A 227,350-nucleotide genomic window follows, 5' to 3' on the forward strand; every position below is an offset into this window, starting at 1 on the left:
CTTTTCAGGGGCTTTGGTGCTTGGCGGAATTCTCATTTTCTTTATTGTCCGCGCGATTAGCAAACCATTGAATCAGCTCGTTCTAACTGCAAAGAACATCAGCAGCGGCGATTTGACACAGCAAATCGAAGTGCGTTCAAATGACGAATTCGGGCAGCTCGGCAAAAGCTTCAATGACATGGCGGAATCGCTCCGCACACTGATCGGCACCATTCAGGAATCGGTTGAGAATGTCGCCTCCTCCTCTGAGCAGCTGACAGCAAGCGCAGAACAGACGAGCCAAGCGACAGAACATATTACATCTGCGATCGAACAGTTCTCTAACGGAGCTGAAAGCCAGAATGAAAAAGTCGAAACGAGCTCGCAGCAGCTTAGCCAAATGAATGATCATTTGAGCGAAATGACCGAGGTGTCGGAATCGATCACTGAATCATCGATCAAATCAACAGAAATCGCCGAAACCGGCGGAAAGCTCGTTCAGAAAACGGTCGGTCAGATGAACTCCATCGACCAATCCGTCAAACAAGCTGAGAGCGTCGTCAAAGGTCTCGAAGGCAAATCAAAAGATATCACGTCAATCCTTAGGGTGATTAACGGAATTGCCGATCAAACGAATCTCTTGGCATTAAACGCTGCGATTGAAGCAGCTCGCGCCGGCGAGTCAGGCAGAGGATTTTCCGTCGTCGCCGAAGAAGTTCGAAAACTCGCTGCCCAATCAGCGGACTCGGCAAAAGAAATTGAAGCATTGATTCAGGAAATCGTCAAAGAAATCGAACATTCTCTCAACATGTTTCAATCGGTCAACCATGAAGTGCTGTCCGGACTCAAAATTACCGAGAAAACAGAATCGAGCTTTCACGAAATCAGCGGCATGACGAATGAGATCGCAGGCAAGCTGCAAACGCTCAATGCGGCGGTCGAACAATTGTCGAAAGGCTCGCAGGAAGTCTCCGGTGCCGTTCAGGAAATCGCCGATGTTTCAAGGGAAAGTACAGCTGGAATCCAGGATATTGCAGCATCAGCGGAAGAACAGCTCGCTTCAATGGAAGAAATTAGCACATCCTCTGCCACGCTTGAGCAGATGGCGGAAGATCTGCGAGAATTGACGAAAAAATTCAAGGTGAAATAAAAAAAGAGGCTTCCTTCTTTTAGAGGGAGCCTCTCTTTTATGTATCAGCTGATCTTCGTTCCATTGGGCGCTTCCTGATCAGGGGCCAGCAAAATAACGTCGCCTTTTTCCGGCATGCCTCCAAGAACAAGAACTTCCGATTTAAACCCGGCAATCCGCCGCGGCGGAAAATTGACGACTGCCGTCACCTGCCGGCCTACAAGCTTTTCAGGCGTATAACGCTTTGTGATTTGAGCGCTCGAACACTTGACGCCAATCTCTTCTCCAAAATCGATCTCAAGCTTAATGGCCGGCACTTTCGCTTCCGGAAACTCTTCTGCTTTTAAAACTGTTCCAACCCGAATGTCAAGCTTTAAAAAATCTTCGATTGTTGCCATGAATTCAGCTCCTTTGGCCGCTTTCTAAAGGGTGATATTGACACGACTAGAATATCATGTATTTTGATTCGTTTAAACCCTGGACTTCCGTTGCCTTTTATAGAACCGAGTAGTAAACAGGCCTCTTTTGCCGCCGTTTTAGGACAGCCAACTTTACGGGAACCGCCTCTCGTTCATAGATTAAGAGGAAGAATAAACTATAAGAGATGAGGTGGAGCTAGGATGTTCGGTTCCTATATGGTTCAAATGGTAAGGTCCAACGCCCATAAGCTGGACCGGCCGCTGAGAGAAAGCGTGCTGAAACTCTATAAACCTTTTAAATGGACGCCTTGCTTTTTACACGGGTTTTTCGAAAAAATATTAATGACAAACAAAAAAATACCAGTCATTATTGAATTTGAAAAAGACTGTCAGCATAAAGGCTATCAATTAGTCAATGAAATGATTGGCAGCAAAAGAAGAAACAAAATCAAGCATCGCTTCTCCAACGTTAACTGCTGCAGCGCTGAAGTCACCCCTTCTTCTTTGCAATCGCTTCTATCTCAGTGCGGCGACATTCGCAAAATTTATTTAAATCGCAAAGTAAAAGCGCTCCTCGACGTAGCGGTTGAATCAAGCCATGCCCAAGAAGTGATCAGAAACAATCAGACGCTGACAGGCAAAGGAGTGACTGTCGCTGTCATTGATACGGGCATATACCCTCACGAAGATCTTGAAGGCAGGATCAGGGCTTTTCAAGACTTTATCAACCAGAGAACAGACCCATATGATGACAATGGCCATGGCACACACTGCGCCGGCGATGCTTGCGGAAACGGAGCGGCCTCATCGGGTCAGTACCGCGGACCTGCTCCTGAAGCAGACCTTGTCGGTTTAAAAGTATTGGACAAAATGGGATCCGGCACACTGGAAACCGTCATTCAAGGGGTAGATTGGTGCATTCAATTCAATGAGGAAAACCCTGACGATCCGATCGACATTATTTCAATGTCATTGGGCGGAGAGGGGCTACGCTACGAGAATGAAGAAGAAGATCCAGTCGTTAAAGCTGTTCATGCAGCATGGGACGCAGGCATTGTTGTATGTGCGGCAGCCGGAAATTCCGGTCCTGATACGCAAACGATTGCCAGCCCGGGCGTCAGCAGCAAGATTATTACAGTCGGAGCCTTGGATGACCGGGATACAGTCAGCCGGGAGGATGACGATGTCGCCTCTTATTCAAGCAGAGGGCCGACGATCTACGGTCAAGTCAAACCGGACTTGCTGGCACCGGGCACAAATATTACGTCGCTTCGTTCACCCGGATCTTTTCTCGATAAAATGCAAAAAGCAAACAGAGTCGGCACGAATTATATGATCTTGTCCGGAACCTCAATGGCAACGCCAATCTGCGCAGGAATTGCAGCACTTATCCTTCAGCAAGCCCCAGGCACAGAACCTGATGAAGTCAAACGGCTGCTAATCGACGGAACCGATTTATGGAAAGATCGCGATCCAAATGTTTACGGTGCAGGGTACATCAACGCAGAACAATCGGTCCCGCAAGATTAAAGACCGTTCGCCCGTTTAGCAAAAAGCGGGCGAATCTTACATAAAACATTTAAACTGCAGATCTTCTTTTTTCAAGCATGAACGGGATCGTCAAATACATGGCATAAGCGAAAGACTATCCAAACCGCAAATCCAATCACCTGACCATCTGAAAGCGCCGGGAAGATCAGTGAACGATTCCATAAAGAAAAAGCGGCGAGAAACAAACCGACTGCCGAGCCCACAATGCCAAGCTTAACCGCCGCAAACCTCGATTTGTCAACGCGTCGGTAAACAAGCATCACGGCATATAAACGGCAAAAGTTCCGGCTTCAAGAAGCAAAAAGCGGAGCATAAAAGCATCTGGGCCGGGTTCGGCAAGAACGCACTGCCGAACAGCATAAAAAACACGGTCGCACCAAGCCAGACGACGATCGAAAAAATAAGAGCCAAACCAGTTTTTCAGTCAACATATCCATCCCCTTTTACTCCCCTCCATGCTGTTTTACAGCGGTTTCCGTCAGCATCTGCAGCACCGCCTCTAATTCCCCGTAGACTTTTTCAGAGGCAGATCCCGGAGACATAAGCGATTGAAGTGCAAGACCGTCAATTAGTGCATTTAAAAGAATGCCCCATGTTCTGAAAGAAACCCCTTCAACAGGAGAACGCTTCCATATCTCGGAAAGCTGTTCTGCCAACACCGCATTTTCCTTTTCAAGAAGTTCTCCAAGTTGTTCGTTTATCTTTTCATTTCGAAAACTTAAAACGGCCAATTCTAAAAAAAGCTGGTGATCATAGGCTTCTTTCTGCGTTCTTGATTTCGCGGATGACAATCCGTCTTTTATCCTTTCGGCAGCGGGCTTTTCATTTGCTTTCAATCGCTCCCGCGACGCGCGGCAAAGGTCACGGACCACTTCAAAAACAAGCTGTTCTTTTGTCCGAAAATGATAGTAAACTGTTCCTTGTGTGACCTTTGCTTCTTCAGCAACCGCCTTTAACGTCAGTTTATCAAGACCATGTCCGGCAATGCGGCGCTTAGCCGCCTCAATCAACGTTTCTTTTGATGTCACATTCGGCCTTGCCATTCACTTCACCTCTTAGTTATTTGAATAACTAACTAAATAGTTCAACTATAATCTGGAAAAGTTTTCTTGTCAATCGGTTTTCTCATTCTAGCCATAGCGATTCCAAGTTAACATAATGTCATTATTGTTAACTTGAATTATTGCTTCTTGTCCGTTTCTGTCATAAGCGTCAGCCCTTGAAGGAATTTCAAAATAGCTCCCTGTTCTGCTGTTGAAAACGAATCGAGAAACCTGCCAAACTGTTCCGCTTTTTGCTGATGAAGCTTTTCATGAAGCTCAAACACTTGTTTTCCACTGGGCGTCAGTCTGAAGTATATCTCTTTTTTGTTGTCCGTCAATTGAAACCGTTTGATAAGGCCTTCTTTTAACAGCTTTGAACTGATTTTTGTAATATTTGCTTTTGATAAATTCATTTTTTTGGCGATGCCGGTGTTATTGATCGGTTCATCATGACCGATACAGCTGATGACATGGATGGTTGTCATATTCCCAGGGAGCCGTTTAACATCAGATTCTGCCGCCTGCTTTAAAAATGCCTTGAGATCTGTATCCGCTTTTTGTTCGTTCAGGTGCAGGAGTTTAACATACATATCATAGATCAGCTGTTTTGTCAGTTCAGACATAGTCAATGGACAGTCCCTTCTTTTTATTTTCCGGTTAACAAAACATTTTAATTGTCTATTTCAGGATTTGTCAATGTTATGATAAGGTAAAATCAGATAACAAATGTGTTTTGTTAATCATGAAACAACATTAAAAAGGAGAATCGCTGGTGAATATTGAAGGAATAGAGATGGAAGTTCGCTGCACAGGCGATGTATGTTCAGATGCCCTTGAATTTTTGAAACGCCATAACCATGAAAGAATAGCCGAACATTCGATAAGGGTGAAAAAAGCGGCGGAAGGATTGGCAAATCGTTTTCATGTTTCTGCACAAAAAGCTGGAATAGCCGGTGTTATGCATGATATCAGCGGTGTCATCCCCAATGAAAAAAGGATTGCGGCTGCTGAAGCGCTCGGTATCGATATTCTTCCCGAAGAACGGATATTCCCGATGATCATCCATCAAAAACTGTCGAAAGTGATGGCGCGGGACCTGTTTCAGGTGGCGGATCAAGATATTTTAAATGCAATAGAATGCCATACAACGCTTAAAAAAAATCCCTCCCAGCTCGACCTTGTCCTGTTTTCAGCGGACAAAATAGAATGGGATCAGACGGGAACTCCGCCTTACATCAAGGAGCTTCATGAAGCGCTTGGTGTTTCTCTGGAGCATGGGGCGTTTATTTATATTCAGTATTTGTGGAAACAAAAAGATAAACTGAAAGTTGTCCATCCGTGGCTAAAAGATGCCTATTATCACCTGAATGCAAAAATCGAAGCTTGACCCAAGGCAAGAGATTACGGCTAGATGACAGCCTTAAGCCGCAATCTTGCCTTGGTAACTCCGTTAGTTCACGCCTTTTGAAGCATCCCAAGTTTTCAGCTGTTTTCTCATATGGACGATTTGCCCCAGGTGATAAACATTATGAAGAATGAGACTGGACAAAATCTCCGCCCAGGTGGAATGCGGATCGTGCTGCGCCGGCTGTTTCAGCATCTCCTCTTCGCATGCCGAAAGCGCATCGATCCATTCGTCATAGATCGTATTCAGTTCCTGCCGGCTTTCTTCCCAGCCAAGTCCGCTTTTGTTTAAAAACGTATCATCGATCGTATAGTCAAAAACCGGGACGGGAATTCCTTTAAACCGCTTTAAATAGCGCTCATTGTAAAAAATCAAGTGGTTGGCAATTTCTAAAATCGAATTTTCCGAACCTTCCCCTTTTTGCCTTGCCTGGCTTTCCGTGAGATCAGCGGCAGCCGTTTGAAAACAAACAAACCAAGTCGTTTCGTTATAACATGCTTTAAACTGTTCAAGCAAAACGTTTTTTAGCATAAATACCCTCCAGTTCGATTCGATTTTTGCCTAGCTTTCATTTGATATTTTCGCCCTTTTCATGGCAGAATCCTTTTTTTCAATATGATATTGAATGTCGAGAAACCGTATGCCGAACAGCCACATGCGGTGATAGGCGCAAAGCCTCTTTCGTTCCTGCTCTTTGATGATAAAGCGTTCGGCAAGCGGCAGTTTAAACGTTCCTATTCCGGTGGAAAGGAATATGCCTTCATCACCCCGGTCAGCTCGTTTGTCACTGCTCGTCAAAATCAGGCAGCCGTCCTCTGCTTTCGGCTTTAAAATGCCTGTCATATTGGAAAACGGCAATGGCAGCGCAATATTCATATATGTGATGTGATCATGGGTATGAGCAGAATAAAGCGCCACGAACACAGTCTCGCCTTCCTCGTTCATTCTAACCCAGGCGCGCACATTCTTCCTTCCGTCTTTGGCTGAATCAACACCGATAATCTCGCCGTCCATCGTTTGCCGTCCGGTCTTTGTTCCCAAATGAATTTGACCTGTCTTTTTTGAAATCAGCTGGTATATGTGCGCGAGCGGCTTAAACCATGGACGCCAGGCGATCTCCGCTGTTAACGAATAATCGGCAGTATGTTCATAGAAATCGAGAATATGAGGAGAAACCGCCTCAGGCTGAAATCCGTTTCTCTGAAATGCGCTCATATCATCGGCAAGACCTTGGTAAGACGAATCGCTTTGTAATCGGTGCCGGTGTAAAAAGTCAGCTCCGATCCTCCATCTCCCGTAAATGTTGCTCATCGTTTCGTCTTGCCTTATTTCGCAGTCTGGCTCAGGGGATTCAAGACGCCAGCCGGCCAGCGCTGGAATGATGACGCCAAAAGCGTTGACAAGCCCGTGAATCCAAATCATTTCCTGGATTGTAAAAGTCGGCCGGCCGCGAAAAACGCCGTATGAGTAAATGAGTGAGAAAGCAATGGTGATCATCAATGTAAACGACGAAAAGGTCACGAAGCGGCGAGCCGCGCTGTTTTTGAAAGCCGTAATCGAGACGAGAAAGCCGCTGCCGTATAGGGCCGCCAAATACAGCGCAACGGCAATGACATCAATGGTTTTCGATAACGATATGCCGACCGCAATGAAAAGCGGAGACAGCATGATGAGCCATGTCACCGCCGCATAAAGGAGGCCTTTCTTTTTCAGCTTCCTTCCGAGCATTCCATTAAAAATCGGAATGAGAAATGCAGAATAATGAAAATGTACCGCTGTCAGCAGCACGATCAGCGGGCTGAAATCCATGACCTCGAGATTCAGCGTATAAGCAAAAAGCCAAACCCCTCCGAAAGGAAGATAAAGCAGGCCGCTGTCAACCGATGCTTCTTCAAGGCCCCTTCCTCCTCTCTCCCAGAGGCGAAAAGCCCCGTATAACGCGATCATCCCCGTATAGCATAGCCAAACCGATGCAAAAAGCGGGGAATGGAACAACAGGGATAACGAAGCCGAACAAGCCGCATAAGGAAAACAGACGCTGATCAGCCGAAACATCCCATTTTTATGCTGAATGAGATCGAGCGCAGCCGGAACAAAAAACAGCATCGATAATAAAAGAAGCGCCTCTGCCGCCGGGATGTCCGGCGCTTTACCGATGAAAAAAACCGCATAGCAAAGAACGCTTACAAAAAAGCGGCGGGCTTTCATGTCGTCTCCTCCTCCCTGTTAAACGTTCCTCTGTAGGCAAACAGCGTTCCGACCAGCGGGTTTTTCACATGAACGTCAATCGTAAAACAGCCTTTTTCTTCGTCATACGATTCATTCACGCTGGAAATCCCGTATAAGCACTTTGGAAGGGGCAGCTTTTTACTGAATAAAGGCAGCCATTGTCTGACAGAAGTAATCGACAATGATCCGTCGGCTTCCGCCTTAAACCTCAGGCTTGAGATTAAGATAGGTGGACGCCCGAAATAGTCGATGATTTCAGCACGGCTTTCATCATAGACCATGACAGCATCGAAATGCCTTTGTTTATCATGAAAAAAGAACGTCCTGTTCCAAACGGCTGCCGGTGTTTCATTTTTCGTCAGCCGAATGTGATTTTCAATCGTGAACGGAACGTTCCTCCCTCTTTCGGGAAAAAAACAGCGAAAGACCGTTCCCGCTTGAAACAACAGCCTGATCCAGTACGAACCGCCGGAAATTTCCGTCATCACTCCTTTTCCTCTGAACGCGTTTTCTTGAGTGAAGTGATACCGTTCCTTGAGTTTTGGGTGGAGAAGGTGAAAATCCTCGATCACCCGTTCATACATCGAAAACAAATCAACGCCTCTTTCTGATCGTATTTCCCGCATCCGGAATGCCGCAAGCGCTCACATAGCCGATAACGGACAAGATGATAAGTGCGGCATTAAGCACGACCGGGTTAAAAGGTTGTGCAAAAGATGCGATATCAGCCATTCCCGCGGATGCCGAAAGCAGCACAAGCAGAGCAATATGCAGAAGGAACCACTTCCTTTTCCGAACGGGATAAAGCCATAACACGCCGACCATCACCTCGGCCAAACCGATAAGCTTAAGGAGCGTTTCGGGATGAAAACGGCCGCCCGTGAAAGCCGAAAGCATGCTGATTTCCTCAGGATGAGCCATGATGAGCTTTGGAACAAGCCCTTGGTAAATCCAGACGAAAGAAAACAGCAGACAAACGAGCCAATAGATCAATGTTTTTTGAAAAAGCAGCCTTGGATGGAGCCCTTTTTCAAGCCAAATCTTCAGTGCATCAAAACTCCAGGCCGTCGCCCAGCCGAGGAGCGGCCTGAATGCCATATCAGCAAGCCGGCCCAGCCTGCCGTAACGGTTGTCATAATCGTATTGTGTCATAAACGTGATCCCGGTTTCGCTCTCGCTGTATTTCCAATATCCTCTTCCTTCGCGAATGACAGAAAGCGGGTGGTTTGTAGCGAACTTGAGTGACGAGACTCTGTCTCCCGTGTCTTGATGTACGTTCCCTGCAGACTCTCCTGTGCCGGAAATTTTTAAGCCGCAGCCGATTCTCGTTTCGTATAAAAACCTTTGCGGTTCACCCGCTCTGCGCTTCAAATAGGTAATGTCCGTAAACCGCAAGTCCCATTGCCGATGGAGGGTTGGGTCTTGGGTATAGCGCCATAGCCGCTCCATTTCTGTCTGGATTGATATTTCTACATAAATCGGAGTTTTTTTCATTGCGCACGCCCTTTTGTGAATATATTCACAATGATAGCATAACATGGAATACACCATGTGTGAACCAATTTTTGCATATCAAGTCTCTCTTTACAGACATAAAAAAATCCTCGGCTGTTAGGCCAAGGCAATTAGTGGCTGGTTAAGCCTTCTCATACCTATGACTCAAAAAATGGAAGAGCCATACGACAATCATACTAAATTTTCGAAAAAATGTAAACAATCAAGAAAAAATTCCCTTGTTTATTCGGTCTGATAGACAGCAATGCCTTTTAAGAAGACGCGGATTGTCAGATCAAGACTTTCTTCTACATCATAAGGAAGACCGAACGCATCGTGTTGCCTGAGTGCAGCAAATCCATGCAGGATGCTTCTCAAGCCCCTGACCGCATGAATCGCGGAGTCGTCGTCTAAATGATAGTCTTTCAGAACGGAAAGCACCAAGTCGAGGACTCTGTCTTTTGCTTCGTCAAGCCGTTCATCTTTATCAGGCATTGCAATAAACGTTGCTTCATAAAGCCCCGGTCTGTTTTTGGCAAAAGCGACATAGGCATGAGCCATTCTGCTGACAGCCTGATCCTCTTCGGCTCCCTGGATAGCCAAAGCCATATTTTCATAAAGAATCGTCAAGCCGTAAAGTGCGAGTTCTTTCCGTAAGTCGTTCAATCCTTTTATGTGGTTGTACAGAGACGGAGATTTGACATTCAGCCTTTTGGAAAGAGAAGCAAGCGTCACTTCATGAATGCCTTCCTCATCAGCAAGAGATGCCGCAGCTTCCAATACTGCATCTTTATTCAAACCGATTCGCGGAGACACGATTCCTTCATCCTTTCCTGTTTAATTTGATGTATGCTTCGTTTACCGCTTTTTTCATCGCTTGAGCCGGATCATGGACAAGATCGCCGTGGCCGGCGGCAAGCGCCTTTGATTTTAAATCTAACAGCTTTTGCGCGCTTTCTAAAGCGATTTCTTTGTCCCACGTGGCCAAAGCCGGAAAAGGAAATGACAGCTTTAAATGCCCCGATACCGTCATGCCGCTTCGCGTATGGTACGCGTCACCGACTATGAGAAGGCCGCTTCTTTCATCAAAAAACGAAATGCTGCCAGGCGTATGCCCGGGTGATGAAACGGTCAGCAATGAACCGATCCTGTCTCCTTCCTTTAAAAGGATATCAGGATGTGTCTTGATGTTTTTCGGAACGCCTCCTTTGATTGTTCCGCGCTCCCCTTCCAGCATCTCTGTATCACCTTTTAACAGACGTGCATCCCGTTCAGATATTGACACCTTCACACCGGGAAGGCTGTGGTACAACGCGTCAAGCGAACCGACATGGTCGCTGTGGGCATGGGTCAGCAAAATCCGTTTAATCGGCTTGCGGAGATGATCCGCAGCCTTTAAAATCCCTTTTTTGCTAATCGGAATCCCTGTATCAATCAATGTTAGGCCGTCTTCTTCAACAGCTAAATAACAGTTGACAGGAAATATGTGCGGAAAAAAAGTCAGCTGGTAGACCGATTCAAATCGGGTCATCCTCATTGCATTCACCTCTTCCATCAAAATAAAAAAACTAACACCGTTAGTTTTTATTTTAAAACTAATGGTATTAGTTTTGCAAGCTTTATTTTTTTCGATCGACAGCAACATAGACGGTAACTTGAGCATTTTCCGGATTCTCTGCCTGTTCATCATAAACTTCAAAATCTCCGGTATAAGTACGGAGATTTTTTTCATCCCATGTCCAAACCTCCTGCCAAGTCTCAAACACGACCTCTTCGATCCTCCCCCGCCTTGAAACAAAAACGGCATATTCGGATGCAGGGAGCGAAATGAGATTGGCCGCTTTTTCATGCTGATCAACGAACGTTCCGATTGAAAATGTATATGCCCCGTGTTCGTCCGTCTCATAATCCGAATAAAGCGCGATCGTGTCTCTCCTTATGTCTTGGCGTTCTGTATGCGGAAATTTTTCACGGTATAAACTCCACATGGAAGGAATTTTACCTTTTTCGGTTGCTTCATTTTGGTTGCTAGTCACGGTCGATATCCCGCTGAATAACTTTGCCTTCTGTTTTTCGAAATGAGAAAAGCTCAGCTTCTTTGCCCGCCTTTCGTTTGCGTATCCGCCCGCCCACCGTTTTAAATGAGGGAGCGTCCGCTCCAAAAGCGCTCTTGCTTCGGCCTCGGTTTTCCCCTCTTCTTTTATATAAGGTACACAGATGTCGATCATATCTTTCAATGTCGCATCCGGATGTGTATACGCTCCGTTTTCATAGCAGTACATGCAGTAGTCGCGACTATTCCCCCCGTCTTTTTCTGTACCGAAAAGTTCGCTTGTCATCGGCATGCCGCAGCTTTGGCAAAAATAATGTTCCATGTTTCATTCCTCCTTTTCCTTCATCATACAAAAAGAAACCTGACAGCATCGTGTCAAGTTTCGTATAATTGTACAATTTGTTTTGCCAAGTCTTTTATTTTTTGACGGATGCGGGGAGGTTCGAGAACTTCGATATGTGTTCCAAATTGGAGCAGAAATCCGTACAGCCATTGATCTTCCGGATAAGAAACGGTTGCCACGCATTGTCCGTTTTCATAAGTGAGAGATTCTGAGCCAAACCATTCTCTCGCCAAAGACTCTCCCGACGGCTTAATGAGAAGGGTCACATCGATCATGTTTTCCGGTTTGTACCACGATGTCTCCCAAGGAAGTGAAGACAGATCGACTTCCTTTCTTTCAAACTTTTCTTCAAGCATCCGCACGCCTTTCATCCGCAACAGTTTAAAGAAGCGAAACGCCTGTCTCTTCAGGCAGAACGCATACAAATACCAGTGCCTTCCCTTTAGGACGAGGGTATGCGGCTCCGCTTTCCTTGTGCCGGTTTGCCCCTCTCTGTTCACATATGTAAAGGAAACCGTCCGCGTGCTGTCTGCCGCTTCATCTAACAAGCGGATCTTTTCTTTGATGACAGGACTTTCTCCCCAGGAAGAGATGTCAACAAACCATTTCTCCGTTTTCTTGCGGAATTCGGGCATTTCTTCTTCGGAAACGAGAAACCGGATTTTTTCAAGGGCAGAACCGTGATGGAGCACTTCATACGTCGAAGAAACGCTTTCCAAAGCCGTCGTAATGGCAGCCAGTTCGTCTGCTGACAGCAGCTTATTTTCGAGGCGAAACCGCTCCATGATGCTGATCCCGCCTCCCGCTCCCTGTGAGGTGACAATTGGAATGCCCGCCTGGTTGATCGCCTCGATATCCCGATAAATCGTTCTGACAGAGACTTCGAACATGCCGGCAAGCTCCTTTGCCTGCACCTGGCGTTTATTAATCAATAAAATCACGATGGCCAATAGCCGGTCAATTTTCACCGCAGATCCCTCACATTCATCTTGCGCAGCCTCTTTTTTCTGCTATTTTTATTCTATAGCACACACCATTTTGGAATATCATGACAAAAAAGAGGATCTCATCACCCATTTATCTAGAAAATCACTTTTCAGGTTACGATTTATACAGTTTGGACATATACTCCTTAAAAAAGGAGGTTTTGAAAACATCATATTTTATTTTTTACAGTTTTTCATCATTGTGTCCATCATCTATATCAAGTTCAAACGCTCGGTCGGCTTTCAGCCTTTAAAGCCGGCACGCATGTTGTTCCGGATCTTCCTCTTTTCGGGAATTTTCGTTTTTCTGCTGACGATGAGCGCACTTCACCCTTTATCATACTTTTATGATCTGATTGGGATCGCGCTCGGGTTCATCTTGACCGCCTATGCGCTGAAGCATGTGTCGATCGAAAATCGGGGCGGAGTCCTTTATTTCAGAACACATTTATGGATTGAATTGATCGTACTTTTGTTATTTTTATACCGGTTTCTCTACCGGATCGCCGAGATCGGCCAGCTCCAGACTGCGGTTTCAGACGGGGGTTCAGCAGCATACGGCGCCCTTTTTACGCAGGACCCGGCGACGATGATCGGTTTTTTTGTACTGGCCGTTTATTATGTCGGTTTCTCTTTTTTTGTTTTAAAAAAGGGCAGGAGTGAAGAAAAACGTTCAGCGTAAAAGGCAAACTCGGGAAGTGGAGTTTGCCTTTTCATAAGCTTTAATCATGCTGTGTATGATCGATCATCTGCTGAAGTACATCGAGGACATGCTGGTCTTCCGGAGAATAAAAAATGGAAGTCCCGGCCCTTCTTGATTTGACGAGACGAAGGTTTTTTAAAAACCTGAGCTGGTGAGAAACGGTTGACTGCAGAAGACTCAGCTTCTCTGCTATTTCATTGACCGAATGCTCGCCTTGTGAGAGCAGATGAAGAATTTTGATTCTCGTTGGGTCAGAGAGCGCTTTAAACGTCTGTGAAACGAGAAATAAAGTTTCTTCATCTAACTCGGCCCGCACCTGTTTTTCTGTTGTTTCTTGATTGTGCTCACTCATGCTTTTCACCTTTTCCGCGCGACTTTTACCTTCATATCATATACCAAAACATACCGGTTGAAAAGTTTAACGGATCAAGTTGAAAACAGCGTTCCCTGAAGCGCTTCTATATATCTTGCAGCAGACAGCTGCACGCGTTCTCCGGCGTTTTTTTCAACTGAGCGGCGAAAAGCGTTATAAAGCCGGTTGAATGGAACATCTTCTATTTGATCAGCCATTTGCTGCACTTTGCTGGCGGGAAGAGGAATCAAATTTGGATAGCTGTACATAAAACTCACCCACATGCGATCTTGAACGACTTGGATAATGTCCCCTGAAAGGAGGGTTCCCTTGCCACCGTTTCCGCTTGCCCAATGGCAGACCGCTCCCCCTCTAAAATGGCCACCAAGCCTGTGCAAGGTCAATCCGCTTGATAGCTTGAGGGAATCGCCGGACCAAAAAACAATCCGGCTGTTCGGCCGCTGCACCCATTGTTTGTCATCTTCATGGATATAGATCGGAGCATCAAACATTTCTGCCCATTCCGCCTGTGCAGAATAATAATGCGGATGTGATAAAGCAATCGCCTGGATTCCGCCCATCCGCTCGAGGTTCTCAATCGTATGCTGATCCAGGTATGTAATACAATCCCACAGCAAGTTAAAGCCGGGCTCCTGTATCAGGTATGCCGATTGACCGATAGCGAATGCGGGCGTTGTCGTCAAACTGTATAGGCGCTCTTCTTCAAAGGTGATCTCGTTTTGAAACCTCCCGCTTTGCTTCATTTCTTCTAGCGTTGTCCAAGCTTGCCCTGAGAGACTGACATACTGTCTTTCTTCATTGCAAATGATGCATTCCGCTGGCTCTTTCGGAGCAGCGTCATATTGAACGCCGCACGTCGTGCAAACATAGTTATTCAAAGTTGTTCCTCCCCTTTCAAACTATATTTTACCATCTTCTAACGCGCAGTCTATTATCCTGAACGCACCTTTGCGCTATCCAATCTGTATCCGGCAACTTTTGTGCAGAAACGCGAATAAAAAAGCGTCCGCTGATCCGGACGCTAGCTGCCTTTTTGCTGATACATATGTTCAAGCTGTGAAAATGAAATGTCGCCGGCCGCACAATCTACAGCGGCATCGACTACCTGATCAAAGCGATCGGCCGAAGCGCTTTTCTCTTTTAACCGTTGCTCATAGCGTTCGAGCTCTTCCTGCTGTCTTCTTAAATCCTCTTCTTTTCCATCATAATCAGATGCATTCATCGTCTCCATATTTCTTTTGACGGCTTCTACATAGCCTCTCAATATATCCATGTCTTCATACTCCTTGCCTTTTTTCAAAGGGTTTGCAACATTTGTTATTTTTATACGTAAAAAAGAGGTTTTATACGGTTGCTCAAGCGCAAAAAAACAGATAAAATATGTCTTAATTTCTGTATTTTTTACATAAGGGGATTTAGAAGTCATTGAAAAACGAAACTGCGCTTAAACGAAGTCTTACACTCGGCCCGCTCGTTGTGATCGGCCTTGCTTATATGGACCCGCTCGTCGTATTTGATTCATACGGAGTGGTCGCACAACTGACAAAGGGGCACGTTCCGGCGGCATACGTATTTACTGTTGCCGCACTCCTTTTGACCGCTTTGAGCTACGGCAGCATGGTCAAGGCCTATCCAAAAGCGGGATCGGTTTATACATATGCATATGAAAGTATTCATCCGCATGCAGGATTTTTAGCCGGCTGGACGATCATGCTGGACTATTTATTTTTGCCGATGGTTAACTTTGCGATCGGGAGCGCTTATTTGACGGCGGCTTTTCCTGAAGTGCCGCATGGTTTTTGGGTCGTTCTGCTCGCTTTATCGATTACCGTTGTCAATATTTTAGGCATCAGACTAACCGCAAATATTACAGGGCTGTTCGTCGCTTTTCAAGTGATCGTCGCCCTGACTTTTGCCGGATTTATGATCGCCGGGCTCGCAGACGGCCTCGGGACGGGCGAGCTGGTTTCAGCCGATCCGTTTTTCCGTTCTGACATCGAACCTTCCCTGATTGTATCAGGTGCGACGATTTTGTGTTTTTCGTTTCTTGGCTTTGATGCGATTTCTACAATGTCTGAAGAAACGGTCAACCCGAAGAAAAATATTCCGTTAGCCATCTTTTTAACAGTAGCGGTCGGCGGAACGCTGTTTACGGCGATTTCTTATTTGATGCAGCAAATTTATCCGTCCTATGATAACTTCCGGCATGCTGATTCGGCATCGCTGGAAATAGCCCTATATACAGGAGGCGCTTTTTTAAAGTCCTTCTTTCTGGCGGGAACGATGGTCGCGGTCATTTCATCCTCGCTCTCTTCGCATGCGAGCGCTTCGCGGCTTTTGTATGCAATGGGGCGGGACAGCTCTCTTCCGAAACGCTTTTTTGGCTATGTGCATCCGACATTAAAGACGCCGGTGTTTAATATTATGTTCATCGGACTGATTTCTTTGACGGCCATGATCGGGGAATTAGAGGTTATCTATTCATTCATCAGCTTCGGCGCGCTGATCGGATTTATTTTTGTCCACCTGTCTGTCATCGGCCATTACTACATTCGGAAACAGGAAAGAGGCTTTTTAAAAACGCTTCGCTATTTGGTTCTGCCCTTTTTGGGGGCCTCTTTCTGCGGCTGGCTGCTGCTTAGCATCAGCAAAAATGCGCTCATGATTGGAGCCGGCTGGCTGATCGCCGGTTTTATATACTTTTTGTTCAGGATCCGTTCTCTTCCGGACGTCACATTCGGCTTTGACCGCGATCCAAGATAGAAGGATATCGCTTGGTCTTCTTGAAGATATATGTCATAATAAATGAGGCTGTATACTGTTTTGCATCAGGGCGCTACAGAGGTGAAACCATTGAAGAAAAAGAAATCAGGATGTTTAGCCGGAGCTGGCTGTTTGTCTTTTTTTGTGTTTGTTCCCTTGATCATTTTCTTTGCCATCTCCGGTCTGGAACAATTAAAATGGCTTCCTCTTGACACTGAATCTAATATTCTTGAGAGATTAAAAGATTACAAGCCTCTTGTTGAAGAAGAACTTGATGAACAGGGACTTTCACAATACACCGCTCTTTTATTGGGCATGATGTATCAAGAGTCAAAAGGCAGAGGCGGTGATCCGATGCAGTCGTCGGAATCTCTCGGTATGAAGCGAAATGAGATTGACGATCCAAAAGCAAGCATTAAGCAGGGTGTGCGCCATTTTACAGCAATGTATCAAAAGGGACAGAAAAAAGGCGTCGATATTGAAACGATCATCCAAAGCTATAACATGGGATCGGGTTACATCGACTATGTCTCAAAACACGGCGGAAAGCACTCAGAGAAGCTGGCAAAGGCATTTTCCGAAGAACAAGTCAAAAAGAACCCCGACCTGTATAATTGCGGCGGAGATACAAACAATTTTCGCTACCCTTATTGCTACGGGGATTACTCTTACTCGGAAAAAGTAAAGGAACGCACAAAAAAAGTCGAAGAACATATCGAAGGGTTAACACTTGAACATTGACAAAAACGGCAGTCCGGGTGATTTTTCGCCCGGCTTGTCCTGTTTTAGAGGAGCGAACGAAAGCATCGCCTGCAGCCGCATGCCATGCTTGTTGTCAGTTCGCGTATTCTCCGTGAACGCTTCGGTCAATCCTTCTACTCCAAAAAACCGCCTTCTTTCAGCATTTCTTTTACTTTTTCTTTTGAGATTAAAAAGTCTTTTGAGCTCAAGTGATCTGTTACTAAAGGCTGACAATCCGCATACTTTTTATGAAGTTCAGGCATTTTGATTGCAGGAAGCACCACCGCGAGGTCATCTGTAAATGAAACAGCATGCTGCCGTTCATGAGGTGAAATCAGCAGTTCATGAAGCTTTTCCCCCGGCCTTGCCCCCGTTTCTGCGATGGCCGTTTTTTCGTTTCCGTAAGCTTCGATCAGCACTTCAGCCATGTCTAAAATTCTGCAGGCCGGCGAATTCATAATGAAAATTTCCCCGCCTTGGCCGCTTTCAGCCGCTTTTAATAAAAGCTGGATCGTTTTTTCCTTCGTGAGGAAGAAACGGGTCATTCTTTTGTCTGTGATGGTGACCTGGTTCTTTTCCCTGATCTGGTCTTTAAAAAGCTGAAGAACGCTTCCGCTGCTTCCGAGCACATTTCCTCCCCTTACACAAATAAAACCCGTGTCTGAATAGAGATGGTTCGCGTATACGATCAACTTCTCGCCGATCGCTTTCGTCATTCCGTAGAAGTTGGCAGGGTCAGCTGCTTTATCAGTCGAGACGTTGATGACTTTTTTAACGCCGTTTTCGATCGCTGCTTCAATGACGTTTTCCGTCCCTGTGACATTCGTTTTTAATGCTTCAAGCGGCTGTTCTTCACAAACCGGCACATGCTTCAGCGCTGCTAAATGGAAGACATAGTCGACACCTTTTAATCCTGTATTCAGCGCTTTCCGATCTCTGATGTCACCGATGAAAAACGTCAGCCTCGGATCTTCAATCTGCCTTCTCATTTGAACTTGTCTTTCTTCATTTCTGGAAAATACAATGAGCTTTTTAGGGCTTAAAGATAGCAGTTGAAGGATGAGTTCCTGGCCCCATGAGCCTGTTCCTCCAGTAATGAATATCGTTTTATTTTCAAACATTTCTTTTCCTCCTCTGGTAAACTCCAAAAAAATCCGGTTTAAACGAGAGTGATTCCCTGAAACAATGATGCCCACAGATCATTGTTTGACTCCCATATCTCTTTGTCCGGCAGTTCAACAGTACAAGTCTTTTCTAATGGCCAATTTTTCTCTACAATCCCATCCACCTTCGAGTGCTTCACCAGAAGTACGCTAAAGTCATGCTGAACCAAATCTGACAAAACAAGTTCAAGTTCCTGTGCTTCTTTAAAGCCGCCTTCTCCTTCTGTCCTGACAAATAGGATGCGCTTGCCTGTTGAAATCTTTTCCAGAAAACGATCGATTCTTCTATTGTATTTTTCTATTACCTCAGGATAGGTAGCCAAATGGTCAAGCGTATTTTGATTTGCATCAAAATCATGAACAGAGCCAATGTTATAAAAATCATCTAAAACATAGATAGTAGATCCTTCTTCTTTTTTTTCACCGGTATTATACCCGATTACCCTGAGATTTTTTGCTTCCATAAAGCCGGTAAACCGATTTCGAAGAAGGCGGTTGAGATCTGAGAGAGAATTCGTGGTAACCCAGTCCAGAGGGCCTGCAAGCGGCCTTAAATCATTATTTCTCAGCTGAATAGCCGCTAAACAAAGATGTCCCAGACTAAAGACGGCATCATATTGACCTTTAATGTCTTTTAAATTCATCTATCTAACACCTCATCGTTCCCCTCCTATTTTATGTTCTTCATTAATAGGAAAAAGATATACTGCTGATAGTATTGTATGCCTCGTAACAGAAAAAGGTAAAAGACAGCTACCTACTGCATTTAATTTCAATTTGAAATAACAGAATACAAAAAAATAAAAAGCCTTCGGATTGCGAAGGCTTTTTATTTTTAATTGTTTTCACTTTCCTTACGATTTTCTTGAACTGCTTTAAGCACCTTTACAGTTTCGGGGCTTGGGATGGTGTGGTCTTCGGGCAATGATTCTGTAAGTGTTTCTACAACTGACCGTTCCAAACTTTCAGTAGAGCTGGTAACCGCATCATTATCAGGCAGCGATTCTTTAAACGTTTCTAAAGACTCTGCCGTTTCGGGATCAGACACTCTGACTTCTTTACGCACTGACTCGATGATTTCCTCTAAAACATTGCGATCAATTCCTTGAGCTGTAGCCCCTAGAATATCTTTTAAAACTTTATTATTATTCTCCAAAATACTGCTATTCATATCTTCAAAAATAGATTTCAGTTCTGCTACTAAAGGTTTAAGGCTCTCATCGACAGATTCACTCACATCTGTATCTGATTCTGCGGATTCTGTTGAGCTATCTTGCATCTGGCTATTCCGCTCTTCAGTGAATTGTACCAGCAGATCCACATATTTTGCCCACCATTCAGCATCTATTTCTTTGTTTAAACCCTCAAACAAGTGATTAATAATTAAAGATTTCATTCAATTTCACTCCTTATTTCTCATTTTGATAAATATCAAGGACCCTAGTGACGGCTTCATCCATATCCCAATGCTTCCTAGCAAACTCCTTGGCGTTATTCCCCAATTGATTTCTAAAATCATCATCTTCCAGCAATCGTTCTAAACTATTTGCCAGTGCATTCACATCTCCCTTTGACACGATAAGGCCGGTCACTTCATGCTCTACCATTTCCGGCAAACCTCCAGCATCACTGACAATTGCAGGAACCCCGGCAATTTGAGCTTCAATTAAAGATAAAGGCTGGTTATCCAAAAGACTTGGAAGAACATATATATCAGCGAGGGACAGCAAGTAAGGCACATCTTTCCGATTTCTCAGAAATTCAACGTTATCATCAAGCCCCTGCTGCTCGCTTTGAATTCTGAGTCCGGCGAGCTTTTCCCCTTCTCCTGCCAGCCAGCATACCCAATCGTCTCGGCGGTTTTTTAATAGAGCTAGTGAGTCAATTAAGTGATGTATACCTTTATTTTCAATCATTCTTCCGGTAAAAAGGATCACTTTCTTATCGGTTACAGGCATATCAGCTGCCTTTGTGTCCATCCGTCCCAGAAATCCGTCAATATCATAGCCGTACTGGGAAACACGGATTTTTTCTTCCGACACTTCAAATTCTTCCGTCAAAATATCTTTAAGCCAGTTGTTTGCAACAATCGCCGTATCGCCAGACATCGCTCCTATTTTTTCTAGGTGGTCAAAATATGCCTTTGCAACATGGGAAGTCGATGATCTGTGGATGGTGTTGAGCTGATCTCTGATTTCATATGCGACACTGCCGTGAAGCGACGTGACAAGCAATTGATCTTTAGGTATAACACGCTTGATACATGTACTTGAAATGATATCCTGCGCATGGATTAGATCATATTTGTCAAGTCCCAAATAGGCAGCGCCCAGCTCATAGACATAGCGCTGAAGCTCAGTATAGCTGACCAATTGATTTGCATATATTTCCGGATACTTCTCTTCGCTCATCATCGCTTTAACTAATGGAAGCAGCTCATCCTTTTTGACGCTCCGTTTTTCATTTACGATATGAACGATACTGCTCTCTTCTCCATATCCGAGCAAATCCACTTCATGTCCTAAGGACTCCAGCTTTTCTTTTAATTGCTCCATATATGTCCATACACCACCTACATGGGGTATATTCCAATAAGTGGAAAGTAAAATTTTCATATCCATCTCCCTTTTTCATTTCTATAAAAAGCTCTAATTATTTATATTCCCATTTCCATATCTTGTGTAGACGATCATCTATTTCAGGGTATATTTTTGTACCAGAGGAAAATCGCTTTTAAAAGAGAAGAATGTTGCGGAAACAAAAAAAGCCGGATTCTCCGGCTTTTAATAGTATGGGGAAATCATCATATAGACGAGAACACCTGTCAGGCTGACATACAGCCAAAGCGGCATCGTCCAGCGGGCGATTTTGCGGTGGCGTTCCACCTGCATGCTCAGGCCTCTGAACAGCGTAAACAGGGCCAAGGGAACAATTAATGCCGACAAGATGATGTGTGTGATCAAAATAAAAAAGTAGATCGGTCTTATGATCCCTTCCCCGCCAAAATGAGTGTCAGGCATCAAGGAATGATAAGTTAAGTATGAAACGAGAAAGATGAACGTTGTCGTAAAAGCGGCAAAAATAAACCGTTTGTGCGCTTTAATGTTTTTCTGTTTAATCATGATCAGTGCAGCCACTAGAAAAATGAATGTGAAGCTGTTGCAGACAGCGTTCAAAAGCGGCAGAAAAGTCAAATCCAAATGAGCGAATTTGTCGCTTTTCGGCATGAAAAACAAGAGGGCAATGACGCCGTTTATCATAATCGTCAGAGCAACAACAATGCCTGTGTAGTTTTTATTTTTTTGTTTATGGGTCATATCGGGCAATCTCTCCTATTTGTGCAAGCTATCAAAATCGTATTCAAATTCGGGAGGAATGTCAACGTTTTCGGCTTTTCGTCAGAATTTAGTCACAGAATATACAAAAATTCCCCTCCTCTTAAGCGAGGAAGGGAACACAGGCGGATGCCTTAGAAATTCATAGCATCTTGAGCCATTAGTTTTTCGAATTCTTCTTCAGTTACGATATCTTCTTTATTCGGTTTATGCTCAAACTTTACGTCACCATCGATATTTTTGTAAGTCGTAGATGCCGTGATGCCTAAAGATTGAGGGGCTTTTTTGCTGTCGACAGACAAAGAGATATCCGCATTTTCAGTCAGAAGATTTTCTTTGTCATCAATTGTCGATGTCACATCAAATTTTTTGAATGTAACGTCTTTCAGTCCGTCTTTAATCTTGTTCAGCTCGCTCTTCGGAACAGCTTCTCCACTCGCTTTTCCGGCGATTTCGATGAACTTGACGACCGCAGCTTTAATTTCTTTGTCACTAAAGCTGAAAGCGACTTTTTGAGAAGCACCCTGCTCTTTTTCTTTATCTGTCAGATCAGCTTTTTCAAACTTATCTGCAGGCAGATTGTCCGCAGCTTCTTTGATGGATTCCATCAATTGTTTTTGAAGTTCATCCGTGTCTTGAGATGAAGTTTTGTCATCTTCAAGCGGGAATTCTAGGTATTTGCCTTTGACGCTGTCAAAATTCATGCCGGCTGTTCCAAGGAACAAACCGAAGCTGTCGAGAACGCTGTCAATTTTGATGTAGCCGACTTGTTTCTTTTCGTCCATATAAACCGGGATATCGAAATCAAGCGACATGTTTTGGACTTTCAGCTTCGCTTTAATGACAGCTTCAGACTGTTTCGTTTCAGCATTTGTTTTTCCGCTGATCGTTAATGTTGCATCGTTCAGCATGTCAGCGACTTGCTTATCTTCCGCTCCAAGGTTGGATGCGTCAACTTTCAAGCCGATATCACTTGAAAATTCGTATGATTTCGCAGAAATCAGCTTTTTATAAGCTGCTGCGTAAGATCCTTTTGGATCAGCCTGCTGACATGCAGCCAATACAAGTACAAAAGCTGACATCAGCATCAATAGAGAAAAAATTCTTTTCTTCAAAATCGTACGCTCCTTTTGTCATGATTTTTCTGGGATTTAAGAGGATCAATTGTCTCGTATCCTAGGTAAATGTACCAGAAGTCATAAGAATTCTATCACAAAAAAATCGGAGAATGTGAAAAATTTGTTTAAAATTACATTAAAATTTAATTCTAGCAACCCATTTGCAAATTGCCGTTCTTTTTACTATAATCGAAAACTGTATGTTTTAATAGAAAGGAGCAAGGTCTATGATAACGGATGAAGAACTGCAAAAAGACAGCTCCGGCTTGCAGAAGGAATTGAACGACCTGCAATTTCAACTGTTTCGGATGCGTGAAAATATGAAGGATATCTCCAAAGATGCGCGAGTGCTCGGTATTGATCAATCGAAAGACGATGAATGGATGATTGTCCATTCGATTGATGATGGCCGGACATGCAAGATCATGTTAAGCGATTGCCAGTCGCCGTACCGCGGAAGATGTGATTTTTCTCTTGTTGCTTCCTACACAGAAGAAAAACGCGCGATCCATATCGGGGATATTAAAGGCCCGGCAGGCTACGGCTATGGTTCAATCTGTATGAAGTATTTAAAAGAAAAAGCCCGCGAGCATAACATTCCGGTCATCACAGGGGACATTGCTGAAAGGGATTGGGACCATGTGGACCGGCTGATCCATTTTTATGAAAAGCATCATTTTGAAGTAACGATCGACCCCGATTCAAAATCCGGCGAAATTCAGTGGCAGGATTTTTAAGGTGAAAAAAAGGCAAATAACGCAAAAGGACAAAACATGAAGGCAGAGGATGAACGCACATCCCCTGCCTTTTTTATTTGGCAAGACCCCAAGGCGAAAATAACAGATAAATGCAGGCTATCAGGCAAATCACAAGAACAGAAGCTAGTTTGGCGTGCTTCCATGGCCGCAAATCAACCTTTGCGTTTTTCTCAAGCTTGAATTCCGACGGCCTTGGCTTCAATTTTCCGATGAAAAGCATCAAGAGGACGGAAAACGGAAACAGAACGGCCAGTATATAGAGAAAATGAATATGGCCGAAATAGATTTTTGAGAGGGTATACAACACAATGTGTGCAAATATCGTCCATTTCACGGCAAGCGCCGGTACTTTTTTCGTAAAGAATCCAACGACGACGGCAGCCAATACAGGGACATTGAAAAATCCGAACATTTCCTGCAGATAATTGTAAAGGCCAGACGGCGCAAACAGAATAAAAGGCGCGATGATAATCGATACCGCGGCCAGGATCACCACAAAGATCCTTCCCGTTTTCACAAGCTCTTCCTCTTTTGCCTCAGGCTTGAAGAGCGGTTTGTACAAATCCAATGTAAACAAGGTGATCGTGCTGTTCAGCGAACCGTTAAACGAGCTGAGAATCGCTCCGAATAAAATCGCGGCAAAGACGCCGATAAGTGCAGTCGGCAGCAAATCAACGATCAGCTTAGGATAAACGGTGTCAGCGTTTTGAATATGGCCTCCGTAAAGATGATAAGCAATAACGCCGGGAAGAACGAGATAAAACACACCGATCGTTTTAAATACACCGGCCAGCAATGCCCCTTTTTGCCCTTCAGCCAAGTTTTTGGCACCGAGCGCCCGCTGAACGATCGACTGATTAACAGCCCAATAAAATAAGTTGTTCACAAGTAGTCCCGTAAAAATCGTCGGCCACGGGACTTCTGCAGCGTTGTCCGCTGTAATGGCATTCAGCTTTTCCTTATGTACACTCGTCAGCTCCGTATAGCCGTTCAAGAGGCTGCCGTCGCCGATTGCCATGATTCCGAGCACAAAGATGAACAGACCGCCAAGAATTAAACCGACGCCATAAATGGCATCAGCCGAGGCCGCAGCTTTGAGTCCCCCGAAAAATATGTAGCAGCAGCTTGCGGCCCCGATCACAAGTGAGATTAAAAAAACAGTCGCAAACGTATTGATTCCAAGCGCCGATGAAATGTTGAACACTTGATCGAGAACGAGCGCCCCGGAGTACAAAACGGTTGGCAGAAACGAGGTCGCATATCCCAGAAGCAGGAGGATCGAGACGATTTGCCGCGTTCTTCGATCATAGCGCTTTTCAAGAAAGTCGGGTATCGTCGTGACTCCGGAACTGAGATACCTCGGTAAAAAGACAAATGCCAGCATAATGAGCGCAAGCGGTGCTGTAACCTCCCAAGCCATGGCACTCATCGTTCCCGAATAGCTTTGCCCGTTTAACCCAACCATTCGTTCCGTCGACAAATTGGTTAAAAGCAGCGAACTTCCGATATAGAGAGCAGTGAGACTGCGCCCGCCGAGAAAATAACCGTCTGACGTTTTCAAATTAATATCTTTTGTCCTCAGATATGAAAAAATAAAAATCCCTGCATTAATCAATAAAAATGTCATGATAATCCAAAGCAATCCTTCTACATCTCCTTTTTAGATCAGCTGATATGTATTTATCTATTGAACTACCCATTTGCCAATCTAAAAAAACATCAAAATAGAAAAAAAGATGCAGAAAACAGAAAAAAGACACTGATCATCTTCCATGGTCAGTGTCCATCAATGGTAAACCTATTATTTTAAAACTTTTACTTTAACTGTTTTAACGCCCCAGTTTTTTGCCGCGGATTTGCTTGGAACAAATACGTCGATTTTGTTCCCTTTGATCGCACCGCCGGTGTCGGCAGCAGTCGCTTCTCCGTAGCCTTCAACATACACCTTGGATCCAAGCGGGATCACGTTTGGATCAACCGCAATGACCTTGGCGTTTTTATTGGCCTTCAGATCGATACCCGTAGCTGTCACGCCTGTCATTCCGCCGTCATTGGCAGTGTATGCCGTCGCGGTAACCGTCAGTTCTTTGGCAGCGCTTTGAGATTCGTTTGAACGGGAAGTCGTTTCTTTTTCCTGCTTAGGCGCAGCTTGCTCAACTTTCGCTTCTTTTTGTACGGCAGGCTTTGTTTCTGCAGGCTGCGCCGCAGCAGCTTGAACCGTCGCCTGTCCGTCAACAGTTATGGATGTATTCGGGTAAATGATATCTGATTTTATGTTGTTCCAATTTTTAAGGTCGTTCACGGAAACGCCGAATTGTTGGGCGATTTTCCAGAGAGTGTCTCCCTTTTTAATGGTATATTGTTTCTTTTCTTCTGTCTGTTTTTCAGAAACGTTCAGCTTTTGTCCTGGAATAATCAAGTCTGAGGAAAGCTGATTCCATTCTTTTAAGTCCTGCAGATTTACCCCTTGTTTTTGCGAGATTCCCCAAAGGGTGTCACCTTTTTGGACTGTTACTTCTTTTGCAGAGGCACTCGCTCCGAATGCAGTTGAAGATAATGCTGCAACTGCAACAAAGGACATAAACGTCTTCTTCATAAGTAAATCCTCCCTTGTTAGCTTTTTATTGTCCGGCTAACAGGAGCAATCGTAACATATGAAAATGTCAAATCAATAACAAAACAATTTGTTTTTGATTACAGTTATTTTACGAGGAGGATTTTCAGCCGCCCGAAAATCGGCTGAAATTCAGATGTATCAAGGGTTTCAATCTTTTTCTTACTGCAATAGGAGATTTACTAAAAAATTTTTTACATATGATGATTTTGGGTTTTTATGCTTCTTTCTCAGTTTTATAGGCATGAAGCTCCTGTAAAAATACAGCTCCGTATTTTACTCTTTTTTGTTCTCCTACTCCTTTGACTGACAATAGTTCTTCGTCTGTCAGAGGGACTTTCCCGCTCATTTCCCGCAGCGTTTCGTCAGAGAATACGACAAAAGGAGGCACGCCTTGTTCCTGGGCAAGCTTTCTGCGCAGTGCCCTTAACCGTTCAAACAATTCGTCATCTTTAACGATTTGACTTGTTTGCATTTTTTCTTTGCGCATCACCGCTTCCCGGCCGAGCAAAACGTTTCGCCCCTTATTGGCGACAAAGAGAACAGGATATGTCCCGTCGGACATCTTAATGTACTCATCTGCGATTAAAAACTCTATAAAATCGCTGATGTCGGCAATAGACCGCTTCTTTAAAATTCCGTAAGTCGATAATTGCTGGAAGCCGTTTTCGGTTACTTTCTTATTTTTCGAACCTGCCAAAACTTGCGCCACCATGGTTTTTCCGAATCTTTCTCCCATGCGGATGATGCAGGACAGCACCATCTGCGCTTCCTTCGTCACATCGGTGATGCTGCGGGTGTCGAGACAGCTGCCGCACCTGCCGCAGTCTTCGGTGGGAACTTCGCCAAAATAAGAAAGAATAAACCGTTCAAGACAGCCCTCAGTATGGCAAAAGTCAACCATTTGCCTCAGCTTTTTCACGTCTTGCGCCCGAATGTCTTCATCCTCTGTCGACTGTTCGATTAAAAACCGCTGAAGCCGGATGTCCTGAGGAGAAAACAGCAGGATGCACTCGCTGTCAAGGCCGTCGCGTCCGGCTCGTCCCGCCTCCTGGTAGTAGCTCTCCATGTTTTTTGGAATTTGAGCATGAATCACATAGCGGATATTGGATTTATCGATGCCCATTCCAAACGCCGAGGTCGCTGTCATCACACTGATCTCATCATTTAAAAAGAGATCCTGCTGCCGGTCTCTTTCTTCATCATTCATCCCGCCGTGATAGCACCCGGCCGCAATTCCTTTTTGAGACAGGCGGCTTGATATTCTTTCGGCTTCCTTTCTTGTCGCTGTATAGATAATTCCCGCCTCTGAGCGGTTTTTCTCCACATATGATTCGATAAAACGGTCCCTGTTTTCGCCTTTTTAAATTTTAAACGTCAAATTATCCCGTGAAAAACCGGTGAAAACCGTGTTCTCTTTTTCGATCCCGAGCAGTGTGCAAATATCCTCATGAACCTCGGGCGTTGCGGTAGCCGTCAAAGCCAATACGACCGGACGGGTGCCGAGGTTATTTAAAAAACCTTCAATATGTCTGTAGCTCGGCCTGAAATCGTGGCCCCACTGTGAAATGCAATGAGCTTCATCAATGGCTGCCAGCGGGATATGAATGTGGGAAATCACGCGTATAAATTCTGGAGACGTCAGCCGCTCAGGCGTGACATAAAACAGCTTGTAGCCGCCTTCCTTTAAAACGGAAAGCCGCTCAGCAATTTCGCCGTGACCTAAAGAACTGTTCACGTACGCAGCTTGAATTCCAAGCTGATTTAAAGCATCCACCTGGTCCTTCATCAAGGAAATTAAAGGAGAGATCACAATGGTTGTCCCCTCCATAAGGAGCGCGGGAATTTGGTAGCAGATTGATTTGCCTCCGCCCGTCGGCATAATGCAAGCTGTATCTCGTTTTTCAGAAACGACCGATTGAATGGCTTTCTTCTGCCCCGGACGCAGTGAAGGATAGCCATAATAGTGCTGCAATAATGCTTCAGCTTTCTCTAGCATATAAATGAAACCCTCTCTTATCATAAACTTCTTCCTGTCCCCCATGATATCATATTTCAACCGGCAATCAGCCTCTCCCCGTAAAATCGTCTAATCGATAAAGAAAATTCATTTTTAGCTCAAATACAAAAAACTCCGGCGCTGATGTAAAGCGTCAGAGTATCAAATGAATAGGTTCGCCTTTCATTTAATCCCGGTCTGTTGTTCAGCTAATAATCGCAAACGCTTCGCTTCCTCCAGGCAAAGCGTTTTATATGCCAAGGCTCCGGTAATGCTCGCTCCGTCCGATGCATCGCGGCGCAGAGCGGAAAGCTCTGATAGCACAGATGCCGCGTCATCTTGTATCATTCCGCGATCATGCAGCATTTGAATCAATTCATCGCCTTCAAGGCGGATCGCATCTTGTTCAAATGTTGAGGCTGTTTCCCGCAGAACATTGTGCACATCAGACCAAGCGCTTTCGATCATGTTTTCCCCTGCCGGCGCTGATCGTACAGATGCCAGTCCCGATAACCTTTTTTCCCGTACGGAGACGAGCTCCTGAAGCCTTTTGTCAAACTCCAATTCAAAATCCTTGTATTTCAGTTTGATCAATTCCTTCATCCGTTCGGACAAAGGCTCCTTTAGCAGCAAAACGCAAAGCATCAAGGTAGCTGGCCATGCCAATGATTGAACCATCGCAGAAACAAATTCAAGCCAATCCATAAAATCAGCCTCCGTTTCAAAAGGAAAGTTGTTTTGTGAAAAACCAGGTGGTAATGTTGAATGGAAAGGAAAATTTTGTGCATTAAGGGGTGTTGTTTACCATGTGGATCATCATCATCCTGATGATCATATTGATCGGAATTGCAGGAAACATCGTTGCCATGTTGCGAACGCTTGTCAAGCAGAATGATAGAATCATCAGCCTCTTTGAGAATGAAATCAACAAAAAACATTAGACAAATACCCAGGAAGTGGAGAAATCACAGAAGATACAAACGAACTGAAAAACAGCCTATCTTCCTTATTCGGAGACAAACAAGGAACCGATCATTGGCCGTATTGAGAGGCGGCTTCTTTTTTATGCGGTTTAAGATGCCGCTGGATCGGTTTACAACTATATTAAATTGAATATTCAGATTAGTAAATATGAGTAAAGTCCTCATCGCTCTAACCGATACACATGTTAAGGAGGTGGTTATGTTGGATATTGCTGTTTTATCAATGGCCATGAGTCAGGCCGCTCTTCATCAAAACGTGCAAATGTCGCTGACAAAGACGGCTTTGGACACCGCCGAACAAAGCGCACAGCAGCTCGTAGACATGGTGCAGGCCCCACATCCTGTTTCAGGACATCATATTGACCTGAAAGGTTAAGGCCGAAACATACATTCAGCAGGCTGCGAAGTCTGCCGGATGTATGTTTTTCCGAAGAAATTTTCGAAAAAACCGCTGCAACCTCTTTATTTTTTCAGGTTTTTGTACTATAATATTGTTCTGTGTCCCAGTAGCTCAGGTGGATAGAGCAACAGCCTCCTAAGCTGTGTGTCGGGAGTTCGAATCTCTCCTGGGACGTTTTAAATGTATAGAGGCAAACCCTTATATGCCAAGGGTTTGCCTCTTTTTTATTTTTAATTTCTGATTGCTTTATTATGTGTCTTTGACTATTTTGGTGGCGGATTGGTGGCGAATTTTTTAATGACCAAACTCTGCTTAGAGTAAAGGCCCGTTTAAAAACAGCATTTCGTGAACATTCATTTCCTTTTGCTATCTAAAAATTCTAAGTTTGTATAAACATCATCTATACTTATTTTTCATGTTTTTTAAGATGTTTTGAAAAATATGTGGTCATTTTGGTGGTCACCTAGAGTACATGGTCAAAAACCGCTACCCTTCCAAGGTAGCGGTCTACCTCTCTCATCAACAAGGAGTAACAGTTAAATTGAAAAAACAATATAAGTACAAAGCATAAGAAACCTTAATTTTAAAACATTTTTTTATAAAGGTTATATATAGGAAACTTCTTTAAATTTTTTTGCAAATCGCTACTCATAGAATCAAACAACCTCTTCGCTTTCAACCTATCTTCTAATAGAATTTCACAAGCAAAACTAAGATCGTCTTCTCCGTAACTCTTTTCCAAAATATCTAATATTTCATGTTTTTCATCATCATTTAGTTTACCTTTTTGGCGAATTTTAATTTGATATAAATTTATTAGAGCTATTTCGTTTTTAGGAAAGACTTCTAAATACCTTTGGATTAAATCCGAAGCCAATTCTAAATACCTAGTATCTTGATTCTCATCATAATAGGTGATAAAGTCTAAAATCATATTTATAGTTTGAGGGCTTTCGATGTCATGATATTCGCTGTTAAATGATTTTTTTAGAATGTCAAAGTTAAAATTTATCTTTGATGCAAGGTCTTCAATACTTTGAGCACCATAAATACTTAGTCTCCAATAATTCTCTTTCCATGTTTCATTATCGAATTCAACAGTTTTCTCACCTTTAGGAGCAAAACCAGCTATGTAATTTAACGCTTCATTACTAAAGAAATTTATAAACTTATTTTGATATTCCTGATAAATTACTGCAACAGTTATCGAATCAGATAATTTGACATTAATTAATTTTCTTTTATCTTCAATATTTAACAAATGATATTTTTTATTTTTAAATATATCTATTATACTTCTAAATAATAGTGATAAATCTTCTGTTTCATCAAAAACGTAATCTAAACTAATACCTAAATCCTTAGCAACTTCCATTACCTCTTTATATTGCTCAATTTCCTCATCAATATTTGCAAATCTCTCCGGTTCATTAAATTTGACGGCATAGCCACTTGCTAATGGTAATCGATTAAATCTGCATAAGTATCGAATTAATTTAAGACACTTCAAAAAAGAGTTAAGCGATCTTGCCTCACCTAAATTTAATTTACCTTTTTGTGTATTTTTATTAAATTCAAACCTCAATGACTTTTCAATCTCTAAAATAATTTCACTCTTCGTCACCATGACAAAATATTGTATTTCAAGCTTTTCATTTTCTAACTCTACAATATCCCTTTTTTCAGTATGAACATGCTGCATAATTGCGGTACCCACTGGGATATCAATATTCTCTGTTGTAACTCCATAAACGTATCCGTGTTCTTCAAAAAGGTTGAAATTTTCATCTGTTTGTAAATAGGTATAATTGATTTTGTATTCTTTATAATTTTTATTCGATGAGACATCAATATAATATTTTGGCTGTTTATCAACAATATTCAGAAACATTTTACACAGAGGCTCTAATTGTCTGTATTTCAACTTTTTAAAAGATACTGTAACAGAGTCGTTTCCTGAAGAATCTAATTGCTCTAAAAGTTGCTTTAAATCCAAAGGAGCTAGGAGTTTAAAGTAAGCTTGCCTAACATAATTTTCAGGATTGACGGTAACTACAAAGTAAATAACACCTGCTCCATTTTTATAATAAACTTCTAAATCCTTTTTATCTATCGGATGACGAAATTTGTTTTGTTTGGATGTTTTCTTATATCTAGTCGTTCCTTTAATTTGTATAGGTACAATACCAACAAAGTTTTCTTTTTTTATCTGATTTGATTGATACAAAGTTATATTTCCATCAAAAGAGAGACCTTTATCATTCCATTGTACATTACTGATCATGTGAAAAGGTTCTTGTAGAATACAGTTATTTATTTCTAAACAAGCTAGATGTTCTATAATGATGTTATCCATTATTTCTCCCTACTTACTTTTTCTTCATATCTACTCTTACATTATATATACTCAGGGATATAAGTTGTCAATTAACATGGGATTTCAATTTTTTCTGTCAAACAGAGGTTGACGCTTTATGAAAACTTTATGCCGCCGATTAATATTATCATTTTCTTCGTGATTTTTTATTCTAGAGTTAAGCTGGGTTTTATTCCTTATCGAAACAGGAACACTCGTTCCTATATAATCTCCAAGAGGAGATGAACAACATGAGAGACGACAACTTTAAAGATAGAGGCACAATCTAATAGGCAGCTATGATGCTGCCGGAGCATGTCAGTTCGCTATAGAATTAGAAACCAACCACCACAGAGTGAAAAAGCCGGTGCTTGACATGAACTAAATAGAAGACATAGAACGGGAACTGGTGATATGTGGAGGTGACGAGTTTAATACACCGGTGCGATTCGCCGTAATCAAGCTGCTGCCCTTTTTAAATGGAGCAGAAAACGGGGAGATCGTTCAAATAGAGGGCATATCCATTACATAAATCATCTCCGTAAGATTTTACATGTCGTTGATTAAGAGGAGCTTTGAGGTGGTTGTCCCGTGGAAATAAAGTAAGACCTATTATTCAAAGAGCAACATAGTTACCACATGACGTCCTTCATCTTAATCGTTTTTTCCTTCTTAAATTAACCCTCCAATATTCTAATTCATTACACCTAGTATAATTTCATTACGCACAAGATTTCAGATGGTTCTTATTTACTGTTATACACATAATGTCCCAAATTACCTTGTTTTTCAAGTACAATGAGTTTGAATTATAATAAGAAGGGTGGCATTATCGTGAAAGAAAAGAAGCACAATGGTTTTAAGACATTTGTTATGGTACTGACATTAATATTGGTTTCACCTGTATTTTCAATCTCAGTATCAGCGTCAGAGCTAACTGACAACGAAAAACTACATACTGAAACTACTGGAGCATCTAAAGGAAATTCTGTACCCGATCAAAAACTGAACAGCGAAGAATTTAAGACTGTAAAGGTGAGTATGAATGATGTAAAGAAATTAGAAGCTTATCTTAAATTAAACGCAGATGGAACTCTTACCTTAGATCCATCTTATACTAAACTAGATATCTCACGTTCTGTCACCAACGAAGTTCAAGAATGGATTAAATACTTGAACGGTTTAGTAAAACAAAAAGAAGCTGTCATTAACTCTGATTTTAGTGTAAAAATTTTAGACAAAGACGGTAGTGTATTGACACTTGAGAATGAAAACAATAATAAAATGAAAGTAGCGAAAAAAGGCTGCGGTCGATCTGGTCATGATGTCTACTGGTGGGGATATAATCTTTATTTTGACTGTAATGAAACAAGAACACTATATCAATCATTTAAAGCAGGCGGTGGAGCAACCTCTGGTATTGCTTTAATATCAAGGGTTATTCCCGTACCTCCTACACAATTAGCAAGCGTAATTTCCGGAGTAATCGGAGGCGGACTAGTTGGTTTTGGTCAAATGATTCAAGACGAACATGAAGGGCATGGTGTTAGAATACGTTTTACTGGACTCGGATATGCAGCTGTTCCAACTGGGGTTTTTCCACAATAAAAATGAAAGAGGGGAAACTATGACTTTCTTAGTTTTAATGGTAGGGTTATTTCTTTTCATTTACATGAAAGAACCATTCAGCAAAAAAGTGTATACTTATGTTTACGTGGCTTTTTATTTAATGGTTTTAGCCCTATATATTATTAACACTACATTTGTAAATTTAATATCTAGCAGACTATTATTAATTGTAACAGTAATTGTCATTTCACCATTGTTCATCAGTTTCCTTAAATCCTCAAATGAATCTCGTTAGTTTAAAGATAGAGGAGCAGGCATAATGCCTGCCCCTTTTCGTTACTTCAATAACGCTTCAAGTTTCGCTTGAGTTTTGGGTCCGTAAATACCGTCGACAAACAGTCTTATTTAACTCGAATTTTTTGACCAGCATAAATCTTGTTTGCATTCTTGATGCCATTCCAATTCTGCAGCGTCTTTATTGATGTGTTGAATCTTTTGGAGATTCCGGATAAAGTATCGCCGGATTTGATTGTGTAATACTGTTTTTTATTCGATGCTGTTGAAGCACTGCTGCTAATCTTTAATTTTTGGCCAACATAAATTTTATTAGGATCTTTAATATTATTCAAACTCTGAAGAGCTTTGACAGTCGTGTTGTATTTCTTCGCGATAACTGAAAGTGCATCCCCTTTTTTAACAGTGTAAACTGTCTCCGTTTTAACTGGCTTTTTGTTTGAAACAGGTTTTACAGTAGTGGCAGCTTTTTCAGTTGTCACGGCCACCTGTGCCCGTAACCCGTCACGATAACAAATATTCATATCAACATTACCAGAAATACTTGACACCTTTCCGTTAGAAGAATACTGCCAGATATCCGCATGACGCCAAGGTGTGTTGTTATAATGAGCAACCCATAATGCAAATGGCTTCAGCTTGGATTCGTCAAGGCAATTCTCAAGGAAAGACTTACCGCTGTATATCATGGCGAAGTAACCAGCTTTTTCAACTTGCCGTAAAAAGGCCACTGCTGCATCTGTCAAAACTGATTTACTGACATTCCGCTGATTGGCTTTCACGCGGCCCCGGCCTTTCAGATTTTTATAAGTTGTATTTTCTTTTTCTAGTTCACCAATGCGCTCCGTCGTGATGGAATGACGTTCCCCTCTTTGTCTTAAAAACGCTTTGAGATCGGCACTTTTGCTTCTTCTGTTTGTCCTGGCATAAAGAAAGATCATATACTTTTTCATTTTGTCTTTAGGCAATAAAAAAACACTCTCGGCGTTTGAGAGTGTTTGGTAAAAAACATTGTACAAAGATTCGGCTTACTCAAAGGAAGGTGACATACCAAACAACCTTTTGGCATGTTAATGGCCGTGTTGTTGTTGCTTTAAAATAAAGTTGATCAAAAACATCATTGGAACCCACATATTATAGAAAGAACCCGTTTTGAAAAAAAGATTGATCAAAACGGATTCTTATCCAACGATTTAAGTTTCGGTTTTATAAAAAAGTTTGAACATTTTCTGGTTGCTTTTGCGAAAGATAATTTTACGATTTACTTAGTTAAATTAAAGCTTTGCTCAATTAAGTTATAAACTTCTTCTTCTGAATCTATACGTTCTAAAACAAGTGATATCCAATTTTCCTTATCCATATGATATCCAGGTAAAATACTCTTTCCATTTCTTAAACTGCCGCTTATTTCGGGAGGGCATTTTAAATTCAGAATATCTATTTCGTTATTTCCATCTAAGCCTAACTTTTCTGGGAGAACATTCATTACAAGACCATACCATTTTTCGTTAGGCTCATGTCTTAACGCGGCATAGTTTGGAAATTTTTGAAATGGGTAATCTGGCGATGTATCGAATTTTTCTTTGACGTGCTTAAAGATATCTTCTCTTGTTAACATACTGAATCATTCCTCCAACAACTTAAATAGATTTTCGGCATTTGCCGATCCAGATGGAACAATGGTGAATTTTATTCACTGTAAAATTCGTATGTCCTCCTGTAAATGTTTCTCTATTTTATGTATTTTATCATCCATCTTAGCCTTCGGTACATTACCTTTTTTCAATTCCTAACCAAGTTTCTTTTCACACTCTTCTTGGAATTTTTTCTCTTTCGGTTTTTCCTTCTATGAAGCATCACTCGATTGGCTGCACGCAGAATGCGCAAACCCGATCGTTAAGACAAACAATAGTAATAAGACTTTTTTCAAGGCTGCTCCCCCATCTAAAGTAATCGATTTTTAAATTTCCCCTTTTCTTAACAGGTAAGAAAGAAACGATTATTCTATCTCATTCATCACAAACTTGCTTCTTTCTAGTATTTGAACATTTTCAACTAGTCCATTAAACCTTTTCACCAAAAAATCCGAGCTGGCAACAGCCGGCTCGGGCGGGTGGTCAATCCCTCTTATTCATCCCCCTTTTCTCTCGGGGTTCCTGATGATGTTTTTGATGCTCTGGAGGCTGAGTCGTGCGTTCCAACTCCTTTGTATCTTGTCCCATTCCTTTTAAAAAGGAGAATAGCAGTGTAACTGCTTTGTTGATTTCCGGGTCTTTGAGCGAGCGGATGATATCAAAGTAACCTGTTTTCTCTTCGCTGTCCTTCTGTTCCACCGCGTTTGCCACCCCCGCATTTACTTTCAAAATGAGAGGTTCCAGCTGTTTTACATCCAGCATGCCAAGCGTTCCGAACAGAAGAAGCAGATTTTTCAGTGTATTGGCCGTTTCCTCTGTATCTGCCTTTTTCATTAAGATGTCAAGAACTTTATCTCCTTGGCCAAAAAGGCCGCGGAGCATTGGCAAAACACCGCGCTCGTTCATATGGCCAATCATATTCAGCGTTTCAAGAATAGCTTCCTTATTTTCGACTAATGCATCTTCTATTTCTTTCATATCACGCTTTCTCTGTTCCTCTTCGGTTATCTCGATTTTCTGAATTCGTTTAATCGCTTTAGCCATTATGCCCAATCCCCCTTTTCACAGCGTCGCCAGGGAAAATATAATCCTTCCGCGCCCATTTCTTTTGTACCTGCACACCGATTTGCGGCTGCGGATTGCCGTTGCGGTGATTGATCTTAGGCAGCGGATTGCTTCCGTCGTGCTTCAAAATTTCCATCTTGGCTGATGTTTCTTTGTATGCAGGCGTATCGGTATCCTTATCAGCATGGCTGCCTGTTAACAGGTTGATCGCTGCTTCCCCTGAATCGTTCATTGGCAGATATACTTCCTTCCCTTTGACACGATCAGTGATCAAGCACTTCACTTTGACATTTCCGAAAGGCGATGTGAGTCTGACAAGGGTTCCGTCCTGAATCCCTCTTTCTGCCGCGAGTTCAGGAGAAATTTCTAAGAACACTTCCGGTGTTTTCTTTGAAATGCCTTTTGATTTGTAGGTCAGGTTCCCTTCGTGGAAATGCTCCAAGAGCCGCCCATTGTTGACGTGGATATCATATTCCTCTCCGAACTCTTCAGGTTCTCTCCAATGAACAGGATAGAGAATGGCTTTGCCGTCTGGGAAAGGGAAGCGCTCAGTAAAAAGTAAAGGCGAATCCTTTCCATCAGCGCTTACAGGCCATTGCAGGGAATTGTAGCCTTCAAGGCGCTCATAGGTGACACCGGCATAAATCGGCGACAGCATGGCTGCTTCCTCCATAATGTCTCCAGGGTGCTCATAGTGCCAGTCAGCGCCAAGCTTATTGGCAACCTCCATAATAATCTGCCAATCCGGTTTTGATTCACCCAGCGGTTCAAACACCTGGTACAGCCGCTGAATCCGGCGTTCTGTGTTTGTAAAGGTTCCCTCTTTTTCAAGGCTCGGGCTCGCAGGAAGAACAACATCAGCAAACTCGGCTGTACGTGAAAAGAAAATATCCTGCACCACAAAGAAATCAAGCTTTTCATATGCGGCGTGTACATGATTGATATTGGAATCGACCAGACCCATTTCTTCACCTTTTACATACATCGCTTTCAGCTGGCCGGAATGGATTTTTTCGATCATTTCGTGGTTGGTCATGCCCGGCTCCTTCGGCAGCGGCACACCCCACGCCCGCTCGTATTTTTGGCGGACTTGTTCGTCCGTCACTTTTTCATACCCCGGCATTCTGTCAGGCATGCTTCCGAAGTCACTTGCTCCCTGCACGTTGTTATGGCCGCGCAATGGGTAAGAGCCTGCTCCCGGTTTACCGTAGTTTCCTGTCACAAGCAGTAGATTAGAAATTGCTGTGCTCGTGTCGCTTCCGCCAATATGCTGTGTCACGCCCATGGCCCACAATGCGCACACACTGTCAGCCTGACCAATCATCTCTGCCATTTGGATGAGGGTTTCTTGATCAATTCCGGTTTTCTCCTCGGCATATTCAAGGGTATACGGCGTGAGGCTTTTCACATATTCATCCCGTCCGTTCACTCTTTCCTGCAAAAAGCGTTCATCGGCATTGCCGTTTTCAATTAAATATTTGGCGATGGCATTCAGCCAGACGATATCTGATCCGGCACGCGGCTGGACAAATAAATCAGAACGCTCTGCCATTTCGTGTTTTCTAATATCCGCTACAATCACTTTCTGCCCTCTCAGCTTATGAGCCCGTTTAATGCGAGTGGACAAGACCGGATGCGACTCAGACGTGTTCGAACCGATAATCAACACAAGGTCCGCTTGCGCGATATCTGTAATCGACCCTGAGTCACCGCCATAGCCGACTGTCCGAAATAGGCCGGCAGTCGCGGGAGATTGGCAATAGCGCGAGCAGTTGTCCACATTATTTGTGCCAATGATCCCTCTCGCCAGCTTTTGCATGAGATAGGATTCTTCGTTTGTACATTTAGAAGATGTAATAAAAGCGAGTGAATCCGGGCCAAACTCCTCTTTTAAATCCGTGAACTTGCTGGCGATCAGCGTTAACGCTTCCTCCCATTCCGCTTCACGGAAATGGTCGCCTTCGCGGATCAGCGGCTTTGTCAAGCGTTCCTCGCTGTTGACGAAATCCCAGCCGAATTTCCCTTTTACACAAGTAGAAATGCCATTGGCCGGTGCTTCCTCCTGCGGCTCAACTTTCAGAATGTCTCTGCCCTTTGTCCAGACATCAAAGCTGCAGCCGACACCGCAATAGGTGCAGACGGTTTTCGTTTTTTTGATTCGCTCATCTCGCATGGCGGATTCCATATCAGAAATGGCGAGAATCGAGCCGTAGCCTGTCTCGACGCCTTTCGTGATTTCGATCATCGGACGCAGTGTTTCGTTATTGATGCCTGTTAAATATCCGGCTTCCCCCTCCATTCCTTTTTCCATCATCGCGTTACATGGACAGACGGTAGAACAGTGGCCGCATGATACACAAGATGATTCATTGATCGGCACATCATTATCCCAAATGACGCGCGGGCGTTTCCGCTCCCAGTCAATGGTCAGTGTTTCAGTCACCTGAACGTCCTGACACGCTTCAACACAACGGCCGCACAAAATACATTGATCCGGATCGTACCGGTAAAACGGATTTGATTCATCCTTATGGTAAGGCTTCTGATCAAACGGGATGCTTTGGTGATTGACTTTCATTTCTTTCACCGTATTATGTATTTCGCATCCCCCGTTGTTGTAATCGCAAACTGTACAATAAAGCTCATGATTATATAAAATCTTGTCCATCCCGATGACCTGCGCTTTTTTTACATCAGACGAAAGCGTATCAATGACATCGCCATCCTTTAATTCAGCGGAGCACGACCTCTTCAGCTCGCCATTGATGCTGACGATGCACGTATCGCATGTTTCAATCGGCCCTAAGCTAGGATGATAGCAAACTTGCGGCACTTCAATCGAACTGTTATTCAAAAGCTGAAGCGCCGTCTGTTCCTCGGACGCTTCCATTTCAACGCCGTTTATTGTGATTTTTTTCTGTTCAGCCATCTCCATTCCCCTTTCTTGCTTGTGTATATACCGAATTACCCATTTCTCTTCCCTTGCAAGGGATCAATAAAACATACAAAGCACACTCACATGTTTTATTGCATCATCACCGGGGAACGTGAGGGTAGATGAAAAAGGAGGGATCAGCATGAAAAAACAATGTCTGTTCTAACCGCGGCAGCAGCACTGACAGGCTCTCTTTCCTGCTGTGGGGCGGCGTCCTTTTCAACACCGGCAAACGCCGTAACTCAAACAACCTCGCTCTCTGAAAACACAAACCAATCAGCCGCCGCGTGTTCCGGTAAAATCATAGACACCCATTTGATACTTCCTCTGATTTTTTTCTACATATGTGCTGCCGGCATCCAGCACTTTTTCATTACCACTGCCAGCTCGCAGGATCTTCCTGTTTTTTTATGATTTTTTCTTGCCACAGTTTCATATCGATTATCCGGAAGGCTGCGGCTCTTTTATCATAATGCCCTAGGTGAGCTCTTTTGACTAAGCAGCCTGCTTGAATGTTCTAAAACTCAGCCTGTGCAAACGGGATCTCACCGCTTGCGTTCCCCGTGACTATCGCGCGCAATCCTGCATAGACTCCAGCCGCTTCTCCTGTGAAGCTGACGGCCTTCATCATCATTCGATACATCCGAGTTCACACTTGATAAGGGAAAGGTGCGTCTCCCATTCTGGCCAATAAAAAAGCGGCCACCAATCAGCTGCACAACATCCGTGTGCAAAAGATCAGTGTCCGCAGGCTCTCCTTCTTGGACTCGATATTCACGTTCGTTTTTCTTGTCTCTATCGTATGACAAAGTAGAATAGAAAAAGTCCCCCATTTTATCCCCCTTTTTGTCGGATTTTTCTCGAATTTGAACATAAAAAAAGCACTTAATCAGAGATTAAATGCTTTTTTAAAACGCAGAACGATGCCATCGGTCAGTCGGTTCTATAATTATTAGCCATACCAATGGTTACATCTCCATCATGAAAAAACTCAATTACAAATCCATATGGACTGTACATGAAAGTGTCTGAACCCACTGCAGTTACATCATCAATAACCTTTAATGCATTATCTAACTCTGTTTTAATCGCTGGATAATTACCGAAACTCCATAGTAGAATGATTTCTTTATCCTCTATATTATTCTCAGTCAACCAGTCATCTATATCCTCGGCATACTCAATAGACTTGTGATTCTTCACTAACTCCCATTGAATTCTTCCCCAAGATGTAAATGGATATTTTGAAGCAAGTTCTTGATGAAATTTCTCTGTTGTTTCGTTTGATAAAACTTTTTTATGATCCCCTAATGCTTCTAAACATTCTTCATACAAAGTCATATATTAAACACTTCCTTATTTATTTAAATGTCTTAAAAGGGTTTTGTATGTTTTTTCATTACCCTCAAAAGGAATATAAACTTTTTTTGCTTTGTCTCCCTTTCCATTTCGATAATCTTCAACATTTATATGAGGTCCCTTTTCAGGATCGTAATCTAGCCTCCAAAGTACTTTATGATCAGCAGAAATTCGTCCTGTTACTTTACCAAATCCTGCACTCTTTCCTAAAGTGCCAATGTAAGGCTTTGAACCTGGTCCCAAATCTCCTATTAATTTAAGAGCTTGATTCCTTGCTTGCTCATATGTTTCTACTTTTGGATATGCAATTTCCCTAGATTTTTTTGTGATTTTGGTTTTAGGAGATTTATTATTTTCCTTTCCCCTGACTGATTTGAAAAGCACACTCTTCTTCTTATCCTCAACCAGCTCACGTATCAGAGGTGTATTCTTCACGTTAATAGAATTCGGTGCATCCTGCAGAATCCCTTGTAATGCAGGAGTGTAACGATTATTAGGTGGCTTAATTGGCTGTTTTACAGTCTTACCGGCTTTCTTTGCTTCGCTAGCCGCAGCTTTCCCCGCTTTTGCAAGATCTTTCGAGCCTGTTGAAACAGAAGATTTCCCGCCTTTTAATCCCCAAAGGCTGCCGATCGCATAAGTAAAATAATGCGCTCTTGAATACGCATCCCCATTTACTACTTTTTCATCCCATTTCTCCGCTAGCGTGTCAACCATACTTTGAAAGGCACCTTTATAGTCGTATCCAAGAACTGTGTCTAAAACGACTTTCGGGTCTTTATGTAAATGATCGATAGTCCACCCGATGTTCCACCCAAGCTGTTTTCCGCCCTCGTAAAAATCTTTCGCAAGATCTTTAATAGCGCCACCCGTACCCTTATAAATATCAGTTACCGTTTGATGAACTTCCTTGTAGTCTTCCCCTGGCTTCAGATCTGGTCCAAATGGAGTTTCACTTTTCAAATAGATATCCTGAAAATACTTAGCAGGGTCATCTAAATCTGTCTCTTCTTTAATGACATTCTTTAGCTTTTCTATTGCATCAGCCTGTTTTTCTGCTTTGCGAACTTCTGTTTCCATTCTATTTTTATCTAATTTTTCGAGCATGACGCCCATCGCTGTCTCCTGGCCCCCGCTTAAAGCGTCCATCTCATCCGGCTTTAAAATCGAACCTTTTTGATAGCCGGTGATTTCAATTTTAGGGCCTGTGTACATTTTTTCAAGCCGGCTTATGTATCTCTGCATCGTTTCCAGGTCGTTTTCAGCGGTTTTAAGAGAATTTGTCTGTTCGCGGTCAAAAGTGTGCAGCTTTTCAATTGTCTGATTGATTTCCTTTAAGGCTTTCTGATTCTGTTCATGAAAACCGCTGTCATTCAAATCAGGCAAATCGACAATGTGGCTGACTTTTGCGATCGTGGCATTTGTTTTAGATACCAAACGCTTCGTTGTGCGGTCGGCCGCATTCACCCCTTGTTCCAGCTCGTGTTCGAGAAAGGTTTGCGAAATAAATCCGTTGTGGTTTGGTTCAAGAGAATTCAGCGAGCTTTTCAATTTCTTCAGCGTGGAACGATATTCCTCTATGAAAGTATCATAGAACCGCAAAAAAGGAGTGTGGCACTCCTCGTAAAAGGCGCGGATCGCGTCTCCGCCTTTTCCTTTTAAGGCATCATCAAGTGATGTAATACCCTCTACGGCTTTTTTGACTTTTGCGAATTCGTCTGACTGATGTTTTAATTGTTCCAGCGTTTGATCAATGGCTTTGTGCAACGCCTGAACATCAAGAGTTTTCATAGCATTCTCCTCTAATACTAAAGTGACATAACACAAAATATTCTACCACTTTATAGAAAAGAATTGGTGAATAAATCCTGTCAATCCATGAAAATGAATCTTTGAGATTAGGTCATTAAACCTATTTGTTAAGGGTTTGAAATACATAAAAAAAAGCCGCTATTAAAACGGCTAAAAGGATATTCCAAAAACTCTTTTAGGTTAAACAACAAAATAATGATTGGGTGCGCTTGTGATGTTTCTTGAAGCTGTGTTCATATCATCGTTGTTCGAAAAATGACTGAGAAAGCCAAGTCCAATTATCATAATCCCTAAACCGATCTTCATTTTAGACTTCATACAAACATTCCCCCTTCAATATTTGCTTTTGAGCATAGACCATCTTTTTAAGACAGATGAGACTATCCTCTGTTTTTCCATTATAATCTAGATAGGTGCCGGCTAACAATGCCAGCTCTTCCAAATACGGAAATCCTTTGCTTGTTTCCAGTCGGTTGAAAATTTTAAAAAGTGATGTAGTTTCACCCCGTCTTATATAAAGTGACTCGAGAGCTTCAAAAAGGCTTATAAACAGATGATCTTTAAGTTCCACAGCACTTCTAAGCCCTTTTCGGTAATAATCCTTGGCTTTATCATACTTATTTTGTTTGAAATTGATTAGCGCCAAGTCGTGGTATGCTTGCGGTAAGTTTTTTGATTTTAATTTTTTATATTGAACTAGAGCTTGTTCAATATATCTTGCAGCCTTATTTAAGTTGTCCATTTTGTGATAGCAGTTGCCAAGGTTGTAAAAAGCAGAAGCGTATATCTGTGGATTTTTCTTTTTTAATAGTTCTGCGCCTCTAAGTGCTTGATTTAGGTGTGGAAGAGCCTTCTCATGATTCTCTAAATCATCATAATTCCCAGCAATGACAAAATGACACTGAATAAGGCGAACAGAATAGAGTTCATATTTTTTGAATGTTATATGCACGCTCTGCAAAGTACATCGAAACGTGGGTCATTTTCATGTGGTAATAGACTTCAGCCATTTTAAAGTAAAATTTGCTTTTTCAATCGAATCTGATATAGCAGGAAATTGACGTTCCGCTCTTTTATAATAAGTAATTGCCTTCGTATATTCTCCATTCCTAAATTCGTACATCCCTCGAAAAAAATGATAATAATACGTGAGCATGTGATCTAATTTTCGTTTATTCCCTTCAATCCTCTTTAAATATTCTGATATTTCCATCTGTTTTTCACTTGAAGGTGCTATATATTCAATCATTATACTGTAGCGGAAAGCCATCAATTGATAATAGATTAGTAAATCCTGATCTTCTTCCATAACCTCTATATCCCTTTCAATTTCAGCTTTAAGCATTTCGGCGTCTGTCACATTGAATTTTTGAATATGCTGGTGCCACTCAGTAATTTTCATCCCCACTTCTGCAGATGAGATTCTATCCAACCTTTTCACCCTTCCCTTAACTATACTAATGATGTAAATTTTAACAATATTTCATCATTCGAAAAAGACGTTCGGCCCACCGCAATTAAATTTTCGGTTACCCACGCAATAGCAATTTGATAAGGGGTTAAGAATCATTGATTTTGTGGGGGTAACTTTAGGAGATTAAAGTTAAATGCTATTGCGGTTTTTTAAATGCGTTACGCTATATTATCCCGAGAGCTGTCACAAGATTATAAATGGCCTGTCGTTTGACCTGATAGTATTTGTCCTTTTTCAGTCCCATCTCCATATAAATTTCAATGTCCTTAATCTTTTTTGAAGATAAATATTTCTCTTGTATAATCTTTAATTCATCAGTATCAAGGCTTTGTTTAAGCGCCCTGTTCATCTGACAAACTTTCAATTCACTTAAGGAGTGTTGGTCTCTGAGCTGCGGGAAAAGATTATTTATCCCGACTGCTTCCCTTTCTTTCCGGTTCTCAAGTGGGACCTTCAAAGCCTTATTTCTTTTGAGCCCCCTTATAATCGTACTTCTGACTTCTTTTTCGTCTATAGGCGGCAGAAAAGCCAATTGTGTAACTGCCCCCCACCAAAAATAAAACAGACACTAAATCGACGTTATAACGTCGATTTAGTGTCCGCAGGCTCTCCGTCTTGGACTTTAAATTATGAAGTTAAGAATACTGTCTTCCAAAGGCTTTTCATTAAATTCTAACAAAAATCCTTTTTCAATAATAAACGAAGATCTAGGCATAAGAAATGCTGAAGCAAATCGATCAGCTTCTTCCTCTATTCTTTTATATATTTGTTTAATACAAAGAGTTCGACATCATCTCCATAAATGAATGTGGCGGAAAGAAAAATCCCCCCTTAAAGGCAGATCTCTACCTTCCTCCACTTTTGGAGGATTAACACCTACTGTAAGCTGCATCAATCAGGTTTCAGTTTTCTTCTTTCTGTCAATTGCAATTTTATACAATAATGTACAAGTGCTTGTTCATCATGTTCATTCATCTTGGTAAATTCAACTGTCATGATCTGTTTGTTTGTTCTGCGATCTATGAAAGTGCGTTTGACTTGAGCATGAACGTCAATCACAGTTTCATCATGCCCCTCACTTGTTAGATGGATACTTAGATTCAAGTCCTCTTCTGGTTCGTGTTTTTGCGTCTCTTCAATGATTAACGCAGCGCCTCCAGCACTGATATTTGCTGTATATGTTTTAAACATTGAGCCAGATCCATATGAGCGAACAGTGACAGGAAGCGTTGTATTTACTCTAAAAAATTGCCGTCTTTGAATTTTTGTCATTTGATCTTTTTCAGGTAAATACATATTTAATACAGGTATATCCTGATAGATCTCTCGGCCTTGTATTACACTATTAAATTTATATAGGTCTTGTTGCTCATTTATAAAATGAACTGTTGCTACTGTATTTGTTGGAATCATAACAGTTCTCCCCGTTTCTTCATCCACAGGATAATGCACTCTTAAAACATTTTCTTCAATGGATAATACTTTACTTTTCGCAAGGACATATTCTTGATTTTCGTTTTCAAATTCTATTGTTATAATATTTCCTAAAGATAACAATGGACATCACTCTTTCAATTCTACTTAATCATTATATCGGTACTATGACACATAATTTTAAAAAAGAAAAGAAGAAGGCATTGAAAGACTTATAATATCAACGGGATCTTATCGCCTTGTGATGAGGATCACGTGCAATACTGCATAGACTCCATCCGCTCTTCCAGTAACCCTGACGATCTTCATCATCATTCGATACATCATTTGATCAGGGATAGGTGTGTCTCCCATTCCGGCGTTAAAAAAGCGGCCGCCAATCAGTTGCACAACATAACTATGTGCAAAAGATCAGCGGCCGCAGGCTCTTCGTCTTGGACTCGATATTCACGTCCGTTTTTCTTGTCTGTATCCCCCTTTTTGTCGGCTTTTTTCTCGGATATAAACATAAAAAAACCTTGAAAGGGTAATAGCCAATCAAGGTTCTAAAGATACATTTTATTCTTCATCATCTTCATAAAGGTTGTCCAAAAATTCATTGATGTTATCAGCTAAGAAATACATATTGCTCATGTCATCCGGATTCTCTGACTCTTCTTCATGATCCCAAAAGTAGATTTTTTTCATAAAACGGTTCGTTGGTTCCTAAGCAAATCACATTTCCTGCAGGATCTTCTGCAATAGGAATAAATCCTTCAGGCAAACGGTCTTCCATTATGTCCAAGAAATGAAATCCTCTAAATTATCATACATATCCCTAATCCCATAAAAAACATTTAAGGCACTGGAACCTTGTGCATCCGTAATTTTAAATATATTGGGTCTTGCTTTACCGCCATTCCATTTTAATAAAAATTCTTTATAAAGATCCGACAGCTTAACATTATTTTTTGATTCAAATTGTTCTATTTTTTCCAATGAAAGTTGATCGTGTGAATTAATGATTTGCGCCATATTACATTTCCTCCTCTTTATTTACCGTTAACAGTATTAACCCCACCAACATCGGTAAATTCTCTATGCACTTTTTTATCAACCAACATTATCGTTTTTCCATCTTCATGATGATGCCAAGTATATCCTTCTGGTGGCTCGTTTAAAGCAGCTACTGGTGGATCAGAGTCCTTATTTAAGCCAGCCTTTAAATTTGCATGTTTGAAGTCTGTAATGAAAGGATCGGCGCCGCCCTGCACGCTCGGCTTTGCTTCATGATTTTTTTCTTGCGCCTGTTCTCTTTCCGTTGATATAGGCTTGATGTTTGATTCACCGAAAAAAAGCGAATGAATACCATCTCAACAGACAAACATAAGAAGAGTTGATATTTCAACACAATTCGTAAAGGAGTGAAACCATTGTATTGAATGATCATGAGACTGAAATGGCCTTCAGATCCCCTTTCTCAACAACATTAAATTTCAATAATATGGAGTGATTAATGTGACGCAAAAAAATGGAGCAGACAGACCGGATGATTACAAAAGATTTTCTTCAGCAGACAAGGAGTACGATTTTCAGCAATCTTCAGACAGCAGCGCAAAGGCTGAGAATGTAAACACCGAAACTCATAACAAAGAAAACACAAATGACACCACAGATGTAGCTGGAAGATATTTTGATCCCTCGGATTATGAAGGAGCCACGCAGTTGGAAAAAGGATTGGCTGAAACCCATGAACAGGTCAGTGATGACTATTTTGAAGGAACGATCGATCAAAATTTGGATTAGTCATTTTAACGGAACTAACAAGTTAGTTCCGTTTTTAGATTAACAACATATTTAAAAAGGCTCTCCTCAAATTAGTGATCTAGATGATAAAAACGCATGCTGTTTGATTTGTGGTAATTATCTTTTTTCTGCTCATCGATATAATCTCTATGTCCCTTACCTTTTTGAGAAAAGGTGATTCCGTGGTTCCCTGTCCATCAGGTTCCCCCGTCTCTTCTACAGGCAGCTGAAAAGACAATTGTTTTACTAACAAATTAACCCCTCTTTAAAATAAAAATAGACATAAAGCAAACGCATTTTTGCGCTGGTTTGATGTCCGTATACTTTCCTTCCTAGTATAACTTTTTGTTTTCATCTATTTCTAAGATTTCGGGAATTGCCAACATTAACACTTCCGATCATTGAAGCTGGTGGTGCAAAAAAAGCAGCTGCTCAAAGTGTACAGAAACACCCGCTGTTGATTAACCATTTATATAAATCTACTATTTATGCTAAGATAAAGTCATCTTTTGACAGAAAGGCGTGCTACGATGAAAAAATATTTACTTATAACAACCAGAACCGAGAACTTTAAAGATGAATATGTGCCAGCCCATTATCAATTTTTGGACAGGCTGAAAGCCGAGAACCGCTTGGAAATGTTCGGCCCTTTCAGCGACGCTTCCGGGGGCGCTTATCTTATCAGCGCGGAGTCTCTGAAGGAAGCAACAGAAATCGGAAATTCCGATCCGATTGTTGACAGCGGCTCTTCCACACTTGTCATTAAAGAATGGCAGATTAAATAAACATGATTCTGCACATCCAACATAAGCCTTCTCCGTACACGGGAGGGCTTTTTCAAGAAAAAAATCTTCACCGGAAAATAGAGACCGGCGAGTCATTTTTGAATCCACATAAGAAATAGTAGACGAAAAAACCGATTCTCCGCTAATGAAGGAGGCTCATTCATTATTCCGTCGGTAGCCGGGCATACGTCCAATTTATGAGGGCCAAAAGTGAAACCGGCAGCCCCCTACGCCACCGATTCAATTTATCAAACTCTGTTTGAAAATGTAAATATAACATTTTCAAAATGTCAATTGTGAACATTCATTTGCTGTTTATGACCAAGCGTCCTTACCCATCCCTTCTATCCCCTCACTGTCATTTGTTCACCTTTATCAAGTCCTGTTAAAGCTAATGTCTACTTTGAGATCCAAATTCTTTAATCGTGATGTTTACATCATATTGAATCGGAGTCACCGTAAATACTTCATCCCAATTTTTCTTCAGCTTCCTCCAAAGAGAGGGATATTGGATCCTCACTTCATCACCGAAGCCGGCAAGGTCGGCTTTATATTCCCTCTGCATTTTTTCTGTGATCTGCTCAACCAGCTGTTTCACTGTTTGTGACGCACTTGCTTCCTTTCTTTTTAAATAATTTTTGTCGATTGCTGCCCCGGTTGTGTTCCAGTTTTCAGCCAGGTGTGCCTCTGACTCAATATTTACTTTAAATGAAAGACGGTTCCCCTTGACAACTGGCTTGATCTCACTCTTCAGATGATCGACTGCCATGGCCGTCAATTTTTTTGTTTTTGGATCATAGTTTTTGACAGTACCACCTACCCCCTGTCCTTTGATCCACATGATCCCGTCTAAATCTTTTTCATCTAAAAAACCAAGGAGCTTATTTGTTTTTCCGTTAATGGCTACAGCTCCTGCATATTTGATTTCCCCGTTGGCACCGATGATGTTTTGAAGCAAATAGCTGGTTCCGGCATTCATCATGCCTGGCAATTTGGCAAGAGTGATCGGAGGCAGAATTTTTTTCGCCCTAAAGTCATTGTAAATAATTCTGCTAAGGTGAAACGCGGGTATTTTACCGGTGCCGTCTTTCAGTTCCAGTGTATCGCTTGCTCTTCCTCTTGTTATAAGGACAAGCGTACTCAGTCTGATTTCATTGTCCCTAAGAGCCTGATCGAGCAATTCCTTCAGTGAATATGTACGAAGCAAATCCGCAGCAATGACGATCACCTTTAAGTGGGAGCTGAATACCGGCCTGTCCTGCCTGAGTGATACTTCAGAGCCCATTTGCTGAAATGAATCACCCGTTTCATAGACGTTAATGTACGGTTTTTGGCTGCTGCTTCCCCCGGAAATCTGGGCCCCTGCGGCGGACGGATTGACATATTGGTATGTCAAGGTTATTCGATTTTTTTTTGGATAATCCCCGCCTATTTTATTAAACTTTTTTTCAAGGGCTGTCTCTCGGCCTTTATCAAATCCCATAGCAAAAGTCAAACCAATTTCTTCAATTTCATGGCTGCTCCAGCATCCAGTTAAAAAAAGAATCATAATGGGGAATAAAAAGCAGATCTTATAAGTGCTCTGTTTCATGTTTCCGCTCCTCACATAAAAAAATCATGGGAATGAAATTGGTAAATGCTTAACAAGGTCTGATCCTATTTTTTCCTTGGATCAATTTATATATATACGGTAATTAAAACCATATTTAAGAGGCTGCTAAACCGAACAAACCGTGCAGAGTCATTTAGTTTTCGGTTTGTGTTTATCCTCCGAAAAAATTTCCATCTTTTTCAACTCGTCTATGCTACAATAAAGTGGAAAAAAGGAGGGGGATATTGAATGAAACGCTTTTTGCTGATCATGGTGTTGGTTTGTGGACTTTTCAGTTTTGGGAGCAGCGCTGAAGCTTATTCGTTCCCGCACAAGCTGAATCTAACGTTTACGGGAACTCATGTGGAGGACATTCCCGATAGCGACTTAAACGTTTCTAACTGGCATATAGGCTACAAGTTTACGATTTTCAATGCAGAAAACTGCAAAACAACGATTAAGATTCAGATGATGCACCTTTCCGGAAGATTTATGAGTTTAAGCATTAAAGATTTTGAAGGGGACTGGCCTGATCGAACCGCTCAGGATGTCATCACGTTGATGCCCCGAACCTACAGGCTTTATTTTGAGAATACCGAAGGCGAATGTAAGGATATTCGCATTAAAGGAACATACGGAGCCATTCCGCAAACTTATGATTATTTCTCGGCCTTCAGCCAAAGATAGCCGTTATAGAAGACTGCGGGAAGGAAATACATGATCAACCCTTTTTGCAATATAGATACTAACAACAAACGGATGAGGGGGAAAGCATTTGAAAAATGTTTGGACATACGAAGACGAAGATCCATACACATTAAAAAGCATATCAGAGAGAGACATTCAAAAAGCTGAAAAAAAGTTAGGTGTGAAACTTCCGGAGGAATACAAAGCGCTTATTCTTGAACAAAACGGCGGCTATATCAATTTTAACGCCTTCCCTTCTGAACGGCCCACCTCCTGGGCTAAAGATCATGTCCAGGTTGACTACTTATTAGGCTTAGGGAAAAAGGAAGGAATTCTCGAGAGTAAAGCCTTTATTAAAGAATGGGGACTGCCCGACAACCTAATCCTTATTCATGGTGACGGCCATACGTGGATAGCGCTTGACTACAGGGAGATGAAAGAAAATCCGCCCGTTCACTATTTCGACTCAGAATTTGAAGAGAATTTTAGATTAGCGGATTCATTTGGAGAATTTCTCTCTAAACTTTATACAGATTCCATGGATGATGACGACTGCCAACTTATCGAAGGCGTGCATCCTGACATTCCCTATGTCTATCCGGAAGAAGCCATTACAAAAGAAGAAGCTGAACAAATTCTGACTGAAAATTCGGCAGCCGATCTGCATCAGATTCTTTACTACCCTATTAAAGGTTTGGATGATTTAAATTGGCTTCTGACAAAAATAAAAGAAAGCTCTTTGACAGCAAATATTGACAATGGCGTCGAACTTGCCATTGTTTTGGAATCCATTATTTTCTACCATAAAGATTTAACGCTTGATAACGAACAAACAAGAAGGCTGGTCTTAGACATTGCAGCAATTCTAAAGAATTTGAATGACTCTGTTATAGACATGCTTTTATTACAGATAAAAGATTCCCTTTAAAAAACAACTTTTATGTTGTTTTTTTATTTATGTTCCCGCCCCATTCTATAAACTCTCCTGTTCCGAGACCTCAATGTAGGCAACTGTTGTTACTCAACCCTTTTATAAAACATAGAATACTAAATAGATTGTTGGAAAATAATCCACAAAAGGAGTTTAGATTATGAATTTGAATGATATAAAAGGAGACTATAATGCTATTTTCGGATTAGGCCATCTTTGTTTAACTGCTCTTCAGCTTAAAAAAAACAATTTAAGGCCGTACGCAGGCCCTTTAGACTGGGTCGGTACCTCTTCCCTGACCGAACTGAACCGTCTTTTAAAGAATCGTTTCTCAAATTTTATGGCACCCCTCAATCTAAGGGTAACAGGCTACTCAACAGGTGTTTATACTACTGACCGTTATATCTCATTAACAGATGATTTTTATCATGTCGATTCAGCTCATGATTTTAAAGCAGATAAAAATACACTCGAACATCTTGCGACATACGATGAAGTGATGGAAAAATTCAACAGAAGAATCAACAGATTTTATGAAAAGATGTCGACCGCTAATCGGATCCTTTTTGTCAGAACTAACGGAACCTACAAGGAAGCTCAAGAACTGGAGTCCGTATTATCGGATTTAGTACAAAACGACTTCAGGGTTCTCCTTATCAATCACTCAAAAGTTAATGGAATCGTCGAGCAGAATTGGCCATTAAAAAGAATATGTGCGGTTACACTTCCAGATCGGGAAATCTGGCAGTCTAATGATCATTTGTGGAGAGAAATGCTTAATGGCGTGAATTATGTCCCTTTTTAATCAAAATTTATGAGCGTCAGGAAAAGGTTATCACATCATCATAACCTTTTCCATACATACTCTTCTCTGAAAACTAAACCAAAAAGCTGGTCTTCAAACAGTAAGGAGCGGCTTTCTGAAGTCTGGCAGGGCAAGTTTATCACTGGAAATTTCAAAGGAAAGATTAAAAAGCGCCCTCAGGGGATCGGGATAAAATATGATCTCTTGCTTCCAGCGCTTTTTGTCTCACCTTTTCAAGATCTGCATCAACCAATCGGCCGTTTCGTTTCAGCGCTTTTCCTGCGACATATACGGAATCTACGTTTCCGGTGTGCGTACTTTGGACGATTGCCCCTACCGCATCAGTGAAAGGGAGCAAATTGACGCTGTCCGTTTTCACCATGATAAAGTCAGCTTCTTTGCCGGGCGTAAGCGAGCCGATTTTATGATCGAGCCTTAAGGCCCTCGCTCCGTCAATGGTGGCCGCTTTCAGGATTTGTTCGGCCGAAATGCTCAATTCAGGACCCGGCATGATCCCTTCTCTCAGCAGTTCTTCATTGTGCTTTGCGCGTTCTGCTTGAAGGGCAAATTTCATCTGTGCGAAAAGGTCTCCTCCCGTCGATGTCACAACATCAACCCCGAGTGCGGGACGAACCCCGTTTTTTAGGGCGAGCCCTGTAACAGGATAGCCGTGCCCCATCATCATCTCAATTTCTGGCGTCACAGAAATCGAGCTTCCGTGAGCCGCAAGCATTTTCATTTCTTCTTCACTCATCGCATTGGCATGCACCATGTTTAAATCGGGACCGAGCAGCCCGGCTTGATTCAGCTTTTCAATCGAACGATCTTTCGCTCCCCAGTTGCCAAACGCAATATGCATGCTGCATAAGGCATCCAGTTCCCGGGCCGTTTCGATTTCAAAGACAGATGTCTTCCATGAAGAAAACTCCGGACCGCGAATTGCAAGTCCCATTGTCAAAAGCTGATCCTTCGATTGAAAATATGCTTTTTTTACCCGTTTCGCTTCGTCCATATTCGAAAGATCGCTGTCTCTGTCCCAATATTCGGCGTCACCAGATGTTCCGAAAGCGAATACGGCGCGAATGCCGGCGTCTTTCAGTCCCGCAATCAGCTGGTCCGTATGATCAGGCGATTCAATCATCGTCCAGTCCAGCAAAGTCGTGACGCCTGCATCGAGCGCCTCAAGCGCTCCTAAATAGTTCGCGACCCAATCATCCTCAGGTCTTCTCATCGACCCATAATTCCCATAATAAATCCGGTTTAAATAGGTTTGCAGGGACCAATCGGCTCCGATTCCGCGAATCACGGATTCCCATACGTGGCGGTGCGTATCAACAAATCCAGGCATGATCAGCATATTGGAGGCATCAACAATCTCTGCATCTCCCGACTCAATCGACTCGGCAACGTCCAGAATGACGGAGCCTTCAACCAGCATGTCCCCCTTTTCGATCGTATGAAGCTGCGGATCAAGCGTCACAATCGTTGCGTTTTGAAAAAGTGTTTTTTGCATAATGGTTCTCCCTTCATCCCAGCCAACTAGAGAAAGCATCATCCTATATGTACCAGTTTAATATAAAAAAGGTATAAATGATATTAATAAGCATTCTGCGACTTGGAACTCCGCCTGCATTCTTTTCGTTTTGCTAAATACAATTCTCATGCGTTCGCTATAGCCTATTTTAAATATGTTGACACGGTTGCTACCTCTCAAAACGGGAACAGACCATAAAAAAGCCCCTTCCGGGTATTTCTACGGTCCGTGAATGAGTGAAACGTTTATTTAACTGTGATCAAAATAAGGTACAATCAAGCCTTTATTAATAGCAATGGCCATAGTCCGACTTTTTTTCATAGCCTTTGCAAGGTTTTCCGCAATGATAGTGTTCATGTGAAACATCCTTATGATGTGAGTAAGTGTGCGGATAGTAATGAACATGTTCATATTTGTGGTGGTCTATTTTTTTTGTATGCTGTGGATGAATATGAGGAACGACAGATTTTGAGTAATGATGATCCTCACAATACTTCGTAGGATAAACATGCGGCTCATGACGTTTGCAATACATTTGTACATTCTCCTTTCCCTTCATTTTATAGATTCACTAGTACATTATGCTGAAAAGCTAAAGCCCGACTGCATAAGTACCTATACTTTGTCCCTATTTTCGCCCGTTCATTTTCTGAAGACCGTTTTTGGAAAATCCGCTTTATTATGCTGAAGCATCCGCCGATTGAATACCCTTGCTTCCGAAATAAAAAAAGACACTAAACGAACATACTTCAATGTTCGCTTAAAGTCCTTCACCTCCAATGAACCTTGTCTGGCTCTGTATGAATATGCAGCTCTGTTTTCGTATCAAAATGAACAACAAAGCCTCTGATCAATCCAGAGAACTTGTTTTTTTCTGTAATTTTCATAACGGTCGCTTCGTCTCTAAATCCTGGCGGATGGCATGGCTCACCTACAATATAATGCTTTGAATGAACGGTGATTGCTTGAATTGACTTCATTTAATCCCATTCCCCCTCAGAAACGTCATGCTCCCCTCTGCTTCTGCGCTAAACAGAGATTCACCCCGGTAAAATACTTGCGCTTCTTACTTCCGCTGAAGTGCAAACTTAATCGGGTATTTTTTACACTTCAGGCTGGAGAAGCAGTCCCGGTGATTATCATGATAACACGGTTATCCAAAATATTCCTTTCCGCTTTTTGAACATTATGTGGCGGCAGCTCCTCCATATAAAATCAACCGATAAATTGCGTTAAAATCCGATTGAACATTTCGCGTTCCTCCCAGAACGGGCCGTGTCCGCTGTATTGAAACGGAACAAGATATGAATTTCTTATTTTACGGCCGAGTTCCTTTGCTTGTGCAAACGGAATCACCTTGTCTTGAATACCGTGAATGATTAAGGTCGGAGCAGCGACTTTTCCAAGATCATCATACAGTTTCTCATCTCTCAGCATTTCGATGACCGCTTTTGTCGACCAGCCTGCGGCCTGCAATCCTAATTGAAAAAACCAGTCCGAGAACGGTTGTGTAATATACTGAAAGAAAAATGTGTCGGTCACTTCACGCATCATCTTAGGACGATCGTCAGACGCTTGCTGAAGCAATTTGGCTGCCGTCTCTTCAGTAAATCCCACAGGTGCCGCCGCATCGATCAAAACCAGCTTTGAAACCCTAGAGCCCCTGTATCGGGACATATAGCGGAGTGCTATGGCGCCGCCGGTTGAATGACCGGCAAGCGTGAAGTTGTTTAATTGAAGCGCCTCAACAACAGCGCGGATATCATCAGCCAAACGGTTGTAATGATAGCCCGTCGCCGGCTTATCCGAACGCCCGAATCCCCGCCAGTCAATGCCGATACAGCGGTATCCCTTTCGCGAAAGATCGTCAAATTGATATTCGAACTGCAGATGGCTTAATGGCCAGCCGTGCAAAAATACAATTGCTTTGCTGCTTTGAGGATTGATATCTTCAACGTACAGGTTAACGCCTGATTCTGCCTGAACAAAGTATCCCACGCCGTCGCCCCCGATCATGTCTTTACCATAAGATACTCCCAAGATATAAATAGGTGAATGTCTCCGATGGCTGAACGTGAAGAATGTGAAAAGGTGTGACTGGTTAGACTATTTCAAGATACGGAGGTGGTTCAATGATGGCACTGCTGAGAAGTCTGACGATATCACTTGTCCTTATGCTGCCTGCGGCAGCGACCCAAGCACAGCCTGCCGCACAAGTACCTTATCCATGCAGCGTTGTTCTTCATCCAGCACAGGATATTCCCAATGCCCGCGGCACGGCTTTAATCGCGAAAGTGAAGAAACCGTATACCGAAGATCCCGCGAGTCCTGTCAGGGAACGGCAGAGCGTCGGCATCTACGCTGATTGGCTTCCGGCCCCTGCTTCATTTGGAGACTATGATCAATTTGAAGGAATTGCCCGGATACCGGGCCAGATCAGCTGGCGCTTTACCATGCATCAAGTCCAGGAAGACACGCCGAGCTGGTTTGGCGGAAGTCCTTGGGCGGGCAAGTTTGACGAAATATCGTCCGAGCTGACTGTGAATACCCTAGTCGAAGTGCGCCCTTTCAATTCGAAGACGAAAAAAGCCGGCCAAGCTGTTTTGCAGGGGACTTTGCAAAGATGCAGGGGCTAACTCAAAAAAAGGCCGTAAAAGCTCCATCAGGACGCTTCTTCCGGCCTTTTTTCATGAGAAGAATTTTTTTCTTCCGGAAAGGTTAGTATTTTTCGTGGCGATCACAAGGTTTACCGCAGTATGAGTGGTCATGATAAACCGGCTTATAGCTTGAATAAGAGTGCGGATAATAGTGAACATGCTCGTATTTTTGATGATCCACTTTTTTAATATGCTGCGGATGGATGTGAGGAACGATCGTTTTAGAGTATCGGTGATCCTCACAGTATCTAGTAGGATGCACAACTGGCGGCAGAACGCGCGGTTTGCAGTAAGACATAAGCACTTCTCCCTTCCTTGAGTTTCATTCTTCACTATCAAATTATGTTGATTAGCACAAACTTGTACTAATACATTAAACTAAAAATCCGTCCATTTTCCCCGCCTTTTCGCTAAAAAATGTTTCTCAGATGCTATAATAAAAAATACTGATGAAAATGGAGTTGGACAGATGGACGTGATAGCGATCGTTTCTTTTTTGGGTGCGGCCGTATTGCTTACAGTTATGCCGGGCCCTGATAACCTGTTCGTTTTGGCACAGAGCATCTCAAAGGGAAAATCAGCAGGTATAGCAACCGCATGCGGACTATGCACAGGGTTAATCGTCCACATCATCGCGGCTGCAGCAGGCATTTCTGCTGCGATCTATCAATCAGCTGTCGCCTTCTCGATCGTGAAATATGCAGGTGCAGCCTATCTGCTGTTTTTAGCTTACCAGTCCTTTCGGCAAAAAAGCGCCGGCTTCAACCTTGAAGCCAAAGATTCATTGAACCGCAGGGCTTTATATCAAAAAGGCGTTGTGATGAATCTGTTAAACCCGAAGGTCTCATTGTTCTTCCTTGCCTTTCTTCCGCAATTTATTCACCCCGGCACCTTCAATGTGACGACGCAAATGCTCGTTTACGGCATGTTATTTTTAATTCAAGCGTTCATTATCTTTGTGATGGTCAGCCTGTTTGCGGAAAAAGTCGGAGACCGGCTGCGCAGAAGTCCGCAAGCCGTAAAAAAAGTTCATTTGCTGGAAGGGGCTTTATTCACTTTAATCGGGTTAAAAATCGCGGTCAGCCAAAGGTAGGCCGCTGAAAAGCTGAAAAAAGGTGTGCAGCCTGCACACCTTTTTCCGATTTTACCGCTTATAACATTTGACGCATTTACCATTTCCGCCGTCGGCGCCGCTTTCATGGACACGGCGATAATTTCATCCCTAAAACATCGAGGTTCATGTGAAAATGAACAGCCTTGCGTTTTTCGTTTTCAAGCTTGATCTTTGCGTGGGAGCTGGTGTTGCGGAAGCGTAGTGATTTGTTTCTTTAGCTGGAGTAGATCACAAGACTGCCAAATTCTACAGCGCTTTCTTGCTATGTTTGATTCCTTCTTCGTTTCATTGCATAGTGGAGTGCCAGACAATGAGACAAAAATCTAACTACCGTTTTTCTCTATACTCCCCCCCTTCTTTGAAGCCAGTATACAAATTTCCCGCTGATTCGTAATGATGCAAATCGGTTATTTTCCGCTCAATCCAAATCATCAGACCGAGTAAAGCGGCCTCATCAATCTTAGGGACGGCAGATCAGTCAATCGATCGGCATGGGACTTTTTTGATAGAATTTGCCGTTTACCTGAGGTAAAACGGGATCGTTTGATTGGCATATCTGCTATAAAGTTTCGCTTTAATCAATGAGATTCATTTTCACTTTTTATCAGCAAAAAAGACTCGAACAGCGAATCTTTTCAATTTATTTACAAATAGCATTTTAAATGTTATAATAAATTGTTTACAGAAATAGAATCTATTTTTATTTATATAAATCAATAAATTTAAAAGGAGGTAAAAAAATGGCCAAGACTTCAATGATTGTCAAACAAAAACGGGAACAAAAGTTCAAAGTCAGAGAGTACACCCGCTGTGAACGCTGCGGCAGACCGCATTCCGTGATTCGGAAGTTTAAATTGTGCCGCATCTGCTTCCGCGAGCTTGCTTACAAAGGGCATATCCCCGGCGTTTAAAAAGCAAGCTGGTAAGAACGATTCCGTCAGCCTTTCCAAAAGGCTGGCTTTTTTTATTTAGACTCTGTTAAATTTTAATGTTGATACTTTTGTTCAACTAACATCCCCTAGCTCAATAAGAACGATTTAATCAGTTGCTCATGATACACACTAACTGAGTATAAATTCTCTCTTAATAAGTTTTCAATGATTTGCTTGATTACATTGGGTTCTCGTAAGTCTTCGTTTTCAAATGTTGCAAGATCACTTACTTTTATCCACTTGCTGTCTAAAATTTCATCTTCTTCGAGCTTTAAAGAACCTCCAGTAACTTCACCAATAAAATGAAATAAAATAACTTGATTCTTCGTACTGCTAATAAAATTATATACACCAGTAGCGGCAATCAGGTTTACGTCCAATCCAGTTTCCTCTTTAACTTCCCTTCGAGCTGAATAGAGAATGTCCTCTCCATATTCGATCCGTCCACTCGGAAAGTTCCATTTATTAATAGCAGCAGGTTTATTCTCTTTTATCATCAAGACTTTATCATCACTAAAGATTGATACACTGGCTACTAAAACAATTCCATTTTGCGACATCCATTTCTCCTCAATTTCTTTAGAAATTATATTATCTCTAACATATCTGATTCGCTTCTTCTATCATTAACATGCCTTGTTTTTGCTCGCCTTGAAAACCCTACCGAACATTTGTTCCTATTTTGATTATATCAAGGATTCGTATAGGGATCAAATATCAACATTTCCTATACAAAGTCTTTATTTAAAATAACTCATGAGCCGTTGCCGTCCAATATTTGAACAAACCCGTTTGTTCCGTCGACTCGGATATATGCGCCGTCTTCTATGATTTCTGTCGCTTTGTCGATCCCGACGACAGCAGGAATGCCGTATTCCCTTGCCACTACTGAACCATGGGTCATCATGCCGCCCACTTCCGTAATCAGTCCGACCGCTGAAGTAAAAAGCGGAGTCCAGCCCGGATCAGTATACGGCGCCACTAAGATGTCCCCTTGATTGAGCTTCGCGTCTTCAGGGCTCTTCACAACTCTGGCGGTCCCTTCAATGATTCCCGCGGAAACCGGTGTCCCTGTGAGAGCTCCTTCAGGACTTTTTTCATTTCGCAGCTTCCCTGTAATGATCTCCCCTTCACTCGTCATCACACGGGGGGATGTGAGCTTTTGATTGGAGGCATGCTGCCGTTTTCTGTCTGTTAACAATTCCGGAATATCCCCGATGCCGCGATTCTCCAATAGGGCGATAAGCTCCTCAAGCGTAAAGTAAAAGACATCCTCTTCACAATTCAGAATTCCTTTTTCAACGAGAGTGCGGGCTTCTTTAAGAATCGCTTTTTTGTATAAAAACATCAGTTTTACAAGTGTAAATTTATGATGCTCCCGCATTCCCATCAAGCTTCGGTACATATGAACGAGCCGGGAGACTCTCTTTTTTTCTGGAAAACAAAATTGAGAGATGATCTCCTTTTTTGCCTCTTCCGCTTCGATTTCGCCTTGTCTAAATTTCCTCCTGTGTTCCCCGGCAGCAGCCGTCCGAATATGGCTGAGTATGGACGGAACGAGCTGAACCGGAGCCTCGGCCCATCTCGGCCTTGTCAAATCGATTTCTCCCACGCACCGCATCCCGTACTTTTTGAGAAAATCGTCTAAACTGCGTTTCAATTCGGCGCCGCCGGGGATTTTGAGCAGCTCTTCCATAAAATTTTCGCTGTTCGCACGCTTGAAATAGTCAATGACATCAGGATACTTTCTCGCCTGATCTGAAAGATCTCCTAACTCAAGACCCATTTCTGTTGTGACATTATGAGGCAGGGATTTATACAATTTCCCCAGCAAAATCGCGCTTTTCTCGTCCCCCAGCTTCTTTTTCAGCTTTTTTTCGAGCAATCCGGCTGCAATCATTCCGCTCAAGACATATACAGCAACTTTTGAAAGCACGTCTTGCAACATGTTTCCCATTCCTTTTTGGATGACGCGGATCGTTTCAGCACCGGAAGTCCGGCTAAGTTTCTCTTCGGTGTCCGTCACGATCGCTTCAATGATCAATTTCGCTTTTTTCTCGGCTTTATCGTGGGTTCCGATCAGCAGAATTCCGGCAACTTTAGATGCTGCCGGAATCAGAATCGGCGCTAAACTCCCGGCAATATGAAACATACCTTTTCTCGAGATGGAATATAGCTGATGTTCTTTGCGCTTGACTACCTCCGATACAGCTGTTGCCATCAACTGATCCATGCCACTCAATACTTTGAGCAGCCGGTTTCGGACGAATCTGAGGGAGAGAGCACCCGTAATATCGGCAAACACTCTTCCTCCCGCTTCGCGAAGAATCGGCTGTGCCGAAGGATCTTTTTTTAAAAATCGGAGGACTTGGCTGATAACCGATACGCCCAGGGGTTTCAGCGGATCGGTCATCATTTGGATGTAGCCAAAATTAATCAAAACGTGCGGCTTATCGTCAAAAACGCGTATGACCGGGTATAGGGATGTGATCGGCCGGCTTTGAAGAATGTAAAAGCTGCCGCCGGCAAAAGCCCACTCGATATCCTGTTCCTTGCCGTAGTGAGCCTCGATTTTGCGCCCCAGTTCTGCCAATTCGACGATTTTTGAATCCGGCAAAGCCTGTGTTTGTTGTTTTTCCGGAGAGAGGATTTTCTGGACGGTTCCTCCTTCTGGTACGGAGTAAATGGCCGATTCTTTCTTCGAGAGTTGTTTTTTGACGATTTCACCTGACCGAACCTGATACAGATCAGCGCTGACAACTCCGGACACCAACGCTTCACCCAAGCCGAAGCTGGCATCGATGGATACCGTTTTGCGGTGCCCCGTGATCGGATCTGCCGTGAACATAATTCCGGAAACTTCGGGAAAAACCATCTCTTGAACGACAACGGCAAGAAAGACAGAGCGGTGGTCGAAACCGTTGTTCGCGCGGTAGGAAATCGCTCTGTCCGTAAACAGCGAAGCCCAGCATTGTTTCACCGCATCAAGAAGTTGCTCTTTCCCGCAGACGTTCAAAAAGGTGTCCTGCTGCCCCGCAAATGAAGCGGTCGGCAGGTCTTCAGCCGTTGCACTGGAGCGGACGGCATAGGCTTTATCTTTGCCGGTCGTATCTATGCCCTCCAATATCGCCGATTTGATCTCGTCAGGCACGGGGATCTGAGCAAGATGCTCACGAATCTGTTTCCCCGCAGTTCGAATCTGTTCAAGATCATCATGTTTGAGCTGTTCAAGCTGATCGAGCAGGCTGTCGATGATGCCGCTTGTTTGTATGAACGCACGGTAGGCGGCAGTTGATATGCAAAATCCCCGGGGAACGGGAAAGCCCGCTTTTGTCATTTCCCCGAGGTTCGCCCCTTTTCCGCCGACATCGGGCAAATCAAATTGATCAATTTCATTGAAATACAGCACATATTTCTCCATTCTATCCTCTCCTTACACCGCTTTTTGCAGCAATTCCACGCCGCATGTTCAAGGTTGTATTAGCTGTTTTGATCCCTTGGACGATTTATTTTGCCCTGGTCTGGGCTTTCATCCTTTTTTATACGCATAAATGAACACTGTGTTGATTAATATTCATCATGTTTATTATAATTGCACAAAAGGAGAACGCAATGAACAATCAATCAGCAAATGTTAAGTTTTCAACACAATTATGGAAATTGTTGATTTTCATGAACCGTCAGGAGGATTTGAATGACTGAACAAAAACAGGATCGCAGGGTAAAACGCACGAAAAAAATGATCAGAGACGCACTCTCTGAACTGATGAAAAATAAAACGTTTGAAGAGATATCCGTCACAGACATTACGAAGAAAGCCGATATTAACCGCGGCACGTTTTACTTGCACTACGAAGATAAATACGATTTGCTGGAACAAAGCGAGGAGGAAATCATCCAAGAGATCAATAACATTGCTAAACGCTCGATTCATTCAATGGACATATTAAAACAGGATGTGATTGACCATCCGCTGACATTCGTCGTCGACATTTTTCAATACATAAGAGAAAACGAGGTTTTTATGAAGGCCATTTTAGGCCCTAAAGGCCCGGGTTCTTTCCGTTTAAAATTTAAATCGGTTTTGAGCATCAATTTAAAACGGCTGAAAGCAGCGATCAGAACCGATCCGATTGTACCGGAGGACTACTTGATTTCCTACATAACCGGCGCACATATCAGCGTTATGCAGCAATGGCTGGAAAACGGCATGAAAGAGTCGCCGCATGATATGGCGCTCATCTTATCAAAAATAACGGGAATGGGCCCTGCATATGCGGCAGGACTGAGAAAAAAATAACCGGTTTTCAAAAGAGGGATGCCCCCTCTTTTTTGCGATTTTCGCGATATGTATAAGAAATCAAAAACAATCCAAAATATAGTGAAAAAGGTGGTGAGACCATGCAGAAGAAAGACATTCAAAACAGCAGCCTCGAACAGCTGAAAAACGATCACGAAACAGAAAGCGCATTCCAGCAGGATGACAAAAACAATAAACAGCAAAAAAACAGGAATACTTTAAAATAAGCTGAAAGGTGAGGAAACGAAATGAAGCATGTAAGAGCATTGTGTTTAAAATTCATTGTGAGCCTTGTCCTTTTATATGTAGTGCTAACTCTGTTTTTTGGCGTTCCATTCGGCGAAATGTTTGTTTTGACATTGTTTTTGGGTGTGATATCCTATCTGATCGGAGATCTTCTGCTGCTGCCGAGAACAAACAATACAACTGCGACAATGGGAGATTTTGGACTTTCACTCGTATTGATCTGGGCGATTCTCGCGATGCAAAATAATCCGCCGTATGGTACGCTTGCTGCAGCTTCAATCGTGGCAGCGATCGGCGTCACCGTGTTCGAGTATTTTTTCCACCGCTATATGGAAGCCAACGTTTTGGGCGAAACGAAAAACGGAAACCGGGAAAACAGGGAAAAGCGAGGCTCATTGCAGTATCAAAGCGAAGCATCTGAGGAGCTTTATCCGGTTACCCCATCCAAAAAACAGGACAAAGAATGAGCACGAAAACCTGCCGATCGGCAGGTTTTTACTCTTTATGCCCCGGGGTATTTTTCTTAATTAAAGGAATATGCGTCTTTTTCACGAATTGATATTAAAAAAGTGAGGAGGACAAAAAGTATGACACATAACGCACTAAAGCATTTAGACTATCACAATTGGGCGAATCAAAGGGTTCTCAGCCACCTGAAAAGCCTGCCTGAAGAGCTGTTTACAAGGGAAATCAAAAGCGTTTTTCAATCTGTATCTGAGGTTGTTACCCATATGTGCTTTGCTGACGCCTTATGGCTGAAGGTCATATCCGGAGCCCCTTACGAGGAAGCAAAGGAAACGGGCATGCGGCTGAAAGAAGAATTAAAGGGAAAAAAGATCGATGACTTCGTTGCCATCTTTCATGACACGGCGCTTCAATATGAAACGTTTTTTGAAAATCTTGAAGACCCCGATGATGAAATCACGATTGCACATCCAGCATTCGGCGAAATCAAAACGCCTATTAGCGAACTCCTTCATCACGTGGTCAACCACGGCACTTATCACAGAGGCAACATTTCAGCGATGCTGAGACAAATGGGTGAAGCAGGTGTGCCGACGGACTATGTTTATTATTTATTAAGCATGAAGCAAACGACATAAGTAAAAAAACCCTTGTTCCGCTTTTGGAACAAGGGTTTCGCAATTAAAATGATGCTGCAAGCTTTTTAGCTTCTGCCAAGCCGTTTTCAATAATCTTTTGAGCGTCGTCAGGAACAGCGTTGTGTCCTTCGATGACAACGGTATGCAGGTCTTGAATGCCGAAGAAGCCCATGACGGTTTTCATGTAGTTCAATGACATTTCCATTGCAGCCATCGGTCCTTCAGAATAGAAGCCGCCTCTTGCATTTAACAGAGCAACCTTCTTGTCTCCCATCAGGCCTTTAGGTCCTTCAGGAGTGTATGTAAATGTCACTCCTGCGCGGGACAAGTAGTCCACATAAGTGTGAAGTACAGCTGGAACGGCGAAGTTCCACAAAGGGAAAGCAAAAACAACTTTATCGGCTTTGACGAATTCGTCCAAGTAACGATCCGCTACAGCTGCAGCAGCTTTTTCATCCTCGTTCAATTCCATGCCTTTTCCTGCTTTAAATGTCCCGTTAATGGCATTTCTGCCCAGGTACGGCGGGTTTTCTTTGTAAAGATCAAGCTCTACAATTTCATCGTTTGGATGATTTTCTTTATAGCTGTTAAGAAACGCTTCATAAAGTTTAACAGATACAGCTTCTTCAACTGTACGGTCATTAGCTTTAACAAACAATACTTTAGACATTCTATTTTCCTCCCGTTGCTAACGTTTTAATATTTACTTACAAATAGTATGTTACTTTCATTTAAATAGAAAGTCAACTCATTTATTTTGATGCCAAAATATGTTTCTATCAAAAAAGCCCTGTTCATATTTGATAAAAAACAAACGATTGCTCATATCAGCAAGAACTTTCGTTAAATATTATATTATGTAGCATATTTATGCGTGGTCGGAATATGCTGCGAAGCAAATAAAAAAGTTTTCGTTTAGGTTACAATGGCACATCTCATTAGGAACATTTATAGCGATAACAATATACAAACCAAGTGATACTTGCACTTAGTAAAGACAACGCAATCAGTGCGGTTAGATAACTATACGTTTGCCAAACTAGAAATGACCTCCAACTAGCCCCAAATATTGTGGGGAGGATTAGGCATAGGATACCTATAAAAATTGTAGTCACAAGCCAAAAAGCTATGAGTGTCAATCTCTTTTTCGTTAACGGTAATTTCCTATTCTGTTTCTTTCTACGCAGCCCTAAAAAGAAAAATAGAATTGCTAGTAATGTTAGAGCAATTGTAGCGGAAGATAGGGCGATATCGGAAATCTGCATCAAACTCATTTGATAGCTTTGGGAGATATTTCCGTCTAAAATATCCTTAATATTATATAACATGTCAATATTTGTACTGGCACTATTGGATAATAGAGAGATACCTAGCTGTTCTTCTGGGAATAAGAATATATTTGTTGCAAACGTTGGATTACCACCTGCGTGTTGGATGAATGTCTGATCTGCATTCACGCCCCACCCCGCCCCATAGTACAGTTTATCCACAGCCGCAACAGACCTATTGCCCTCATGTGATTTTGCAATCAGCCCTTGAAAGATTTCCGGAATATCTTCAACAATTCCCAATTGAATTCCCATCCAACGGGCTATGTCTTGAGAGGACGAAAACAGATACCCAGCAGGTGTGTTTCCTCTAAATTTCGGTGCATCATATGGCAGCGTCATGAAAAAAGCGGAACGATAGCCCTGTGCCAACTGACCTGTCGCTTGTACCTTACCTCTATTCGCATAAGTTTCATACAACCCCAGTGGTCGAAATACTTGTTCTTCCATAAAATCCTCATAGCTTTGTCCCGATACGGTTTCTATCACCAAGCCCAGCACATCATAATTTACCGTCCCATATTCATATCTTTCGCCAGGTGGAAATACCACTTCGGCATCTATTAACATTTCAACGGTCTTTTGCAACATATCTGGTGTATTTCCCTCTGGGATATGCTGAGTATGATACCTATTGATTAACCCTGTAGTATGATGAAGGAAATGATTCAAAGTAACACTCTGCATGTCAACGGGCTGTCCCTGATATCGCAATGAGAACCAAGGTAAATACTCTACAACCGAATCATCCATAGACAAAAATCCCTGCTCTTCCAAAAGTAAAATTCCTAAAGCAGTAAAAGCTTTGCTGACGGAGGCTAACTCCCATATGGTGTTTTCATTGGTCAAAACCCCTTCCTCAGAGTTTGCATAGCCGGATGAAAAGAAATAGATATCATCCCTTGATTGTATTGAAACTGACATGCCCGGTGTGCCAGATATACGCCTAGCATCTTCTAATAATGATTGGATTGCAACAGACTCTTCCTCTGTCAATGCATAGGCTGAGGTGTTAAATCCAACAAACAACATAAATACTGTGATTATTGTTATAATTATCATCTTACTTCTCATGAGACAACCCCCAGTAATAAAATATTGACTCGCTATCTGTGATCATGATGCCACTATATTTTTTCATTTCAAAGCAGACACATTATACCGATTATACAGGGGAAAAGGTTATTTCTGAATATGTAATGAGATTAATAAAATGGAAAAAGATAGATTTAGTTATGGCGCAGTACGTAAAAACTATTACCTTATCTTTGATAAACATAATAGAGAAATTTACATATTAAACATGATTATATGTAAATCTCCTTATTTTTCTGCTAATGTAAAAGATTTTGATAGGTGTATATTCAATGCTTTCACATGATTTTTAATGTCTACAATCCATCAAGCAATTGTTTCTTCGTTTTATATCCAGATATTATACTTTATCGACGTTCTGTCTCTCACTCAACATCGATTATGCCCCTATGAAAATATGTCCGCAAGAATATTATTGCAGCAAGAATTTCATTGCAGAATTTGATACTTTTTTCTCCCTCTCTAATAGTTGATATGATAAGGATATTACACAATATCACAACTCATCATGCGATAATAACATTGAACAAATAAAGATTTATTTTGCACCCCCCCCCTACAACTCCAATACAAATCGTAATATGATATTAACCGTAACAAAGATATAGACAGAAACTTAGCAAGCGAGAAAATAAAAATGAGAAAGAGCGATGTATGAAGAGCTATTTTTTTGAAAAACAACATTGCATATCGTGATATTTATTTTGTGAGAATAGCCATACTAAAACCTTTCTACATGCGAAAAATCACTTCATAAGATGTCTTTGAAAGGAATTATTTGAAAACACTCCCATACAACTAAATACAGAAGTTTGAAACTACTACATTCATGAATGGAAACCTAAGATGACTTGTTTCAAGCGAGACATACAAGCAGTCTCTAAACATTGTAGTTGATAAAACAGCGAGCAGTATTGACCGTAAAAGCTGTTATGTAGACTAATGATTGTAAAAACAATCTACTATATATCGCCATGATGGAAGCCTATTCCAGAGCGATTGATAAGCGCCGAGATACCGAATACGAACGGTTAGCGAGATAAATAGAAATAGTGCTTCATTTTTCACAATGGATGCGGTGTGCTTGTCGTTGCGTAGCAACGACACCATTCTACCTCCCCATATCTAACAGGGAGGTAGGAAATAGAGAATAATAGTATGGAATCCGTTGATACGGTAAGGGAAATGATGTCCTGTGCTGGAATTTTGTGGCGGACATTTGAGATACATCAAGGAATTGGATAAAAAAGGTGATAAAAAAGACTTTTATATCAGATTGATGGAAGAAACAAAGAGATTTGACTTAGGCATAGATTCTTTTAAACAACTAACACTGGATATATCTTGTGAAGAAAAATGATATACAAAAAGCTGCGTTTCAAAGATACCTAGAAGCGTCAGGAATTATTAGAAAGTTATTCGGAAATATTCAGTTAAAAGATATGAATGACATTGTTGTGCAAAGAAAAATTGATGAATACGCAAAGAAGCGTTCTCACAGTACCACTCGCAGCTTGTTAATAAAAGTCAAAATGGCACTTCGTGACGCTTACGCTCGTGGTTATCTCACGAATGATTTCGCAGAACTTGTCAAACCTCGTGGGAAAGAGTTATCGAAACGAAACAAAGCGTTATCCATTACGGACTTCCAAAAGCTAAGAACATATCTACTAGCACACACAGAGGAAGAATTTCATGTGCTCGTCTTAGTAGCTTTAGAAACAAGTATGCGAAGAGGAGAATTGGGTTAACGTAGACACCTTCTTGATGAAGTGAGTCTGCAAAACATAATGTTGTGTCGCGATCTGGAAGAATAATTGGAATAATAGGTGATTCACTATGTAATACATTAAGACCTATTTGTTGAATGCCGTCTCTTAAGTACTTTTCGTTTTCGTGTAAATTTTCCTGGATGTCCGGATTTTTCTCTAGAATATCAATAGCTGCAATTAAACCTCCGATAACTGATAAATGTTTTATTGTGTCGAGTACTTGACTCCCTGTCGACAGTTGTAGGACATCTCTTTTAACAAACAGAACCATAGAAAAAAGCACCCTGTTTTTGCGGGTGCTTATTTTGAATCCTGCTCCTCATCAAGACGTTCGTAAGCATATGAACGCTTTTGATCCATCGTTTCTCTGTTTGTCAAATCCTTCATTTGCCGTGTAAATTGCTGGTCATATCCTTCCCCCTCTTGATTTCTTTTTTCTGTTTCAGCTTGAGTCTCCGCGGTTTTTCTTGCATATGGAACGGCTTCGAGGCGCTCATATGGTATTTCTTGACCTGTTGCTTCACATATTCCGTATGTGCCGTCTTCCAATCGCTTGAGGGCGTCTTCCACTTCTTTTAATAAATTTCTGTCCGTCTGCCGGAAGGTCTGCTCTCTCATTCGTTCAAAATAAACGCCGGCATGGTCAGCCTGATGATTGTCAACTCCGTTTGAAAGCTCTCCCGTTTCTTCCGCCATCGACTGATCTGTTCCTTCTGCAGGGGAAAGGCTTTGTTTTAAGTCAATTAATTTATGGTAGAGATGGTCTTTTTGTTTTTGTGTTAATGGCATGGCTGATCCTCCTCCTTTCTTCTTCCTTTCCCGATTTCGTGGGAGAAAAACCCGCCTTTCCAAAATAAAAAGGCCGTTCAGACGCGGGCAAGCAGTGAACAGCCTTTACGGTTTATGCACATAAGTATTTTGATAACAGCGCTTGAATTTCAAGCATGTCGGTATCCTTCGTAAATTCCAGGTCAAAGATTTTGCTGCTGGTCATCAGAGAAAGAGAACTGTCTGGATTGAACATGCTGACTTCTCTGATCGCAAAGCCTTCAATCGATCTGTACGGCAGGAAGACGCGGACTTTCTTTTTGGAAAACAGTTTATTATCAAAAAATATAATCCGCTTGTTCGTAAAACATATTTGATCCATTCTTAGTCTGCAAACCGATTCTATTTTTTCTCCCTCTATAAGCAGTGGTTCAAATTTTTTGCCGTCTGCTGTCTTGCTTGCTGAAAAAACGCCCAATCAAAACCCCTCTTTCTGTGTGTCCAATTTATGTTTATGCACAAGGCAAAGTATGCTGTATGTTACTAATAAGGATACGATAACCCTGATTTATAAACAATTACGAGCAGATTACATTTCTTTAACTCTCTATGTTTGTTTTTACTATCAATTAATACGCCCGGCGGACGCGTGAGGTTTCATCTTTTTTATCAGTTTTTTCAGCTTATTTTTTTTGCTATCAAATAAAAGGTGCATAACGGATATAACAAAAAACCGCAGCAAGGTGTTCTGCTTCTGCGGTTCTTTTCTGACGTTATGATGCCTTTTAGGTACGCTGGCACTTGGTCACACTTTCGATTCAGTCAGCCGATTTTTTATGAAGGTTTTCGGTTTTTGTTCTACTTCCCCATTTGCGGCCGTTTATTGGTTATTGATGATCCAGGCGAATGAATTCAGGCTTTTACTTCTTCAAAGTATTCTTTGTAATAGCCGCCGACTTTGTTTGTATTATCGATGATAAACAGAAACTCTTCCGTTTCGTTTTTGACCTCGTATACGTTACCGACGGTCAGCGCTCTGTTGACGATGTACTTTTTGGCATCGGTATGTATGCACTTTACTTTTTTAATGGTTTTATTGTTCTGCCATTTTTCATGAATCATGTGGATGTCTCCTTTTTCATACGTGTATAGTTTCCATTGTAGCGTTTTTTCGCCGAAATGCAATGCGCTCTGTCGGCGAATATGATTTTACCAAGCATGAATATTGATTTGGTTTCATTCCCTGTTATAGAATGGTGGTGTATAGTTCCAAAATCAGAAATATATCCCTCTTTCATCCGCGTAATGACCGAATCAAAAGACAAACCAGCACCAAGACAACTCACCCGAAGACAGACCAAAATTTTAAAGGAGGTTTGTTTGACAAACATGAGTTCATTAACGATGCAGGTCAGTAAGAAGCTGGAGTCATTTTTGCAGGGAACAAAGAAGCTCTATATTAACGGGGAATTTGTAGCCAGCGCCTCAAACAAAACGTTTGAGACCCCAAACCCGGCGACTGGTGAAACGCTCGCCACCTTATATGAAGCAGGTCCCGAGGATGTCGACAAAGCGGTGAAAGCTGCACGGGAAGCCTTTGACCGCGGTGAGTGGCGGACGATGAACCCGGCTGAAAGAAGCCGGCTGATGTACAAACTCGCCGATCTGATGGAGGAACACAAAACGGAACTGGCTCAGCTTGAAACGCTGGATAACGGGAAGCCGATCAGCGAAACGACCGCAGGCGATATTCCGCTGGCAATTGAACATATGCGCTATTATGCGGGCTGGGCGACGAAAATAACCGGACAGACGATTCCTGTTAACGGACCTTATTTCAACTATACACGACATGAGCCTGTCGGAGTTGTCGGGCAAATTATCCCTTGGAACTTCCCGCTTCTGATGGCCATGTGGAAAATGGGAGCCGCCCTTGCAGCCGGATGTACGGTTGTCTTAAAACCGGCTGAACAAACGCCGCTTTCCGCTCTGTATTTAGCTGAGCTGATCGATGAGGCAGGCTTCCCGAAAGGCGTCATCAACATCATCCCTGGCTTCGGGGAGACGGCCGGAGAAGCGCTGACCGATCATGCCCTTGTCGACAAACTGGCATTCACAGGGTCAACGGAAATCGGCAAAAAGATAATGGAGAAAGCGGCCAAATCGGTTAAACGGGTTACCCTTGAACTCGGCGGAAAGTCGCCGAATATCATCCTCCCTGACGCCGACCTGAAGAAAGCGATTCCAGGCGCACTAACCGGCGTCATGTTCAATCAGGGCCAAGTTTGCTGTGCGGGATCGCGCGTTTTCATCCATAAAGACCAATATGACAAAGTCGTCGATGAAATGGCCGCTTATTCCAAATCACTCCGCCAAGGTGCTGGCCTTCATGATGACACGCAAATGGGACCGCTTGTCAGCAAAGAACAGCACGAACGCGTCCTCTCGTATATTGAAAAAGGACGCCAGGAAGGTGCGAAAATCGCGGCCGGGGGAACATGCCCTTATGAACAGGGATACTTTGTTTCTCCGACTGTATTCACAAATGTCGAAGATGAGATGACAATAGCAAAAGAAGAAATCTTCGGTCCTGTTTTGGCAGCGATCCCTTATGAAACGGTAGATGAAGTTATCGAACGGGCCAATCGCAGCGAATACGGCCTTGCTGCGGGCGTATGGACGGAAAATTTGAAAAACGCCCACTATATCGCCGACCGTCTGCAAGCGGGTACCGTTTGGGTCAACTGCTATAACGCTTTTGACGCCGCATCCCCATTCGGCGGCTACAAACAGTCAGGACTCGGACGTGAAATGGGCTCATACGCTCTGGATAACTATACAGAAGTAAAGAGCGTCTGGATTCATACAGGCGAATAACACAAAACATGAGTTTCTGCAGCCGCCCTGTCGATCAGGGCGGTTTTTTATAAAAATAAACATTTATACATGCATATGGTAAAATAGATGACAGTTTAAGTCGACTGGAATGATAGAATCGTGTATTCTTCCTCTACGGGCAAAACCCTCTGGAAACAAAAAAACTTTAGATACATATGGGCGTCACAAACTGCACAGGCTGTCGGGTCAATCTTGATGACGATCATTGTCATGGTTGATGTGTTTAAGGAAACGAACTCTGTATTCGGATCCGGTCTGGTTTTGGCTTTATCCTCGTTCGGGAGTGTATTAGGCGGAGCAATGGCTGCTTTTGCTATTCAGCGTCTCGACCTGCTCCAAACAGCGGCTTGGTCAACATGGTTCAGAGCGGTCTGTGCATTATGCATCGGCTTATGCCAATCGCTGGGCTTGCCCTCTTCTATCATTTATCTGCTGCTATTTTTGCAAAGCTTTGTCGGCTCGTGGTATTCCCCCGCACAATTAGGTTTACTGTATCAAGCGATTAAAAAGCGCGATTACGTGGCTGCGTCGGGAAGCATCGTAACGGTCAACCAGTTTGTTCAGGCGGCAGGCTGGGGGCTCGGCGGCTATTTAACCGTTTTGGCCCAGACTCATACGTTGACAGTGTTTACAGCAGGACTCTTTTTCATATCAGGGCTTTTAATCAGATTGCCGGATTTCAAAAAAGCGGTTATCCCTCGTCAAAAAACCCGCACACAATCAGTCTGGCGCACTGTATACAGGAAGAAAACCGTTTTGCTGCTTACGATGATGGACATGTCAGAAGGTTTAGCAAATGCGGTCTGGACTTCCGCCGTTTTGCTGGCTTTTACGAAAGAGGTCCTGAATAAAGGGGAGGCTTGGTGGGGATTCATCAATGCCGGTTATTTTTTGGGAGCGATTTTGGGCGGTATTCTCGCTGTGCTCTTTTCCAATCAGCTCAAACAAAGGCTTGGCCTCATGATTGTCTTGGGTTCTGTTTCAATGGGAATCACAACGCTTTTATTCGCCTATTCGTCTAACCCCCTCCTTTCGGTCACCCTCTGTATCATGATGGGTCCGCTTTATCAAGTAAGAGATGTCAGCCAGACGGTTATCCTTCAAGATACGTTGACAGATGAAGAGCGTGCACCGGTTACCGCCGCCAAAAATACCATTTTGGCGGCATGGTCGATCTTAACAATCGCCATTATGGGGGCTTTGGCGGACTTGATCGGGGTACGAAGCGTATTTATCGCTGCCGCTGTATTATATGCCGGAACAGCCGCTGCCATATTTTTCGTGCGGGATTTAAGAACGTACAGCCAATCTGCAAGGCAGAAGACGAAAGGGGAAATAGAAGGATAAAGCTGCTGTGGATTTTTCTCATCAACGGTATATTTGGAGTGATCGTTTTAGAAATAAAAGAAGCTTATTCGATGACAGCGGCGCTGATCGCCGGCGGCCTGTTTTCGGCGGCATTTGCAGCCGTTCAGCAAAGATTGAAAAATAAAAATGAACAAAGCGGCGCTCAGTAAAATAAAATGCTGCGCGCCCTCCGATTCAGCGGGACATCAGCTCTTCGTATTCCCGCTTCAATATTCCCATAATGATTTCATCTGAGTACTGTTCATTCATATAAAGAGCCTCCCTGACCGTTCCTTCCTTTTTAAATCCCGCTTTTTCATACGCTTTCAGCGCGCGGATATTGTGTGAAAAGACTTCGAGCTGGAGGCGGTTAAGATCGAGCCTTTCGAAAGCAAACTGCATGGCCAGCCGCACCGCTTCAGAGCCATAGCCTTTGTTAATATAAGCGGGGCTGTGCAAAGCGATTCTAAACCCCGCTTTTCGATTCGTCCGGTCGATGTCCATTATGGACAGATCGCCTGTCATACGATCGTCCTCCTTTAAGCAGACGGCAAAATCATAGCGCGTCTCATCGCTTGTGATTCTCTCGTAGTGCTCATAAAGGTCTTCCATCGTAAATTCGCGCGTCGTGCCCGTCATATACCTGATGTCTTCATTTTGAACGGCTTTGTAAAAGCTCTCCATATCGCCTTTTTCAACAGGCCTGAGGTAAACCTTGCGGCTCTTGAACATCGACTGCCCCTCCCCTGCTACTTTTGATACGCGGCAAACCAATGGTATGGCTGTATTTCCTTTAAAGATTGATAAACCAGACGCCCATCCGGTACAGTTACGGCTGCTTTAAGATCCGGGCCCCAATAAAAAAGTCTTTCCTGGCATACCCCGCACGGCGTTAATACCTTGCATTCGGAATGTTCATCATCTCTCGCAACACAAACAGAGTGCGTAATTTTCGCCTGATACTTATGGGCTTCGAGAATAGCGCCCGTTTCAATGCATAATTCTGTTGAAGCGTTGATTACTTCCGGAGCTACGCTCGTTAAGATTCTTCCGTCTTCGGTATACGTGGCGGCTGCCCCGCCCCATCCGGTCGGATACCTCTTTTTGATCAAATCGACTGCTGTATCATACAGCATCTGTTCAACATTCATTCTGCAACATCCCCCAACCATTGTTTCTAAGGTCTCTCTTTTTACAATACCTGATATTGGAACGGAGGTAAATGAAGATGTTTAAGACGAATTCTCAATGATGATGCTCACCGTCTCCGCTCTCTTCTTTCTTGTGCCCGTCAACGGATTGAAGTTCTTCATGTGATACATCTCCGACAATAACCCGTTTTACCGGCATCACACGCATGCCGTCTGCTTCGGCATGAACTTGAATGTCATAAACACCGTGTTCAGGAAACATCGTATCGGCACTGTATATTCCCTTCCCTTCATGCTTCGCCGTGATTTCTTTTATCCGTTCTCCTCCGGCTGCTTTTGATATGTAAAATACAGTTCCGTCTGCGTTTTCCAAACCTGCGTTTCCTCGAGTCAATTTGATTTTCAAAGTTGTTGTTCGATGGGGATCGATCTTCTTAGAAAGCAGAAATTCGGTGCTGATCACTTTCGGCGGTCCTTCCTCATGGTGAAATTTGCTTTGTACGGCTGAACAGGCTGACAGAAGCAGAAATAGCATTAACAGGCCCATAACCGCAGCAAAACGGTTATACATGATTATCCCCTCCTTGCTATGCACTAAAAAACGATCTCAAAACAGATATTCGCCTGATCATGAATCGGTCTAATAACAAGACGGCGATCAATGAAAGGCCGACCAGCGGAAAGAACAGACCGAAAAAGATCATGATCAGCACCAAAGGCTTTATTGTTTTCTTATTCTTAGGGGCAGGGGGCACACCAAGCCCGCTTTTAGGCTTTCGCTTTCGCCATAATACGAAGCCGCTCACTGAGACGCTGACGATGCCAATGCAAATGGCCAAGCCGATCAGCTGATTGACAAAGCCGAATTGGCTCCCTTTGTGCAGTGTGATTCCCAGCGCGATGCTTTTTCCCAAAGCCCCGTAATCTTGATAGCGGTAATCGGCTAATACACCGCCTGTATACTGATCAATATGAACAGTGGCTTCATCCTGAGCTCGCGGCGGAAACACTGATAGCGTAAAAACCCCTTTAGGTTCCTGCGGAAAAAAGACATTGTAGCCGGAATGAACATTTCTCTCTTCTGCTATGCCGACCACATCATTAATCGAGATGCTCATATCTTTTTGTCGTCGAGATTGAGGAACAGTCATATGTTCAGCCGCCCAGGGAACATCGGCCACTTCTTTTGCCGTGACATCTGAAGCGGGTTTCTCCCCTACCCAAATTGAAGGGGGATATCCAATGCCTGAATTGGTCGCCAGAGTCTGAACGGTATTTCCCCATAAGCCTGACCATGGCAGACCGGTGATGATCAGAAAAAACATGCCGGCGGACAGCCAGAATGCAGGAACCGCATGCAGATCCCTCCATAATACTTTCTTTCCCTTTGAAAGGCGCGGCAGCAAAACCCCCGTCAGCTTTCCGCTTTTCCTCGGCCACCATAAATAAATCCCTGTCACAATAAGAATGATGGACCAGCAAGCTGCCAATTCTACTATCCTGTCTCCGATCGTGCCTGCCATCAGTTCTCCATGAAGGGCTTCCAGCCGATTCATCAATTTGTTCTGATCCTCAAGCGTTCCCATCACGTTTCCGGAATAGGGATTCACATATACCGTATATGTCGCATCTCCTGCTGCGATTCCGACCTCGGAAGAACGGGAGTCATCTTCACCCGGTCTAAACCTGACAACTTTTCCATCAGGATAGCGCTTAGCGGCTTCAGCGATTTGCTGCTCTGGGGAGAGCTTTTCTTTTTGCGGCGTTACATGATAGTAATCTTGATAAATCAATTCCTCGATCTGAGGTTTGAAAAGATAGATGCCTCCTGTAACAGCCAAAATGATCAAAAACGGGGCGACAATTAAGCCGGCATAAAAGTGCCACCTCCAAAATGTTTGATAGATTGGCGGTTTAAAGCGCTTACTTTCTTTTTGTGACAATGACCGGGTTTCATTCATTCAAGTTGTTCCTCCTTATTCAAATTTCTCTATTAGAATATCGAATTTCCAAAACAGGAAACAAGGTCATCGTGTTATAAAATGTGAATAATTGATGAATTATAACAAAAAGAATCATAAGCCTCTATCCTCTTTGACCCCCGCCCTCTCGATAAGCGTCCGGTTGCAGAACATAACATTCTAAATATTGGTCTTTACTATGGCAAGTATCAGACCCGTGGGCTGGCAGCCCTCTCTGGCATTTTCGTCTGAAATTTGACTCATTCGAAACCGCTTCTCTTTAGTTTTCACCTGATTGGCATGACACATTTCCCACATGAATACAGTAATATGAAGGAGATGAGAAGATTGCGTTCTTTACTAGAAGATGTGAAAGCTTTCAGGCAAAAGACGCTCGCAGAGCTTCAAAACAGACAGAGGTCTGATGGTTCGTGGCGGTTTTGTTTTGAAGGGCCCGTGATGACAGACAGCTTTTTCATTCTGATGCTGACTTCACTTGGCGATCTGGACTCTTCTCTCATCGCAAGTCTTGCTGAACGAATCCGTTCAAGGCAGAGCGAAGACGGCGCGTTTCGCAATCACCCGGATGAAAAAGCAGGCAATTTGACCGCGACAGTCCAGGGCTATACCGGGATGCTGGCTTCGGGGCGCTATGACCGGGGAGATGCGCATATGCAGAAAGCCGAGGCTTTTATCAAGGCCGCAGGCGGTTTGAAGCACGTGCACTTTATGACGAAGTGGATGCTCGCTGCCAACGGGCTGTATCCATGGCCGAGAGCCTATATTCCGCTCTCATTTTTACTGATTCCGTCCTATTTCCCGCTGCATTTTTATCATTTCAGCACATACGCAAGAATTCATTTTGTCCCGATGGCGATTACGTTTAATCGACGATTCTCTTTAAAAAATAACCAAATCGGCTCGCTTCGCCATCTGGATGAAGCCATGTCAAAAAACCCTCTCGAATGGCTGAACATCCGCTCTTTTGACGAGAGAACCTTCTATTCTTTCAATCTGCAATGGAAACAGCTTTTTCAATGGCCGGCTTATGTCCATCAGCTCGGATTTGAGGCGGGCAAAAAATATATGATGGACAGAATCGAAGAAGACGGAACGCTATACAGCTATGCGAGCGCGACAATGTTCATGATTTACAGCCTGCTGGCGATGGGAATATCAAAAAACGCCCCCGTTGTCAAAAAAGCAGTCAGCGGAATCAAAAGTCTCATTTCATCATGCGGAGGAGACGGCGCACATCTGGAAAACTCAACTTCCACCGTCTGGGACACTGCGCTCATCAGCTATGCCATGCAGGAATCCGGAATGCCTGAACAACATTCTTCCATCTCATCGGCAGCCGACTATCTTCTTAAAAGACAGCATGTGAAAAAAGCGGACTGGGCGGTCTCCAATCCTCAAGCAGCCCCCGGAGGGTGGGGTTTTTCACACATCAATACAAACAATCCCGATTTGGATGATACCGCTGCGGCATTAAAAGCAATTCCGTTTCAAAGGCGCCCGGCTGCCTGGAACCGGGGGCTCACCTGGCTTTTATCCATGCAAAATAGGGACGGAGGGTTTGCAGCATTTGAAAAAAATGTTGACCATCCCCTCATCCGAAATCTGCCGCTCGAATCAGCCGCTGACGCAGCAGTTGATCCGTCAACTGCAGACTTGACTGGGCGCGTTCTTCATCTGCTCGGGCTTAAAGGGCGATTGACAGATGACCATCCCGCGGTCAGACGCGCCCTCAGGTGGCTTGATCACCATCAGAAAGCGGACGGCTCATGGTATGGCAGATGGGGCGTCTGCTTTATTTACGGTACATGGGCCGCACTTACCGGTATGAAAGCCGTTGGAGTTTCCGGCAACCACGCGTCTGTCAGAAAAGCGATCTCCTGGCTTAAATCGACCCAGCGTGAAGACGGAAGCTGGGGAGAATCTTGCAAAAGCTGTGAAGCGAAGCGTTTTGTCCCTCTTCACTTTGGAACAGTTGTTCAATCTTCATGGGCGCTGGAGGCGCTTTTGCAATATGAGCGTCCGGATGACCCTCAGATCATAAAAGGAATCCGTTTTCTCATCAATGATCACGAAAGCTCGCGTGAGCGACTCGAATATCCGACGGGAATCGGGCTGCCGAAACAATTCTACATCCGCTATCACAGTTATCCTTTTGTGTTTTCATTGCTCGCTTCAAGCGCATTTATTAAAAAAGCGGAAAAGAGGGAGACATATTGAACAGAAATGCTTACAAAGAAAAAATAGCGTCGTGGGCCAAAGGCCTGAAAGACCAGATGAAAGATGATACTTCTTTAGAAAACCGTTTAGAAAAACTTTTTCAATCATTGGATGATCCTCGTGCGACCGAACAGGAATGGTATGAACAGGCAGAAGCCGTGTATCAAGCCATCTCCCGCAGTGATGCGTCTCAAGCAGGCCGGCAGCCATTCAGAACAGTGCCGATCGGAGGCCACCGCCTGCCAAGCCTGCCCTACTCGTATTCAGCCCTTGAGCCTTATATTTCAAAAGAAATTATGTTTCTCCACCATACAAAACATCACCAAAGCTATGTCGACGGCCTGAACAAAGCTGAAAAAGAACTGCAGAAAGCAAGGCAAACCAAACAGTTCGACCTCGTAAACCATTGGGAAAGAGAACTCGCCTTTCACGGAGCCGGGCACTATTTGCACACTATATTTTGGTACGCGATGCACCCAAAAGGAAAAAGGCGGCCGACAGGCGAATTGCTGGAGATGATCAACCGTTCTTTCGGCAGCTATTCGGCCTTTAAAGAACAATTTTCCGAAGCGGCGAAAAACGTGGAAGGTGTCGGCTGGGCGATCCTTGTCTGGGCGCCGCGCTCGCACCGCTTGGAAATCCTGATCGCAGAAAAACATCAGCTGATGAGCCAATGGGATGTGATCCCTCTTCTCCCGCTCGACGTATGGGAGCACGCATATTACCTTCAATATAAAAATGAAAGGGCAAAATACGTTGATAATTGGTGGAATGTCGTTGACTGGCGAGAACCTGAAAGGCGATTTGCGACAGCAAAGCGCGTTCTATGGGAGCCGTTCTGATTCAAATTCAATGGCGGGACTTCAACTATTGAAGTCCTGTTTTGTTTCGGTAGTTGCGCCGGACATCGGCCTCCCCGTCAAAGCCTAGCCTCAAAAAGCGGACGAGCCTTTCCTCTCGCACCTTTCTCTTCTCTACACCAGGCAGCCGTCGACACTGGCCGAATCGAGCTAAAGTGCCGATACTTTATCACTCTCAATACCGTATCTATTTCTCTTAAACCCTCTATCGTCTGTAATAAGATAACAAATAAAAGTTTAAATATCCCAGTTTCTCTTGAGGATTGTTAAGACCGCTACACGGAGATTGGCGAGGCGGAGTCGGAAGAGAAACCCCACAACCATACATCCTTCTGAATCTGCTATTTTGATCATCCCTTTATGAAATACTGAATCTCAACAGTCTATCAATATATCCCAAATTCATGCCTTAAGTATGAAATGTGAACATTTTTTGATTTATTTGGAAAATAGTCGTTTTTCCTCATTCTTCTAATTCCAAAAATCGTTAAGCTATTCTACAAGAAGGGAGGGAATAAATGAACAAACTGTCGATGTTTGTCTGATTCAGCCGGTCAGTTTTTCGAAAAATGGAAAATTTATTTTAGGAGGGTTAATCATGAAAAAAATGTTTGCTTTCTTTACAGCCTTAATGCTCGGTTTGACTTGTCTGCCGTACTTATCAGAAGCGAAAGAATCAAAACATACGGACAGTTCTGTTACAACCTTACCTTCTATGTCTATACCCACACCTCTCAATCAGTCACTGAACCAGGAAAAACAACAGTTTAAAACTTCTGCCATTGATTTAAGCATCGGCCTCGATCTCTTAGGAATCGGAAACTCGATTAGGGATGCTATCGTTCAAAGCAATAACCGCAGCGGTTTCGTCAAAAACTGCATGGAAACCGCTTTTTATTCTGCAGGGCAAAGATATAATGTCATGGTGTTCAACTTAAGCCAAGGCTATCATAATGGCTTAAGAGGAGTTAAATTTTATGGATCTGCCAACTATCATGGCGTGATTTACGGCATTTGGGTATTTGAAAGCGGACAATTTACAAACCAAGGAGACGGCGGCTGGATTAACTGGGCCTTTAAAGGCTGGTTTGATCGAAACGGCCAAACTGTAACATTCCGTAAGCCTTAATCAAAGTCAAGGTATCCCCCTCTTCTGCTTGCCGGTAAAATCGTAAAAAACGAATTCACCGGCAAGTTTTTTTAATACCGCACCAGAAAAACAGACGCCTTTTCCCTTCCTCCCCCTTTCATCAAACACTTCCCTTGCCGATCATATCGCCGAAAAAAGACGGTACAGCTGATCTAAGCGATGCTTATCTTTAGCGGCACGCAACTGTCTGCATGAAAAAAAGGCCGGATTTATCCGGCCTTATCAACAATTCAATCTTAGAATACGCCGATGACGTCCAAAAAGACGACAATAATGACGACTGGAGCTGCGTAGCGAATCAACAGAAGCCAGGCTGCGAACCATTTTCTGCTGATTTTAGAGCCCTCTTTCAATTCAGCAAACAGCTCGTCTTTCGGAATTTTAAGCGGCACAAAAACGGCGATGAGCAAAGCGCCGAGCGGCATTAAAATATTGCTGACAAGATAATCCGCCGCATCAAAAATCGATAGATTAAAAATCGATACATCCTGAAGCACGCCGTATGATAATGCTGAAGGGATACCGAATAGGAAAATCGCAATTCCTCCCGCCCAAGCGAAAGCCTGTCTTTTTTTAGGGTCCCCTTTTGACAAGGAAGAAACAAGGATTTCAAGCATTGAAAATGCAGACGTCAGTGTAGCAAATAAAAATAAGAGCAGAAACGCCAATAAAAAGACGATTCCTAAAGGCATCTTGTGAAAGACTGACGGCAGCACATTAAATAACAGCATCGGGCCGGCATCAGGAGATAATCCGAATGAAAAAACGGCCGGAAAAATTGCAAACCCGGCAAGAATCGCCACAGATACATTGAGCAATGTCACTGAAACGGCTGATTGTACAAGGTTTTCTTTTTTCGATAAATAAGAGCTGTACGTTACCATAACGGAAACACCGACACTCAGCGAGAAAAAGGATTGTCCAAGCGCAAACAGCACCGTTTTGGCTGTGATATGGGAAAGATCGGGTTTTAAGAAAAACGCCAAACCTTCCATTGAACCGGGAAGTGTGAGCGAACGGATGATCAAAAGCAGAAAAATAATGAACAGAGCAGGCATCATAAACTTGCTCGCTTTTTCAATTCCGCCTCTGACTCCTTTTGCAACGACAAGAATCGTTATCATGATAAATGCAAACTGGCTCGCAAGAACGAGATACGGATTTGCAATCGTCTCCCCGAAAAGACCGGCATAATCCGTACTTCTTGACAGTTCACCGGTCAGCCCTTTGCCAATATAAATGATGATCCAGCCGCCGACAACACTATAGAAAGACAGCAGAATAAAACACGTGATAATGCCGAGGCGTCCAATCCAGTGCCAATGTGAGCCGGGAGCCAGCTCCTTGTAGGATTCGACGGCATCTTTTTGAGTCTTTCTGCCGATAATGAACTCCGCCATTAATAAAGGAAGCCCAATCAATAAAGTAAAAAGAATAAACATAAGTAAAAATGCTCCGCCGCCGCTTGTTCCGGCAACATAAGGAAACTTCCATATCGCGCCGAGCCCGATTGCCGAGCCGGCCGAAGCTAAGATAAATCCAAGCTTTGATGACCATATATTTTGTTTATTTTCCACTTAAGCACCTCTTCTTCTCGGTCTAATTGCACATGGCTACAAACTATCATTTTAAAAAGCATAAACGAATTCGTCAAGGTTTTCAAACATTTCTTTCAGTTTACATAATAATATTATTTTAAACGATTCTTTATTTACTAGTATTGAATTATTCAGAATATTAATTATAATAAGAGGATGTTACATTTTCTACAGATGTGAGGAGCTGGACTTATGAGTTATTTGATCAAAATCAGTCAATTTGCCGGAAAAACGTTCGCCATTTGGGTGATTCTATTTGCGGTTCTCGGCTTTGCCTTTCCGTCGCAGTTTACTTGGATCATCCCTTATATTACGATCCTGCTTGGCGTGATTATGTTTGGCATGGGATTGACATTGTCAGCGGACGATTTTAAAGAGCTGCTAAGACGTCCCCTGCATGTGCTGATCGGTGTGCTGATTCAATATACGGTCATGCCGTTGCTCGCTTTTGGACTGGCCTATGGCCTCGGTCTTCCCCCCGAAATAGCGGTTGGGGTCATTTTAGTGGGATGCTGCCCCGGGGGAACGGCATCAAACGTCATGACATTTTTTGCGAAGGGAAACATCGCCCTGTCTGTGGCGATCACAACGGTTTCCACATTGCTTGCACCTTTTTTAACGCCGTTTCTCATTTTATTTTTCGCAAAAGAATGGCTTCCGGTATCTCCGGACTCGCTGTTCGTTTCGATTTTGCAGGCCGTGCTGCTTCCGATCATTGCCGGGCTGATCGTCCAATTTTTCTTTAAAAAACAAGTGAAAAAAGCTGTACAGGTACTTCCGCTCGTCTCCGTTCTCGGTATCGTCGCCATCGTCTCGGCGGTCGTCGGAGGCAATCGGGAAAACATTATTCAATCGGGGCTGTTGATTTTTGCGGTTGTGGTTCTTCATAATGGCCTTGGACTTCTCCTCGGCTTTATTTTGGCAAAGTGCTTTAAAATGGATTATGCATCTCAAAAAGCCGTGGCCATTGAGGTCGGCATGCAGAATTCGGGTCTCGGCGCGGCATTGGCGACGGCGCACTTCTCCCCTCTTTCCGCTGTTCCGAGCGCTGTTTTCAGCGTCTGGCATAACCTTTCAGGCTCATGGCTTGCGACATATTGGGGCAAAAAAACAAATAAGCAGAAGAATGACAATCATTCTCCTGCCCCGCAGATGATAAACAAAAAGCTTTGACCGTACATGCGGCCAAAGCTTTTTTCTTGGTTTAACCTTCCAACAGAAGCTGTTCAGGATCTTCAAGCAGATTTTTAATCGTAACCAGGAAGCCGACCGCCTCTTTACCATCGACGATCCGGTGGTCATACGATAATGCAATGTACATCATCGGGCGGTTTTCGAAGCGCTCTTCATCAATTGCTACAGGACGCAGCTGGATTTTATGCATGCCCAAAATACCAACTTGCGGGCTGTTCAAAATCGGAGTCGACAACAGTGATCCGAACGTTCCTCCGTTTGTGATCGTAAAGGAGCCGCCTTGAAGCTCGTTAAGCGATAATTTATTGTTTCTCGCTTTCTTCGCAAGCTCTCCGATATCCCTTTCAATATCTGCAAAGGTTTTGCTGTCTGCATCGCGCACGACCGGTACAACGAGGCCATCCGGCGCAGCAACAGCGATTCCGATGTCATAGAATTTTTTGATCACAAGCTCGTCGCCTTGAATTTCCGCATTGAGAAGCGGATATTTTTTCAGCGCGGCGACAACAGCTTTTGTAAAGAATGACATGAATCCGAGCTTTACGTCATGCTGCTCAAGAAATTGATCTTTTCGGCGCTTCCTTAAGTTCATGACCGCCGTCATGTCCACTTCGTTGAATGTCGTCAGCATAGCGGCGGTGTGCTGAACTTCAACGAGGCGTTTGGCGATCGTCTGTCTCCGGCGGGACATTCTTTGACGCTCTACCGGTTTACCTGCATCTTCGGTTTGTTTAGCGGCCGGCGCCTGTGTTGCGCGTTTTGGTTCAGGCTGAGCTTTTGGCGGCTGCTCGTTCTTCTGGTAAGATTCAACATCTTGTTTTCTGACCCTTCCGAGCGGATCACCAGTAGGAATTTCCGATAAATCGATGCCTTTTTCACGGGCGAGCTTTCGGGCAGCCGGAGAAGCGATTGTTCTTGTTTTGGCTGTATCCGCCTCATCGTTCGCGCTTTCGCGAGGCTCGGCTGTCTTTTCAGATGAGGCTGCCTTCTCTTCCGAAGCGCCGGCGCTTTCTTGAGCGTCAGCTTGAGGAGCCGTTGATTTGCCCCCTTCTCCTTCGCCTTCTGAAATCGTTCCGATTACTTCGCCGACCTGAACTGTGTCACCGGAATCTTTCAGCACTTCCTGAAGAACGCCGGACTGCTCTGCCGTCAATTCCACGTTGACTTTATCAGTCTCCAGCTCAAGCAGGAATTCCCCTTGTTCTACATAATCTCCCGGTTGTTTCAGCCATTGGGCTATCGTTCCTTCTGAAATTGATTCCGCTAATTCAGGTACTTTAATTTCCGCCATTTTTTAGTTCCCCCTTAATTTTTGCGAGTCAAGCTATCAGATACAATGCGTTCCTGTTCCTTTTTATGAACCGTCGGATCCCCTTCTGCCGGACTTGAACGTCTTCTTCTGCCAATATAGCGGACCTTCACGTCCTTTGGAGCAATCTCTCTTAAATAAGGATCGATATAGTTCCATGCGCCCATATTTTGCGGTTCTTCCTGTACCCAGACAATCTCCTCCAAATTCGGGAGTTTGCTGAAGATCGCTTTAATATGCTTTGCAGGGAAAGGATACAGCTCTTCAACCCGTGCAATGTGCAGCCAATCTTTTTCACATTCCATTTTATTGAAATGGTCGCTGATGTCAATCGAAACTTTGCCGCTTGAAAGGACGAGGCGCGTCACTTTGTCATATTGATGGGAAAGTCCTGACATTTCATAGACCGGCTTAAAGCTGCTGTCGCTGAGCTCCTGCACTTCTGACACGGTATTCGGATTTCTCAGCAGGCTTTTCGGCGTCATGATGATCAGCGGTCGGATCTCCTCGCGAAGGAGCATCTTCGCCTGCCTTCTTAAAATATGGAAGTACTGGGCAGCGCTCGTCAGGTTGGCGACAGTCCAGTTGTTTTCCGCAGCCAGCTGAAGGAAGCGCTCCGTTCTTCCGCTTGAATGCTCAGGCCCCTGTCCTTCATAGCCGTGCGGCAAGAGAACAACCAGCCCTGATTTTTGTCCCCACTTCGCTCTTCCTGCAGAAATGAACTGATCAAAGTATACTTGCGCCGCGTTTGCAAAGTCTCCAAACTGCGCTTCCCAGATCACCATCGTTTCCGGCGAAGACACGTTATATCCGTATTCGAAGCCGAGGACGGACCCTTCAGAAAGCGGGCTGTTGTGAACCGCAAATGACGCTTTCGTATCTGCAAGGTGATGCAGTGCGATGAATTCGTTCCCTGTCTTGCTGTCATGAAGGACAAGGTTGCGGTGTGCGAATGTGCCGCGTTCTGAATCCTGCCCGGTCAGTCTTAGAGGCGTGCCGTCTTTCAAAATGGATGCAAACGCCATCGCCTCTGCAAGCGACCAGTCGACTTTTCGGTCATCGTCGAACGCTTTGGCACGCCTTTCGAGGATTCGTTTTAGCTTATCGAAAACGTTGAAGTTTTCAGGCCATGAAACAAGCTCCTGATTGATTTTGCGCAAAGTCTCAACATCAACCGACGTGTCAACATCAGGAAAACCGTTGGAAACAGGCTCCGGAAGAACGATTTCATGCGTCATGTCTTCCTTTTTGGCCGGCACTTTGCGATAGGCTTCTTCTAAACGCTTCTGGACAGCGTCCTTGATTTTGCCGACGGTTTCTTTATCGACGATCCCGTTATGAATCAGCTTTTCAGCAAAGATGTTTTTGACTGTCGGGTGCTTCCTGACCGCATCATACAGCATCGGCTGCGTTGCAGACGGTTCATCCATTTCGTTGTGGCCAAAACGGCGGTAGCCGATCAGATCGATCAAAAAGTCTTTGTTGAAAGTCATGCGGTATTCAACAGCGAGCTGAACCGCTGAAAGGCATGCTTCAGGATCATCCGCATTGACGTGGACGATCGGAATTTCAAAACCTTTTGCAAGGTCGCTTGCATATTTCGTCGATCTTGACTCATTGCTTTCCGTCGTAAAGCCGATCATGTTATTGGCGATAATGTGAATCGCTCCGCCCACCTGATAGCCTTTAAGCTGGCTTAAATTCAAGGTTTCCGCGACAATGCCTTCCCCTGGGAATGCCGCATCGCCGTGAATCAGAATCGCCAGCGATTTTTTGACGTCTTGAACCGGATAGCCGCTCTCCGTTCTCGTTTCCTGGGCGGCTCTTGTCGATCCCTCAACAATCGGATCAATGAACTCCAGGTGGCTCGGATTGTTCGCGAGCGCAATGCGCGCCGTTTTCGTATGCTCATCCTGAATCTGACGGTTGGCGCCGAGGTGGTATTTTACATCACCCGTCCAGCCGTAATTGATCCCTGTCGAACCTTCCGACGGAACGAGATCCTTGTTCGGCGCATGCTGGAATTCAGAAAAAATGATTTCATAAGGTTTTCCGAGCACATGCGCAAGAACATTCAGACGGCCCCTGTGCGCCATTCCGATATTAACGTTTGTCGTACCTGCCGAAACGGACTTGGCGATAATATCATCCAGCATGGGCACAAGCGCATCAAGTCCTTCTATTGAAAAGCGTTTTTGCCCGACAAAGGTTTTGTGGAGAAACTGTTCAAGGCTTTCAACTTCTGTCAGCCTTCTTAAAACTTCCACCAGCTTTTCTTTCGATTTCGGGGCGAATAATTCCCCGGATTCGATCTTTTTCATCAGCCAGTTGCGCTCTTCAAAAATGTGCACATGGTCAAATTCAAAAGAAATCGATTTTTTGTATGTGTTTCTTAAGTACTGGATGGCTTCTAAACCGTTCGTTACTTCTTTAGGGGCATCTTTGCATATGACAGACGCCGGAATTTTTTTCACGTCCTGCTCAGTTAACCCGTACTCAGCAAGAGGAAAAAGCTCCTGTTTTTCTTGTGTTTTTCTCAGTGGATTGACGGAAGCGTTTAAATGGCCATAGGTTCTAATATCTTCTGCAAGTTTTACCGCTGATGCGATTTTTTGAATAGATCCAGCCGTGAAATCTGCCTCTTCGTTTTGTAGAGAGGCGGCCCTTATATCGCCCGGGGGAGCTCCAAGTTCGTCAAACATCTCTTTTAAATCAGCATCCAAGCTTTCTGGATCCTTGACGTACTGATCGTAAAGCTCCAGCACATAGCCGAGGTTCGGACCGTGAAATTCTTCCCAAGTCATTCTTTGTTTCATACTATTTTGAAACATTTGAACATTACCCCCAACCTAATAATCAAGTGAATGATTCACTATCTTAATATATCTTCTGAACCTTGTGCCCAGAAATATGTAATAAAAACGCTTCCACGTACATTTTACCACTGTTTCTCATTTGTTTCTACACAGATTGTTCAAATAAAATTAAAAAATCATCTTGAAAAATAAAAAAATTTATAATTTTGAACTTTCAGACCGGATTCTCTTAAACCGGCTTTTTATTTATTCACATATTTCCCCTGACCGTCTATTTTTTAACATCCGGATGTGCTCCGCAAAAAATTAAGTTGATAAAAATAATAAAAATTTCAATATTTCGCTGTGTTTCTACGATAAGAAACAGATGGCCGCGAGTATTGCTGCCATCTGTCATATCTATCTTATACTTTTGTTCAACAGCTTTTTTAAAAGCGGGTACAGAACATCGGGAAGCTGATCGACATCCGGGACGAAAAGGCTGTACTTTCCGTACATGTCCTGTATCGTCTTCATTTGTGATTCTTCGATTTCGCTGTTTGATAAAAATACATTGATGACTTCGATATTTCGTTTCCGCGCTTCCATAACCGCTTCATGTGTATCGACAATCCCGTTTTGTTCATAATCGAATGCGGCCGGCTCCCCATCTGAAAAGACGATCAGGAACTTCTGAGCTTCGCTTCTTTGAACAAGCATTTTCGTCATCTGCCTGATCGCATATCCGTCCCGGTTGTCTTCCTCCGGTTCAAGCTGCATGACATGCGGTCCGGCGCCTGCTTTTAAGGAATCCGCAAAAGAGACGACCGTATGAAAATAGTTGGGCTGGCTCATCTCTGTCGCATCGTTTGTATCTTCCCAAAAACCGACGATTTGATGTGGGACAGCAACAGATTTAAGCGCTTCATGAAACAGCACAATGCCCCGTTTCGTCTCTGCCATTTTGTCATGCATGCTTGCTGAACAGTCGACGAGCAATGTAAAAACGGCGTCGATTTCTGTTGACGGCTCTTGCTTTTTATAGAACAGGCGCGGATTTCGCTCCGTAAAGTAACGGAGCAGTTTATTGTTCAATCTGCCCGCATGCAAATCGGTTCTCGGGAGCGTTTTTTTATGCTCAAGCGTTTTTTGAATCATCTGTTTGAGCCGTTTTTGATATGATTCGATCGTTTTGGCTTGGGCCTGGTAGTCTAATATGTCTTCATTCGAAGGTTTTTCCGGAAGCTTCATCACCGAAAATGCATAGCGGTTTTCTTTACCGGCTTGGGCAGCGCCGGCGTTCGGTTCATCTTGAACAGATTCAAGCGATTCAAGTTTTGAATAGTCTTTCCTTTTCGTCTGCTTCGCCTTTCCTTGAACAGACCCGAGCGCCTGGTCGCCGTCTTCTCCTTCTCTTAAAGCGCCGCCGGAAATATCGGTTTTTGCGCCGTGCTCCAAATCAAACTGGAGAAAGCTTTTGGCCGGGGCTTCCGTTTCTCTGTGCCAAGTCGGCATTTCTTCTTCATGAACTTCCTCATCACCCGCACTTTTCTCTTCAAGCGTCAGATCCTCGCTCAGCTTCGGTTTTGCTTTCAAATCTTGAAAAAGCGCTTCTTCGTCAACTTGTTCATATTCCAGTTCCGGAAAAAAGAAGTACGTATTCAGCATATCTTTTTCGAGCACCTCTTCAAAACCTTCCATTAACCCGTTTACAATCGAAACGATGTCAGCAGTTGAACGCGCTTCGAAGACGCGGGCGAGCTCGGCTTCTATAAACCCCTTCATCGGATCGATTGATTCATGGATAGCCGGTATCTCTTCAAGCGGTGACTCTGCGGTCAACTTAAGATATACAGCGCAAAACAAAGCATCTGTAAAAATGCTCCGCTCCAGATTCAGCGTCAGCTGGGTCGCAAAGTGTTTGCGGTACATCGATTTTCGGCTTGAAAATACCGGTTTTGTGCCGGGGCGCTCCCTCTTGATGGACTCTTCAATTCTGATATCCTCAAAAAGCATAAACAACTGTTTTGCCAAACTCTTAAACTGATATCCTTGAGCCGCTTCCAGCATGCGGGAAAAGTCTTTCATCGAGCTGTAGCGGGAGCCGATTGACCGCAAGTATACATCGCTCTTCAAACCGTCAACCATATCACGGTGGTTCCGGTCTTTCCAAAAGTGGCTCATGTAGATCGTTTTCTCAAAAGGATTGTAATAAGACTGAACCCCGTACTCCACTTCAACCTGATCGCTTTTCGCGAGCGTTTTCGCCAGATCTGTCAGCTCCATAAAAAGCAAAGAGTCAATCTTGCTGTCATTGAATTTAATAAACTTCATAAAAAACCCTCATTCGAACAAAGTTTGGGCAATATTTCGGACCGCCGCTTTTTCGCGTTCATCATCAAGCTTTTCAACGATGCCCCGTTCGATCGCTCGCAGCGGCGGAATATACGTCGACAGGTCGCATGTATCGAGAAGCGCTCTGATGGAAGCGGCCTCTTCAGATACCTGACCGTTATGGGCTTGCGTCATTAAGTCCGATGACAGGGTGACAAACCGGTCCAGCAGCTTCTGATCTTTCAGCTCGGATTGTGTTTCAAGCACCCGTTTCAATAGGTCACCTTTAATGTATGGCACGTCGATAATGACAAACCGGTTTTTCAGCGCTTCGTTCAATGGGACCGTTCCGACATAACCTTCGTTAATCGCTGCAATTACCCCGAATCCCTCTTTCGCTTTAATGACTTCTCCCGTAAACGGATTGGTCATCATTTTCCGGTAATCCAGCACCCCGTTTAAGATCGGCAGCGTCTCCGGTTTCGCCATGTTGATTTCATCAATATATAGGAAATGGCCGTTGTTCATTGCTTTTGTCACGGGACCTTCGATAAATTCAATAGAGGCGTTCCCGTCGGTGTTTTCAATCGTTTTGTAACCGACAAGCGCCTCTGCATCAAGGTCCACAGAACAGTTGACACTGTGCATAGGTTTTTGAAAATAAGCGGAGAGCGTTTCGGCAAGTTTTGTTTTTCCTGAGCCTGTCGGGCCTTTTAACAAAACGTTTTTTCCGAGTGACAGCGCGATCATCGCGTCATAGAGAATGGCGCTGTCTTCCGCTTCATAGCCGGGCGTTCCAATCAATGATTGGTATTCCGCGTCAGCAGGTTTGGCGGCAGACTGAATCAGCCGCTCTTTTATCTTTTCAGGCAGCTCTAGTTCGTGCGGATCATATTTCATGTGTTGTAAAATTCCTTTCTAAAAGCGTCTTCTGTATTTAAGTATACTAGAAAAGATGCGCTGCCCTCAATATAAACGGCTTCCATGCGCCGATTCACTTTTTTCCGCTGTTCGTCAGCGCTCCGCAAACCATCCGGGCTCCGGAGTTTCCGGATGGATTTGTCAAATCATCATCCTGATGCTCGTGAATGATAAAAGCACTTCCGTCATGATCCAGCAGACTGAACTTGCTTTTCTGATCGAGGGTGACTGCCGGCGCATTTACGATGACGTCGACTTTGCCGTCGGCTCCGACTTCAATATTCGGCAAATCACCGGCATGCGGCCCTTTCGGATTGTGAAAGCCGTGCTCCTTCTGATCAGGATTGAAATGAGCACCCGCACTTTCAAAATCGGGTTTTTTACACACGCCCGTTTCATGAATATGAAAAGCAAGCATTCCTGGCGGCAGATCATGGGCGCTGACTCTGATATCAAGACCTTCTGCAGCCGATTCAGACACTTCTATAAAACCGGTCTCCGCACCGTCGCGTTTGATCAGCGGTACTTTTATTGGCTGTGTCATCGCTTCAAAGGTTTCTTTATGTTCCTGTTCGGTATTTTTTTGCTCGATTTCTTTCTGCTGTGTGCATGCAGCTGCCAAACAAACAGCCATACATGTGAGCAATATGTAATGTAATGTTCTCAAACGGCTTCCCCCTTCGCTTTTCTTTTCAGTTTAGACAACGAAGAGGGGCATTAAACCTGGCCTACCATCCTGAAATCACGCAAAAAAAGCCATTTAAAATGGCTTTTTTAAAATGAATACCGTTTTGCGCCGAGATAGCGCTGTTTCCAGTAGGAATTGTTCATGTCGCTGACGGTGACGCCGGAATCGTTGGCATTAATAAACTTGTTGTTTCCTAAATAAATACCAACGTGTGAAGGGCCTGCTTTATATGTTGAGAAGAAAACAAAATCACCTCTTGAAGGCTGGCTGACTGGCGACATGATGTTCCAGTACCCTGCTGCGCTCAATCTTGAGACTGATGTGACTTTGTTTAATACGTAATAGATGTATCCGCTGCAGTCAAAACCGGAAGGATTGTTGCCTCCCCATCTGTAAGGCACGCCGATATGCTTTTCTGCTTCTGCAATCATCCGCTCGACCTTTGCGCTTGTCGAAGTACCGGTTGAAACTGAAGAATTCGGTGAGCTGGAAGATGGGCTGCCAGATGATCCGGAAGTCGATGCACCGGAGATTTTAAGCTTCTGGCCGACTTGCAAAACATCTGTTTTTAATTGATTAGCCTCTCTGATGCTCTGTACCGTCACATTCATCGAATTCGCGATTTTCCACAGAGAATCGCCCGGTTTAACCGTGTAAGTGGTCGTTTTTGAACTGCTGCTTGTGTTCGTTTTACTTGATGAAGAACTTGAAGACGAACCAGAAGATGGTTTGCTTCCGCTGGAAACCGTTCCTTTCACTTTAAGGACCTGGTTCGGGTAGATCGTGTCAGACTTCAAGTTGTTCAGCGTTTTGAGTTCGGCGACTGTCATATTCAAATTATTGGCAATTTTCCATAAAGAATCGCCCAATTTGACTTTGTATGTGCTGCTTGAACTGCTTGCACTTTGCGAGCTTGAGCTTGAGCTGGATGATTTCGAACTGGAACTTGAGCCAGAGCTGGAACCGGTGCTTTTCGCGCTTCCTTTAATGACCAGCTTTTGTCCCGGATAAATCATATCGCTGCTCAGCCCGTTTAAGTTTTTGATCTCTTTTACGGTTGTTTTGTAGTCTTTGGCAATCAGCCACAAGGAATCTCCCAATTTTACCGTGTAAGTTGACTTGGCAGTGCTTGAGCTGGAACTTGCGGATTTTGCCTGTGAGCTGCTGCTTTTTGACTTGCCGTCCGGAACTTTTAAAGTTTGTCCGACATAAATAACCGTAGATGAAAGATTGTTGGCTGATTGAAGTGCCGAAACACTGGTATTGTACTCAGCTGAAAGCTTCCACAGTGAGTCTCCGCTTTTCACCTTGATGGTTTGGGCTTCTACCGGTGACGCCGCCAATGAAGTTCCAACTACTGCAGAGGCCGCCAAACCTACTGCTATCTTCTTCTTCATAACCTCTTAACCTCCCGTTTCATTTTCGTTCTCTCTATGTATGCCATTACATTTGCCATTGCTTAAGACTTTATCCAGCCGACCAGGCAGGTGATCTGATCAACATATGTATGGCCTTTGGCTGAAAGCCCCCTTTTATATTCTTAAGCAAAAAATGCAATTCACGATTTGTATCGGCCTATTCTATATTTTTTTAATAGTTTTTTTGTTTTTTTACAAATTTCACATTAAAAATACAGACTGATAGACATATTGACAAAAATCAACACTTTTTTCTGCGTGCTCGAGATGCCGGATGTTTTTTTCGCAAAGGTGTGCGTTTCAATTTTTCGGAAATACGATGAACAGTTGTTCTAAAATCAGAGGTTCATGGTGAAAAACAGCGAGAAGGAGTTGACTGGATATGCTGCATGTGCCGAAACAGCCTGAATAGACGCCGTAACATGCTGGTTTCCGTGCCGTTTTACAGCCGATTTCCCTTTCTCTCGGATCAAACGGTCAACAGATGGGCAAGCCAGCGTTCAAGTTGAGGGTGTAAAAACTGCGTATTGATATTCTTTAGTTTTCCGGAAATCGCTGATCAATCCTCATTTATTGCCTAATCGAAAAGCAAAGATCAGGATCACTCATACATTTCTACATTTCAGCACAAATTCCTCCACGAAACCATAAATTGACTATATCATACATTTTTTTTGCCAACATCCGGAATTGGGAGTATCTTTTTTTTAGATCGAACGACGTTTTACTATTTCACCTATAGATTCTTATTTCCTATCTTAATATAACGATAAATAGAAACATAAAACTTAATACTCATTCATTTTTGTATATTAATAGTCTTAATAGACTATTAGAAAACACATAAAAAAGCTTCTGATTTATTACCGTCGCTTTCGTGCATGTTTCCTCCTTTTATAGTGCATTTTAAGATATGGAGGTGAATCTTCTTGGCCATTCAAAAAATATGTCAATATTTATGTACGTGTTTAGGGATCCTTTCTCTTTCCTTTATTTATGTGCAAATGTTTAAAAAAACAAAACAGACGAAAAAAGATTGAACAGACATTTATTGCATTTTATACATAACGTGTTATAATTTCTCTCGTTATCCAAAAGAAACGGGGAACTGATATGAGGGAAACAAAGGATTTGCGGGAGAAAACAAGACAGTTTTTAACGATTTTAATTCCGATTTTGATTACGCAAGCGGGACTGTCGCTCATTACGGTTCTCGATACGGTGATGTCAGGCAAAGTCAGTGCCGCCGACCTCGCCGGCGTCGCAATCGGCTCGAGTTTGTGGACCCCCGTTTATACAGGGCTTGCCGGCATTTTGACGGCTGTAACACCGATGGTCGCCCAGCTGATGGGGGCCAAGCGGCAAAAGGATGTCCCTTATACTGTTATTCAATCGATCTATGTGGCCGGGATCATCAGCATTGCCGTCATTGTTTCCGGGTATTTTCTGATTGATCCGGTGCTGGAGAACCTCGATCTTGAACAGAAGGTAGCGGTCATCGCAAAGCAATATTTAATCTGCATCGGGCTCGGCATATTGCCGCTGTTTGTTTACAATGTGATGCGCTGCTTTATTGATTCACTTGGAAAAACGCGGGTGACGATGCTGATTACGCTTTGTTCTTTGCCGATAAATTTTGTCTTGAATTATTTGTTTATTTTCGGGAATTTCGGTTTTCCGAAATTTGGAGGAGCAGGAGCCGGTATGGCTTCCGCCATCACATATTGGTGCATTTGTCTGATCTCTTTATACATCGTCCATAAGAAGACGCCGTTTCACCAGTTTAGGATTTTTGGAACATTCCATTCATTTTCTTTTGCTGAAAGTATGAAACTGCTGAAGATCGGCATTCCGATCGGTTTCGCCATCTTCTTTGAGACGAGTATATTCGCAGCAGTCACTTTGCTGATGAGCCACTTTGACACGGTCACGATCGCTTCCCATCAGGCGGCAATGAATTTCGCTTCGCTTCTCTACATGCTTCCATTGAGCGTATCGATGACGCTGACGATTGTCGTCGGCTTTGAGGTCGGGGCCAAACGGTTTAAAGACTCGAGAACCTACAGCTATCTCGGCATTTCAATAGCGGTCGGTTTTTCATTATTCACGGCGCTCATCATTTTACTGTTCAGAGAGCAAATCGCCGGTTTGTACGCGGCTGACCGGGATGTACTGCTTCTGACCAAAGACTTCTTGCTGTATGCGTTGTTTTTTCAGCTGTCAGATGCCATCGCCGCGCCGATTCAAGGAGCGCTCAGAGGGTATAAAGATGTCAACTACACGCTTGTCACAGCTCTCGTCTCGTATTGGATTATCGGTCTTCCGGTCGGTTTTGTGATTGGAACGTATACTTCATTCGGAGCTTTCGGATACTGGATCGGCCTGATCACGGGGCTCGCAGCCGGTGCAGTCGGGCTGTTCTTCAGGCTCAAACGCATTCAAAGCCGCTATATCCACACTCAAAGCATGTAAAAAGGTGCCGGGCTCATATGCCCGACACCTTTTTTGATCATGTCAATCATTCCATTGATAGGTCCAAAACGTTTCTTTTTCAAACCATGTCTCAACAACCGGCTCGCCATTGGCGAGTTTTTTCTCTATTTCTTTCATAAAGCCGCCTGTTTGGGATTTATGCGCTTTTAACGCGTTCATTTTAATATCTGCGGCTTCTTTGATATCAAGAACGACGTCAGGCTTGCCAAGAACCTCTTCCCTGTGGTGGGTGATGGCCATGCATAAGACGCGCGGCCGGTCTTCTTTCTTTTTCCGCGATAATGCCCTGATGACCGCGGCACCGCACGCATCATGGTCAGGATGAACACCGTGTCCGGGATAGAACGTTACAACAAGGCTCGGGTTTACATCATCAATGACAGCCTCTATTCGATCGGCCAGTTTTTCTTCATCCTCGAATTCGAGCGTTTTGTCACGGTATCCGAGCATGCGCAAATCCTGTACATCCATTTCCCGGCAGGCGTCGATCAGCTCTTGCTTTCTGAGCAGTGGAAGGGTTTCCCTGTTGGCAAAAAGCGGGTCTCCCATATTCCTTCCCATCTCGCCCAGCGTCAGGCACGCGTATGTTACAGGTATATCTTCTTTTCGGTTTAAAGCGATCAAGCCGGCGACTCCGAAAGATTCATCGTCAGGATGCGGCAGGATCACGAGTAAATGTTTTTTCATCTTATAACACCTTCTTTTTAGACTGCAAATGGCTTTTTGCTGATTTGAAGCGAAATGGCGAGTTTGCCGCCCGGCAAATAGCCGGCAAGAAGCAACCTGCCTTCATCGTCAACTATATAATCCGTCAGGCCTTCCGCGTAGATCCAGCCGTCTTCGGTTTTCAAACCGGCGCGAAATGGTCCCTCACCCGTGATTTTGGCCCGGGAGCAGGTTACCTTCGCGTTTCTGATATACGCCACCACGGTCATGTTCTGCTCATCTTTATGCGCGGAATACGATCCGGTTGTCGTCTCCAAATGAATATAAACAGGCTGATTTAAAAATGTTTCCAAAGAAGCCTGCACATCTTCTTTTTTTATTGCTTTCATGTTACTCCCTGCTTTCTTCGTTTGTTAATAACTCCAATCGTTCCGTATGACATTCAATCAGCTTGAGCTTCATATCTGATTCCAATTGTGAATTCACAATGCGCCGGATTGATTGATAGTATTTTTCGTGCTTCGTCTTTCTGAGCCTTGGATGGGTGCCGAGGTCCTTCAACTCATCATCAATCGCCTGATGAAGCGCCTGCTTGCCTTCCCTGTCCATCGTCCGGTTTTTCCAAAGGGTTTTATACGCCCGGAAAAGCTCTAGTTCGTCTGCCATGACGGAACAACCTCCGAATTGCTTCAATAATGTTTAATTATACATAATTGGTGTTTCTTGAAAAGAAAAAGGGCTTACGGATGAAAGGAATTTTTTCTTTTTAAAAATACCTTCTCCGGTTTCTTCCATTGAAATTGCGAAAGTGTAAACAATATCAGCGCCGCCCATATGCAGCTAAACGTAAAGACCTTGCTGCTGCTGAACGGTTCATGATAGACGAAAACGCCTAAGCATAATGTAATGGTCGGAGCGATATATTGCAAAATGCCGATTTGATAAAGCGGCAGTTTTTTCGCACCTTCCGCAAATAAAAGCAGCGGAATCGCGGTTAACACTCCCGCTAAAAACAGCAGCACCATCATGCCGATGCTCCCTGATGCGGCCTGAGCCTTTTCCGGATGGCTGAAGAACAGCAGGTAGATCGCTGCAACCGGAGCGATCATCATCGTTTCCAGGGTAAGTCCTATGGCGCTTGACAGCGATGTGCGCTTTTTCGCCAGTCCGTAGAGCCCGAAGCTGAATGCGAGCATCAGGGCGATATACGGCACGGAACCGTACTGAAAAGCGGAAATAAGCACGCCGAGGGCAGCGAGAAGAACTGCCGCTCCCTGCATCCGCGTCAGTTTTTCCTTTAAAAAGACAATTCCGAGCACGATCGATACGAGCGGATTGATGTAGTAGCCCAGGCTCGCTTCAAGAATATAGCCGTTGCTGACGGCCCATATGTACACATACCAATTGATCGAAATCAGAACGGACGACAAAATGAGCGGAACAAATTCCTTTCGGTTTCCCGAAAGCGAGCGAAATGCTTTGACTCCGTTTTTCCACTGCCGTAAAACGAGAAGCACGCCGCACATGAAAACAAATGACCAGATAATCCGGTGCGCCAGTATATCGAGCGCGGCGGTCTGATCGAGCACTTTCCAATATAAAGGAAGGAGCCCCCACAGCAAATAAGAAAGCGCTGTGTAAATGATTCCTTTCGTTTGAGATGAATGATTCATGTCTGTATCTTTCCTTTCTACTTCATCACTTTCCGCACTTTTTTGCATATACTGTACCGTCTATGTGAAAGGAAGTGTGATCGTGTTTGATTGGCAACGCTTTTTTCCATTTCAGCAGTTTTCCAAGGACGGATTAAAAAACGCTGACCCGAAAGATGTGGAGCAATATATTCACCACATGATGAAAAGCGTTTTCGGACCGGGGTATGCAGTTCAATTTCCTTTTCGTGACCCTCTCTCAAAAGAAACACCGGCGGCAGATGAATCTGATCCGATTGATATTTTTGAAACGACAAGCCATGTATTTGTTAAAATACCGCTCACCAAAGAACAGCTTAACCTTCTGAAAATTAAACATACTTCACAAACCCTGATCATAGAAAACTACCCTGAAAAAGGGCGGCAGGAAAAAGTCGTTCTCCCCTCTCTAGTGCGTAGAAAGGGTACGAAAGCAATATTTAAAGACGGCATTTTGGAAGTGATGTTCTTAAAAAATGAGGACTTTAACCTGTCTGAAATCGACATCACGTTTTGAAAACGGCCAGCTTGGAAAAGCAGGCTGTTTTTTTTCTTCCTGTACCATCTTAACACTAGTCCTCGAGGATGATCATCTCATTTGCCTGCGCCTTTAAATTTTGACAGTGTTAGTCATTATTCCTTAAAAAGTCTCTGTAACTATTTCCTCTTTCGGCTGTTGTCAGTTTGTCCTTATAATGATAATGGTTCTCAATTTATAAAACAGGAGGATGTATATGAAAAAGAAAATCAGCCTATTGATCACAGCAATGTTTTTGACGATCCTTTGTTTTTCACCGCAAGCTTCTGCTGCATACAACTCACTGCATACGGGCTACGCCACTTATACGGGGTCAGGTTACTCCGGCGGTGCATTGCTTTTGGATCCGATTCCGTCCAATATGAAGATCACTGCTTTAAATCCGACAGATATGAATTACCGCGGTGTGAAAGCAGCTCTTGCCGGCGCCTATCTGCGGGTTGAAGGGCCGAAAGGAAAAACAACCGTCTATGTTACCGATCTGTATCCTGAAGGAGCGCCGGGAGCTCTTGACCTTTCACCGAACGCTTTTCGCGAGATCGGCGATATGAAAGACGGCAAAATCGACATTAAATGGCGTGTAATCAAAGCGCCGATTACCGGCAATTTCACTTACCGGATCAAAGAAGGCAGCAGCCAGTGGTGGGCGGCGATCCAGGTCAGAAATCACAAATATCCCGTCATGAAAATGGAATATTACAAAGACGGAAAGTGGATCAACATGGAGAAAACGGATTACAACCATTTCGTCAGCACCAATCTCGGGACAAGTCCGCTTAAAGTCAGGATCACAGATATCCGAGGAAAAGTCGTAAAAGACACGATAAAAAAACTTCCGGAAAACGGGACGTCAAGCGCATATACCGTACCGGGAAAAGTACAGTTCCCTGACTGATCGATCCGGAAAGAATGAGACGGCGGCCAAAGGCGAAAAGATTCGCAAGCTTTGGCCGCCGCTTCATATTGACATCCGGCATTTAGACGCCAGCAACAATTGGCTTATGAATCAATAGCCCGGTCCTGCCCCTCTGTATGGAGCTGCGCCCGGAACACCTCCGTACGGAACGGTCCCAGGAGCTGCCCCGTATCCGTAATAAGGCGCGCCGCCGTAAGGTCCCGGGTATGGCGGCGGATAAGCGTAGGGCCTTGGGTAGTTAAAAATCGCGCTTCCGAGAAATCCGCCCAGCAATCCGCCGACAAGCGGTGCTCCAAAACCCCAGAATAACGGGAATCTTGCCGGGTATCCGACAGGACCTGATCTCGAATAAAGCATATGAGGGTTCATTGGCTTTTATCCTCCTTTATGTCTGCCTATAGTAAAGGTATTCATAAAGTCCGGAAACGTTTGGGCTATTCTTCATAAATCATTTTTTTTGTCATTCCGCCGTCCACCGTTATGTTTGTACCGGTGACGAAGCGATTATCCGGATCGGTCAAGTAAAAGCATGCTTTGACGATATCCTGAGGGCGCCCGACCCTGTTTGATAAATGCTGCCCGTGGTCAATAGGCCGCAGGGCAGTATCATCACCGGTTTCGATCCATCCCGGGGAAATGCTGTTGACCACGATTGAATCTTTGCTTAAAGACGCGGCCAATGCGTGAGTCAAAGCAATTAAGCCCCCTTTTGACGCGGCATAGGCTTCTGAGTCCGGCTCGGACATAAACGCCCTTGTCGAAGCGATATTAACGATGGCCCCGCCTGTTTTCGCCTCTTTCATTTTTTTGGCCGCTTCTCTTGCGCAAAGAAACGCGCCTTTCAAATTGGTATTCAGGACGTTGTCCCATTCTTTCGCGGTCAAGTCATAAGGGGACTTCCAAACTGATCTGCCCGCGTTATTAATGAGCGCCGCTATCGAACGGCCGTTTCGGGAAGCTTCCTGCATCAGCCGTTTCACATCTTCTTCAGAACCTACATCACAAGCTGCAAACTGAACCTGCGCTCCGGAAGCGGTCAGCTCTTTTTCAAGCTGTTTACCCTCTTCCTTCAGTACGTCGGAGAATACGACGATAAAACCTTTTTGAGCATAGGCGGCCACAAGGTCTCTTCCGATGCCTTTGGCCCCGCCTGTTATGACGACTGTTTCTTTACTGTTCAATCCGGTCAGCTCCCTTCCGGATCACAATGATGTTCGGCCCAGGTTTGTATCTCCTTGAGGACAGGCTCTAGCGCCGTCCCCTTGTCTGTCAATTGATAGATTACTTTTACCGGCGTTTCCGGGAGTACTTGACGCTCGACTATTTTGCAGTGTTCGAGCTCTTTTAAACGTTCAGCCAGCATTTTTTGGCTGATCATCGGTATCATTTCAGTCAAGTCTTTAAATCGTTTAGGTCCATCCAATAATACATGGATGATCAGTCCATTCCATCGTTTGCCGAGTAAAGAAAAGGCGGCTTCCATTCTAGGACACATTGTAAACCCCAATTCTCTCACCCCTCCATATCCAGTTGACAAAAATAATGTGTGCCATTAAAATACTCAATAAAGTTACAAAAAGTAAGTTTCTAACTTTTTATCTGACTCTATCATAACACGTTTAGCCCAAAGGAGGAAGTCACATGTCTTCACAAGAAACCACCGCTCTCAACATTCTGGAAGAGCGTACTTCGATTAAAGAATATGACACAAGCATTTCCATTTCCAAAGAAGAGCTGACAAAGCTGCTGAACATCACCACAAAGGCTCCGTCAGCCTGGAATCTGCAACACTGGCATTTTACAGTCTTTCACAGCCAGGAATCAAAAGATAAACTCCTTCCGATCGCGTTCAACCAAAAACAAGTCAGTCAAGCCTCTGCGGTCGTAGCCGTGCTCGGGGACTTACAAGCGAATCTGAACGGTGAAGCCGTATACGGCCCTCTGACAGAAGCAGGTTACATGACCGAAGACATCAAAAACACGCTGCTCGGACAAATCAACGGCGCTTATCAAAACAGCGGATTTGCAAGAGACGCCGCTTTTACAAACGCATCGCTCGCTGCTATGCAGCTGATGATTGCAGCTAAAGCAATGGGCTATGACACATGCGCAATGGGCGGATTTGACAAGGAAGCGTTCGTTAAAGAATTCAACATCGATGAACGCTATGTACCGGTCATGCTGATTTCGATCGGAAAGCCGGTCAAACCTGCGCACAAAAGCAATCGTTTCGATGTTTCTGACGTATCTACATGGCTGTAAACATGTTAAAAAAACCTTAGTCCCAAAAAAGGACTAAGGTTTTTTTTATGCTTTTACATGCTTTTCATACCAGATTTTCGCCTGTTCGATTTCGCCGTGTGTCAGCTGATGGCCTCCGCCTTCCCAGTGAAGGAGCACGTTGGCGCCGGCGTTGGTGAAATAGCCGGCAAGTTCGCTTGATTCCTCCGGCGGACAGAGTGGATCTGTTTTGCCGGCCCCGATAAACACGGGCAAATCTGTCATATCAGGGAGATTGCGATTTCTAAACGGAACCATCGGATGATGCAAAATCGCCCCTTTCAGTACATGTTCATGGCGGAACAGCAGACTTCCCGCGATATTCGCGCCGTTTGAATAGCCGATTGCGACCACCCGGCTTCTGTCGAAGTGAAGTTCTTTTGCGGCTTCATCCAGAAACGTTTTTAATTCATCCGTCCGTTCGATCAGATCTTTCTCGTCAAACACCCCTTCTCTCAACCGCTTGAAAAAACGGGGCATTCCGTTTTCCAGCACATTCCCCCTGACTCCGAGCAAATTTGCATCGGGATCAATCATCCTGCCGATCGGCAGAAGATCGTGTTCGTTTCCCCCTGTTCCATGCAATAACAACAGGGTGATATCAGAGTTCCCTTTCTCATATATATGATTCATTTTCATTCACTCCTTTTCCCATTTTAGAAGAATGCCTTCAATTTGCACGCGATGCTGTCAAGCCATTCTGGAAGCTTCAATTCCGCGCCAAGACTTTCCAGCGGTTCATCGCCTGGTCCGCCCGTCTCTTTCCCATACATTTACTTTGGGGTCTCCTGCAAACATAGTGATCCCCTTCTATTTTATCTTGAATTCAAGATATTAATTATTGTAAAGTTATGTTTTCGAATATGCAAGGCAGAACTATTGTTTAAATAATTTAAAAAATCACTGTTTTCTAATAATTATCTTGTGATTAAATCTGACAACTGCTATGATTATGAACATTAAAATGGCTAAAGGAGGAAAAAAGGTGAATCAACAGCTTTTTAAATGGGTTCTGTTCATCATCCCTTTTATCGGACAGCTTGCCTTGCTGCCGTTTGTAAACCGGATCGATCCGATCGTTTTCGGACTTCCGTTTTTTCATTTTTGGCTGGTGCTGTGGATTGTGCTGACACCGCTGATCACATTTGCGATTTACAGATTCGAGAAAAGAAACGGAGGTTATGAGTGATGCAGGGAAATTTAACAGCGCTCCTCATTACCGCCGGCATCATTTTGGCCGTAGTTTGTATCGGATTTATCGCCGGCAGTAATAAACAGTCGCGGAAATCGGTTGAAGAATGGTCCGTCGGCGGAAGGCGGTTCGGCGGGCTGCTCGTCTGGTTTCTCGTCGGTGCCGACTTATACACGGCTTACACGTTTTTAGGGTTGACAAGTACCGCTTTTACAAGCGGAAGCGTCGCTTTTTTCGCGATTCCTTATTCGGTTTTGGCCTATTTCATCGCCTACTTTTTTCTGCCGAAGATTTGGAAGGTGGCGAAAGTACATCAGCTGACGACGCTGGCCGATTACGCAAGAGAACGCTTCAGCAGCAAGCTGCTGTCTTCGCTTGTTGCCATTGTCGGCGTCTTGATGCTGATCCCGTATATCTGCCTGCAGCTCAGCGGAATTCAGGATACGCTTCAAGTCGCGGGTACTGGGTTTATTAATGTCAATGCCGTCGTAATCATTTCGTTCATCCTTGTCGCGCTTTATACGTTTTTCAGCGGCATCAAAGGTCCTACATATACCGCCATTATTAAAGACATTTTAGTTTGGGTGATGATGCTGTTTATGGTCGTTTCGTTGCCGCTCATCCATTTTAACGGTTGGACACCGATGATTGACAAGCTGGCAAATGAAGCGCCGCATATGCTGACGATCCCTTCTGACGGACCGCGCGGGATCGCCTGGTTCATCACGGCATCGATCGTTTCCGCGTTTGCTCTGTTCATGTGGGCCCATGCGGCGACAGGCGTTTTCACGGCGAACAGCGCGGATGCGCTCAGAAAGAACAGCATGTTTCTGCCGCTGTACAATATCGTATTGATTTTAGTCATTTTCTTAGGGTTTATCGCATTTCTCGTTCTTCCCGATGACATTAATCCGAGATTTGCATTGCTGCATTTAATTCAAAGTTCCTACGGCGGCGTCACGCAAGGATTCGCCTATTCAACGATCGCCCTCGCAAGTCTGATCCCGTGTTCGATCATGGCGATCGGGGCGTCGAACCTGTTCGCCAACAATTTATACCGCGATTTGATCAACCCCCGCGTTTCGGGACAAAAACTGACGATCATCACGCGCTCGATGGTATTTGTCGTCATCGGTCTGGCCCTTTTATTCGGAATGCTGTTCCCGGCAGCGCTTGTCACGCTTCAGCTTCTCGGCGTTTCAGGCATGGTGCAGATATTCCCTGCCATCGTCATCAGCCTGTTCTGGAAAAACCAGACGAAGGAAGCGACGATCATCGGTCTTCTCATCGGCCTTGCCGTTACATTTACCGTTTATTTGACAGGGGCCACTTTCGGCATTTACGAAGGATTCTGGGGCCTTGCCGCCAACCTTTTGGCTGTTGTCGTGTTGAATCCGTTTTTTGTGAAAAATGTAAAACACAATTCTGTGATCAACTATTTGTTTCATGCCAAGAAGAATGTGCAAAAAAGCGCCTGATCACCAAAAAACCCTTACGCTCCGTGTGAGCGCAAGGGTTTCTTTTATTTCTCTTTTTTTAAGATCTCAATCGCTTTATCCAACTGCGTATCATTGTCGGAAAGCTTATCCTGCAGCTTGCTTGTCATGCTGATTGTCGTCTCGCCCGTTAGGATGCCTGTCGTTTTCAGCTTTTGGTCTTTTTGAAATGCCTTAACGGCAGCCTCCGTCTGTGCGTCGAATGCCCCTGTCGCATCCAGCTTATAGCCGAGCACTTGGAGCATTTGCTGGGCGGCTTTCACTTCGTCTCCGGTGCTGCCTGCCTTATACTCTTTTTTGGAATCCAGATACGGGAGTTTGGCATAGCTTGGGAGCTCCGCTTTATATTGAGGTTTGATTCCTTTTTCATGAATCCAGTCCCCATTTGGCGTCAGCCACTTGGCAATCGTCAGCTTGACGGTCGATCCGTCGGAGAAGCTCTCCGCATTTTGAACCGTTCCTTTTCCAAACGTATTTTCACCGACGATCGGAATGCCTGAGGACTGGTGAAGTGCTGCGGCCATGATCTCAGCCGCGCTTGCCGTTCCTCCGTTGACGAGAACGACGGTCGGCTTGTTCACTTTTCGTTCCTTCTCGGCTTTGTACACTTCTTTTTTCCCGTTTTTGGATTCAACCTGCATAATCGTTTTGCCTTTATCGACAAACAGGTTGCTCATCATAATCGCTTGGTCCATCAGGCCGCCGGGATTTCCTCTGAGGTCCAGCACGAATCGTTCCGCACCTTTTTCAGACAAGTCATCAATGGCTTTCGTCAGTTCCTTTGCGGTATTTTCAGAGAAAGACGTAATTTGGATTTCACCGATGTTGCCGTCGATCATTTTGGAGTAAACCGTTTCAATCGGAATCGTATCGCGCTTAATCGTAACATCGATTTGGCCGACGCCTCCCCTGTTGAGAACAAGCTTGACATTCGTGCCTTTTTTGCCGCGGATCATTGCTGTCGCTTCGTTGACGGTCTTGCCTTTTACGCTTTTGCCGTCCACTTTCTGAATTTCATCATGCGGCTTTAAGCCGGCTTTTTCTGCGGGAGATCCTTTAATAGGCGCGACGATTAAAATTTGTCCATTTTTTTCTTCTACTTGGGCGCCGATTCCTTCAAAAGAAGAGGTAATGCTTTCTTCAAAGCTTTTAGCTTCTTTCTTATCCATGTATGTTGAATATGGATCATCCAAAGCTCCAAGCATCCCTTTAATCGCCCCGTCAGTCAGCTTTTCATCGTCTGCATTTTGATAATAGTCGCTCTTGATTTTGTCGTACGCCGCCATCAGCTTTTCGAATTTCTCGGAATCTGAAGCGGAATATACTGAGCCGCCGCTGCCTTTGCCCACCAGATAAAGCGTCAGTGCGGAGGCGGCGACGGCCGTAATCAATACAGCCAAAAAGAGTTTTAACTGCTGTTTCAAACGAACACCACCTTTTCTACTTACCATATTATCATGGACGAATCTTTATTCGTCAACTCGAATCACTTAAATACCGATTTTTCCAGGCTGCCGGCATTCGATCGTTTTTCAACCATTATTCCGCTTTTGCATATGCATACAAAAAAGGAGGGATCTCAATTTGAGCGATTATTTAGACATGCTCGCCAGCTTCGGCGTCTCATCCGCTCATCCCGGCGGGATGTCCCTGTCAAAGGCAGTGCTCGCCAAAGCCGGCATCGACCCTGAGCAGCCGATTCTAGATGCAGGCTGCGGAACGGGCCAAACCGCCGCTTATTTGGGGCAGCTTCTGTTTCCTGTCACTGCCCTTGATGCCGATCCGGTCATGATCGATAAAGCCCAACAGCGTTTTAAAAAAGAACAGCTTTCCATTCCGGTTGTCCACTCACCCCTCGAGAAAATGCCGTTTCAGTCTGAAAGCTTTGCCTGTGTATTAACTGAATCTGTGCTGAGCTTCACAGATATCCGGTCAGCTTTACAGGAAATCCGGCGGATTTTAAAACCCGAAGGGATGCTGATCGCGACCGAAGTCTGTCTTAAGGAAGGAAACGCTCTGACAGACGAAGCAAAAAAGGAAATCACGGACTTTTACGGATTCATCGCTTTATATACTGAGGATGAGTGGGTCAATGTCCTTCGAGAAGAAAAATTTTCAAAGATTGACATCATCCCTGTCGTATTGGAAGATGCAACAGACCCTGATGATGCCGTGGAAATGGATCTGTCGCCTGCGATTTCCGACAAAGACTATGAAACGATGGAAAAACACCTGCATTACCTGGAAAAATACCGCGATTCTCTTGATCATATTATTTTTATATCACATCTATAAACCATCATTTGTCCTCCTTCTTTCGTCCAACCTTTTCTATTAAATCCGTCATAAGCTGATTAGGAATAGATAAGATGATGGAAGGAGCATTCAAGTGGACCGATATTACAGGTTTTGCCACCAAAATGTTGGCAGAGTTGCGAGAATCACCGACAAAGGAGGCCGTCTACATGTCGGAAGAATCGTCCGTGTTTCCCCAAGCAAAGTTTATATCGCCCCGATGATCAGACGGGGAGGCCGCGGATTCGCCTACGGATATTACGGCGGCGGGTGGGGTTGGGGCCCTGTATACGGACTTGGCCTCGGTCTAATTGCCGGTGTGGCTCTTGCAGGCTTATTTTTTTGGTAATATGAAAAGGCCGATTGATATCGGCCTTTTCTCTTTTATATCTTTTTCACTTGTTTAAAATACTCTTCAAGCGTCAAGTCGTGTTCTTGGATGGCTTTAGCCGCTTTTTTTCCTACATAGCGCAGGTGCCAAGGTTCATACTTATATTTCGTGATGTCTTCTTTATTTTTCGGATAACGGATGATATAGCCGTATTTGTAGGCGTTCTTTTCGACCCATTGTCCGTCTTTCGTATTGCCGAATTCCTCTGATAAGGCGAAGCCGTTGCTTTTGCTGGAAATATCCATCGCAAGTCCTGTCTGATGCTCGCTTTGGCCCGGATATGCCACAGCTTCTTTCGCCTTTTCTTCTCCCTTTTGGCTGACTTCGTTGTTATAGATCGCTTTTTGTCTGTCATAGGATCTGTAGCCGGACACCGCAACGAGTTCATAGCCTTCTTTCTTAGCGGCACTGAACATCTCTTCAAGCGCTTTGGCGGCTTCTTTTCTGATATACCGCTTGTCGATATCCTCGGTAAAAGAAAACGCGACATCAGGCACTGTCAGGTCGCTCGGTGCATAGTTGCCGGGAAGCGCGTATTCTTTATTTACAAGCGCCATTATGTTTTCAGGATTTTGAATCGTCGGCAGCCCGTCTACATCTTTTATTTGATTAAAATACTTGCTCTCGAGTATGAAGTCCTGATCTTCCAAGCTGCTGTCAGCCTTTTGGTCTTTTGCATCCTTGCTTGCGTTTGCAGTGTTCTGTGTTTTAGCCGTGTCATTTTGCTTCTGTTCGGTCATGGTACATCCTGTGCCAAGCAAGACCGCTGCACTCAGCAATGAAGCAATCGTCACGTATTTGTACTTTCCGTTCATTCGAATCCATCCTTTTTCAATGCGTGTATGCTTTTACAAAGCGGTATCCAGAGCCAGCAGAATCATATCATTAAAGGTCGTTTGCCTCTCTTCTGCCGTTGTTTCCTCGCCGGTAATGACGTGATCGCTGACCGTTAAGATCGAGAGGGCTTTTCGGCCGAATTTCGCAGCTAGTGTATAAAGCGCCGTCGTTTCCATCTCGACCGCAAGCACTCCGTGTTTGGCAAGCTTCTCAATTTGGCTGTCGTCATTATAGAATTGATCCGCCGTAAACACGTTCCCTGCCGTAACCGGGATGTTCCGCTCACTTGCAGCGTCATAAGCAGCTTTTAACAGGCCAAAGTCTGCGCAAGGCGCAAAATCGATCGAACCGAATGCCACTCTGTTGATTTGCGAATCGGTTGATGAAGTCATCGCAAGAATGACATCCCTTACATTGACGTCTTTTCTGATTGCACCGCATGATCCGACGCGGATCAGGTTTTTCACATCATAGCTTCTGATCAGTTCATTGACATAAATTGAAATAGACGGCACACCCATGCCCGTCCCCTGTACGGAAACGCGCTTTCCTTTATAAGTGCCCGTAAAGCCGTACATTCCCCGTACTTCGTTATAACATTCAACGTTTTCCAAATATGTATCAGCGATATATTTTGCACGCAGCGGGTCTCCTGGAAGCAGCACCGTTTCTGCAATTTGTCCTTTTTCTGCGCCAATATGTACGCTCATGAATATTCCTCCTGCCTTTTTAAAGCTGATTTGTGATGATGATTGCAGCATCCACTCGCATATGTATTATAAACCAACATCGCGGAAAAAGAAAACAAAGCCCTGCTCCGCTTCGGCATCATTCTTTTTTTGTCATGTTTAAAAAAGGACAGGCATACCTTTAAAAAAGAATGATTACGATTGGCTATTTCAGGATGGAGGAAAAGTGATGTTTCGTTCACTTAACAGTTATTTAATCGACTTTACCGGGCTTGTTGTCATCGGTGTTTTGATATGCCTTGTGTCAGCCGGCGGAGCGCTCGCCGCAGGCCTCCCCTTCCAGATTCCGGCTTCCGTTCAGCAGCTGAATACGATTTTCATCAGCATTTTAATCGAAGCCCTTCCCTTTGTGTTAATCGGGGTATTAATCGCCGGTTTCATCCAGATCTTTGTGACTGAAGAGCACATTCGCTCCCTTTTTCCGAAAAACAGGTTTTCAGGAGTGATTGTCAGCTGTTTGCTCGGCGCTTGTTTTCCGGCTTGCGAATGCGGGATTGTCCCGATCGTGAGAAGGCTCGTGTCAAAAGGCGTTCCCATCTATGCCGGTGTCGGCTTTCTGTTGACAGGTCCGCTGATCAATCCGATTGTCATCTTATCCACTTATATGGCATTTGGCAATGACTTGCGAATGGCCGTTTTAAGGGTTGCTGTCGGTTTTGCCGCAGCGGTCATCATCGCCTTTGCGATCAGCATGATGTTCCGCTCAAGCCAGCTGAAAACGGAAAGCCGGCAGACAGCTGCACACTGCACCCATTCCGGCAGACGCTCCCCTTTTTCGGAAAAGCTATTTGATATGCTGAAACATGCTGTTGACGAATTCTTTGATATGGGGAGGTTTCTGATTATCGGCGCTTTAGTTGCCGCACTTGTGCAAACCTATCTCCCGTTAAAATCGCTGTTTCTGTTCGGAGGGGGCATGTTTGACTCGGCATTGGTCATGATGGGGCTGGCTTACTTTTTATCGCTGTGCTCTGAAGCGGATGCATTTATCGGCGCTTCCTTCACCAATTTGTTTCCTTCCACATCCATCCTTGCTTTTCTCGTTTACGGGCCGATGCTCGATTTAAAAAATACGGTGATGATGCTGCATGCGTTTAAACCGAAGTTCGTCATTTGTTTGTCTATCCTGATCACCGTTGTTGTCTATGTTTGTATCAAAGTTGTCAGTTTGCTGTAGAAAGGAGGTTTTACCAATGGTTTTTCAGCCTCGGCAATTTTTGCGCGCACTCGTGTTGGCGGCCTTTTCCGTCTTTATTTTCAAGCTCCATTACACAGGGGAAATTGATAAGCTGATCAATCCGAAATACGATTACACAAGCCTCATCGCCGCAGGTGTGTTCGCGTTTCTGTTTATCATTCAGCTGACAAGGATCTGGACGGTGAAGGATGACCATACTGGAGATTGCGGCTGCGGACATGATCATGGCGAGTCAAAGCCTTTTTTCATCAGGCTGATGCATTATGCCGTCATCGCTCTTCCCCTCATTACCGGATTCACCCTTTCCCCGGCTGTACTGAATTCGTCTGTTGCTGCCAACAAAGGGACTATGCTCACCAAAACGGAGATCGCCCCTCAAACTGAAGGCGAAAAGGAACATGTCATGACACCGGAGATTCAGCAAGGACTTGCCGATTCAGCGATGCCGAAATCGGCTTATGACCGGAAGATGGATCAATTTAAGCATGAAAAGCGGATTGTCATGAATGACGATATGTTTGCAGACTACTATGATGAAGTGACAAGCAGTCTTGATCATTACATTGGAAAAGAGATCACGGTCAAAGGCTTCGTCCATAAAGAAGCGGGGCTGAGGGCACACCAGCTCGTGCTGTCCCGATTTATGATCACGCACTGCATCGCAGACGCCAGCCTGATCGGGTTTCTCGCTGAATGGAACGGCGCAGAGCAATTGCAGCCTGATACTTGGATTGAATTGGAAGGAACAATCGGCAAAGCGTCTTATAACGGCACTGTCATCCCGATCATCCGCGCGAAGCGATGGAAGGAGATCAGCGAGCCGGAGCAGCCGTATGTCTACCCGGCCGCGATCAATATGACAGAATAAAGACGACTTTCTCCTGGATAAATAGCGGGGCGTTTAGTCATCCTATTTTTTAGGAAGGAGGTCATAAATGATGGGCAAAAAACAGCGAAACAGAGTCACCGGACTGAAAAAGAACAATCACATCCCGACAAAGGACGTCATCGCGGCAGAGGATGCGCACGAAAAGGAATTCAGCGCCAGAAAACGAAAAAATACAACATAAAAAAAACTGCGGACAGCGCTTCCGCAGTTTTTTTTCAGCCTTACGATGACTGCAGCAAAATGCGGTTGATTTTGCTCCATCCTGTAGACAGCAGTTTATAATAGGTTTTTCCCTTTCTTCCTTCATCGATTAAAACGATGTCGCCTGTTGCAAGAAATCTCGCCCTATAATCATTCGGCACCGTGTCATAAACATTAAAAGTGGAAAACGTCCGTTCCAGCACATCTTCATGGGTTCTGCCGTTTATTTCCGTTCTGTAAACCATCTCATATCCCTTATCTTCACCAAAGCAAGGCGTTTGAAAAATCGTCACATCATAAGGTGTCAGCTTCTTTTTAAACAGTTGAAACATTAACGGCAATACAGATCCCTCCTTTTTTTATACAATTGGCGCTTCGCGGCTCAAACCCTTTGACTACTTTTGTCGAACAAGCGGGTACTTTTCGCCAATTTTTTTGAAGATGAAAAACAGCGCCAGACCGAGAGAAAATCCTGAGATGACATCTGTCATGTAATGAACGCCGAGATACATGCGGCTGATTCCGATGAATCCGACGAGAAGGCCCGTCCACATGTAAACCGCACGGCTGTGTTTTTGAAAAAAAGGAATGCAGAGCAAAAGGAGAAATGCGATAAACGGGTACATGCTCGCCGCATTCATTGAATGGCCGCTCGGAAAGCTGTGTGACGGTTCGTGTACGAGCGGGTTTATCGCAGGGCGCTCTCTGGCAATCCAGCCTTTTAAAGCTTCATTGGCCGTTCTTTCAACAAAAAACAGCAAATAAAGATACAGTGATGCCGCTGCTTTTTTATAGACGGCAAGAACCAGGGTTAAAGCCAGCATCAGCGGCAGCATGAAGCCGCTTGACCCCAGCTCTGTCAGCACTTTAAAAAACGCTGTGAGAACCGGGTGTCTGACAGACTCGAGAGCCTGTATCACGCTCACATCAAATGATTGAACCGCCGGGATGCGGATAAGAATGGCCATGATGACAAAGACAGCGGCTGCAAATAGTGCTTTATACATTGAAAAAGTCAGTGCCTCCCTTGACATTGTTTTTAAACATTTTACACCCCGCTCTCCTGCCGGGCAAATATATAGGAAAAACCGGAGCAGGTGCGCCCCGGTCCCCTTTTTTCAATCCTCTATATGCTCATCTATCATACATTTTGCAATCAGATAATCAAAGGTGATATCGGCAATTTCGAACAGTTCGTCCTCGCTCGGTATGTAGCCTCTTCTTGTCAGCTCTAGATAAAAAAAATCAGCGATTTCTTCTGTATCTATCATCAGTTCAATTTCTTTCATTGTGATCGCCTCCTTATTCTGATGTATGAGCTGGCATTCGGTTTTATAACCGATTTGTCATAATGTTTGTCCTCTGTCATATACATGTCGTAACAAGACAAAAGCCGGAAGGGGAAAAAAAATGATTCAAAAAACGCTTGAAGCACTTGACGGAGAAGGGTTTGACCTGGTTTTGGGGAAGGTCTTGAAAGCCATGTTCGCTTTTATTGTGTTCGGCTGTTTTCCTTATTTCTTATATTTGTTGTTTATCATTTGAAATATTCTTTCAGGCTGCTTAACACAAACTCCATCATTTCTTTATATTCCGCATCCTGAAACATTTCATACAATACTTTATAGTCATTGTAGATATCAAGCAGCTCATCCACGACAGCAACTGCCATGTTGTGCTCATGTTCCTGCTCCTCAAAATCCCCAGAAAATGGCATAAATACCTTTTCAGATATCGGTTCATCAAGCTCTTGTCCGGCTTCGCCGACATAATGAACAAACAGAAGCTGATGGACGAACTGGTCCATTTCGTAAGTTCTGAGCACGAGCGTTAAATCTTCTTCTTCGGTTTCAAGCCATTCTCCGTCTTTTAAACGGGTCAGCTCGTAAATGATATCTTCCCAGCCATCCTCCATATATCTCCAAATTTCCGTTCTGTGCCCGGTGATTTTAAACAATTCTTTGCCGTAATCTTTTACATAGACGACATCCCCGATTAAAAATTCATATTCGATGTCAAGCTTTTCCGTATCGACAATGACCCCGTCATAATCTTTGTAAAGTTGAAGAGAAGTCTCAAAATAAAGCACTTCATTATGATTGACTTCATACAAAAAATGCTTATCGATTTTATGAACTTTTGTAATCGTTCCGACCGTCCCGTACATCACGACGACGACAACATCCCCGACTTTGAATTTAGGCGCATTTGACTTCATTTGGATTCCCCCTTGCCTTGAAGCTTCCGTGTTACGCTTATCGTATGCTGAGCGCTGTCAATTCGCATGGGCTAAGGTTACAAAGCCCGATGAGTTTTCCGAAAAGCCCAGCCGGCTCGGGCGAACGTAAAAAAATCCGCAGTTCTGAATAACTGCGGATTTTTATCGCTTTGTTTCCGAAATATATTGTTCCCAAGCCTCATCAAATGTCGTCATTGACGATAAATAATCCACATTAAGCTCAAGGTAAGAGCTGATTTCATCGTAATGAGTTGACGCCTTGGGAAATCCGTGATCAAGGTAAGCATGATTCGCGAATTCGCTGATCGCGTCCTTCGGTTTCGGATGGCGGTATTTCATTAAATAATGGTAAAAAGACTTCACGGTCTCCCCTCCTGTCCTCTTTTGATGTTCTATTATACAGGCCGTCTGAAAAAATACAAACAAAAAACCCGTTGAAACACGCAAAAAAACCGGCAGAAGCCGGCTTCATGAAGAAAAATCAAAGTAATTGCGCTTCAATATGCGCTCTGTTTTCATCAGCGCATCATACGAAACGGACGATGGCAGTTTTTTTGTATCGATCAAGAGCAGCTGATTTTCAATTTCCCAGGTGACGCTGTCCTCCTGATAGACGATCCCGCAGCCTTTGCATTCCACCGCAGGTGTATCGGTGATTTCGATCGCTTTCGTCCCGTCAGGAAGCTCCCAATAAACCGCCGTGCGGGCTTCCCCGGCTTTTTCTTCACTGCACCATTCACACCTTTTCATTGCACACGCCCCTCAGCTTCGCCTTCTTTTTTTTGCTGGGCAAGGAATTTCTTTTCTTTCAATTCGTCACGCTTTGCCCGGCGGCTTTTCAATGTTTCATGATCAGGCCTCGTGGAATAGCTTTCCCTTCTCTCTAGCCGTTTTAAGCCGTCCGGTGTGTATGAAAGCGTTTGATCCGCAAAGATTGCCGATATGCCGATCTCCTCTTTTTCTTTCATCACATCAGGGAAGATTTCGGCAAAATAGTCGTCCGCTCTTCCCGGAATGTAGTTTTCGGGCTCAGGATACGACGTAATGACGCCTTCAAAATTGCGGAGCACGACTTTATCGGGGCTCTGCGAAATCAAGTAATTCGGCTGTATGGCGATTTTTCCGCCTCCGCCCGGCGCGTCAACCACAAAGGTCGGCACTGCATAGCCGCTCGTATGTCCACGCAAGCCTTCAATGATTTCAAGACCTTTTGATACAGGCGCTCGGAAATGTCCGATTCCTTCAGACAAATCGCATTGATAAATATAATACGGCCGGACTCTGATTTTTACTAAATCATGCATCAGCTTTTTCATAATGGAAACGCTGTCATTTATCCCCGCCAAAATAACGGCTTGATTGCCGACCGGCACCCCGGCATTGACTAGCTTTTCACAGGCTTCCTTCGCTTCCTTCGTGATTTCGATGCTCGTGTTGAAATGCGTATTCAGCCAGACGGGATGATACTTTTTCAAAATGCTGCAAAGCTTGTCGGTGATCCGCTGCGGGAAGACGACCGGAGCTCTCGTGCCGATCCGGATGATTTCCACGTGCGGGATGGCGCGGAGGTTTTTCAAAATATATTCAAGAATCTGGTCGTTAATGAGAAGGCCGTCCCCGCCTGATATCAGCACATCCCTGACATCAGGCGTATCCCGGATATAGCCGATCGCCTGATCGAGCTGCTTTTTCGGCACGCCCATGCCGATTTGCCCGGAAAAACGCCGCCTTGTACAGTATCTGCAGTACATCGAGCATTGATTAGTGACGAGAAACAAAACCCGGTCCGGGTAGCGGTGGGTTAAGCCGGGGACAGGCGAATCTTCATCCTCATGAAGGGGATCTTCAAGGTCGTATTTTGTTTTGTGCATTTCTTCTGCAAGCGGCACAGACTGCATTCTGATCGGACAGCGCGGATCATCCGGATCCATCAGTGAAGCGTAATACGGTGTAATATTTAAAGGGATCGTCTTTGTGGAGATTCGCACCCCTTCTTCTTCCTCTTTTGTAAGATTGACGACTTTTTTCAAATCGCCTAGCGTTCTGACGGTGTTTGTCAGCTGCCATATCCAGTCGTTCCATTTTTCTTCGGGAACATCTTTCCAAAGCTCAATATCCTTCCAATGCCTTTTCGGCTTAAACAGACCGTTTTCCATCTTTCATCCCCCTATCAGCATTTTCCCTATACTTTTCAGGTTATGTGACCGGCATGAAAAGTGTCTCTTCAAATGTAAAACCCGCGAAAGACCGCTTTTTAAAACCGGCTTAAATTTTTGCACCAGATGTTCATGTTCTCAATGCTTTTATAAATGAGGCAGTTGTTCAAAAGCCGGCCCCTGTATGAGTATGATAAATGATAAAGGCTGGCGTTCATTCCGAAAGAAGCCGCTCTTGCGATTGAAAAAACGTAAAAGATACCCGCTTGTTTCAAATCGGTTTCGAGTGCCGCAATCAGCCGCCTCGTCAATGAAAAACCCCTGTATTCCGGCAGGACAGCGCAGTCGGTTATTTCCGCATTCCCCAAAACGGAATTAACGTCTGCACCTGCTGATGCAATCACTTTTTCCCCGTCAAAGGCAAGGTAGTAAACAGCCCCTTTTCCCATCGCTTCCTTAAGATATGCCGGATCTGAAACAGGTGCGGGATATACAGGAAAGACGCAGTTGTAGAGATCGGCGAGAACAGGCGCATCAACTGAGGCGGCCCGCCTGATTTTAAAGGAAGCGTTTTGGGCCTCCGCGATGCGGGGAGTGCTGAACAGCTCTGACAGCATTTGGTCCTGCGCAAGCCAGTCAGCGGTTTTTCGCCTGTCTTCTTTTACATATTTTACGAACACGTCAGCATCATGCCCGTTAAAGTATCCGTCGATTTTCCCTTCCGGTTCAAACGTCCGTTCAAGCAAAGCGTCTCTGTCAGTCGTTTTGGTGAAAACGATCATTTTCCCTATATCATGTTTTTTTGCTTCTTTCAGTATGGCGGGAAAAAATGAACACACATCGCCTTCATAATTGATGATTCTGATTCTTTTACTGGACAAGTCGACATCCGCTTCGAGCGTACAGCTGTCATTGCTCCATTTTTCAACCATATTTAACCTCCAAAACTGCTGATCTTTTCACCGTTCATAATCACACCAATTCATAATAAACAGGCTGATGATTTTGGCTGACTGGATCAGGGCGTCTTTTTCAATGTATTCGTTTGCCTGGTGTGCCATTTTCGTCTCTCCCGGTCCAAAGACGATGACAGGGGTGCCTCCGGCGTGCGACAATATTCCGCCGTCTGTCGCCCATGGGGAAGCTTCGATTAGGGGATCTTTTGCCGTGATGGTTTGATAGGCGGATTTCAGCACTTTTGTCAGTTCATGGTCTTCTGCTAAATCGTTCGGGAGCCACATGGCGCCGAACCATTCTATGTCAACAGGGTAATGTTTAAACCATTCATCATGGTATTGAAGATCATTGAGCCAGTTTTCAAGCTCGGACTGGACGGCTTCAGGGGTTTCGTTCGGAGCGATTCCGCACCTTCCTTCCAGTGTCACCGTGTCGGCAACCGATGAAGGCCATGCGCCTCCGTTGATCGTGCCGATGTTAATCGGGACCGGTATCGGGATATTGTCATACAAAGAATCTGTTATTCTCTTATTCCTGACCTGTTCAAGCTGGCGGAGCGACTGGATGACAAGCATGCTTTTTTCGATGGCGCTGACGCCTTCATATCTTGTGCCGCCGTGTGCTGAAAGCCCTTTGACCGTGATTCTGAACCACATCGAGCCCTGCTGTTTAATAAACATTTTCATATTTGTCGGCTCGGGAATCAAAGCGCCGTCTGCCTTGTAGCCCCTCATGACGGCCGCGAGCGTCCCGGCTCCGCCACACTCCTCGTCTACGACACTTTGAAAAATAAGATCTCCTTTTAATTGAACTCCGCATTGCTCCAGCGCTTCCATCGCGAATAAAAGAGCCGTATTGCCGCCTTTCATGTCAGTTGTGCCTCGGCCGTATATCCGTCCCTGCTTCACGACCGGCTGAAAAGGCTCCGTCTCCCAGTCTTTTTTGTTTCCTTCAGGTACGACATCGATGTGTCCGTTTAAGATTAGCGATTTCCCGCTGCCCTTTCCTCTTTTGACAGCCGCAATATTCGGGCTTTCTTTAAAGCTTGTTCTGTCTGATTTAAACAGCGGATGCTGTTCCAATTGCTTCATGCTCGGCTCCCAGACATCGATTTCAGCTTCAAATTGCCTCAGTTTCTCCAGGACGACGGCTTGGGCGTTAAATTCGCTGCCCATTGTGCTTTTTTCTCCGACGAGTTTTTTCAAAAGGCGAACCGCTTTTTTCTCGTGCGAATCGATCCAATCGCACACTTTTCTCTCTATGTTCTCCATCCAATTCCTCCTCTTACGAAAGCGGCAGTTCGATCCGGATCTTTCCATCCGTCAGCCGCAGCACATCATCTAGATCCTCTTCACTCATCAGCTCTTTTAATACAAAACCGCCGCTGTCGATGGTGAGCACGGCTTTTTCTGTAATCACCATGTCGACGCAGCCTTTTGCAGTCAGTGGCAGCGTACAGTCGGCGACAAGTTTGGGTGCGCCGTTTTTATCGGTATGGCTCATCACGACAATGACTTTTTTCGCCTTTTGGGCAAGCTCCATCGCCCCTCCCATTCCTGGAACCTTTTTGCCGGGGACGATCCAATTGGCCAGATCCCCTGACTGGCTGACCTGCAAAGAACCAAGAATCGTGACATCAATCGCGCCCTTTCTGATCATGCCGAACGACAGAGCTGAATCAAAATAAGAAGCGCCTTTTACTACGGTGACAGGCCAGCCTGCTGCATTGCAAAGATTCTCATCTTCCCTTCCTTTTTCAGGCGACTCGCCGATGCCGAGAAGCCCGTTTTCAGATTGGATCATGACGGAAGTGCCCGGGTCTAAAAAGTTGGGAACTAAAGACGGAATGCCGATGCCCAGGTTGACAATCATTCCGCTTTTGATTTCGCGGGCCGCCCGTTTTGCAATTCTCTCCCGCTCTATGACTCCCAAACCCATTTCCAGTTCACCCCTTCCGTTTCAGCGACACCTTCGACAAAAACACCGGGTGTTACAATTTCTTCTTCATCGAGCTCTCCAAGGGGAACGATCCGCTCCACTTCGGCAAATGTCCGATCAGCAGCCATCGCCATAAGCGGGTTCATGTTACGCGCCGTTTTGTCATAGATGATATTGCCGAATTCATCGGCGGTTTTTCCATAAATAAAAGCGTATTCCGCACTGAGCGCTTCTTCGGCAAGGTATGCGCGTCCGTTTAATGAAACGATCTTCTTTCCTTGGCGCACCATGTCATTATCGATTCCGATATCGGTCAAAATACCGCCAAGACCTGTGCCGCCCGCACGGATTCTTTCCGCCAGCGTACCTTGCGGTGAAAATTCAACGGCGAGATAACCGTCCGTCATTTGCTTTCCCGCAACGGGATTTGATCCGATATGGGAAGCGATCAGCCGCCTTATGCGGTTATTGACGATTAAAGGGCCGATGCCGATGCCGGGAAATCCTGCATCATTGCATATGACCGTTAAATTTTTTACACCTTTTTTCAAAATCGCACGGATGAAAGAAGGCGGTGAACCGACTCCCCCAAATCCGCCAAACATGACGGTCGCTTCGTCTTTCAAATCGGCAATTGCATCTTCAACAGCAATACGTTTGTTCAGCACCGTCATCTTTCGTGCATCACCTTTTCTGCTTGTTTTTCAATCTCGTGTACGGCATGTTTAAATATATGAATGAGCGCTTCCAGCTCTTTGTCCGATATCGTAAGGGGCGGCGCAATGATGACGGCATCTCCCCCGCCGCCGTCAATACCCGCCTGTGACGGATAAAGAAGCAGACCTCTTTTTTTCGCTTCGGAAATAACGAGAGCCGACACCGGCATTGATGAAGGAAATGTCTTTTTGCTTTTTCGATCGGCGACAAATTCAATCCCGAGAAGAAGCCCCTTGCCCCGAACGTCGCCAATGATGCTCGACTGTTTCATGACTTCTTTCAGCATTCTTTTCAGCTTTTCTCCTTTTATCCCGGCTTGTTTGACAAGATCGTGCTTGAGGATGTAACGAAGAACGGCGAGCGCCGCACGGGCTGAAAAAGGGTTTGCGCTGTACGTATGCCCGCTCATGATGACTCCTGAGCCGTTTTTGACCGTTTCCATGATGTCATCGGATATGACCGCTGCGGCAATCGGTGAATACCCTGCGCTCATCCCCTTGCCGAGTACGGCAATATCCGGGGTCACGCCCCAATGTTCAATCGCCAGCATCCGGCCGGTTCGGCCCATCCCGCTCATGACTTCATCCGCGATCAAAAGAATTTCATTTTCTTCGCAAATCTCTTTTACTTTTTTGTAATAACCATCAGGTGCCGTTATGGCTGCTCCAGCAGCCCCAATAACGGGTTCGGCAACGAAGCCCGCGATGAATTGCTTGCCGATCCTTTTAACGGCGATCTCGATTTCTTTCACGCACGCTTCTTGGCATTCGGGATGAGAAAGCCGGCATCTGTAACAGTTTGGCGCTGAAGCAGCGGGATACCTGTGCAGCATGTGCGTAAACCTGTAGCGGCGCTCATAAAATCCCGACAGCGACAGGGCTCCATTTGTAATTCCGTGATAGCTGTTCCATCTCGAAAGGAAAATCGTTTTGTCGTTTTGTCCTTTTTCCTGCCAGTATTGAACGGCGATTTTCATGGCGGTTTCAACAGCTTCCGACCCGCTGTTGACAAAAAAAGACCAATTCAGATCACCCGGCAGCCATTCAGCAAGGAGTTCGGCTAGCTGTTCAGCCGGCTCACTCGTAAACTGTGAACGGTAGACAAATGAAACAGCATCAAGCTGCTCTTTAAGAGGCTCAATCACCTCTTGTACACCATGCCCGAGATTGCAGGTAACAGCACCTGAACAACCGTCAAGGTATCGCTTTCCGGAATTGTCGACAATCCAGCTTCCTTTTGCATACTGAACGACCGGATAGCTTGCGTGCAGATCCGGCTTAATCAAAAATGACATTCAAACATCCCCCCTTCCCCAATGAGAGGTTTTTCTTTACATTATATGAAGCGGGAAAAGGCGGCATTCTCTTTTCAAGCGGAAATGGTTGATTTCGGAGCGAACGCCGTAAGCATAAACAAAAAAATAAAAGGACATGTCCTTTTATTTTTCTCGAAGCGCCAAAAATCCGATCGTTAAAAATACAGCTGAAATGATCATATACGAAGCCGCTATCAGCGTCCCCCTGTGAAATCTGTCACGAATGCCAGGCCTGTAAACGGCGAGATCAAAATCGAGACAGTCAGCCCGATACCGATCACGACGCTTCCAGAAAGGGCGCTTCCGGTTTCCGATAAGGACCACCATACCAATGAATAATAGAAAAGACCCGAACGAAAGAGCGATAAAAATGTTCCAGACCACATTATGAAAAAGTCCCCTTTTATGCCCCAAGCATATTTCAAAGTTACTCCCCGTTTGTCCGATATTTTCACCTCACATATGTAAAATTTAACAACAAAAACAAAAAACCTTCCGGATGGAAGGCTTTGTGAGCATGTCAAGCGCCGGGCGTTGGGCTTTTTAGCTAGCAAATGAAAGCCGCACCGACAATGATGAGCAAAATAAAGAGGACAACGATGAGCACAAATGTGTTTCTGCCGTGAAACCCGTAGCCGTATCCTCCAGTAGGACAGCAATAATGGGAGTAATGCACAGGCGATCATCCTTTCGTATAAAGTCTACACCCCAGCCTATGCAGGCCAAGTCCCAATTGGTATGTGCACCTGCCTACTTTATTCAAACAAATACTTAAATATCGTTGTGAGCTTTTCCTCCTGCTTAAAACCCAGCTTTTCATAAAACGTTTTCACCTGATCGCTCCCCGTAGTTACAAGATAGCACGATTCCATGCCCGATTGTTTGGCAGCGTTGAGCATCTGCTTGATAAGGCCCGATCCATAGCCTTTCCGCTGGTAAGGCTCCAAAATGGCGACTTCTTCGATTTTAGCAACGTTTTCGTTCTGATCGAGGTAAAGCTCAGCACATCCAATCGGTTCTCCTTCTTCCGAGTAGCAGACACACAGCTGAATGATGCCTTTCTCGTAAAAAGGATATTTTCGCATTAGCTTTTCCTTCGCAAACGCTTCATTGATCGACAATGTATCATAAGCCTGCATCATGCGGCAGCCGTCAATGAGCGATTTCTCCGTCCCCCACTCTGCCCGCACACCTGGGGAAACCCCTTTCCAATCTGCAAGCCTGATCGTATAAAACAATTCTTCATCAAGAATATATCCAAGCTCAAAGAGCGACTTTTTCATCGTGAAAGGGAGATCGCGCTTAAAAGAGCTTTTCACATGAACATAATTTCGTTTTAAAATTTCGGGTACCCGAACGAGCAGGGAATACAGCTCTGTCAGCGGAAAATCGTCCTGCAGCTGCAGAAAATGAGAGGAAAACATCTGCGGGATCTGGTCATCTGTGTATATATGATAATGCGATTCAATTTTTTTGCTGCATGTCAGCATTAAATAACGGTCTTCTGTGTTTGAAATGGATGTCACAACGGCTGCCTCTTTTCTCAAGATGTTCTATTATAATGTTTTTTCGCTTTCAGAGCAGAAAATCCTCTAAAAAAAGATGACCCTTTGAAAAAAGGATCATCTTGGATGCTGCTCTCCTCAGCTTTCCTCTCCGGATTTCTTGCGTTCAAACAGCTTGACATATTCGCCGTACCCTTCTTTCTCAAGGTCATCCTTCGGCACAAACCGGAGGGCCGCTGAATTGATGCAATAGCGCAGGCCATCCGGTCCGGGTCCGTCCGGGAACACGTGTCCAAGATGGGAATCGGCAGACTTGCTTCTCACTTCAGTCCGAACCATGCCGTGTGAAGTATCAAGTTTTTCTTCGATCTCCCCGGTATCGACCGGTTTTGTAAAGCTTGGCCAGCCGCAGTGTGCGTCAAATTTGTCAAGCGACGAAAACAGCGGTTTCCCCGAAACAATATCGACATAGATTCCGTCTTCGCGCAGATCCCAGTATTCGTTTTGGAATGGAGGCTCCGTCCCGTTTTTCTGCGTCACTTCATATTGCATCCGGGTCAGCTGCTTCAGCCGTTCTTCTTTATTGTTCGTCATGCTTTCGCCCCCAATGCTGTTGTAAAAATCCTTCTCTTCCGCTTCCGATCCGATACTGTGTGTAGCGTTCGGGATGCTTTTTATGATAATCCTGGTGATACTCTTCAGCCGGATAAAATGGGCCGGCTTCCAGAATGTCGGTCGCGATCGGATCTTTAAAGATGCCGCTTTCTTCAAGCTTTTTCTTCGATTCCTCAGCTAGTTTCCGCTGCTTGTCATGATGGTAAAAAATCGCTGTCCGGTAAGACTCGCCTCGATCTGCGAATTGTCCTCCGCTGTCAGTAGGATCGATTTGCTGCCAGTAGAGTTCCAGCAGTTTTTCGTATGGAAAGACATCGGGATCAAACGTGATTTGCACCGCTTCCCTATGTCCCGTTGTATTGCTGCAAACCTCTTCATAGGTCGGATTTTCCGTACGGCCGCCGGTATAGCCGGATTCGACTTTTATAATGCCCGGCTGTTCGTCAAAAGGCTTGACCATACACCAAAAGCAGCCTCCGGCAAATGTGGCGAGTTCTCGTTTTTCAGCCATCGTTCTGCCTCCTTCTTTTCAACATGTGTTGGGAACCATTATATCACAGCATGCTCATTTTTAAGCCCGCTCCCGCTCATCGTAAACAACTTTTGACACATTCATCAGCCGCTGCCTGAAAAGAAAAAATGACAATAATATGTCATTGTCATCACCATATTCTAAGAAACAGCAGTATTCATCTATCATGGCCATGAACCGTTGTTCAATTGATGGTCAAATGAACTAAAAATCTTCTGAAACATACACTTGAAAAGCAAAAATTATGGTATCATAGTGATATCATGTTCATGAAAAATAATATTCATGCTGATTCGGTCATTCCTTTTTTAAAAAAGCTGAAATTTGCTACTTATATGGAGGGGCGAAATTTTGAAAGTTAGAGAACAAATGATGTATGATATGGAAGCACTGCTTCGCACAGTATTTAAACAGATACGTGATGAGATAAATGAGCTGCTCGAAAAAGAGATGTCCCGCAATGAATTCATGATTCTCCGCCTGCTGAGCGAGCAAGGTCCGAAGAAAGTCACGGAGTTTGCAACGATTCTAGGCGTTTCTGCGAGCCATATCACAGCTGTAACCGATGCATTGGTTGAAAAAGGCTGGATCACGAGAGTCCGGTCAAAAGAAGACAGACGGATCATCAAAATCCATCTGACAGACGCAGGAAAAGAAATTATCAGATATTTCGAAGAAAAGAAAACGGAATATTATTTCAAGCGCTTCAGCAGCTACAGTGATGAAGAGCTGAAAACGCTGATTGAACTGTTCAGCAAATTGGACAAAAAACGGGAACAGCGCTGACCCGGACTTTACATAAATGGGCCTGAATCTGTGCACCTTAAAATAAAAAAGAGGTGTACTGACTTTATGACAGCTCCTTATCTTTGTCCAAACTGCAAAACAAACCGAACACGGTTCAACTTAATCGAACAGTCCCCGACATCCGTTAAGATTGATCCGGCAACAGGAGAGATCATGGAAACGTATTCAGATGACGAGCTTTCTCCATTTCACCTGCCGTACAACGGCCCTGCCATAAAAGTGCAGTGCGGCGCGTGCGGATTAATCGAAGATGAGAAGACATTTGTCAAACTTGCGGAATTCGATAAACGAACATAAAAAAGACAGGATAGATGGACATCGTTTCATCTATCCTTTTTCGTTCAGCTTAACGTGATTTCAAACGGAGGTGCACACCCGGTTTCTCCCAAGGTGTTTAGCCCTGTACAAACATTGATCGGCTTTTTCAATCAACTCGTCAGTACTGTGAATGACCTCCGGAAAGGCCGCAACTCCAATCGAAACCGTAATATGAATCTTTTTAGAATGAGAAATGAAAAAAGTGTGTGTTTCCACTTCCTTGCGTATCCTTTCAGCAATCTCTGCCGCCTGCGAATGGGAACTGTTCGGCAATATGACCGAAAACTCTTCTCCGCCGTTTCTTGATACGATATCCTCCGTACGTGTTGACTTTTTTAAAATCGTTCCTAATTCTTTTAAAATCACGTCTCCATTTGAATGTCCGTACGTATCATTAATCGTTTTGAAATAATCGATATCGATCATAAGCAAAGACAGTTTCTCGTTCTTCTCCTTTGCGTTTGAAATATGAGCATTCCATATCGCATCAAAACGGCGGACATTATTCAATCCCGTTAAATAATCAATCGACGATTCCTCTTCATACTTTTTTAACAGAAAATGAGATTTTCTTAAATATGAGACGACGTATACTGACGTAAAGCCGCCGATAGTAGATAAAATCCAGAACCACGTCAATAAAATTTTCACTAAGTAGAAATCGTGGAGGAGCATCAAGATCACAATTGAAATCGCCACATTGGCAAAAATGACTAATGCGAATGTCTTTTGATAAGTGTCAGCATCTTTATCCATGATCCGGAGGATGAGATAATATCCCATGAATATAACGATCATTCCGATGAGCGCAGCAATCGCAGATGTACTTCCCCCGTAAACAAACCTTCCTCCTATAATCAGCAGAGAACAGATGAATGCCGGAAAGGTGCCCGTAAATAAAAACAAAATCATGACGGGCACATAACGCAAATCAACGAGCGTCTCATCGGTTGCCTGGATCGAAAAGAACATGAGCACATTTCCGAGCAACCCGCCCGTGATGCCGTCAATCCAATCAAGTTGTTTGCTTGTAGCTTTTCGGGAGAAAATATTCCACTTTAGCTGAGTGTAAATAAAGAGCGAAGTAATTAAAATGCACAAATTCAAATATAAATCGATTAAAAACATGACAAGCCCCCAGCACCAAACTCGTTTTATATTGTATATATCGTCAATTATTAAGACGTTAAAAGCATTTTTGTTCCTTTGCTTCAGACGCCCGGCGGGAGCTGGCTTTGTGGGCTTGCCGCAGGAGGTTGCTCACTTTTCAAATAGAACGAGGTGCTTCCACTTCCCGTAGCGGTAATATAAAAAAGCAGTCAGGCTGCTCAGCATAAAGCTCATTCCGATACCAAGGGCTATGCCGTTCTCGCCAAGCCACTTTGAAAATAGGTATGTAAACGGATAGCGCAAAGCCCAAAAAGAAATCACGTTCAGCACCAAAATTTGAAACATCGCTCCGGCTGCCCTTACAACACCGTTTAACACAAAGTTAATTCCGATAAACGGATAGAAAAAAGCAATCGTTTTTAAATACTCTTCCCCGAATGCGGCTGAATCGGCTTCCGAAATAAACAGCCTGACCGCGTGATAGCCTGTCAGAAATATCGCGGCACTGACGGCAGCCATAAACAGCAGGACATAAATGACGCCGTAATGTGCGATTTTTTTCGTACGCTCCATGTCGCCGCTGCCGACGGTTTGGCCAGCCATACTGTTGACAGCCGTGCCGATGGCCATCGCCGGGAGAATCAGCAGGCTGTCAAGCCGCTGTACCGCGCCAAACCCTGACACAACACTTTCTCCAAATGAATTGACAACGCTCATAATCGCCATCGAGCCTCCTGAAATCACCATCATTTGCAAGCCGGCAGGCACTCCGAGCTTTAAAATAACGGACGTCTCTTCCAGTGACGGAAGCGCCGGTTTTGAAAATGGAACAAGCTGCTTTCTCACTGTATAGACCACCCCGTAAATGAAAGCAATCCCTTGGGAAACGACGGTTGCATAGGCCGCTCCGGCAATTCCGAGATTGAATACCGAAATAAACAGCGGATCCATGAACAGGTTCAGGATGACGGCCAACAGGACGAAACGCAAAGGTGTTTGGCTGTCGCCGACCGCTCTTAACACTGTACTGATGAAATTATAGCCGAATAAAAATATAATGCCGATAAAATGAATGCTCAAATAGCTTGCAGCCAAATCCATCATATTGCCAGGCGTTTGAAGTAGCGAAAGCAGAGGCTCTGTGAAAAAATAGCCGATAACCCCGAGTAATACGCTCATCGCCGTCATCAGAACGACAAACGCATTGACATATGATGCAAGTCCCTTTTTATCCCCTTTTCCTTTTTGCTGCGCAAGAATCGTCAGCGCCGCATTGTTAACGCCCAATACGAACGACAGCACCGTAAAGAAAACCGTCCCTGAGACGGCCGCAGCACCGAGAGCTTTTGCCCCGAGCAGATTTCCGACCCACAAGCTGTCGACGAATTGAAATGAAATCTGCAAAAGATTGGCTAAAATGATCGGTCCGGAAAAATAGACCAGCTGTTTAAACACATTTCCGTATGTAAAATCCGTTTTCATTGTTTTCTCCTTTAATCTGTCGTCTTGATCGCGATGTGACCGATGGCTTTGCAGCCTCATATGATGTCAGAAAGCATGCAAAGGGGCGTGACAAGATGTTCTCTACAGTTCATGATGCCCGTCAAATGGCGGAAGGCTTTCGGAGGAACTGCTATCATGTTCCGCCTGCCGAGGCGCCCTTTTATTTTCGAAACAGCGGAAAAGCAGTGATGATCAGACTGCTCCACGCGGCTCCTCACACCGACAATCTCGACGTATTCGTAAACGGAATATCCGTTTTTCAAAACGTCTCCTATACAGATTTATCTTCTTATGTCCGGTTTCCTGCCGGCCGTATTCAAATCGATGTTTTCCGAAGAGGCAGGGCGCACGGTCCCCTGCTGACGGCACAGTATCACCTGATCCGCGGCGGGTACTGCACGGTTGCCGTCACAGGCACAGCCGCAAAGCTCGTTCCCGTCGGAATGTACGACCAGCCTGCGGCTGATCCGGAAAGCCGCAGCATCCGCTGCGTCCATCTCTCACCGGACTCCCCAGCTCTTGACTTTGCAGTGCAAAACGGACCTGTCCTGTTTTCCGGCGTCCCCTTTCAATCGGTTACCCCGTACATCCCGGTGCGTTCACAGAAAATCGACGTGGAGCTGAGGGCCGCCGCTTCAACAGCAGTCCTGCTGAAAGCCCCGAGGATCACGCTTCATGCCGGCGAATCCACAACGTTGTATGGCCTCGGTTTCGTCAACGGCTCTCCTGCTCTCGAAATAAAAGCGGCGCCGTTTCCTGTCAAAGCTCCGCCTTCATAGCGAAAAAAAAGAGACCCGATGTCTCTTTTACAGTTTGCTGAATGCAGGGACAACAAAATCCTAAAACGATCTCATGTTTTAGGATTTTGCCGGCAATTATTGATTGTGATGGTCAGTTTTTTTGTGTTTTTTCGCATCAAGCGTAAAGATCATAATGCTTAAAAACAACGCACAATACCCGATGTTCAAATACATCTTGTCCATGTTTTCATCGACGAAACTGAAGGCGGCGAGACCGCCGAAGTACAGTGAAAACAACATAGACAGCAAGCTGAAATATGTGTAGATTCGTTCCATATGTTCACCCCTGTAACTCCCGCTGCACGATCTATGAATCTGTTTGTGCAGGCTGATAATAAACAAACTCGATTTGATCTTTTTCTAAATCAATGTCTTTTGCTTTCACATACATTCCGTTTTTAAGCGGCATCTCTGACAGACGAACTTGAATTTCTTTAGCGTCTGAACGAACGTGTACAAAATCAGGAAGATCATAAAATTGATCCATGTAGTTCAGCACCATCGATATCGGAACATTTAACTTGCCGATCGAAAATCTCGTCACGTCAAGGACCACATCTCCGTTTTTTTCCACCGTCGGCCGAAAGGACACCCTCGCATCGACTGTCGAGGAAAAAGCACGGATCGCACCGACGATGTGGAATTCATCATCGATTTCGATTTGATAGTCAAGATCCGGCGAAGACTCTTTTGCCAAATACGTGTTGATGAATGCGGCCAATGACTCTTTCGTGCTCGTCACGTTCAGTTGGTATTCACTCGGAGTCGGCCGCGACGGTTCCTTTTGACCGCCGGGCAGGAATATGAGAATGAAAATCCCGGCAAGTATGATGACGTTGACTGCTGCTAAAATTAAAAATAAGCTCTTCCATTTCTTCATTTTTTTCACCTTATTCTGCTGGGAGGTCTTCGTTTTTAATTTGTTCGTAAACGCGTTTCGCTATTAAAGAATACCCGTATTGATTAGGATGAAACTCATCTTCTGAAATCTTCTTTTCATCGCTGTATTCCTCAAAAATATCAGCGATATCCGCCATTTTCGTATTGGAGACCTTTTTCAGGCTTTTTTCTGCGCCTTCATTCCATTCGTCTACGACTTGGTCAACTTCCCTCAGTTCAGACAGCGTAAACTTAAACGGATTATACATGCTGACATAAATCAATTCAGCGCTGGCGTTTTGCTCTCTGATTTCCGCTAAAATATTCGAAAACCGCTTTTCAAACTGTTTTTGTTCAACGCGGAACGGTGTGAGCGTTAAGTGCGCGAAGTTTTGGCGGACGACTTTCATCAGGTCGTTACCCCCGATTGTAAACAAAATGTAGTCTGCATCTTTTAGGCCCTCTTGTACTTCTTTTTCTTTTAATCTTTCAAGCAGCTGATCAGTCCGGGAGCCTTTAACGGCATAATTTTTGACCGTTACGGACTTCACATCGCTCCGGCTTTCAAGCTCGTCGGCCACAATGCCGACATAGCCTTTCTTCTCTTGATCGCCTACCCCCTCTGTCAGAGAATCGCCCACTGCTGCAATCACGATATCGCGCTTAGGGGAGACCGATGTTTTTTCAACGCCCGCATTCCATTCCGTACAGGCTGAAAGCAGACAGACGAGGGTCATCATGACTGTTATAAACCGTATGTTCAATAATGATGCCCCTTCCTTCTAGATAACCTAAAAAAAAGTGTACCATGTTTTGATTCTTTTGAAAATCATTTGGCCGGTGTAAAAAAAAGCCTGTTTTCCGGTGGTCAGGAAACAGGCTTTCGCTGCAGGTCGCCCGTTCTTATCAACGGTTTTCCAGCGTCTTAATATCAGCGATGATTTCATCGTACGGCGTATTTTTTGCACCGTCATAATCCTTGACGACTTTGCCGTTTTGATCGACTAGATAAAATGACGATTGGTGAATCACCTGATCCTCATCTTCAGGTTTTTTTACGATTGATTTGAAGCTTTTCAGCGCAAACTTTTCGATTTCCTCTTGCGAGTATCCGGTTAAAAAATCCCAATTTTGAAAACTGAGCGGATAGTTGTCCGCAAATTTCTTCAATTTTTCAGGCGTATCATTTTCGGGGTCAACGCTGAATGAGACGATCCGGGCCTGCAGGTTTTCCTCTTCCATTTGTTTTTGCAGTTCAGCCATATGTGAAGTCATCGGCGGACAGATCGTTTCACAGTTCGTAAATATAAAGTCAGCCACCCAGACCTGGCCTTTTAAACTTTCAAGAGATACCGCTTTCCCGTCTTGATTTTGAAAAGAAAAAGACTGTACATCATAGTTTAAAGGATTTTCAATCTTGCTAGTTCCGCAGGACGAAAGAAACACTGTGAGAATACCTGCAAGGAAAATGCCAAAAATGTTTTTCAACCCTTCCATCCCCTTTTTCAATCAGTGTAAAAGGTAAAACCGATCGCTCCTTTTCCGGTATGAACCGAGATAATCGGCGTTGTGTATGAAATATCAATATCGATTCCCGGGATATGTTCAAGCAAAGAGTCTTTCAGCCGATGTGCGAGGTCAAGTGCATCGGCATGGGCGATTCCGATCGCCTGCACCGTCCTTCCCTTCACCGTGGAAAGAAATTGACCAGTTAAATAACGGATAAGCTGACTGCTGCTCCGGACATTTTTTTCAGGCGTATAGATTCCGTCCTCAAGCCTCGCGATCGGCTTAACCTTGAGCAACGAGCCGATCAACGCTTTTCCCCTCCCGATGCGGCCGCCTTTGATCAAGTTGTCAAAATGATCAATTGTCACATAGAGGGATGTCCGGTCGCGCAAGTTCTCCAAGTCTTTTACAATCGCTTCGGCCGTCATCCCCTCTTCGGCCAGCAAGGCGGCCCGCACGACCTGAAAACCGAGGCCTTTTGAAATATACATGGAATCAATCACCGTAATGTTCCCGTCGACCATATTTGAAGCGCTTACAGCCGTCTGGTATGTCCCGCTCAATTGGCTTGAGAGATGGATGCTGATCACTTCGCTTCCGTCAGCAGTCAGCTCTTCATACAGTTCGATAAAAGCGCCTAAAGGCGGCTGTGAACTTTTCGGGAGTTCTGCGGCTCTCTCCATTTTCTCAATAAATTCGTCCGGCTGAATATCGAATCTGTCTCTGTATACGGTGCCGTCGATCGATATCGAGAGCGGGAGAACGGAAATATGATATTCTCTGAGCAGTTCTTCGCTCAAGTCAGCGGTTGAGTCCGTTACAATTTTAATCCTTGTCAATCTCCTTCACATCCTGTCGGTTCAAATGGTGTGTTTTTTCCTAGTAAGGCCAAATCGGCATGAAAAATTCTTTGCCGGCCGAATGCCATCTTCCGCCCTTTTCAAAGCGGATTTGGGTCTCTTCATGGGCCGGCAAAGAATGCTATGAATTCTTATGCGTTATGCTTCAATTCTTCCTGTTGATAAATGGCCAGGTAATCCTGCCATTTCAATGCTCTCTTTAAGTATTCTCTAAAGGAATAGACGTTTTTTTTCCGCTTTGAGCAATAAAGCGTCTTTAAAAAGATTTCGAGCCTCAGATTGGCCATAAAAAAATGCGGGTCGTCCTCCTTAAGCAGGGGTATTTCCGTCACCTTCACCTTCTGTCCATCCGAACGTTTGAACTCCAGGCTTTTAAGTAACAAGCTATCAATCCTCATTTATGAGATATTTTCTTTATTATACATAATCTCAGGAGCCGTTGTCTGTGATTTATGCTTGTTTTCAAAAAAATTTCTTAAATCAGCAAATGAAAAAGCCCTTCATCTTTATTGACTTCGACATAGCGGAAGCCTTTCCTGTCCATCCTCGCGATCAGCGGTTCGTAGTCATCGCGCTGCTTTAATTCAATGCCGACGAGCGCAGGGCCGCTGCTTTTATTATTTTTCTTCGTATATTCAAACCGGGTGATATCGTCGGTCGGCCCGAGCACTTCATCTAAAAATTCGCGCAAAGCTCCCGCCCTTTGCGGAAAGTTCACAATGAAATAATGCTGGAGTCCTTCATACATCATCGATCTGTCTTTGATTTCCTGCATTCTGCCGATATCGTTGTTTCCTCCGCTCACGATGCATACGACATTTTCCCCTTTAATTTCATCCCTGTAAAGGTCTAAAGCGGCGATCGGCAGTGCTCCCGCAGGCTCGGCGACAATCGCGCATTGGTTGTACAGCTCAAGAATCGCGGTGCATACCTTTCCTTCAGGAACGAGCAAAATATCATCGACAACGGTTTCAAGCGTTTTAAATGTCTCTTCGCCAATTTTCTGGACAGCGGCTCCGTCTACAAATTTATCGATTTTCTCGAGGGTGACGACTTCGCCTTTTTTGTTTGATTCAAAAAGAGCCGGCGCGCCTTTAGGTTCAACCGCGATCAACTTTGTATCCGGGGACACGTTTTTCATGTAGGTTCCCACTCCTGAAAGCAGGCCGCCTCCGCCTACGCTTGCGAATAAATAATGGGGTTCAGTTTCGATATCGTTTAAGATTTCGACCGCGACCGTTCCCTGGCCAGCCATGACGGCAGGGTCGTCAAACGGGTGGATAAATGCGCGTTTTTCTTCCTCACAGCAGGCGACTGCGCTTTGATACGCATCATCGAACGTGTCGCCTGTCAGGATGATCTCGACGTATTCCTTGCCGAACAATTCGACTTGGGAAATTTTTTGCCTCGGGGTCGTTGACGGCATAAAAATCTTTCCGTGAATACCGAGATGTTTACAGGAAAAAGCGACTCCCTGTGCATGGTTTCCTGCACTGGCGCAGACCACCCCGTTTTTCGTCGTTTCTTTTGAAAGCTGCTTCATTTTATAATAGGCGCCTCTCAGTTTAAAAGAGCGGACAACCTGCAGGTCTTCTCTTTTTAAATATACGTTGCAATCGTACCTCTCGGACAGCCTCTCATTTTTTTGGAGAGGGGTATGAATAACAACATCTTTTACATTTTGGTGGGCTTTTAAAATGTCTTTGACTTGGATGAGAGAGTTTTCTTTAAGCAACGGTTTCATGTATAAGATCCTTTCTATTTAAAGCTTTATTTAATACGCCATTATATCATGAATATTCAAAATTTAAAGGGCCATTCTTTGTTATTTACAGAATATTATACACTTTCTCAATATATACGGGATTCTTTTCGATTTTTAATGTGCTGCCCATGCACTTTTTTTCAAAAAACTCTTTATTTGTTCTAATTGGGTGTTATAATAGAACCAATTGGAACCAAAAGGAGAACCGCCATGATTAAACACACGTATCCGCCCGTAGACTTCTCCGAGCTGATCGGGGAATGCGATTCCTTTTTGCAAACGAAAAACAGAGCGATACAATTCGCAGCATCTTCCCATCCGATTCTGATCCATGGGGAAACAGGCACAGGCAAAGAGCTGTTCGCCAAAGCCATTCACTCCGGATCATCGTTCAAGCATGATCCCTTCACACTAGTAAGCTGCAGCACGCTGGATGAAGATGAAACAGCTGAAGACTTTTTTCTTTCAGAGATGAATGAACCCGGGACCCTGTTTCTCGATGAAGTGTGGGGCCTTTCCTTGCCTCTTCAGGGCAAGCTTTTGGCAGCCATTGAAAAAGGGTTGCCAAAAAGACTGATCACGTCTTCAAGCGTACCTCTCGGTGAACGGATTGAAAGCAGCGAATTCCGCAAAGATCTGTACTACAGGCTCAATGTGCTCGACCTTCCGCTTCCCTCCCTTGCTGAAAGGCGAAGCGACATCCCCCTTCTCGTGCATCATTTTTTAAAAAGCGGGGATCATGACATATATGTCGAACCGGTCGTTTGGAAGGCTTTAGAGCAGCATGAGTTTGAGGGGAACGTCAGAGAACTCAAAAACATGACGGATTATATGAAAACCGTCTCAGACGGAAAAACGATTCAGCTTTACGACACACCGCCGGCGTTAAGAGAACAAATTGAAAAGAAGAAGCCAAAAGACAAAAAAACGGCTTCAACATCACTTACCTTAATGGAAAAAGAGGAGTTTGCGTTTTTGCTCGATACAATCAAGCAATTAAATGAAAAAGGAGAGCCTGCCAGTCGCAGGGTTCTGTCCGAGCTGAGCAAAAACGGCAAGTCGGAGCTTACACCCCAGCAAGTGCGAAGCAGATTGGATTATTTGGAAAAAAGAGAGTTTATTACAAAGGGCCGCGGAAGAGCCGGGACAAAAATCACACTTGAAGGCCTCCGTTTTTTAAGCTCTTTAAAGCATCACATTATTCAAGATTAGAAAGGGTGTCTTCGTATGTACACGATTAAAGAAGAAATTGCAAATGCAATAACCCATGGACTCGGCGTCCTCCTGTCAATTCCCGCCATCGTATTTTTAGTGATATTTGCGATCCGCTACGGAAGTCCGGTGGATGTTGTCAGCTTTTCAATTTTCGGCGCTTCCATGCTGTTCCTGTATTTAAGTTCAACCCTTCTGCACAGCATTCAGCACCAAAAAACGAAAGATATTCTTGAGATCATCGATCACTCAGCCATCTACGTACTGATTGCGGGCACATATACACCGCTGCTCCTCGGACCTTTGAAAGGCGCGCTTGGCTATACGATGCTTGCGGTCGTCTGGGGGCTTGCGATTGGCGGGGTTGTGTTTAAAATCTTTTTTGTGAAACGATTTATCGTGGTCAGCACACTGGTGTACCTTGTGATGGGCTGGATGGCAATCATTGCGATCAAGCCGCTTTATACGGCCTTGACCGGAGAAGGTTTCGCCCTGCTGCTCCTAGGGGGAATATTGTATTCTGTCGGAACCATCTTTTATTTATGGAGAAAGATCCCGTATCATCATGCGATTTGGCACACTTTCGTGCTCGGCGGCAGCGCCTCTATGTTTTTCTGCGTGCTTTTCTACGTGGCAAAGGTGCCGTTTGTATCATAAACGGCGAAAACCAGGCTTCCTTTATGGGAGCCTGGTTTTTTTATGCCTGAAGCTGTTTGTTTTCAGTCATGACGTATGCTGAGTGGATCGTCAAATCGATATCAGCAGGTCTCAGCCTCTTGAACAACTTGCCTTTCTTCATGTGATCCGTACCGGCTGTTTCGACTGCAACGATCGGAATGCCGAGCCTTTTGGATAAAGATTTGTAATCGAGTCCGTCATCTTCAGACAGAATAAAGCTTTGGCCTTTCCGGACGATCTCTTCCACTTCTTCAAGCAATGCTTCCTTGTCGGTACTTTTTCTGACCGCGGCCATTTTATTGAGCCAGCCGTTGATCAGCGGATAACGAAAGGCGCGCGGATCAGCAAAAAACGAGGCGGTTTTGTCAAGGTGTCCGAGCAGCACGGCGAGCTCTGACAGACCGAGCTTTGGGTGTACGTAAAGCACGGGACTCGCCGGCGATCTCCCGTTCTGATGGATGGAAACAGTCGAACCGGTTAAGCCGATGCACCCCCGCAAAAAAGCTTTCGGCTTATCAAAGACAGCTTCCATCTGATTGGCATACGAAAGGCGCGGGTCAAGTGTCTGCAGTGCCTGCAGGAGCTTGATATGCTTGATGAGCATATAGGCCGAATAAATCCATAAAAAACAATAGCGAAACATGAAAAATCCTCTCCTTTATCCTTTTCTTTGATAAACGAGGAATTCGTAGTCATAAGGATTTTTGTCATCTTTCAGGCCTTTCCGCCTCGAAACGATTTCCCACTCAGCTTCATTGAATTCAGGAAAATACCGGTCCCCTTCAAAGGTTTCATCGATTTTTGTCACATACAGCTTGTCCGCAAAAGGCAGAATCTCCGTATATAGTGTTGAACCGCCGATGACAAAACATTCTTCGTTTCTGTTTTTCGCAAACCGCACCGCTTCCTCTGCCGAGTGCATCACCTGACAATTCGGGATATCCAGTTCTTTATTGGATGTGATGATGATGTTCTCCCGGTGAGGCAAAGGTCTGCCGATGGATTCAAACGTCTTTCTCCCCATGATCACGGCGTGTCCTTTCGTCACTTCTTTAAAATACTTCAAATCTTGCGGCAGATGCCATGGCAGATCATTGTCTTTGCCGATCAGGCGGTTTCTGTCCATGGCAGCAATCAATGAAATCATTGTTTAAAGCCCCCTTATGATGTTTGTAGCGAAATAATGCCGGATGATACTCATCTCTTTGTATGATCATCTGTGAACATGATGATGAGGATGGAGGTTAAAGCTATGATGAGAGGAAACCTTTCTTCGAGGTTTTCATTCTGATCAGGCCGCCCGAATGTATTGGTCTCATTCCCCGTTTTATTCTTTTCCGGTTTTCTTACATATGACGGCACATATCCGCATGATGTTTCATTTTTTTCATCCTTTTGTAGTGTATCTTGTTTAACCTTTCGAAAACAAGATATTTTTCGAGATAAGGCATAAAATATGCGGCATAAAAAACCCCGCCTGATGGCGGGGATGGCTGAGCCTTTTCAGCGGCTTTTCGCAACGCTCTGACCGTCTGTTCTCACTTCCTGCACTTCATCCTCAAGATCTTGATGCGAATGGGCAATTCGGCTTGCCGCAGCTGCCGCCAAGGCAGCGACGATATCATCAAGGAATGTATGAACCTCATCGTCCGGACAGTCGTCCAGTTCTTTAATGATGCCGAATTTTTCCTTATCCAGATAGCCGAAGTTCGTCAAGCCGATCGAACCGTAGACGTTTACGATAGAAAGCGGAATAATCTCGTCGATCCCGTAAAGGGGTTCATCCGTTTCGACCAAATATTGAAGCGGTTCAGGCAACAGCTTTTTCTCGGCAAGCTGGTCAAGCGCTATCCCCGTTAAAACGGCATGAACGATTTCCCTTTTGTTTAAGACCTTTTCGACATTCTCAACGCATACATCAAGCGGGAGATCAGGATGGTATTTTTCCTGCAGTTTTTGGACGATGAGCGCGATATCCTCAATCGTAACCCCGCGCTCATTCAGCATATTTTTCGTTAAGTGCACCATTTCATTCATCGTGTACTTCTTCATCTGCATCAATCTCCTTTAGTGACTCATCCAGTTAGGCGGTGTATTGCGGTCCCAGTAAATGCTTCCGAGATCGTGATGTTTTTGAAAGCCGTCTTCGGCAGTATGGTAATGAAAGTTAAACCAGTACCCTTTATGCGGCGGCTTGTCCCTGCGCACATGGAACCTTAGCACATCTTCCCCCGTTTTCCGGTTGTAAACGTGAAAGATTTTCTCCGACTTCCCCGCCGTCGGCGTTTTGGAAATGACAAGATCCTGGTAAGCGTGATTGTCCTGCATTGTCATGAGATGGCTGACGATGATCTCCTCGATCTTTGGAAGCACTTCTTCCCTGTACTCGTCTTCAATGACCGGCGATATCCTGCTGCCGAATTTTACGAATGAAAGATCTTCCGCTTCATTGAGCAGTTCATCCTTGTAGGTGTCAAATGAAGATTTGGATTCGCCGTCTTCGTCATGCTCGGGCTCTTCATCCTTTTGATAAACAGCTGTATACCCGGACTCTTTCACGCTCTGATGCTCCTGCGGCTTGTCCGCCATCAATGCCGCAGGAGGAGATACAAGGCCGAACGTTGCAATTGTAAATAATGCGACAAGCGCTTTTCTCATCCACATCTTCATGACTGGTTTGTTCCCTTCTGATCGCTTTTTCGTTTTCTTTTATTCTATCATAGGTTGAATTTTCAGTCATTCATAAAGTGGATGTGCAGAAACACAAAACGCCTTTTCTTTTCGCGATAAAACGTTTACAATCAAAGATGAAAATTCCAAAACTGGGAGTGATCGTTCATGATTGAAGGTCTTTTTATAGCCGCTTCATTCATTACCCTCGCTTATTTTATCGTCATGGAAATCGCAGATTAAAAAAACCCAAGGTATATACCTTGGGTTTTCATTTTTCGAGGACACCGTAATGAAACAGGGCCGTTTTGCGTTTTTTTACGCGAAATCCGTATTTTTCAAAGCGCGGACTCTTCCAGTGGTCTTTCAGCACCACTCTTTTTCTGGCGACCCGAAGAGCTTCATGTAAAGCACCGTCAAGGGTAAACTCGGAATGCGCCCACTTTCTTAAAGGGGCGATGCCGTCTGATTCTTTGATTTCATCATCAAACATCGGGTCGAAGTAGACGATATCTGCTGAATCATCATCAAGTTCCAGCAGGTAATCAATGCTGTCGCCTGAATGAACCCGAATCCTTTTCATCGCCTGATCCAAAGCGTCAAGGCCTGTCTCCCACGATTGAAGCCCCGCCTCGACAAGAAAAGCGAGGAGCTGACTTTTTTCAATTCCGCGCACTTCACCTTGTTCGCCTGCGGCAAGGCTCGCAATGATCGCGTCTGAACCAAGGCCGAGCGTACAATCGAGCAGCTTGTCCCCCGGTTCAACTTGTGCAGCTTCGACAAAAGGGTCCGGTTCGCCTTTTAACATGCGCTTGGCCCGGAACATCGCAGAGTTCGGGTGGAAAAAGAATTTTTCACCTTCTGAATGATACAGCTCGAAGCGTTCTTTTCCAACCACGAGAACATCATCCTGCTCTGTTTGCCGGATTTGACGAATCGGCCGTTTTCTCCGTTCGGAAAAGCGGGCGCCGAGCGTCCGGCTGATTTTTTCTGCCGTTAAAATCGTGCTTTCAGTCGGTCTGTAGCTTGTTGTGACAATCATGTTTTTCTCCGTAAAAAATGCCCTTCAAAGGGCATTTTAGCAATGTTTTTCAAAAGCGTCCGTGATGTTTTTCATAATCTCCGTCATTTCACGGCCTTCAATCTGTTCACGCGGAATGAAATGAACGACTTCTTTGCCTTTCAGCAGTGCCATTGAAGGTGAAGACGGTTCATATCCTTCGAAGTATTCCCTCATTTTTGCCGTTGCTTCACGGTCCTGTCCGGCAAAGACTGTAACGGTCTCGTCAGGCCCGTTTTCGCTTCCGGAGACGGCTTGAACGGCTGCCGGTCTCGCCAGCCCGGCGGCACATCCGCAGACTGAGTTGACGACGACGAAAGTCGTGCCTTCTGCACCTTCCATGAATGTCTCAACTTCTTCCGCGGTCGTTAACTCTTTAAAGCCGGCCTGCACCAATTCCTGACGCATCGGAAGAACGAGTTGGCGCATGTATTCTTCATAAGCTGTTGACATATTAAAAAGCCCCCTCTATAAACCTTGACTACTGATGTCAAGGATACTACAGAGGGGGCTGAATTTCAAACACCGGGCAAAAAAACCGCTAGATTTTCATAATGCCGCCGGTATTGGCAGATGTCACAAGCTTTGAATATCGGGCGAGATAGCCTGTTTTCACTTTCGGTTCAAATCCGGGCCAGTTTGCTTTTCTTTTTTCCCATTCTTCATCGGAGATTTCAATGTTTAAAATCCGCTTTTCGATATCGACAACGATATGGTCACCGTTTTCTACGAAAGCAAGCGGGCCGCCTTCGGCTGCTTCTGGCGAGACGTGGCCGATCGAAAGACCGCGGGAGGCTCCAGAAAAGCGGCCGTCGGTAATCAAGGCGACTTTCGGACCGAGTCCCATTCCGACGATCTGCGAAGTCGGCGCAAGCATTTCAGGCATTCCCGGGCCGCCTTTAGGACCTTCATAGCGGATGATGACGACATCTCCCGCTTTTACTTTACGGTTGATGATACCGTCAAGCGCTTCTTCCTGTGAATCAAAGACAACCGCAGGTCCTTCATGACGGGTAATCCCGTCTTGAACGCCGCCCGTTTTAATGATTGCACCGTCAGGCGCCAGGTTGCCGAACAGGACGGCGAGTCCGCCTTGCTCTGAAAACGGCTGATCGATCGGATGAATGACCTCGTAATCTTTCACTTCGCGCCCGGCAATATTTTCGCCAAGCGTGTTTCCCGTTACAGTCAGCGTATCCAAGTGAAGCGCGCCTTCTTTTTTCGACAGCTCGTTTAAGACTGCTGATACGCCTCCTGCTTCATGCAAATCTTCAATAAACACATCGGAAGCCGGTGCAAGCTTTGATAAATGCGGAACCCTTGCCGCTACCTCATTGATCCGTTCAAGCGAATAGTCTACACCCGCTTCATTGGCGATCGCAAGCGTATGAAGGATCGTATTCGTTGATCCGCCGAGCGCCATGTCTAAAGCGAAAGCGTTGTCGATCGCTTTTTCGGTTACGATGTCGCGCGGTTTGATATCCGCCTTGATCAGCTCCATCAGCTGGCCGGCCGACTGTTTGGCAAATTCCCTGCGGTCGGGCGATGTCGCCAAAATGGTGCCGTTGCCCGGCATTGCGATGCCAAGAGCTTCAGAAAGACAGTTCATCGAGTTGGCCGTGAACATGCCCGAGCAAGACCCGCAAGTCGGACAGCCGAACTGTTCAAGCTCCTCAAGCCCTTTCTCATCGATTTTGCCGGATTGATAAGCGCCAACGCCTTCAAATACAGAGGAAAGCGAGATTTTTCGTCCGTCGCTCGTTCTTCCCGCTTCCATCGGTCCCCCGCTGACAAACACGGTCGGAATGTTGATCCGCATTGCCGCCATAATCATGCCCGGTGTGATTTTATCACAGTTTGGAATACATACCATTCCGTCAAACCAGTGCGCCGACACAACCGTTTCTACTGAATCTGCGATGATTTCGCGGCTCGGTAGAGAATATCTCATTCCGATGTGCCCCATCGCAATTCCGTCGTCAACCCCGATTGTATTAAATTCAAACGGAACACCGCCGGCCTCTCTGATCGCCTCTTTGACGATTTTTCCAAACTCCTGCAAATGGACATGACCCGGTACGATATCGATGTATGAGTTGCAAACGGCAATAAACGGTTTGCCGAAGTCCTCTTCTTTTACCCCAGCCGCTCGCAGCAAACTGCGGTGCGGCGCTCTGTCGATCCCTTTTGTAATCATATCACTACGTAAACCTGTCATCGTGATCCTCCTAAATATCTTCGTATTTACATTCTATATTTTCTGAATATTCAGTTTTAAAAAACTGTCTGTTAACCGCTTGCCGGACTGATCCGCAAGATGACGGCTGTTTTGATCTTCATCTGTAAATCATTCCCCATGAATCAGAACCTCCACATTCCATATGATTGCTAACTACTATATATATTTTCAGGGTGTTTTTCAACAATATTCGAAATATTTTTATAGAAAAAGTGATATTTTATAACAAGACGCGTGACTTTTTTCAAAATACCCGGATTGGCAGCTTCTGAAGCGGAGGGCTTGAGATATAAAAAAAGACGCTGTTTCCAGCGTCCTTGTCAGCCGTCTTTTTTGCGGCTTTCCGTCATTTGCTTCCAAACGGAGCCTTTTGCTTCCTCACCGTATTCGATCCGTTCGATCGCCATTTTGACCTGAAGGCTGACTTCAAATTCCGGATCGTTTTCAGCTTCTTTTAAAGCGGGAAGCGCGCTTTCATCGCCGACTTCGTACAGAAACATGGCGGCTCTCCAACGCACAAGCTTGCTCGGGTCCTTCAGCGCTTTGATCATCGCCGGAATCGCTTCCGGGTTTCCGATATCTGACAGACAATCACCGGCCGTTCTTCTGACCGTGATCGTTTTGTCTTCGAGCGCTTTATATAAAAGAGGAAGCACCGCAGGCGTCTCGATCATGCCTAAATAAACGACAGCAAGCCTTCTGATCGATGTTTTCGGGTCATTGAGCGCTTTTTCGAGGACGGGAATATCCTCTTCAGCCGGATCCATTTGTTCAAGATGGGCATAGCGTTTTTGCCAATCTTCCTCATCCATCATTTCAAGCGTTACCCGGTAAGACTTTCGTTGCACAGCGGCGCGTTTACCCTCAGCATCGCTTGACGCGGCTGATTCCGTCAGCTTCCGCAGGCGCTCTTCATCGTAAGCCGCCTCAAGCTCTTCCGTTACTTCGCGGCCGATTTCTGAAAAATCGCCGAATCTGACGCCTTGCTCTTTCCATGACCGTTCGAGCACGACGTTGGAAGACGCGGTCTTAAGCTTCAAGATCGCTTCCTGGAAACGTTCCGGAAGGCCGAAGCGCTCCTCGCGCTCACCGTCGGTCAATTTCACCTGCATCGGTATCCCGCTGAACATTTGCACGAAGACTTTAACCTCGCCAAACGATTCTTTTTCTTCGGAACGGCTCCCCGCCTCTTCGGCTTCGTCCATTCCGAATGCAGCGCGCACCGCAGGGAGGATGTCTTTCCAGTCAAATCTGGCATTGCGCTCGACAGCGATAAAATCGGCCACATGGTAGACGCCTTTTACTCCGTCTATGTTTAAAACCTCTTGAATGACGGGAGGCGCGCCTTCCGCATGATCCTTTTTATAATTATTGCTTTTACCGCCCGGCAGTTCTTCGGTCAAAATCACCTTCATTGTATTCGGACTCGGTGTCGGTTCTATCGATTTAATTTTCATCATTGTCCCCCTCTGTTTAAAGATCCGGTCCTATTCTACCATAACCCCCGGCCCTGATCTATCAAGGCGGCTTTCTCTGGAGAAGGCGCATTCATTTTCCAGTTCGCTGAGGAATTCGAGCATCAGCTTATGCCTTTTTTCCGCGAGCATCCGTCCCGTCTTCGTATTCATCAAATCTTTTAAAAGGAGAAGCTTCTCGTAAAAGTGGCCGACCGCAGTAGGTGCATCGCCGCTCCCATAGAGGAGATGGCCCTTTGCCCCCGCATACATCAAAGCCCTGGCAATCCCGACGGCGCCGATCGCATCAAGCCGATCGGCGTCCTGGACAACCATTCCTTCTTTTGAAAGGGGTTCGTCTTTATATTTCTCTCTGTCTCTGAATGAAATTCTTGTAATGATGGCAAGAATCCCGTCAACCGTTTCCGGATCGACCATCCAGTCTTCTGACAGGCGCCTTTTCAGCTCCTGAAGCGGAACCCGGTGTTCATCGGACAGCTTTTCATCAATCACATCGTGGAGAAGTGCGCAAGCTTCGGTCATAAACAGATCTGCACCCTCTTCTTTTGCGATCTGAAGGCTTACGTTCCGCACCCTTTCGATATGCAGCCAGTCATGTCCTGTGCCTTCGGCTGCGAGCTTCTCTTTTACCCATTCGGACATCAAGCGGATCTGTTCTGTTTGTTCATGATTCAGCCCAGCCATTTCTGAATGGTCTCCTCCATCTCCTTTGGATTGGTTTGGGGTGAAAAACGCTCGACGTTCTCGCCGGTTTGATCGACGAGAAATTTTGTGAAATTCCATTTGACCGCTTTTGTTCCAAGCATGCCCTTCGCCTTGTTCGTCAAGTGGCGGAACAGCGGGTGGATTTGATCCCCTTTTACATTCACCTTCGAAAACATCGGAAACGTGACACCGTAATTGACGCTGCAAAATTCTTCAATGCTTTTTTCATCGCCCGGCTCCTGATTCATGAATTGGTTGCTGGGAAAGCCAAGAATCTCAAATCCCCGGTCTTTATATGCTTCATACAAGTCTTGAAGCTGTTGATATTGAGGGGTAAATCCGCACTTTGAAGCCGTGTTGACAATAAGAAGCACTTTGCCTTTATACGGCCTCAGTGTCGTGTCCTCGCCTTTAATCGTCTTGACGCTGATATCGTAAATGGACATGACGGTCCCTCCTTTTTAGAATAAACCTTTAGCCTTGCCGTTTTCGTCGACATCCATCTTAAGTGCAGCAGGATGTTTCGGCAGACCGGGCATTGTTAAAATACTGCCTGTCAAAGCGACGATAAATCCCGCGCCCCTCGATGGTTTTAATTCGCGGACAGTGATGATAAAACCTTGCGGCCTGCCGGTTTTCCCCGGGTCATCTGATAAAGAATACTGAGTTTTCGCCACGCAGACAGGCAGTCCGTCCAACCCGTTCTTTTTCAATTCAAGCAGCTGCTTTTTCGCCTTTTCGGTAAACTCTACCCCTTCGGCTCCATAAACGGTGCGGGAAATCTTGGTTAATTTGTCTTCGATCGAGTCGGTTAATTCGTATAAATAGGAAAAACGATTGTCCTTTTGTTCCATGACATGAATAACTTCCCTTGCGAGGTCAATCCCGCCTTTTCCGCCCTCTTCCCAAACATTGCACAGTGCAGCCGGATGCCCGTTGTCCCTGCACCAGCCAAGAACCGTCTCAAGCTCGTCCTCCGTATCCTGTACGAATCTGTTGACGGCCACAACGTATGGAAGACCGAACGCGTCTATCGTTTCGATATGCTTCGCAAGGTTTGCAATTCCGCTTTTTAATGCTTTTACGTCTTTTTGCTTCAAATCGGCGAGAGGCGTTCCGCCATGCATTTTCAGCGCTCTGACGGTGGCGACGATCACGACCGCTCCCGGGGTAAACCCGCCGGCTCTCGTTTTGATGTGCATGAATTTTTCAGCACCTAAATCAGCGCCAAATCCCGCTTCAGTCACGACATAATCAGCCAGTTTCGCAGCCGTTTTAGTCGCGATCAGACTGTTTGCCCCGTGAGCGATGTTTGCAAACGGGCCTCCGTGGACGAGCGCCGGTGTTCCTTCAACAGTTTGAACAAGGTTTGGTTTGATTGCATCTTTTAACAGGAGGGCAAGCGCTCCCTGTACACCGAGCATGCCGGCCGTCACCGGCTCTCCGTCAACGGTATAGGCAACGATCATTGCTGCCAGGCGCTTTTTTAAATCGGCCAAATCTCCGGCCAGGCATAAAACGGCCATGATTTCCGAGGCGACGGTAATGTCAAAGCCATCTTCCCGGGGAAATCCGTTCGCTTTTCCGCCCAAGCCGACAACGGTTTCACGCAGCGCCCTGTCATTGAGATCAAGCGTCCTTTTCCAGACGATTTTTCTGATATCGATGTTTAATTCGTTCCCCTGATGAATATGATTGTCTATAAAAGCCGCCAAAGCGTTGTTTGCAGCTGTGATCGCATGCATATCTCCCGTAAAGTGAAGGTTGATATCCTCCATCGGAAGAACCTGGGAAAATCCTCCTCCGGCAGCCCCGCCTTTCAGGCCCATCGTCGGACCGAGTGAAGGTTCCCTCAGTGCAACGATCGATTTTTTGCCAATCTGCCAGAGCGCCTGGCTCAATCCGACGGTGACAGTCGACTTCCCCTCGCCTGCCGGGGTCGGGTTGATGGAGGTTACCAAGATCACCTGTCCATCGGGTTTTTCTTTTAAACGCTCAAAAATTTTTAAAGAAATTTTCGCTTTTGTGCAACCAAAACACTCTATTTCTTCGTCATTTATATTGAGTTTCCGTGCAATTTCGGTAATCGGTTTTAATTCCGTACTTTGGGCGATTTCTATGTCTGATAAATGGGATTTCATTTGCAAGAGGAGCCTCCTTTTGGTTCATCACACGATGATTTTCCATATTTTTCACACACTTCTTTCATTGTAACACAATTCACACATTGAAATATCGCCAAAAAGTTCCTATAATGAAGAAAAATCAGCGGAGAAAACCGGAGGTGGCGTGTTGCCTATCAACATACCTATCAATTTGCCAGCTAAGCAGATTCTTGAAAGTGAAAATATTTTTGTCATGGATGAAAAACGGGCTTTTCATCAGGACATCAGACCATTAAATATTGTGATTCTTAATCTGATGCCGCAGAAAATTAAGACCGAGACACAGCTGCTCAGGATGCTCGGAAATTCTCCTTTACAGGTATATTTCACTTTTTTAATACCGTCTACACACACGCCAAAACATACACCAAGGCAGCATTTGGAACAGTTTTATACAACTTTTTCTTCAATCAGGGACCGAAAATTCGACGGCATGATTATTACCGGTGCACCGATCGAGCACCTGGAGTTCGAAGAGGTATCCTATTGGGAAGAACTCCAGGAGATTTTAGACTGGAGCAAAACACATGTCACATCAACGCTTCACATCTGCTGGGGAGCGCAGGCAGGACTGTATCATCACTACGGGATTCGCAAAGTCAAACTGCCGAAAAAAACATTTGGCGTTTTTGAACACAGAATAATGGAGAAAAATGAAAGACTGGTCAGAGGCTTTGAAGAGTTCTACTATGTCCCGCATTCGAGGCATACAGATATAAATATGGATGACTTAAAAGCCGTTTCCCACTTAAAAGTGCTCAGCATATCCGATGAAGCGGGCGTCTGTTTAATTGCTTCAAAAGATGAAAAACAAGTTTTTTTAACTGGACATCCTGAGTATGATACAGATACTCTTAAAGAAGAGTATGAAAGAGATTTAGCCAGGAACATGGACATTGATCCGCCGGTGAATTATTTTAAAGACGGGCCGGACGGTGCGGTGCCTGTAAACCGCTGGAAAGCCCATGCGACTCTTTTGTTTATGAACTGGCTGAACTACTACGTTTACCAGGAAACACCATATGAGTGGAAATGAAATTCTCATGCCCTGGTCTGATGCAAGACATTCAAAATGTGTTAAAATACAGTTGGGTTAGTCTTCCATAAGGGGGGTTCGGCTTTGCAGCGAAAGCAGGAATTTAAGGAACCCAGTGCTTTCCTGCCGATCCATACTTTAAAAATACCTTAATTTTTGTTCTTCATTTATAATTAAAATAATATTTATGGTATGGTATGTGTGGACATTGACTCCTGTTTTTTTACCATTTTAGCTCTTGCTGTTTGAATTAATTGAGGTGAATATGCTTGAATACCAATAAAAATATATTAATTTTGACTGCAAATTACGGAAATGGCCATGTTCAAGTAGCCAAAACGCTCTACCAAGAGTGCGAACGGCTCGGTTTTAAGAATGTAACTGTTTCGAATTTGTATCAAGAATCAAATCCGATTGTGTCAGAGATCACGCAGTATCTCTACCTGAAAAGCTTCTCAATCGGTAAACAGTTTTATCGTCTTTTCTACTATGGGGTCGATAAAATTTACAATAAAAGAAAGTTTAATATTTATTTCAAAATGGGAAATAAACGGCTGGACCAACTGGTTAAAAAACATCAGCCAGATATCATCATCAATACGTTTCCAATGATTGTCGTGCCCGAATACAGACGGAGAATGGGAAAAGTCATTCCGACTTTTAACGTCATGACGGATTTCTGTCTTCATAAAATTTGGGTCCACGAACATATTGATAAATATTACGTAGCAACTGATTACGTGAAGGAAAAACTGCTCGAAATCGGCACTCACCCGAGCAACGTCAAGATCACGGGCATTCCGATCCGCAGGCAGTTTGAAGAAGAAATGGACAAAGATAAGATCTACGAGAAGTATCAGCTGTCTCCCGACAAGAAGATATTGCTGATCATGGCAGGCGCACACGGGGTTCTGAAAAACGTAAAAGAACTGTGCGAATCTCTGGTGACGGAAGAAGATGTTCAAGTCGTCGTCGTGTGCGGAAAAAATTCGATGCTGAAATCTTCACTGGAAGACATTGAAGCCCTTTATCCAAACAAGCTGAAAACGCTCGGTTATATCGAAAGAATTGACGAGCTGTTCAGGGTGGCTGACTGCATGATCACAAAGCCGGGCGGAATTACCTTGACAGAGGCCACGGCAATCGGCGTTCCCGTCATCCTTTACAAGCCTGTTCCCGGGCAGGAAAAGGAAAATGCCCTGTTCTTCGAAGACAGAGGGGCTGCCATCGTCGTCAACAGGCATGAGGAGATTCTTGAATCAGTCTCTTCCCTTTTGGCTGATGAGAAAAAATTAAACGAAATGAAGAAAAACATTAAAAGCCTGCATTTATCCAATTCATCAGAAGTCATCCTGACGGACATTATCGAGCAGTCTGAAATCATCATGAACAAAAAACAGACTGTCCGGGCGCTGTCCTAAAAAAATTCGATGCAAAAAAACACTTGCTCTGCAAGTGTTTTTTGTTTGATATTAAGATTCCGAGTAATAAACTTCTTCAAACGGCTGCACAACGACAAACCCGTTCCCTGAAAACTTCATTTGGATCGATTCCCCGCTTCCCCTGCCGATGAACGTCTTAAAAGAGACATCTGTCACAAATTCAGGCTGCAGGCTTCCAGACCAGGCAACCGTTGCGTTTGGATCGGTATAGACGGGGCTTTCCGGGGTTACGATCAAAGTGAGCGGCTCATAATGGCTTGTGATTGCAGCCATTCCTGTTCCTTCAAGCTTAATGTTAAACAGCCCGCCGGCAAGCATACCGGAAATTCTTTTCATCAGTTTGATGTCCCAATGGATCGACGACTCAAAAGCGAGCAGGTCGTGCCCATTCACAAATATGGAGTCTTGATTCAAGTTTAAGATGGATATCTTCTTTCCTTGATCCGCGAGGTACACCTTTCCGTTTCCTTCCGCTTTCATCAGTGCAGCCCCTTCGCCGCTGAACACTTTTTTCACCATCCGTCCAATTCCGTGTTCAAATACCCCTTCACGCTTAAATTTGACTCTTCCTCTGTAGGAAATCATCGAACCGGCCTTTGCCCACACTTTTCCGTCGAGATTGACTTCCAAGAGACGGGGCGTTTCCATTTCAAACAGCCCCTCCCCTTTGTCTTCCTGCTGGGTTTTGGATACAAACTCATCAACCGAATAACGGCTCATCTGTTAACACTCCTGTTCACATTCCTGATATTGGTTTTATTATATACGGACTGACGCTTAAAATGTTTCATCCGCTTTGCGAAAAATGATGTTGAATAACCATAAATTGAAAACGATTTCAAAGAAATTCCTTAAAAAAGCATTAAAGTTCATTTTTTTCTCTTGACAGCTTGACGAAGCCTCCATAGATAGTGTATAGTGAAACCATCATTTAGCAGAACACCGTTAGATGATGAAAATTTTTTTTAGCACATTGTGCTACAGTACTAGGAGGATTAAGCAATATGCAAAACGGTAAAGTAAAATGGTTTAACAATGAAAAAGGCTTCGGCTTCATCGAAGTTGAAGGAGGAGACGATGTATTCGTTCATTTCACTGCAATCGAAGGTGACGGATACAAATCTCTAGAAGAAGGACAAGAAGTTTCTTTCGAAATTGTTGAAGGTAATCGTGGACCTCAAGCATCTAACGTTGTAAAGCTTTAACAAAATCAGAACAAATTGAGACTTCAAATAAGAGGAGAGGCATTTTTTGCCTCTCCTATTTAATTTTCAGCTGAATTTCGATCGCCAGTATATTTTGCTTCAGCCTTTGCTCGATTTCCTCAATATTCTTCTCGAGAGATGGACGCCCCTTTTTCGCAATATCAACGAGCTGTTCAAGATCTTTATATACCTCCACAAATGTCTTGTGAAGAACGGTTTGCAGTTCATTGCTTTCCACTGTTCCTCAGACTCCTTTTTTTATGATTACCTAAATTAGTAATAAAGACTTATATTTTTTAGGTTCAATAGTTATATCGGATTAATTTTACTTTATTTTTTCTATTTTACACATAAAAATGCCTTTTTTAGAAAAAATACTTGTCGGAGGTGTATGATCATGAAATCAGAACATCACGATGATCTCGAAACGGGATTTAATCAGCGCAAGCAGCTTGAAATAGCCGTAGAAACAGCCCAAAAAACGACGGGAATGGCAACGAGGCAAAAAAGCTCCACTTTGCTGAAATCGGCGTATCAATCCATTGAAGATGCCAGACAGCTGTCAGAGGCTGAGGAATTATCAGCACTGGATGAAGACTTTTTAAACGAACAGCTCAACATATTAAATAGTTGCCAGCACCAGCTTGATGAATCACAGCACTAAAAAAACCGCGTTCAGCGGTTTTTTAGCGTGGCCCGAAAACCCGGTTTTCATGGATGATGGCCTATTGGGGAATTTTTAGGGATCAATTTTTGTTAGTCAGCACGTCTCCATATGTGCGGAGCTTTTCTCCGACCGTACATTTTGAAATGCAAAATGCGTGGGCATACGTTTTTCCGTATTCTTTTCTGAAGTGTTTTTTGATGAAGCACCCTTCACAGTAGGTGTCCTGCAAATGTGTCAGTTCCTTAAAGATCTCTTTCTTATCCAAAACGTTCATCTCCGTTATTCATCTAGTTTGATTTGGCTTTCCACAATGGTATGCTCAAGCATTTTTTTTGCGAGCTGGTCCGCTTCCTTGTTATCTTTGCGGCTGATTTGAATATAGGTGGGCGTGAGCTTTAATTTTTGAAGCTGGCTTTCGATTCTGTCCAGCCATTTCGAATGAACGGGATCATAGCATGGCCAGTTTCCTTCGAGCTGGTTCAGCACGACGAGCGAATCCCCTTTAATGACGACGGAGTTCCTGCTTGCCCCGAGATCTCTAAGCTCTTTCACGGCTTCGGAGAGAGCCGCATATTCCGCCTCGTTATTCGTTGTCAGCCGAAAGCTCTTGTTCTTTCTCAATCGATACCGCTCCCCGCCGAGGGAGTAATATATCACAATGCCTAAACCGGCGAGCTGACTTTCTTTATCATAGCTGCCGTCAAAATACACGGTGATCTCATCCGGTTCAACCGCAAGTTCCTCTTTCAGCTTTTCCAGCTCTTTCACGGTCCAAAAGCTGCCCTTCTCATCTTCGAACTCGAGTTCAGTGACATACGGACTTTGAGAAAGCTGACGCCCGGCCGCCACTGCCTCTTTCACCTCGATCCATTCATCAGCTGTAAATTGAATGGGTGAAGACCCTTTAATCTTGATTTTCATGCCTGCTCTCAGTTTCACAAAATCACCTTTATTCAAATTATGGCTTGTTATGCTATAATCAAAACAGTTTATTCAGAAAGGAAGTACTCGTTCTTGTTTAACGAAATATTATGGATTAGTTTTGCGATCATTAATTTTATCATTGTTCTCTTCTTTTTTAAACGATTTGGCAAAACCGGTTTATTTGTCTGGATCGGTTTTGCGACAGCCGCCGCCAATATCGAGGTGGTCAAAACGGTCGAGCTGTTCGGTTTGACTGCGACACTCGGCAACATCCTGTACGGAAGCGTATTTTTTGCGACCGACGTCATCAATGAAAGATACGGAAAGGAAGAAGCGAAAAAAGCCGTTTCAATCGGTTTTTTCATTCTGATTACCTTGACGCTCGTCATGCAGGGAGCGCTTCTATTCAAGCCGCATCCTGAAGACATCGCACAGCCTGCGCTGGAGACGATATTCGGCTTCTTGCCCCGCGTGGCGCTCGGCAGCCTGCTCGCCTATATCATCAGCCAAACGCTTGATGTTTATGTATATTCGGGAATCAGAAGGTTATTTCCTTCCGATCGGGCACTATGGCTTCGCAACAGCGGCAGTACAGCCCTAAGCCAGCTGCTCGATACGTTGATTTTTACAAGCGTTGCGTTTATGGGCGTTTATCCGCTGGATGTATGGATTCAAATTTTTATCACGACATACGTCTTGAAATTCGTTGTCGCTGTTTTCGCAGCACCGTACGCGTATGCCGCTAAAAGAATCACCCCTTTGGATGAAAGGAGCGAAAACAATGCCGGTTGAGGTCTATATCGACGGAGCAAGCGCCGGTGATCCCGGACCGTCCGGACTTGGCATTTTCATCAAAGACGGTCAGAAGACCGAGTCCTTCTCCCTTCCCGCCGGCTCACTGAGCAACCATGAAGCGGAATTCCAGGCGCTGATCGAAGGAATGAAGCTGTGCGCCGAACGAAACTACCGGATCGTTTCGTTTCGGACCGATTCGCAGATCGTCGAGCGCACGGCGGATTCGGAGTTTGTCAAAAATCAGGATTTTAAGCCATATCTGGATGAAATCATCCGCTTAAAAAAGGATTTTGATTTATTTTTTATCAAGTGGATTCCTTCGAAGTCAAATCAGGCGGCTGACAAGCTGGCGAAAAAAGCGATATTGCTGAACGCCCCCGAGTAAAATCCATTCCCGCTGCACATCATAACGAGTGAGGTGGTTCAAGTGGAAAAACAGCATTCAGCAGGAAGAGGCCGCCTGACAGGCGGTGTCACGCCCCAGGGAGATATTGTATTGAACCGGGATAACCGGCATACAGACCCAAAAACCGAGCTTGAAAACCGGGCGAAAAAAAGCAATACAAAACATTAGAGAGATCGGTTACCCGATCTCTCTTTAGATGATTGACAAATTCCTAAAAGGTTTTATTTTTAGGAATTTGTCATCCCATTCAGGGTGTCTGAAAACCCTTGCAGTCTAGGAAGCCCGAGCACCGGAGCGGAGCGAATGTTATAATTCGTGAGCACCGGAGCACAGGCCTGACAACGAATGCGAGGGTTTGGCAGCACGCTGAGAGAGATCGGTTATCCGATCTCTCTTTTTTCGAATTTCATCAGCAGCGGTTCGATTCCCCGTATTTGATGAAGTCTCAGCATCTCCTTTGCCCTGTCATGCATCAAGGTGAAGTCCGCATCGTCCAATGAGCAGGAAAGCGGTACATCGCATTTGATTTCTGCAAGGATTCTGGACAGCTTCAGGTCTTCAAGACATTCGGTTATTTTCGTCTGCTGGCCCTTTGTCAGCTGACCGATGTTTTCCAGCAGCCGGTCAACAGTTGAATATTCCTTGATCAGCTTGTAGGCCGTTTTTTCGCCGATGCCTTTTACCCCAGGGTAATTATCGCTTGTATCGCCCATCAGCGCTTTGATGTCAATTAAAGCCTTCGGTTCGACACCGGTCTCTTCACTGAATGATTCTTCCGTGTATACTTTATAATTGCCGATTCCTTTTTGAAGCAGAGCAACTTTAACATTGACTGTTAAAAGCTGAAGCAAATCTTTATCACCGGTGACGATCGTGATCTCCGCTTCTTCGCTGAACATCGCTGACAGCGTGCCGATGCAGTCATCGGCTTCATAGCCCGCAAGGCCGATATTTAAAATCCCGAGCTCTTCCGCCGCTTCCTTTGCCATGTCAAATTGCGGAATCAATTCTAGAGGCGGCTCGCTCCGGTTCGCTTTATAATCCTTAAATAAATCGTTGCGGTACGTTTTGCTTCCCATGTCCCAGCAGCAGACGACATGGCTCGGTTCAAACGCAGACACCGCTGTTAACAGGTGTTTTAAAAAGCCGTGAACCCCGTTTGTCGGCACGCCTTTGTCATTCAGCATAAAATTGCGGTGCACCGCAGTCGCAAAAAAAGACCGGAATAATAAAGCCATCCCGTCTACAAGCAGCAGCTTCTTGTTCATTATGGAAACTTCCTTTCATCATACAATGCACTTATTGTACCACAGGAGCAAAAATGATGAAAACAGCGTCTAGCGACGCTGTTTCTATTTTTGGTGCTGTTTTTTGCTTGAAATTAATTTTGCGGCTTCCATTTGCGAATAGGATTCAGTCGCAAATTCAGTGTTAAAGCCGTTCTTCTTTTTAGCGTTGTTGTTTCGCTGTGCATTCGCGTTGCCAAGCTTTGTTCTTCCCATTACACTTCACCTCCAGCGGGCGGGTCAGGTTTATGTTTTGCAAAAAAACATGACACCACACGCGGAAGGATCCACCAGCTAGGCCTGTGGATATTTTCGGCTGACGTATTCGGCGACCATTTCTTTCGAAACGAGCCGTCTCGTGGGAACGATGCCTTTTTTGGCCAATTCGTTTATCTGCACTGTAATTTGGTTGATGAGGTCGGTTGAAAATGCTTCGTTTCGCCGGCACTTATCGACCGCTTCATCGATCGCTTTTTCCCTCTCCTGTTCGAGACGCACGAACTTCTTGATGTGCTGGTGCTGTTTTTTTGAATGTACTGTAATGGCTTCATGAACGTTTGTCATCGTCTAATTCCCTTCTTTTTTTATTCAGTCTATCATGCCTGCCAGCCAGATATCCATACCTATATCAATCTGATTCAACAGGAGCGGAGCCATTCGCCTGCCAAGGCATACGCTTTTTCAATGTTTTCACGTTCTGCGCTTTCCAACGGCTCATGAAAATATGCTTCTTTTTGTTCTGCCAGTTGAGCTTTTGCGGACAGAACAGCCGCTTTCTGTAATTGTCCGGCGCTCGTTTTGCAGCGGTTTAAAAATGTCTGCTTTTCACGTTGAATCCATTTGTCCGTGGTCGCCGAAAGCTTTGCAGTAAACGCCTCGACAAGCCGGGCTTTGCCATTTTGCTGAAAAAACGTTTTAGGCGTTTTGAACATTTTCAGTTCATCTGTAAACTTCCCTTCATCCGCTGACGCTTCAGCCATTTCCCAACTGTCGGTCTCAGGCCGGTCAGCTTGGATATGAACCGAAAAATAAGAATTACCGGCAAGCCGCTCTTTTACGGCATTTGCCCACTGTTCGCCGGCATGCTTGAGCATCATGTTTTCCATTCTGATATCAAGCGCTTTTAGTTCCTGCAAAAATTCGAATTCATACTCTTTTAAGCAGCTTTTCAAAGCGGTTTGCAGATTGGCGCGCCAATCTCCGTTCTGAAGCCCGGGATGTATCGCAGCTTTAAATAAATCGTGTGCATAAAAGGCCAGACGCTGCCTCATGTGGTAAAATTGCTCTTCCACATCCTTTTCCGTCATTTGAAGGATTGATGATCCCTTCTCTGCTTTTTCAATGGCAGCCAAAGCCTCTTGATAAGCTTTGGCGACTCGCTTTTGCTCTGCTTCCGTTTCTTCAGCGGAACGGTGCAGTGAACGGCGGAGCTGAAAGACAGTTTCACACAGTTTTTTGCCTTCATCAAGCAGTTCTTCGACAGCTGTTCTGGCCAAACCGTTTTCGATAAAATCGTCGAGCTCCCGCTTTAATCTGCTGAAGTCGTTGTACCGTGAAGCTTTTTTGCTGAGCTCCTGTTTGCTCGATACATGGTAGAGGTGCGGATTTTGAATACCTTCTTTCAAGAGCTCTCCCCTTACATAGTCTTCAACCATCTGTAATTCGACCGGGCTTTCCGCGAGGTCAGCCGCATTTAAAATAAAAAACATTTTATCCATGCTGAAAGCGTCCTTAATGAGCCCGAGCTTGCGCAAAAACGACCGGTCCGCTTTGGAAAATGCATGCTGGTAGTATGTTAAGTAAAGCAGGGCATCGGCATCTTTCATGTATTGAAACGCAAGCTCTGTATGCCGTTTATTCATGCTGCTGGCGCCCGGTGTGTCGACGATCGTAATTCCTTTGTCCGTAACAGGTGTACTCAAATAAACGGTGACTTCGCGGACGGCACAGGCCGTTTGTTCTTCAGCGACATACGGATGCAGATCGTCAGCGGAAATTGTCAGGATTTCCTGATCGTTGATATATGAACCATAGCGCTCATAAGCCTTGAGAAAGTTCTTGATCAGCAGCCGTTCATCATCGTGCAGTTCTCTTTTTTTTAAGAGGTTTGCAAGTTTTTCGCCAAAAGCGGAGCCTTTTGCCGCAGCCATTTTCCCATCCAAAAGCTGATCCAGTTCCGCTGTGATTTCCCCTTCCGTTTTAAAAGCGACTTCTGCTGTCCTGTCCCTTTTGGTTCCCGACGGTTTTGTTATTTTATTAATCGTTGCCGTTGTCGGCGTCGGAGATGACGGCAGCACTTTCCGCCAGCAAAGCGCATTTGCAAAGGACGATTTGCCGGAACTGAATGCGCCGAAGAGCGCGAGGGTAAACTGCCTTGTATGAAGGCGCTCCGTTTTGTCCAGGAATGCTTTTCGCTGCTTTTCCAAAACCGGGATATCCGCCAAAAACCGGGCCAGTTCGAAAAAGTGCTCAATGTACTCAGAAACGCCCTTTTTCGGATGGAGCGCCTCGTCTTTACGGCTGCTGTTCTCCTCTTGCACACGGACCGGTTCCGCCCGTCCCGCATCAAGCGGTTTTTCAAGGGGCTTTTTTTCGGCGGCATGCCAATTCGCTGGCAGCTCGTTCAAATCGCATTGATCCCAGAGACGGTTCGCTTTTTCATATGACTTCTGCTGCTCGATCAACCGGCTTTCGCGCTCGGCGAGCTTCGCTTGTTCCGCTTCATATTCGGCTTTCATCGCTTCCGCCTGCAGGTCGCTTCTTTCTTTGATGAAGGTTTTGAGCTGGTCGATAAGTGGCTGTGCTTGTCTCTTCGCCTTTCTTCTGATGTTTTCAGCCAGTTCTTTCGTATAGTTCAGCACGTATTCCGGTGTAAGCTCAGCCCCTTTTTTCTGGGAACGAAGCAGTTCATCTTCATCGATCATCGTCCGAAATTGAAGAACTTCCTGAAGCATTTCATCACTCTGGACATTAAAGCGGTTCATGAATGCCTTGATTGCTTCAATGACATGCCAATCGATTTCGGCTTGAACCCTTTTTTGGACGTCGGCAAGAAAAGCTTCTTTTCGTTTTTGTTTTTCTTCAAGCGTTTTGGCCTTACTGAAAAGAAATCCTTTTTTAAAGCCTTTTTCGATCGATTCCAAATACGATTTGGCCAGCTCTCTCATCTCAAACGGCGTTATATTTGCGTTTTGGGCAATCGTTTGGATGTCTTTTTTGATTTGTTCCTCCGCCCGTTTTTCCTGTCCTGTCAAATCGGCAAGCTGTGCTTTTAAAATCTTGACGGTTTCTCTTAAGGAAGCGGTTTCTTCCGACAGAGCCGTATCTTCGTCACTGATCAGCATTTTGATATGTTCATGAATCAAGCTGCTGATTTTTTGTTCCGTATATACCTTTAGCTCCTGTTCGGATTGATGCTGAAGCCTTTCCAGCGCAGCGCGAAGCCGGTTGAATTCGTTCAGCGGATGATCGGCTGCAGTGACCGATGTAAAAAAGAGATGCTCTTCATTGATCCCTTCTTTCAGCAGCATATCGAGCACTTGTTTTTTATAGGCATGGAAGCCTGTTTCTGCTTCATCATGGCGGTCAATCTGATTCACGATAAAAAAAATATTCGGTATCTTATCTTTTATTGATCGAAGAAAATTCACATTTTCTTCGGAATGGACATGATTGTAATGCACAACATAAAACAAGGCATCTGCCTGGTGAAGAATCGAAGACGCCGAGAGAAAATGGGCATCGTCCGTAGAATCAATTCCGGGCGTGTCGATTAAGACAGCCTGAGGCGCAATTCCAGAAAAAGGCCCCTCGACTTCCACCATTTCAATCTGGCTGCCGTCCCTGCAGTACGCCTGCACTTTTTCTTTATCATAAGAGCCATTCATCTCGGCGTACCTTCCATCGATCGTATGGAGTGTTGTTTTCATTTCTCCCCTGCGGACCAGCACGAGGTTGGCGCTCGTCGGTATCGGACTTGTCGGCAGGACGTCTTCCTGAAGCAGCGCGTTCAAAAGCGATGATTTTCCTGCTGAATAATGTCCGGTTAACGCGATGTACACTTCTTTTCTCAGCCATTTTCGGATGATGCCCGCAAGCTGCGCCGACCGCTTGTCATCCCCGTTTTTTCTGAGCTCCCCGAAAACCGCTCCGGCTCTTTTTATCAGATCGTCTTTCGTGTTTATTTGTGCCATGTTTCCTACCCCTTTTATGCGTTGTTGTTTGCCCTCTTAGCCCTTTCTCCCATTTTACACAACCTTGCTGTATTTTTCTTCACAATCTAAAAGAAAAAACGAGAAAAAGCTGCCGGTTTCGGCAGCTTCAGCACGTGTATCTATTTATTTTTGCGGATTCGCTCCAGCGATTCCTTTTAAAACATATCCGATCAATAAACTGTATGTACTGACGGCCGCCAGTAAAAAAAACATCGTCATACGCGACTCACCATCCTATAATGAGAATGTTTATCATCATTATAAATGAAATGATAATCATTTTCAATGGTGTGATTTTTCTAACGCCTGTTCTTCTGTACGAATGCGGATGTACATGACAGCAGCGTTGAGCACCGTAAATAAAAGTGCGGTGGCATATGCCTGGAAAAGCAAGGGCAAAAGCAGAAATTCAAGAGCCACCGCCACATAGTTCGGATGTTTGATCCATTGATAGGGCCCCTTTCGGACAAGGTTCGTTCCAGGGATGACAAGGATTTTCGTGTTCCAGCATCTCCCTAGTGAAAAGAGCGCCCAATACCGGAGGGTCTGAGTGAAGATGAGGCCTGTTAATACGACAAGCGCCATCGGAAGGGGTCCGCGTTGAAAAGCGATCGTTTCCCAAATCAAAGATACGAAAAACAAAACATGCATCGCGACGATGTAAGGGTAATGGCGTTTCCCGTATTCGACCGCTCCCTCTTTCAAAGCGTTTTTTTCATTGAACTTCGCGACTGCCAGCTCAAGCAGGCGCTGGGCGGCAAAAATGCTTAAGATCGTCCAAAACATGTGTCAGTCACTCTCTTTTTGTCCATCTCAAGAGCACTAGCTCCGATGAAAAGCCCGGACCGAGCGCTCCTAAGAGACCGTATTTTTCCGGCACGGGACTGCCATGCAAACAATATTCTTTTAAAACATACATCACAGTGGCCGATGACATATTGCCGTGCCTGGCCAAAATTTTTCGTGAACAGTCGATGTGTGCTTCGGAAAAACCGAGGCTTTCCATATAAGCGTCGAGGACCTTTTTTCCGCCCGGGTGAGCCAGAAATACTTGAATATTCTCCAAAGCGATCTGTTCCTTATGGAGGAATGCTTCGACATCGTTCTTTAAATGTGTTTTGATCAATGTCGGAATGTCCCTGGAGAAAACGACTCGAAAACCGTTGTCATTGATTTCCCAGCCCATGACATCTTCCGAATCTTCCAAGATGGCAGATTGTGAGCTCAATACTTCCGGAAGAACATCCAATCTGGCTGATGAAATATCCGCTTCCTTGCCGCACATTAAGAGTGCGCCGATTCCATCGCCAAATAAAGATGTGCCGATCAGGTTGCTTTTCGATTGATCATCCTTTTGAAACGTTAAACTGCACAGCTCCGCCGCAATCACAAGGACATGGGCTTCCGGAAAAGCTTTGCAGTATTCGAATGCCCTTGCTATACCTGAAGCCCCTCCTGCACAGCCGAGCCCCCAAATCGGAATCCGCTTCGTCCGTTTTGAAAAAGGCAAAATGTTCATGAGCTTCGCTTCAATGCTTGGAGTCGAAATACCTGTAGAAGAAATAAAAAAAATCGCTTCAATTTTTTCGTAAGGGATTTCTTTTTTCAAAAACCGTTCGTCTGACAGGCAGTTCGAAACAGCTTCAGCACTGTGTCTGACAGCCATATCAATGTACGCTTGATTTTTTTCCTTGAAGCTCTTGGCCTCTTTATACCAATCCAAAGGCATGACAAATTGTCTTGAAGCGATTTCACCATTTTGAAAAGCTGACAGCAGACGGTCAATGTCTTTAAATGAATTTTTGAACATCTCCCTCGCAAAAACGGCTGCTTCCTTTTGGTTGACATGGCAGCGGGGAATGCTTGTCCCCGCCGAAATGACATAGGCCATAACACCACCTCTATTTACAGCGTCTCCCGAATCACGCGGCCTTATGTGGACCTCTCGAAAAAATAAGCCATCAGCACTTCATCTTCATATTTCCCGTCTGTCAAAACCTGTTCCTTTTGGACCCCTTCAATGACAAATCCGCTTTTCTCATAGAGCGACAGCGCTGCTTCATTTGCGGAAAATACAGTCAGGCAGAGCTTATGCAGACGATGCAGCCTGCACCAGTTCAGGGTGTAGGACATGATTTCCCTGCCGATCCCAAGCCCTTGCGCCTTGCTGTGGAGCCAAGTTCTGAACAGCCCCGTGTGCCGCTTCATTTTGAGTTCGCCGCGAATGACCCGGGCAATTCCGTACACCGTACCATCGATTTCAACCGCCGCATACATGTTGTCTTTTTCCATCATATCGCTGATGAATACACGCTCTTCCTCAAGTGTGCGCGGCTGTTCTTTTTGGATGAAAACTCCCGTTTGAATCACATCTTTCACCGCTTCAATGATGTCAGGGGCATCCGCCATTTTGACAGGACGGATGACCGCTTCACCGCCGTCTTTCGTGCTGATGCGTTCGACAAGCTCATTCACAGTTTCCATTCGTTACGCCTCCTCTTCATACCGGTAGTATGGCTTATCCGCAATGAGAAAACACAACAAAAAAACCTCACAATCTGTGAGGTTTTAAACGGCGGATTTTTCAGTTGGAACTGCTTCAGGCTGTTCAGCATGACGCGAAAACGGATGGATGTGAAAGATCGCATTCAAGAGAATGGCGGTAAAGCTTCCCGCGACAATTCCGTTCTCTGTCAAAAGTTTGACGGCGTCAGGAAGGTTTTGAAACATTTGCGGTACAACCGTCACGCCGAGGCCGATTCCGATTGAACACGCTACGATCAACAAGTTCTCCTGCGTTCCGAAATCAACCCTGCTCAGCATTTTGATCCCGTAGGCGATCACCATGCCGAACATCGCTACCATAGCGCCGCCGAGCACAGGTTTAGGAATAATCGTCGTTAAAGCAGCGGCTTTCGGAAACAGCCCCAACAGAATAAGAAAAGCTCCAGCAAGCGCGATCACGCTGTTTTTCTTAACTCCTGTCAGCTGAACGAGACCGACGTTTTGCGAATAGGCCGTATAAGGGAAGGCATTGAAAACCCCGCCCAGTAGCACGGCAATCCCTTCGGCGCGATATCCTTTTGCTAAATCTTTTTCTGTCAGCCGGCGGTCCGTCAAATCACCCAATGCAAAGTAAACGCCTGTAGACTCGACAAGGCTGACGATCAGCACGAGGGACATCGTCAAGATCGGTGTGACCTCAAAAACAGGGGCACCGAAGTAAAATGGATGGATCATCTGCACCCAGCCCGCGTTTGCCACTTCTGTAAAATCAACTTTTCCCATCAGAGCGGCGCCGGCTGTTCCTGCGATCAAGCCGATTAAAATGGAAATCGATTTGATAAATCCTGTTGTAAAACGATATAAAAGGACGATGACCAGTAAAACGGAAAAAGCTAAAGCAAGATTGGACAGCTCACCGAAATCGCTGCTGCCTTCACCGCCGGCCATGTTGTTCATCGCAACCGGAATCAAGGTGATACCGATCACCGTAACGACCGATCCTGTGACAACAGGAGGGAAAAACTTAACAAGCTTTCCGAAGAAAAAGGAAACGATAACGACAATCACACCGCCTGCTATGATGCTTCCATAGATCGCTGGAATACCGTATTTCGAGGCGATCGAAATCATCGGGGACACGGCTGTGAACGTACATCCCAATACAACAGGCAAGCCGATTCCGAAAAAGCGGTTTTTCCAAACTTGCAGCAGCGTCGCCACACCGCACATCAAAATGTCGGCAGACACAAGATATGTCAGCTGAGCCGGCGTCAGACCGAGAGCACCGCCGACAATCAGCGGTACGACAACGGCTCCTGCATACATGGCCAGGACGTGCTGAATGCTTAATGAAACGGTTTTACCGGCCGTAAGTTTCATGACCCAACCTCCTGTAAAAAGGTAACTTTTCCGTCGGCAAGAGATGCAATACGCGCAAGGGATTCGACTCTGATTCCAAGGTTGTCAAGCTCCTCCCTGCCCGTCTGGAATGATTTTTCGATGACAATCCCGATTCCGCACACCTTTGCGCCGGCCTGTTTTATGATGGAAACGAGCCCTTTCGCTGCTTGTCCGTTTGCCAAAAAATCGTCGATGATCAGAACTTTGTCATCCTTTGAAAGGTGGCTGGCTGAAACAGCAATCGTGCTTTCCGTTTTCTTTGTAAATGAATAGACAGAAGCCGTCAACAGATTTTCCGTTAAGGTAAGCGATTGACGCTTTCTTGCAAATACTACCGGCACGCCCAGTTTCAAGCCTGCCATTACGGCAGGTGCGATCCCTGAGGATTCAATCGTCACAATCTTCGTGACGCCTTCCTCCCGGAAAAGCGTGGCAAACTCTTCACCGACAGCAAGCATTAATTCCGGATCGATTTGATGATTTAAAAATGAATCAACTTTCAGCACTTCGTCAGACAACACCGTGCCCTGCTCTGCAATTTTTCGTTTTAGCTTTTCCATTAAACCCCTCCGTTCATCAATTGCCCTTTATAAAAAAAGCATTGTCCGCTCGGATTTTGAATGCGAGCGGGCAATGCTTAAAAAGACGAATTCCGTCTGTTTCACTAAAAGACGTTCGTTTTCTTATCGCCCACTCATAGTCGGACATTTACGGTGCCCGGTAGAAACTTGCATGCCATATCCACGCGATTATATGAGTGATATAATGTATCAAATTATATCAACTTTCGGCGCGAATGAAAAGGGATAAAATAAAAAAAGACGAACCTGCACACATTTTTTCAGTTGAAACGTTCGTATTTAACAGAAAATTCTGACCCGAAAACCCCTCCCAGGCACACGGGAGGGGTTTCTTTTATAAATAGAGTGTTGTATATTTTTCTTCCAGGTAGCGGATTAAATGACGGACGTTTAATTCTTCGCCTGTCGCAGATTTGATGATTTCCAGCGGTTTTTTTCTTTTGCCGTGGACGTGAACATGCTCTGTCAGCCATTTTCTGATCGGTTGAAAATCGCCGTTTTCAATCAGGCGGTCAAACTCCGGAAGATCTTTCAGCATGCTTGACTTCAGTTGAGCCGCATACATATATCCGAGCGCATATGAAGGAAAATAACCGAAATCGCCGCCGGACCAATGGACATCCTGCAGAATTCCTTTAGCATCGTCGGGAGGCGTAATGCCCAGGTATGCTTCATATTTGTCATTCCATAGTTTCGGAAGGTCTCCGACCGATACTTCGCCGCCGAAAATCGCTTTTTCAATTTCGTAGCGAATCATAATATGCAGCGGATATGTCAGCTCGTCAGCCTCAATCCGAATCAGCGACGGCTTCGATTCATTAACGGCTCTGTAGAATTGGTCGGCAGTAACGCCTGCAAACTGGTCAGGACTTGCTTCTTTTATTTTCTCAAAATACCGCGTCCAAAAACCTTGATGCCTGCCGATAAAGTTCTCATAGAAAAGGGATTGGGATTCATGAATGCCCATTGATGCGCCGTCTGCTAAATTGGTTCCGCCCAGCGCTTCATCAATGTTCTGTTCATAAATGGCATGGCCGCATTCATGAATCGTTCCGAAAACAGCCGAGCGAAAATCGTCTTCATTGTATGCTGTGGTCACCCGCGCATCCCCTTGGCTGATCGTCACCTGGAAAGGATGAACCGTCTCATCCAGGCGCCCCGCCTCAAAATCATAGCCCAGTTCTTTCAAGAAGAAGTGGCATATATCGCGCTGCCGCTCTTTCGGGAAATGTTCGTGCACAAAACCCGTATCAGGCTTTTGATCACTGGCGGCAATCTTTTGCACAAGCGGAACGATCGCCTTCCGCAATTCAGAAAAAAGCCCGTCGAGCTTTTCGACTGTAACGCCTGGTTCGTATTGGTCCAGAAGCGTGTTATAAGGGTGGCCTTCATATCCCCAGTATGAGATAAACCGTTTTTTAAAGTCGATAATTTTTTCTAAATACGGAGCAAAGAGAGAAAAATCGGACGCCTTTTTCGCTTTTTCCCAGGCGGATTCCGCTTTGGATGTCAACGTCGTATATTCTTTGAACTCCTCTTCCGGAATCTTGCTGTTTAAATCGTACTCTTTTTTCGCTTCCTCAACCGCTTTCTGTGTATCGGAAGGCAGATCTTGTTTTTGCTCAGTGAGGGCATCCAATAGTTCTTTCATCCGCGGGGACGTTCTCATCTGAAAGACGTCTGCCGACAATTGGCCGATGGCTTCAGCGCGGCTTTCTTCCCCTTTTATCGGCGCGCCCGTCCTCATATCCCAGTACATGACGTTAATCGCCTGCTCATACCGGCTGATTTTCTTTAATGTTTCTAAAAACTCTTTTTCATATGTATTGATCGACATCATTCATCCTCCTCTTCCCGTATATGATGCGAATTGTAATCAGACTAATGGAAATATTTACGAAAGTCAACTTTTATGCAGCCAAAAAAAAGAAAAGCGGGATGTCCGCTTTTCTTTACACATAGACCGGCTGAACAGGAAGCACAGATTCGACTTCTTTTATCACATTCCATTCTTTTTCATCGCCCGCAAAAATGCTGATCGTGCCGGAGTCGCTGTTTGATCTGATCAGACGTCCGATGCCTTGGCGCAGCCTTAGCAGCATGTAAGGAAGGTCTACTTCGCGAAAGGCGTTTTCCATGCCGCTCCGCTTCGCTTCAAACACAGGATCGTGCGGCGGAAAAGGAAGCGACCAGATGATGACATTTTGAAGCGGGTCTCCGGGAATATCGAGCCCTTCCCACAGATGTACAGAACACAAGACGGATTCTTCTACCGTTTGAAACTTTTCAACGATTGTACTGATTTCTTCATCCCCTTCAAAGTAAACGGGAAACGAAAATGATTCCTGTGCAGTCCGGAGCTTGAAGGACAGAAGCTCTTCAAAAGACGGAAACAGGATCAGCGTCTTCCCGCCCGCTTCTTTGATTGCACGGATTGCCGCTTTTTCCTTCGCTTCTCTTTCCTCGATTCGATGGATGTACACTTTCATCTGCTCTTCATAATCGTACGGCGAATCAACGGTAAATGATAAGTAGTCGCGAATCCCGAGGCTTGTCGCCAAATAATCGAACGATCCGTTTTCCGATAATGTTGCCGATGAGAAAATAAACGGAATCGGCTTGGAGAACACCTTTTCTCCGAGAACTTCGGAGACGGTTCTCGGCATGACGACGAATGTCGACTCAAGCTCTTTTTGCTCAAGCCAGCTGATCGCATTTTTTCTGTAAAGGGAAAGGGAGTAAGCCATCTGTTCGAGATACTCTTCGACAACAGTTAAAGCGTACTGATCAATCGTGTACAGCTCTCCTTCAAAAACGAGCGCCTCCCCGATTTTTTCAAGCAAGTCATACAGCTCGGCGGCTGCTTTTTTCAGATTGGTATGATCTTTGATGCGCATGCGCTCAGAGCCTTCTGCTTTTTCGGCGTTTTCCGAAAGCAAACCGAAAAATTCGTCGTTGGCGCGAAGCGCTTCTTCGACTAGCTCTGCAAATTCTTCTCTGATGTCATTGCCGAGCAGGCGCTCGAGAAACATTTCGAGCGTCGATTGCTTCACCCTGTACGTCAGCGCTTTTTGCGCCGCAAACTCGAGCAGATGCCCTTCATCGAAAACCACTGCGCTGTGCTCCGGCAAAAGCGGCAGCTGGCCTTCCCGTTTCCTCGCCTCTTCTGTCCAAACATGCTCCATATAGAAATCATGGGAACAGATGATGAAATCGGTTGATTTTCGATAATGGTCTCTTGACAGTGTGAGCCCGCAGCGGTGCCTCATATCACATGTGAGACAGTCTTGAAAAGAGTCGTAACCGATTTCAGACCATTCATCATTTGATAAAGACGAATACTCTTTTCGGTCGCCGTACGGATAAAAAGTCTGCATGCCTTGCGATTCGTGAACGAAAGACGGCAGACTTTCGTAAAGGTCAAGCCATTTCTCATCATCAGAGCGCTGCATTGTTTTCTCCAGTTTTTTCAAACATAAATATTGATCATGCGACTTGCTGAGCCTTGCGTCAATCGTCAAGCCTAAATGCTCGGAAATTTTGTAAATATCGCCTTCTTTTTTGACGAGCTGTTCGATCAGCGTCTCATCCGCACAAGCGATGACCGCCGGCTTGCCCGTATACCTGGCATAGCTCAAGGCAAACAGAAGATAGACGAGCGTTTTTCCGGTTCCGACGCCGGCTTCTGCAAACATGACCTTCTTTTCCTTAAATGCCCGCTCTAATTGAAAAGCCATGAATATTTGCTCATCGCGCAAATCAAAGCCTTTTTCAGGAAGAATATCGTAAAATACATCACCGATCCAATTGTTCAGTTCTTCATAAAAGTTTTTTGTTTTTGTTAATGAAAAAGGCAGACGAGATGCTGTCACCCTGCTCCAACCCCCAACTTTCGAGTTTTCAGAACCTCTATCCTATCACTATGATTCGGGAAATTCAACAAGAAAGATTTGAGAAAAGGAGCAGGAAGCCTCTCTCAACTATTTCCGGTAAATCGAATGCGTCAAAAACGGATGATCTGTCGATTCCATATGGCTGATCGCGTTTTTCAATTCTTCCTTTGCATATGTAAGGCACTCTCCGCCAACGTCCTCGAGCTGGTTTTCTGACGTCTCCAGCGCTTTTTGAATCATTTGAATGTGATCGCTGTTCAACATGAAATCACCCCTTTTCAAATCGAATAATCCCGAGTATATGCAGGATGAATCGTTTTTATACAGGCTGATTTTATGTTTTTTCTTTCTTTACTCTTAGGGCGGACCGTTTTCGCAGCGGTCAAACACCCTTTTTCAGTCAAACAAAAGCTGAACATGAGATAACAAGGACTGTGTTAGACAATGTGCTCTTTATCCATCATAAAAACCCAGTCTATTCTGTTTTTCTATCATATCCTGTAGGGACTTAAAAATTTATAGACTAAAGGTGGAGAGTTTATGTACTATTATGAACCGGCAAAGAAAGATTATTGGGATTATGATTATGATCCTTATAAGAAGGATTACGATTATTGCAAAAAGGACTTCTACTATCATGAGCCTTGCAAGAAGGATTATTATTATGAGCCTTGCAAAAAAGACTTCTATTACCATGAACCTTGCAAGAAGGATTACGATTATTGCAAAAAGGATTATGACTACCATGAGGATTACAAAAAAGACTACGATTACCACAAGCCTTGCAAGAAGGATTATGATTACTGCAAAAAGGACTTCTACTACCATGAACCTTGTAAAAAAGATTATGATTACCACAAGCCTTGTAAAAAAGACTACGATTACCACAAGCCTTGCAAAAAAGACTGTTACTATGAGCCGCGCAAAAAATGCTATGATTCGTCTTATAAAAAGAAAAATGATTCATGGATTTATTAGTGAGTCAATGTTTTGCATGCGCTTTTAAGGGGCTAATTTAAAAGGCTTTCCAGCTATGGAAAGAAAAAAGGCTGCCGTTTTACACGGCAGCCTTTAAACTTCACTTCTCTTTATTCGGTTTTGGCGGCCTTTTCCCCCAATACTGGTAATAGTCCGTCTTAATAAAACCGTTAAAGAGTTTCCGTTTTTTTGTTGCTTTTTTCCCGTAGCACTCTTCAAAATGCTCGTTTGATGTCAGCATGTAAACAGACCACGTATCAAGTTCGGCAAATGCTTTGCCCATATCTTTATACATGGCTTCGACTGCTTTCTTTTCACCGAGGCGTTCCCCGTACGGCGGATTTCCGACGATCACGCCGTATTCCTCTTTCGTCCGAAAATCCTTTACCTGCATTTGCTTAAATTCGATGAAATCGGCGAGTCCCGCTTCCTCGGCATTTGCCTTGGCGATCTCGATCATGCGATGATCGAGGTCATACCCCGATATTGAAAGCGGCTGATCATAATTCGCTTTGTCTTCGACTTCCAGCCTCGCTTGATCCCACACTTCTTTGCCGATCCATTCCCATCTTTCAGATGCAAAATCCCTGTTGAAACCCGGCGCGATATTTTGGCCGATCAAAGCGGCTTCGATCGGTATCGTACCCGAACCGCAAAACGGATCGACGAAAGGCCTGTCAGGCGTCCAATTTGTCAATAGAATTAAAGCTGCAGCAAGGGTTTCTTTCAGCGGCGCTTCCCCTTGGCCGGTTCGGTATCCCCGTTTATGGAGCCCGGCTCCGGATGAATCAAGCGTTATGACCGCTTTGTCTTTTAAAAGAGAGACCTCAATTTTGTATTCCGGGCCTGTTTCCTCAAGCCACTCGCCTTGTGCCCGATACTCTGATTTCAGCTTTTCGGCGATCGCTTTTTTGACGATGCGCTGGCAGTCCGGCACGCTTGCGAGCACTGATTTAACAGACTTTCCCGTCACAGGGAATGACGCGTGTTCAGGAAGATAGGCGCTCCAGTCGATCGCTTTTGTCTTCTCGAATAATTCGTCAAAAGTCTTGGCTGTAAATTCGGCAACCTGAACTTTCACTCTGTCAGCGGTTCTCAGCCACAGATTGGCTCTGCAGATAGCGAGGGCATCGCCTTCAAATACGACTTTGCCGTTGTCAACCGTACAATCATATCCAAGGTCGCGCACCTCTTTGGCGACGATCGCTTCAATTCCCATCGGCGCTGTTGCGATTAATGTATAGGTTTTCATCATATCACCTGTTTTTATGTATGTTTTTTACATGATAAAAGCTCTCCTACCTGCGGAGAGCTTATACATTGTCATCATCATAATAGTGTGTAACGTTCTGTAAGCCATGTTTTGTTCCGTCGTACTGCCGTCGGCTGCTAAGCCTCGTACTCGGGTGGTAATCATCTATCTACAGAGCCAACTCTGTCCTTCCTTCCGTTCATTTCCGTCCAGAAGGTTCCCCTACCAAAATTTGGGTTTCTCGCTCGAGGGGTTTACCGCGTTCCACTCTCACCATTTCTAGTGAGACTTCGTCACTGTGGCACTTTCAAGGATACTCAGCCATATCCATGAAGGACGTAGGCTTTTTTCCTGCCGTCAGCCTTCTGCAAGGCTGCCCTAGCTTATGACTTCGCTAGGCACGAACACTACGGGCATCTCAGCACCGTGCGAGCATGGACTTTCCTCTACAGATGTAAAATCTGCAGCGATTACCCGAACGTTAAGACATCCACTATTATAGCTTAGTTTGTTCTAAAGGACAAGCGGTTTTCATCAATCGTATAATTTGCTTCCAAACACATGTTTTTCCAAATTGGAAAGTCGTTTTAGAATATCAAAATTGGTCGTATTTGATTGAGCCGGCTGTCTCTTGTTGGCTTCTTCAAGCTGTTTTTTCAACTGCAGGTTTTCCTGCTGCAATTCTTCGATTTCCTGATGGAAGGCTTCATAGTCTTTAATGACCATGTCCAAGAATTTGTCAACGTCTTCCTGCTTGTAGCCTCTGACTCCTGTTTTGAATTCTTTTTCCAAAATTTCTTTAGCAGAAAGCTTCACTTTATCAGCAAGCATCTTTTTCACCTCATATCGTGAATCATCATCTTATATTTTTTCAGAAAACGTGTTCAATGTCAAATTTTCTCTTGCACTTTTTACTCTTCGTAAAAGCTGCATTCTTCAACGGTGACTCTCAAGTCATCCATCGTAATCGTGTAGATCGGAAAATCGCGTTTTTCCTGAGCCTTTTTTGCTTCATTCAGCATATACACAGGCGAGCCTTCGATTTCTTCATCGTACAGAATCAATAAGCCATCCGCCTTTTCAATAAAGAACCGGTTTTTTTGTTTAAATTGCACCGGGCTTTCGTACGGCCTGTGTGTCAAGCTTTCAGTGAAATCGCTGGCTGCGAGCACAGCTTCATACTGCTCTTGGTTTTTCTCATTCCATTTCTTTTCCTGTTCCAAAAACGGAGTGATGACCGCCACTTTCAAGTCGGGATATTCTTCCTGCAGCGAAAACGCGACTTCAGCCGCCCATAGTTCAGTGCCAAGCTGGCCTGAGATAAGGACCCATTCCAGGCCTTCCTCAAGCAAAGCGATCATCCGGTTTTCAAGCGCTTTTTTTATGTAGAACAGGGCCTTGTCGTCCTGTTTGAAAATCCCGAGTTCAAACGGCTTGTACCCTGTAACGGCCAATACTTTCATTATGATCACCTGCTAAAAAATGGGGCCGTATTCCGCCCCATTTTTTTAAAGATATTCTGTTGCTCACGTTCAATCCGGCGCTCGTTCATCCCGACAAAACTTCCGAAAACCCTTTTTAGTAAGGCCCCATGCCCATTCCAGGTCCCGGCATCATTCCTGCTCCAGGGCTCACGAAGTGCTGATGTGATGCCTGGTTGACAGCTGATTGAGTTTGCGGGAAGTAATGAACATGCTGAAAATGCTGATGATTGACATTCGTTGTGTGCTGCGGGTGAATGTGCGGTACGACGGTTTTGCTTTGCGTATGGTTGTAGCAGCATTGAGTAGGATGAACAATCGGCGCCATTACATTCGGTTTACAGTGCATGAAAATTCCCCTTTCTTTAAGCTTCTATATACACTATTAAACTATGAAGCAAGGGGTAAACATGTACTAATATAAAAACCTATTTTAAAAGTAAGCCATAAAGCTTTCCTTGAAATTCGTCATGATCAATACGATAAACAGTACGACGACAAAAAAAAGATAAAACAGCCCCTTATACATATCGACGCTCCCTTCAAACCATTCTAACGTTATTTTACAAGAAGCGATCGGTTTCTACAATTCATAACGTGCTTGAAATGTTTGGCTTTCGAAGATCGTCGTTTTCTGCGCTTACCCGGGGAATATTTCGTCCGTATTTCCTCTCCAGCCGCTCGCGCCGTCTCAAGAAGCCGGCCATTTCTTTTTCGGTCAGCTCAAACTTTTGTGAACCGTGCTGCTGCAGCAGGTTGTCCGTTACGTCGAGAGCGGCCCGAATATCCCGCTTTCGATGTTCAAGGTATTTGGCGAGTTCGATTCCTGCGCGCCAGGCGGTTTTTCCGTCTTCTCCATTTTGGAGCTTCAACCAAAGGGCTGCGGCTTCTTTTAGCATGCCTTGTTTTTTGTACTGCATGGATAAATCGAATGATGCGCGTTCAGACTGTTCAAAAGGCTTTTTTTCAAGCTCCTGCAACTGCGCTGTCGCAAGCTCTGTCTCCCGGTTGGCGAGGAGCCATTTTGCCATCGCGTACTTTTCGTTTGCTTCCGCTGTCTGCTCCGGGGTGAGGATTTTTTTCGATAAATGGATGTAAAGAGAGATTAAAGAAAGCACGTCAAGCTCATTGTGGCGCAAAACGCCTTCAATGATTTCCGGACGTTCCTCCTTTAAAAAATGAAAATACATCATCGGCGCCAGGTAGCCCGGCGTATCTTCAGTTCTTACAACGCCAAGCTCTTCCTTTTCCACCGTCCCCAAAGAGACGCGGTCAAATTTATGCTTCCAAAGGCGGCGGGATCCGTGCAGCAGGTCAAAGTGGCCGAAATCCGGCAGCTTTGGGACCCTGTCGCGGATCAGCGTGTGCCTCGTTTTCACCTGGGGCCAGTCGAACGCTTTGCCGTTATAGGTGACAAGAGACTGAATATCGACTTCACTCAGGAAGCTGTGATAGAGGGCGGCTTCGTGCCCTGGCTTTGGCAGCAGATGCTGTTTGATGACTACGCGGTCGTCATACACCCTTGCATGGCCGAGCAAAAAGATCGCATTGCCAGCCCCTCCTCCGAGACCGGTCGTTTCCGTATCAAAGAAAAAAAGCTGGCTCGGTGTATACCCTTTGCTTGAAAGCCCATGGGAAACGGTGCTGTTGTTCCATTGCCGAACCGTCTCATGAAGCTCAGAAAACGCGTAATGGCCATGAACATGTGTCAACGGATAAACGACCTCCCTGATCAGGCAATAGCATTCCTCAAACACATATGGTTTAACACCGAGTTCGGTCCATTCTTTCTCAAAACCGACGGACATGGACGTCTGCTTTTCTGCTGGAGGGTCCGTTTTTTCTTCTTTCGCTTGATTTCCCAGGTGATGCTTATAGCGATTAAGTTTTCGTTTTAAAGACATGCCGCTCAACCTTTCCAGCCTTTTAAAAGGCGCAGAGCATTGTTTTTTGTCTGATCGCCGCTGCCGCCCACTCCTATGCAGGAAGGACATCCTGACTCACACGGACATCTTGAAATCAGCCGGTGCGCTTCACTGATGATCTCGGGCATTTGTTCATACACTTTCTGAGACAGACCCACTCCGCCGGGATAGCGATCATACAAAAAGATCGTCGGCTTTTCGTTATGAACGGCTTTGATTTGCGGAAAAACATGCAGGTCAGATGGATCGCACATCACTTTTAAGGCAGCGACATGTCCCAGGACATTTGCAGTCCCAAGCAAAGCCTCTTCCAATTTGATGTCGTTCCAATTTTGCCGCTCATCATCGTTCACCTGCACCCAAGCGGCATTCGTATGCAGCTCCTCTTCCGGCAGATGAATCGGTCCTGAACCGATATTTTCATGCGTTTCAAATTTTATTTTCTTAAAAATCGTCGCTTTTGCCTGAACGGTCACATCCCCAAAACCGAACGCTGCGGTTTCCGTTTTTTTCTCCTTGTCAACTTCGAGAACTCTCAATAGGACGGCAAGATTGGCATCCGTATAGTAATCAACTTGAACCTCGCGGACAAACGCCTTTTTCTCCTCCCAGTCAAGCTTTTCCACCTGGTATTGGATGCCTTGATGCAAATAAATGGCTTCATCATGAAGAAGCGTCATGGCGCTGAACCTGTCCATTTCTCCGATCACTTTCGCCTTCTCTCGTCTTGACTGATCAATAATGACAACATTTTCCTGAGAAGCCGACCTCAAGCTGATGCCGTGCGCCGGAAAAGCGTCATTCATCCAGTGATACGTGTTCCCGGTTAAGTGGAGGACCCTTTCTTCTGCCAAGTAGTCAAGAATATCCTCGATTTCTGCACCGCCGAATGTGTCCGTTCTTTTGAAAGGCAGTTCAAAGGCTGCGCATTTGATATGATCGACGAGAATGACCAGGTTGTCCGGATTAATGACGGCAGTCTCGGGATTTTGTTTAAAGAAATAGTCCGGATTCTGTACGATGTACTGATCGAGCGGGGCTGAGCTTGCCACCATGACAATCAGCGCTTCGTTGTGCCTTCTTCCGGCGCGGCCGGCCTGCTGCCAGGCGCTTGAGATCGTTCCCGGATATCCGGTCATGATGCATGTCTGCAGCTGTCCGATATCAACGCCCAGTTCGAGTGCATTCGTGCTGACAACGCCTTTAATGTCCCCGCTGCGAAGGCCTTTTTCAATGACGCGCCGCTCGTTCGGCAGATAGCCGCCCCTGTAGCCCTGAATCGAATGAGAGCCGACAATCGGTTTCATCACTTCCTGCAAGTATGTCAATATAATTTCAACCCGGACTCTGCTTCTCGCAAACACAATCGTCTGAATGCCGTTTTTCAGAAATTCGGATGCGAGCTTTCTCACTTCAAGGGTCGCGCTTTTCCTGATGTTAAGCGAACGGTTCACCATCGGCGGATTGTAAAATAAAAAGTGCTTTCTTCCCGATGGGGCGCCGTTGTTTGAAATCAGGTGCATCGGCTGCCCCGTGAGCGTCTCAGCGAGCTCCAATGGATTGGCGATCGTCGCGGATGTACAGATAAACTGCGGCTTGCTTCCATAAAATTCAGCGATCCGCATCAGCCGTCTGATGACATTGGCTACATGGCTGCCAAAGACTCCCCTGTATACGTGAAGCTCATCGATGACGATATATTTCAGATTTTCAAACAATGACACCCATTTTGTATGATGGGGCAAGATCGCCGAATGCAGCATATCTGGATTTGTAATGACGATATGGCCTGCTTTTCTGACTTTCTGCCTGATCGAAGGCGACGTATCTCCGTCATATGTATAACAGTTGATCGACGCACCGATTTCATCGATTAATTCATTCAGTTCGCTTTTTTGGTCCTGCGACAATGCCTTTGTCGGAAAAAGGTATAAGCTGCGTGCATCTTTGTCTTCTGTGATCCGCTGAATGACGGGCAGATTGTAGCAAAGCGTCTTCCCTGATGCAGTCGGCGTCACAAGCGTCACGTTTTTGCCGGCGGCGCTGTGCAGATATGCGTCAGCCTGATGGGAATACAGCTTTTCTATCCCTCTTTGCTGTAAAGCGTGCACGATTCTCTTATCTAAACCTTCAGGAAAATCGCGGTAATCCGCGTCTTTTTCCTCGATTGTATGCCAATGAACAATTTGCCTGCTGAAAGCTTGGTCTTCTTTCAGAAGCTGAATCATATCTGTTAAATTTCGTTTTTGAAACAACGCTGTCACCTCTCATTCTATTTTAGCGAATGTCCGTTCGTTCTGAAAGAGGTGATTTTCTGACAAAATGAAAAAGCAGAGAATCGCTCTCTGCTTTTGTGTGTTACTTAACTTTAAGCTCCATGAGCTTTGTCTCACTTTTTTTTGCTTCTGCCTCTTCATGTTTTGTGACGCGCTCCAACACATCGCCGTTCATAATGACGATCGGCGTAATTGTGCTGCTCGCTTTTTCCTTGATCAGTTCCAAATCGCACGTTATCAAAGGATCGCCGACTTTTACTTTGTCTCCTTCTTTGACATGGGCTGTGAAACCTTCGCCTTCCATCGCTACGGTTTCCAGACCGATGTGAATCAAGAGCTCCACGCCGGACAATGAACGAATGCCGATGGCATGTTTTGTGTGGAACAGCTGGATCACTTCTCCGTCGACAGGTGACACGATCTCGCCCGCGGAAGGCTCGACAGCCATTCCGTCGCCCATCATCTTTTGGGAGAAAACGGGGTCAGGGACTTTTGAAAGTTCCAAAACTTGTCCGTCAACCGGTGAAAAAACGGTTTCTTCTTTCACTTCATTTTGTTTCTGACCAATACCGAATAATTTTTTCAGCAATACAGTTGGGCTCCTTTCAAAACGCCTCTTTATGATGGCTATTAAAAGAGGAACAGGTTAAATATCAAATCTTTGGATTCCCCATTATTTAACCACACTTTCAAATTCCCATCAATGAATAACCATATCATGAGCCCCTGCATAAGCTGAAAATAAAAAATCGGGGGTGATGAAGAATGGATTTCAAGGAAAACGATAATCACTCGCTCAGCAAGAAAGACGAAATTCAAGAAGCGGTTGAACAGTTATTTTACAACTCACCTTTTCACGATATTTTAAATTCATTCCAAAAGCTGATATCAGACCAGCTTCAGAATTCCACCATTTCGATGCACATCAGAGAGGAGAATGGGGCGCTTCACGTCGATATCGCCGTTCCTGAATCGTTTCAAAACGGAGATATCATGATTGAAGCGAAATCGAGGTATCTTCATGTCGCCTTGAAGGAGAAACAAGAAAGCGGCGGTTCTTCATCATTTACAAGCCTGTCCAGAACCGTTCTGCTCCCATATCCCGTCCGTGAAGAAACAATGAAGACGTCGTGGAACAGAAATGTCCTCACGGTCTCATTTCCGGAGCAAAAAAAGCATGAATGACCTTCATCCATGCTTTTTTTATTTGAAGAATCCCATAAACCCTTTGGCCAGCGCTCCGACCTGGTTGACCGTGCTCACCATCTGGCCTGCGGTGTCCATCATTTTGCTGAAATCAAACTGCCCGTTCTTTTTTTTGAATTGCGACAGAAAGCTTTGAAATTGTGATGGCTGGTGAAGATTCGGCCGCGGTGAAGGATATGGATGCTGATAAGGAAATGCCTGAAACGGCGGAAGCGGCTGCATTTGCTGCTGAACAGGCTGATGATAGACTGAAAACGGATCCAAATTCTGTTCAATCGGCTGCTGATATGCCTGCGGCCGTTGAGCGGGATGGGCGTACGGGACGGTTTCCTGGCTGTAGTACGGCTGAACGGGATGATAAGCCTGATGATTTTGCTGATAGGCTTGAGCATACGCACCAGGGCCGGAATAAGGATATGCGGCGGCTCTCCTCTCTTCCATCTTTCCTCTCCTCCTAAAGCCCTTTTTTATAAGTGTATGATATAGAAACATTTCTCGTTCCAATGGTTTTGTCACAAGTTTGTCAAAAAGTGTCGAAAATTTTAATATTTGAAAAACAGAAAAAAGTCGAATTGTTATGGTACTATATTATTAATATAAAGGAGAGGGGATGCACCATATGAACGTATCATACTTAAGAAATTGTTTTGCCGAGATGAAACAGTATGAGACAGACTGCATGAACAAACTGATGGATTTCGCCAAGTTTTTGTATATCCAAGGACATCTGACATTAAACGAATTTCGCACAAGTATGAAAGTTCTTGAAGCGAATGGCGCACAGCACCCTGCTTATGATATGAATACGGACGCCAGCTAACAAACAGCCCTCATAAAAAAGAGACCGGGAATTAGGCCCGGTCTTCTTTTAATATATCGTCTTCTACGTTTTTCAGCGTGTAGAGGACGGATTCCGTCAGATCTTTAAAGCGTTTTTTATGAATTTTGCAGAAATACGACTGCATGAAAATTTCGTTCGCATTTTCCTCAACTGAGTTGAGCTGTTCTTCGTAAATGTATTTTGGCCGATTGGACTTAATATAAGGCAGGCTTTCCGCCAGCCAGCTTTTCACTGTTTGTTCGAAACTCTCGACAGAAGGTTTGACAACTTCGAAAAAATCGTATTCCGTCCCTTCCTCTTTTCCCTTACTGTATCGTTCTTCCGCTTCTTTTACAAGGCGGATTAATTCCCGTGTCTGTACAAGAAGAGATTGTGTATCCAATTTTTTCACCTCGGGTTTATCGTACCAAAGGAAGACGACCGTTACAATGAATCCGGCTTAAGCCGTCTCTCCCCTTGGCTCCACTCCCATTAACGTGCTGTTTAAACAAGAGCTGAGTTCTGCCAGTTCTTTTTCAATCAGATCGAGCCGTTCGTTCCAGGCAGCCTGCTTTTCATGCTCCGTCCGGCGTACAGCTTCTGTCAAAGCCTTCTCCGCAGACTGCATGTCTGATTCCGTTTCCAAAAGCATTTGAAGGACCGAGTCTTTGCTTGCAAATCCGTTCATTTGCTTCCCTCCTTTTTGATGGCCTTCTATGCATTCTCCCTTATGTGCACCCTCTCCTCCACAGCTGACAAAACTAGAAGCAAACCGCCAAAGAAACTCATTTTCCAGCCAAACGCGCCGCTTTCGACAAGTGATCTTGCGAAAAATGGTATGATCAGCGCTTTTTTGCAAAATCTAAAAAGGTAAGGAGGTGCCCGCTGTGGAAAACAACAAAAAGAAATCACCTACGAAAACAAAACCAGATGCTAAACAAGCAGACACACTGGATAAGAAATTAGGCGGACCTAACCGCCCGTCCACTTAAAAAGCAAGGAGAACCCTTGCTTTTTTCTGTTTTCACCTCTTATTCAGCCAATGCTCCAGCGAAAACAATGCCTGCAGCTGCCTTCTTTTTTGGAAATACCAATCGGTGATTTCAATCGTTTTCGGGAGTTTTTCATCTTTGAACATCGCCTCCCTCTTTCCTCCGCGAAACCAATCGCATTTTAATCCGTCTAATGAATGGGCAACAACGGGATAACACGTTCTCAAAAACGGTGAGGTTCTGATTTTAACCCCTGCCCAGCGCTCCATATCAAAGCGCGACCCGGTATGCGGAACACATGATGTAAAATGAAAAAAACCGGGGAAAAGCTCAGGCGAAAACAGCAGCTCGCTTAATTGCTTGCCGAGCTTGATCCTTTCCTTTAAACTAGTGAAGCGTTTAACAGACACGCCGTAAAAAACGCCTTCAACCGTCGGAAAGATGACCGTGTTGAAGTGAAACCATTCACATAGCTGAAAAGGAATCGTCTGAAAAACATTCTTTTTAAACAAAGGATTTTGTATAATAGGAGTTTGGATAGTGTTTTGTTCATTTATAATGAGAGCGTACATGAGACGCTTTTGATCGCGCTCATGCCAGAACCGCTCCCACTCCGTTTTCATAAATGAAGACACGCCAAATGAGGAGAGCAAATGAAACAGCGGCTGGCCAAGCTGCTTGGACCAATGGTATAACAGGAGCTGCGGATAGGCGTCCGAAAAAATCAGCCAGTTCGCTCTTTCATACGTTAAAAACAGCCATTTCTGCTGAAAAGCCGTAAGTCCGAGCTCGAATAAGCGCCCTTTTAAATCGGTCATCGACCAGCCGGCATTCCGGGAAACAAATGAAGCCAAAAGCGACCACTTGATTTCAGGGTGGCGGTCAAAGAAGCGTTTGTAGGCATTTGTCCGTGAGATATTGTCCTTGTTCAGTTTTGCGGTCAGCTCTTGAATGCGGCTCGTCAGCTCCGCCGCGGAAAAAGTGTTGTGCAAGATCAGCCACTTCCGTTAGTATCCAGATTTTTTTGTAAAAGGAGGATGAAGAAAGTGATTCGTTACCCGAACGGCAAATCCTATCAGCCGAAAACAGCTGCCTCATCCTTGCAAAAGAAGCCGTCGTATTCCAATCGCGGCATGACCCTCGAAGATGACCTGAATGAAACGAATATGTATTATCAATCTCATTCGATTGCCGTCATCCATAAAAAACCGACACCTGTACAGATTGTCCAGGTCGATTATCCGAAGCGAAGCGCTGCGGTTATCAAGGAAGCATATTTCAAGCAGTCGTCAACTACTGATTATAATGGGGTTTATAAAGGCCGCTACATCGATTTTGAAGCGAAAGAAACAAAGAGCCGGACCTCCTTCCCGCTTCAGAATTTCCACGATCATCAGATCGAGCATATGAAGCAGGTTGTGGCGCAAGACGGCATTTGTTTTGTTATCATATCCGCTTTTGAAGAAATTTATTTTTTGGAAGCAGAAAAATTATTTTATTTCTGGGAGCGGAAAAAGCAAAACGGCAGAAAATCGATCCGAAAAGATGAGCTTCAGGAAGCCGCTCACCCCATTTCACTTGGATACTCGCCAAGAATTGATTATATTAAGATTATTGATCAGTTGTATTTTTCGCCATCATAAATTATGATTTTAAAGTCATGTGAGCGGAAAGGTTTAACTACGAAAGGTTGAGATGTTATGTCAGATCAATTTAACAGCCGCCAGGAACGGCGAAAAGCCCAGCAGGACAAAAGCAGGTCTAATACTCATTCTAAACCCAAGAAAAAGAAAAAAGCAGGATTATTTAAGAAAATTCTTTTATCCATTTTAATCATCGGTGTTATCGGCTTGATTGCCGGGGGCGTCACTTTTGCCGTGATGGTAGCGGACTCGCCGTCCCTTGATGAAGCAAAACTGAAAACACCGTACTCTTCTACCATCTATGACAAAAACGGAAAAGAAATCGCCGAAATCGGTTCGGAAAAACGGACGTACGTGTCGATTAAAGACATACCGGATTCCGTTAAAAACGCATTTCTTGCAACGGAAGACGCCCGTTTCTATGACCACCACGGCGTGGACCCGATCCGGATCGGAGGGGCGCTTCTGGCAAACTTTGAAGGCGGATTCGGTTCTGAAGGCGGAAGTACGATCACACAGCAGGTCGTCAAAAACTCCCTTCTGTCACATGAAAAAACGCTGAAACGGAAAGTCCAGGAAGTCTGGCTTTCGTTCCAGCTGGAAAGAAAATATTCAAAAGACGAAATTCTTGAAATGTATTTAAACCGGATTTACTTCTCGCCGCAGGCCTACGGTGTCGGAAAAGCGGCTGAGCAGTTCTACGGGGTTACAGATCTAAACGACTTGACGGTCGAGCAGGCCGCAACGCTTGCCGGCATGCCGCAAAGTCCGAATAACTACAACCCAATCAAACATCCGGAAAAAGCCGAGAAACGGCGCAACGTCGTGTTGAGCCTGATGAATAAACACGGCTTTATCTCAGACACAGAATACAACAAAGCGAAAAATGTAGCCGTCACAAAAGGCCTTGTCTCTCCGAAGGAATACGCAAAATCAACGTCAAACAAATACAGCTCGTTTATCGAGCAGGCCGTCGCTGAAGTGAAAGAAAAAGCGAACGTCACTCCGGGAACGGACGGACTGAAGATTTACACGACGATTGATACAGACGCACAGGATTATGTGGATGAGCTGATGGACGGCGATTCGATTCAGTATACCGAAAAAATGCAGGCAGGCCTTACATTGCTTGATACAAAAACCGGAGAAATCCGCGCGCTTGGCGGCGGACGCGACCGGAAAGCAGGCGACTTTAACTATGCAGTAGATACGAAACGTCAACCTGGTTCAACGATTAAGCCAATCCTTGACTACGGCCCTGTCATTGAGAACAAGAAATGGTCGACGTATGAACAGATTAACGATGAAGCATACACGTATTCAACTGGAGATCCGATTAACAACTATGACAGAAGATACAGAGGCTGGATATCGATGAGAGAGGCACTTGTCGATTCTCGAAACATCCCGGCTTTAAAAGCGTTCCAGGCAGCTGGAAAAGACAATATTGTAAAATTCGCAGGCAACCTTGGTCTTAACATAAATTCAGATGATTTAGTGGAAGCTTATGCAATCGGCGGCTTCGGAAACGGTGTGTCGCCTCTGCAAATGGCCGGAGCGTACAGCGCATTCGGCAACAACGGCTACTACAATGAGCCGCACACCGTCACAGCGGTGGAATTCAATGATGGCACAAAACTTGATTTGACGCCTGAATCAAAGGCTGCCATGAGCGATTACACCGCATTTATGATAACGGATATGCTGAAAAGCGCTGTTCAGCGAGGAACAGGAACAGCCGCCCAAGTCAATGGCGTTACTGTAGCAGGTAAAACGGGTACGACGAACTTTACCGAGGACGACATTAGAAAACACGGCATAAATCGAAACGGAGCGAGAGATTCATGGTTCGTCGGCTATACGCCGCAATATACGGCAGCGGTCTGGACCGGTAAAGAAGGCTTCAATTCGCTGAGCACGAGCGAACAGCAAGTCGCCAAGCTCCTGTTTAAAAAGCTGATTGCCGAGGTTGACAACGGCAGCGGGTCATTTGAAAAGCCTGACAGCGTCGTTGAAGCGACCGTTCTAAAAGGTTCGAACCCGCCGGTGCTCGCGAGCAGCAACACGCCTAGCGATAAAAAAGTCACTGAGTACTTTGTAAAAGGCACACAGCCGACGACCGTTTCGAAAAAATATGAAGAAAAAGAAGATGCCGACAAGCCGTCAGGTTTGAGCGCAGAGTATGATGAAGCATCAAAGAGCATTAAACTTTCATGGTCATACTCCGGAGACGATGATGTATCCTTTAAAGTCAAACAGTCTGTTGACGGAGGCGGATACAGCGAAGTTCAAAGCAGCAGCGCGAAAGAAGCCGTCATACCGAATGCAAAAGAAGGATCCGTCTACAGATTCCAAGTCACGGCCGTTACCGAAGATGGTGAAAGCGATCCTGCTTCTGTGACGCTTAAAGTCAACGCGGCTGAAGAGGATGAGTCAAAAGCGGACGATGAAAAGAAAAACGAGGATGACGAGAAGAAACAGGATGCTGATGATGATCAGGACAAAGACAAACAAAATAACGGCAATTCAAATCAGCCGGATGATCAAAATTCAGGCAATCCGGATCAAAACAATCAAAATCCGGGAAATACAGACGGCAGAAAAGATGATGACGCCGATGATCAAAACAAAGATCAGAATAAAGACAAAAACAAAAAACCGGATCAAGACAGCAACACAGATGATCAACAAACAAATTCCAATGGTCAATCAACCGGAAACAATTGATCTAAAAAGCCACTCACAGTTTAGTGAGTGGCTTTTTTATGATTGATGGCAATATATTTATAAAATTGCTTTTTCATTTCCGTAAACAATTCGTCAAGCTGAATAAAACAATGATACTGCGTCGGTTTCAGCAGGATAAACTCGAGGCGTTCCGTCCAGTTCATCGGCTTGGCTCCAAAATCCTTACGGGTGATGATCTCCCAGTTAAGACTTTTGACAGGCTCCCCCATCGTCCAGTGGAAGCTTGCGATCAAGCAGCACACCCCGTTCAGCATATCATCCTGGCTGCACCTTGACTTTCTCGTTTTAAAGACGGGCAGAAGCTTTTCTTTTGTGCGTTCCCATGCTGCAAACAGAAGCGGGACCCATTCTTCCGCATGCTCCCACGGCTTGTCCTCTCCGGCGTCCTGAAAAAAATCATAGCAGAGCGGATTTTCCAAAAGAACGTCAAGCCTTTCGCCGGATTCCGGCCTTCTCTTCCGCAGCTTTTTTTCGTATTCGTCCAACAGTGAAACGCTTGTCACGGCAGCTTCACCAACCCTTTTTTATATCGTTTTTGCCCTTCCCTGCACAGAGAAAACAACGGGCATTCTTCACATTGCGGCCTTTGCGCCTTGCAATGATAGCGCCCGAAAAAGATCAAGCGGTGGTGAGTGACGGACCACTCTGATTCAGGCACTTTTTTCATCAGTGTCTTTTCGACTTCCGCGACCGAATCCTTCCATCTGCAAATGCCGAGCCTTTTTGAAACCCTTTCTACATGGGTGTCGACGGCAATGGCAGGAACCCCGAATGCAACGGAAACGACGACATTGGCGGTTTTTCTCCCGACGCCTGGAAGTTTCACCAGCTCATCGCGGTCTTTCGGCACTTCACCGCCGTATTCTTCGAGCAGCATTTTGCAGAGCTTTTGAATATTTTTTGCTTTGTTGCGGTATAAGCCGATCGATTTGATATCCTGCTGCAGCTCTTCAAGCGGAACAGCAAGATAATCTTCGGGCTTTTTATATTTTTTGAAAAGCGTTTTCGTCACTTTATTGACAAGCGCGTCTGTGCACTGGGCCGATAAAGCGACGGCGATGACAAGTTCAAACGGATTGTCATGGACTAATTCGCATTCAGCATCCGGAAACATTTCACCGATTGTTTCTAAACAAAACTTGATCTGTTTTTTTGTTAGCATGTCTTCACCTTTCACTTTATTGTTCAAGCCAATTGTAAAAAGGAACTTGTCTTGTATACTCCTTTTGCTCATTTTGCCGCGGAGGGGTCTTCCGCCTGAATCTTTGGCTGTAGTTGACGGCTTGTTCGACTGTTGAAACGCCGTTTTTCTTCCACTCAAACAGAATCCGGTCAATGTAGCGGAAATTTAACTTTCCTGATATGACGGCTTCTTTGAGAGCTTGTTTGATCAGCTGTGCATCGTGATGATCCTGGTCAAGCCAGATGCTGAGCGTCTCGCATTCCAGCGGAGACAGCGGCCGTGCAAATTCTTCTTCAAAGATCGTATAAAGGCTCTTCTGTTCGCCTTCATTCTGTTCGGCGAGTTTTTTTTGCTCGTCCATTTCAAGAAGCTCAAACAGCTTGCCCCAGAGAGGTTCGAGCGAATATTTTTCAAACTTAATGCCGTTCTGGTCTTCGCATTCTTCTATATAGATGAAGCCTTTTTGAATGAACATTCTCAGCATGTTCATACATTGTTCGGTTTCAATCGACATCGTCTTGCTTAATTCCTCCGGCGTCGGAAAAAAGGAACCTCTTTCAACATGCATTTTAATGTTTAAGAGCAGCATGAACTCTGTCTCGTTTAAGCCAAGCCCCCGGTAGTTCAAAAAGAGCAGATTCGGAATGGTGACAGACCCCATATCCTGCATCTTAATAAAGTGCTGTTTTTTCATTCGATACACCTCTTACCTTCCAGTATATCATGGATGACTGTGAAAAAGTCTCCTGCAATCAGGAGACTTTTTTCTTAAGGATATAAGCGATTTAAGAGTCTTGGGAACGGAATCGTTTCGCGGACGTGCGGAGAGCCGCAAATCCAGGCAACCGTCCGTTCAAGTCCGAGCCCGAATCCTGAATGCGGAACTGAGCCGTATTTTCTCAACTCTGCATACCATTGATAAGCATCAGATTCTAAACCGTGCTCTTTCAGGCGCGCTTCGAGAAGCTCAAGATCATGGATCCGTTCAGATCCGCCGATAATTTCACCGTAGCCTTCAGGCGCAATCAAGTCAGCGCACAATACGACATCTTCCCTGTCAGGTGCAGGCTGCATATAAAACGGCTTTAATGATGTCGGATAGTGTGTAATAAATACCGGCTTGTCATAGCTTTCAGCGATCGCCGTTTCGTGAGGAGCGCCGAAATCATCGCCCCATTCAATATCGTCAAAACCTTTCTCTTTTAAGAACTGAAGCGCTTCATCATACGTGATTCTTGGGAAAGGCGCTTTGATAAGCTCCAGTTTGGAAGTGTCTCTGCCGAGCGTATTCAGTTCGATTTTGCAGTTTTCAAGCACGCTTTGGACGACAAAAGAGACATAGTTCTCTTGAACTTCAAGGTTTTCATTGAATTCGACAAACGCCATTTCCGGTTCAATCATCCAGAATTCGATCAGATGGCGCTTCGTTTTTGATTTCTCAGCTCTGAAAGTCGGCCCGAATGAAAAGACTTTTCCTAAAGCCATTGCAGCAGCTTCCATGTACAGCTGGCCGCTTTGCGAGAGATAGGCATCCTCGTCAAAATACTTTGTCGCAAAAAGCTCTGTCGTTCCTTCAGGAGCGCTTCCCGTCAAAATCGGAGGATCGACTTTAACAAAGCCTTCCTTATTGAAAAATTCGTATGTAGCGCGAATAATCTCATTGCGGATTTTCATCGTTGCATGCTGCCGTTTTGAACGGAGCCACAAATGTCTGTGATCCATCAAAAACTCTGTTCCGTGTTCTTTTGGTGTAATCGGATAATCTGTCGCTTCATGAATGACTTCAAGCGACGTAACAGCAAGCTCGTAGCCGAGAGGCGAACGCTCGTCTTCTTTAACGACGCCTTTTACATATAATGATGTTTCCTGTGTGACAGATTTAGCGGTTTGAAATATTTCTTCGTCCACTTCCGCTTTGACGACGACTCCTTGGATAAAGCCTGTCCCGTCTCTAAGCTGCAAAAACGCAATTTTGCCGCTTGAACGTTTGTTGGCGATCCAAGCGCCGATTGTTACTTCTTCACCAACATGCTTGTACACTTGGTTTATTGTTGTTTTCACTATCGTTTCCCTCCAAAACACGAAAGAATTCGGTTAAGCCCTCATTCTTTCTGACGTCCATAACGTATATTATACCTTTTTTAAATCGATCAGGTCAATGCAGCTGACGTGCATGAAAAAAGCGTCCGCCTGCGGACGCTTTTTGTAACTAGCGGCTGCGATTCACGACAAAGCGGCGGATGCGTTCGACCGCTTCTTCCAAAAGTGACAGGGATGTCGCGTACGACAGACGGATGTTGTCCGGTGCACCGAACCCTGAACCAGGGACGATCGCAACTTTTTCTTCTTCCAAAAGCGCTTCAGCGAATTCATCAACGCTTGAAAAGCCGCACGATTCTGCCGCTTTTTTTGCATTCGGGAACAAGTAGAAGGCCCCTTCAGGCTTCAGGCATGTCAATCCCGGAATGTCAACAAGCAGTTCATACACCTTGTTCAGCCGTTCTTCAAAAGCTTTTCTCATCTCTTCAACAGGCTCGTTTGGCCCATTGTAAGCGGCAATGGCTCCGTATTGAGCAACAGATGTCGGATTTGACGTGCTGTGGCTGGCAAGGTTCGTCATCGCTTTAATGATCGGTTCGCTGCCTGCTGCATATCCGATTCTCCAGCCGGTCATGCTGTGTGACTTGGAAACCCCGTTAATGATCACGGTTTGGTTTTTAAGTTCTGGAGAAAGCTGTGCAATGGATACGTGTTTTTTTCCGCCGTAAATCAGCTTTTCATAAATTTCATCAGATACGATTAAAATGTTGCGGCGAAGGCAAACTTCACCGAGAGCTTTGAGCTCTTCTTCCGTATACATCATGCCTGTCGGATTGCTTGGGGAATTGATGATCACAGCCTTCGTTTTTTCCGTGACAGCTTTTTCAAGCTGTTCCGGAGAAATCTTGAAGCTGTTTTCCTCAAGGCCTTCCACAAACACCGGTTTGCCGCCAGCAAGTTTGACTTGTTCAGGATAGCTGACCCAGTACGGAGTCGGAATAATCACTTCGTCCCCTTCGTCGAGGAGCACTTGAAATAGGGTGTAAAGAGCATGCTTTGCACCTGTGCACACGATAACTTCAGATTGGCTGTATTCGATTCCCTGATCGCGCTTGAATTTATCGCGGATGCTGTCTTTCAGCGCCGCAAGACCGCCGGAAGGTGTGTATTTGGTATGTCCTTCATTCATCGAACGGACTGCCGCTTCAATGATGTGCTCAGGCGTATTAAAATCCGGCTCTCCTGCACCAAGACCAATGACGTCGTGCCCTGCCGCTTTTAAATCTTTTGCTTTTGCAGTGATTGCCAATGTTGCAGATGGTGTTAACGCTGATACTCTTTTAGCTAGATTCAACTCGATTTCCCCCTGTTTCGTCTAAGGCGTAATATTTTTGTGAATTTTTCCGTTTATAAAGTCCACATAGCTTAAACTGTACTGCCCATCTTTATTTAAGTATGTAACTTCCCACAATAGAACATTGCCTTCCCTTGCAAGGTGCACCTCTTTAAGCTCAGACATCAGGCCTTCATCCTGAACCGCTTTTGCAGCTTTGCTGCCGGTAATGCCGTCTGATGCTTTTTTGTAAATCGTTTTCTGCTTTTTGTCAGCAGGCACCCAAACATACATTTTATCGCCTTTTTTGTCTGCCCCTGTGACAATGTACTGCTTTTCTTTTCCGACAAACGTCTCCACGCTGTCAACTTGTTTTAAGCCTGCTTCCTGCTTGGCTGTTTCGGCAGCCTGCTCGTGGCCGCTTTCTTTCTGATCCATTGCCGTACGGTAGACATTCGCTCCCGCAAGAAGTGCTGTTAAAAAGATAATACCAAATATCAGTATGAAAATTAATGTTTTTTTGCCCATTTTCTGCTCCTAAGTACGATAAATCGTAAAAATGGCCTGTTTTTGATCTTCTTCATCGAGAGCGAGGCCGAACATGAGATCATCACGTTTGAGTGTGCGGTTCAAAAGGTCAACGATTTTATACAGGTCTTCTGAATGCTCGACGCTTACGGTAGATAGAATTTCGATTTTGTTTTCCATTTTTCAAATACCTCCGAACGAAACAATAATTGTAATTCATACTCTTTGTGCCAAAAGCCATACTAGTTGTTACAACGGGATAACCGTTTAAATAAACAGCCAAAAAATAAAACCTTAATCCACACCATTTAAGAGCCGCTTTATGCGGCTTTTAGCCGTTTAACCCGGCTATGTAGGCTTCAAGCTCAAGGAATGTAGGCTCCATGACTTTTGCAGGGGGCAGAGCCTTCATAAACACCGTGCCGTAGGAAGAGGTTCGGATGCGGCGGTCAAGAATCACGACCGTTCCGCTGTCTTTCTCTGAGCGGAGCAGCCTGCCGATCCCCTGCCTGAAAGCCAGGACAGCTTCCGGGAGAGATACCGCTTGAAACGGGCTTTCTCCCCTTCTCTTTGCCCGATCACATTTGGCTGATTCAACCGGATGGTCAGGCGGTCTGAACGGCAGTCTTGCGATGATCAGCGTCGTCAGCTCGTCACCCGGAAAGTCAACACCCTCCCAAAAATGGTTCGTTCCGAGAAGAACCGCATGGGGATACGATTTAAACAATTTCATGACCTTAACGGGACTTCCGCCGGAAATCCCCTGAGCAAGGAGCTGACACGGAAAGTCTTCCTCATTTTTTATTGTATGGTAGACGTCTCGCAGCATATCATGAGACGTAAACAGGACGAGCACTTTGGCGTTTTTCTGTTTTGCAAGCGCCTTGACGTAACGCGTGACATCCTGAATATAGTCTCCCGGATCGTTTTGAATCGGGCTGACATCCGTCGGAATCATGATGTTCATATGCTTATCATAAGAAAAAGGCGACTCGATTTGCAAGGTCCTCGGATAGAAATCGCTTAAACCGAGCTTTTTGATCATATAGCCAAATGAATTTTCGACGACAAGCGTCCCCGATGTGAGCACAACGCTTTTTTTCTCGGTGAAAAACCGGTCGGCGAGAATTTCACCGGTATCAAGCGGCTGAGCGTAAATGGCAGCGGCGTTTTTAGCACCCTTCGCGTCAATTTCAATCCAGACGACCTCATCTTCGACAGGGTCAAACATCAAGCGGCCGAGCGTCTTTCGATATTCTTCAAGGTCGTTTATGCACGAATCGTATTCGTCTAACAAAAACGCCTGGCGGCTGGTGAAAGAAGCCTGTTTTTCAGCGAGGCTTTTCTTTTGATCCGTAAACAGCCGATGCATGTCATACAGCATGGAACACAGTCTTCTTGCGCCTTCTTCAAGCCTGTTCCATGCTCTGCTTTCACCGGTTTCGCCGATCTTATATAAGAGACGGTTTAGATCGTTTCTTGGTTTCCTCCGCTTGACAAAAGAATGAACAGCCGTAAAGAATAGATCGCTTTCTTCAAGAAGCTGAGCGAGCCATTCGTCCATTTGGAAAAAGGATTCTGATGAAATGCCTGCGGACCGGTAGAGCCGTTCGGCTTTTTTCAAAATCCCCCTTTGCTTGAGGGTGCCGAGCCGCATCAATCTTTTATGGAGAAAGACATAGTCTGCTCTTGCACCATACTGCTCGCCCGCCGCGCGTTCAAACTGATGGGCTTCATCAATAACAAACGTATCGGCATCACCGGTTTGAATTCGTTGATTGGCTTCGTCAGTCAACAGAAGCGCATGATTGGTAATGATCATATCAGCCTTCTGCGCCCGCGCTTTGGCTCTCTCATAAAAACACAATTTCCTTATGCTGCTGTTTTCCGCATATGAATGCGAATCATACGCCAGTCTGTCCCAGAGAAGCTTTCCGCCTGACGGTAGGTTAATTTCGGATAAATCGCCTGTTTCCGTATCTGTCAGCCAGACAAGAATTTGCGCTTTTGCAAGGACGCTATCATAATTGTCATCATCTTCCTGTAAAATATGCTTGAACTTGCGAATGGATAAATAATGGGAGCGTCCCTTTAAAACCGCGGCTTTTACCGGGAAAGGAAAAATCTTTTCCAAAAGCGGGATATCGCGGTTTATCATCTGCTGCTGAAGCAATGTCGTATATGTGCTGATCACGACCGGCTTGCCTGTTTGCTTGGCGTGGAGTGCAGCCGGCACGAGATATCCGAGCGTTTTTCCGATTCCAGTAGCAGCTTCGATCAGAGCATGCTCATGATTTTGGAAAGCGGTCCAGACCTCCCGCATCATTTTTGTCTGTCCTTCTCTCTTGTCAAACCGGTCGTCCAATGAAGAAAGCCCTCCGTCTTTTTCCCAAATGAGCGGCTCTGTCTGTGAGACCCGGCTCTTATGACCGGCCTCTTCATCCTCGCCTTCAGGGGTCCTGATCACAAAGGAACCGACCTTCATAAAGCCGGCCTCAAGTTCAGCATCGGCGCCTTTTTCAGCAATCAAGCCGTCAAAAAGCTCCTGCGCGTCGCTGATCAAATGCCAGGACAGACGTCTGATTGATTTCAAAACAGGAAGCGGCAGCCTTTTCAGTCTGTCCATCATATGTAAAAAGATCAAAGCGGTCACTTCTGCATCGCTGTCAGCCCTGTGCGGGTTTTCATGGCGAATCTGAAGCTCATCGCTCAGTTCAGTTAATTTATAGCCGTCAAAGCCCGGAAAAACGATTCTCGAAAGCTCCACCGTATCGAGAACGCTGCATTCAAGTTCACCAAAGCCGGCCAGCTGCAGCTCATGCTTTACAAAAGCAAGATCAAAATGAATGTTATGAGCGATAAAACAGCTGTCATGAAGCAGCTTAAAAATATCTTCGGCAATCGCCGAAAATGGTTCTTCATTTTCAACCATTTCATTCGAAATTCCCGTCAGCTGCTCGATAAAAGCGGGAATCGGCTGATTGGGATTCACATATTTGGAGAAACGTTCGGTCATTTGTCCATTTTCAATCACAACCGCTGCAATTTGAATGATTTTGTCGCCTTTTTTCGGCGAATTCCCTGTCGTTTCCACATCAATGACCACATATCGTTGATTGTTCATTCAATGGACACCTCAATTTCGATACCTTCGACAAAAGTGTAACACGTTTTAGAAAAGTGCGGGGGAAAAGCTTCACCTTTTACTCTTTCTAAACGATATGAAAGCCCCCTAAAGGCAAGGGGGCTACAGAATGGTACGGGCTGGCTCCTGACCCAGCATTTCCTCGATTTCGTTTCTCTCGTTCAAAACGGCAACCTTCGGCTTATGGGTCTTTGCTTCCTCTTCAGACATCATGGCATAAGATACGATGATGACGACATCTCCTTCTTGGACAAGGCGGGCGGCAGCTCCGTTTAAACAAACGACGCCGCTCCCCCTTTCACCGGGAATAATGTACGTTTCCAGCCGGGCCCCGTTATTATTATTTACAATTTGCACTTTTTCATTTGCCATCATTCCGACGGCATCCAGCAAATCTTCATCAATTGTCACGCTGCCGACGTAGTTCAAGTTGGCTTCCGTCACTCTCGCTCTGTGAAGTTTTGCGCTCATTAACGTACGGTACATCACAAATCCTCCTTTTGATCTGCCGGGATATCGACGATGATATTATCAATTAAGCGGGCTTTGGAAAACTGAACGGCAACCGCTATGATGACTTTTCCAGTCAATGGTTCCCTCATCTCCAGATCGGGATATGAATAAATCTCCGCATAATCAATGACACCGCTCGTTTTTCCAAGAATGCTCCGAACCTCCCGCTTAACAGCCTCCGGGTCCCTCTCTCCAGCGCGGATCAGCTCGGCGCCGCGCTGAAGGGCTTGATAGAGAGCGGGTGCTTCCTGCCGTTCTTCAGCTCGCAGGTTGACATTTCTTGAGCTTTTGGCGAGCCCGTCTTCTTCCCGTTTTGTTTCGACCGGGATCAGCTCAATATCCATGAAAAAGTCGTTGATCAGCCCGTCGACAACGGCAACCTGCTGCGCATCCTTCATACCGAAATAAACCCTTGTCGGAGACGTGAGATTGAACAGCTTTGTGAGCACTGTTGCGACACCGTCGAAATGCCCTTCCCGTGAACGGCCGCAAAGGACAGCCGTCCGCTTTTTCACGCTTGCGGTAACCGTCGGCTCCTGGCCGTACATTTCTTCAGGCTCAGGAGTGAACAAGACGTCCACTCCGCCGTCGGCCGCAAGCTGCCGGTCTCTTTCAATATCTCTCGGGTACGCTTCATAGTCTTCTCCCGGACCGAACTGCATAGGATTGACAAAAATACTCATCACGACAATATCGTTGTCTTTTCGCGCTTTTTCCACAAGCGACATATGGCCTTCATGAAGGAAGCCCATTGTCGGCACAAAACCGATCGTTTTGCCTTCTTTGCGGTAATTTTTCATTAAGTTTTGTATATCTTTTGCTGTATGGATCTGAATCATGCCTATTTCCCTCCGTATAATCCTTCGAGAACTTGCTGATCGATACGGAACGAATGAGCATCTTCAGGAAACACGCGGCTTCTGACATCCTCAACATATCCCCGAAGCGCTTTTTCAAGCGGCTGATCGATTTGCGCATACTGTTTGACAAATTTAGGCGTTCGGCTCACTCCGTGTCCGACCACATCGTGGTACACGAGAACCTGTCCGTCCGTACCCGCGCCTGCTCCAATGCCGATGACAGGGATCGTGAGCTCCTTTGAAACCCGTTCAGCGAGCGCTGCCGGAACGCATTCGAGAACGAGCGCAATCGCGCCTGCTTCTTCACAGCGCCTGCTGTCTTCAATCAGTTTGCGGGCGCTTTCTTCATCTTTCCCCTGAACTTTATAGCCTCCTAAGACACCGACGGATTGAGGAGTCAAGCCTAAATGGCTGACAACAGGTATTCCGCCGCGTGTTAAAGCCGTGATCGTCTCAAACACACCATCGCCGCCTTCAAGCTTCAATGCATCGGCTCCGCTTTCCTGAACGATCGCCGCAGCATTATTCAGAGCGCTTTCCAAAGAGCAATGGTAAGACATAAATGGCATATCTGTCACAACAAACGTATCTTTTGCCCCGCGTTTGACGGCTTTTGTATGGTGGATCATATCAGCGACCGTTACAGATACGGTCGAGTCAAGGCCGAGCACCACCATGCCGAGCGAATCGCCGACAAGGATCATATCGACGCCGGCTTGTTCGGCAAGCTTTGCCGCCGGATAATCGTAAGCCGTCAGCATGACGATCGGCTCTCCCTCTTGTTTCATTTTTAGAAAATCAATCTTTGTCTTCATGTTTTCTCCTCCTCTTTTTCAGAGGAGATGAGCTGCCGTGCTTGATCTGCATCTTTTCGGACAGCAAAAAAACCTTCCAGCAAGGAGAAGGATTTTGAATCGTCCGTGTTCGGCAAGAATCATCCCTCTGTCCCAGTCCTTTTTGGATCAAGGCAGACTGTTTTTTATGAGTTGCATGTTTTCCAGGTGCAGTTCCCAGAGGATACTGCCCATCCGAAGTATACCAAAAACGCTCGGGTCCTTCCAACTATGACGGATTAATATCGATATCGGCGGAGTATATTTTTTTAATGCCGTCACTCGTTTCCAGGATCAAGACGCCTTCTTCGTCTATTCCCAGCGCTTTGCCGTGAAACGTTCCGTTCAGCGTCCTGGCCGTCAATTCGCGGTTCAGGGACAAAGCGTAGCTCTCCCATAAAAGCTTGATCGGTTCGAAACCGTAGGCGAGATAGTCTTCATACCTTTTTTCGAAAATTGCCATTATTGTTTGAATCAATGCCGCTCTGTCGATTTTTTCACCGCTTGTGAGACGAAGGCTTGTCGCTGTTTCTTTTAATTCTTCCGGAAAGTCGCCAGCAAGCTGATTGACGTTGATCCCCGTTCCGACAATGACGGAATGGACCTGATCCGCTTCCGCCTGCAGTTCGGTTAAGATCCCGACCACTTTTTTGCCGTTGATCAAAATATCGTTCGGCCATTTAATTTCGGCTGCGATGCCGGTTTGCTCTTCGATTGCCTGAACGATCGCGACAGCGGCTAAAAGCGTCAGCTGCGGCGTTTTTTGCACGGGCATTTCAGGCCTTAAAATGATGCTCATCCAAATGCCGTTTCCTTCCGGGGAATGCCATGCTCTCGCCATTCTTCCCCTTCCTTCTGTCTGCTTGTCGGCAACGATGATCGTTCCTTCCGGCGCACCGTTGTTTGCCAGTTCATGGGCGATTTTTTGAGTGGATGAAACGACATCCTGAAAATGGATGGTTTGTCCCATTTTTTTCGTTTTTAACCCGAGCCTGATTTCATCTTCGGTGATTTTGTCAGGTTTTTTTATCATTTTATAGCCGAGCTTTCGGACCGCTTCAAGTTCATATCCCGATTTTCTCAGATCTTCGATATGCTTCCAAACGGCGGTTCTCGAGCATCCGAGCTCTTCGCTGATTTTCTGGCCTGAAATGAATTCGCCGTCGGCTTCTGTAAACAATTGAATGAGTTTCTTTCTTAAATTTGACTGCATGAATCCAGCCACTCCTCTATGGCTTTTTTTTGATTGGCAAGCTCCCCGTTTAACACGGCCCGCTCAATCCGTTTCAAATCATCGGACACCCATTTCCCGGCCGGCTTGTTTCTGAAATTCAGCAAATCGCTTCCAGACACCGCCAGGTCTTTCAGGGTTTTAATCGGAAGCGCACGGTACGACTGTCTGATTTCAGCCAGCCGCTGTTCATCGATTGCCTGCTTGTCCCTCAAGCTGCGAATGGCGGAAGCGGACAGCAGCGTCTCTTCCCCCGCCTCATACATCGAGACGGCATCCCATTTTTGATCGATCCGTTCAGCCGTCAGGAGCGCCTGTTTGATGACTTTCCCCGGCAGCTTCCACCCTTTTAAAAACCGCTGCGCTTCAGCGGAATCGATCGATATCATATGAATGAAAGCCGCCCATATATCGGCTCTTTTTTGAAGTTGATGAAAAGGAAAAGCCATGGCAGCCAGAACGCGCTCTTTTTTCCCGTCCAGCCCAGGAAGCTCCTTGTAAAGCCCTGTTTCGGCCGCCGCTTCCAGAGCCCGGTCCGCTGCTTTTCCTTTCAAAAGCTTTTCGAATTCAACCGTTTTCCGCTCTGTAGAAATATGAGCCAAAAGCAGACGGTTTTCGCAAATCGCTTTTTTTGTATTTGGAGAAAGCTCAAACTCGAGCTGACTCATAAAACGGAGCGCCCGCAGCATGCGAAGCGCATCTTCGTGAAAGCGCTCCGCCGGGTCGCCGACCGTTTGAATCAATTTTTCCCGTATGTCGCGGAGTCCGCCGAAATAGTCGATCAGCCTGCCTTGTTCATCCATCGCCATGGCATTAATCGTCAGGTCCCGCCTCTTCAGGTCTTCCTTCAGCGATTTGATAAACTGAACGCCGCTCGGCCTTCTGTAATCCTCGTACTCAAGCTCAGCGCGAAAAGTTGTCACCTCATAGGATTCTCCCTCAAAGAGGACGATGATGGTTCCGTGTTCCTTTCCGACATCAACGGTTTTCGGAAAAATGGCTTCAATTTCTTCCGGGGATGCATCTGTAGCGATGTCAATATCACCGACATCCCGGTTCATTTGGGCATCCCTGACGGCACCGCCTACAAAGTAGGCCTGCCGGCCGTGTTTTTTCAGCTCACGAAGGAGAGGAAGAGCCTTCAAAAAGAGATCCTCCATTGTCACACTCCCAGTCTGTTAATTGTTGATAAATTTCCTCGTATTGCGCGATGATTTTGTCGGAAGAAAAGCGCTCCTTGATGCTTTGCAGAGCCGCTTCAGCGAATCGTCGCTGCAGGCTTTCATCAGTCAGCAAATGGAGCGCCTTACTAGCTGCGCCTTCAATGTCTCCTACATCGACCAAATAACCGGATATACCGTTTTTGATCACCTCAGGAATCCCGCCGATATTTGTGCCGATGCACGGAACGCCGCAGGCCATCGCTTCCAGCAGCACTAAACCGAAGCTTTCCTTCTCGGACAAAAGCAGCTTTAAATCGCTGATGGCGTAAAGCTCTTCTACGCTGTCCTGTTTGCCCAGGAAAAGAACGTCATCTTTTAATCCGAGCTGTCTGACAAGCTGGCAGATGACGGTCATTTCAGGCCCGTCGCCGACGAGAATCAGCTTCGATTTCATTCGTTTGACAATGCGGCTGAATACATGGATGACGTCCTGCACGCGCTTCACCTGTCTAAAATTGGATACGTGGATGATCACTTTTTCATCAGGCGCAATGCCGTACTGCTCTTTCAACGAATGATGCTCCTGTTTTTGTAAATACACGCGCTCATCCACAAAATTATAGATCGTTTCGATTTTTTTATTCGGTTTGATCAGATCATACGTTTGCGCGGCAAGAGCCGAAGAAACCGCGGTAACGCGGTCAGACGATTCGATCGCAAACTTGATCAGGTCTTTTAATGACGGATCATAGCCGAGAACGGTTATATCTGTGCCGTGCAGCGTTGTGACTGTTTTAATGTTTCCGTTCAGCATTTGCTTCGCTAAAAAAGCGGAAATCGCGTGAGGCACCGCGTAGTGGGCATGCAGAACATCAAGCTGTTCCCGCTTTGCCACCTCCGCCATTTTGCTGGCCAAAGCCAAATCATACGGCGGGTACTTAAACACGGCATATTGATTGACTTCGACTTCGTGAAAATAGATGTTGGAATACACTTTATTGAGCCTGTACGGAACACTTGATGTAATAAAATGAATTTCATGTCCTTTTTCCGCAAGCAGTTTGCCGAGCTCGGTGGCGATAATTCCTGATCCGCCGACACTCGGATAACACGTGATTCCGATTTTTAACTGTTTCATCATCCGCCCCCAAATAAATCGTTGTTTAACAGAAGAGTCCGCTTTGAAAAAAACCCTTCCGCGTATGCGACGCCGACCTCTTTTCCCAATAGCTTTTCCCTGGCTTCGACCGTTTCAATATATCCGTTCGTCAGCGGTGTTTCAACCGACTGCCGGGAACGGGTGAACTGGCTCTGATAAGCAGCAAGGCTTTCCTTTTTTTGATTGATCGTTTCGGAAATGTCGATGACAAACTCAGGTTTGTGAAAACCGTTGATCATATAGTAGTACACGTTTTGGACTTTATGGGCCGGCTGTTTTTCTGCATCTTCGTATTTATGTATTCCAGCGGAAAAGACCGCTTCTTCGACGATTTCCGCTGCGTGCCCGTGATCGGGATGCCGGTCCTTCGGATAAGGAACAAAGACAAGCTTCGGCTTATGTTTCCGAATGACGGCAACAACGTCCCTGATCGCCGCCTGGCTGGGAAACAGGCCCCTGTCCGGCAGCGTGAGGGAAATCCGCGGACTGGCGCCGAGAATTTCGGCGGCCAGCGCCGCTTCACTTTTTCTCGTTTCGACTGTTCCGTTTGAAGACAGTTCAGCCTGGGTTAAATCGCAGATTCCAATTTGAAAGCCTTTTTTAGTATATTTGGCAATGGTTCCTCCCATGCCGATTTCTACATCATCGCTGTGCGCACCGAAAGCCAGTATATCAAGCATCGCAATCCCTGCCGTGGATAATGTTTCTGAATTCAAACGCGCCTTCCTCGACAGATCGGATTAAGATTTCCGCCGTTCCCATGTTGGTGGCAAGCGGAATGGCATAAACGTCAGACAAGCGGATAAGAGCTGACACGTCTGGTTCGTGCGGCTGGGCCGTCAGCGGGTCTCTCAGAAAAATCACAAGGTCGATGTCATTTTTCGCGATCAAAGCGCCGATCTGCTGGTCTCCGCCAAGCGGCCCCGATTGAAAGCGCTCGACGGGCAGCCCTGTCGCTTCAGTGATTTTTAAACCTGTCGTTCCTGTCGCAAACAGCTCATGCTTTTTTAAAATGTCTTTATAAGCGGTCGTCAGCTGAATCATATCCTGTTTTTTTCGGTCATGGGCAATTAAGGCGATTTTCAAAGCGATTTCCCCCTTCTTGTTACTCTATGATATTTTCAAGGCCGTAGACAAGCTGATCGATTTTCATTACTTGTTCAACAGCCAGTTTCACACCGGACATGAAAGATGCGCGATTGTATGAATCATGACGGATTTTCAAGGTTTGGCCGTCTCCGCCGAACATCACTTCCTGATGGGCGATCAATCCCGGCAGACGAACGCTGTGGAGACGGATTCCGTTTTGATCGGCGCCTCTTGCTCCCGGCAGAATTTCCTTTTCGTCCGGGTGCCCCTGCGTTTTCGCTTCGCGAACAGCCGAAATCATTTCCGCCGTTTTCAAGGCCGTTCCGCTTGGTGCGTCAAGTTTTTGATCATGATGCTGTTCAATGATTTCAATATCGGTAAAATAGTTGGCAGCCATTTGCGAAAACTTCATCATCAGCACGGCTCCGAGCGCGAAGTTTGGCGCGATAATGGCTCCGATTCCCTTCTCATCGGTCAGTTCCATAAGCTCGTTCAAGTCGCTCTCAGAAAATCCTGTCGTTCCCACAACAGGACGGACGCCGTGCTCCAGTGCGATTTTTGTATGTAGCTTGCCGATTTCCGGCGTTGTCAAATCAATCAGAACGTCCGGAGCCGTTTCTGAAAAGCATTCGGTGATGTCAGTGTAAATGACGGCATCTGAACTTGACATCATCACATCTGACAGCTTTTCACGGTTATATGTACGGTCGATTGCACCGACAAGCTCAAAATGTGCGGTATCTTCAACAAGTTTGACCGCTTCGCTTCCCATTCTTCCGCGCGGTCCTGCTATTGCGATTTTAATGGTATCCTTTTGCATCTTGATTCTCCTCTACTTTCCTTCTTCTTTTCTTGTCCAGCGGTCTTTGTCACGGGTGTTGAACTTCTCCATGACCATATCATGCGCTTCATCCAATGATATATGAAGCGAATTCGCAAGACAAACTAAAACAAACAATACGTCGCCGATTTCTTCATCGATCTTTTTTTCCGATTCGGTTTTTTTCTTCGGTTTTTCGCCGTAATGATGGTTGATCTCCCTGGCCAGTTCGCCAAGCTCTTCCGTCAGCCTCGCCATCATGGCAAGCGGACTGAAATAGCCTTCTTTAAACTGGCCGATATATTCGTCAACCTCACGCTGTATATCTTTCATCGTTTTTTCTTTCGTCATGCTGACAAAACCTCCTGTCATCTCTTACATGTTAGCGAATTCAAACAAGTTTGACAAATGTTTAAGACGGGTTTGCTGTTTTAAAACGGATACACTATAATATTAACGCCAGCTTATGGAAGGAAAGGAGTTTTTTTATGTTCGGAGACATCAGACTGAAGAACATCCTGTTTATTTTAGCAGGCGCCGCTGTTTTTTCCTTTGGACTCGTTCATTTTAATATGCAGAACAATTTGTCGGAAGGCGGTTTTACCGGCATTACCCTGCTGCTTTATTTCCTGTTTAACATCGATCCTTCCCTATCCAATCTGGTGCTGAACATCCCGGTCTTCTTCATCGGCTGGAAACTCCTCGGCAGAACAGTCTTCTCATATACCATTCTCGGCACAGTCAGCCTGTCGGTGTTTTTGTGGATTTTTCAGCGCTTCCAGATTCATATGCCGCTTCAAAACGATCTTGCGCTCGCGGCTCTTTTTGCAGGCGTGTTTATCGGAACCGGATTGGGCATTATTTTCAGATACGGCGGAACAACGGGCGGCGTCGATATTATTGTGCGGCTGATCAACAAATATTTTCAAGTGCCGATGGGCAAAGCCATGTTTGTGTTTGACGCCTGCGTCATTACATTATCCCTTATTTTTTACCTTTCCTATAAGGAAGCGATGTACACGCTTGTTGCCGTATTTGTCGCCTCAAAGGTCATCGACTTTATGCAGGAAGGCGGTTATGCCGCAAAAGGCGCCACCATCATCTCTGAAAAGAACGACCAGATTCAGCGAAAAATCATTGAAGAAATGGAAAGAGGCGTCACGGTTTTAAAAGGTCAGGGGTCTTATACGAAAACCGAGCGGGACGTTTTATACTGCGTCGTTCCGAAAAATGAGGTTTTCCAGCTGAAAAACGTGATTACCTCGGTCGACCCGCACGCTTTTGTAGCCGTCAGCGACGTACACGACGTTCTTGGAGAAGGTTTTACGCTTGATGAGAACAAAAATCCCATCACCCGCTGATTGAAGATCAGCAAAAAAGAAGCTCGCGATCAGCGGAGCTTCTTATTTCGGCCAATCTTTTTCTCTTTTTCTGCGCTTGTCCTCTTCGGCTTTATACTTTCTGAAACCGACATATGTCAGCGTCGAGAGGATAATGCTTCCCGTCGTCAGGATGACCCATAGCAGGGAAGGGTCTGCATCATCTTCTTCTACTTGATCGAACACATCTTCCAAATCTTTTTCCAAAAGCGTCAGTCTTTCCAGCTTGCTGCTTTCCGTCATTTGCTGAAAGCCCCCGTTTTCCACGACTGCAATATGGTTGGAGACGCTTTTTAACTGCTTTGGCGAAACATCAATCGTTAAGCTTGGGTAAATCGTATCATACAAGGATAAAAAATGATTCCACTTTTCCCTGAATGTCAAGTTGTCTTCTTTCTGAATCCCGGCCTTCAAAGCGCTGAAAGAATCCATGATCGGCTTTTTTAAACTGCTCCACAACGGATCATGGTCAGATTCAATGGCGTCCATCAGCATTCTAAACTGGGCAGCGGCTTTAAATTTCTCCTGCTGTGCGACCTCTTCGCTTTCCAGCCTTTTCAGCGTATCATGGTAGGCCAGACTGACCTGGCGGATTTCCGAGCCTGTCATCATCTCCTCTGTTCCGTCTTTCTCTGCTGCTTTCAGCCTTTTTTCAAAGTATTGAAGAATTTGTACCGCTTCCTCATATTGAGACTGCCTTGTTAGCTGGAATACCGTATCTGACAGTTCCGTCAATTCCTGCAAAGCCGATGATTCTTTCGCTTTCAAACCGGCCGCAGGAAAAACAAGCGCAAGCATCATGCAAAGGATCACCTTTCGTATCATTACGGTCCCTCCCACTCCTTCTATTAAAGCGTATGAAGAGAGGGACAAGGTTAGACCAAGATTGTGAAGCAGTGTTACAGCTTAAAAGCTTTTCGGGACAAGACCAAGTAATAGGCCAAACCGATCGAAGCGATGCTGAGCCAAAATGTAAAATAGCCGATCTGCGGCATATATTGATCGAGCATTGAATAATTCGGCATCATTCCAAACAAGTAATCAATGACATCGTTATGCAGCGTCCAAACAGCCGCAAGTGCCAAATGCCACCCTTTAAACCGGTAATGAGGGGCGTACAGCACGCCTTGCACAGCCATTGCGAAGTGCGATGCGATCAGCATATACCCCGTCCAATGAAGGCTTCCGGTCACCACAAGCACGAGAATATTCATCACAACCGCCCACAGCCCGTATTTGACAAGCGTAACAAGCGCAAGCGCCTCAAAGAGAGGAGCATTCCTTCCCAATAAAAGTCCGATGAGAACAAATAAAAAGAACAATGTCGCTGTCGGGCTGTCGGGTACGAAAATCAGAAATTTTGCAGGCGTATTCGTCAGCTGCGGAAGGTACCAGTAGTACCCGTAAACCGTACCGAAGAAATTAATGATCAAAAGCAGCAGAATCATCGGCTTTTGAACGAGCATATAGGAAATCAGTTTCAAAGCAATCAACTCACAGTCTCTTTAAATAAAAAAAGCCGCCGCCGGGTCAGCTTCACAGATTGACCGCAAAACGCCTGCCAAGAAGCGGCGTCTCCAGCTTCCGTGCCGGTTCACGATCAGCAGCGGTCAAAATTGAAAAGGCCATCGACATCGTCGACAGCCCGAGAGGCTGACTTGGCGTCAGCTCCAGCTCTATCAAGAGTATAGCCTGCCTTCATCAACTTGACAACCGTTTTATTTCGCCGTTGTTTCGGAGATGAATTTAGACAGTTCTTCAAGCTCTTTGTCAGATCCTTTAAAAACGCCGGCAGGCATTTCGCCTTTTCCTTCCTTGGCGATTTTCGCAATCTCTTCCGGAGACAAGCCGTTATCAACGAGAGACGGGCCTGCCGCTCCTCCCTGCATGTTGTCTCCATGGCACGAGATACAGCCCTGCTCCTGATAAATCTTATACTCTGCTGCACTCGTATCAATATCGGCTTCTTCCTTGATTTTACCCTGCTCTTCAGCAGCGGCCCAGTCGTGAGTGACAACGGACTGCCATGTTAAGAAAACCGTCGCTGCAATTGCCAAAAGCATCAACCCTACGGCAACCGGGCGTTTAAACGGCCTTCTCTCAGGGCCTCTGTCAAGAAACGGCGCCAATAAAAGCGCTCCGAATGCAATTGTCGGGATAATAATCGCGCCGACCACCGTATACGGTCCGGCAGCATATTCGTATTTCAGCAATTGGTAAAGAAATAGAAAATACCAGTCTGGCAAAGGTATGTAGCCGGTATCGGTCGGATCTGCCATCCGCTCGAGCGGAGGCTCATGCACGATGGTCAGCACGAGAAAACCGACAAGGAAAACCGCCCCGACCATCCATTCTTTCAGCAGGAAATTCGGCCAGAACGCTTCCGTTTTCCCTGGAAATTCGGAATAATCTTTTGGAATATTCGGTTTTCTTTCCGCCGGGATCCGTGAATCACCGACAAACTTCATCCCTTTTCCCCTTTTCATGCCATCCCCTCCTTCTCAATTGAGTCGCTCGTTTACAGCGGCCCAGAAATTCCTTGCTTGCGAATCATGATAAAGTGTGCAGCCATCAGTCCGAACAGAGCGGCTGGCAGGAAAAAGACGTGTATGGCAAAAAAGCGCGTCAACGTCTGAGCGCCGACAATATCCGGATGACCGGCAAGCAATGTTTTAATTTCCGTGCCGATCAGCGGCGTCGCCTCAGCAATCTGCAAACCTACTTTTGTCGCAAACAGAGCTTTCATATCCCAAGGCAAAAGGTAGCCTGTAAAACCTAAACCGAGCATGACAAAGAAGATCAAAACGCCGACAATCCAGTTCAGCTCTCTCGGCTTCTTATAAGCTCCCTGGAAGAAAACCCTGAGCGTATGAAGAAACATCATCACGATGACCAAGCTCGCACCCCAGTGGTGCATTCCCCTTACAATCTGTCCGAACGCCACTTCATTTTGCAAATAATAAACAGATTCCCAGGCATTTTTAATATCCGGAACGTAATACATCGTCAAAAACATGCCGGACAGCACCTGAATCACCGTAACGAAAAACGTCAATCCCCCGAAGCAGTACACGAAAGCTGAAAAATGGTGAGCCGGGTTTACGTGTTCAGGAACTTCATGGTCGGCAATGTCCCGCCAGAGCGGCGTAATGTCAAGTCTTTCATCCACCCAGTCATAAATTTTGTTTAGCATGATCACCCATCCTTCCTCGGCTTGGCTTTCCCTAAGTAAAGGTAGCCGTCTTTAACCTCTTGCTCATAGCGGTCCAAAGGAGCAAGCGGCGGAGTTCCGGGCACGTTGGTACCATCCTTTTCATAAAGTCCGTAATGGCACGGACAAAAGAACTTATTCGGATTTTTAGGATCGCTGTTCCAGTTGACCGTACACCCCAAATGTTTACAAACCGGTGATAAAGCTACAATTTCGTCCCCACTTTTGAAAACCCACGCTGATCTCGATTCTTCCGATTCGTACCAGGCATCCACTTGTTTGATTTTAAAATCGAAGCGCTGCGGTTCATTTGTCAATTCGTCAACGCTGACAACCTGAACCATGTCCTGATCTTCAGTCGGCCTTAAAACCGGATCGAGCGCGAAGCGAACCATAGGCATGAGCATCCCCGCCGCCATAAAGCCGCCGACTCCGGTCAGCGTATAGTTTAAAAACTGACGTCTGGATACCCGATGTCTTTTTTCGCTCATCTTCATATCCCCCCTCAAGTCCCCAGCTACAATATAACTGAAATAGAAAAAAATTCATGAAACTAGGACACCCTCATAATATATCAATATTTTAGGAAGGTCAACATTCCCAAAATCATTATACAAAGGAAATGTAAGTGTTTTTATTAAGAGTTCCAATATTGTAACAAAATGTTCAATATTTGCTCGATTTGATCTTCCATCAGCTTCTGCTTTAACGAATCCTTCATATGTTCGAGAGGAATCGCCGGAACCCACAGCAGCTTTTGCTCGCTTTCGAGCACCTGCTTCCAGCGTTCATCCGTCGTTAAAAAAACGATGTGGCGAAAATGTTTTTCGGCCATTTTTTTCAAATCGGCGATATGCTGCGCCGATTTTTCATCCGCTTCTAAATATGTACAGGGCGGAAACAGATAGATTCTGCCCTTCAGCTGCCTTTCGAGTTCCTCTGCAAGTATAGACGTAAATTCCCCTTTTGATACGGCCGATTTAAACTGATCTCCCAAGTCAACCGATATTAAAGGGATGACAGCTGTATCGATGTATTCTTTCGCGTTCAAGTAAACATCCGCATCGTGCGTATTCCATTTCACGGCTTCCGGCCTCCTCGTTTTGACAGCGCTTTCTCCGGAGCTGAACAAGCCTTGCTCTCGGCAAGGCTTGATTGGCAGCGGATTATCGCAGCTGGCTCAGTTGTTTAGCTAGTTTTTCGAAGCTTTCTTTATCCTGGCGGTCAAGCGCTTCATCGATTTCCCGCAGCAGCTTTTGTCTCTGAAAAGTGGAAATGGAATGCTCCAAAATCTGTTCAGCGACAATTTTATCTTTTTCATTTTCATATAGGTCTTTCGGAATATGCGGATTGGCTTCGAGTACAGCCGCATATTCCGGAGAATTATAGGCTGAGCGGAAGTTCAGCTGGATAAAAAGATCCTGCTGCTTATTCAGCCTGATATCATGAAATGATTTTTCTGCATCGGTCGTCATGACATTTTCTTTATAAAAACGAAAAGGCACTTCCTCAACGCAGTGGGTAGACATGATAATGCCCCTCGGACAAAATTCGGCCTGCTCGACAAAATGCACTTTTTCCATCAGCGAGTCATGGCTCATTAAATAATTCAGAATCCATACACACTCTCTTCGTTTCAGCTGATAATGGTTGAGAAACCAGCGGATAAAATCTTTTTTTTCATTGACAGAAACAGGGGTCTGCATGTTATTCCCTCCTCTATCGCATCTTGTGTATTACTTTATAAATTCCACACAAACCGATCATATCCTGCTTATTCAAAGGAATTTTCATCTTCGATTCTGAAAATCGTCTCCTGGACTTCCTCGTTTGCCGGGTCGAGCTCTGCCAGTTTTTTCAGCAGAGGCAGCGCTTCTTTCTGCCGTCCTTCTTCAAGCAGAAACATGGAATATTCGTAAAGGAAATCGGCATCATCCCGGTAGTGCAAAAATGCGTTCTCATATTCCTCACGGGCTTTGTCGTACGCTTCGGTCCGGGCGAATGCCGATGCCAGATGCCAGCTGAACTTCGGATCATCCTCTCCGTATTTGCGCACTTCCTGAACGAGTTCAATGATGCTCTCATCGTCTTCCTCTTCAAGAAACAGGGCAAGCAGGGTATGGACGGCTTCCAGATACCCGGGGTCCAGCGCCAGCGCTTCACGAAGCAGTTCTTTCGCTTCCGAATGCCTTTTCGTTTTTAAAGCTGCTTTTGCAGCAGAAAGATAAAGCTCTTTGTTGAACTCATCGACACGGATTCCTTCTTTTGCCGTTTCGAATGCCTCCTCATAAAGCCCTTCTGCTTCATAGCTGTTTGCCAGAGGCTTGTAAAGCGAAGAATAAGCAGGGTCCATTTCCTTCAGCTCTGTCAGCTGTTTAATCGCAGTTTTAGGATACCCCGCTTTCAGCGCCGTAAAACCAAACCCGAACAGTGTGTTGGGCTCCGGGTTCTCCTTGACGGCTTTTTCATACCATTCAAGCGCTTCTTCAAACGCTCCGGAAGAACTCAATGATTCCGCCAACCTTTGGTACACATTGACGCCGCCGATGACGGCTTCTTCTTCGGCCGCTTTTTTGAATTGACGGACCGCTTTTCCGTAAGCTCCCTGAGTGAAATACAGCTCTCCCAAAGCAAAATCGATGACCGGCTCATCCGGCAGGATGGCTTCCGCCTTCAACAGCTTTTGCTCGCTGACTTCAAACAGCCCCTGCATCTGATAGAGGTCAGCCATTAAAAGCAGGGATTGCGGGTACGCTTCGTCTGTTTCCGGAATCGTTTCGAGCACGCTGAGCGCTTTTTCTTCCTGATCGGTTTCGATGAGGAGTTCGGCATAAAAGCAGGTCAGTTCCGATTCATCCGGATACAGTTCATGAAGGTCATTCACGATGGAGATAGCCTTATCGACAATTCCCCATTCGTAATACAGCTGGGCTACTATGGCTTTGTCTTCATCATGAAGGTCAGGCTCGATATCAGCAAGCTTTTTCAATCCGCTTTCCGGGTGGCCTGCTTCAACTAATTTTATGGCTTCTTGAATCGAAGTATTCAAATCTAAACGTCCCTTTCTTTCGTCAATTCATCGCCGGCCGTATCAGCCGGGATAACGCGGTGAGTTACTTACTATCATAATTCACGCGGCGGTTTCCGGCAAATATGTTGCCCGCAAAGCTGTATGGAAGCAGATTGATTCTGTTAAGACAAGCTATGCCGAAGACATTCGTTTTATGATCAAACGACCGGCTTTCGTGATTTCCGGGCCGAAAAAGCCTGGAGCACAATGCTTCAGGCTTTTGCAGCAAGCTTTTCGATATGTTCAAAAAATGAAGGATATGAGACGCTCACAGCTTCAGACTGTAAAATGTCGATCGGCTGCTCGGAGATGCAGGCGGCGATTCCCAGCATCATACCGATCCGGTGGTCCCCATGGCTTGAGACCTTCGCGCCGCCTGTAAGTGGCGTCCTGCCGTGAATCTTCATCCCGTCTTCCGTCGGCTCGATGTTCGCACCGATTTTTTTCAGCTCTGAGGCGACGGTATCGATTCGGTTCGTTTCTTTTACTTTGAGCTCAGCCGCGTCTTTGATGACCGTTGTTCCTTCAGCCTGTGTAGCAAGAAGGGCGATGATCGGTATTTCGTCGATGAGGCGCGGGATCAAATCGCCCGAAATTTCAACGGCTTTCAAAGAGGACGTTTTGATTCTCAGATCGCCGTACGGCTCGGCGTTTCCGGCGTCTTTTTCTTCGATTTCAAGATCGGCGCCCATTTCTTTCAAGACATCGATGATTCCCGTCCTGGTCGGATTAAGCCCGACATTGCGAAGCACGACTTCACTGTCAGGAACAAGCGATGCCGCTGCCAGGAAAAACGCAGCTGATGAAATATCACCCGGCACAAAGACTTCGGCTGCTTTCAGCTGCTGCCCGCCCTCAATCGATACGCTTGTTTCATCTTCCTGAAGGCTGACGCCGAACATCGACAGCATCCGTTCCGTATGGTCTCTTGATTTATGAGGCTCCGTCACCGTTGTGGTGCCCTCGGCCTGCAGACCCGCAAGCAGAACGGCCGATTTAATTTGCGCACTTGCAACAGGCGACTGAAAATCGATCGCTGTCAGATGTCCGCCGCGGACAGAAAGCGGTGTGTACTCCCCTCCGGCGCGGCCGTCGATTTTCGCTCCCATTTTTCGAAGCGGTTCTGTGACACGCTTCATCGGCCTTTTGGCGATGCTCTCATCGCCGGCGACCGTACTGTGAAACGGGCGTCCCGCCAAAATGCCGAGCATCAGTCTGATCGTCGTTCCGGAATTCCCCACATCGAGGAGCTCGGCGGGCTCAGCCAGCTGATCGAGCCCTTTGCCGAGGACGGTGACATCACTGCCATTCTGTTCGATTTCCACGCCCATTTTCCGAAAGCAGGCGATCGTGCTCAAGCAGTCGGCTCCTGGTAAAAAGTTTTTGATGACCGTTTTCCCTTCTGCTATGGCTCCGAACATAACAGAACGATGAGAGATGGATTTATCTCCCGGAATATGAAGCTCTCCTTTTAGTGAACTGATTTTTCCTCTTTTCATGTATTCCACCTCAATCAGCATAGAATGTTTCATATTTTGCGCGGATTTGAATGCATTTTTCGGCACGTTTTCGATCTTCATCGGATTGAAAGCTGATTCTGAGAACACCGTTTATGTCTTCCCTTGTTTCAATGATCCGGATGTTCGTAATGCTGATTTGCTCGTCGGCGAGAATCGCCGTAATTTCCGAGATGACCCCGGGATGGTCCGGGACATCGACATAAAGATCGTAAAAGGAAGGAATCGCGCCTTTTTGCCGTAAAGGCAGACCGTCGCGATATTCCTTGGCTTGTCGAAAAAATTCAAACAGTCCGTCTGCATCTTCATTTTCGACAAAAGACTGAATTCTGTCCAGCTCTTGTTTCCATTCGTCAAACCGTTCCAATATTTTATCTTTATTGTGCAAAAGAATATCGCGCCACATCGCCGGGCTGCTTGAGGCAATCCTCGTGATATCGCGGAAGCCCCCTGCGGCAAAACGCTTGACGAGCGGGTACTGATCTTCGAATTTGACGGTCTGATGGACGAGGCTCGCGGCCACGACATGCGGAAAATGGCTGATCACGCTTGTAACGGCGTCGTGTTCAGCCGGAGACATTTCCACAAACTTTGCATTTGTTCCTTTAAGCAGATCTTTTAAAGAAGCAACAGCTTCTTTGCCGGCGGAGCCGGAAGGCGTCAAAATATAAAACGCGTTCTCGAAAAGGAAGTCTTTGGCGGCTGCGACGCCCGATTTATGAGAGCCGGCCATCGGATGGCCCCCGATAAACCTGTATTGATTCGGCAGAACTTTTTCGGCATGGCTGACGACCTTTTGTTTCGTGCTGCCGACATCTGTAATGAGCAGCTTTTTCTCGATGCCTGAAGCGGCAAGTTCATCAAGCATGTGAAGCGTCTGTTCGACCGGCGCCGCTAAAAAAACGGTCGACGCTGCTTTCACCCCTTCTAAAAAAGAAGCAGCCGGAGCATCAATAACGCCAAGCTTTTGTGCAGCTCTTGCCTGCTCTTCTGACACGTCAAACCCGATGATCCGTTTCCCGGGGTGTTCCTTTTTGATGGCAAGGGCGATCGAACCGCCGATTAAGCCCAAACCGGCCAATAAAATCGTTTCATTTGGTTGAGTCATTTTTTATCACCTAGTTCATCAATAGACTAAAGAGGTGACTGAATCATCACCTCTTACAACATGCCGGCTAACGTTTTCAAAAAGCCTTCGTTCTGTTCCTTCGTACCGACCGATATTCTAAGGAATGTCGGAAAGCCGAGCGCATTTCCCGATCTGACGATATAGCCTTTTTTCAGCAGCTCCAGAAAAAGTTCGTCTGCATCCCGTTTAAAATCGATCAGCACAAAGTTCGTTTGTGAAGGATAGTAAGTTAGCCCCTGCTCATCACAGAAATCGTAATACTGTTTGAGCCCTTCATTGTTTTTTCTCACGCAATCGTCGATAAATGCCTGATCGCCGAGGGCGGCAAGCGCGGCAGCCTGGCCGAGCCGGTTTGTATTAAACGGCTGTCTCGCCGGCTCAATCGCCTGAATCAGCTGTTCAGAGGCAATCCCGTAGCCGACTCTTAAGGACGCCAAACCGTAAGCTTTTGAAAACGTCCTGAGAATCATCAGGTTCGGAAAGCGTTCCAGAAGCGGAATGGTCTCAGGGTAGTCTTCAGCCGTTACGTATTCATAATAAGCTTCATCGACGACGGCAAGGACATGTTCCGGCACTTTTTCAAGAAAACGGATCAGGTTGCGGCCGGATTCATACGTTCCGGTCGGATTGTTCGGGCTGCAAACCCAGACAACCTTCGTCTGTTCATCGATCGCCTCCAGCATTGCATCAAGGTCGTGGCAGCCGTTTTCAAGCAGGCCGACTTCCCTGACTTCCGCTCCTTCGATGACAGCATTGTGTTTGTATTGTGAAAATGTCGGATTCGCCATTACAGTGTTTGAGGCAGGATCCAACAAAGAGCGGGAAATAATTTGAATGACTTCGTCTGTTCCGTTTCCCAGGATGATGTTCGTTTCATTTACGCCGAGATGGGAGGCAAGCTTTGTTCTCAATGCCGCACTATAGCCGTCAGGATAGAGAGCCATTTGCTGCACTTCGGTCTGGAGGGCTTCTTTTGCCGCTTCCGAACAGCCGTAAGGATTTTCATTTGAAGCGAGCTTGATGACCCGGTCGAGGTTGAATTCTTTTTTGACCTCTTCAATCGGTTTGCCCGGCTGGTAAGGCGTTAATTGTTTTAACTGTTCTTTAATTTGCAACATTCTGTCACCTCATTTTACCATGTACGATCCGCTAAATGTCTTAGCGTATGCCTCAAACGCCTTTAAGGCTTGTTCCCTTGTCTCAGGGTCGATGAGTTCGTCTTTCAGCTCCTCGATCTTTCTGACAAGGGCGCTTCCCACGACAACACCGTCCGCCAGTTCATTCATCATCTCCACTTGTTTGGAGCTGGAAATCCCAAACCCAACGGCAACCGGGACGGAGCTCATTCCTTTCACAGACCTGATAAATGAAGAAACAGAATCTTCGAATTCATTGCGCACACCTGTCACACCGAGCGAAGAAACGCAATACACAAAACCTTCCGCCTGCTGCGTTATTTTTTGAATGCGCGATTCGCTTGTCGGCGCGACCAGCGAAATATAGGTAATCCCGTGTTTTTTACACTGCTGCTGCAAATATACACTTTCCTCAAAAGGAAGGTCCGGTACAAGGAGTCCGTCTAGCCGATTTTGTCGCAGTAAAGCGAAAAAGTGATCTGTATCTAATTGTAACACAGGATTATAATACGTAAAGAGAATAATCGGAATATGGACGCCGTTTTTTTTCATTTCACCGCCATGCCTGATCGCTTTTACGATGTTCATATCGTTGTCAAGCGCCCTTTTTGATGCGCGCTGAATCACCGGGCCGTCAGCGAGCGGATCAGAATACGGAACCCCGAGTTCAAGGGCGGACGCCCCCGCCTCTTGAAGGGATTTCGCCAGCTCGATCGAGATTTCAGGCAGCGGGTCTCCCGCTGTAATAAACGGAACGAATAACTTATCGGACGGCTGTTTTTTCAGATTGAACATCTTGATTCACCTCTTCTTCCAACACCTTCATCAAGGTATGGACGTCTTTGTCTCCTCTTCCTGAAAGGCAGACGAGAACACTTTTCTCTCTCGGCAGTTCTTTAGCGATTTCAAATGCTTTTGCCAATGCATGGGCGGATTCAATAGCCGGCAAAATGCCCTCAGTCTCCGTCAGCAGCCTTAATGCCGAGACCGCTTCATCATCTGTGACAGATTCATACGTGACGCGCCCTGTTTGATGAAGATGGGCGTGCTCAGGGCCGACCCCCGGATAATCAAGTCCGGCTGAGATGGAATAAGGCTCGATGATCTGTCCGTACTCGTCTTGAATCAAGTAGGTCAAAGAACCGTGGATGACGCCTTTTGTACCCTTTGTGATCGTTGCCGCATGAAGAGGGGTGTCGACACCTTTTCCCGCAGCTTCGACTCCGACCAGTTCAACATTTTCTTCAATGAACGCGCTGAACATCCCGATCGCATTGCTGCCGCCTCCGATACAGGCGACAACTTTATCGGGGAGGCTTTGCTCCAATTGATAAAACTGCGCTTTCGCCTCTTCGCCGATCATCCGTTGAAATTCGCGGACGATATAAGGATACGGATGCGGCCCGACAACGGAACCGATCATGTAAAAATGGTCCTGGCAATGCTGAACCCAGTAACGGATCGCTTCGTTTGTAGCATCTTTTAATGTCCCGTTTCCGCTTGACACCGGAACGACCTCCGCTCCCAAGAGCTTCATCCGGAACACGTTCAGCGATTGTCTGGCAACATCTTCTTCACCCATAAAGACAATGCATGTCAAGCCGAACTTTGCAGCGACAGTCGCCGCCGCCACGCCGTGCTGGCCTGCGCCGGTTTCAGCGATGAGCTTTGTTTTCCCCATTTTCTTGGCCAGGAGCGCCTGGCCGAGGGCATTGTTGATTTTGTGGGCGCCTGTATGGTTTAAATCTTCTCTTTTTAAGTAAATCTTCGCTCCGCCCAGCTGCTTTGTGAGCTGGTCTGCGAACGTCAAAGCCGTCGGCCTGCCTGAATAGTCATTTAAAAGCTTTTGATAATCCTTTTGAAATGCAGGGTCGTCTTTCAGTTCAAGAAACGCTTTTTCGATTTCTTCCAAAGGCTGCATGAGTGTTTCCGGGACGAATTTCCCGCCAAAATCACCAAACCTGCCTTGTTCATTCGGATATGAATACATGTTCGAACATCCTTTCTTCTAAAAGGCTGATCAGCTTTTCGCTTTTCCTGCCTCTTTCTTCAATTCCGCTTGCCAGGTCGATTCCCGGCGGACGCCGCATTAAAAGATCTGCGATTGTGTCCGGATTCACGCCTCCGGCGATAAACAGGCGCTTTCCTTCTCTTTGGGCTGCATCTATATACATCGGGACGCTGTCCCACGAAAACGAAACGCCCGTTCCGCCTCTCATCCCTTTAACAGACGAGTCGATGACATACCCGTCGGTGTGAGGTGCGAAAGAAGCCATGCTCTGAACGGTATCATTCCCGTGATGGAGCGCCTTCCAAATTTCGCAGTCTGTCATGCTTTTCAGCCGCTTGATGTCTGCCGCCGTTTCATCTCCGTGAAGCTGGATCACGTCCAAACCGGCATCTTTTACGATTTCAACCATTCGGCTCATGTTTTCATTAACAAAAACGCCGACAAGCTTTTTACCTGCTGTATCCGTTTCACTACACCAGCGTTTCACATCCGCCGGGTCTACCGACCGTTTGCTTTCGGCGAAAATAAATCCGAGATAATCGGCTTTCGAGCGGGCTGTCACCTTTAAATCTTCCAATGAATGAATCCCGCAATATTTTAAGTTCGGTTTCTCCATCATCCGTTCTCTCCGAATAACGCATGGACAGCCTTCAGCTGTGACGGCTCTCTCATCAGCGATTCGCCGACAAGCACGGCCTGGGCTCCGCACGCTTTTACAAATGCGAGGTCTTCCGATTTTCCGATGCCGCTTTCGCTGATGAGAACGGCCCCTGACGGAACGAGTTTTGCCATACGCTCCGTTTGCCCGACGGACGTTTCAAAGTTTTTTAGATTTCGATTGTTTACCCCGATGATTTCAGGTGTAAAGACATTTAAAATGCCCTCAAGCGTCTTTTCGCCATGAACTTCGACGAGCACATCCATGCCTTTTTCAGCGGCTTGCTGGTAGAGCTCAAACAGCTTTTGCGGTTCCAGCGCCTCTCCGATCAGCAGGATCGCATCCGCTCCGATGCGGTCCGCTTCTTCAACCTGAATGGAATCAACGATAAAATCCTTGCGCAGTACAGGCAGGGAAACCGAGCGTTTCACATCTGACAAATAACTGTTCTTCCCTTGAAAAAAAGGGGTATCTGTCAGAACAGACAAACAATCGGCTTTAGCCTGTTCATACTGTTTAGCGATCTTTACGGGCTCAAAATCTTCCTGAATCACGCCTTTTGACGGAGAAGCTTTTTTCACCTCCGCAATTAAAGCGACAAACCGGTTCGGAGAAAGAAGCGCCTGTTTAAATGACCGCTTTGGCAGCTTTAAATCTTCCGGCAGTTCGATCTTTAGAATGTCTTCTCGTTTTCTATCAATAATTTGATTAAGCATACAACTCTTCCTCTTTCTGTTTTAATCGCTCCAGCTGATTGAGCGCCTCACCGCTTGCAACAGCTTCTAAAGCGAGCGCAACGCCCTCATTTAAATCCGCTGCCTGTTCTGCGGCGTATAAAGCGGCTCCGGCATTAAACGCTGCGATATGAACAGCCGAGTCCGGACCGCGGTTTTTCAAAATATCGACAATGAGACGGCCGCTTTCTTCAGGCGTCGCCACCTGAATGTCGCTCAGCCTGCCGAGCGGCAGACCAACATCTCCCGGCTCAACGGTGTATTCGTATGTTTTGCCGCCTTTCAGTTCAATCACATCTGTCGGCGATGTGATCGACAGTTCATCAAGACCGTCCCGGCTCGAAACAAACAATGCGTGTTCCGGTTCAAACGCTTCAAGAGCGCGGGCCATGAGCTTTGCTTTTTCGATCGAGTAGACGCCGATCACCTGGCGTTTGGCTTTCATCGGGTTGCTGAGCGGGCCGAGCAGATTGAATACGGTTCTAAAAGCCAGATCCTTCCTTGCGCCTGCCACGTGCTTCATGGAAGAGTGATAGCTTGGCGCATACAGGAATCCCATATTCCGGCGTTCAATGCTCTGAATCGTTTCTTCAGGCGACGTCTGAATTGAAACGCCGAGATATTCGAGAACATCAGCGCTCCCGCTTTTTGAAGAAACGGAACGATTACCGTGTTTTGCGATTTTTGCCCCGGCTGATGAAGCGATGATCGCGGCCGCTGTGGAAATGTTGAAGGTCGAGCTTCCGTCTCCTCCGGTTCCGCACGTATCGACAACATGTTCCGGTCCGTCTATTGTATGTGCCTGCTCCCGCATGGCTCTGACAAATCCCGTAATCTCTTCAGCCGTTTCTCCCCTGTAGGCGAGAACGGACAGGAGGCCTCCGATTTCCGCGGCGCTCAGTGAGCCGGTCATCATGTCACACATGATGCTGTGTGCCTCGGTTTCATTCATTGTCGCTCCGTTAACGCATGATTTCAGCAGTTCGTTCATTGCCGTCCTCCCCCTTTTCGAGAAACATTTCTTCTGCGATTTGAATCGTTTTTAACAGAGCGCCTGCTTTATTGCAGGTCTCTTCCCATTCTTTTTCAGGCACGGAGTCGGCTACGATGCCTGCTCCGGCCTGGATGGACGCCACTCCGTTTTTCACGCTCATCGTCCGGATCGTGATGCACGAATCGATATTTCCGTCAAATCCGATATAAGCAATGCAGCCTCCGTATGTCTCCCTCGGTTCGGGCTCAAGCTCATTTAAAAGCTGAATCGCGCGGATTTTCGGAGCGCCGGTCAAAGTTCCGGCCGGAAATGCGCTCATTAAAGCGTCAACCGGGTGGACACCCGCTTTTAAAGAGCCGGTTACGATCGAAATGATGTGCATGACGTGCGAAAAGGAAACGATTTTCGTAAACTCGGGCACTTGGACAGACCCGTACTCTGCTACTCTGCCGATATCATTTCTCGCCAAATCGACAAGCATGTAATGCTCCGCTTTTTCTTTCTCATCAGCCAAAAGCTCTTTTTCGAGCCGCTTATCCTCAGCCTGATCACCGCCCCTTTTCCTTGTGCCGGCGATCGGATGGATTTCAAGATGACCGTTTTGAACATGGATCAGGCGTTCAGGCGAGCTTCCGACGAGATCGCGGTCAGGAAGCCTCATGTAGTACATGTACGGGGACGGGTTGACCATTCTCAGCACTCTGTATAACTCAAAAGAACTGACCTTCACCGGAATATCGAACCTTTGCGAAAGGACGCCTTGAAAAATGTCTCCCGCTTTAATGTACTCTTTCAAGCGATCGACATCGGCCAAAAACCGGGATTTCTCATATGTTGATCGAATCCCTTCAAAGCTGGGATCCGTGTGCCGTCCTTGCGGGAGAAACAGCTCTTTCGGCGTTTTCCGGTCTGACAGCCTGTGTGTAAGCTGTTTGAGCTCTTCTTTCCCCTTTTTGAATATGCGGTGTTTTTCCTCCCTTGTTTCACTGCCTTCAAGCCTTGCATAGTGGATGAAATGCAGCTTTTTCAGCTCGTGATCATAGGCGATCATCGTCCGGCAGACAAACAGGAGGCATTTTTCCATCTCCGTTTCTTTGCTGTGCCCTTTGATCGACGGTTCAATAAGCGGCATTAAATCATAGCTTAAATAGCCGACCGCTCCCCCTGTAAACGGGATGTCAAGCTCAGGCGCTTTGATCGAATACGTCTCTGACATCCATTCGAGAACTTTTTTTAACTGTGAAGCTGAATAAAGCTTCTTCTGCTTTTGATCGCAGGCGTGAAACCGGCCGCGTTCTTCTTTGATCGTCAAAAAGGGGTCTAAGCCGATGAAAGAATACCTTGACCATGCGGAGGTTTCATCCTGGCTTTCCAGCAGATACACGATGTCTTCCTGCAGCTTCTCGACCAGTTGAACGGGCGTCAGCGTATCGACGGAAAAACTCTCAATAATCGGTATCGTTTTAAAGTGTGAAGTATCCTCTGAAAAAGAGGCAAAATCGGTTTGCAGACTCAACAATCTCTCACTCCTTATTCAGGCGGAGAGAATGAGAAGAAGGCCTTTAGAGGACAAATGATTGAATTGATGAGGGGAAAACGAAACAAACCCAAAAGAACACGTCTTTTGGGTAGAATGAATAAACGTTTTGTCTCAACTCAGCTCATCTCAGCTCATTCTCAATCTACCCTAGTCTCATACTCAGCTTATCTAAACTAAAACCCCATACACACTCCTGTGTATTCCAAGGTTTCTATAATCGTATTACAATTCAGTATTTTTTGTCAATGATAAATCAGGTCTGAGCGTTACTGCATTTTCCAAATAAACGTGGCGGACTTCATCCTGCCGCATATCCGTCTGAACCGTCATCATCACTCTGATGCATTTTTTGAGGCCGTGTTCAACATCCATTTCCTGCATGCACATGACGGGCACATGCTGCCAGCCTTCAAACGTTCTGACGACCTTCGCGGGAAAAGCAGCGTGAATATCAGAAGTAGCAGAAATTAAGATTTGCACAACTTGTTCAGGTTTGAGCTGATTTTCATCGATCATTTTTCCGATCAGCTGCTTCGTCCGCTCTGTAATGTCTTTTTCTGTATCCCGGTCAACTGTCGTCGCTCCCCGAACCCCGCGCATCATCATTTGTCTCCCTCCAATCTCCACATATTCAGCCATCGTTCGATTTCTTCGGCTTTAAAGGAGTGCAGCCGCACACTGCCGATCTTATCCAGCAGGACAAACTGAATGATGCCTCCGCGTGTTTTTTTATCATTCATCATTCGATTGATAAGAGCTTCTGTTGAAACTTCGCGTTTCACGCTTTCCGGATAGCCGAGACTTTTCAGCCAGGAGGCGATTTTTGTGCGGTCAACAGGACAATTCAGCACCTTCTCGCTGACAAACAAAGCAAATTGCATGCCTAAAGCGACGGCATCGCCATGGGTGATCTCTCCGTAGCCGTATTCAGCTTCAACGGCGTGGCCAAGCGTATGCCCGAAATTCAAATAGGCCCTGATTCCCTGTTCGCGCTCGTCTTGTGAGACAACTTCCGCTTTAATCGAAATGCCTTTGTACACCATTTCACTGAGCTGGCCGATCGTAATCGCTTCTATTGAATCCATTTTATGCAATTCGTTCAAGAAAGATTCATCACGGATAAATGCGTGCTTGATGACTTCCGCAAGACCTGAACGCATTTCTTTTTCCGGAAGCGTACTCAGGCATTCGGTATCATATACCACCGCCTTCGGCTGATGAAAAGCGCCGATTAAGTTTTTTCCGAGCGGGTGATTAATGGCAACTTTCCCTCCGACCGCGCTGTCATGAGACAGCAGAGTCGTCGGGAATTGCACATAATCGATACCTCTCATAAAAGTTGAAGCGACGAACCCCGCAAGATCGCCGACAACACCGCCGCCCAGCGCCACAATGCATGACGAACGGTCAAGGCGAAATTCAATGGCTTCCGTCTGGAGCTTCATAAACATGTCGATTGATTTGGCCTGCTCGCCGCTCGGCACCGCAACCTTTTTGACAGGCCATTTGCTGCGGAGATGACTGAACAGCTCTTCTCCATAGCGTTTATCAACTTCTTCGTCGGTGATCAAAAGCAGTTTCGTCATCGGAAGATTCAAGGATGTCAAAAGCTCTGCCGCGTTTTTTCTAATGCCTCCCCCGATGAACACCGGGTAGGACAAAGAAGCGGTTTCGATTTGAAGTGATTTCATTAAAACTCCCTCGCAAGCTTTCTCATTTTCTCAACATTTTCAGCGATTCGGTCCATTTGGTCAACGCCAAACTGCTCGACGATCGCATTTGCGATTTCCCATGCAACAACCGCTTCCGCCACCACGCTCGCGGCAGGGACAGCGCACGAATCAGAACGCTCGATGCTCGCTGTAAACGGCTCTTTCGTCTCGATATCAACGCTTTTGAGCGGTTTGTATAACGTTGGAATCGGCTTCATCACACCTCTGACGACAATCGGCATTCCCGTTGTCATCCCGCCTTCAAGACCGCCGAGACGGTTTGTTGCGCGTGTGTAGCCTTTTTCTTCGTCCCAAATGATTTCGTCATGGACTTCACTGCCGTTTTTACGTGCGGCTTCAAAGCCGATGCCGAATTCAACACCTTTAAAAGCATTGATGCTCAGTACGGCGGCAGCAAGCTTGCTGTCGAGTTTGCGGTCGTAATGGACATAGCTGCCGACTCCTACCGGCACCCCTTCAACAACCACCTCGACGATTCCGCCGATCGAATCCCCATTTGCTTTTGCTTCATCGATCGCGTCCATCATTTTCTGGCCCGCATCTTCGTCATAGCATCTGACAGGGGACTCTTCGGTTACTTTTTTCAAGTCTTCGATAGATTCGTAATTTGTTTTTTCAGCTTTTACCCCGCCGATCTCCAGCACGTGGCCGGCCACTTGAATGCCGAGCTGGGAAAGGATCTTTTTGGCGACGGCTCCTGCCGCCACACGGACGGTCGTTTCTCTGGCAGATGAACGTTCAAGCACGTTGCGCATGTCTCTGTGCGCGTATTTGATCGCGCCATTCAAATCGGCGTGACCCGGTCTCGGCCTTGAAATCTGTCGTTTCATTTCGCTTTCTTCTTCAGCCGTGATCGGCTCTGAACCCATGATTTTCGTCCAGTGTTTCCAGTCATTGTTTTCGACGACGAGAGCGATCGGCGATCCAAGAGAACGCCCGTGCCTTACACCGCTTGTAATCCGCGCCTGATCCTTTTCGATTTGCATCCGGCGGCCGCGGCCGTGGCCTTTTTGACGTCTTTGAAGCTCGTAATCGATGTCTTCTTTTGTGATATAAAGCCCTGCTGGGACTCCTTCGATAATTGTCGTAAGCTGCGGACCGTGAGATTCACCGGCTGTTAAATACCTCATGCTTTCGTTCTCCCTTCATCACATTAACGCTTTTAAGTAAAACTATAACATAACCCTTTATAAAAAGTCAGCTAACTTTTTTGATAGAAAAACGTATCTGTCGATTGAAAACCGTATTTTTCCGGATTGAAGATCTGTTCCGTGCTTCCGACAAACAAAACTCCCTTATTTTTCAGGCTGCCGCTGAACTTATGATAGATCTTCTCTTTTGCTTCCTCCGTAAAATAAATGAGCACATTGCGGCATACGATGATATCAAAATCTTTCTCATACGGATCAGCCAGTAAATTGTGCTTTTGAAAGCGGATGTTTTTCCTGATTTCGTCTTTGACGGCAAATCGGCTTCCGTCTTGCGTAAAATAAAGTTCCTTCATCTCTTTCGGCACTTCCTGCAGAGATCTTTCCTGATATACGCCTTCTTTCGCCTTCGCAAGGACTTTGTCATCGATATCTGTTGCGATGATCTGATAGTCTAAGAGGCCTTTCTGTCTGCTTAAGATCATCGATAATGTGTACGGCTCTTCCCCGGTTGAACACGCCGCACTCCAAACTTTCAGCGTTTTCGCAGGCTTTAAAAGCGGCAAAATGGTTTTTTCGAGAACCTCCCACCTCTTATAGTTTCTGTAAAATTCTGAAACATTAATTGTCATCCTGTCCAGCGTTTCCTGCAGAAGAGCTTCATTCTTTTCTAAAGCGAGCGCAAACTCGCGGAAATCGCCGTATCCTTTTTTCTCATAAAGAGACGTCAGCCTTCTTTTCATTTGCGCCTCTTTGTACAATGCCAAATCTACACCAGTCATTTTTTTCCATTTATCAACAAAGAAACTGTAATTGTCCATGTTTTCTCTCCTAATCGTCGTGCTGATATGAGTACAATTATAGCTTGTTTTCTTTTAAATTTGTATCTTTAAAAAGAAAAAAGCCCGCCTCTCGCCGGCCGCGATTCTGTTCCATATAAAAAAATCAGCTTTTCAGCTGATTTTTAGTAAATCCATTGATTCATTAACTTCTCGTCTTCAACAAGTTCGTCCTCTTTAAAAAACAAGTTGATTTCGCGTGCTGCACTTTCAGGAGAATCTGAACCGTGAATGATATTTTTTCCGACAAACATGCCGAAGTCTCCGCGGATTGTACCTGGGAGCGCTTCCTTAGGGTTCGTCTTCCCGATCAGCTGTCTGGCGACCGCGATTGCGTCCTCGCCTTCCCACACCATGGCGAATACCGGGCCTGAAGTAATAAAGTCGACAAGCTCGCCGAAAAACGGTTTCCCGTTATGTTCTTTATAATGCTCGCCTGCCGTCTCTTCTGAGACCTTCATCAGCTTAGCTCCGATTAATTGTAAGCCCTTACGTTCGAATCTTAACAAAATTTCGCCGATCAGCTGACGCTGAACGCCGTCAGGTTTTACCATCACAAAGGTTTTTTCCATAGTCGATTCTCCACCCCGCTAATATGTATAGGCTTTCAACACTACAACAGAAATATAGCATTTTTCAAACAATTAATCAATAAAGGGTGGAGAATATTCATACTTTCGACTCATTTGACGTTTTTTAGAACTTTCGTTTACCGATGTATTTCGCAATTTGGCCCAGTGCCGTCCGCGCCCGGTTTTTCGGGAGTGTTTCAAGCAATTCGAAAGCCTTGTTCAAATACATTTCGCTGACTCTGAACGATTGTTCAATAGCATCCGTTTTCTTCAGCTCTTCGATCACTGGTTTGATCTGTTCCGGAGTCGTTTCACTATTGACCAGCATCAGGCGCGCTTTTAATTCAGGCGATTTCCGTGCATATAATACGGGAAGCGTGACATTCCCCTGAAGCAGATCACTGCCCACAGGCTTGCCAAGCTCTTTTTCGCTTGAGGTGAAATCGAGGATGTCATCAATAATTTGATAGGACATGCCGACATAATAGCCAAACCAGTACAACGTTTTATGAATGTTTTCACCCGCACCAGCAGCAATGGCGCCAAGCTGGCAGCTCGACGCGATCAAAAGGGCCGTCTTGCGCCTGATTCTCCTCAAATAGGTTCTGAGGTTTTGCTCCATATTATATTTATCTTTAATTTGTTCAATTTCTCCAAGACAGACTTCGACAATCGCCTTGGACAAGATTTCATGGGCCTTCGGTTCGTTTATTTTTGTCATCGCTTCAAGGGAGCGAGCGAACAAATAATCACCTGTATACATTGCAATCCGGTTATCCCACTTTGCTTTGATTGTCGGCTGTCCCCTTCTCAGCTCCGCATCATCGATGACATCGTCGTGTACGAGCGAAGCCATATGTATCAATTCCAGTGAAACGGCAACATTTTTAATTTTGTTGATGTCGTATTCACCGAACATGCCGGAAAGCAGGACAAACACAGGACGGATCCGCTTGCCTCCGGCCTGCAGCAAATGCAGGCTCGCTTCACTAAGCAATGGATAGTCGGAGTGTACGGTCTTTTCAAGCTCTTTTTCTATTAATTCAATATCGTCATTCAAAAAAGAATAAAACGTTGTCAATTTCATATCGATTCACCCGAGTATTTCTGTAGTCATCATCGCTTCCAGCCGACATGTGTAGCCGCTACACCGCCTGTGAACGGATGATATTGAACATTTTCTAATCCAGCCTCTTCAAACAACGCGGCAAGCTCTTTCATACCAGGAAATTCCCTGGCTGATTGCTGAAGCCATGAATACTCCTTAAAGCTTTTGGCAAAGAGCTTTCCAAACATGGGCATAATAAAACGGAAGTACAGGAAGTATAGCTGTTTAAACCCGAACATTTCAGGCTGGGACGTCTCAAGGCATACAACCTGGCCGCCGGGTTTTACCACGCGCGCCATCTCTTTTAACACGGTTAAATAGTCGGGAACATTGCGAAGCCCGAAGCCGATGGTGACATAGTCGAACGTATTGTCAGGGAAGGGCAGTTCCATCGCATTGCCGTGGATCAATTCGATCTGGCTGTAGCTGTCGGTCTTTTGTTCGGCGATGCTCAGCATGTTTTTGCTGAAATCAAGGCCCTTGATTTCCCCTGTCTCTCCGGCCGCATCAGCGAGCGCGATCGTCCAGTCTCCCGTCCCGCAGCAGACGTCAAGCGCTTTGGCCCCTTTTGGAACGTTCATGAGCCGCATCGTTTTGTCGCGCCATTTTTTATGCTGTTTAAAGCTGATGACGGAGTTCATCTGGTCGTAATTTTTATAGATCTTTTCAAACACGCCGTGTACGCGCTGTTCTTTTGACTGCACCATGATTACCCTTCTTCCACTTTCTGATGATAAGTTCGTTTTTCAGGCCGAATTTCCTGCAGGCGTTTCAGAAGCCATTTTTGAACGGCGGGCTTTTTGGCAAGCAACTGGTTGATTGCCAGCTTGGCTTCTTCGTAAGCCGCAGCAGCCAGCTGTCCGCATGAAGCCTGGCCTTCCGGAAACTCTTTCTGTATGATCGTCTCCAGCAGCCGGGAATCTGAAGCTTTTTCTTCGGCCGCAAACCTTTTAAACACAAGAAAGTCATTGGCGGCTGTTTTCCAGTGAGGCAGGTAAAAGTGGTCGGCGAGATGGTGAAAAAGTGCAGCTTCCACTATGCTGACGCTTTTTTTCAGGCTGTCTGCATCTTTTGCGGAATGGTCGTAAAGCCTGATTTTATGTTCGTTTATTTCTTTGATGGCCGCAGCGAGCGTCCGAATCATATAAATATCCTTCATACCCGATAACAGCGAGTAGTACATGCCGCTGAAATAATCACCGGCCAATACGGTCAGCTGGCGGTTTTTATAGTCGTCCTGCTTAATTGAAGCTGCGGTCGTGACTTCATCATGGGTATCAAGGGCTGTTTGAACAAGCATCGCCGTTAAGATATAACTTTCCTTGTCAGCTTCTTTTAAATCCGTTTCCTCAAACAGAGCGTAGAAAAGAAACAGCTTATCCTCATCAACTTTCGGCGCAGTCAAATGCTTCGCCAAATATGGATGTGAAAGCTTTTGATTCAGCTTGATTTTCAAATAAGATAATTGTCCGTAGATGTCTTGCAAAGATATCACCCTTGTCCCAAAATTCGCAGTTTTTCTTTTGATTGATTATGTATCTTTTTTGAGCGGAGAAAGTTTAATTATACCATAATATGTTGAAAGATATTGTTTTATGCCATGCGAACGGGCATAAAAAGCCCGGCTTTCTATTTTTTCGATTCGCTTTTCATCTCGCCGTTTGCCGTCTGAATAAGGGCCTCGCCCCGGACCTTGATCGCAGAGGTATGCTCGGTAAACTGGCAGATCATCACTTCTCCTTTATCAAGCTTTTCTGAATGATGAAATCTCGTGTCTGTACCCCTTGTCAGGCCGATCACATTGACGCCGTCTTCAACGGCTTTGATAACGACAAAATCATTCGATTGATTATTGGTCATGTTTATCGCACACCTTCTCATTTTTAATCATGATGTTTTGATAAGCTCCAACACCTCGGAGCGAGCGGCCACATCCTGTCTAAACGTTCCTCTTACAGCTGAAGTGACAGTTTTTGAACCCGGCTTTTTCACGCCGCGCATCGTCATGCACATATGCTCGGCTTCAACAACGACCATTACACCGTGCGGAGTCAGGGTTTCAACAATGCTGTCGGCAATTGTTGACGTAATCCGCTCCTGCAGCTGCGGACGCTTTGCCACCGCTTCAACGGCTCTCGCCAATTTGCTGAGCCCTGTCACTTTTCCCCCTTTAGGGATATAGGCTACATGGGCTTTCCCGTAGAAAGGAACTAAATGGTGCTCACACATTGAATAAAAAGGAATATCTTTAACAAGAACAAGCTCTTCGTGATCCTCTCCGAAAATCGTTTTGAAATGCTCTTTCGGATCTTCGTTTAAACCCGCAAATACTTCAGCGTACATTTTTGCGACTCTTTTCGGTGTGTCAAGAAGGCCTTCACGGTTCGGATCTTCTCCGATCGCCTCCAATATTTGCCAGACAGCTTGTTCAATTTGTTCTTTGTTGATTTCTCTCATTGTTTTATATCCTCCAGAAACGCATACATTTAATTCAGATTCTAGCACACTTCAGCTTATAAAAGCAAAATGAAAGGTTTTTTGCCGGCAAAATGTTTTCTGTCTGAAAAAAAGCCCTAAAATTATGAAAAGCCCCTTTGAAAAGGGGCTTTCCTGTGAAGAAACAACATTGGTATGTATTACGCGCGAAAACGGCATATACATACAATTATTTTCCTGCTACAGCGTCTTTAAGCGCTTTACCTGGTTTGAAAGCAGGTACTTTGCTTGCAGGGATTTCGATTTCTTCACCTGTTTGAGGATTGCGTCCTTTACGAGCTGAGCGCTCACGAACCTCAAAGTTACCAAAACCGATCAATTGAATTTTTTCACCGTTTTTAAGTGCATCTAAAATTGTATCAAAAACAGAATCAACTGCTTTAGTAGCGTCTTTTTTAGATAGTTCGCTTGCTTCTGCAACCGCATTGATTAGTTCTGTCTTGTTCATGCCTTTCACCTCCTCCCAAAAGGTATCAATCAATAGATTATCATCATTTCTTCACAGTTCAACCTGTTTCTATACCTGTTTGAACAGAAATTTCAAATAAATATAGAAAAGGCATTTCACGGCTTTCAGTGAAAATTTCACTTTGAGAGGAACGTTTGTCCAGTAAAGTGAAGATTTTCTGTTTGTAGATTAACACATCTGAATAGCCATATCAAGCATTTTAAAGCGATGATCCCTTATTCGTCAAGGTTTAAGCAGAATGAAACGAACAAATATTCCTGTTTTTCCTTTTTTAATCATAATCTTTCCTCTATTTCCAGCAGCTTGCCCCTGCCGCCCCAACCCCTTTCATCGCGCCCGTTCAGCCTGTTTCATGCATGAAAAAAAGACCTCCCGTATGATAAGAGGCCTTCCCTTTTATAAGATGATCGCAATCAAGCCGCCTGAGCCTTCATTGATGATGCGCTCCAGCGTCTCTTTCAGCTTATATCTTGCATTTTCAGGCATGAGTGACAGCTTTGCCTGAATCCCTTCTCTGACGATGGAGCTCAGGCTCCTTCCGAATATGTCGGAATTCCAGATTGACAGCGGATCGTCCTCAAAGTCCTGCATTAAATAGCGGACAAGCTCCTCGCTCTGCTTCTCTGTTCCGATGATCGGCGCAAACTCGCTTTCCACATCGACTTTGATCATATGAATCGACGGCGCCACCGCTTTCAGCCGGACTCCGAATCTTGAACCCTGTCTGATGATTTCCGGTTCATCCAGGCTCATATCGGTTAATGCGGGAGCAGCGATTCCATAGCCGGTTTGTTTCACCATTTTCAACGCATCTGATACTTGATCATATTCGGTCTTGGCATGGGCAAAATCCTGCATGAGCTGGAGGAGGTGATCCTTTCCTCTGATTTCAACGCCGACGACTTCCCTCAAAATTTCATCGTACAGGTAATCCGGCGCGTATAAATCGATTTCCGCTATCCCCTGGCCCATTTCAATTCCGGCGAGGCTTGCGCGCTCGATAAAATCGAATTCACTGAAGTGTCCGACAACGCGGTCAACATCTCTCAGTCTTTTAATATCTTTAACGGTTTCTTTAACGGAATCTTGATAGTTTTCCCTGAGCCAATGATTCTCTTTTAATACCATGACCCAGCTTGGAAGGTTGACGTTGACTTCGAGTACAGGGAATTCGTAAAGCGCTTCTCTGAGAACGCTCAGAACATCCGCTTCCCTCATGCTTTCAACGCTCATCGCCAGCACCGGAATGTCGTACTTTTCCATCAATTCTTGCCTGAGCGCTTCTGTTTCCGGATGATACGGTCTTACGGAATTGATGACCATGATAAACGGTTTTCCAACCTCTTTTAACTCGTCGATCACCCGTTCCTCAGCCTCGACATAATCCTGTCTGGCGATTTCTCCAATCGTGCCGTCAGTCGTAATCACAACACCGATGGTGGAGTGTTCTTGGATGACTTTTCTCGTGCCGATTTCGGCAGCTTCATGAAACGGAATTGGCTCTTCATACCAAGGAGTATTAATCATTCTCGGCCCGTTTTCATCCTCGTATCCCTTTGCCCCGGGTACAGTATAGCCGACACAGTCGACAAGCCTTATATTCACATCGAGTCCGTCACTGACATGAACTGACATCGCCTGATTCGGAACAAACTTCGGTTCAGTTGTCATAATGGTTTTGCCAGCGGCACTTTGGGGGAGCTCATCTTGTGCGCGCGCCCGGTCTGCTTCATTGTTGATATTCGGGAGCACCACTAGCTCCATAAATTTTTTGATAAACGTAGATTTTCCTGTACGTACAGCTCCTACGACACCTAAGTATATATCGCCTCCTGTTCGTTCAGCGATATCCTTGAAAATATCGACCTTTTCCAAGTGATCCCCTCCCGGACTTCCAATCCTTTTCAATTTTTTACTTCTTCATCAATCAAAAACAGGACACTATAGTGTATGACGTTGTCCTATTTCAATATGACAGCTTAGGGAAATTTTTTCGGCATACATGAAAAAACCTTTCTCCTCATTGTATGCTGAGGAGAAAGGTTCATGACTGATACTTGCATTTTGACCGATATTCTATTCGAGAAAAACAGGTTCCTGTTTGTCATTCACTGTATACTTTACCGAAAACGCCGGAACAAAAGGCGTCTCTTCCCACATCAAATCCTGGACTTCCTCGCCCGGCTTTAACGTTTTTTTCGACTGCTTCATCAGTTTGGCCAAATCCATCCGGTAATCCACTTGAATGTCGCCTTTTTCATCGACGAGAAGCGGCAGCGAGGTGCCCGAAAGCGGACTCGTGACAGAAGGAGCCTCTTTCAGTCCGAGCTTTTCATGGTCAAGCATGAATAAGTTCTTGGATACGACTTTTTTATACGGCGGATACTTGTGCTGATCTTTATACATTTCGACCCGAAGCTTTAACTCCCTGATCATTTCCGACATTTTTACATCAATGAGCTTGACCGTCGGCTTTTTTTCCACATCGACAAGAACGTACAAGTACTCTCCGCCGTTTTCATAGGAAGTGCCCGGCGGCTCAGCCATATACCGGGGGGACAGCCTGTTAAAATCGATAGGGTATTTTTGATAGATTGGCACGCCCATATCCCTTGTCTTAATCGGCAGAAGCCCTCCCGTCGCCTCCCTGAATTCATCAACGGCCGCCTGCACTTCTTTGAGCTGGTGCTGATACGGTGCGCTGTTTTTCGCCTTTCTTTCTTCAGGGTACAAACAACCGCTTAACATAATTGCGGTCAATAAAGTAGCGAGCAGAACGTTTACGATTTTCATATGAATCTTCCTTTTTTATGCATTATTCGTTGACGGGACCGCTGAAGACGACAAAAAAGACGATCACGCCGGAGATAAGCATACATGTGTAGGCGACAAACGACGTGATAATTTTTAAAACACGGTTTTTAAATTTATATCTGCTTATGTATATCGCAATCACCGCTAAGAACATCAGGCCCATTGATCCTAAGGCAAACCACATTTTTAACAGACCGACATTCACATTGAAGCCCTCCTTCTACCTTTTCTTGTGATGTAAGCGTTATATTTCATTTTATATAAGAAAAACCAGAAGTTCAACAGCTTTTCCAATATTTCGAAACGGAAAAAACCGCAAAAAAAAGCCTGAAGCAAAGAGGGGGGCTTTGCTTCAGGCATAATGATTGTGACTATATAACCCAATTGGTAAGATACAGCTCTTCCAGACTTCGATTCTATTTTATGCAAGTCTTCGGACAAATGTATCCTCTCTTGCCTAAGTCTCCAAAATGTTTCGGTTTTTTAAACGAACTTAGAGGAGAGTATTAAAGCAGTTGGTGATGGGGTGGTCATTTCATTTGATTTTCGAATGTGTTCACAAGATCTTCCATCTCGTGTGTTTTGACTCTTGCCATCAATGATTCGACTGCCGTCTCCACTTTTTCGCCGTCAAACAATACTTTGTGCAATGCTTCGGTGATCGGCATTTTCACAGCAAATTTCTGTGAAAGCTGATAAGCGGCTTTTGTCGTGCGGACCCCCTCAACGACCATCCCCATTTCTTCCAGAACTTCATCCAGTTTGAAGCCTTTACCCAGCATATTACCGGCCCGCCAATTTCGTGAATGGACGCTTGTGCAGGTGACGATCAAATCACCGATTCCCGTAAGTCCCGAGAATGTCAGCGGGTTTCCGCCCATTTTTGTGCCGAGTCGGGCGATTTCCGCCAAGCCCCTTGTAATCAGCGCGGCTTTCGCATTATCTCCGTATCCCAAACCGTCTGTAATGCCCGCGGCAAGCGCGATGACGTTTTTCAGCGCACCGCCGATCTCTACGCCGATCATATCCGGATTGGTATACACGCGAAAATTCTGATTCATAAACATATCCTGGATCGCCTGTGCCGATTCAATGCTGCTGTCGGCAGATACGGTTACTGTCGTCGGGTGCCTTAAACCGACTTCTTCCGCATGGCTCGGTCCGGACAAAACGACGATGTCCTCCCTTAATTCAGCCGGAATTTCTTCTTTCATCATTTCAGAAATGCGAAGCAGTGTGTCAGGCTCAATTCCTTTTGAAACATGTACAAAAATCGCCTTTTGGTTGATGAAGGAAACAACCTGTGCCAGAACTTCGCGGATCGCTTTTGTCGGAACGGCGACAATGATCGTCTTGACATCTGCCACTGCAGCTTCAAGATCTGTTGTGGCACGCACGTTTTCAGAAAGTTTGACACCCGGCAGATAATCTTTGTTTTCATGATGTTCATTGATTTGCTGAATCAGTTCTTCACGATGGCCCCATATGCACACATCGTACTGGTTGTCCGCCAAAACGAGCGCCAAGGCTGTTCCCCAGCTTCCGGCTCCCAAAATCGATACTTTTGTCATTTTTACTACACCTCTTTATTTTCTTGCTCTTGCGAAAATCCTGATTGGTGTTCCTTCAAATCCGAAGGCATCGCGTATCCGGTTTTCCAAAAAGCGTTCGTAAGAAAAATGCATCAGCTCAGGGTCATTGACAAATACGACAAATGTCGGCGGCTTCACAGCCACTTGTGTCGCATAATAAATTTTTAAGCGGTTTCCATTATGCGTCGGCGTCGGGTTCATAGCCACTGCATCCATAATGATATCATTAAGAATATTGGTCTGCACCCTCATCGAATGGTTTTCACTTGCCGTCATGACCGCAGGCATCAGCGTATGGATGCGCTTTTTCGTCAAAGCGGACATAAACAAAACAGGCGCGTAATCCAAAAATTGAAAGTGATCTCTAACTTTTTCTTCAAATTCTTTCATCGTCCGTTCGTCTTTTTCGACTGCATCCCATTTGTTTACGACAATGACAACGGCTTTTCCTGCTTCATGCGCATAGCCGGCAATTCGCTTGTCCTGCTCAATGATGCCTTCTTCGCCGTCCAGGACGACGCAGACGACTTCTGAACGGTCGATCGCCTTTAAAGCTCGGAGGACGCTGTATTTTTCAGTTGCCTCATACACTTTTCCCTTTTTTCTCATCCCGGCTGTATCAACGATGACAAAGTCTCTTTGATTGTATGTAAACCTCGTGTCAATGGCGTCGCGCGTCGTTCCCGCAATATTGCTGACGATAACGCGCTCTTCTCCAAGCATGGCGTTTACAAGAGAGGATTTTCCGACGTTCGGCCGGCCGATGAGGCAAAATTGAACGACCTCATCCTCATACTTCGTCTCAGGTATGTTTTTAAAATGTTCACTGACCGCGTCAAGCAGATCGCCGAGACCGAGGCTGTGCGTCCCTGAAATCGGGTACGGCTCGCCAAAGCCGAGGGCGTAAAAATCGTAAATGTCTGCTCTCATTTCAGGATTATCCACTTTATTAACCGCCAGAACGACGGGTTTTTTTGTACGGTATAAAATTTTTGCCACTTCTTCATCAGCAGCCGTGACGCCTTCGCGGCCGTTCGTCATGAAAATAATTACATCTGCTTCTTCCATGGCGATCTCGGCCTGATGGCGAATCTGCGCCAAAAACGGCTCATCGCCGACTTCGATTCCGCCTGTATCAATCAGGTTGAAGTCGTGATTCAGCCACTCAGCAGAACTGTATATCCGATCCCGCGTCACGCCAGGTGTATCTTCCACAATCGAAATTCTTTCGCCCGCGATCCTGTTAAAGATCGTGGAC

Annotated in this window: 247 protein-coding genes, 1 tRNA gene, 1 other RNA gene, 4 pseudogenes and 1 riboswitch (2 of these 254 only partly in view); of the genes and pseudogenes, 62 read left to right on the forward strand and 191 right to left on the reverse strand. The window is 45.2% G+C overall.

Annotation, left to right across the window (positions count from 1 at the left end; genetic code table 11):
* Positions 1-1,129, forward strand: the 3' portion of a protein-coding gene (gene tlpB / locus BTA31_RS13065; protein ID WP_076792247.1) for a methyl-accepting chemotaxis protein. It extends 857 nt beyond the left edge of the window; the window shows 1,129 of its 1,986 coding nt (coding positions 858-1,986); its start codon lies beyond the left edge, outside the window; it ends in the stop codon at positions 1,127-1,129.
* Positions 1,130-1,173: 44 nt separating this feature from the next.
* On the opposite strand, the gene csaA is transcribed toward tlpB, so the two are convergent.
* The gene (csaA, locus tag BTA31_RS13070) at positions 1,174-1,506 is read right to left on the reverse strand and encodes a chaperone CsaA (protein WP_076792249.1); all 333 of its coding nucleotides are present in this window, start codon (positions 1,504-1,506) and stop codon (positions 1,174-1,176) included.
* A gap of 222 nt (positions 1,507-1,728) precedes the next feature.
* Between csaA and BTA31_RS13075 the strand changes: the two genes are divergently transcribed.
* Positions 1,729-3,057 (forward strand): S8 family peptidase, encoded by a 1,329-nt coding sequence (locus BTA31_RS13075; RefSeq protein WP_076792252.1) that lies wholly within the window; start codon positions 1,729-1,731, stop codon positions 3,055-3,057.
* A gap of 464 nt (positions 3,058-3,521) precedes the next feature.
* Here the strand turns inward: BTA31_RS13075 and BTA31_RS13085 are convergent, their stop codons facing one another.
* Positions 3,522-4,121 carry a TetR/AcrR family transcriptional regulator gene (locus BTA31_RS13085; protein WP_076792254.1) on the reverse strand — a complete coding sequence of 200 codons (600 nt, stop codon included), beginning with the start codon at positions 4,119-4,121 and terminating at the stop codon, positions 3,522-3,524.
* A 137-nt stretch (positions 4,122-4,258) separates the two neighbouring features.
* Positions 4,259-4,744, reverse strand: coding sequence for a MarR family transcriptional regulator (locus tag BTA31_RS13090; RefSeq protein ID WP_043927940.1), 486 nt, complete (start codon positions 4,742-4,744; stop codon positions 4,259-4,261).
* 170 nt (positions 4,745-4,914) lie between these two features.
* Between BTA31_RS13090 and yqeK the strand changes: the two genes are divergently transcribed.
* Positions 4,915-5,508, forward strand: coding sequence for a bis(5'-nucleosyl)-tetraphosphatase (symmetrical) YqeK (gene yqeK, locus BTA31_RS13095; RefSeq protein ID WP_076792811.1), 594 nt, complete (start codon positions 4,915-4,917; stop codon positions 5,506-5,508).
* A gap of 63 nt (positions 5,509-5,571) precedes the next feature.
* On the opposite strand, the gene BTA31_RS13100 is transcribed toward yqeK, so the two are convergent.
* The 8 genes from BTA31_RS13100 to BTA31_RS13135 all read right to left on the reverse strand — a co-directional run bounded on the left by BTA31_RS13100 (position 5,572) and on the right by BTA31_RS13135 (position 12,613).
* Positions 5,572-6,057: a DinB family protein gene (locus BTA31_RS13100; RefSeq protein ID WP_076792257.1), complete on the reverse strand. Its 486-nt coding sequence runs from the start codon at positions 6,055-6,057 to the stop codon at positions 5,572-5,574.
* A 30-nt stretch (positions 6,058-6,087) separates the two neighbouring features.
* Positions 6,088-7,734: a YndJ family protein gene (locus BTA31_RS13105; RefSeq protein WP_076792260.1), complete on the reverse strand. Its 1,647-nt coding sequence runs from the start codon at positions 7,732-7,734 to the stop codon at positions 6,088-6,090.
* A complete protein-coding gene (locus tag BTA31_RS13110) occupies positions 7,731-8,348 on the reverse strand; it encodes a DUF4166 domain-containing protein (protein ID WP_043928683.1) in 618 nt (205 codons plus the stop codon). The genes BTA31_RS13105 and BTA31_RS13110 overlap by 4 nt, the downstream gene beginning before the upstream one ends.
* 1 nt (position 8,349) lies before the next feature.
* A complete protein-coding gene (locus BTA31_RS13115; RefSeq protein ID WP_076792262.1) occupies positions 8,350-9,249 on the reverse strand; it encodes a DoxX-like family protein in 900 nt (299 codons plus the stop codon).
* Between the two features lie 243 nt (positions 9,250-9,492).
* Positions 9,493-10,065, reverse strand: coding sequence for a TetR/AcrR family transcriptional regulator (locus BTA31_RS13120; RefSeq protein ID WP_043928685.1), 573 nt, complete (start codon positions 10,063-10,065; stop codon positions 9,493-9,495).
* Between the two features lie 7 nt (positions 10,066-10,072).
* A complete protein-coding gene (locus BTA31_RS13125) occupies positions 10,073-10,786 on the reverse strand; it encodes an MBL fold metallo-hydrolase (protein ID WP_076792265.1) in 714 nt (237 codons plus the stop codon).
* A gap of 82 nt (positions 10,787-10,868) precedes the next feature.
* The gene (locus tag BTA31_RS13130) at positions 10,869-11,624 is read right to left on the reverse strand and encodes a zinc ribbon domain-containing protein (protein WP_076792268.1); all 756 of its coding nucleotides are present in this window, start codon (positions 11,622-11,624) and stop codon (positions 10,869-10,871) included.
* A 53-nt stretch (positions 11,625-11,677) separates the two neighbouring features.
* The gene (locus tag BTA31_RS13135; RefSeq protein ID WP_076792271.1) at positions 11,678-12,613 is read right to left on the reverse strand and encodes a helix-turn-helix transcriptional regulator; all 936 of its coding nucleotides are present in this window, start codon (positions 12,611-12,613) and stop codon (positions 11,678-11,680) included.
* A gap of 190 nt (positions 12,614-12,803) precedes the next feature.
* Here BTA31_RS13135 and BTA31_RS13140 point away from each other — a divergent pair, with 190 nt between their 5' ends.
* Positions 12,804-13,313, forward strand: coding sequence for a CcdC protein domain-containing protein (locus tag BTA31_RS13140; RefSeq protein WP_083698319.1), 510 nt, complete (start codon positions 12,804-12,806; stop codon positions 13,311-13,313).
* Positions 13,314-13,353: 40 nt separating this feature from the next.
* On the opposite strand, the gene czrA is transcribed toward BTA31_RS13140, so the two are convergent.
* From czrA to BTA31_RS23350, 3 genes are all read right to left on the reverse strand, one after another.
* The gene (gene czrA, locus BTA31_RS13145; RefSeq protein ID WP_003182557.1) at positions 13,354-13,686 is read right to left on the reverse strand and encodes a Zn(II)-responsive metalloregulatory transcriptional repressor CzrA; all 333 of its coding nucleotides are present in this window, start codon (positions 13,684-13,686) and stop codon (positions 13,354-13,356) included.
* Between the two features lie 74 nt (positions 13,687-13,760).
* Positions 13,761-14,585, reverse strand: a complete 825-nt coding sequence (locus tag BTA31_RS13150) for a hypothetical protein (protein WP_076792274.1) — start codon at positions 14,583-14,585, stop codon at positions 13,761-13,763.
* Positions 14,586-14,728: 143 nt separating this feature from the next.
* Positions 14,729-14,980, reverse strand: coding sequence for a YnfE family protein (locus tag BTA31_RS23350; protein ID WP_239693197.1), 252 nt, complete (start codon positions 14,978-14,980; stop codon positions 14,729-14,731).
* A 152-nt stretch (positions 14,981-15,132) separates the two neighbouring features.
* Here BTA31_RS23350 and BTA31_RS13160 point away from each other — a divergent pair, with 152 nt between their 5' ends.
* Together BTA31_RS13160 and BTA31_RS13165 are read left to right on the forward strand one after the other, a co-directional pair.
* A complete protein-coding gene (locus tag BTA31_RS13160) occupies positions 15,133-16,470 on the forward strand; it encodes an APC family permease (protein ID WP_076792277.1) in 1,338 nt (445 codons plus the stop codon).
* 90 nt (positions 16,471-16,560) lie between these two features.
* Positions 16,561-17,211, forward strand: a complete 651-nt coding sequence (locus tag BTA31_RS13165; protein ID WP_043928692.1) for a lysozyme family protein — start codon at positions 16,561-16,563, stop codon at positions 17,209-17,211.
* Positions 17,212-17,345: 134 nt separating this feature from the next.
* On the opposite strand, the gene BTA31_RS13170 is transcribed toward BTA31_RS13165, so the two are convergent.
* The 6 genes from BTA31_RS13170 to BTA31_RS13195 form a co-directional block, all read right to left on the reverse strand.
* Complete coding sequence (locus tag BTA31_RS13170) at positions 17,346-18,332, reverse strand: polysaccharide biosynthesis protein (protein ID WP_076792280.1); 987 nt, start codon at positions 18,330-18,332, stop codon at positions 17,346-17,348.
* Positions 18,333-18,370: 38 nt separating this feature from the next.
* Positions 18,371-19,018, reverse strand: coding sequence for a DUF1796 family putative cysteine peptidase (locus BTA31_RS13175; protein ID WP_076792282.1), 648 nt, complete (start codon positions 19,016-19,018; stop codon positions 18,371-18,373).
* 191 nt (positions 19,019-19,209) lie between these two features.
* Positions 19,210-19,770 carry a hypothetical protein gene (locus tag BTA31_RS13180; RefSeq protein ID WP_076792285.1) on the reverse strand — a complete coding sequence of 187 codons (561 nt, stop codon included), beginning with the start codon at positions 19,768-19,770 and terminating at the stop codon, positions 19,210-19,212.
* A 13-nt stretch (positions 19,771-19,783) separates the two neighbouring features.
* On the reverse strand, positions 19,784-20,989 hold the full coding sequence (locus tag BTA31_RS13185; RefSeq protein ID WP_076792288.1) for a glycosyltransferase family 4 protein: 1,206 nt from the start codon (positions 20,987-20,989) through the stop codon (positions 19,784-19,786).
* Between the two features lie 168 nt (positions 20,990-21,157).
* Positions 21,158-21,691 carry a DUF420 domain-containing protein gene (locus BTA31_RS13190; protein ID WP_043927479.1) on the reverse strand — a complete coding sequence of 178 codons (534 nt, stop codon included), beginning with the start codon at positions 21,689-21,691 and terminating at the stop codon, positions 21,158-21,160.
* A gap of 152 nt (positions 21,692-21,843) precedes the next feature.
* Positions 21,844-22,824: a hypothetical protein gene (locus tag BTA31_RS13195; protein WP_076792290.1), complete on the reverse strand. Its 981-nt coding sequence runs from the start codon at positions 22,822-22,824 to the stop codon at positions 21,844-21,846.
* 230 nt (positions 22,825-23,054) lie between these two features.
* On the opposite strand from BTA31_RS13195, the gene BTA31_RS13200 reads away from it, so the two are divergent.
* Positions 23,055-23,564, forward strand: coding sequence for a GNAT family protein (locus BTA31_RS13200; protein WP_076792293.1), 510 nt, complete (start codon positions 23,055-23,057; stop codon positions 23,562-23,564).
* Between the two features lie 73 nt (positions 23,565-23,637).
* Here the strand turns inward: BTA31_RS13200 and BTA31_RS13205 are convergent, their stop codons facing one another.
* The 4 genes and pseudogenes from BTA31_RS13205 to BTA31_RS13220 all read right to left on the reverse strand — a co-directional run bounded on the left by BTA31_RS13205 (position 23,638) and on the right by BTA31_RS13220 (position 28,903).
* A complete protein-coding gene (locus BTA31_RS13205; protein ID WP_076792296.1) occupies positions 23,638-25,227 on the reverse strand; it encodes a solute:sodium symporter family transporter in 1,590 nt (529 codons plus the stop codon).
* Between the two features lie 159 nt (positions 25,228-25,386).
* Positions 25,387-26,181 carry a 3D domain-containing protein gene (locus BTA31_RS13210; protein ID WP_043927482.1) on the reverse strand — a complete coding sequence of 265 codons (795 nt, stop codon included), beginning with the start codon at positions 26,179-26,181 and terminating at the stop codon, positions 25,387-25,389.
* Between the two features lie 235 nt (positions 26,182-26,416).
* Positions 26,417-28,198 (reverse strand): annotated as a pseudogene (recQ, locus tag BTA31_RS13215) (DNA helicase RecQ).
* 183 nt (positions 28,199-28,381) lie between these two features.
* Positions 28,382-28,903: a hypothetical protein gene (locus BTA31_RS13220; RefSeq protein WP_043927484.1), complete on the reverse strand. Its 522-nt coding sequence runs from the start codon at positions 28,901-28,903 to the stop codon at positions 28,382-28,384.
* Between the two features lie 101 nt (positions 28,904-29,004).
* Here BTA31_RS13220 and BTA31_RS23570 point away from each other — a divergent pair, with 101 nt between their 5' ends.
* The 3 genes from BTA31_RS23570 to BTA31_RS13230 all read left to right on the forward strand — a co-directional run bounded on the left by BTA31_RS23570 (position 29,005) and on the right by BTA31_RS13230 (position 29,755).
* Positions 29,005-29,139, forward strand: coding sequence for a hypothetical protein (locus BTA31_RS23570; RefSeq protein WP_268296064.1), 135 nt, complete (start codon positions 29,005-29,007; stop codon positions 29,137-29,139).
* A gap of 241 nt (positions 29,140-29,380) precedes the next feature.
* Positions 29,381-29,557 carry a YjfB family protein gene (locus BTA31_RS13225; RefSeq protein WP_374706248.1) on the forward strand — a complete coding sequence of 59 codons (177 nt, stop codon included), beginning with the start codon at positions 29,381-29,383 and terminating at the stop codon, positions 29,555-29,557.
* A gap of 124 nt (positions 29,558-29,681) precedes the next feature.
* Positions 29,682-29,755: transfer RNA gene (locus BTA31_RS13230), tRNA-Arg, on the forward strand.
* Between the two features lie 409 nt (positions 29,756-30,164).
* Here the strand turns inward: BTA31_RS13230 and BTA31_RS13235 are convergent.
* Positions 30,165-31,937, reverse strand: coding sequence for a DUF4365 domain-containing protein (locus BTA31_RS13235; protein ID WP_076792299.1), 1,773 nt, complete (start codon positions 31,935-31,937; stop codon positions 30,165-30,167).
* 834 nt (positions 31,938-32,771) lie between these two features.
* Between BTA31_RS13235 and BTA31_RS13245 the strand changes: the two genes are divergently transcribed.
* On the forward strand, positions 32,772-33,545 hold the full coding sequence (locus tag BTA31_RS13245; RefSeq protein WP_239693198.1) for a hypothetical protein: 774 nt from the start codon (positions 32,772-32,774) through the stop codon (positions 33,543-33,545).
* 362 nt (positions 33,546-33,907) lie between these two features.
* On the opposite strand, the gene BTA31_RS13255 is transcribed toward BTA31_RS13245, so the two are convergent.
* The 12 genes and pseudogenes from BTA31_RS13255 to BTA31_RS13325 form a co-directional block, all read right to left on the reverse strand.
* Positions 33,908-34,768 (reverse strand): LysM peptidoglycan-binding domain-containing protein, encoded by an 861-nt coding sequence (locus BTA31_RS13255; RefSeq protein WP_239693199.1) that lies wholly within the window; start codon positions 34,766-34,768, stop codon positions 33,908-33,910.
* A 293-nt stretch (positions 34,769-35,061) separates the two neighbouring features.
* Complete coding sequence (locus BTA31_RS13260; RefSeq protein ID WP_076792304.1) at positions 35,062-35,418, reverse strand: MmcQ/YjbR family DNA-binding protein; 357 nt, start codon at positions 35,416-35,418, stop codon at positions 35,062-35,064.
* Positions 35,419-35,485: 67 nt separating this feature from the next.
* Positions 35,486-35,730: pseudogene (locus BTA31_RS13265) on the reverse strand (DUF4352 domain-containing protein); the annotation flags it as partial.
* 187 nt (positions 35,731-35,917) lie between these two features.
* The gene (locus BTA31_RS13270; RefSeq protein ID WP_076792307.1) at positions 35,918-36,478 is read right to left on the reverse strand and encodes a helical membrane plugin domain-containing protein; all 561 of its coding nucleotides are present in this window, start codon (positions 36,476-36,478) and stop codon (positions 35,918-35,920) included.
* Entirely contained in the window at positions 36,471-39,428 is a 2,958-nt protein-coding gene (gene fdhF / locus BTA31_RS13275; protein ID WP_076792309.1) for a formate dehydrogenase subunit alpha, read from the reverse strand. The genes BTA31_RS13270 and fdhF overlap by 8 nt, the downstream gene beginning before the upstream one ends.
* Positions 39,429-40,367: 939 nt before the next feature.
* Complete coding sequence (locus BTA31_RS13285; protein WP_043927493.1) at positions 40,368-40,775, reverse strand: CDI toxin immunity protein; 408 nt, start codon at positions 40,773-40,775, stop codon at positions 40,368-40,370.
* Between the two features lie 15 nt (positions 40,776-40,790).
* On the reverse strand, positions 40,791-42,584 hold the full coding sequence (locus BTA31_RS13290; protein WP_076792312.1) for a T7SS effector LXG polymorphic toxin: 1,794 nt from the start codon (positions 42,582-42,584) through the stop codon (positions 40,791-40,793).
* Between the two features lie 328 nt (positions 42,585-42,912).
* Positions 42,913-44,037 (reverse strand): annotated as a pseudogene (locus BTA31_RS13300) (response regulator aspartate phosphatase).
* 205 nt (positions 44,038-44,242) lie between these two features.
* Positions 44,243-44,611, reverse strand: coding sequence for an ArpU family phage packaging/lysis transcriptional regulator (locus BTA31_RS13305; protein WP_239693200.1), 369 nt, complete (start codon positions 44,609-44,611; stop codon positions 44,243-44,245).
* A gap of 359 nt (positions 44,612-44,970) precedes the next feature.
* Entirely contained in the window at positions 44,971-45,636 is a 666-nt protein-coding gene (locus BTA31_RS13310; protein ID WP_076792317.1) for a flagellar brake protein, read from the reverse strand.
* 435 nt (positions 45,637-46,071) lie between these two features.
* Positions 46,072-46,527 (reverse strand): annotated as a pseudogene (locus BTA31_RS13320) (SMI1/KNR4 family protein).
* A 17-nt stretch (positions 46,528-46,544) separates the two neighbouring features.
* Positions 46,545-46,766, reverse strand: coding sequence for an HNH endonuclease (locus BTA31_RS13325; protein WP_076792320.1), 222 nt, complete (start codon positions 46,764-46,766; stop codon positions 46,545-46,547).
* A 244-nt stretch (positions 46,767-47,010) separates the two neighbouring features.
* Between BTA31_RS13325 and BTA31_RS13330 the strand changes: the two genes are divergently transcribed.
* Together BTA31_RS13330 and BTA31_RS13335 are read left to right on the forward strand one after the other, a co-directional pair.
* Complete coding sequence (locus BTA31_RS13330) at positions 47,011-47,298, forward strand: YozQ family protein (protein WP_076792323.1); 288 nt, start codon at positions 47,011-47,013, stop codon at positions 47,296-47,298.
* A gap of 530 nt (positions 47,299-47,828) precedes the next feature.
* Positions 47,829-48,083: a YciI family protein gene (locus tag BTA31_RS13335; RefSeq protein WP_076792325.1), complete on the forward strand. Its 255-nt coding sequence runs from the start codon at positions 47,829-47,831 to the stop codon at positions 48,081-48,083.
* A 391-nt stretch (positions 48,084-48,474) separates the two neighbouring features.
* On the opposite strand, the gene BTA31_RS13340 is transcribed toward BTA31_RS13335, so the two are convergent.
* Positions 48,475-49,674 (reverse strand): Ger(x)C family spore germination protein, encoded by a 1,200-nt coding sequence (locus tag BTA31_RS13340; RefSeq protein WP_076792328.1) that lies wholly within the window; start codon positions 49,672-49,674, stop codon positions 48,475-48,477.
* Positions 49,675-49,923: 249 nt separating this feature from the next.
* Here BTA31_RS13340 and BTA31_RS13345 point away from each other — a divergent pair, with 249 nt between their 5' ends.
* From BTA31_RS13345 to BTA31_RS13355, 3 genes are all read left to right on the forward strand, one after another.
* On the forward strand, positions 49,924-50,361 hold the full coding sequence (locus BTA31_RS13345; protein ID WP_076792330.1) for a hypothetical protein: 438 nt from the start codon (positions 49,924-49,926) through the stop codon (positions 50,359-50,361).
* Between the two features lie 88 nt (positions 50,362-50,449).
* Complete coding sequence (locus BTA31_RS13350; RefSeq protein ID WP_076792333.1) at positions 50,450-51,289, forward strand: SMI1/KNR4 family protein; 840 nt, start codon at positions 50,450-50,452, stop codon at positions 51,287-51,289.
* A 163-nt stretch (positions 51,290-51,452) separates the two neighbouring features.
* Positions 51,453-52,097: a DUF1796 family putative cysteine peptidase gene (locus BTA31_RS13355; protein ID WP_076792335.1), complete on the forward strand. Its 645-nt coding sequence runs from the start codon at positions 51,453-51,455 to the stop codon at positions 52,095-52,097.
* 163 nt (positions 52,098-52,260) lie between these two features.
* On the opposite strand, the gene BTA31_RS13360 is transcribed toward BTA31_RS13355, so the two are convergent.
* The 4 genes from BTA31_RS13360 to BTA31_RS13375 all read right to left on the reverse strand — a co-directional run bounded on the left by BTA31_RS13360 (position 52,261) and on the right by BTA31_RS13375 (position 55,647).
* Positions 52,261-53,610 (reverse strand): amidohydrolase family protein, encoded by a 1,350-nt coding sequence (locus BTA31_RS13360; protein WP_076792337.1) that lies wholly within the window; start codon positions 53,608-53,610, stop codon positions 52,261-52,263.
* A gap of 307 nt (positions 53,611-53,917) precedes the next feature.
* A complete protein-coding gene (locus tag BTA31_RS13365) occupies positions 53,918-54,166 on the reverse strand; it encodes a CotD family spore coat protein (protein ID WP_043928021.1) in 249 nt (82 codons plus the stop codon).
* A 235-nt stretch (positions 54,167-54,401) separates the two neighbouring features.
* Complete coding sequence (locus BTA31_RS13370; protein WP_043928058.1) at positions 54,402-54,611, reverse strand: hypothetical protein; 210 nt, start codon at positions 54,609-54,611, stop codon at positions 54,402-54,404.
* Between the two features lie 235 nt (positions 54,612-54,846).
* Complete coding sequence (locus tag BTA31_RS13375; protein WP_076792340.1) at positions 54,847-55,647, reverse strand: alpha/beta fold hydrolase; 801 nt, start codon at positions 55,645-55,647, stop codon at positions 54,847-54,849.
* Between the two features lie 116 nt (positions 55,648-55,763).
* Between BTA31_RS13375 and BTA31_RS13380 the strand changes: the two genes are divergently transcribed.
* Positions 55,764-56,267 (forward strand): YoqH family protein, encoded by a 504-nt coding sequence (locus BTA31_RS13380; RefSeq protein WP_076792343.1) that lies wholly within the window; start codon positions 55,764-55,766, stop codon positions 56,265-56,267.
* 82 nt (positions 56,268-56,349) lie between these two features.
* On the opposite strand, the gene BTA31_RS13385 is transcribed toward BTA31_RS13380, so the two are convergent.
* Positions 56,350-56,586, reverse strand: a complete 237-nt coding sequence (locus BTA31_RS13385) for a CotD family spore coat protein (RefSeq protein ID WP_076792346.1) — start codon at positions 56,584-56,586, stop codon at positions 56,350-56,352.
* 171 nt (positions 56,587-56,757) lie between these two features.
* On the opposite strand from BTA31_RS13385, the gene BTA31_RS13390 reads away from it, so the two are divergent.
* Together BTA31_RS13390 and BTA31_RS13395 are read left to right on the forward strand one after the other, a co-directional pair.
* On the forward strand, positions 56,758-57,381 hold the full coding sequence (locus BTA31_RS13390) for a LysE family translocator (protein ID WP_076792349.1): 624 nt from the start codon (positions 56,758-56,760) through the stop codon (positions 57,379-57,381).
* A 761-nt stretch (positions 57,382-58,142) separates the two neighbouring features.
* Positions 58,143-58,313, forward strand: coding sequence for a type Z 30S ribosomal protein S14 (locus BTA31_RS13395; RefSeq protein ID WP_076792352.1), 171 nt, complete (start codon positions 58,143-58,145; stop codon positions 58,311-58,313).
* A 107-nt stretch (positions 58,314-58,420) separates the two neighbouring features.
* Here BTA31_RS13395 and BTA31_RS13400 read toward each other — a convergent pair whose 3' ends face one another.
* Positions 58,421-58,894, reverse strand: a complete 474-nt coding sequence (locus tag BTA31_RS13400; protein ID WP_076792355.1) for an NUDIX hydrolase — start codon at positions 58,892-58,894, stop codon at positions 58,421-58,423.
* A gap of 194 nt (positions 58,895-59,088) precedes the next feature.
* A complete protein-coding gene (locus BTA31_RS13405; RefSeq protein ID WP_076792358.1) occupies positions 59,089-61,755 on the reverse strand; it encodes a phosphoenolpyruvate synthase in 2,667 nt (888 codons plus the stop codon).
* 273 nt (positions 61,756-62,028) lie between these two features.
* Here BTA31_RS13405 and BTA31_RS13410 point away from each other — a divergent pair, with 273 nt between their 5' ends.
* The 4 genes from BTA31_RS13410 (at position 62,029) to BTA31_RS13425 (ending at position 63,983) form a co-directional block, all read left to right on the forward strand.
* Positions 62,029-62,634 (forward strand): TetR/AcrR family transcriptional regulator, encoded by a 606-nt coding sequence (locus BTA31_RS13410; RefSeq protein ID WP_076792361.1) that lies wholly within the window; start codon positions 62,029-62,031, stop codon positions 62,632-62,634.
* A 101-nt stretch (positions 62,635-62,735) separates the two neighbouring features.
* The gene (locus BTA31_RS13415) at positions 62,736-62,861 is read left to right on the forward strand and encodes a biofilm-forming protein (protein WP_076792364.1); all 126 of its coding nucleotides are present in this window, start codon (positions 62,736-62,738) and stop codon (positions 62,859-62,861) included.
* 21 nt (positions 62,862-62,882) lie between these two features.
* Positions 62,883-63,347, forward strand: coding sequence for a YndM family protein (locus tag BTA31_RS13420; protein ID WP_043928032.1), 465 nt, complete (start codon positions 62,883-62,885; stop codon positions 63,345-63,347).
* A gap of 120 nt (positions 63,348-63,467) precedes the next feature.
* Entirely contained in the window at positions 63,468-63,983 is a 516-nt protein-coding gene (locus BTA31_RS13425) for a DinB family protein (RefSeq protein WP_076792366.1), read from the forward strand.
* Between the two features lie 43 nt (positions 63,984-64,026).
* On the opposite strand, the gene BTA31_RS13430 is transcribed toward BTA31_RS13425, so the two are convergent.
* Together BTA31_RS13430 and BTA31_RS13435 are read right to left on the reverse strand one after the other, a co-directional pair.
* Entirely contained in the window at positions 64,027-64,653 is a 627-nt protein-coding gene (locus BTA31_RS13430) for an FMN-dependent NADH-azoreductase (protein ID WP_043928034.1), read from the reverse strand.
* A gap of 268 nt (positions 64,654-64,921) precedes the next feature.
* Entirely contained in the window at positions 64,922-66,385 is a 1,464-nt protein-coding gene (locus tag BTA31_RS13435) for a serine hydrolase domain-containing protein (RefSeq protein ID WP_076792369.1), read from the reverse strand.
* A gap of 1,367 nt (positions 66,386-67,752) precedes the next feature.
* On the opposite strand from BTA31_RS13435, the gene BTA31_RS22905 reads away from it, so the two are divergent.
* Positions 67,753-68,157, forward strand: a complete 405-nt coding sequence (locus BTA31_RS22905) for a hypothetical protein (protein WP_162274290.1) — start codon at positions 67,753-67,755, stop codon at positions 68,155-68,157.
* Here BTA31_RS22905 and BTA31_RS23355 read toward each other — a convergent pair.
* The 4 genes from BTA31_RS23355 to BTA31_RS13455 all read right to left on the reverse strand — a co-directional run bounded on the left by BTA31_RS23355 (position 68,045) and on the right by BTA31_RS13455 (position 70,068).
* On the reverse strand, positions 68,045-68,449 hold the full coding sequence (locus BTA31_RS23355; protein WP_239693203.1) for an aminotransferase class I/II-fold pyridoxal phosphate-dependent enzyme: 405 nt from the start codon (positions 68,447-68,449) through the stop codon (positions 68,045-68,047). The two genes, BTA31_RS22905 and BTA31_RS23355, sit on opposite strands and share 113 nt — an antisense overlap.
* A 29-nt stretch (positions 68,450-68,478) precedes the next feature.
* Positions 68,479-68,967: a TraR/DksA family transcriptional regulator gene (locus BTA31_RS13445; RefSeq protein ID WP_076792371.1), complete on the reverse strand. Its 489-nt coding sequence runs from the start codon at positions 68,965-68,967 to the stop codon at positions 68,479-68,481.
* Positions 68,968-69,079: 112 nt separating this feature from the next.
* Positions 69,080-69,424: a PH domain-containing protein gene (locus BTA31_RS13450; protein ID WP_003182669.1), complete on the reverse strand. Its 345-nt coding sequence runs from the start codon at positions 69,422-69,424 to the stop codon at positions 69,080-69,082.
* Positions 69,425-69,858: 434 nt separating this feature from the next.
* Positions 69,859-70,068, reverse strand: coding sequence for a DUF6501 family protein (locus tag BTA31_RS13455; protein WP_043928038.1), 210 nt, complete (start codon positions 70,066-70,068; stop codon positions 69,859-69,861).
* Positions 70,069-70,335: 267 nt separating this feature from the next.
* Here BTA31_RS13455 and BTA31_RS13460 point away from each other — a divergent pair, with 267 nt between their 5' ends.
* The 3 genes from BTA31_RS13460 to BTA31_RS23575 all read left to right on the forward strand — a co-directional run bounded on the left by BTA31_RS13460 (position 70,336) and on the right by BTA31_RS23575 (position 73,361).
* The gene (locus BTA31_RS13460) at positions 70,336-71,823 is read left to right on the forward strand and encodes an aldehyde dehydrogenase family protein (protein ID WP_076792823.1); all 1,488 of its coding nucleotides are present in this window, start codon (positions 70,336-70,338) and stop codon (positions 71,821-71,823) included.
* A gap of 216 nt (positions 71,824-72,039) precedes the next feature.
* On the forward strand, positions 72,040-73,191 hold the full coding sequence (locus BTA31_RS13465) for an MFS transporter (protein WP_239693204.1): 1,152 nt from the start codon (positions 72,040-72,042) through the stop codon (positions 73,189-73,191).
* A gap of 38 nt (positions 73,192-73,229) precedes the next feature.
* Positions 73,230-73,361 (forward strand): hypothetical protein, encoded by a 132-nt coding sequence (locus tag BTA31_RS23575; protein ID WP_275667489.1) that lies wholly within the window; start codon positions 73,230-73,232, stop codon positions 73,359-73,361.
* Between the two features lie 25 nt (positions 73,362-73,386).
* Here BTA31_RS23575 and BTA31_RS13470 read toward each other — a convergent pair whose 3' ends face one another.
* From BTA31_RS13470 to BTA31_RS13485, 4 genes are all read right to left on the reverse strand, one after another.
* Positions 73,387-73,923 carry a GNAT family N-acetyltransferase gene (locus BTA31_RS13470; RefSeq protein ID WP_076792374.1) on the reverse strand — a complete coding sequence of 179 codons (537 nt, stop codon included), beginning with the start codon at positions 73,921-73,923 and terminating at the stop codon, positions 73,387-73,389.
* A 17-nt stretch (positions 73,924-73,940) separates the two neighbouring features.
* A complete protein-coding gene (locus BTA31_RS13475; protein WP_076792376.1) occupies positions 73,941-74,342 on the reverse strand; it encodes a cytidine deaminase in 402 nt (133 codons plus the stop codon).
* A gap of 94 nt (positions 74,343-74,436) precedes the next feature.
* Complete coding sequence (locus tag BTA31_RS13480) at positions 74,437-74,913, reverse strand: FixH family protein (protein ID WP_076792379.1); 477 nt, start codon at positions 74,911-74,913, stop codon at positions 74,437-74,439.
* 16 nt (positions 74,914-74,929) lie between these two features.
* Positions 74,930-76,303 (reverse strand): PepSY-associated TM helix domain-containing protein, encoded by a 1,374-nt coding sequence (locus BTA31_RS13485; protein WP_076792381.1) that lies wholly within the window; start codon positions 76,301-76,303, stop codon positions 74,930-74,932.
* Between the two features lie 339 nt (positions 76,304-76,642).
* Between BTA31_RS13485 and BTA31_RS13490 the strand changes: the two genes are divergently transcribed.
* The 3 genes from BTA31_RS13490 to BTA31_RS13500 all read left to right on the forward strand — a co-directional run bounded on the left by BTA31_RS13490 (position 76,643) and on the right by BTA31_RS13500 (position 80,530).
* Complete coding sequence (locus BTA31_RS13490; protein ID WP_422109659.1) at positions 76,643-78,541, forward strand: terpene cyclase/mutase family protein; 1,899 nt, start codon at positions 76,643-76,645, stop codon at positions 78,539-78,541.
* On the forward strand, positions 78,538-79,383 hold the full coding sequence (locus tag BTA31_RS13495) for a superoxide dismutase (protein WP_043928042.1): 846 nt from the start codon (positions 78,538-78,540) through the stop codon (positions 79,381-79,383). Before BTA31_RS13490 ends, BTA31_RS13495 begins: the two co-directional genes overlap by 4 nt.
* A 616-nt stretch (positions 79,384-79,999) precedes the next feature.
* Positions 80,000-80,530 (forward strand): hypothetical protein, encoded by a 531-nt coding sequence (locus BTA31_RS13500; RefSeq protein WP_043928044.1) that lies wholly within the window; start codon positions 80,000-80,002, stop codon positions 80,528-80,530.
* 257 nt (positions 80,531-80,787) lie between these two features.
* Here BTA31_RS13500 and BTA31_RS13505 read toward each other — a convergent pair whose 3' ends face one another.
* Entirely contained in the window at positions 80,788-82,128 is a 1,341-nt protein-coding gene (locus BTA31_RS13505) for a sodium-dependent transporter (RefSeq protein ID WP_076792386.1), read from the reverse strand.
* 213 nt (positions 82,129-82,341) lie between these two features.
* On the opposite strand from BTA31_RS13505, the gene BTA31_RS13510 reads away from it, so the two are divergent.
* Positions 82,342-83,322: a bile acid:sodium symporter family protein gene (locus tag BTA31_RS13510; protein WP_043928046.1), complete on the forward strand. Its 981-nt coding sequence runs from the start codon at positions 82,342-82,344 to the stop codon at positions 83,320-83,322.
* Between the two features lie 31 nt (positions 83,323-83,353).
* Here BTA31_RS13510 and odhB read toward each other — a convergent pair whose 3' ends face one another.
* The 6 genes from odhB to BTA31_RS13540 form a co-directional block, all read right to left on the reverse strand.
* On the reverse strand, positions 83,354-84,634 hold the full coding sequence (gene odhB, locus BTA31_RS13515; RefSeq protein WP_076792389.1) for a 2-oxoglutarate dehydrogenase complex dihydrolipoyllysine-residue succinyltransferase: 1,281 nt from the start codon (positions 84,632-84,634) through the stop codon (positions 83,354-83,356).
* 14 nt (positions 84,635-84,648) lie between these two features.
* Positions 84,649-87,483, reverse strand: coding sequence for a 2-oxoglutarate dehydrogenase E1 component (sucA, locus tag BTA31_RS13520; RefSeq protein ID WP_076792392.1), 2,835 nt, complete (start codon positions 87,481-87,483; stop codon positions 84,649-84,651).
* A 384-nt stretch (positions 87,484-87,867) separates the two neighbouring features.
* Positions 87,868-89,781, reverse strand: coding sequence for a nitric oxide reductase activation protein NorD (locus BTA31_RS13525; RefSeq protein WP_076792395.1), 1,914 nt, complete (start codon positions 89,779-89,781; stop codon positions 87,868-87,870).
* A gap of 9 nt (positions 89,782-89,790) precedes the next feature.
* Positions 89,791-90,681: an ATP-binding protein gene (locus tag BTA31_RS13530; protein WP_076792398.1), complete on the reverse strand. Its 891-nt coding sequence runs from the start codon at positions 90,679-90,681 to the stop codon at positions 89,791-89,793.
* A 94-nt stretch (positions 90,682-90,775) separates the two neighbouring features.
* Positions 90,776-91,336 (reverse strand): superoxide dismutase family protein, encoded by a 561-nt coding sequence (locus BTA31_RS13535; protein ID WP_411802319.1) that lies wholly within the window; start codon positions 91,334-91,336, stop codon positions 90,776-90,778.
* A gap of 140 nt (positions 91,337-91,476) precedes the next feature.
* Complete coding sequence (locus BTA31_RS13540; RefSeq protein ID WP_076792403.1) at positions 91,477-92,787, reverse strand: C40 family peptidase; 1,311 nt, start codon at positions 92,785-92,787, stop codon at positions 91,477-91,479.
* Between the two features lie 1,134 nt (positions 92,788-93,921).
* On the opposite strand from BTA31_RS13540, the gene BTA31_RS13550 reads away from it, so the two are divergent.
* Positions 93,922-95,280 carry an MATE family efflux transporter gene (locus BTA31_RS13550; RefSeq protein ID WP_076792406.1) on the forward strand — a complete coding sequence of 453 codons (1,359 nt, stop codon included), beginning with the start codon at positions 93,922-93,924 and terminating at the stop codon, positions 95,278-95,280.
* Between the two features lie 42 nt (positions 95,281-95,322).
* Here the strand turns inward: BTA31_RS13550 and bshB2 are convergent, their stop codons facing one another.
* The 4 genes from bshB2 to rarD all read right to left on the reverse strand — a co-directional run bounded on the left by bshB2 (position 95,323) and on the right by rarD (position 97,640).
* Complete coding sequence (gene bshB2 / locus BTA31_RS13555; protein ID WP_025811289.1) at positions 95,323-95,988, reverse strand: bacillithiol biosynthesis deacetylase BshB2; 666 nt, start codon at positions 95,986-95,988, stop codon at positions 95,323-95,325.
* Between the two features lie 17 nt (positions 95,989-96,005).
* Positions 96,006-96,356: a YojF family protein gene (locus tag BTA31_RS13560; RefSeq protein ID WP_076792409.1), complete on the reverse strand. Its 351-nt coding sequence runs from the start codon at positions 96,354-96,356 to the stop codon at positions 96,006-96,008.
* A gap of 1 nt (position 96,357) precedes the next feature.
* Positions 96,358-96,633 (reverse strand): hypothetical protein, encoded by a 276-nt coding sequence (locus tag BTA31_RS13565; protein WP_076792411.1) that lies wholly within the window; start codon positions 96,631-96,633, stop codon positions 96,358-96,360.
* A gap of 74 nt (positions 96,634-96,707) precedes the next feature.
* The gene (gene rarD, locus BTA31_RS13570; RefSeq protein ID WP_076792826.1) at positions 96,708-97,640 is read right to left on the reverse strand and encodes an EamA family transporter RarD; all 933 of its coding nucleotides are present in this window, start codon (positions 97,638-97,640) and stop codon (positions 96,708-96,710) included.
* 82 nt (positions 97,641-97,722) lie between these two features.
* Here rarD and BTA31_RS13575 point away from each other — a divergent pair, with 82 nt between their 5' ends.
* Together BTA31_RS13575 and exlX are read left to right on the forward strand one after the other, a co-directional pair.
* Positions 97,723-98,175 carry a spore gernimation protein GerT gene (locus tag BTA31_RS13575; protein WP_076792413.1) on the forward strand — a complete coding sequence of 151 codons (453 nt, stop codon included), beginning with the start codon at positions 97,723-97,725 and terminating at the stop codon, positions 98,173-98,175.
* A gap of 217 nt (positions 98,176-98,392) precedes the next feature.
* The gene (exlX, locus tag BTA31_RS13580; RefSeq protein ID WP_043928092.1) at positions 98,393-99,091 is read left to right on the forward strand and encodes an expansin ExlX; all 699 of its coding nucleotides are present in this window, start codon (positions 98,393-98,395) and stop codon (positions 99,089-99,091) included.
* A gap of 111 nt (positions 99,092-99,202) precedes the next feature.
* Here exlX and BTA31_RS13585 read toward each other — a convergent pair whose 3' ends face one another.
* The 3 genes from BTA31_RS13585 to yodB form a co-directional block, all read right to left on the reverse strand.
* Positions 99,203-99,481 carry a hypothetical protein gene (locus tag BTA31_RS13585; RefSeq protein WP_043928091.1) on the reverse strand — a complete coding sequence of 93 codons (279 nt, stop codon included), beginning with the start codon at positions 99,479-99,481 and terminating at the stop codon, positions 99,203-99,205.
* Between the two features lie 65 nt (positions 99,482-99,546).
* Positions 99,547-100,293 carry an SDR family oxidoreductase gene (locus tag BTA31_RS13590; RefSeq protein WP_076792416.1) on the reverse strand — a complete coding sequence of 249 codons (747 nt, stop codon included), beginning with the start codon at positions 100,291-100,293 and terminating at the stop codon, positions 99,547-99,549.
* A 5-nt stretch (positions 100,294-100,298) separates the two neighbouring features.
* Complete coding sequence (gene yodB, locus BTA31_RS13595; protein WP_043928089.1) at positions 100,299-100,619, reverse strand: transcriptional regulator YodB; 321 nt, start codon at positions 100,617-100,619, stop codon at positions 100,299-100,301.
* 134 nt (positions 100,620-100,753) lie between these two features.
* On the opposite strand from yodB, the gene BTA31_RS13600 reads away from it, so the two are divergent.
* A complete protein-coding gene (locus BTA31_RS13600) occupies positions 100,754-101,374 on the forward strand; it encodes a nitroreductase family protein (protein ID WP_076792419.1) in 621 nt (206 codons plus the stop codon).
* A gap of 45 nt (positions 101,375-101,419) precedes the next feature.
* Here BTA31_RS13600 and BTA31_RS13605 read toward each other — a convergent pair whose 3' ends face one another.
* Complete coding sequence (locus tag BTA31_RS13605) at positions 101,420-102,025, reverse strand: alpha/beta hydrolase (protein WP_076792422.1); 606 nt, start codon at positions 102,023-102,025, stop codon at positions 101,420-101,422.
* A gap of 331 nt (positions 102,026-102,356) precedes the next feature.
* Between BTA31_RS13605 and BTA31_RS13610 the strand changes: the two genes are divergently transcribed.
* Positions 102,357-102,581 carry a DUF3311 domain-containing protein gene (locus BTA31_RS13610; protein ID WP_239693205.1) on the forward strand — a complete coding sequence of 75 codons (225 nt, stop codon included), beginning with the start codon at positions 102,357-102,359 and terminating at the stop codon, positions 102,579-102,581.
* Positions 102,581-104,062, forward strand: a complete 1,482-nt coding sequence (locus BTA31_RS13615) for a sodium:solute symporter family protein (protein ID WP_076792425.1) — start codon at positions 102,581-102,583, stop codon at positions 104,060-104,062. Before BTA31_RS13610 ends, BTA31_RS13615 begins: the two co-directional genes overlap by 1 nt.
* Positions 104,063-104,106: 44 nt before the next feature.
* On the opposite strand, the gene BTA31_RS13620 is transcribed toward BTA31_RS13615, so the two are convergent.
* Positions 104,107-105,504, reverse strand: coding sequence for a S41 family peptidase (locus BTA31_RS13620; protein ID WP_076792428.1), 1,398 nt, complete (start codon positions 105,502-105,504; stop codon positions 104,107-104,109).
* A 160-nt stretch (positions 105,505-105,664) separates the two neighbouring features.
* On the opposite strand from BTA31_RS13620, the gene BTA31_RS13625 reads away from it, so the two are divergent.
* Together BTA31_RS13625 and BTA31_RS13630 are read left to right on the forward strand one after the other, a co-directional pair.
* Complete coding sequence (locus tag BTA31_RS13625; protein WP_076792431.1) at positions 105,665-106,375, forward strand: class I SAM-dependent methyltransferase; 711 nt, start codon at positions 105,665-105,667, stop codon at positions 106,373-106,375.
* 94 nt (positions 106,376-106,469) lie between these two features.
* Positions 106,470-106,724: a hypothetical protein gene (locus BTA31_RS13630; RefSeq protein WP_043928083.1), complete on the forward strand. Its 255-nt coding sequence runs from the start codon at positions 106,470-106,472 to the stop codon at positions 106,722-106,724.
* A gap of 35 nt (positions 106,725-106,759) precedes the next feature.
* Here BTA31_RS13630 and BTA31_RS13635 read toward each other — a convergent pair whose 3' ends face one another.
* Together BTA31_RS13635 and deoD are read right to left on the reverse strand one after the other, a co-directional pair.
* Positions 106,760-107,581, reverse strand: a complete 822-nt coding sequence (locus tag BTA31_RS13635) for a M15 family metallopeptidase (RefSeq protein ID WP_076792433.1) — start codon at positions 107,579-107,581, stop codon at positions 106,760-106,762.
* 33 nt (positions 107,582-107,614) lie between these two features.
* Entirely contained in the window at positions 107,615-108,313 is a 699-nt protein-coding gene (deoD, locus tag BTA31_RS13640; RefSeq protein ID WP_003182742.1) for a purine-nucleoside phosphorylase, read from the reverse strand.
* Positions 108,314-108,521: 208 nt separating this feature from the next.
* On the opposite strand from deoD, the gene BTA31_RS13645 reads away from it, so the two are divergent.
* The 3 genes from BTA31_RS13645 to BTA31_RS22580 all read left to right on the forward strand — a co-directional run bounded on the left by BTA31_RS13645 (position 108,522) and on the right by BTA31_RS22580 (position 110,620).
* Entirely contained in the window at positions 108,522-109,529 is a 1,008-nt protein-coding gene (locus BTA31_RS13645; protein ID WP_043928081.1) for a permease, read from the forward strand.
* A 16-nt stretch (positions 109,530-109,545) separates the two neighbouring features.
* Positions 109,546-110,418: a TIGR03943 family putative permease subunit gene (locus tag BTA31_RS13650; protein ID WP_076792436.1), complete on the forward strand. Its 873-nt coding sequence runs from the start codon at positions 109,546-109,548 to the stop codon at positions 110,416-110,418.
* A 70-nt stretch (positions 110,419-110,488) separates the two neighbouring features.
* Positions 110,489-110,620, forward strand: a complete 132-nt coding sequence (locus BTA31_RS22580; protein ID WP_023857374.1) for a hypothetical protein — start codon at positions 110,489-110,491, stop codon at positions 110,618-110,620.
* Positions 110,621-110,660: 40 nt separating this feature from the next.
* On the opposite strand, the gene BTA31_RS13655 is transcribed toward BTA31_RS22580, so the two are convergent.
* The 3 genes from BTA31_RS13655 to BTA31_RS13665 form a co-directional block, all read right to left on the reverse strand.
* Entirely contained in the window at positions 110,661-110,972 is a 312-nt protein-coding gene (locus BTA31_RS13655; RefSeq protein WP_193427253.1) for a YodL domain-containing protein, read from the reverse strand.
* A 63-nt stretch (positions 110,973-111,035) separates the two neighbouring features.
* Positions 111,036-111,647: a phosphatase PAP2 family protein gene (locus BTA31_RS13660; RefSeq protein WP_076792439.1), complete on the reverse strand. Its 612-nt coding sequence runs from the start codon at positions 111,645-111,647 to the stop codon at positions 111,036-111,038.
* A 111-nt stretch (positions 111,648-111,758) separates the two neighbouring features.
* Positions 111,759-111,929: a YozD family protein gene (locus BTA31_RS13665; protein ID WP_020451846.1), complete on the reverse strand. Its 171-nt coding sequence runs from the start codon at positions 111,927-111,929 to the stop codon at positions 111,759-111,761.
* Positions 111,930-112,050: 121 nt separating this feature from the next.
* Here BTA31_RS13665 and BTA31_RS23360 point away from each other — a divergent pair, with 121 nt between their 5' ends.
* Positions 112,051-112,185 (forward strand): hypothetical protein, encoded by a 135-nt coding sequence (locus BTA31_RS23360; RefSeq protein ID WP_094777433.1) that lies wholly within the window; start codon positions 112,051-112,053, stop codon positions 112,183-112,185.
* On the opposite strand, the gene BTA31_RS13670 is transcribed toward BTA31_RS23360, so the two are convergent.
* The 14 genes from BTA31_RS13670 to msrA form a co-directional block, all read right to left on the reverse strand.
* The gene (locus BTA31_RS13670) at positions 112,178-112,858 is read right to left on the reverse strand and encodes a hypothetical protein (RefSeq protein WP_076792442.1); all 681 of its coding nucleotides are present in this window, start codon (positions 112,856-112,858) and stop codon (positions 112,178-112,180) included. The genes BTA31_RS23360 and BTA31_RS13670 overlap by 8 nt on opposite strands.
* A gap of 162 nt (positions 112,859-113,020) precedes the next feature.
* Positions 113,021-113,242 carry a YozE family protein gene (locus BTA31_RS13675; RefSeq protein ID WP_043928075.1) on the reverse strand — a complete coding sequence of 74 codons (222 nt, stop codon included), beginning with the start codon at positions 113,240-113,242 and terminating at the stop codon, positions 113,021-113,023.
* Positions 113,243-113,347: 105 nt separating this feature from the next.
* Entirely contained in the window at positions 113,348-113,629 is a 282-nt protein-coding gene (locus BTA31_RS13680) for a YokU family protein (protein WP_076792445.1), read from the reverse strand.
* Positions 113,626-115,035, reverse strand: a complete 1,410-nt coding sequence (gene kamA, locus BTA31_RS13685; RefSeq protein WP_076792448.1) for a lysine 2,3-aminomutase — start codon at positions 115,033-115,035, stop codon at positions 113,626-113,628. The genes BTA31_RS13680 and kamA overlap by 4 nt, the downstream gene beginning before the upstream one ends.
* Positions 115,036-115,133: 98 nt before the next feature.
* A complete protein-coding gene (gene ablB / locus BTA31_RS13690; RefSeq protein ID WP_076792450.1) occupies positions 115,134-115,967 on the reverse strand; it encodes a putative beta-lysine N-acetyltransferase in 834 nt (277 codons plus the stop codon).
* Positions 115,968-115,994: 27 nt separating this feature from the next.
* Entirely contained in the window at positions 115,995-117,263 is a 1,269-nt protein-coding gene (locus BTA31_RS13695; RefSeq protein ID WP_076792453.1) for a peptidase, read from the reverse strand.
* Positions 117,264-117,276: 13 nt separating this feature from the next.
* The gene (locus BTA31_RS13700; RefSeq protein WP_076792456.1) at positions 117,277-117,930 is read right to left on the reverse strand and encodes a 3-oxoacid CoA-transferase subunit B; all 654 of its coding nucleotides are present in this window, start codon (positions 117,928-117,930) and stop codon (positions 117,277-117,279) included.
* Positions 117,912-118,604 (reverse strand): CoA transferase subunit A, encoded by a 693-nt coding sequence (locus tag BTA31_RS13705; RefSeq protein ID WP_076792459.1) that lies wholly within the window; start codon positions 118,602-118,604, stop codon positions 117,912-117,914. The genes BTA31_RS13700 and BTA31_RS13705 overlap by 19 nt, the downstream gene beginning before the upstream one ends.
* Positions 118,601-119,941, reverse strand: a complete 1,341-nt coding sequence (locus BTA31_RS13710; protein ID WP_076792462.1) for an aspartate aminotransferase family protein — start codon at positions 119,939-119,941, stop codon at positions 118,601-118,603. Before BTA31_RS13710 ends, BTA31_RS13705 begins: the two co-directional genes overlap by 4 nt.
* 215 nt (positions 119,942-120,156) lie before the next feature.
* Positions 120,157-120,348, reverse strand: a complete 192-nt coding sequence (locus tag BTA31_RS13715; protein ID WP_239693206.1) for a hypothetical protein — start codon at positions 120,346-120,348, stop codon at positions 120,157-120,159.
* Between the two features lie 161 nt (positions 120,349-120,509).
* Positions 120,510-120,638, reverse strand: a complete 129-nt coding sequence (locus BTA31_RS13720) for a YjcZ family sporulation protein (RefSeq protein ID WP_003182774.1) — start codon at positions 120,636-120,638, stop codon at positions 120,510-120,512.
* Between the two features lie 79 nt (positions 120,639-120,717).
* A complete protein-coding gene (locus tag BTA31_RS13725) occupies positions 120,718-121,488 on the reverse strand; it encodes a GNAT family N-acetyltransferase (protein WP_076792465.1) in 771 nt (256 codons plus the stop codon).
* A gap of 117 nt (positions 121,489-121,605) precedes the next feature.
* Positions 121,606-122,061 carry a peptide-methionine (R)-S-oxide reductase MsrB gene (gene msrB, locus BTA31_RS13730; protein ID WP_076792468.1) on the reverse strand — a complete coding sequence of 152 codons (456 nt, stop codon included), beginning with the start codon at positions 122,059-122,061 and terminating at the stop codon, positions 121,606-121,608.
* On the reverse strand, positions 122,048-122,593 hold the full coding sequence (msrA, locus tag BTA31_RS13735) for a peptide-methionine (S)-S-oxide reductase MsrA (protein ID WP_076792471.1): 546 nt from the start codon (positions 122,591-122,593) through the stop codon (positions 122,048-122,050). Before msrA ends, msrB begins: the two co-directional genes overlap by 14 nt.
* Positions 122,594-122,965: 372 nt before the next feature.
* On the opposite strand from msrA, the gene BTA31_RS13740 reads away from it, so the two are divergent.
* Complete coding sequence (locus tag BTA31_RS13740; RefSeq protein WP_003182782.1) at positions 122,966-123,400, forward strand: MarR family transcriptional regulator; 435 nt, start codon at positions 122,966-122,968, stop codon at positions 123,398-123,400.
* Between the two features lie 66 nt (positions 123,401-123,466).
* Complete coding sequence (locus BTA31_RS13745; RefSeq protein WP_076792474.1) at positions 123,467-123,718, forward strand: DNA alkylation repair protein; 252 nt, start codon at positions 123,467-123,469, stop codon at positions 123,716-123,718.
* A gap of 60 nt (positions 123,719-123,778) precedes the next feature.
* Here BTA31_RS13745 and BTA31_RS13750 read toward each other — a convergent pair whose 3' ends face one another.
* Both BTA31_RS13750 and BTA31_RS13755 read right to left on the reverse strand, forming a co-directional pair.
* Positions 123,779-124,867, reverse strand: a complete 1,089-nt coding sequence (locus BTA31_RS13750; protein ID WP_076792477.1) for a GGDEF domain-containing protein — start codon at positions 124,865-124,867, stop codon at positions 123,779-123,781.
* A gap of 132 nt (positions 124,868-124,999) precedes the next feature.
* Complete coding sequence (locus tag BTA31_RS13755; protein WP_076792479.1) at positions 125,000-126,331, reverse strand: MATE family efflux transporter; 1,332 nt, start codon at positions 126,329-126,331, stop codon at positions 125,000-125,002.
* Positions 126,332-126,426: 95 nt separating this feature from the next.
* On the opposite strand from BTA31_RS13755, the gene BTA31_RS13760 reads away from it, so the two are divergent.
* The gene (locus tag BTA31_RS13760; RefSeq protein WP_076792482.1) at positions 126,427-127,131 is read left to right on the forward strand and encodes a DUF4397 domain-containing protein; all 705 of its coding nucleotides are present in this window, start codon (positions 126,427-126,429) and stop codon (positions 127,129-127,131) included.
* A 96-nt stretch (positions 127,132-127,227) separates the two neighbouring features.
* On the opposite strand, the gene ypmT is transcribed toward BTA31_RS13760, so the two are convergent.
* The 7 genes from ypmT to ilvA form a co-directional block, all read right to left on the reverse strand.
* Entirely contained in the window at positions 127,228-127,428 is a 201-nt protein-coding gene (ypmT, locus tag BTA31_RS13765) for a protein YpmT (RefSeq protein WP_003182792.1), read from the reverse strand.
* Between the two features lie 31 nt (positions 127,429-127,459).
* A complete protein-coding gene (locus BTA31_RS13770) occupies positions 127,460-128,032 on the reverse strand; it encodes a YpmS family protein (protein ID WP_076792829.1) in 573 nt (190 codons plus the stop codon).
* Between the two features lie 10 nt (positions 128,033-128,042).
* Positions 128,043-128,795: an SGNH/GDSL hydrolase family protein gene (locus tag BTA31_RS13775; protein WP_076792485.1), complete on the reverse strand. Its 753-nt coding sequence runs from the start codon at positions 128,793-128,795 to the stop codon at positions 128,043-128,045.
* Positions 128,796-128,937: 142 nt separating this feature from the next.
* On the reverse strand, positions 128,938-129,528 hold the full coding sequence (locus BTA31_RS13780) for an SCO family protein (protein ID WP_076792832.1): 591 nt from the start codon (positions 129,526-129,528) through the stop codon (positions 128,938-128,940).
* Positions 129,529-129,536: 8 nt separating this feature from the next.
* Positions 129,537-130,379 (reverse strand): DegV family protein, encoded by an 843-nt coding sequence (locus tag BTA31_RS13785; RefSeq protein ID WP_076792487.1) that lies wholly within the window; start codon positions 130,377-130,379, stop codon positions 129,537-129,539.
* 152 nt (positions 130,380-130,531) lie between these two features.
* The gene (locus BTA31_RS13790; protein WP_043926921.1) at positions 130,532-130,783 is read right to left on the reverse strand and encodes a YpmP family protein; all 252 of its coding nucleotides are present in this window, start codon (positions 130,781-130,783) and stop codon (positions 130,532-130,534) included.
* A gap of 92 nt (positions 130,784-130,875) precedes the next feature.
* Positions 130,876-132,144, reverse strand: coding sequence for a threonine ammonia-lyase IlvA (ilvA, locus tag BTA31_RS13795; protein ID WP_076792490.1), 1,269 nt, complete (start codon positions 132,142-132,144; stop codon positions 130,876-130,878).
* 231 nt (positions 132,145-132,375) lie between these two features.
* Between ilvA and BTA31_RS13800 the strand changes: the two genes are divergently transcribed.
* Positions 132,376-133,377, forward strand: coding sequence for a sigma 54-interacting transcriptional regulator (locus tag BTA31_RS13800; RefSeq protein WP_076792492.1), 1,002 nt, complete (start codon positions 132,376-132,378; stop codon positions 133,375-133,377).
* Between the two features lie 15 nt (positions 133,378-133,392).
* Positions 133,393-134,034: a PAQR family membrane homeostasis protein TrhA gene (gene trhA / locus BTA31_RS13805; protein WP_003182805.1), complete on the forward strand. Its 642-nt coding sequence runs from the start codon at positions 133,393-133,395 to the stop codon at positions 134,032-134,034.
* Between the two features lie 40 nt (positions 134,035-134,074).
* Here the strand turns inward: trhA and BTA31_RS13810 are convergent, their stop codons facing one another.
* The 11 genes from BTA31_RS13810 to BTA31_RS13860 all read right to left on the reverse strand — a co-directional run bounded on the left by BTA31_RS13810 (position 134,075) and on the right by BTA31_RS13860 (position 144,345).
* Positions 134,075-134,698: a hypothetical protein gene (locus tag BTA31_RS13810; protein WP_076792495.1), complete on the reverse strand. Its 624-nt coding sequence runs from the start codon at positions 134,696-134,698 to the stop codon at positions 134,075-134,077.
* 15 nt (positions 134,699-134,713) lie between these two features.
* A complete protein-coding gene (locus tag BTA31_RS13815) occupies positions 134,714-135,202 on the reverse strand; it encodes a dihydrofolate reductase (RefSeq protein ID WP_076792498.1) in 489 nt (162 codons plus the stop codon).
* A gap of 356 nt (positions 135,203-135,558) precedes the next feature.
* A complete protein-coding gene (locus tag BTA31_RS13820) occupies positions 135,559-136,107 on the reverse strand; it encodes a phosphatidylglycerophosphatase A family protein (protein ID WP_043926927.1) in 549 nt (182 codons plus the stop codon).
* 15 nt (positions 136,108-136,122) lie between these two features.
* Positions 136,123-136,725, reverse strand: a complete 603-nt coding sequence (locus BTA31_RS13825) for a YpjP family protein (RefSeq protein WP_043926929.1) — start codon at positions 136,723-136,725, stop codon at positions 136,123-136,125.
* Between the two features lie 271 nt (positions 136,726-136,996).
* Entirely contained in the window at positions 136,997-137,767 is a 771-nt protein-coding gene (locus BTA31_RS13830) for a class I SAM-dependent methyltransferase (RefSeq protein WP_043926930.1), read from the reverse strand.
* A gap of 36 nt (positions 137,768-137,803) precedes the next feature.
* Positions 137,804-138,238, reverse strand: coding sequence for a BrxA/BrxB family bacilliredoxin (locus BTA31_RS13835; protein WP_043926931.1), 435 nt, complete (start codon positions 138,236-138,238; stop codon positions 137,804-137,806).
* Positions 138,239-138,326: 88 nt separating this feature from the next.
* A complete protein-coding gene (gene ilvD / locus BTA31_RS13840) occupies positions 138,327-140,003 on the reverse strand; it encodes a dihydroxy-acid dehydratase (RefSeq protein WP_076792500.1) in 1,677 nt (558 codons plus the stop codon).
* A gap of 341 nt (positions 140,004-140,344) precedes the next feature.
* Positions 140,345-141,481, reverse strand: coding sequence for a conserved virulence factor C family protein (locus tag BTA31_RS13845; protein ID WP_076792503.1), 1,137 nt, complete (start codon positions 141,479-141,481; stop codon positions 140,345-140,347).
* 30 nt (positions 141,482-141,511) lie between these two features.
* A complete protein-coding gene (locus tag BTA31_RS13850; RefSeq protein ID WP_076792506.1) occupies positions 141,512-142,183 on the reverse strand; it encodes an HD domain-containing protein in 672 nt (223 codons plus the stop codon).
* A complete protein-coding gene (locus tag BTA31_RS13855; protein WP_076792509.1) occupies positions 142,171-142,650 on the reverse strand; it encodes a glutathione peroxidase in 480 nt (159 codons plus the stop codon). The genes BTA31_RS13850 and BTA31_RS13855 overlap by 13 nt, the downstream gene beginning before the upstream one ends.
* A gap of 15 nt (positions 142,651-142,665) precedes the next feature.
* Complete coding sequence (locus BTA31_RS13860; protein ID WP_043926980.1) at positions 142,666-144,345, reverse strand: formate--tetrahydrofolate ligase; 1,680 nt, start codon at positions 144,343-144,345, stop codon at positions 142,666-142,668.
* 151 nt (positions 144,346-144,496) lie between these two features.
* On the opposite strand from BTA31_RS13860, the gene metA reads away from it, so the two are divergent.
* Together metA and BTA31_RS13870 are read left to right on the forward strand one after the other, a co-directional pair.
* The gene (gene metA / locus BTA31_RS13865) at positions 144,497-145,405 is read left to right on the forward strand and encodes a homoserine O-acetyltransferase MetA (RefSeq protein WP_076792512.1); all 909 of its coding nucleotides are present in this window, start codon (positions 144,497-144,499) and stop codon (positions 145,403-145,405) included.
* A gap of 269 nt (positions 145,406-145,674) precedes the next feature.
* Positions 145,675-146,826, forward strand: a complete 1,152-nt coding sequence (locus tag BTA31_RS13870) for a diglucosyl diacylglycerol synthase (protein ID WP_076792515.1) — start codon at positions 145,675-145,677, stop codon at positions 146,824-146,826.
* Between the two features lie 51 nt (positions 146,827-146,877).
* Here the strand turns inward: BTA31_RS13870 and BTA31_RS13875 are convergent, their stop codons facing one another.
* A complete protein-coding gene (locus BTA31_RS13875; protein ID WP_076792517.1) occupies positions 146,878-147,567 on the reverse strand; it encodes an AIM24 family protein in 690 nt (229 codons plus the stop codon).
* A gap of 284 nt (positions 147,568-147,851) precedes the next feature.
* Here BTA31_RS13875 and cspD point away from each other — a divergent pair, with 284 nt between their 5' ends.
* Positions 147,852-148,052, forward strand: a complete 201-nt coding sequence (gene cspD / locus BTA31_RS13880; RefSeq protein WP_003230776.1) for a cold-shock protein CspD — start codon at positions 147,852-147,854, stop codon at positions 148,050-148,052.
* Positions 148,053-148,107: 55 nt separating this feature from the next.
* Here the strand turns inward: cspD and BTA31_RS13885 are convergent, their stop codons facing one another.
* Complete coding sequence (locus tag BTA31_RS13885) at positions 148,108-148,290, reverse strand: hypothetical protein (protein WP_003182837.1); 183 nt, start codon at positions 148,288-148,290, stop codon at positions 148,108-148,110.
* Between the two features lie 159 nt (positions 148,291-148,449).
* On the opposite strand from BTA31_RS13885, the gene BTA31_RS13890 reads away from it, so the two are divergent.
* The gene (locus BTA31_RS13890) at positions 148,450-148,716 is read left to right on the forward strand and encodes a DUF2564 family protein (protein ID WP_076792519.1); all 267 of its coding nucleotides are present in this window, start codon (positions 148,450-148,452) and stop codon (positions 148,714-148,716) included.
* Positions 148,717-148,798: 82 nt separating this feature from the next.
* On the opposite strand, the gene BTA31_RS13895 is transcribed toward BTA31_RS13890, so the two are convergent.
* Entirely contained in the window at positions 148,799-148,984 is a 186-nt protein-coding gene (locus BTA31_RS13895; RefSeq protein ID WP_003182841.1) for a zinc-finger domain-containing protein, read from the reverse strand.
* Between the two features lie 14 nt (positions 148,985-148,998).
* Positions 148,999-149,658, reverse strand: a complete 660-nt coding sequence (locus BTA31_RS13900; protein ID WP_043926984.1) for a reverse transcriptase-like protein — start codon at positions 149,656-149,658, stop codon at positions 148,999-149,001.
* 75 nt (positions 149,659-149,733) lie between these two features.
* On the opposite strand from BTA31_RS13900, the gene BTA31_RS13905 reads away from it, so the two are divergent.
* From BTA31_RS13905 to sspL, 3 genes are read left to right on the forward strand one after another with little or no spacing between them, the layout of a single operon-like run.
* Positions 149,734-150,435, forward strand: coding sequence for a queuosine precursor transporter (locus tag BTA31_RS13905; protein ID WP_043926944.1), 702 nt, complete (start codon positions 149,734-149,736; stop codon positions 150,433-150,435).
* Complete coding sequence (locus tag BTA31_RS13910) at positions 150,425-150,823, forward strand: reverse transcriptase-like protein (protein ID WP_043926945.1); 399 nt, start codon at positions 150,425-150,427, stop codon at positions 150,821-150,823. Before BTA31_RS13905 ends, BTA31_RS13910 begins: the two co-directional genes overlap by 11 nt.
* 42 nt (positions 150,824-150,865) lie before the next feature.
* A complete protein-coding gene (sspL, locus tag BTA31_RS13915) occupies positions 150,866-151,012 on the forward strand; it encodes a small, acid-soluble spore protein L (protein ID WP_003182847.1) in 147 nt (48 codons plus the stop codon).
* Positions 151,013-151,224: 212 nt separating this feature from the next.
* Here sspL and BTA31_RS13920 read toward each other — a convergent pair whose 3' ends face one another.
* The 13 genes from BTA31_RS13920 to BTA31_RS23040 all read right to left on the reverse strand — a co-directional run bounded on the left by BTA31_RS13920 (position 151,225) and on the right by BTA31_RS23040 (position 164,988).
* Complete coding sequence (locus tag BTA31_RS13920; protein ID WP_043926946.1) at positions 151,225-152,112, reverse strand: 5'-3' exonuclease; 888 nt, start codon at positions 152,110-152,112, stop codon at positions 151,225-151,227.
* An 84-nt stretch (positions 152,113-152,196) separates the two neighbouring features.
* Positions 152,197-152,346 carry a hypothetical protein gene (locus tag BTA31_RS23035; RefSeq protein WP_003182852.1) on the reverse strand — a complete coding sequence of 50 codons (150 nt, stop codon included), beginning with the start codon at positions 152,344-152,346 and terminating at the stop codon, positions 152,197-152,199.
* Between the two features lie 78 nt (positions 152,347-152,424).
* Complete coding sequence (locus BTA31_RS13925) at positions 152,425-152,694, reverse strand: YpbS family protein (protein ID WP_076792522.1); 270 nt, start codon at positions 152,692-152,694, stop codon at positions 152,425-152,427.
* Between the two features lie 74 nt (positions 152,695-152,768).
* On the reverse strand, positions 152,769-156,323 hold the full coding sequence (gene dynA / locus BTA31_RS13930; RefSeq protein WP_076792524.1) for a dynamin GTPase: 3,555 nt from the start codon (positions 156,321-156,323) through the stop codon (positions 152,769-152,771).
* Between the two features lie 144 nt (positions 156,324-156,467).
* Complete coding sequence (gene fbpC, locus BTA31_RS13935; protein ID WP_003182857.1) at positions 156,468-156,563, reverse strand: Fur-regulated basic protein FbpC; 96 nt, start codon at positions 156,561-156,563, stop codon at positions 156,468-156,470.
* 63 nt (positions 156,564-156,626) lie between these two features.
* Positions 156,627-157,130, reverse strand: a complete 504-nt coding sequence (locus BTA31_RS13940; RefSeq protein ID WP_076792527.1) for an isoprenylcysteine carboxyl methyltransferase family protein — start codon at positions 157,128-157,130, stop codon at positions 156,627-156,629.
* Positions 157,131-157,137: 7 nt separating this feature from the next.
* Positions 157,138-158,235 carry a type III polyketide synthase gene (locus tag BTA31_RS13945; protein WP_076792530.1) on the reverse strand — a complete coding sequence of 366 codons (1,098 nt, stop codon included), beginning with the start codon at positions 158,233-158,235 and terminating at the stop codon, positions 157,138-157,140.
* A 41-nt stretch (positions 158,236-158,276) separates the two neighbouring features.
* Positions 158,277-158,828 carry a GNAT family N-acetyltransferase gene (locus BTA31_RS13950; protein WP_076792532.1) on the reverse strand — a complete coding sequence of 184 codons (552 nt, stop codon included), beginning with the start codon at positions 158,826-158,828 and terminating at the stop codon, positions 158,277-158,279.
* A gap of 84 nt (positions 158,829-158,912) precedes the next feature.
* Positions 158,913-160,229 carry a nucleobase:cation symporter-2 family protein gene (locus BTA31_RS13955; RefSeq protein WP_076792536.1) on the reverse strand — a complete coding sequence of 439 codons (1,317 nt, stop codon included), beginning with the start codon at positions 160,227-160,229 and terminating at the stop codon, positions 158,913-158,915.
* Complete coding sequence (gene xpt, locus BTA31_RS13960; protein WP_076792539.1) at positions 160,226-160,810, reverse strand: xanthine phosphoribosyltransferase; 585 nt, start codon at positions 160,808-160,810, stop codon at positions 160,226-160,228. Before xpt ends, BTA31_RS13955 begins: the two co-directional genes overlap by 4 nt.
* A gap of 117 nt (positions 160,811-160,927) precedes the next feature.
* A riboswitch (purine riboswitch) is annotated at positions 160,928-161,027 on the reverse strand.
* Between the two features lie 138 nt (positions 161,028-161,165).
* The gene (locus BTA31_RS13965) at positions 161,166-162,668 is read right to left on the reverse strand and encodes a carboxypeptidase M32 (protein WP_076792541.1); all 1,503 of its coding nucleotides are present in this window, start codon (positions 162,666-162,668) and stop codon (positions 161,166-161,168) included.
* Positions 162,669-162,783: 115 nt separating this feature from the next.
* The gene (locus BTA31_RS13970) at positions 162,784-164,703 is read right to left on the reverse strand and encodes an ATP-dependent DNA helicase (protein WP_076792544.1); all 1,920 of its coding nucleotides are present in this window, start codon (positions 164,701-164,703) and stop codon (positions 162,784-162,786) included.
* Positions 164,704-164,811: 108 nt separating this feature from the next.
* Entirely contained in the window at positions 164,812-164,988 is a 177-nt protein-coding gene (locus BTA31_RS23040) for a hypothetical protein (RefSeq protein WP_094777435.1), read from the reverse strand.
* A gap of 276 nt (positions 164,989-165,264) precedes the next feature.
* On the opposite strand from BTA31_RS23040, the gene BTA31_RS13975 reads away from it, so the two are divergent.
* Entirely contained in the window at positions 165,265-165,702 is a 438-nt protein-coding gene (locus BTA31_RS13975; protein ID WP_076792546.1) for a hypothetical protein, read from the forward strand.
* A 100-nt stretch (positions 165,703-165,802) separates the two neighbouring features.
* Here the strand turns inward: BTA31_RS13975 and BTA31_RS13980 are convergent, their stop codons facing one another.
* From BTA31_RS13980 to BTA31_RS14015, 8 genes are all read right to left on the reverse strand, one after another.
* A complete protein-coding gene (locus tag BTA31_RS13980; protein ID WP_076792549.1) occupies positions 165,803-166,954 on the reverse strand; it encodes a THUMP domain-containing class I SAM-dependent RNA methyltransferase in 1,152 nt (383 codons plus the stop codon).
* Positions 166,955-167,049: 95 nt separating this feature from the next.
* An RNA gene (rnpB, locus tag BTA31_RS13985) (RNase P RNA component class B) lies at positions 167,050-167,436 on the reverse strand.
* Between the two features lie 52 nt (positions 167,437-167,488).
* Positions 167,489-167,785: a cell division regulator GpsB gene (gene gpsB / locus BTA31_RS13990; protein ID WP_003182873.1), complete on the reverse strand. Its 297-nt coding sequence runs from the start codon at positions 167,783-167,785 to the stop codon at positions 167,489-167,491.
* An 80-nt stretch (positions 167,786-167,865) separates the two neighbouring features.
* A complete protein-coding gene (locus BTA31_RS13995) occupies positions 167,866-168,417 on the reverse strand; it encodes an SLOG family protein (RefSeq protein ID WP_076792551.1) in 552 nt (183 codons plus the stop codon).
* A 115-nt stretch (positions 168,418-168,532) separates the two neighbouring features.
* On the reverse strand, positions 168,533-168,784 hold the full coding sequence (locus BTA31_RS14000) for a CotD family spore coat protein (protein ID WP_076792554.1): 252 nt from the start codon (positions 168,782-168,784) through the stop codon (positions 168,533-168,535).
* 241 nt (positions 168,785-169,025) lie between these two features.
* Positions 169,026-170,339, reverse strand: coding sequence for a ribonuclease H-like domain-containing protein (locus BTA31_RS14005; RefSeq protein ID WP_076792837.1), 1,314 nt, complete (start codon positions 170,337-170,339; stop codon positions 169,026-169,028).
* Positions 170,340-170,344: 5 nt separating this feature from the next.
* Positions 170,345-172,588, reverse strand: coding sequence for a DEAD/DEAH box helicase (locus BTA31_RS14010; protein ID WP_076792834.1), 2,244 nt, complete (start codon positions 172,586-172,588; stop codon positions 170,345-170,347).
* A 130-nt stretch (positions 172,589-172,718) separates the two neighbouring features.
* Positions 172,719-173,225 carry a PTS sugar transporter subunit IIA gene (locus tag BTA31_RS14015; RefSeq protein ID WP_043926959.1) on the reverse strand — a complete coding sequence of 169 codons (507 nt, stop codon included), beginning with the start codon at positions 173,223-173,225 and terminating at the stop codon, positions 172,719-172,721.
* A gap of 176 nt (positions 173,226-173,401) precedes the next feature.
* On the opposite strand from BTA31_RS14015, the gene BTA31_RS14020 reads away from it, so the two are divergent.
* Positions 173,402-173,821 (forward strand): Hsp20/alpha crystallin family protein, encoded by a 420-nt coding sequence (locus BTA31_RS14020; RefSeq protein WP_076792557.1) that lies wholly within the window; start codon positions 173,402-173,404, stop codon positions 173,819-173,821.
* 18 nt (positions 173,822-173,839) lie between these two features.
* Here BTA31_RS14020 and BTA31_RS14025 read toward each other — a convergent pair whose 3' ends face one another.
* Positions 173,840-174,283: a YppG family protein gene (locus BTA31_RS14025; protein ID WP_043926962.1), complete on the reverse strand. Its 444-nt coding sequence runs from the start codon at positions 174,281-174,283 to the stop codon at positions 173,840-173,842.
* 178 nt (positions 174,284-174,461) lie between these two features.
* Here BTA31_RS14025 and BTA31_RS14030 point away from each other — a divergent pair, with 178 nt between their 5' ends.
* Positions 174,462-174,662 carry a YppF family protein gene (locus BTA31_RS14030; RefSeq protein WP_011198064.1) on the forward strand — a complete coding sequence of 67 codons (201 nt, stop codon included), beginning with the start codon at positions 174,462-174,464 and terminating at the stop codon, positions 174,660-174,662.
* Between the two features lie 31 nt (positions 174,663-174,693).
* On the opposite strand, the gene BTA31_RS14035 is transcribed toward BTA31_RS14030, so the two are convergent.
* Positions 174,694-175,065: a YppE family protein gene (locus tag BTA31_RS14035; protein ID WP_076792560.1), complete on the reverse strand. Its 372-nt coding sequence runs from the start codon at positions 175,063-175,065 to the stop codon at positions 174,694-174,696.
* Positions 175,066-175,122: 57 nt separating this feature from the next.
* On the reverse strand, positions 175,123-175,350 hold the full coding sequence (locus BTA31_RS14040) for a YppD family protein (RefSeq protein ID WP_076792562.1): 228 nt from the start codon (positions 175,348-175,350) through the stop codon (positions 175,123-175,125).
* A gap of 199 nt (positions 175,351-175,549) precedes the next feature.
* Between BTA31_RS14040 and sspM the strand changes: the two genes are divergently transcribed.
* Positions 175,550-175,654 (forward strand): acid-soluble spore protein SspM, encoded by a 105-nt coding sequence (sspM, locus tag BTA31_RS14045; protein ID WP_076792565.1) that lies wholly within the window; start codon positions 175,550-175,552, stop codon positions 175,652-175,654.
* Positions 175,655-175,686: 32 nt separating this feature from the next.
* Here the strand turns inward: sspM and BTA31_RS14050 are convergent, their stop codons facing one another.
* On the reverse strand, positions 175,687-176,646 hold the full coding sequence (locus BTA31_RS14050) for a DUF2515 domain-containing protein (protein ID WP_076792568.1): 960 nt from the start codon (positions 176,644-176,646) through the stop codon (positions 175,687-175,689).
* 54 nt (positions 176,647-176,700) lie between these two features.
* Between BTA31_RS14050 and recU the strand changes: the two genes are divergently transcribed.
* Complete coding sequence (gene recU, locus BTA31_RS14055) at positions 176,701-177,297, forward strand: Holliday junction resolvase RecU (RefSeq protein ID WP_003182896.1); 597 nt, start codon at positions 176,701-176,703, stop codon at positions 177,295-177,297.
* 57 nt (positions 177,298-177,354) lie between these two features.
* Positions 177,355-180,024, forward strand: coding sequence for a penicillin-binding protein 1A (locus BTA31_RS14060; protein ID WP_076792570.1), 2,670 nt, complete (start codon positions 177,355-177,357; stop codon positions 180,022-180,024).
* A gap of 20 nt (positions 180,025-180,044) precedes the next feature.
* On the opposite strand, the gene BTA31_RS14065 is transcribed toward BTA31_RS14060, so the two are convergent.
* The 18 genes from BTA31_RS14065 to BTA31_RS14155 all read right to left on the reverse strand — a co-directional run bounded on the left by BTA31_RS14065 (position 180,045) and on the right by BTA31_RS14155 (position 196,293).
* Complete coding sequence (locus tag BTA31_RS14065) at positions 180,045-180,548, reverse strand: YpoC family protein (RefSeq protein ID WP_076792573.1); 504 nt, start codon at positions 180,546-180,548, stop codon at positions 180,045-180,047.
* Positions 180,545-181,207 carry an endonuclease III gene (gene nth, locus BTA31_RS14070; RefSeq protein ID WP_076792839.1) on the reverse strand — a complete coding sequence of 221 codons (663 nt, stop codon included), beginning with the start codon at positions 181,205-181,207 and terminating at the stop codon, positions 180,545-180,547. The genes BTA31_RS14065 and nth overlap by 4 nt, the downstream gene beginning before the upstream one ends.
* A gap of 16 nt (positions 181,208-181,223) precedes the next feature.
* A complete protein-coding gene (locus tag BTA31_RS14075) occupies positions 181,224-181,922 on the reverse strand; it encodes a DnaD domain-containing protein (RefSeq protein WP_076792576.1) in 699 nt (232 codons plus the stop codon).
* 74 nt (positions 181,923-181,996) lie between these two features.
* Positions 181,997-183,289: an asparagine--tRNA ligase gene (gene asnS / locus BTA31_RS14080; RefSeq protein ID WP_043929037.1), complete on the reverse strand. Its 1,293-nt coding sequence runs from the start codon at positions 183,287-183,289 to the stop codon at positions 181,997-181,999.
* A 148-nt stretch (positions 183,290-183,437) separates the two neighbouring features.
* Entirely contained in the window at positions 183,438-184,622 is a 1,185-nt protein-coding gene (locus tag BTA31_RS14085) for a pyridoxal phosphate-dependent aminotransferase (RefSeq protein WP_043929038.1), read from the reverse strand.
* Between the two features lie 21 nt (positions 184,623-184,643).
* Positions 184,644-185,129, reverse strand: coding sequence for a cell wall elongation/penicillin-binding protein regulator TseB (tseB, locus tag BTA31_RS14090; RefSeq protein WP_043929039.1), 486 nt, complete (start codon positions 185,127-185,129; stop codon positions 184,644-184,646).
* A gap of 9 nt (positions 185,130-185,138) precedes the next feature.
* On the reverse strand, positions 185,139-185,309 hold the full coding sequence (locus tag BTA31_RS14095) for a YpmA family protein (protein WP_003182913.1): 171 nt from the start codon (positions 185,307-185,309) through the stop codon (positions 185,139-185,141).
* 151 nt (positions 185,310-185,460) lie between these two features.
* A complete protein-coding gene (gene dinG, locus BTA31_RS14100) occupies positions 185,461-188,253 on the reverse strand; it encodes an ATP-dependent DNA helicase DinG (RefSeq protein WP_076792578.1) in 2,793 nt (930 codons plus the stop codon).
* Positions 188,254-188,376: 123 nt separating this feature from the next.
* Complete coding sequence (gene panD / locus BTA31_RS14105; RefSeq protein ID WP_043929042.1) at positions 188,377-188,760, reverse strand: aspartate 1-decarboxylase; 384 nt, start codon at positions 188,758-188,760, stop codon at positions 188,377-188,379.
* Entirely contained in the window at positions 188,760-189,626 is an 867-nt protein-coding gene (gene panC, locus BTA31_RS14110) for a pantoate--beta-alanine ligase (RefSeq protein ID WP_076792580.1), read from the reverse strand. The genes panD and panC overlap by 1 nt, the downstream gene beginning before the upstream one ends.
* 2 nt (positions 189,627-189,628) lie before the next feature.
* A complete protein-coding gene (gene panB, locus BTA31_RS14115) occupies positions 189,629-190,462 on the reverse strand; it encodes a 3-methyl-2-oxobutanoate hydroxymethyltransferase (RefSeq protein WP_043929044.1) in 834 nt (277 codons plus the stop codon).
* Positions 190,463-190,709: 247 nt separating this feature from the next.
* Positions 190,710-191,693 carry a biotin--[acetyl-CoA-carboxylase] ligase gene (locus tag BTA31_RS14125; protein ID WP_076792582.1) on the reverse strand — a complete coding sequence of 328 codons (984 nt, stop codon included), beginning with the start codon at positions 191,691-191,693 and terminating at the stop codon, positions 190,710-190,712.
* The gene (locus BTA31_RS14130) at positions 191,678-192,871 is read right to left on the reverse strand and encodes a CCA tRNA nucleotidyltransferase (protein WP_076792585.1); all 1,194 of its coding nucleotides are present in this window, start codon (positions 192,869-192,871) and stop codon (positions 191,678-191,680) included. The genes BTA31_RS14125 and BTA31_RS14130 overlap by 16 nt, the downstream gene beginning before the upstream one ends.
* Positions 192,831-194,012: an N-acetyl-alpha-D-glucosaminyl L-malate synthase BshA gene (bshA, locus tag BTA31_RS14135; protein ID WP_043929047.1), complete on the reverse strand. Its 1,182-nt coding sequence runs from the start codon at positions 194,010-194,012 to the stop codon at positions 192,831-192,833. Before bshA ends, BTA31_RS14130 begins: the two co-directional genes overlap by 41 nt.
* Entirely contained in the window at positions 194,012-194,713 is a 702-nt protein-coding gene (bshB1, locus tag BTA31_RS14140; protein WP_076792587.1) for a bacillithiol biosynthesis deacetylase BshB1, read from the reverse strand. The genes bshA and bshB1 overlap by 1 nt, the downstream gene beginning before the upstream one ends.
* Complete coding sequence (gene mgsA / locus BTA31_RS14145; protein ID WP_043929049.1) at positions 194,706-195,119, reverse strand: methylglyoxal synthase; 414 nt, start codon at positions 195,117-195,119, stop codon at positions 194,706-194,708. Before mgsA ends, bshB1 begins: the two co-directional genes overlap by 8 nt.
* Before the next feature lie 19 nt (positions 195,120-195,138).
* Positions 195,139-195,942 carry a 4-hydroxy-tetrahydrodipicolinate reductase gene (dapB, locus tag BTA31_RS14150; RefSeq protein ID WP_076792590.1) on the reverse strand — a complete coding sequence of 268 codons (804 nt, stop codon included), beginning with the start codon at positions 195,940-195,942 and terminating at the stop codon, positions 195,139-195,141.
* Positions 195,943-195,954: 12 nt separating this feature from the next.
* Entirely contained in the window at positions 195,955-196,293 is a 339-nt protein-coding gene (locus tag BTA31_RS14155; protein WP_023857432.1) for a nucleotide pyrophosphohydrolase, read from the reverse strand.
* A 137-nt stretch (positions 196,294-196,430) separates the two neighbouring features.
* On the opposite strand from BTA31_RS14155, the gene BTA31_RS14160 reads away from it, so the two are divergent.
* Positions 196,431-197,303 carry a YitT family protein gene (locus BTA31_RS14160; RefSeq protein WP_076792592.1) on the forward strand — a complete coding sequence of 291 codons (873 nt, stop codon included), beginning with the start codon at positions 196,431-196,433 and terminating at the stop codon, positions 197,301-197,303.
* Positions 197,304-197,345: 42 nt separating this feature from the next.
* Here the strand turns inward: BTA31_RS14160 and ypjB are convergent, their stop codons facing one another.
* The 34 genes from ypjB to der form a co-directional block, all read right to left on the reverse strand.
* Entirely contained in the window at positions 197,346-198,146 is an 801-nt protein-coding gene (gene ypjB / locus BTA31_RS14165; RefSeq protein ID WP_076792595.1) for a sporulation protein YpjB, read from the reverse strand.
* Positions 198,147-198,220: 74 nt separating this feature from the next.
* The gene (gene lhaT, locus BTA31_RS14170; RefSeq protein WP_422109660.1) at positions 198,221-198,787 is read right to left on the reverse strand and encodes a lipoprotein heptaprenylglyceryl N-acetyltransferase LhaT; all 567 of its coding nucleotides are present in this window, start codon (positions 198,785-198,787) and stop codon (positions 198,221-198,223) included.
* A 70-nt stretch (positions 198,788-198,857) separates the two neighbouring features.
* Positions 198,858-199,004: a hypothetical protein gene (locus BTA31_RS23050; RefSeq protein WP_165569732.1), complete on the reverse strand. Its 147-nt coding sequence runs from the start codon at positions 199,002-199,004 to the stop codon at positions 198,858-198,860.
* 35 nt (positions 199,005-199,039) lie between these two features.
* Positions 199,040-199,807, reverse strand: a complete 768-nt coding sequence (locus tag BTA31_RS14175) for a menaquinol-cytochrome c reductase cytochrome b/c subunit (protein ID WP_043929054.1) — start codon at positions 199,805-199,807, stop codon at positions 199,040-199,042.
* Between the two features lie 32 nt (positions 199,808-199,839).
* Positions 199,840-200,514: a menaquinol-cytochrome c reductase cytochrome b subunit gene (gene qcrB, locus BTA31_RS14180; protein WP_043929056.1), complete on the reverse strand. Its 675-nt coding sequence runs from the start codon at positions 200,512-200,514 to the stop codon at positions 199,840-199,842.
* A 2-nt stretch (positions 200,515-200,516) separates the two neighbouring features.
* Entirely contained in the window at positions 200,517-201,023 is a 507-nt protein-coding gene (locus tag BTA31_RS14185; RefSeq protein WP_003182954.1) for a QcrA and Rieske domain-containing protein, read from the reverse strand.
* Between the two features lie 146 nt (positions 201,024-201,169).
* Positions 201,170-201,616, reverse strand: a complete 447-nt coding sequence (locus BTA31_RS14190) for a YpiF family protein (RefSeq protein WP_076792598.1) — start codon at positions 201,614-201,616, stop codon at positions 201,170-201,172.
* Positions 201,617-201,698: 82 nt separating this feature from the next.
* Positions 201,699-202,238, reverse strand: a complete 540-nt coding sequence (locus BTA31_RS14195; RefSeq protein ID WP_020451944.1) for a ReoY family proteolytic degradation factor — start codon at positions 202,236-202,238, stop codon at positions 201,699-201,701.
* Positions 202,239-202,306: 68 nt separating this feature from the next.
* Complete coding sequence (locus tag BTA31_RS14200) at positions 202,307-203,581, reverse strand: tetratricopeptide repeat protein (protein WP_076792600.1); 1,275 nt, start codon at positions 203,579-203,581, stop codon at positions 202,307-202,309.
* 233 nt (positions 203,582-203,814) lie between these two features.
* A complete protein-coding gene (gene aroA, locus BTA31_RS14205; RefSeq protein ID WP_076792603.1) occupies positions 203,815-205,101 on the reverse strand; it encodes a 3-phosphoshikimate 1-carboxyvinyltransferase in 1,287 nt (428 codons plus the stop codon).
* 10 nt (positions 205,102-205,111) lie between these two features.
* Entirely contained in the window at positions 205,112-206,227 is a 1,116-nt protein-coding gene (locus BTA31_RS14210) for a prephenate dehydrogenase (RefSeq protein WP_076792606.1), read from the reverse strand.
* Positions 206,228-206,280: 53 nt separating this feature from the next.
* Positions 206,281-207,366 (reverse strand): histidinol-phosphate transaminase, encoded by a 1,086-nt coding sequence (gene hisC / locus BTA31_RS14215; protein ID WP_083698316.1) that lies wholly within the window; start codon positions 207,364-207,366, stop codon positions 206,281-206,283.
* 9 nt (positions 207,367-207,375) lie between these two features.
* Positions 207,376-208,179 carry a tryptophan synthase subunit alpha gene (trpA, locus tag BTA31_RS14220; RefSeq protein ID WP_076792609.1) on the reverse strand — a complete coding sequence of 268 codons (804 nt, stop codon included), beginning with the start codon at positions 208,177-208,179 and terminating at the stop codon, positions 207,376-207,378.
* Positions 208,148-209,374, reverse strand: a complete 1,227-nt coding sequence (trpB, locus tag BTA31_RS14225; RefSeq protein ID WP_076792612.1) for a tryptophan synthase subunit beta — start codon at positions 209,372-209,374, stop codon at positions 208,148-208,150. Before trpB ends, trpA begins: the two co-directional genes overlap by 32 nt.
* Positions 209,355-210,011 carry a phosphoribosylanthranilate isomerase gene (locus BTA31_RS14230; RefSeq protein ID WP_043928816.1) on the reverse strand — a complete coding sequence of 219 codons (657 nt, stop codon included), beginning with the start codon at positions 210,009-210,011 and terminating at the stop codon, positions 209,355-209,357. Before BTA31_RS14230 ends, trpB begins: the two co-directional genes overlap by 20 nt.
* The gene (gene trpC / locus BTA31_RS14235) at positions 210,011-210,769 is read right to left on the reverse strand and encodes an indole-3-glycerol phosphate synthase TrpC (protein WP_043928817.1); all 759 of its coding nucleotides are present in this window, start codon (positions 210,767-210,769) and stop codon (positions 210,011-210,013) included. The genes BTA31_RS14230 and trpC overlap by 1 nt, the downstream gene beginning before the upstream one ends.
* Positions 210,762-211,778, reverse strand: a complete 1,017-nt coding sequence (trpD, locus tag BTA31_RS14240) for an anthranilate phosphoribosyltransferase (protein ID WP_076792615.1) — start codon at positions 211,776-211,778, stop codon at positions 210,762-210,764. Before trpD ends, trpC begins: the two co-directional genes overlap by 8 nt.
* Positions 211,750-213,297 (reverse strand): anthranilate synthase component I, encoded by a 1,548-nt coding sequence (gene trpE, locus BTA31_RS14245; protein ID WP_043928819.1) that lies wholly within the window; start codon positions 213,295-213,297, stop codon positions 211,750-211,752. Before trpE ends, trpD begins: the two co-directional genes overlap by 29 nt.
* A 246-nt stretch (positions 213,298-213,543) precedes the next feature.
* Positions 213,544-213,927, reverse strand: coding sequence for a chorismate mutase (gene aroH / locus BTA31_RS14250; protein ID WP_076792618.1), 384 nt, complete (start codon positions 213,925-213,927; stop codon positions 213,544-213,546).
* Entirely contained in the window at positions 213,924-215,012 is a 1,089-nt protein-coding gene (gene aroB, locus BTA31_RS14255; protein ID WP_076792621.1) for a 3-dehydroquinate synthase, read from the reverse strand. Before aroB ends, aroH begins: the two co-directional genes overlap by 4 nt.
* Positions 215,012-216,184: a chorismate synthase gene (gene aroC, locus BTA31_RS14260; RefSeq protein ID WP_043928822.1), complete on the reverse strand. Its 1,173-nt coding sequence runs from the start codon at positions 216,182-216,184 to the stop codon at positions 215,012-215,014. Before aroC ends, aroB begins: the two co-directional genes overlap by 1 nt.
* Positions 216,185-216,255: 71 nt before the next feature.
* Positions 216,256-217,023 (reverse strand): CheR family methyltransferase, encoded by a 768-nt coding sequence (locus tag BTA31_RS14265; RefSeq protein ID WP_076792623.1) that lies wholly within the window; start codon positions 217,021-217,023, stop codon positions 216,256-216,258.
* Between the two features lie 143 nt (positions 217,024-217,166).
* Positions 217,167-217,613, reverse strand: a complete 447-nt coding sequence (gene ndk, locus BTA31_RS14270) for a nucleoside-diphosphate kinase (protein ID WP_003182994.1) — start codon at positions 217,611-217,613, stop codon at positions 217,167-217,169.
* Positions 217,614-217,737: 124 nt separating this feature from the next.
* Positions 217,738-218,700, reverse strand: a complete 963-nt coding sequence (gene hepT, locus BTA31_RS14275; RefSeq protein ID WP_043928824.1) for a heptaprenyl diphosphate synthase component II — start codon at positions 218,698-218,700, stop codon at positions 217,738-217,740.
* A gap of 29 nt (positions 218,701-218,729) precedes the next feature.
* The gene (locus tag BTA31_RS14280) at positions 218,730-219,428 is read right to left on the reverse strand and encodes a demethylmenaquinone methyltransferase (protein ID WP_076792625.1); all 699 of its coding nucleotides are present in this window, start codon (positions 219,426-219,428) and stop codon (positions 218,730-218,732) included.
* Positions 219,429-219,430: 2 nt separating this feature from the next.
* On the reverse strand, positions 219,431-220,207 hold the full coding sequence (locus BTA31_RS14285; protein WP_043928826.1) for a heptaprenyl diphosphate synthase component 1: 777 nt from the start codon (positions 220,205-220,207) through the stop codon (positions 219,431-219,433).
* Between the two features lie 143 nt (positions 220,208-220,350).
* A complete protein-coding gene (mtrB, locus tag BTA31_RS14290) occupies positions 220,351-220,581 on the reverse strand; it encodes a trp RNA-binding attenuation protein MtrB (protein ID WP_011198073.1) in 231 nt (76 codons plus the stop codon).
* Positions 220,582-220,608: 27 nt separating this feature from the next.
* Positions 220,609-221,178: a GTP cyclohydrolase I FolE gene (gene folE, locus BTA31_RS14295; RefSeq protein ID WP_076792628.1), complete on the reverse strand. Its 570-nt coding sequence runs from the start codon at positions 221,176-221,178 to the stop codon at positions 220,609-220,611.
* 208 nt (positions 221,179-221,386) lie between these two features.
* A complete protein-coding gene (hbs, locus tag BTA31_RS14300; protein WP_003183006.1) occupies positions 221,387-221,665 on the reverse strand; it encodes a non-specific DNA-binding protein Hbs in 279 nt (92 codons plus the stop codon).
* Between the two features lie 417 nt (positions 221,666-222,082).
* Positions 222,083-223,561, reverse strand: coding sequence for a stage IV sporulation protein A (spoIVA, locus tag BTA31_RS14305; protein WP_003183009.1), 1,479 nt, complete (start codon positions 223,559-223,561; stop codon positions 222,083-222,085).
* Between the two features lie 201 nt (positions 223,562-223,762).
* Complete coding sequence (locus BTA31_RS14310; protein ID WP_076792631.1) at positions 223,763-224,479, reverse strand: hypothetical protein; 717 nt, start codon at positions 224,477-224,479, stop codon at positions 223,763-223,765.
* 22 nt (positions 224,480-224,501) lie between these two features.
* Complete coding sequence (locus BTA31_RS14315; RefSeq protein WP_043928829.1) at positions 224,502-224,705, reverse strand: DUF2768 domain-containing protein; 204 nt, start codon at positions 224,703-224,705, stop codon at positions 224,502-224,504.
* A 325-nt stretch (positions 224,706-225,030) separates the two neighbouring features.
* Positions 225,031-226,071: an NAD(P)H-dependent glycerol-3-phosphate dehydrogenase gene (locus BTA31_RS14325; protein ID WP_076792636.1), complete on the reverse strand. Its 1,041-nt coding sequence runs from the start codon at positions 226,069-226,071 to the stop codon at positions 225,031-225,033.
* Between the two features lie 15 nt (positions 226,072-226,086).
* Positions 226,087-227,350, reverse strand: the 3' portion of a protein-coding gene (der, locus tag BTA31_RS14330; protein WP_076792639.1) for a ribosome biogenesis GTPase Der. Its footprint extends 47 nt past the window's final position; 1,264 of the gene's 1,311 nt are visible here — the last part of the coding sequence; its start codon lies beyond the right edge, outside the window; it ends in the stop codon at positions 226,087-226,089.

This window comes from Bacillus haynesii, from assembly GCF_001969855.1.
In the GTDB taxonomy this organism is placed as follows: Bacteria; Bacillota; Bacilli; order Bacillales; family Bacillaceae; genus Bacillus; species Bacillus haynesii.

What these genes read in the sequence shown, in the direction of transcription:
- csaA (WP_076792249.1), bottom strand. Translation starts at nt 1,506, where the DNA reads ATGGCAACAATCGAAGATTTTTTAAAGCTTGACATTCGGGTTGGAACA.
- BTA31_RS13075 (WP_076792252.1), top strand. Translation starts at nt 1,729, where the DNA reads ATGTTCGGTTCCTATATGGTTCAAATGGTAAGGTCCAACGCCCATAAG.
- BTA31_RS13085 (WP_076792254.1), bottom strand. Translation starts at nt 4,121, where the DNA reads ATGGCAAGGCCGAATGTGACATCAAAAGAAACGTTGATTGAGGCGGCT.
- BTA31_RS13090 (WP_043927940.1), bottom strand. Translation starts at nt 4,744, where the DNA reads ATGTCTGAACTGACAAAACAGCTGATCTATGATATGTATGTTAAACTC.
- yqeK (WP_076792811.1), top strand. Translation starts at nt 4,915, where the DNA reads ATGGAAGTTCGCTGCACAGGCGATGTATGTTCAGATGCCCTTGAATTT.
- BTA31_RS13100 (WP_076792257.1), bottom strand. Translation starts at nt 6,057, where the DNA reads ATGCTAAAAAACGTTTTGCTTGAACAGTTTAAAGCATGTTATAACGAA.
- BTA31_RS13105 (WP_076792260.1), bottom strand. Translation starts at nt 7,734, where the DNA reads ATGAAAGCCCGCCGCTTTTTTGTAAGCGTTCTTTGCTATGCGGTTTTT.
- BTA31_RS13115 (WP_076792262.1), bottom strand. Translation starts at nt 9,249, where the DNA reads ATGAAAAAAACTCCGATTTATGTAGAAATATCAATCCAGACAGAAATG.
- BTA31_RS13125 (WP_076792265.1), bottom strand. Translation starts at nt 10,786, where the DNA reads ATGAGGATGACCCGATTTGAATCGGTCTACCAGCTGACTTTTTTTCCG.
- BTA31_RS13130 (WP_076792268.1), bottom strand. Translation starts at nt 11,624, where the DNA reads ATGGAACATTATTTTTGCCAAAGCTGCGGCATGCCGATGACAAGCGAA.
- czrA (WP_003182557.1), bottom strand. Translation starts at nt 13,686, where the DNA reads ATGAGTGAGCACAATCAAGAAACAACAGAAAAACAGGTGCGGGCCGAG.
- BTA31_RS23350 (WP_239693197.1), bottom strand. Translation starts at nt 14,980, where the DNA reads ATGGATATATTGAGAGGCTATGTAGAAGCCGTCAAAAGAAATATGGAG.
- BTA31_RS13170 (WP_076792280.1), bottom strand. Translation starts at nt 18,332, where the DNA reads ATGTTTGAAAATAAAACGATATTCATTACTGGAGGAACAGGCTCATGG.
- BTA31_RS13175 (WP_076792282.1), bottom strand. Translation starts at nt 19,018, where the DNA reads ATGAATTTAAAAGACATTAAAGGTCAATATGATGCCGTCTTTAGTCTG.
- BTA31_RS13180 (WP_076792285.1), bottom strand. Translation starts at nt 19,770, where the DNA reads ATGAAATCTTTAATTATTAATCACTTGTTTGAGGGTTTAAACAAAGAA.
- BTA31_RS13185 (WP_076792288.1), bottom strand. Translation starts at nt 20,989, where the DNA reads ATGAAAATTTTACTTTCCACTTATTGGAATATACCCCATGTAGGTGGT.
- BTA31_RS13190 (WP_043927479.1), bottom strand. Translation starts at nt 21,691, where the DNA reads ATGACCCATAAACAAAAAAATAAAAACTACACAGGCATTGTTGTTGCT.
- BTA31_RS13200 (WP_076792293.1), top strand. Translation starts at nt 23,055, where the DNA reads ATGATAACGGATGAAGAACTGCAAAAAGACAGCTCCGGCTTGCAGAAG.
- BTA31_RS13210 (WP_043927482.1), bottom strand. Translation starts at nt 26,181, where the DNA reads ATGAAGAAGACGTTTATGTCCTTTGTTGCAGTTGCAGCATTATCTTCA.
- BTA31_RS13220 (WP_043927484.1), bottom strand. Translation starts at nt 28,903, where the DNA reads ATGGATTGGCTTGAATTTGTTTCTGCGATGGTTCAATCATTGGCATGG.
- BTA31_RS23570 (WP_268296064.1), top strand. Translation starts at nt 29,005, where the DNA reads ATGTGGATCATCATCATCCTGATGATCATATTGATCGGAATTGCAGGA.
- BTA31_RS13225 (WP_374706248.1), top strand. Translation starts at nt 29,381, where the DNA reads ATGTTGGATATTGCTGTTTTATCAATGGCCATGAGTCAGGCCGCTCTT.
- BTA31_RS13235 (WP_076792299.1), bottom strand. Translation starts at nt 31,937, where the DNA reads ATGGATAACATCATTATAGAACATCTAGCTTGTTTAGAAATAAATAAC.
- BTA31_RS13260 (WP_076792304.1), bottom strand. Translation starts at nt 35,418, where the DNA reads ATGTTAACAAGAGAAGATATCTTTAAGCACGTCAAAGAAAAATTCGAT.
- BTA31_RS13270 (WP_076792307.1), bottom strand. Translation starts at nt 36,478, where the DNA reads ATGGCTAAAGCGATTAAACGAATTCAGAAAATCGAGATAACCGAAGAG.
- fdhF (WP_076792309.1), bottom strand. Translation starts at nt 39,428, where the DNA reads ATGGCTGAACAGAAAAAAATCACAATAAACGGCGTTGAAATGGAAGCG.
- BTA31_RS13285 (WP_043927493.1), bottom strand. Translation starts at nt 40,775, where the DNA reads ATGACTTTGTATGAAGAATGTTTAGAAGCATTAGGGGATCATAAAAAA.
- BTA31_RS13290 (WP_076792312.1), bottom strand. Translation starts at nt 42,584, where the DNA reads ATGAAAACTCTTGATGTTCAGGCGTTGCACAAAGCCATTGATCAAACG.
- BTA31_RS13335 (WP_076792325.1), top strand. Translation starts at nt 47,829, where the DNA reads ATGAAAAAATATTTACTTATAACAACCAGAACCGAGAACTTTAAAGAT.
- BTA31_RS13340 (WP_076792328.1), bottom strand. Translation starts at nt 49,674, where the DNA reads ATGAAACAGAGCACTTATAAGATCTGCTTTTTATTCCCCATTATGATT.
- BTA31_RS13345 (WP_076792330.1), top strand. Translation starts at nt 49,924, where the DNA reads ATGAAACGCTTTTTGCTGATCATGGTGTTGGTTTGTGGACTTTTCAGT.
- BTA31_RS13355 (WP_076792335.1), top strand. Translation starts at nt 51,453, where the DNA reads ATGAATTTGAATGATATAAAAGGAGACTATAATGCTATTTTCGGATTA.
- BTA31_RS13360 (WP_076792337.1), bottom strand. Translation starts at nt 53,610, where the DNA reads ATGCAAAAAACACTTTTTCAAAACGCAACGATTGTGACGCTTGATCCG.
- BTA31_RS13365 (WP_043928021.1), bottom strand. Translation starts at nt 54,166, where the DNA reads ATGTATTGCAAACGTCATGAGCCGCATGTTTATCCTACGAAGTATTGT.
- BTA31_RS13370 (WP_043928058.1), bottom strand. Translation starts at nt 54,611, where the DNA reads ATGAAGTCAATTCAAGCAATCACCGTTCATTCAAAGCATTATATTGTA.
- BTA31_RS13375 (WP_076792340.1), bottom strand. Translation starts at nt 55,647, where the DNA reads ATGATCGGGGGCGACGGCGTGGGATACTTTGTTCAGGCAGAATCAGGC.
- BTA31_RS13380 (WP_076792343.1), top strand. Translation starts at nt 55,764, where the DNA reads ATGATGGCACTGCTGAGAAGTCTGACGATATCACTTGTCCTTATGCTG.
- BTA31_RS13385 (WP_076792346.1), bottom strand. Translation starts at nt 56,586, where the DNA reads ATGTCTTACTGCAAACCGCGCGTTCTGCCGCCAGTTGTGCATCCTACT.
- BTA31_RS13390 (WP_076792349.1), top strand. Translation starts at nt 56,758, where the DNA reads ATGGACGTGATAGCGATCGTTTCTTTTTTGGGTGCGGCCGTATTGCTT.
- BTA31_RS13395 (WP_076792352.1), top strand. Translation starts at nt 58,143, where the DNA reads ATGGCCAAGACTTCAATGATTGTCAAACAAAAACGGGAACAAAAGTTC.
- BTA31_RS13400 (WP_076792355.1), bottom strand. Translation starts at nt 58,894, where the DNA reads ATGTCGCAAAATGGAATTGTTTTAGTAGCCAGTGTATCAATCTTTAGT.
- BTA31_RS13405 (WP_076792358.1), bottom strand. Translation starts at nt 61,755, where the DNA reads ATGGAGAAATATGTGCTGTATTTCAATGAAATTGATCAATTTGATTTG.
- BTA31_RS13410 (WP_076792361.1), top strand. Translation starts at nt 62,029, where the DNA reads ATGACTGAACAAAAACAGGATCGCAGGGTAAAACGCACGAAAAAAATG.
- BTA31_RS13415 (WP_076792364.1), top strand. Translation starts at nt 62,736, where the DNA reads ATGCAGAAGAAAGACATTCAAAACAGCAGCCTCGAACAGCTGAAAAAC.
- BTA31_RS13420 (WP_043928032.1), top strand. Translation starts at nt 62,883, where the DNA reads ATGAAGCATGTAAGAGCATTGTGTTTAAAATTCATTGTGAGCCTTGTC.
- BTA31_RS13425 (WP_076792366.1), top strand. Translation starts at nt 63,468, where the DNA reads ATGACACATAACGCACTAAAGCATTTAGACTATCACAATTGGGCGAAT.
- BTA31_RS13430 (WP_043928034.1), bottom strand. Translation starts at nt 64,653, where the DNA reads ATGTCTAAAGTATTGTTTGTTAAAGCTAATGACCGTACAGTTGAAGAA.
- BTA31_RS13435 (WP_076792369.1), bottom strand. Translation starts at nt 66,385, where the DNA reads ATGAGAAGTAAGATGATAATTATAACAATAATCACAGTATTTATGTTG.
- BTA31_RS23355 (WP_239693203.1), bottom strand. Translation starts at nt 68,449, where the DNA reads ATGGTTCTGTTTGTTAAAAGAGATGTCCTACAACTGTCGACAGGGAGT.
- BTA31_RS13445 (WP_076792371.1), bottom strand. Translation starts at nt 68,967, where the DNA reads ATGCCATTAACACAAAAACAAAAAGACCATCTCTACCATAAATTAATT.
- BTA31_RS13455 (WP_043928038.1), bottom strand. Translation starts at nt 70,068, where the DNA reads ATGATTCATGAAAAATGGCAGAACAATAAAACCATTAAAAAAGTAAAG.
- BTA31_RS13460 (WP_076792823.1), top strand. Translation starts at nt 70,336, where the DNA reads ATGAGTTCATTAACGATGCAGGTCAGTAAGAAGCTGGAGTCATTTTTG.
- BTA31_RS13465 (WP_239693204.1), top strand. Translation starts at nt 72,040, where the DNA reads ATGACGATCATTGTCATGGTTGATGTGTTTAAGGAAACGAACTCTGTA.
- BTA31_RS13470 (WP_076792374.1), bottom strand. Translation starts at nt 73,923, where the DNA reads ATGTTCAAGAGCCGCAAGGTTTACCTCAGGCCTGTTGAAAAAGGCGAT.
- BTA31_RS13475 (WP_076792376.1), bottom strand. Translation starts at nt 74,342, where the DNA reads ATGAATGTTGAACAGATGCTGTATGATACAGCAGTCGATTTGATCAAA.
- BTA31_RS13480 (WP_076792379.1), bottom strand. Translation starts at nt 74,913, where the DNA reads ATGTATAACCGTTTTGCTGCGGTTATGGGCCTGTTAATGCTATTTCTG.
- BTA31_RS13485 (WP_076792381.1), bottom strand. Translation starts at nt 76,303, where the DNA reads ATGAATGAAACCCGGTCATTGTCACAAAAAGAAAGTAAGCGCTTTAAA.
- BTA31_RS13490 (WP_422109659.1), top strand. Translation starts at nt 76,643, where the DNA reads ATGAGAAGATTGCGTTCTTTACTAGAAGATGTGAAAGCTTTCAGGCAA.
- BTA31_RS13500 (WP_043928044.1), top strand. Translation starts at nt 80,000, where the DNA reads ATGAAAAAAATGTTTGCTTTCTTTACAGCCTTAATGCTCGGTTTGACT.
- BTA31_RS13510 (WP_043928046.1), top strand. Translation starts at nt 82,342, where the DNA reads ATGAGTTATTTGATCAAAATCAGTCAATTTGCCGGAAAAACGTTCGCC.
- odhB (WP_076792389.1), bottom strand. Translation starts at nt 84,634, where the DNA reads ATGGCGGAAATTAAAGTACCTGAATTAGCGGAATCAATTTCAGAAGGA.
- sucA (WP_076792392.1), bottom strand. Translation starts at nt 87,483, where the DNA reads ATGTTTCAAAATAGTATGAAACAAAGAATGACTTGGGAAGAATTTCAC.
- BTA31_RS13525 (WP_076792395.1), bottom strand. Translation starts at nt 89,781, where the DNA reads ATGAAGTTTATTAAATTCAATGACAGCAAGATTGACTCTTTGCTTTTT.
- BTA31_RS13530 (WP_076792398.1), bottom strand. Translation starts at nt 90,681, where the DNA reads ATGAAATATGATCCGCACGAACTAGAGCTGCCTGAAAAGATAAAAGAG.
- BTA31_RS13535 (WP_411802319.1), bottom strand. Translation starts at nt 91,336, where the DNA reads ATGGCTGTTTGTTTGGCAGCTGCATGCACACAGCAGAAAGAAATCGAG.
- BTA31_RS13540 (WP_076792403.1), bottom strand. Translation starts at nt 92,787, where the DNA reads ATGAAGAAGAAGATAGCAGTAGGTTTGGCGGCCTCTGCAGTAGTTGGA.
- BTA31_RS13550 (WP_076792406.1), top strand. Translation starts at nt 93,922, where the DNA reads ATGAGGGAAACAAAGGATTTGCGGGAGAAAACAAGACAGTTTTTAACG.
- bshB2 (WP_025811289.1), bottom strand. Translation starts at nt 95,988, where the DNA reads ATGAAAAAACATTTACTCGTGATCCTGCCGCATCCTGACGATGAATCT.
- BTA31_RS13560 (WP_076792409.1), bottom strand. Translation starts at nt 96,356, where the DNA reads ATGAAAGCAATAAAAAAAGAAGATGTGCAGGCTTCTTTGGAAACATTT.
- BTA31_RS13565 (WP_076792411.1), bottom strand. Translation starts at nt 96,633, where the DNA reads ATGGCAGACGAACTAGAGCTTTTCCGGGCGTATAAAACCCTTTGGAAA.
- rarD (WP_076792826.1), bottom strand. Translation starts at nt 97,640, where the DNA reads ATGAATCATTCATCTCAAACGAAAGGAATCATTTACACAGCGCTTTCT.
- exlX (WP_043928092.1), top strand. Translation starts at nt 98,393, where the DNA reads ATGAAAAAGAAAATCAGCCTATTGATCACAGCAATGTTTTTGACGATC.
- BTA31_RS13585 (WP_043928091.1), bottom strand. Translation starts at nt 99,481, where the DNA reads ATGAACCCTCATATGCTTTATTCGAGATCAGGTCCTGTCGGATACCCG.
- BTA31_RS13600 (WP_076792419.1), top strand. Translation starts at nt 100,754, where the DNA reads ATGTCTTCACAAGAAACCACCGCTCTCAACATTCTGGAAGAGCGTACT.
- BTA31_RS13605 (WP_076792422.1), bottom strand. Translation starts at nt 102,025, where the DNA reads ATGAATCATATATATGAGAAAGGGAACTCTGATATCACCCTGTTGTTA.
- BTA31_RS13610 (WP_239693205.1), top strand. Translation starts at nt 102,357, where the DNA reads ATGGCTAAAGGAGGAAAAAAGGTGAATCAACAGCTTTTTAAATGGGTT.
- BTA31_RS13615 (WP_076792425.1), top strand. Translation starts at nt 102,581, where the DNA reads ATGCAGGGAAATTTAACAGCGCTCCTCATTACCGCCGGCATCATTTTG.
- BTA31_RS13635 (WP_076792433.1), bottom strand. Translation starts at nt 107,581, where the DNA reads ATGAACGGAAAGTACAAATACGTGACGATTGCTTCATTGCTGAGTGCA.
- deoD (WP_003182742.1), bottom strand. Translation starts at nt 108,313, where the DNA reads ATGAGCGTACATATTGGCGCAGAAAAAGGACAAATTGCAGAAACGGTG.
- BTA31_RS13645 (WP_043928081.1), top strand. Translation starts at nt 108,522, where the DNA reads ATGTTTCGTTCACTTAACAGTTATTTAATCGACTTTACCGGGCTTGTT.
- BTA31_RS13650 (WP_076792436.1), top strand. Translation starts at nt 109,546, where the DNA reads ATGGTTTTTCAGCCTCGGCAATTTTTGCGCGCACTCGTGTTGGCGGCC.
- BTA31_RS22580 (WP_023857374.1), top strand. Translation starts at nt 110,489, where the DNA reads ATGGGCAAAAAACAGCGAAACAGAGTCACCGGACTGAAAAAGAACAAT.
- BTA31_RS13655 (WP_193427253.1), bottom strand. Translation starts at nt 110,972, where the DNA reads ATGTTTCAACTGTTTAAAAAGAAGCTGACACCTTATGATGTGACGATT.
- BTA31_RS13660 (WP_076792439.1), bottom strand. Translation starts at nt 111,647, where the DNA reads ATGTATAAAGCACTATTTGCAGCCGCTGTCTTTGTCATCATGGCCATT.
- BTA31_RS13665 (WP_020451846.1), bottom strand. Translation starts at nt 111,929, where the DNA reads ATGAAAGAAATTGAACTGATGATAGATACAGAAGAAATCGCTGATTTT.
- BTA31_RS23360 (WP_094777433.1), top strand. Translation starts at nt 112,051, where the DNA reads ATGATTCAAAAAACGCTTGAAGCACTTGACGGAGAAGGGTTTGACCTG.
- BTA31_RS13670 (WP_076792442.1), bottom strand. Translation starts at nt 112,858, where the DNA reads ATGAAGTCAAATGCGCCTAAATTCAAAGTCGGGGATGTTGTCGTCGTC.
- BTA31_RS13680 (WP_076792445.1), bottom strand. Translation starts at nt 113,629, where the DNA reads ATGAAAAGGTGTGAATGGTGCAGTGAAGAAAAAGCCGGGGAAGCCCGC.
- kamA (WP_076792448.1), bottom strand. Translation starts at nt 115,035, where the DNA reads ATGGAAAACGGTCTGTTTAAGCCGAAAAGGCATTGGAAGGATATTGAG.
- ablB (WP_076792450.1), bottom strand. Translation starts at nt 115,967, where the DNA reads ATGGTTGAAAAATGGAGCAATGACAGCTGTACGCTCGAAGCGGATGTC.
- BTA31_RS13695 (WP_076792453.1), bottom strand. Translation starts at nt 117,263, where the DNA reads ATGGAGAACATAGAGAGAAAAGTGTGCGATTGGATCGATTCGCACGAG.
- BTA31_RS13700 (WP_076792456.1), bottom strand. Translation starts at nt 117,930, where the DNA reads ATGGGTTTGGGAGTCATAGAGCGGGAGAGAATTGCAAAACGGGCGGCC.
- BTA31_RS13705 (WP_076792459.1), bottom strand. Translation starts at nt 118,604, where the DNA reads ATGACGGTGCTGAACAAACGTATTGCTGTTGAAGATGCAATTGCCGAT.
- BTA31_RS13710 (WP_076792462.1), bottom strand. Translation starts at nt 119,941, where the DNA reads ATGTCATTTTTGATTAAGCCGGATCTGCACGCAAGCTATCCGGTCGTT.
- BTA31_RS13715 (WP_239693206.1), bottom strand. Translation starts at nt 120,348, where the DNA reads ATGTGGTCTGGAACATTTTTATCGCTCTTTCGTTCGGGTCTTTTCTAT.
- msrB (WP_076792468.1), bottom strand. Translation starts at nt 122,061, where the DNA reads ATGACGAACAATAAAGAAGAACGGCTGAAGCAGCTGACCCGGATGCAA.
- msrA (WP_076792471.1), bottom strand. Translation starts at nt 122,593, where the DNA reads ATGGCTGAAAAACGAGAACTCGCCACATTTGCCGGAGGCTGCTTTTGG.
- BTA31_RS13745 (WP_076792474.1), top strand. Translation starts at nt 123,467, where the DNA reads ATGACAGCTCCTTATCTTTGTCCAAACTGCAAAACAAACCGAACACGG.
- BTA31_RS13750 (WP_076792477.1), bottom strand. Translation starts at nt 124,867, where the DNA reads ATGTTTTTAATCGATTTATATTTGAATTTGTGCATTTTAATTACTTCG.
- BTA31_RS13755 (WP_076792479.1), bottom strand. Translation starts at nt 126,331, where the DNA reads ATGAAAACGGATTTTACATACGGAAATGTGTTTAAACAGCTGGTCTAT.
- BTA31_RS13760 (WP_076792482.1), top strand. Translation starts at nt 126,427, where the DNA reads ATGTTCTCTACAGTTCATGATGCCCGTCAAATGGCGGAAGGCTTTCGG.
- ypmT (WP_003182792.1), bottom strand. Translation starts at nt 127,428, where the DNA reads ATGGAACGAATCTACACATATTTCAGCTTGCTGTCTATGTTGTTTTCA.
- BTA31_RS13770 (WP_076792829.1), bottom strand. Translation starts at nt 128,032, where the DNA reads ATGAAGAAATGGAAGAGCTTATTTTTAATTTTAGCAGCAGTCAACGTC.
- BTA31_RS13780 (WP_076792832.1), bottom strand. Translation starts at nt 129,528, where the DNA reads ATGGAAGGGTTGAAAAACATTTTTGGCATTTTCCTTGCAGGTATTCTC.
- ilvA (WP_076792490.1), bottom strand. Translation starts at nt 132,144, where the DNA reads ATGAAACCGTTGCTTAAAGAAAACTCTCTCATCCAAGTCAAAGACATT.
- BTA31_RS13800 (WP_076792492.1), top strand. Translation starts at nt 132,376, where the DNA reads ATGATTAAACACACGTATCCGCCCGTAGACTTCTCCGAGCTGATCGGG.
- trhA (WP_003182805.1), top strand. Translation starts at nt 133,393, where the DNA reads ATGTACACGATTAAAGAAGAAATTGCAAATGCAATAACCCATGGACTC.
- BTA31_RS13810 (WP_076792495.1), bottom strand. Translation starts at nt 134,698, where the DNA reads ATGTTTCGCTATTGTTTTTTATGGATTTATTCGGCCTATATGCTCATC.
- BTA31_RS13815 (WP_076792498.1), bottom strand. Translation starts at nt 135,202, where the DNA reads ATGATTTCATTGATTGCTGCCATGGACAGAAACCGCCTGATCGGCAAA.
- BTA31_RS13820 (WP_043926927.1), bottom strand. Translation starts at nt 136,107, where the DNA reads ATGAAGAAGTACACGATGAATGAAATGGTGCACTTAACGAAAAATATG.
- BTA31_RS13825 (WP_043926929.1), bottom strand. Translation starts at nt 136,725, where the DNA reads ATGAAGATGTGGATGAGAAAAGCGCTTGTCGCATTATTTACAATTGCA.
- BTA31_RS13830 (WP_043926930.1), bottom strand. Translation starts at nt 137,767, where the DNA reads ATGATTGTCACAACAAGCTACAGACCGACTGAAAGCACGATTTTAACG.
- BTA31_RS13835 (WP_043926931.1), bottom strand. Translation starts at nt 138,238, where the DNA reads ATGTCAACAGCTTATGAAGAATACATGCGCCAACTCGTTCTTCCGATG.
- ilvD (WP_076792500.1), bottom strand. Translation starts at nt 140,003, where the DNA reads ATGACAGGTTTACGTAGTGATATGATTACAAAAGGGATCGACAGAGCG.
- BTA31_RS13845 (WP_076792503.1), bottom strand. Translation starts at nt 141,481, where the DNA reads ATGAAAATTAAATCGATAGAACCGACACCGAGTCCGAATACAATGAAG.
- BTA31_RS13850 (WP_076792506.1), bottom strand. Translation starts at nt 142,183, where the DNA reads ATGGCTGGGCTGAATCATGAACAAACAGAACAGATCCGCTTGATGTCC.
- BTA31_RS13855 (WP_076792509.1), bottom strand. Translation starts at nt 142,650, where the DNA reads ATGTCCATTTACGATATCAGCGTCAAGACGATTAAAGGCGAGGACACG.
- BTA31_RS13860 (WP_043926980.1), bottom strand. Translation starts at nt 144,345, where the DNA reads ATGAAATCCCATTTATCAGACATAGAAATCGCCCAAAGTACGGAATTA.
- BTA31_RS13875 (WP_076792517.1), bottom strand. Translation starts at nt 147,567, where the DNA reads ATGAGCCGTTATTCGGTTGATGAGTTTGTATCCAAAACCCAGCAGGAA.
- cspD (WP_003230776.1), top strand. Translation starts at nt 147,852, where the DNA reads ATGCAAAACGGTAAAGTAAAATGGTTTAACAATGAAAAAGGCTTCGGC.
- BTA31_RS13890 (WP_076792519.1), top strand. Translation starts at nt 148,450, where the DNA reads ATGAAATCAGAACATCACGATGATCTCGAAACGGGATTTAATCAGCGC.
- BTA31_RS13910 (WP_043926945.1), top strand. Translation starts at nt 150,425, where the DNA reads ATGCCGGTTGAGGTCTATATCGACGGAGCAAGCGCCGGTGATCCCGGA.
- BTA31_RS13920 (WP_043926946.1), bottom strand. Translation starts at nt 152,112, where the DNA reads ATGAACAAGAAGCTGCTGCTTGTAGACGGGATGGCTTTATTATTCCGG.
- BTA31_RS23035 (WP_003182852.1), bottom strand. Translation starts at nt 152,346, where the DNA reads ATGGGAAGAACAAAGCTTGGCAACGCGAATGCACAGCGAAACAACAAC.
- BTA31_RS13925 (WP_076792522.1), bottom strand. Translation starts at nt 152,694, where the DNA reads ATGACAAACGTTCATGAAGCCATTACAGTACATTCAAAAAAACAGCAC.
- dynA (WP_076792524.1), bottom strand. Translation starts at nt 156,323, where the DNA reads ATGGCACAAATAAACACGAAAGACGATCTGATAAAAAGAGCCGGAGCG.
- fbpC (WP_003182857.1), bottom strand. Translation starts at nt 156,563, where the DNA reads ATGACGATGTTTTTTTTACTGGCGGCCGTCAGTACATACAGTTTATTG.
- BTA31_RS13940 (WP_076792527.1), bottom strand. Translation starts at nt 157,130, where the DNA reads ATGTTTTGGACGATCTTAAGCATTTTTGCCGCCCAGCGCCTGCTTGAG.
- BTA31_RS13945 (WP_076792530.1), bottom strand. Translation starts at nt 158,235, where the DNA reads ATGGCCTATGTCATTTCGGCGGGGACAAGCATTCCCCGCTGCCATGTC.
- BTA31_RS13950 (WP_076792532.1), bottom strand. Translation starts at nt 158,828, where the DNA reads ATGGAAACTGTGAATGAGCTTGTCGAACGCATCAGCACGAAAGACGGC.
- BTA31_RS13955 (WP_076792536.1), bottom strand. Translation starts at nt 160,229, where the DNA reads ATGAAACTTACGGCCGGTAAAACCGTTTCATTAAGCATTCAGCACGTC.
- xpt (WP_076792539.1), bottom strand. Translation starts at nt 160,810, where the DNA reads ATGGAAAAGCTAAAACGAAAAATTGCAGAGCAGGGCACGGTGTTGTCT.
- BTA31_RS13965 (WP_076792541.1), bottom strand. Translation starts at nt 162,668, where the DNA reads ATGTCGATCAATACATATGAAAAAGAGTTTTTAGAAACATTAAAGAAA.
- BTA31_RS23040 (WP_094777435.1), bottom strand. Translation starts at nt 164,988, where the DNA reads ATGTTGAACAGCGATCACATTCAAATGATTCAAAAAGCGCTGGAGACG.
- BTA31_RS13975 (WP_076792546.1), top strand. Translation starts at nt 165,265, where the DNA reads ATGTACTATTATGAACCGGCAAAGAAAGATTATTGGGATTATGATTAT.
- BTA31_RS13980 (WP_076792549.1), bottom strand. Translation starts at nt 166,954, where the DNA reads ATGAAAACCTATACATTAATCGCAACAGCGCCGATGGGAATTGAAGCG.
- gpsB (WP_003182873.1), bottom strand. Translation starts at nt 167,785, where the DNA reads ATGCTTGCTGATAAAGTGAAGCTTTCTGCTAAAGAAATTTTGGAAAAA.
- BTA31_RS13995 (WP_076792551.1), bottom strand. Translation starts at nt 168,417, where the DNA reads ATGAAAGTATTGGCCGTTACAGGGTACAAGCCGTTTGAACTCGGGATT.
- BTA31_RS14000 (WP_076792554.1), bottom strand. Translation starts at nt 168,784, where the DNA reads ATGCACTGTAAACCGAATGTAATGGCGCCGATTGTTCATCCTACTCAA.
- BTA31_RS14005 (WP_076792837.1), bottom strand. Translation starts at nt 170,339, where the DNA reads ATGTCTTTAAAACGAAAACTTAATCGCTATAAGCATCACCTGGGAAAT.
- BTA31_RS14010 (WP_076792834.1), bottom strand. Translation starts at nt 172,588, where the DNA reads ATGATTCAGCTTCTGAAAGAAGACCAAGCTTTCAGCAGGCAAATTGTT.
- BTA31_RS14020 (WP_076792557.1), top strand. Translation starts at nt 173,402, where the DNA reads ATGGATTTCAAGGAAAACGATAATCACTCGCTCAGCAAGAAAGACGAA.
- BTA31_RS14025 (WP_043926962.1), bottom strand. Translation starts at nt 174,283, where the DNA reads ATGGAAGAGAGGAGAGCCGCCGCATATCCTTATTCCGGCCCTGGTGCG.
- BTA31_RS14030 (WP_011198064.1), top strand. Translation starts at nt 174,462, where the DNA reads ATGAACGTATCATACTTAAGAAATTGTTTTGCCGAGATGAAACAGTAT.
- BTA31_RS14040 (WP_076792562.1), bottom strand. Translation starts at nt 175,350, where the DNA reads ATGAACGGATTTGCAAGCAAAGACTCGGTCCTTCAAATGCTTTTGGAA.
- BTA31_RS14060 (WP_076792570.1), top strand. Translation starts at nt 177,355, where the DNA reads ATGTCAGATCAATTTAACAGCCGCCAGGAACGGCGAAAAGCCCAGCAG.
- nth (WP_076792839.1), bottom strand. Translation starts at nt 181,207, where the DNA reads ATGCTAACAAAAAAACAGATCAAGTTTTGTTTAGAAACAATCGGTGAA.
- BTA31_RS14075 (WP_076792576.1), bottom strand. Translation starts at nt 181,922, where the DNA reads ATGAAAAAACAGCACTTTATTAAGATGCAGGATATGGGGTCTGTCACC.
- tseB (WP_043929039.1), bottom strand. Translation starts at nt 185,129, where the DNA reads ATGGGCAAAAAAACATTAATTTTCATACTGATATTTGGTATTATCTTT.
- BTA31_RS14095 (WP_003182913.1), bottom strand. Translation starts at nt 185,309, where the DNA reads ATGGAAAACAAAATCGAAATTCTATCTACCGTAAGCGTCGAGCATTCA.
- dinG (WP_076792578.1), bottom strand. Translation starts at nt 188,253, where the DNA reads ATGAACAATCAACGATATGTGGTCATTGATGTGGAAACGACAGGGAAT.
- panD (WP_043929042.1), bottom strand. Translation starts at nt 188,760, where the DNA reads ATGTACCGTACGTTAATGAGCGCAAAACTTCACAGAGCGAGAGTGACG.
- panC (WP_076792580.1), bottom strand. Translation starts at nt 189,626, where the DNA reads ATGATTCAGATCCATACAGCAAAAGATATACAAAACTTAATGAAAAAT.
- panB (WP_043929044.1), bottom strand. Translation starts at nt 190,462, where the DNA reads ATGAAGACAAAGATTGATTTTCTAAAAATGAAACAAGAGGGAGAGCCG.
- BTA31_RS14125 (WP_076792582.1), bottom strand. Translation starts at nt 191,693, where the DNA reads ATGCAGTCAAATTTAAGAAAGAAACTCATTCAATTGTTTACAGAAGCC.
- BTA31_RS14130 (WP_076792585.1), bottom strand. Translation starts at nt 192,871, where the DNA reads ATGGAGGATCTCTTTTTGAAGGCTCTTCCTCTCCTTCGTGAGCTGAAA.
- bshA (WP_043929047.1), bottom strand. Translation starts at nt 194,012, where the DNA reads ATGAAACAGTTAAAAATCGGAATCACGTGTTATCCGAGTGTCGGCGGA.
- bshB1 (WP_076792587.1), bottom strand. Translation starts at nt 194,713, where the DNA reads ATGCTTGATATACTGGCTTTCGGTGCGCACAGCGATGATGTAGAAATC.
- dapB (WP_076792590.1), bottom strand. Translation starts at nt 195,942, where the DNA reads ATGCAAAAGGATACCATTAAAATCGCAATAGCAGGACCGCGCGGAAGA.
- BTA31_RS14155 (WP_023857432.1), bottom strand. Translation starts at nt 196,293, where the DNA reads ATGACGAAAGAAAAAACGATGAAAGATATACAGCGTGAGGTTGACGAA.
- BTA31_RS14160 (WP_076792592.1), top strand. Translation starts at nt 196,431, where the DNA reads ATGTTCGGAGACATCAGACTGAAGAACATCCTGTTTATTTTAGCAGGC.
- ypjB (WP_076792595.1), bottom strand. Translation starts at nt 198,146, where the DNA reads ATGATACGAAAGGTGATCCTTTGCATGATGCTTGCGCTTGTTTTTCCT.
- lhaT (WP_422109660.1), bottom strand. Translation starts at nt 198,787, where the DNA reads ATGCTCGTTCAAAAGCCGATGATTCTGCTGCTTTTGATCATTAATTTC.
- BTA31_RS14175 (WP_043929054.1), bottom strand. Translation starts at nt 199,807, where the DNA reads ATGAAAAGGGGAAAAGGGATGAAGTTTGTCGGTGATTCACGGATCCCG.
- qcrB (WP_043929056.1), bottom strand. Translation starts at nt 200,514, where the DNA reads ATGCTAAACAAAATTTATGACTGGGTGGATGAAAGACTTGACATTACG.
- BTA31_RS14185 (WP_003182954.1), bottom strand. Translation starts at nt 201,023, where the DNA reads ATGAGCGAAAAAAGACATCGGGTATCCAGACGTCAGTTTTTAAACTAT.
- BTA31_RS14195 (WP_020451944.1), bottom strand. Translation starts at nt 202,238, where the DNA reads ATGCAGACCCCTGTTTCTGTCAATGAAAAAAAAGATTTTATCCGCTGG.
- aroA (WP_076792603.1), bottom strand. Translation starts at nt 205,101, where the DNA reads ATGAAAAGAGGAAAAATCAGTTCACTAAAAGGAGAGCTTCATATTCCG.
- BTA31_RS14210 (WP_076792606.1), bottom strand. Translation starts at nt 206,227, where the DNA reads ATGACTCAACCAAATGAAACGATTTTATTGGCCGGTTTGGGCTTAATC.
- hisC (WP_083698316.1), bottom strand. Translation starts at nt 207,366, where the DNA reads ATGTTGCAAATTAAAGAACAGTTAAAACAATTAACGCCTTACCAGCCG.
- trpA (WP_076792609.1), bottom strand. Translation starts at nt 208,179, where the DNA reads ATGTTCAATCTGAAAAAACAGCCGTCCGATAAGTTATTCGTTCCGTTT.
- trpB (WP_076792612.1), bottom strand. Translation starts at nt 209,374, where the DNA reads ATGTATTCATATCCGAATGAACAAGGCAGGTTTGGTGATTTTGGCGGG.
- BTA31_RS14230 (WP_043928816.1), bottom strand. Translation starts at nt 210,011, where the DNA reads ATGGAGAAACCGAACTTAAAATATTGCGGGATTCATTCATTGGAAGAT.
- trpC (WP_043928817.1), bottom strand. Translation starts at nt 210,769, where the DNA reads ATGCTTAATCAAATTATTGATAGAAAACGAGAAGACATTCTAAAGATC.
- trpD (WP_076792615.1), bottom strand. Translation starts at nt 211,778, where the DNA reads ATGAACGAACTGCTGAAATCATGCGTTAACGGAGCGACAATGAATGAA.
- aroH (WP_076792618.1), bottom strand. Translation starts at nt 213,927, where the DNA reads ATGATGATGCGCGGGGTTCGGGGAGCGACGACAGTTGACCGGGATACA.
- aroB (WP_076792621.1), bottom strand. Translation starts at nt 215,012, where the DNA reads ATGAAATCACTTCAAATCGAAACCGCTTCTTTGTCCTACCCGGTGTTC.
- aroC (WP_043928822.1), bottom strand. Translation starts at nt 216,184, where the DNA reads ATGAGGTATTTAACAGCCGGTGAATCTCACGGTCCGCAGCTTACGACA.
- BTA31_RS14265 (WP_076792623.1), bottom strand. Translation starts at nt 217,023, where the DNA reads ATGGACAATTACAGTTTCTTTGTTGATAAATGGAAAAAAATGACTGGT.
- ndk (WP_003182994.1), bottom strand. Translation starts at nt 217,613, where the DNA reads ATGGAAAAAACCTTTGTGATGGTAAAACCTGACGGCGTTCAGCGTCAG.
- hepT (WP_043928824.1), bottom strand. Translation starts at nt 218,700, where the DNA reads ATGAAATTGACAACGTTTTATTCTTTTTTGAATGACGATATTGAATTA.
- BTA31_RS14280 (WP_076792625.1), bottom strand. Translation starts at nt 219,428, where the DNA reads ATGGTGCAGTCAAAAGAACAGCGCGTACACGGCGTGTTTGAAAAGATC.
- mtrB (WP_011198073.1), bottom strand. Translation starts at nt 220,581, where the DNA reads ATGACCAATAATCAATCGAATGATTTTGTCGTTATCAAAGCCGTTGAA.
- folE (WP_076792628.1), bottom strand. Translation starts at nt 221,178, where the DNA reads ATGAGAGAAATCAACAAAGAACAAATTGAACAAGCTGTCTGGCAAATA.
- hbs (WP_003183006.1), bottom strand. Translation starts at nt 221,665, where the DNA reads ATGAACAAGACAGAACTAATCAATGCGGTTGCAGAAGCAAGCGAACTA.
- BTA31_RS14310 (WP_076792631.1), bottom strand. Translation starts at nt 224,479, where the DNA reads ATGAAAATCGTAAACGTTCTGCTCGCTACTTTATTGACCGCAATTATG.
- BTA31_RS14325 (WP_076792636.1), bottom strand. Translation starts at nt 226,071, where the DNA reads ATGACAAAAGTATCGATTTTGGGAGCCGGAAGCTGGGGAACAGCCTTG.